Source organism: Rhodococcus sp. 05-2256-B1, from assembly GCF_002258465.1.
Classification (GTDB): Bacteria; Actinomycetota; Actinomycetes; order Mycobacteriales; family Mycobacteriaceae; genus Rhodococcoides; species Rhodococcoides fascians.
This window is the reverse complement of the sequence record NZ_NOZA01000025.1, coordinates 1-182,994: the sequence shown is the minus strand read 5'-3', so window position 1 is coordinate 182,994 and position 182,994 is coordinate 1. Positions and strand designations below refer to the sequence as shown.

At 64.1% G+C, this 182,994-nt stretch carries 189 protein-coding genes and 6 pseudogenes; 85 read left to right on the top strand and 110 right to left on the bottom strand.

Annotated features, from left to right (window positions below; translation table 11 throughout):
* The 3 genes from CH285_RS13400 to CH285_RS28805 form a co-directional block, all read left to right on the top strand.
* Window positions 1-1,629: Mu transposase C-terminal domain-containing protein (locus CH285_RS13400; RefSeq protein WP_256984158.1), on the top strand; the 1,629-nt coding region annotated here is incomplete at its 5' end.
* A gap of 4 nt (window positions 1,630-1,633) precedes the next feature.
* Entirely contained in the window at window positions 1,634-2,590 is a 957-nt protein-coding gene (locus CH285_RS13395; protein ID WP_255032407.1) for a TniB family NTP-binding protein, read from the top strand.
* Window positions 2,587-3,873, top strand: a complete 1,287-nt coding sequence (locus tag CH285_RS28805) for a TniQ family protein (protein WP_428849463.1) — start codon at window positions 2,587-2,589, stop codon at window positions 3,871-3,873. The genes CH285_RS13395 and CH285_RS28805 overlap by 4 nt, the downstream gene beginning before the upstream one ends.
* Here the strand turns inward: CH285_RS28805 and CH285_RS13385 are convergent.
* The 8 genes and pseudogenes from CH285_RS13385 to CH285_RS13345 all read right to left on the bottom strand — a co-directional run.
* Window positions 3,795-4,292 (bottom strand): annotated as a pseudogene (locus CH285_RS13385) (cadmium resistance transporter); the annotation flags it as partial. The gene CH285_RS28805 and the pseudogene CH285_RS13385 overlap by 79 nt on opposite strands.
* Window positions 4,293-4,416: 124 nt before the next feature.
* A complete protein-coding gene (lspA, locus tag CH285_RS13380; RefSeq protein WP_068049655.1) occupies window positions 4,417-4,935 on the bottom strand; it encodes a signal peptidase II in 519 nt (172 codons plus the stop codon).
* The gene (locus CH285_RS13375; protein ID WP_094642706.1) at window positions 4,932-6,887 is read right to left on the bottom strand and encodes a heavy metal translocating P-type ATPase; all 1,956 of its coding nucleotides are present in this window, start codon (window positions 6,885-6,887) and stop codon (window positions 4,932-4,934) included. The genes lspA (CH285_RS13380) and CH285_RS13375 overlap by 4 nt, the downstream gene beginning before the upstream one ends.
* On the bottom strand, window positions 6,884-7,264 hold the full coding sequence (locus CH285_RS13370) for an ArsR/SmtB family transcription factor (protein ID WP_008720464.1): 381 nt from the start codon (window positions 7,262-7,264) through the stop codon (window positions 6,884-6,886). Before CH285_RS13370 ends, CH285_RS13375 begins: the two co-directional genes overlap by 4 nt.
* A 297-nt stretch (window positions 7,265-7,561) precedes the next feature.
* Window positions 7,562-7,921, bottom strand: a complete 360-nt coding sequence (locus CH285_RS13365; RefSeq protein ID WP_008720465.1) for a MerR family transcriptional regulator — start codon at window positions 7,919-7,921, stop codon at window positions 7,562-7,564.
* A 170-nt stretch (window positions 7,922-8,091) separates the two neighbouring features.
* Window positions 8,092-8,388, bottom strand: coding sequence for a hypothetical protein (locus CH285_RS13360; RefSeq protein WP_008720468.1), 297 nt, complete (start codon window positions 8,386-8,388; stop codon window positions 8,092-8,094).
* A 978-nt stretch (window positions 8,389-9,366) separates the two neighbouring features.
* Window positions 9,367-10,092, bottom strand: coding sequence for a YoaK family protein (locus CH285_RS13350; RefSeq protein ID WP_008720488.1), 726 nt, complete (start codon window positions 10,090-10,092; stop codon window positions 9,367-9,369).
* An 852-nt stretch (window positions 10,093-10,944) separates the two neighbouring features.
* The gene (locus CH285_RS13345) at window positions 10,945-11,256 is read right to left on the bottom strand and encodes a DUF4229 domain-containing protein (RefSeq protein WP_008720486.1); all 312 of its coding nucleotides are present in this window, start codon (window positions 11,254-11,256) and stop codon (window positions 10,945-10,947) included.
* An 80-nt stretch (window positions 11,257-11,336) separates the two neighbouring features.
* On the opposite strand from CH285_RS13345, the gene CH285_RS13340 reads away from it, so the two are divergent.
* The 3 genes from CH285_RS13340 (at window position 11,337) to CH285_RS13330 (ending at window position 14,244) form a co-directional block, all read left to right on the top strand.
* Complete coding sequence (locus tag CH285_RS13340) at window positions 11,337-12,128, top strand: DUF3105 domain-containing protein (protein WP_032373348.1); 792 nt, start codon at window positions 11,337-11,339, stop codon at window positions 12,126-12,128.
* Complete coding sequence (locus CH285_RS13335; RefSeq protein ID WP_008720482.1) at window positions 12,125-12,883, top strand: DUF305 domain-containing protein; 759 nt, start codon at window positions 12,125-12,127, stop codon at window positions 12,881-12,883. Before CH285_RS13340 ends, CH285_RS13335 begins: the two co-directional genes overlap by 4 nt.
* A gap of 239 nt (window positions 12,884-13,122) precedes the next feature.
* A complete protein-coding gene (locus tag CH285_RS13330) occupies window positions 13,123-14,244 on the top strand; it encodes a M23 family metallopeptidase (RefSeq protein ID WP_230558228.1) in 1,122 nt (373 codons plus the stop codon).
* Window positions 14,245-14,328: 84 nt separating this feature from the next.
* Here CH285_RS13330 and CH285_RS13325 read toward each other — a convergent pair whose 3' ends face one another.
* The 7 genes from CH285_RS13325 to CH285_RS13295 all read right to left on the bottom strand — a co-directional run bounded on the left by CH285_RS13325 (window position 14,329) and on the right by CH285_RS13295 (window position 22,526).
* The gene (locus CH285_RS13325; protein WP_008720478.1) at window positions 14,329-15,285 is read right to left on the bottom strand and encodes a cytochrome c oxidase assembly protein; all 957 of its coding nucleotides are present in this window, start codon (window positions 15,283-15,285) and stop codon (window positions 14,329-14,331) included.
* 10 nt (window positions 15,286-15,295) lie between these two features.
* Window positions 15,296-15,889, bottom strand: a complete 594-nt coding sequence (locus CH285_RS13320; protein ID WP_008720475.1) for a copper resistance CopC family protein — start codon at window positions 15,887-15,889, stop codon at window positions 15,296-15,298.
* A 91-nt stretch (window positions 15,890-15,980) separates the two neighbouring features.
* Entirely contained in the window at window positions 15,981-17,753 is a 1,773-nt protein-coding gene (gene ctaD, locus CH285_RS13315) for an aa3-type cytochrome oxidase subunit I (protein ID WP_094642705.1), read from the bottom strand.
* 85 nt (window positions 17,754-17,838) lie between these two features.
* Window positions 17,839-18,795, bottom strand: coding sequence for a M56 family metallopeptidase (locus CH285_RS13310; protein ID WP_008720986.1), 957 nt, complete (start codon window positions 18,793-18,795; stop codon window positions 17,839-17,841).
* Window positions 18,792-19,145: a BlaI/MecI/CopY family transcriptional regulator gene (locus CH285_RS13305; RefSeq protein WP_027494220.1), complete on the bottom strand. Its 354-nt coding sequence runs from the start codon at window positions 19,143-19,145 to the stop codon at window positions 18,792-18,794. The genes CH285_RS13310 and CH285_RS13305 overlap by 4 nt, the downstream gene beginning before the upstream one ends.
* 25 nt (window positions 19,146-19,170) lie before the next feature.
* Window positions 19,171-19,965 (bottom strand): M23 family metallopeptidase, encoded by a 795-nt coding sequence (locus tag CH285_RS13300; RefSeq protein ID WP_080733228.1) that lies wholly within the window; start codon window positions 19,963-19,965, stop codon window positions 19,171-19,173.
* Window positions 19,966-20,501: 536 nt separating this feature from the next.
* Window positions 20,502-22,526 (bottom strand): cytochrome c oxidase assembly protein, encoded by a 2,025-nt coding sequence (locus tag CH285_RS13295; RefSeq protein WP_032373357.1) that lies wholly within the window; start codon window positions 22,524-22,526, stop codon window positions 20,502-20,504.
* Between the two features lie 197 nt (window positions 22,527-22,723).
* Here CH285_RS13295 and CH285_RS13290 point away from each other — a divergent pair, with 197 nt between their 5' ends.
* Complete coding sequence (locus tag CH285_RS13290; protein ID WP_008720942.1) at window positions 22,724-23,647, top strand: cation diffusion facilitator family transporter; 924 nt, start codon at window positions 22,724-22,726, stop codon at window positions 23,645-23,647.
* Window positions 23,648-23,826: 179 nt separating this feature from the next.
* On the opposite strand, the gene CH285_RS13285 is transcribed toward CH285_RS13290, so the two are convergent.
* Window positions 23,827-24,240, bottom strand: a complete 414-nt coding sequence (locus CH285_RS13285; RefSeq protein ID WP_008720941.1) for a Rieske (2Fe-2S) protein — start codon at window positions 24,238-24,240, stop codon at window positions 23,827-23,829.
* A 185-nt stretch (window positions 24,241-24,425) separates the two neighbouring features.
* Window positions 24,426-24,953 carry a signal peptidase II gene (lspA, locus tag CH285_RS13280; RefSeq protein WP_052061206.1) on the bottom strand — a complete coding sequence of 176 codons (528 nt, stop codon included), beginning with the start codon at window positions 24,951-24,953 and terminating at the stop codon, window positions 24,426-24,428.
* Window positions 24,954-25,244: 291 nt separating this feature from the next.
* Here lspA (CH285_RS13280) and lnt (CH285_RS13275) point away from each other — a divergent pair, with 291 nt between their 5' ends.
* The 3 genes from lnt (CH285_RS13275) to ccsB (CH285_RS13265) are packed head-to-tail and all read left to right on the top strand — an operon-like array spanning window position 25,245 to window position 29,344.
* The gene (gene lnt / locus CH285_RS13275; RefSeq protein WP_228139423.1) at window positions 25,245-26,720 is read left to right on the top strand and encodes an apolipoprotein N-acyltransferase; all 1,476 of its coding nucleotides are present in this window, start codon (window positions 25,245-25,247) and stop codon (window positions 26,718-26,720) included.
* Between the two features lie 34 nt (window positions 26,721-26,754).
* The gene (gene resB / locus CH285_RS13270) at window positions 26,755-28,377 is read left to right on the top strand and encodes a cytochrome c biogenesis protein ResB (RefSeq protein ID WP_045841170.1); all 1,623 of its coding nucleotides are present in this window, start codon (window positions 26,755-26,757) and stop codon (window positions 28,375-28,377) included.
* A gap of 4 nt (window positions 28,378-28,381) precedes the next feature.
* On the top strand, window positions 28,382-29,344 hold the full coding sequence (ccsB, locus tag CH285_RS13265; protein ID WP_032373342.1) for a c-type cytochrome biogenesis protein CcsB: 963 nt from the start codon (window positions 28,382-28,384) through the stop codon (window positions 29,342-29,344).
* A gap of 6 nt (window positions 29,345-29,350) precedes the next feature.
* Here ccsB (CH285_RS13265) and CH285_RS13260 read toward each other — a convergent pair.
* From CH285_RS13260 to CH285_RS13250, 3 genes and pseudogenes are all read right to left on the bottom strand, one after another.
* Window positions 29,351-29,650 (bottom strand): annotated as a pseudogene (locus tag CH285_RS13260) (DUF3703 domain-containing protein).
* Window positions 29,651-29,698: 48 nt separating this feature from the next.
* Complete coding sequence (locus CH285_RS13255; protein WP_032373341.1) at window positions 29,699-31,906, bottom strand: heavy metal translocating P-type ATPase; 2,208 nt, start codon at window positions 31,904-31,906, stop codon at window positions 29,699-29,701.
* Window positions 31,899-32,297 carry an ArsR/SmtB family transcription factor gene (locus CH285_RS13250; protein WP_032373340.1) on the bottom strand — a complete coding sequence of 133 codons (399 nt, stop codon included), beginning with the start codon at window positions 32,295-32,297 and terminating at the stop codon, window positions 31,899-31,901. The genes CH285_RS13255 and CH285_RS13250 overlap by 8 nt, the downstream gene beginning before the upstream one ends.
* 136 nt (window positions 32,298-32,433) lie before the next feature.
* On the opposite strand from CH285_RS13250, the gene CH285_RS13245 reads away from it, so the two are divergent.
* From CH285_RS13245 to CH285_RS13220, 6 genes are all read left to right on the top strand, one after another.
* On the top strand, window positions 32,434-33,093 hold the full coding sequence (locus CH285_RS13245; RefSeq protein WP_008720127.1) for a DsbA family protein: 660 nt from the start codon (window positions 32,434-32,436) through the stop codon (window positions 33,091-33,093).
* The gene (locus CH285_RS13240) at window positions 33,068-33,703 is read left to right on the top strand and encodes a vitamin K epoxide reductase family protein (protein WP_008720128.1); all 636 of its coding nucleotides are present in this window, start codon (window positions 33,068-33,070) and stop codon (window positions 33,701-33,703) included. Before CH285_RS13245 ends, CH285_RS13240 begins: the two co-directional genes overlap by 26 nt.
* 55 nt (window positions 33,704-33,758) lie before the next feature.
* Window positions 33,759-34,388 (top strand): TlpA family protein disulfide reductase, encoded by a 630-nt coding sequence (locus CH285_RS13235; protein WP_008720130.1) that lies wholly within the window; start codon window positions 33,759-33,761, stop codon window positions 34,386-34,388.
* Complete coding sequence (locus tag CH285_RS13230; protein ID WP_080733221.1) at window positions 34,385-35,017, top strand: TlpA disulfide reductase family protein; 633 nt, start codon at window positions 34,385-34,387, stop codon at window positions 35,015-35,017. The genes CH285_RS13235 and CH285_RS13230 overlap by 4 nt, the downstream gene beginning before the upstream one ends.
* The gene (locus CH285_RS13225; RefSeq protein WP_032373339.1) at window positions 35,014-35,901 is read left to right on the top strand and encodes a cytochrome c biogenesis CcdA family protein; all 888 of its coding nucleotides are present in this window, start codon (window positions 35,014-35,016) and stop codon (window positions 35,899-35,901) included. The genes CH285_RS13230 and CH285_RS13225 overlap by 4 nt, the downstream gene beginning before the upstream one ends.
* 99 nt (window positions 35,902-36,000) lie before the next feature.
* Window positions 36,001-37,242: an Nramp family divalent metal transporter gene (locus tag CH285_RS13220; protein WP_094642717.1), complete on the top strand. Its 1,242-nt coding sequence runs from the start codon at window positions 36,001-36,003 to the stop codon at window positions 37,240-37,242.
* Between the two features lie 105 nt (window positions 37,243-37,347).
* Here the strand turns inward: CH285_RS13220 and CH285_RS13215 are convergent, their stop codons facing one another.
* Window positions 37,348-37,794: a bleomycin resistance protein gene (locus CH285_RS13215; protein ID WP_197077431.1), complete on the bottom strand. Its 447-nt coding sequence runs from the start codon at window positions 37,792-37,794 to the stop codon at window positions 37,348-37,350.
* 215 nt (window positions 37,795-38,009) lie between these two features.
* Here CH285_RS13215 and CH285_RS13210 point away from each other — a divergent pair, with 215 nt between their 5' ends.
* Complete coding sequence (locus CH285_RS13210; protein WP_094642704.1) at window positions 38,010-38,570, top strand: recombinase family protein; 561 nt, start codon at window positions 38,010-38,012, stop codon at window positions 38,568-38,570.
* 136 nt (window positions 38,571-38,706) lie between these two features.
* Here the strand turns inward: CH285_RS13210 and CH285_RS13205 are convergent, their stop codons facing one another.
* Window positions 38,707-39,171 carry a DUF5956 family protein gene (locus CH285_RS13205; RefSeq protein ID WP_032373337.1) on the bottom strand — a complete coding sequence of 155 codons (465 nt, stop codon included), beginning with the start codon at window positions 39,169-39,171 and terminating at the stop codon, window positions 38,707-38,709.
* A 75-nt stretch (window positions 39,172-39,246) separates the two neighbouring features.
* Entirely contained in the window at window positions 39,247-39,597 is a 351-nt protein-coding gene (locus CH285_RS13200) for a hypothetical protein (protein WP_094642703.1), read from the bottom strand.
* 294 nt (window positions 39,598-39,891) lie between these two features.
* Here CH285_RS13200 and resB (CH285_RS13195) point away from each other — a divergent pair, with 294 nt between their 5' ends.
* Window positions 39,892-41,544, top strand: coding sequence for a cytochrome c biogenesis protein ResB (gene resB / locus CH285_RS13195; RefSeq protein WP_176458598.1), 1,653 nt, complete (start codon window positions 39,892-39,894; stop codon window positions 41,542-41,544).
* 4 nt (window positions 41,545-41,548) lie between these two features.
* A complete protein-coding gene (ccsB, locus tag CH285_RS13190; protein ID WP_094642701.1) occupies window positions 41,549-42,520 on the top strand; it encodes a c-type cytochrome biogenesis protein CcsB in 972 nt (323 codons plus the stop codon).
* A gap of 9 nt (window positions 42,521-42,529) precedes the next feature.
* Here ccsB (CH285_RS13190) and CH285_RS13185 read toward each other — a convergent pair whose 3' ends face one another.
* On the bottom strand, window positions 42,530-42,661 hold the full coding sequence (locus CH285_RS13185) for a DUF3703 domain-containing protein (RefSeq protein WP_080733457.1): 132 nt from the start codon (window positions 42,659-42,661) through the stop codon (window positions 42,530-42,532).
* Between the two features lie 11 nt (window positions 42,662-42,672).
* Between CH285_RS13185 and CH285_RS27940 the strand changes: the two genes are divergently transcribed.
* Genes CH285_RS27940 through CH285_RS13175 form a run of 3 tightly spaced genes read left to right on the top strand, consistent with a single transcriptional unit; the run spans window position 42,673 to window position 44,266 of the window.
* The gene (locus CH285_RS27940) at window positions 42,673-42,819 is read left to right on the top strand and encodes a hypothetical protein (protein WP_155288776.1); all 147 of its coding nucleotides are present in this window, start codon (window positions 42,673-42,675) and stop codon (window positions 42,817-42,819) included.
* Entirely contained in the window at window positions 42,816-43,448 is a 633-nt protein-coding gene (locus tag CH285_RS13180; RefSeq protein WP_080736598.1) for a TlpA disulfide reductase family protein, read from the top strand. The genes CH285_RS27940 and CH285_RS13180 overlap by 4 nt, the downstream gene beginning before the upstream one ends.
* On the top strand, window positions 43,445-44,266 hold the full coding sequence (locus CH285_RS13175) for a cytochrome c biogenesis CcdA family protein (RefSeq protein ID WP_032375700.1): 822 nt from the start codon (window positions 43,445-43,447) through the stop codon (window positions 44,264-44,266). The genes CH285_RS13180 and CH285_RS13175 overlap by 4 nt, the downstream gene beginning before the upstream one ends.
* A gap of 316 nt (window positions 44,267-44,582) precedes the next feature.
* Here CH285_RS13175 and CH285_RS13170 read toward each other — a convergent pair whose 3' ends face one another.
* The 3 genes from CH285_RS13170 to CH285_RS13160 all read right to left on the bottom strand — a co-directional run bounded on the left by CH285_RS13170 (window position 44,583) and on the right by CH285_RS13160 (window position 46,801).
* Complete coding sequence (locus CH285_RS13170) at window positions 44,583-45,125, bottom strand: DUF305 domain-containing protein (RefSeq protein WP_306436729.1); 543 nt, start codon at window positions 45,123-45,125, stop codon at window positions 44,583-44,585.
* Between the two features lie 205 nt (window positions 45,126-45,330).
* A complete protein-coding gene (locus CH285_RS28705; protein WP_353806439.1) occupies window positions 45,331-45,753 on the bottom strand; it encodes a DUF6153 family protein in 423 nt (140 codons plus the stop codon).
* 100 nt (window positions 45,754-45,853) lie between these two features.
* Window positions 45,854-46,801: an NlpC/P60 family protein gene (locus CH285_RS13160; RefSeq protein WP_032375702.1), complete on the bottom strand. Its 948-nt coding sequence runs from the start codon at window positions 46,799-46,801 to the stop codon at window positions 45,854-45,856.
* A 401-nt stretch (window positions 46,802-47,202) separates the two neighbouring features.
* On the opposite strand from CH285_RS13160, the gene CH285_RS13155 reads away from it, so the two are divergent.
* Window positions 47,203-47,706 (top strand): hypothetical protein, encoded by a 504-nt coding sequence (locus CH285_RS13155; RefSeq protein WP_176457804.1) that lies wholly within the window; start codon window positions 47,203-47,205, stop codon window positions 47,704-47,706.
* A 16-nt stretch (window positions 47,707-47,722) separates the two neighbouring features.
* Here CH285_RS13155 and CH285_RS13150 read toward each other — a convergent pair whose 3' ends face one another.
* The 6 genes from CH285_RS13150 to CH285_RS13130 form a co-directional block, all read right to left on the bottom strand.
* On the bottom strand, window positions 47,723-48,451 hold the full coding sequence (locus tag CH285_RS13150) for a TVP38/TMEM64 family protein (protein ID WP_045841173.1): 729 nt from the start codon (window positions 48,449-48,451) through the stop codon (window positions 47,723-47,725).
* 86 nt (window positions 48,452-48,537) lie between these two features.
* The gene (locus CH285_RS13145) at window positions 48,538-48,876 is read right to left on the bottom strand and encodes a metal-sensitive transcriptional regulator (RefSeq protein ID WP_032375786.1); all 339 of its coding nucleotides are present in this window, start codon (window positions 48,874-48,876) and stop codon (window positions 48,538-48,540) included.
* Window positions 48,877-48,899: 23 nt separating this feature from the next.
* Window positions 48,900-49,067: a hypothetical protein gene (locus CH285_RS27935; protein WP_155288777.1), complete on the bottom strand. Its 168-nt coding sequence runs from the start codon at window positions 49,065-49,067 to the stop codon at window positions 48,900-48,902.
* 108 nt (window positions 49,068-49,175) lie between these two features.
* The gene (locus tag CH285_RS13140; RefSeq protein ID WP_032375703.1) at window positions 49,176-51,440 is read right to left on the bottom strand and encodes a heavy metal translocating P-type ATPase; all 2,265 of its coding nucleotides are present in this window, start codon (window positions 51,438-51,440) and stop codon (window positions 49,176-49,178) included.
* Between the two features lie 29 nt (window positions 51,441-51,469).
* Window positions 51,470-51,733, bottom strand: a complete 264-nt coding sequence (locus CH285_RS13135) for a hypothetical protein (protein ID WP_032375704.1) — start codon at window positions 51,731-51,733, stop codon at window positions 51,470-51,472.
* 32 nt (window positions 51,734-51,765) lie between these two features.
* On the bottom strand, window positions 51,766-51,969 hold the full coding sequence (locus tag CH285_RS13130; RefSeq protein ID WP_032375705.1) for a heavy-metal-associated domain-containing protein: 204 nt from the start codon (window positions 51,967-51,969) through the stop codon (window positions 51,766-51,768).
* A 418-nt stretch (window positions 51,970-52,387) separates the two neighbouring features.
* Between CH285_RS13130 and CH285_RS13125 the strand changes: the two genes are divergently transcribed.
* On the top strand, window positions 52,388-52,612 hold the full coding sequence (locus CH285_RS13125; RefSeq protein ID WP_094642700.1) for a DUF4396 domain-containing protein: 225 nt from the start codon (window positions 52,388-52,390) through the stop codon (window positions 52,610-52,612).
* Window positions 52,613-52,757: 145 nt separating this feature from the next.
* On the opposite strand, the gene CH285_RS13120 is transcribed toward CH285_RS13125, so the two are convergent.
* The 4 genes from CH285_RS13120 to CH285_RS13105 all read right to left on the bottom strand — a co-directional run bounded on the left by CH285_RS13120 (window position 52,758) and on the right by CH285_RS13105 (window position 55,945).
* A complete protein-coding gene (locus CH285_RS13120; protein ID WP_094642699.1) occupies window positions 52,758-54,047 on the bottom strand; it encodes an MFS transporter in 1,290 nt (429 codons plus the stop codon).
* A complete protein-coding gene (locus tag CH285_RS13115; RefSeq protein ID WP_094642698.1) occupies window positions 54,044-55,174 on the bottom strand; it encodes a PLP-dependent cysteine synthase family protein in 1,131 nt (376 codons plus the stop codon). Before CH285_RS13115 ends, CH285_RS13120 begins: the two co-directional genes overlap by 4 nt.
* Before the next feature lie 104 nt (window positions 55,175-55,278).
* Window positions 55,279-55,698, bottom strand: coding sequence for a hypothetical protein (locus CH285_RS13110; protein WP_255032414.1), 420 nt, complete (start codon window positions 55,696-55,698; stop codon window positions 55,279-55,281).
* A 46-nt stretch (window positions 55,699-55,744) separates the two neighbouring features.
* Complete coding sequence (locus CH285_RS13105; protein WP_141215005.1) at window positions 55,745-55,945, bottom strand: hypothetical protein; 201 nt, start codon at window positions 55,943-55,945, stop codon at window positions 55,745-55,747.
* A 242-nt stretch (window positions 55,946-56,187) separates the two neighbouring features.
* Here CH285_RS13105 and lnt (CH285_RS13100) point away from each other — a divergent pair, with 242 nt between their 5' ends.
* Window positions 56,188-57,783 carry an apolipoprotein N-acyltransferase gene (gene lnt, locus CH285_RS13100; RefSeq protein ID WP_373454000.1) on the top strand — a complete coding sequence of 532 codons (1,596 nt, stop codon included), beginning with the start codon at window positions 56,188-56,190 and terminating at the stop codon, window positions 57,781-57,783.
* Window positions 57,784-57,946: 163 nt separating this feature from the next.
* Window positions 57,947-58,732: a M23 family metallopeptidase gene (locus CH285_RS13095; protein WP_243597146.1), complete on the top strand. Its 786-nt coding sequence runs from the start codon at window positions 57,947-57,949 to the stop codon at window positions 58,730-58,732.
* Between the two features lie 201 nt (window positions 58,733-58,933).
* On the opposite strand, the gene CH285_RS13090 is transcribed toward CH285_RS13095, so the two are convergent.
* Window positions 58,934-60,121 (bottom strand): peptidoglycan DD-metalloendopeptidase family protein, encoded by a 1,188-nt coding sequence (locus tag CH285_RS13090; protein ID WP_255032415.1) that lies wholly within the window; start codon window positions 60,119-60,121, stop codon window positions 58,934-58,936.
* A 458-nt stretch (window positions 60,122-60,579) separates the two neighbouring features.
* Between CH285_RS13090 and CH285_RS13085 the strand changes: the two genes are divergently transcribed.
* The 4 genes from CH285_RS13085 (at window position 60,580) to CH285_RS13070 (ending at window position 64,228) form a co-directional block, all read left to right on the top strand.
* Window positions 60,580-61,206, top strand: coding sequence for a TlpA family protein disulfide reductase (locus tag CH285_RS13085; protein WP_094642714.1), 627 nt, complete (start codon window positions 60,580-60,582; stop codon window positions 61,204-61,206).
* Between the two features lie 85 nt (window positions 61,207-61,291).
* Window positions 61,292-62,791, top strand: a complete 1,500-nt coding sequence (locus CH285_RS13080; protein WP_094642695.1) for a multicopper oxidase family protein — start codon at window positions 61,292-61,294, stop codon at window positions 62,789-62,791.
* 121 nt (window positions 62,792-62,912) lie between these two features.
* Window positions 62,913-63,269, top strand: a complete 357-nt coding sequence (locus CH285_RS13075; protein WP_094610783.1) for a BlaI/MecI/CopY family transcriptional regulator — start codon at window positions 62,913-62,915, stop codon at window positions 63,267-63,269.
* On the top strand, window positions 63,266-64,228 hold the full coding sequence (locus CH285_RS13070; RefSeq protein WP_094610784.1) for a M56 family metallopeptidase: 963 nt from the start codon (window positions 63,266-63,268) through the stop codon (window positions 64,226-64,228). Before CH285_RS13075 ends, CH285_RS13070 begins: the two co-directional genes overlap by 4 nt.
* A 668-nt stretch (window positions 64,229-64,896) precedes the next feature.
* Here the strand turns inward: CH285_RS13070 and CH285_RS13060 are convergent.
* Together CH285_RS13060 and CH285_RS13055 are read right to left on the bottom strand one after the other, a co-directional pair.
* A complete protein-coding gene (locus tag CH285_RS13060; RefSeq protein WP_230593572.1) occupies window positions 64,897-65,394 on the bottom strand; it encodes a rhodanese-like domain-containing protein in 498 nt (165 codons plus the stop codon).
* Window positions 65,391-66,686, bottom strand: a complete 1,296-nt coding sequence (locus tag CH285_RS13055) for a prolipoprotein diacylglyceryl transferase family protein (RefSeq protein WP_255032416.1) — start codon at window positions 66,684-66,686, stop codon at window positions 65,391-65,393. The genes CH285_RS13060 and CH285_RS13055 overlap by 4 nt, the downstream gene beginning before the upstream one ends.
* A gap of 296 nt (window positions 66,687-66,982) precedes the next feature.
* On the opposite strand from CH285_RS13055, the gene CH285_RS13050 reads away from it, so the two are divergent.
* Both CH285_RS13050 and CH285_RS13040 read left to right on the top strand, forming a co-directional pair.
* Complete coding sequence (locus CH285_RS13050) at window positions 66,983-67,234, top strand: hypothetical protein (protein ID WP_032401334.1); 252 nt, start codon at window positions 66,983-66,985, stop codon at window positions 67,232-67,234.
* 956 nt (window positions 67,235-68,190) lie between these two features.
* The gene (locus CH285_RS13040; RefSeq protein ID WP_176458600.1) at window positions 68,191-70,425 is read left to right on the top strand and encodes a heavy metal translocating P-type ATPase; all 2,235 of its coding nucleotides are present in this window, start codon (window positions 68,191-68,193) and stop codon (window positions 70,423-70,425) included.
* A gap of 106 nt (window positions 70,426-70,531) precedes the next feature.
* On the opposite strand, the gene CH285_RS13035 is transcribed toward CH285_RS13040, so the two are convergent.
* Complete coding sequence (locus tag CH285_RS13035) at window positions 70,532-71,158, bottom strand: DUF305 domain-containing protein (RefSeq protein WP_094642694.1); 627 nt, start codon at window positions 71,156-71,158, stop codon at window positions 70,532-70,534.
* A gap of 84 nt (window positions 71,159-71,242) precedes the next feature.
* A complete protein-coding gene (locus CH285_RS13030; RefSeq protein WP_094610786.1) occupies window positions 71,243-71,662 on the bottom strand; it encodes a hypothetical protein in 420 nt (139 codons plus the stop codon).
* 260 nt (window positions 71,663-71,922) lie between these two features.
* Between CH285_RS13030 and CH285_RS13025 the strand changes: the two genes are divergently transcribed.
* The 11 genes from CH285_RS13025 to CH285_RS12985 all read left to right on the top strand — a co-directional run bounded on the left by CH285_RS13025 (window position 71,923) and on the right by CH285_RS12985 (window position 80,276).
* A complete protein-coding gene (locus tag CH285_RS13025) occupies window positions 71,923-72,540 on the top strand; it encodes a recombinase family protein (protein ID WP_094642693.1) in 618 nt (205 codons plus the stop codon).
* 286 nt (window positions 72,541-72,826) lie between these two features.
* Complete coding sequence (locus CH285_RS13020; RefSeq protein WP_094642692.1) at window positions 72,827-73,096, top strand: hypothetical protein; 270 nt, start codon at window positions 72,827-72,829, stop codon at window positions 73,094-73,096.
* A gap of 90 nt (window positions 73,097-73,186) precedes the next feature.
* Window positions 73,187-74,140: a DUF2637 domain-containing protein gene (locus CH285_RS13015; protein WP_094642691.1), complete on the top strand. Its 954-nt coding sequence runs from the start codon at window positions 73,187-73,189 to the stop codon at window positions 74,138-74,140.
* A gap of 289 nt (window positions 74,141-74,429) precedes the next feature.
* On the top strand, window positions 74,430-75,656 hold the full coding sequence (locus CH285_RS13010) for a phthiocerol/phthiodiolone dimycocerosyl transferase family protein (RefSeq protein ID WP_094642690.1): 1,227 nt from the start codon (window positions 74,430-74,432) through the stop codon (window positions 75,654-75,656).
* Window positions 75,657-75,881: 225 nt separating this feature from the next.
* Entirely contained in the window at window positions 75,882-76,502 is a 621-nt protein-coding gene (locus CH285_RS13005) for a recombinase family protein (RefSeq protein ID WP_094642689.1), read from the top strand.
* 292 nt (window positions 76,503-76,794) lie between these two features.
* Window positions 76,795-76,923: a hypothetical protein gene (locus CH285_RS28405; RefSeq protein WP_255032417.1), complete on the top strand. Its 129-nt coding sequence runs from the start codon at window positions 76,795-76,797 to the stop codon at window positions 76,921-76,923.
* Between the two features lie 11 nt (window positions 76,924-76,934).
* Window positions 76,935-77,060 carry a hypothetical protein gene (locus CH285_RS28400; RefSeq protein WP_255032418.1) on the top strand — a complete coding sequence of 42 codons (126 nt, stop codon included), beginning with the start codon at window positions 76,935-76,937 and terminating at the stop codon, window positions 77,058-77,060.
* Between the two features lie 88 nt (window positions 77,061-77,148).
* Window positions 77,149-78,099 (top strand): DUF2637 domain-containing protein, encoded by a 951-nt coding sequence (locus CH285_RS13000; protein ID WP_176458601.1) that lies wholly within the window; start codon window positions 77,149-77,151, stop codon window positions 78,097-78,099.
* The gene (locus CH285_RS12995; RefSeq protein ID WP_094642687.1) at window positions 78,096-78,764 is read left to right on the top strand and encodes a TetR/AcrR family transcriptional regulator; all 669 of its coding nucleotides are present in this window, start codon (window positions 78,096-78,098) and stop codon (window positions 78,762-78,764) included. The genes CH285_RS13000 and CH285_RS12995 overlap by 4 nt, the downstream gene beginning before the upstream one ends.
* Before the next feature lie 97 nt (window positions 78,765-78,861).
* A complete protein-coding gene (locus CH285_RS12990) occupies window positions 78,862-79,356 on the top strand; it encodes an LNS2 domain-containing protein (RefSeq protein ID WP_141215006.1) in 495 nt (164 codons plus the stop codon).
* A 107-nt stretch (window positions 79,357-79,463) separates the two neighbouring features.
* On the top strand, window positions 79,464-80,276 hold the full coding sequence (locus CH285_RS12985; RefSeq protein WP_094642685.1) for a hypothetical protein: 813 nt from the start codon (window positions 79,464-79,466) through the stop codon (window positions 80,274-80,276).
* A gap of 14 nt (window positions 80,277-80,290) precedes the next feature.
* Here CH285_RS12985 and CH285_RS12980 read toward each other — a convergent pair whose 3' ends face one another.
* A complete protein-coding gene (locus tag CH285_RS12980; RefSeq protein WP_094642684.1) occupies window positions 80,291-80,662 on the bottom strand; it encodes a histone-like nucleoid-structuring protein Lsr2 in 372 nt (123 codons plus the stop codon).
* Between the two features lie 197 nt (window positions 80,663-80,859).
* Here CH285_RS12980 and CH285_RS12975 point away from each other — a divergent pair, with 197 nt between their 5' ends.
* The 5 genes from CH285_RS12975 (at window position 80,860) to CH285_RS12960 (ending at window position 82,758) form a co-directional block, all read left to right on the top strand.
* A complete protein-coding gene (locus CH285_RS12975; protein WP_094642683.1) occupies window positions 80,860-81,060 on the top strand; it encodes a type II toxin-antitoxin system HicA family toxin in 201 nt (66 codons plus the stop codon).
* Window positions 81,057-81,443 (top strand): HicB family toxin-antitoxin system, encoded by a 387-nt coding sequence (locus CH285_RS12970; protein WP_094642682.1) that lies wholly within the window; start codon window positions 81,057-81,059, stop codon window positions 81,441-81,443. The genes CH285_RS12975 and CH285_RS12970 overlap by 4 nt, the downstream gene beginning before the upstream one ends.
* Window positions 81,444-81,485: 42 nt before the next feature.
* Window positions 81,486-81,638: a hypothetical protein gene (locus CH285_RS27930; RefSeq protein WP_176458602.1), complete on the top strand. Its 153-nt coding sequence runs from the start codon at window positions 81,486-81,488 to the stop codon at window positions 81,636-81,638.
* A 2-nt stretch (window positions 81,639-81,640) separates the two neighbouring features.
* Window positions 81,641-81,841 carry a hypothetical protein gene (locus CH285_RS12965; protein WP_094642681.1) on the top strand — a complete coding sequence of 67 codons (201 nt, stop codon included), beginning with the start codon at window positions 81,641-81,643 and terminating at the stop codon, window positions 81,839-81,841.
* A gap of 65 nt (window positions 81,842-81,906) precedes the next feature.
* The gene (locus tag CH285_RS12960) at window positions 81,907-82,758 is read left to right on the top strand and encodes a hypothetical protein (RefSeq protein ID WP_094642680.1); all 852 of its coding nucleotides are present in this window, start codon (window positions 81,907-81,909) and stop codon (window positions 82,756-82,758) included.
* Between the two features lie 358 nt (window positions 82,759-83,116).
* Here CH285_RS12960 and CH285_RS12955 read toward each other — a convergent pair whose 3' ends face one another.
* From CH285_RS12955 to CH285_RS28390, 7 genes and pseudogenes are all read right to left on the bottom strand, one after another.
* Window positions 83,117-83,773, bottom strand: a complete 657-nt coding sequence (locus tag CH285_RS12955; RefSeq protein ID WP_143545005.1) for a hypothetical protein — start codon at window positions 83,771-83,773, stop codon at window positions 83,117-83,119.
* 1 nt (window position 83,774) lies between these two features.
* Entirely contained in the window at window positions 83,775-84,992 is a 1,218-nt protein-coding gene (locus tag CH285_RS12950; protein ID WP_176458603.1) for a matrixin family metalloprotease, read from the bottom strand.
* A 614-nt stretch (window positions 84,993-85,606) separates the two neighbouring features.
* Window positions 85,607-86,041 carry a hypothetical protein gene (locus tag CH285_RS12945; RefSeq protein WP_042940335.1) on the bottom strand — a complete coding sequence of 145 codons (435 nt, stop codon included), beginning with the start codon at window positions 86,039-86,041 and terminating at the stop codon, window positions 85,607-85,609.
* Window positions 86,038-87,285 carry a hypothetical protein gene (locus CH285_RS27515; protein ID WP_141215007.1) on the bottom strand — a complete coding sequence of 416 codons (1,248 nt, stop codon included), beginning with the start codon at window positions 87,283-87,285 and terminating at the stop codon, window positions 86,038-86,040. The genes CH285_RS12945 and CH285_RS27515 overlap by 4 nt, the downstream gene beginning before the upstream one ends.
* Window positions 87,286-88,127: 842 nt before the next feature.
* Complete coding sequence (locus tag CH285_RS12935) at window positions 88,128-89,909, bottom strand: hypothetical protein (RefSeq protein ID WP_141215008.1); 1,782 nt, start codon at window positions 89,907-89,909, stop codon at window positions 88,128-88,130.
* A 35-nt stretch (window positions 89,910-89,944) separates the two neighbouring features.
* Window positions 89,945-90,748: a site-specific integrase gene (locus tag CH285_RS28395; RefSeq protein ID WP_232433769.1), complete on the bottom strand. Its 804-nt coding sequence runs from the start codon at window positions 90,746-90,748 to the stop codon at window positions 89,945-89,947.
* A 270-nt stretch (window positions 90,749-91,018) separates the two neighbouring features.
* Window positions 91,019-91,429 (bottom strand): annotated as a pseudogene (locus CH285_RS28390) (site-specific integrase); the annotation flags it as partial.
* A 346-nt stretch (window positions 91,430-91,775) separates the two neighbouring features.
* Between CH285_RS28390 and CH285_RS12920 the strand changes: the two are divergent.
* From CH285_RS12920 to CH285_RS12910, 3 genes are all read left to right on the top strand, one after another.
* Entirely contained in the window at window positions 91,776-92,162 is a 387-nt protein-coding gene (locus CH285_RS12920; protein WP_094642677.1) for a hypothetical protein, read from the top strand.
* Window positions 92,163-92,311: 149 nt separating this feature from the next.
* Complete coding sequence (locus tag CH285_RS12915; RefSeq protein ID WP_094642676.1) at window positions 92,312-92,596, top strand: hypothetical protein; 285 nt, start codon at window positions 92,312-92,314, stop codon at window positions 92,594-92,596.
* A 93-nt stretch (window positions 92,597-92,689) separates the two neighbouring features.
* Window positions 92,690-94,330 carry a ParB/RepB/Spo0J family partition protein gene (locus CH285_RS12910; RefSeq protein WP_094642675.1) on the top strand — a complete coding sequence of 547 codons (1,641 nt, stop codon included), beginning with the start codon at window positions 92,690-92,692 and terminating at the stop codon, window positions 94,328-94,330.
* A gap of 103 nt (window positions 94,331-94,433) precedes the next feature.
* On the opposite strand, the gene CH285_RS12905 is transcribed toward CH285_RS12910, so the two are convergent.
* A complete protein-coding gene (locus CH285_RS12905) occupies window positions 94,434-94,652 on the bottom strand; it encodes a helix-turn-helix transcriptional regulator (protein ID WP_094642674.1) in 219 nt (72 codons plus the stop codon).
* Window positions 94,653-94,909: 257 nt separating this feature from the next.
* Here CH285_RS12905 and CH285_RS28385 point away from each other — a divergent pair, with 257 nt between their 5' ends.
* From CH285_RS28385 to CH285_RS12860, 9 genes are all read left to right on the top strand, one after another.
* Window positions 94,910-95,140, top strand: a complete 231-nt coding sequence (locus tag CH285_RS28385) for a hypothetical protein (RefSeq protein ID WP_255032419.1) — start codon at window positions 94,910-94,912, stop codon at window positions 95,138-95,140.
* Window positions 95,141-95,265: 125 nt separating this feature from the next.
* Window positions 95,266-95,481, top strand: a complete 216-nt coding sequence (locus CH285_RS27510) for a hypothetical protein (RefSeq protein WP_141215009.1) — start codon at window positions 95,266-95,268, stop codon at window positions 95,479-95,481.
* Window positions 95,481-96,137 (top strand): DUF6349 family protein, encoded by a 657-nt coding sequence (locus CH285_RS12890; RefSeq protein WP_094642671.1) that lies wholly within the window; start codon window positions 95,481-95,483, stop codon window positions 96,135-96,137. Before CH285_RS27510 ends, CH285_RS12890 begins: the two co-directional genes overlap by 1 nt.
* A 37-nt stretch (window positions 96,138-96,174) precedes the next feature.
* The gene (locus CH285_RS12885; protein WP_094642670.1) at window positions 96,175-97,110 is read left to right on the top strand and encodes a hypothetical protein; all 936 of its coding nucleotides are present in this window, start codon (window positions 96,175-96,177) and stop codon (window positions 97,108-97,110) included.
* 133 nt (window positions 97,111-97,243) lie between these two features.
* A complete protein-coding gene (locus CH285_RS12880; RefSeq protein WP_094642669.1) occupies window positions 97,244-97,576 on the top strand; it encodes a hypothetical protein in 333 nt (110 codons plus the stop codon).
* Window positions 97,573-97,953, top strand: coding sequence for a hypothetical protein (locus CH285_RS12875; protein WP_094642668.1), 381 nt, complete (start codon window positions 97,573-97,575; stop codon window positions 97,951-97,953). The genes CH285_RS12880 and CH285_RS12875 overlap by 4 nt, the downstream gene beginning before the upstream one ends.
* A gap of 327 nt (window positions 97,954-98,280) precedes the next feature.
* On the top strand, window positions 98,281-98,514 hold the full coding sequence (locus CH285_RS12870) for a glutaredoxin family protein (protein WP_094642667.1): 234 nt from the start codon (window positions 98,281-98,283) through the stop codon (window positions 98,512-98,514).
* A gap of 53 nt (window positions 98,515-98,567) precedes the next feature.
* Window positions 98,568-99,155 (top strand): DnaB-like helicase N-terminal domain-containing protein, encoded by a 588-nt coding sequence (locus CH285_RS12865; protein ID WP_094642666.1) that lies wholly within the window; start codon window positions 98,568-98,570, stop codon window positions 99,153-99,155.
* A complete protein-coding gene (locus CH285_RS12860; RefSeq protein WP_094642665.1) occupies window positions 99,152-99,424 on the top strand; it encodes a hypothetical protein in 273 nt (90 codons plus the stop codon). Before CH285_RS12865 ends, CH285_RS12860 begins: the two co-directional genes overlap by 4 nt.
* Before the next feature lie 96 nt (window positions 99,425-99,520).
* Here CH285_RS12860 and CH285_RS12855 read toward each other — a convergent pair whose 3' ends face one another.
* From CH285_RS12855 to CH285_RS12845, 3 genes are all read right to left on the bottom strand, one after another.
* Window positions 99,521-99,871 (bottom strand): hypothetical protein, encoded by a 351-nt coding sequence (locus CH285_RS12855; RefSeq protein WP_094642664.1) that lies wholly within the window; start codon window positions 99,869-99,871, stop codon window positions 99,521-99,523.
* Window positions 99,868-100,815, bottom strand: coding sequence for a hypothetical protein (locus tag CH285_RS12850; RefSeq protein WP_094642663.1), 948 nt, complete (start codon window positions 100,813-100,815; stop codon window positions 99,868-99,870). The genes CH285_RS12855 and CH285_RS12850 overlap by 4 nt, the downstream gene beginning before the upstream one ends.
* A 123-nt stretch (window positions 100,816-100,938) precedes the next feature.
* The gene (locus CH285_RS12845; protein WP_094642662.1) at window positions 100,939-101,373 is read right to left on the bottom strand and encodes a hypothetical protein; all 435 of its coding nucleotides are present in this window, start codon (window positions 101,371-101,373) and stop codon (window positions 100,939-100,941) included.
* A gap of 294 nt (window positions 101,374-101,667) precedes the next feature.
* On the opposite strand from CH285_RS12845, the gene CH285_RS12840 reads away from it, so the two are divergent.
* The 5 genes from CH285_RS12840 (at window position 101,668) to CH285_RS12820 (ending at window position 104,318) form a co-directional block, all read left to right on the top strand.
* Window positions 101,668-101,850 (top strand): hypothetical protein, encoded by a 183-nt coding sequence (locus CH285_RS12840; protein WP_032386842.1) that lies wholly within the window; start codon window positions 101,668-101,670, stop codon window positions 101,848-101,850.
* A 224-nt stretch (window positions 101,851-102,074) separates the two neighbouring features.
* Window positions 102,075-102,641, top strand: coding sequence for a hypothetical protein (locus CH285_RS12835; RefSeq protein WP_094642661.1), 567 nt, complete (start codon window positions 102,075-102,077; stop codon window positions 102,639-102,641).
* Window positions 102,642-102,818: 177 nt separating this feature from the next.
* A complete protein-coding gene (locus CH285_RS12830; protein ID WP_094642660.1) occupies window positions 102,819-103,124 on the top strand; it encodes a hypothetical protein in 306 nt (101 codons plus the stop codon).
* 187 nt (window positions 103,125-103,311) lie between these two features.
* Complete coding sequence (locus tag CH285_RS12825; RefSeq protein WP_094642659.1) at window positions 103,312-103,674, top strand: hypothetical protein; 363 nt, start codon at window positions 103,312-103,314, stop codon at window positions 103,672-103,674.
* A 14-nt stretch (window positions 103,675-103,688) separates the two neighbouring features.
* On the top strand, window positions 103,689-104,318 hold the full coding sequence (locus CH285_RS12820) for a DUF6308 family protein (protein WP_094642658.1): 630 nt from the start codon (window positions 103,689-103,691) through the stop codon (window positions 104,316-104,318).
* A gap of 206 nt (window positions 104,319-104,524) precedes the next feature.
* Here the strand turns inward: CH285_RS12820 and CH285_RS12815 are convergent, their stop codons facing one another.
* From CH285_RS12815 to CH285_RS12805, 3 genes are all read right to left on the bottom strand, one after another.
* A complete protein-coding gene (locus CH285_RS12815; RefSeq protein WP_094642657.1) occupies window positions 104,525-104,860 on the bottom strand; it encodes a hypothetical protein in 336 nt (111 codons plus the stop codon).
* A gap of 112 nt (window positions 104,861-104,972) precedes the next feature.
* Complete coding sequence (locus CH285_RS12810) at window positions 104,973-105,530, bottom strand: hypothetical protein (protein WP_094642656.1); 558 nt, start codon at window positions 105,528-105,530, stop codon at window positions 104,973-104,975.
* A 3-nt stretch (window positions 105,531-105,533) separates the two neighbouring features.
* On the bottom strand, window positions 105,534-106,010 hold the full coding sequence (locus tag CH285_RS12805; protein ID WP_094716610.1) for a hypothetical protein: 477 nt from the start codon (window positions 106,008-106,010) through the stop codon (window positions 105,534-105,536).
* A 202-nt stretch (window positions 106,011-106,212) separates the two neighbouring features.
* Here CH285_RS12805 and mobF point away from each other — a divergent pair, with 202 nt between their 5' ends.
* Window positions 106,213-112,407: a MobF family relaxase gene (mobF, locus tag CH285_RS12800; RefSeq protein ID WP_176458604.1), complete on the top strand. Its 6,195-nt coding sequence runs from the start codon at window positions 106,213-106,215 to the stop codon at window positions 112,405-112,407.
* A gap of 45 nt (window positions 112,408-112,452) precedes the next feature.
* Here mobF and CH285_RS12795 read toward each other — a convergent pair whose 3' ends face one another.
* The gene (locus CH285_RS12795; RefSeq protein WP_094642653.1) at window positions 112,453-114,009 is read right to left on the bottom strand and encodes a hypothetical protein; all 1,557 of its coding nucleotides are present in this window, start codon (window positions 114,007-114,009) and stop codon (window positions 112,453-112,455) included.
* Window positions 114,010-114,071: 62 nt separating this feature from the next.
* Complete coding sequence (locus tag CH285_RS12790; protein WP_141215010.1) at window positions 114,072-115,031, bottom strand: hypothetical protein; 960 nt, start codon at window positions 115,029-115,031, stop codon at window positions 114,072-114,074.
* A 416-nt stretch (window positions 115,032-115,447) separates the two neighbouring features.
* Between CH285_RS12790 and CH285_RS12785 the strand changes: the two genes are divergently transcribed.
* On the top strand, window positions 115,448-115,837 hold the full coding sequence (locus CH285_RS12785; RefSeq protein ID WP_094642651.1) for a hypothetical protein: 390 nt from the start codon (window positions 115,448-115,450) through the stop codon (window positions 115,835-115,837).
* Window positions 115,838-115,912: 75 nt separating this feature from the next.
* Here CH285_RS12785 and CH285_RS12780 read toward each other — a convergent pair whose 3' ends face one another.
* The 8 genes from CH285_RS12780 to CH285_RS12745 form a co-directional block, all read right to left on the bottom strand.
* Complete coding sequence (locus CH285_RS12780) at window positions 115,913-121,960, bottom strand: helicase-related protein (protein ID WP_256984159.1); 6,048 nt, start codon at window positions 121,958-121,960, stop codon at window positions 115,913-115,915.
* Between the two features lie 125 nt (window positions 121,961-122,085).
* The gene (locus CH285_RS12775; RefSeq protein ID WP_094642650.1) at window positions 122,086-122,700 is read right to left on the bottom strand and encodes a hypothetical protein; all 615 of its coding nucleotides are present in this window, start codon (window positions 122,698-122,700) and stop codon (window positions 122,086-122,088) included.
* 250 nt (window positions 122,701-122,950) lie between these two features.
* Window positions 122,951-123,418, bottom strand: coding sequence for a DUF4913 domain-containing protein (locus CH285_RS12770; protein ID WP_094642649.1), 468 nt, complete (start codon window positions 123,416-123,418; stop codon window positions 122,951-122,953).
* Window positions 123,415-125,319: a type IV secretory system conjugative DNA transfer family protein gene (locus tag CH285_RS12765; RefSeq protein WP_094642648.1), complete on the bottom strand. Its 1,905-nt coding sequence runs from the start codon at window positions 125,317-125,319 to the stop codon at window positions 123,415-123,417. The genes CH285_RS12770 and CH285_RS12765 overlap by 4 nt, the downstream gene beginning before the upstream one ends.
* The gene (locus tag CH285_RS12760; RefSeq protein ID WP_094642647.1) at window positions 125,313-125,975 is read right to left on the bottom strand and encodes a TraI DNA relaxase; all 663 of its coding nucleotides are present in this window, start codon (window positions 125,973-125,975) and stop codon (window positions 125,313-125,315) included. The genes CH285_RS12765 and CH285_RS12760 overlap by 7 nt, the downstream gene beginning before the upstream one ends.
* Before the next feature lie 349 nt (window positions 125,976-126,324).
* Entirely contained in the window at window positions 126,325-127,698 is a 1,374-nt protein-coding gene (locus tag CH285_RS12755) for a 5-methylcytosine restriction system specificity protein McrC (protein ID WP_094642646.1), read from the bottom strand.
* Window positions 127,695-129,551, bottom strand: a complete 1,857-nt coding sequence (locus tag CH285_RS12750; protein ID WP_094642645.1) for an McrB family protein — start codon at window positions 129,549-129,551, stop codon at window positions 127,695-127,697. Before CH285_RS12750 ends, CH285_RS12755 begins: the two co-directional genes overlap by 4 nt.
* 112 nt (window positions 129,552-129,663) lie before the next feature.
* Window positions 129,664-130,500, bottom strand: a complete 837-nt coding sequence (locus CH285_RS12745) for an MT-A70 family methyltransferase (RefSeq protein WP_032386858.1) — start codon at window positions 130,498-130,500, stop codon at window positions 129,664-129,666.
* Between the two features lie 224 nt (window positions 130,501-130,724).
* Between CH285_RS12745 and CH285_RS12740 the strand changes: the two genes are divergently transcribed.
* Complete coding sequence (locus CH285_RS12740; RefSeq protein ID WP_094660334.1) at window positions 130,725-131,093, top strand: hypothetical protein; 369 nt, start codon at window positions 130,725-130,727, stop codon at window positions 131,091-131,093.
* 38 nt (window positions 131,094-131,131) lie between these two features.
* Here CH285_RS12740 and CH285_RS12735 read toward each other — a convergent pair whose 3' ends face one another.
* The 19 genes from CH285_RS12735 to CH285_RS12650 form a co-directional block, all read right to left on the bottom strand.
* A complete protein-coding gene (locus CH285_RS12735) occupies window positions 131,132-133,519 on the bottom strand; it encodes a DNA topoisomerase III (protein ID WP_094642643.1) in 2,388 nt (795 codons plus the stop codon).
* Between the two features lie 70 nt (window positions 133,520-133,589).
* Window positions 133,590-134,162 (bottom strand): hypothetical protein, encoded by a 573-nt coding sequence (locus tag CH285_RS12730; protein WP_255032421.1) that lies wholly within the window; start codon window positions 134,160-134,162, stop codon window positions 133,590-133,592.
* Window positions 134,159-134,305, bottom strand: a complete 147-nt coding sequence (locus CH285_RS27925; RefSeq protein ID WP_176458605.1) for a hypothetical protein — start codon at window positions 134,303-134,305, stop codon at window positions 134,159-134,161. The genes CH285_RS12730 and CH285_RS27925 overlap by 4 nt, the downstream gene beginning before the upstream one ends.
* A gap of 73 nt (window positions 134,306-134,378) precedes the next feature.
* Complete coding sequence (locus tag CH285_RS12725) at window positions 134,379-134,777, bottom strand: hypothetical protein (protein WP_094642642.1); 399 nt, start codon at window positions 134,775-134,777, stop codon at window positions 134,379-134,381.
* A 36-nt stretch (window positions 134,778-134,813) separates the two neighbouring features.
* The gene (locus CH285_RS12720) at window positions 134,814-136,433 is read right to left on the bottom strand and encodes a M23 family metallopeptidase (protein ID WP_094642641.1); all 1,620 of its coding nucleotides are present in this window, start codon (window positions 136,431-136,433) and stop codon (window positions 134,814-134,816) included.
* Entirely contained in the window at window positions 136,430-136,768 is a 339-nt protein-coding gene (locus CH285_RS12715; RefSeq protein ID WP_032386863.1) for a hypothetical protein, read from the bottom strand. Before CH285_RS12715 ends, CH285_RS12720 begins: the two co-directional genes overlap by 4 nt.
* Complete coding sequence (locus tag CH285_RS12710) at window positions 136,768-138,639, bottom strand: ATP/GTP-binding protein (RefSeq protein ID WP_094642640.1); 1,872 nt, start codon at window positions 138,637-138,639, stop codon at window positions 136,768-136,770. The genes CH285_RS12715 and CH285_RS12710 overlap by 1 nt, the downstream gene beginning before the upstream one ends.
* 52 nt (window positions 138,640-138,691) lie before the next feature.
* Window positions 138,692-140,197 carry an SCO6880 family protein gene (locus CH285_RS12705; RefSeq protein ID WP_094642639.1) on the bottom strand — a complete coding sequence of 502 codons (1,506 nt, stop codon included), beginning with the start codon at window positions 140,195-140,197 and terminating at the stop codon, window positions 138,692-138,694.
* Complete coding sequence (locus CH285_RS12700) at window positions 140,194-140,529, bottom strand: hypothetical protein (RefSeq protein ID WP_094642638.1); 336 nt, start codon at window positions 140,527-140,529, stop codon at window positions 140,194-140,196. Before CH285_RS12700 ends, CH285_RS12705 begins: the two co-directional genes overlap by 4 nt.
* Window positions 140,526-142,100: a hypothetical protein gene (locus CH285_RS12695; RefSeq protein ID WP_094642637.1), complete on the bottom strand. Its 1,575-nt coding sequence runs from the start codon at window positions 142,098-142,100 to the stop codon at window positions 140,526-140,528. Before CH285_RS12695 ends, CH285_RS12700 begins: the two co-directional genes overlap by 4 nt.
* Window positions 142,097-142,930: a hypothetical protein gene (locus tag CH285_RS12690; protein WP_094642636.1), complete on the bottom strand. Its 834-nt coding sequence runs from the start codon at window positions 142,928-142,930 to the stop codon at window positions 142,097-142,099. The genes CH285_RS12695 and CH285_RS12690 overlap by 4 nt, the downstream gene beginning before the upstream one ends.
* Window positions 142,927-143,565, bottom strand: a complete 639-nt coding sequence (locus CH285_RS12685; protein ID WP_094642635.1) for a hypothetical protein — start codon at window positions 143,563-143,565, stop codon at window positions 142,927-142,929. The genes CH285_RS12690 and CH285_RS12685 overlap by 4 nt, the downstream gene beginning before the upstream one ends.
* 54 nt (window positions 143,566-143,619) lie before the next feature.
* Complete coding sequence (locus tag CH285_RS12680; RefSeq protein WP_094642634.1) at window positions 143,620-143,889, bottom strand: hypothetical protein; 270 nt, start codon at window positions 143,887-143,889, stop codon at window positions 143,620-143,622.
* A complete protein-coding gene (locus CH285_RS12675) occupies window positions 143,886-144,092 on the bottom strand; it encodes a hypothetical protein (RefSeq protein ID WP_094642633.1) in 207 nt (68 codons plus the stop codon). The genes CH285_RS12680 and CH285_RS12675 overlap by 4 nt, the downstream gene beginning before the upstream one ends.
* Entirely contained in the window at window positions 144,089-144,388 is a 300-nt protein-coding gene (locus tag CH285_RS12670) for a hypothetical protein (protein WP_051364808.1), read from the bottom strand. Before CH285_RS12670 ends, CH285_RS12675 begins: the two co-directional genes overlap by 4 nt.
* Window positions 144,389-144,424: 36 nt before the next feature.
* Window positions 144,425-145,063, bottom strand: a complete 639-nt coding sequence (locus tag CH285_RS12665) for a DUF6668 family protein (protein WP_094642709.1) — start codon at window positions 145,061-145,063, stop codon at window positions 144,425-144,427.
* Between the two features lie 32 nt (window positions 145,064-145,095).
* Window positions 145,096-146,763 (bottom strand): cutinase family protein, encoded by a 1,668-nt coding sequence (locus tag CH285_RS12660; protein ID WP_255032424.1) that lies wholly within the window; start codon window positions 146,761-146,763, stop codon window positions 145,096-145,098.
* Window positions 146,764-146,814: 51 nt separating this feature from the next.
* Complete coding sequence (locus tag CH285_RS12655) at window positions 146,815-147,663, bottom strand: hypothetical protein (protein ID WP_094642631.1); 849 nt, start codon at window positions 147,661-147,663, stop codon at window positions 146,815-146,817.
* A 92-nt stretch (window positions 147,664-147,755) separates the two neighbouring features.
* Window positions 147,756-148,895: a hypothetical protein gene (locus tag CH285_RS12650; RefSeq protein WP_255032425.1), complete on the bottom strand. Its 1,140-nt coding sequence runs from the start codon at window positions 148,893-148,895 to the stop codon at window positions 147,756-147,758.
* A gap of 1,144 nt (window positions 148,896-150,039) precedes the next feature.
* Between CH285_RS12650 and CH285_RS12645 the strand changes: the two genes are divergently transcribed.
* Entirely contained in the window at window positions 150,040-150,537 is a 498-nt protein-coding gene (locus CH285_RS12645) for a helix-turn-helix transcriptional regulator (RefSeq protein ID WP_080731984.1), read from the top strand.
* A gap of 173 nt (window positions 150,538-150,710) precedes the next feature.
* Here CH285_RS12645 and CH285_RS12640 read toward each other — a convergent pair whose 3' ends face one another.
* Complete coding sequence (locus CH285_RS12640; RefSeq protein WP_052057167.1) at window positions 150,711-151,745, bottom strand: GAF domain-containing protein; 1,035 nt, start codon at window positions 151,743-151,745, stop codon at window positions 150,711-150,713.
* 41 nt (window positions 151,746-151,786) lie between these two features.
* Window positions 151,787-153,172 carry a cytochrome P450 gene (locus CH285_RS12635; protein WP_032370878.1) on the bottom strand — a complete coding sequence of 462 codons (1,386 nt, stop codon included), beginning with the start codon at window positions 153,170-153,172 and terminating at the stop codon, window positions 151,787-151,789.
* Window positions 153,173-153,383: 211 nt separating this feature from the next.
* Between CH285_RS12635 and CH285_RS12630 the strand changes: the two genes are divergently transcribed.
* Both CH285_RS12630 and CH285_RS12625 read left to right on the top strand, forming a co-directional pair.
* Window positions 153,384-153,596 carry a hypothetical protein gene (locus CH285_RS12630; protein WP_032370879.1) on the top strand — a complete coding sequence of 71 codons (213 nt, stop codon included), beginning with the start codon at window positions 153,384-153,386 and terminating at the stop codon, window positions 153,594-153,596.
* Window positions 153,597-153,807: 211 nt separating this feature from the next.
* Window positions 153,808-155,637: a hypothetical protein gene (locus tag CH285_RS12625; RefSeq protein WP_141214934.1), complete on the top strand. Its 1,830-nt coding sequence runs from the start codon at window positions 153,808-153,810 to the stop codon at window positions 155,635-155,637.
* Window positions 155,638-155,843: 206 nt separating this feature from the next.
* On the opposite strand, the gene CH285_RS28380 is transcribed toward CH285_RS12625, so the two are convergent.
* From CH285_RS28380 to CH285_RS12605, 3 genes are all read right to left on the bottom strand, one after another.
* On the bottom strand, window positions 155,844-155,972 hold the full coding sequence (locus tag CH285_RS28380) for a hypothetical protein (RefSeq protein ID WP_255032426.1): 129 nt from the start codon (window positions 155,970-155,972) through the stop codon (window positions 155,844-155,846).
* Window positions 155,973-156,373: 401 nt separating this feature from the next.
* A complete protein-coding gene (locus tag CH285_RS12610; protein WP_094642628.1) occupies window positions 156,374-157,351 on the bottom strand; it encodes a hypothetical protein in 978 nt (325 codons plus the stop codon).
* Window positions 157,352-157,526: 175 nt separating this feature from the next.
* The gene (locus tag CH285_RS12605; protein WP_176458466.1) at window positions 157,527-158,639 is read right to left on the bottom strand and encodes a YdcF family protein; all 1,113 of its coding nucleotides are present in this window, start codon (window positions 158,637-158,639) and stop codon (window positions 157,527-157,529) included.
* A 593-nt stretch (window positions 158,640-159,232) separates the two neighbouring features.
* Here CH285_RS12605 and CH285_RS12600 point away from each other — a divergent pair.
* The 3 genes from CH285_RS12600 to CH285_RS12590 are packed head-to-tail and all read left to right on the top strand — an operon-like array spanning window position 159,233 to window position 161,026.
* On the top strand, window positions 159,233-159,568 hold the full coding sequence (locus CH285_RS12600) for a helix-turn-helix domain-containing protein (RefSeq protein WP_037162344.1): 336 nt from the start codon (window positions 159,233-159,235) through the stop codon (window positions 159,566-159,568).
* Between the two features lie 13 nt (window positions 159,569-159,581).
* Window positions 159,582-160,415 (top strand): ImmA/IrrE family metallo-endopeptidase, encoded by an 834-nt coding sequence (locus tag CH285_RS12595; protein ID WP_094642626.1) that lies wholly within the window; start codon window positions 159,582-159,584, stop codon window positions 160,413-160,415.
* A gap of 14 nt (window positions 160,416-160,429) precedes the next feature.
* Window positions 160,430-161,026 (top strand): PIN domain-containing protein, encoded by a 597-nt coding sequence (locus CH285_RS12590; RefSeq protein ID WP_255032427.1) that lies wholly within the window; start codon window positions 160,430-160,432, stop codon window positions 161,024-161,026.
* A 255-nt stretch (window positions 161,027-161,281) separates the two neighbouring features.
* Here the strand turns inward: CH285_RS12590 and CH285_RS12585 are convergent, their stop codons facing one another.
* From CH285_RS12585 to CH285_RS12575, 3 genes are read right to left on the bottom strand one after another with little or no spacing between them, the layout of a single operon-like run.
* Window positions 161,282-161,734 carry a DUF6527 family protein gene (locus CH285_RS12585; protein WP_094642624.1) on the bottom strand — a complete coding sequence of 151 codons (453 nt, stop codon included), beginning with the start codon at window positions 161,732-161,734 and terminating at the stop codon, window positions 161,282-161,284.
* Window positions 161,731-162,924, bottom strand: a complete 1,194-nt coding sequence (locus CH285_RS12580) for a ThiF family adenylyltransferase (RefSeq protein ID WP_176458465.1) — start codon at window positions 162,922-162,924, stop codon at window positions 161,731-161,733. Before CH285_RS12580 ends, CH285_RS12585 begins: the two co-directional genes overlap by 4 nt.
* On the bottom strand, window positions 162,899-163,537 hold the full coding sequence (locus CH285_RS12575) for a multiubiquitin domain-containing protein (protein WP_094642622.1): 639 nt from the start codon (window positions 163,535-163,537) through the stop codon (window positions 162,899-162,901). The genes CH285_RS12580 and CH285_RS12575 overlap by 26 nt, the downstream gene beginning before the upstream one ends.
* Window positions 163,538-163,642: 105 nt before the next feature.
* Between CH285_RS12575 and CH285_RS12570 the strand changes: the two genes are divergently transcribed.
* Window positions 163,643-164,020, top strand: a complete 378-nt coding sequence (locus CH285_RS12570) for a hypothetical protein (protein ID WP_094642621.1) — start codon at window positions 163,643-163,645, stop codon at window positions 164,018-164,020.
* Between the two features lie 2 nt (window positions 164,021-164,022).
* Window positions 164,023-164,580, top strand: a complete 558-nt coding sequence (locus CH285_RS12565) for an ImmA/IrrE family metallo-endopeptidase (RefSeq protein WP_094642620.1) — start codon at window positions 164,023-164,025, stop codon at window positions 164,578-164,580.
* A 21-nt stretch (window positions 164,581-164,601) separates the two neighbouring features.
* Here the strand turns inward: CH285_RS12565 and CH285_RS12560 are convergent, their stop codons facing one another.
* Window positions 164,602-165,765 carry a tyrosine-type recombinase/integrase gene (locus CH285_RS12560; RefSeq protein WP_094642619.1) on the bottom strand — a complete coding sequence of 388 codons (1,164 nt, stop codon included), beginning with the start codon at window positions 165,763-165,765 and terminating at the stop codon, window positions 164,602-164,604.
* A gap of 2,242 nt (window positions 165,766-168,007) precedes the next feature.
* On the opposite strand from CH285_RS12560, the gene CH285_RS12550 reads away from it, so the two are divergent.
* The 3 genes and pseudogenes from CH285_RS12550 to CH285_RS27505 all read left to right on the top strand — a co-directional run.
* The gene (locus tag CH285_RS12550; protein ID WP_068050824.1) at window positions 168,008-168,934 is read left to right on the top strand and encodes a ParA family protein; all 927 of its coding nucleotides are present in this window, start codon (window positions 168,008-168,010) and stop codon (window positions 168,932-168,934) included.
* A 963-nt stretch (window positions 168,935-169,897) separates the two neighbouring features.
* Window positions 169,898-170,173, top strand: a complete 276-nt coding sequence (locus tag CH285_RS12540; RefSeq protein WP_094642617.1) for a DUF2637 domain-containing protein — start codon at window positions 169,898-169,900, stop codon at window positions 170,171-170,173.
* A 153-nt stretch (window positions 170,174-170,326) separates the two neighbouring features.
* Window positions 170,327-170,422, top strand: a pseudogene (locus CH285_RS27505) (transposase); the annotation flags it as partial.
* Here the strand turns inward: CH285_RS27505 and CH285_RS12535 are convergent.
* The 9 genes and pseudogenes from CH285_RS12535 to CH285_RS12500 form a co-directional block, all read right to left on the bottom strand.
* A pseudogene (locus CH285_RS12535) lies at window positions 170,423-170,695 on the bottom strand (ATP-binding protein); the annotation flags it as partial.
* A gap of 45 nt (window positions 170,696-170,740) precedes the next feature.
* Complete coding sequence (locus CH285_RS12530; RefSeq protein ID WP_068051225.1) at window positions 170,741-171,184, bottom strand: DUF6262 family protein; 444 nt, start codon at window positions 171,182-171,184, stop codon at window positions 170,741-170,743.
* The gene (locus tag CH285_RS12525) at window positions 171,181-171,699 is read right to left on the bottom strand and encodes a hypothetical protein (RefSeq protein ID WP_068051223.1); all 519 of its coding nucleotides are present in this window, start codon (window positions 171,697-171,699) and stop codon (window positions 171,181-171,183) included. Before CH285_RS12525 ends, CH285_RS12530 begins: the two co-directional genes overlap by 4 nt.
* 24 nt (window positions 171,700-171,723) lie before the next feature.
* Window positions 171,724-171,870, bottom strand: a pseudogene (locus CH285_RS28700) (hypothetical protein); the annotation flags it as partial.
* Window positions 171,836-172,989 (bottom strand): IS3 family transposase gene (locus CH285_RS12520; protein ID WP_094642707.1). Its coding sequence is split into 2 segments (ribosomal slippage): window positions 171,836-172,707 and window positions 172,707-172,989, totalling 1,155 coding nucleotides; the frame shifts between segments, so codons are not numbered across the junction. The pseudogene CH285_RS28700 and the gene CH285_RS12520, both read right to left, overlap by 35 nt.
* A 32-nt stretch (window positions 172,990-173,021) precedes the next feature.
* Window positions 173,022-173,300 carry a DDE-type integrase/transposase/recombinase gene (locus CH285_RS28695; protein WP_176458464.1) on the bottom strand — a complete coding sequence of 93 codons (279 nt, stop codon included), beginning with the start codon at window positions 173,298-173,300 and terminating at the stop codon, window positions 173,022-173,024.
* Complete coding sequence (locus CH285_RS12510; RefSeq protein WP_094642616.1) at window positions 173,300-173,794, bottom strand: transposase; 495 nt, start codon at window positions 173,792-173,794, stop codon at window positions 173,300-173,302. The genes CH285_RS28695 and CH285_RS12510 overlap by 1 nt, the downstream gene beginning before the upstream one ends.
* Before the next feature lie 105 nt (window positions 173,795-173,899).
* On the bottom strand, window positions 173,900-174,169 hold the full coding sequence (locus CH285_RS12505; protein ID WP_068051219.1) for a hypothetical protein: 270 nt from the start codon (window positions 174,167-174,169) through the stop codon (window positions 173,900-173,902).
* Between the two features lie 388 nt (window positions 174,170-174,557).
* Complete coding sequence (locus CH285_RS12500; protein WP_068051217.1) at window positions 174,558-174,854, bottom strand: hypothetical protein; 297 nt, start codon at window positions 174,852-174,854, stop codon at window positions 174,558-174,560.
* A gap of 365 nt (window positions 174,855-175,219) precedes the next feature.
* Here CH285_RS12500 and CH285_RS12495 point away from each other — a divergent pair, with 365 nt between their 5' ends.
* The 4 genes from CH285_RS12495 to CH285_RS12480 all read left to right on the top strand — a co-directional run bounded on the left by CH285_RS12495 (window position 175,220) and on the right by CH285_RS12480 (window position 178,153).
* Entirely contained in the window at window positions 175,220-176,842 is a 1,623-nt protein-coding gene (locus CH285_RS12495) for a YhjD/YihY/BrkB family envelope integrity protein (protein ID WP_052063204.1), read from the top strand.
* 50 nt (window positions 176,843-176,892) lie between these two features.
* Window positions 176,893-177,150 carry a DUF3618 domain-containing protein gene (locus tag CH285_RS12490; protein ID WP_032375695.1) on the top strand — a complete coding sequence of 86 codons (258 nt, stop codon included), beginning with the start codon at window positions 176,893-176,895 and terminating at the stop codon, window positions 177,148-177,150.
* Entirely contained in the window at window positions 177,147-177,419 is a 273-nt protein-coding gene (locus CH285_RS12485) for a DUF4235 domain-containing protein (protein ID WP_032375676.1), read from the top strand. The genes CH285_RS12490 and CH285_RS12485 overlap by 4 nt, the downstream gene beginning before the upstream one ends.
* Window positions 177,420-177,805: 386 nt before the next feature.
* Window positions 177,806-178,153 (top strand): hypothetical protein, encoded by a 348-nt coding sequence (locus tag CH285_RS12480; protein WP_094642614.1) that lies wholly within the window; start codon window positions 177,806-177,808, stop codon window positions 178,151-178,153.
* 21 nt (window positions 178,154-178,174) lie between these two features.
* Here CH285_RS12480 and CH285_RS27920 read toward each other — a convergent pair whose 3' ends face one another.
* From CH285_RS27920 to CH285_RS12465, 4 genes are all read right to left on the bottom strand, one after another.
* Window positions 178,175-178,351, bottom strand: a complete 177-nt coding sequence (locus tag CH285_RS27920; RefSeq protein WP_176458463.1) for a hypothetical protein — start codon at window positions 178,349-178,351, stop codon at window positions 178,175-178,177.
* A 3-nt stretch (window positions 178,352-178,354) separates the two neighbouring features.
* Window positions 178,355-178,645 carry a hypothetical protein gene (locus tag CH285_RS12475; RefSeq protein WP_068051213.1) on the bottom strand — a complete coding sequence of 97 codons (291 nt, stop codon included), beginning with the start codon at window positions 178,643-178,645 and terminating at the stop codon, window positions 178,355-178,357.
* Between the two features lie 154 nt (window positions 178,646-178,799).
* Complete coding sequence (locus CH285_RS12470) at window positions 178,800-179,348, bottom strand: recombinase family protein (protein ID WP_032375677.1); 549 nt, start codon at window positions 179,346-179,348, stop codon at window positions 178,800-178,802.
* 130 nt (window positions 179,349-179,478) lie between these two features.
* Window positions 179,479-179,898, bottom strand: coding sequence for a DUF1761 domain-containing protein (locus tag CH285_RS12465; protein ID WP_068051211.1), 420 nt, complete (start codon window positions 179,896-179,898; stop codon window positions 179,479-179,481).
* 92 nt (window positions 179,899-179,990) lie between these two features.
* On the opposite strand from CH285_RS12465, the gene CH285_RS12460 reads away from it, so the two are divergent.
* Window positions 179,991-180,647, top strand: coding sequence for a winged helix-turn-helix transcriptional regulator (locus CH285_RS12460; RefSeq protein WP_068051209.1), 657 nt, complete (start codon window positions 179,991-179,993; stop codon window positions 180,645-180,647).
* 226 nt (window positions 180,648-180,873) lie between these two features.
* On the top strand, window positions 180,874-181,320 hold the full coding sequence (locus CH285_RS12455; RefSeq protein WP_068051207.1) for a hypothetical protein: 447 nt from the start codon (window positions 180,874-180,876) through the stop codon (window positions 181,318-181,320).
* Window positions 181,321-181,359: 39 nt separating this feature from the next.
* Here the strand turns inward: CH285_RS12455 and CH285_RS12450 are convergent, their stop codons facing one another.
* Together CH285_RS12450 and CH285_RS12445 are read right to left on the bottom strand one after the other, a co-directional pair.
* Window positions 181,360-181,902 carry a hypothetical protein gene (locus CH285_RS12450; RefSeq protein ID WP_068051205.1) on the bottom strand — a complete coding sequence of 181 codons (543 nt, stop codon included), beginning with the start codon at window positions 181,900-181,902 and terminating at the stop codon, window positions 181,360-181,362.
* 61 nt (window positions 181,903-181,963) lie between these two features.
* Window positions 181,964-182,536, bottom strand: a complete 573-nt coding sequence (locus CH285_RS12445) for a recombinase family protein (RefSeq protein ID WP_068051203.1) — start codon at window positions 182,534-182,536, stop codon at window positions 181,964-181,966.
* Window positions 182,537-182,994 lie beyond the last annotated feature (458 nt).

Below are 182,994 nucleotides of genomic sequence, written 5' to 3'. Positions count from 1 at the left end.
GAGCAGTGGGAGCAGGCACGGACGCGGTTTGCAGTGCTCAGCGAACTAGCGGATCTATCCTCGATTGGTACCGCAGTGGTCGAGGATGCAGCGCAGCAGTTGGGGGTCTCGCCGCGGCGTGTGTACGTGCTGCTGTCCAGGCTCCGGAATGGGGGAGGGGCGGTCACCGATCTGTTGGTCTCCGCACCTTCAGGCGGGCGCGGACGCTCCCGCGTGCCGACCGAGGTGGAAGTGGTAATCGCCGAGCACATCAACCGTGACTTTCTGGCTCGCCAGAAGCTCAGTGTGGCTGCGCTGCATCGTCGTATCGCGCTCGCCTGCCGCCGCGCCGGACTCCCGATCCCAGCCCGCAACACAGTCAACGCGCGGATCGCAGCAATGCACCCGGGCCGCGTCGCACGCTCACGTGGCGGACCGGACGCGGCCCGATCGCGGCAATCCGCTGGCGACGTCCCGCCGCCGGTGACGGCCGTTCTGCAACAAGTCCAGATCGATCACACCGTGGTCGATCTGATGATCGTCGACGAATACGACCGGGCACCGATCGGACGTCCGTATCTCACGATTGCCATCGATGTCTTCAGCCGCTGTGTGCCAGGGTTCGTCGTCACACTCGATCCGCCGTCCGCAGTGTCCGTCGGGTTGTGTCTGGGCAGGGTGTGCTCGGACAAGAGCGTATGGATCGACGCTTTGGGCCTTGGCGCGGATGTGCGGTGGCCGATGGTCGGAAAGCCGCGCGCCTTGTATGTCGACAACGCCGCCGAGTTCAAAAGTGAAGCGCTCCAGCGTGGTTGCGAGCAGCACGGCATCGACCTCGGCTACCGACCACCCGGCCGGCCGCATTACGGCGGGATCGTCGAACGCATCATTGGCACCGTCATGACCCAGGTCCACGAACTCCCCGGCACCACGTTCTCGAACCCAACGCAGCGGGGCAGATACGACTCAGAGGGCACGGCAGCCCTGACGCTACGAGAATTGGAACGCTGGCTGATCCTCGCGGTCGCGGCGTACCACGCGGACGTGCACACCGGCCTGAGCCGGAGCCCCGCTGCGCAGTGGATCAGCAGCACCGACGCCGATACTGCTCGATCGACGTCGACAGTGGTGGGCGAGACCGCATTCCTGGTGGACTTCCTTCCCGTCATCCGGCGTCGCCTGACCCGGACAGGGTTCGTCATCGACCACATCCAGTACTTCTCGAACGCTCTGAAACCGTGGATCGCTAGGCGAGAGAAGTTGGGTCAGTTCGTGATCCGGCGTGATCCACGAGATCTGAGCAGGGTGTGGGTCCTGGACCCCGACAGCGGCGGCGGGTATGTCGAGGTGCCGTACCGGACGATGTCACATCCGGCGGTGACATCGTGGGAACACCGGGCAGCGGTGGTGCGTCTTCGAGAGCACGGCCGAGCAACTATCGACGAACACGCTCTGTTCGCGATGATCGAGAAGATGCGTCAGGTAGCCACGTCGGCAGAGCGGGACACCAAACGAGCCCGACGTAATCGCACTCGCCGTGCCCACCTGAGCAGCGTCACCACACCACCGAACGCGATGGGCCCGCCCGAGAGTCGCCCCGGTACCGACCAAGTACCGGTTCCGATCTTCGACGACATCGAAGAATGGTGAATCGATGAACGACGACCCCCGAATCACTCCTGCAGGCGACGGTAGCGGCGAAGACATCGACCCCGGTAGTGCGGATCTGATCCACCTGCGAAGTTCGGTCAGATCGATAGCGGGTCTTCCTGCTGCACAACGCATCAGGCACATTCGTACGGAACGGTGGATCGGGTATCCGCGTGCACGGTCGGTGATCGTGCACCTCGAGACGTTGCTGGTGTGGCCGGATCGGCAACGAATGCCGAACCTGCTTCTGATCGGGCCGACGAACAACGGCAAGTCGATGATCATCGAGAAGTTCCGGCGTGCGCACCCCGCTGTCAGCTTGCCCGACCGTGAGCAGATACCGGTGTTGTGTATGCAGATGCCCCCGGACCCGGCACCCGGACGGTTCTACCTGGCGATGCTCGCTGCCCTCGGAACGCCGATGCGCCCGCGAAGCCGCGTTCACGAACTAGAACAGCAAGCGGTGACGCTGTTGCGAGCAACCGGGGTTCGGATGCTGATCATCGACGAGCTCCATAATGTTCTCGCCGGTCGCGACAACGTGCGCCGAGAATTTCTGAACCTGTTGCGGTTTCTGGGCAACGAGCTGCGGATCCCTCTCGTCGGAGTCGGTACCCGAGAGGCGTACCTCGCGATCCGCAGTGATGCACAGTTGGAAAACCGTTTTCACCCCATGACGCTGCCGATCTGGACCAACGACACCGACACCCGCTCCCTGCTGGCGAGCTTCACCGCCAGCTTCCCGTTGCGTGCGCCCTCGTACCTGACATCGGCGGAGATGACCGATTACCTCCTCACCCGGTGTGAGGGCACCATCGGCGAACTGGCCACGCTGTTGACCGCGGCCGCAGTGACCGCAATAGAAGCCGGAGAGGAAGCGATCACCTCACAGGTGTTGACCCAAACCGCCTACTTCGGGCCCACCGAACGCCGCCGCCACTTCGAACGGCACCTGGCATGACACCAGCCGATGCCCCTGCAGCGCACACAGCGCTCGACCACAGTGCGCATCCGCCGTGGCCGCTGCGCCCGCAACCACTACCTGGCGAGACTCTGATGTCGTGGCTGGCCCGGACCAGCGCACTGTATTCGTTGATCAATACAGCGGACCTTCTCGACGGGCTCGGTGTCGACACCTCGAGCGTGGACCTGGACCGGCACACACCCGAGCCGGTGCTATCGGCGCTTGCCCAGAGGAGCACCTGTACGGCGGAACGGCTGCGGGAAATGACGTTGGCGGGCTGCACGCCCTGGCTGCTCGACAGCACCGACCCCACCGAGTGCGACTTCGACACCTACGTCCACCAGTTCTCTGTCCTACTACCGGCGGGTCTGGCGATGGCCGATCGACGTCGACGCGCACCGCCCGCCGGCACATGGCTTCCCTGGGTAAGCACGCTGACTACACGGGCATGCCCTCTGTGCATCGACACCCTCGACACACACGCCGACATCGCGGTCATGATGGCTCAGCAATACCCGATGCTGACCAGCTGCACCAAGCATCTCTGCCGGCTCGAATTCTGCAGCGTCGTACCCGGCAGACTTGTCTTCTGGGACAGGACACCAGCAGGCTCGGACGAGCACGCACCACCGATACCGGTCGCGGCGGCCGTCGCAGAAATCGACAGACGCAGCGTCACCGCGTTGACGTGCGGGTCGGTCGAGCTCGGCGCGGGCCGTGTTCATGCAGCAGTGTGGTTCAGGCTGCTGCGCACCGTCGTCGACGAAGTATCAACACCTCTGGTCCGCACCGGATGGTGGGCAAAGCCACTCAGCGCGATCTGGAAATCCACCGGCCGTTCTCGCCCGCTCCGAACATCGTGGGTTCCGTTCGAGGACCTGCGCTGGGAAGAACAAGCAGCAGTACTGACCGCCGCCGCGACCGCGATCATCGCGGTCGAGAACGATGAGATTTTCGCGGGTGGTGCTGATGCGGCTCTACTGCGCCCACGCTCGTACGAGCCGGTTGATCCGGGGACCGCTCCGACGCGGTCTCGCAGTCCGGTACCCGCCCGCAGCGCCTGGGACGGTGTGATTGCGGCGATCGATGCCGCTGCCGCTGGAGTTGCCGGGCGAACAGACGTCGGTCATGACGCGGCGACGATGAGCCGGCCGAGGACACCGGATTCGAGCAGGATGATCGCACCCAGGACGATGAACACCACGGGTACGAGCCAGTGCTCGACCCGTTCGAGAGTGTCGACGACCTTTCTGCGAGTGCCCAACAGTCTGCCTGCGTAGCACCAGATTCCCACGCAGATCAGGAACACGGCGATGGTGACCGCGGTCTGTGGCGCACCGAGCGTGCGGAAGACCGGGGTGTAGACGGCGATGTTGTCGGCTCCGTTGGCGATGGTGATGGCGGCGACACCGACCATCCCTGTTGCCACCACCGGGGCCTCGTCCTCGTCGCCGCTGCGCAGGCCGCGGATCAGGCCCCAGACACCCAACGACAGGGGCAGCAACCCCAGTAACCCGACCCAGTCCTCCGGGACGATCACCAATCCCAGGGCAGCGACGACACTGATCGCGACGAGGGTGATCAGGCCGGCGTACTGGCCGGCAACGATCTGCCATGCCCGCGGCCGCCCCTGGCTGGCGGAGGCGACGAACAGCACGGTCAGCACGACGATGTCGTCGATGTTGGTGCCGGCGAACATCGCGACCGCCGCGGCGATGGTGGTGATCACTCCCGCACCGAGCGGCCACGGCGGGGCGGCTGAACGTCGTGTCCGGAGGGCTGGACCGCGGTAGAGGTGGATCGGCTGCGAGGCCGCGAGGCGGTCATCCGGATTTTTCCTGCGCGTGCGCGGTACGAGTAAGGGCCGCTTCCTCCCAGAGTATGGAGCCGATGACCAGTACGACACCACAGGTGAGGTAGGTGTCGGCGAGATTGAAGGTGGGCCACCAGCCGGTGTGGAAGTAGTCCGTGACGCGACCGTCGACGGTGCGGTCGATCACGTTGGCGGCGGCGCCGGCGACGATCGCCGACAGTCCCACAGTCCCCAACGGTGAGCCGGTGGGGACAGTGCGCCACGCGTACACACCGATGCCGACGGTGATGATGGCGGTGACCGCGATGATGACCCACGGCGGCAGTTGGTTCCCGACGCTGAAGGCGACACCACTGTTGTAGGCCAACTTCAGTTGCAGCACGCCTAGCTCGACGATGCGGCCGTCGGAGAGTGCGCGGCGGGCGACGGGGTCGCCCGCGAGTGCGACGCCGATGAGTACGACGGCGACGATCGTCAGGGTCCGCCGGGACCGTGGCGCCGAGATGCCCGGGGCTGCGTCGGCGCTCATATGCGGGCCTCGGCTGCCGTCGGGGCCGATGCGGGTGCCGGTCCGGTGGTCAGGGGGTGGGCGCGGCCTGCCCGGACTCCGTTGGCGATGACCACGATCTCGGCGAGTTCGTGCACCAGAACCACTGCTGCCAGGCCCAGAATCCCGAACAGGGCGAGCGGCATCAGAACGGTGATGATCGCCAGAGACAGCCCGACGTTCTGCAGCATGATGCGCCGAGATCGGCGTGCGTGGGCCAAGGCGTGTGGCAGATGCCGGAGGTCCTCGCCCATCAGGGCGACGTCGGCGGTTTCGATGGCCACGTCGGTTCCCATGGCTCCCATGGCGATACCGAGGTCGGCGGTGGCCAGTGCGGGGGCGTCGTTGACACCGTCGCCGACCATCGCGGTCGACCGTCGGACCTTCAGGTCGCTGATGATGGCTGCCTTGTCCTCCGGTCGCAGGTCCGCATGGACCTCCTCGATGCCGACATCGGCGGCCAACGCTCGGGCGGTGCGTTCGTTGTCCCCGGTCAGCATCGCGACGTGGTATCCGTCACGGCGGAGACCGGCGACGACCTCCGCGGCTTCGGGTCGCAGTTCGTCGCGGACCGCGATCGCGCCGAGTGTTCGGCCGTCCTGCTCGATGAGCACGGCGGTGGCTCCGGCGCGCTGCATCCGTTCCACCTCCGCCGCCAGCGGGCCGGGCTCGATCCAGCCCGGCCGTCCGAGCCGGACGTCGGAACCGCGCAGGCGGCCGGTGAGGCCGGCACCGGTGACGGACTCGACGTCCTCGGCGGGGGTGTGGTCGTCGACGGCGGCGAGGATCGCCGCGGCCAGGGGGTGCTCGCTGCGCACCTCGAGCGCCGCGGCCACCGCGAGGACCTGTTCGCGGGTCGCGCCGTTCACGGTGGCGACGTCGATGACGACCGGCTTGTTGCGGGTCAGGGTGCCGGTCTTGTCCAGTGCGATTCCGCGGATGCGGCCGAGGGCTTCCAGTGCTGCGCCGCCCTTGACCAGGACACCGAGTTTGCTGGCAGCGCCGATCGCAGCGACGACGGTGACCGGGACGGCGATGGCCAAGGCGCACGGTGAGGCAGCGACGAGGACGACCAGTGCGCGTTCGATCCATATCCGTGGGTCGCCGAGGAGGCTGCCTACAGCGGCGATGAGGGCCGCGGCGACCATGATCGCGGGCACCAAGGGTTTGGCGATCGTATCGGCCAGTCGCTGCGCCTCGCCCTTGCGGGACTGCTCGGCCTCGACGATCCGGACGATCTTGGCCAGCGAGTTGTCCTCGGCGCGCGCGGACACCTCGACCTCGAAAACCCCGGTTCCGTTGATGGACCCGGCGTACACCTCATCGCCGGGCCCTGCCTCGACGGGCACCGATTCGCCGGTGATCGCCGAGGTATCGAGCGCGGTGTTGCCACTGCGGATCGTGCCGTCGGTGGCGATGCGCTCGCCGGGCTTGACGATCATGATCTCGCCGACCGTCAACTCGGTCGGCGACACCACCTGTTCTCGACCATCTCGTCGGACGGTGGCGGTGTCGGGAACCAACGACAGCAGCGCCCGCAGACCTCGCCGGGTGCGGGCGACCGCGTACTCCTCGAGGCCTTCGCTGATGGCGAACAGGAACGCGAGCATCGCAGCCTCGCCGACCTCACCGAGGATCACGGCGCCGACCGCCGCGATGGTCATGAGGGTGCCGACGCCGATCTTGCCGCGGGCGAGCCGCTTCAGGGTCGACGGTACGAAGGTGTAGCCGGCGACGATCAACGCGACCGATTCGAGTACCAGAGTGAGACCATCGGGACCGCCGGTCCAGCCAATGGTCAGTCCGGCCGCCAGCAGAGCGCCAGCGACAGCCGCGGCTCGGATCTCGGTGATCTGCCACAACCTGTCGGGTTCCTGCTCGTCGTCGCCGCCCGGGCGGGGCTCGTCGTGGTCGCAGCCGCATGCGTCGCTCATCCGGTCACCGCCGACCCGGCGGGCGCGGTGCCGTAAACCGGGCAGAGTGCCACCGCGTTCCCCGTGACGGCGAGGAGGGTCTCGGCCGAAGCGAGCAGGTCCAACAGTTCCGGCCGGACGAGGGAGTAGAACACCTGCCGGCCCTGGGGGCGACCGACGACCAATCCGCAGTCCCGCAGGCACGCCATGTGCGCCGATACCGTCGACTGTGCCAGCCCCAGCTCGCTCACCAGGTCCGCTACACGCACCTCCCTGCTGGCGAGACGGCGAACGATAGCCAACCGTGTCGCATCGGAAAGGCTGTGGAACAACGACACTGCCGCATCGAAAGTCGACGTGGAACCGCCGGGCAGGCGGCCATCCTTATTGATCGTCATGCAACGATGATAGCATCTAAGCCCGGTATGATCGCTATGCGTGAATGCTCGGCCCCGGTCTCGTCGGCACGAGTCCGATCCTCGTCGTGCCGTACTGAGACAGGACGACGGCACGACGAAGAACACCTCCGTGGTGTGGGACCCGGTCACCGGACCTGCGGACGCACGCGACAAACCGCAGTTGCTCCGTACGGCGCGGTCGAGATCGCCGACTTCCCGATCGCGGTGGCACCTGCTACGAAGGCGCTTTCGATTCCCTACTCGCCGAATCCGTCCGAGACGGCGAGGAGGCCGAGGTCAACCAGCTGCATTGCGGGTCGAACGGCGCGCCGACGCGTCGGGAGTGTCGTCGAGACGATCGAACGCACCGGTCATTGCGGCATGCAGCTCGGTGAGCTGCGCGATCGACTCCTCCTCCCGGGTGATGTGCTCGCGCAGTGTTGGCCGCAGCCCGGTCTTCACAGCGGCGCAGGAGTCGTTCTCCCATGCGCGCAGCATCGTCTTGATCTGTGGCAGCGTCAGTTTCGAGCTTTTCGCGGCGGTGATGAACGCCAACCGTTGCTGTGCTCGTTTGTCGTAGACGCGGTACCCGTTCGGGGCTCGGTCCGCCGGCAGCAGCCCCTCGCTTTCGTGGAAGCGCAGCGTCGTCGCCGGCACCCCGTCGCCGAGGAGAGTTACGAGATCAGATCAGCAGGGCTTCGGCAAGCCTGGTCTTCGTCCGTACGCAATCGTCAAAGACTGCGCTCGCCCTGTCGATTCGTTCTGTACGACGCCGTATGTCACCGACGATACCAATGAGTACCCCCTGGGGTATCCCGATTCGGGTGTCAGCCGAGGATGGCTTCCCGGAGCTGAGCCATGCTCGGCGCACCCGCCGGCCCGTCACCTGTCATGTACACACGGCAGGCCAGACCGACTGCGGCGGATGTGTCGCCCATGACGTCGACGCCGTCGACGAGAACGGTCGGAGAGCCACGAAAACGCACCTGTTCGGCCATGTCCACCGTGTCCACGCGTTGATAGACGAGCACGGCGTCCGAGTGTTCCGCGGCGAGGAGCTGCAACCGTTCAGCAGTGACCGTCCAGTTCGGGCAACCGTCGAAATACTGCAGGGTGATCTCCATCCACCCACGGTATATCCGTGCTGAAGTTGGCAGCGCACAGGTCGTAGAATTCGATTACGCGGAAGGAGACGGAGTGCCGAACTTCTCCCGTCACTCTCGACGGAAAGGGCTTGCTCATGAATCTGTCCAGTGAGAGTGACGGCACCTCGGCCTGTTCCTGCTGTGGTCGCGATTTCCCGACCGTGAAGTTGCACTCCCTGGCAGGGGGAGCTGCCTATATCTGCCGACGTTGCGGACTGTGGGTTGCGATCCGTCGACGCTAGAGAGAACAGCGTGGGTGTACCGCTCTTCAGTAGGCTGCCTGCACCGATACGTCGTCTCGGCCATGGCGTACCGCCGTACGCAACCGGCGCGCGTCGCCCGTGCGGCTCGATCCGGCCCGTACCAAAGCCCGGGTCGGCGGCGTCCACCGCCGCGACCTTTCGCGGCCATGTCGCGCAGATTCTGCGATTGGTTCCCGTCGACCACGTGAAGAGGCTGTTGCTGCGCCTCGTCCAGCGTCACTCGTACACAGATCGGGTTGTCGGACATGTGCAATGCGTTCACCGACTCGTCGATCGACCCACCGAGCGCGATGGCCAACGCGTAGCGATGCGGGCGAACCACCCGCGGTTGTCCACAGCGGGAGACCCAGAATCTGCCGTATCCGTCGTCGGCAATGGCTCCGATCCGGATCGCACACGGGGACCGATGCGGCCGTGCACGACGTAGCTGCGAAACCGAGCTCGCTCGTCGGCGTCGCCGACTATTGACGGTTTCGGCACCGACCTCCCAACCCACCTAGCAACTACCGGCATCGCTGACGCCTTGGCGAAGAGATCAGGGCCAAGCGAGAGATGGTGTGTATCGAACATCCTCTCCACACGCTCAAACCGATTGATTCACGTTGCGACAGTGTTTCTGTTGGTCGAGTCCGCCGGTGGAGCAGAACGATCTCGGGAGCGCGGACCCGTAGGTTTTCGCTGGCCGGGAATAGACCTATCCCCATAGGGATCGTCGCTCGGTGTGAGTGAAGGTGAAGATGCTTGCAAGCAGGCTGATGGCTGCGGTAACCAGGAGTACTTGAGGTCCGGTGATCGCGGCACCGATCAGAGCCCCGGCTGCGCCTCCGGCTGCGAAGGACCCGAGAAGCATTGCATAGCAAAGCCAGTCGAGGTAAGTACCGCCGCCCAGTAGGTGTCTTTCGATCCCTTGGCCCAGTTTGACGACGGTGCCGGTGACGTAGCTCAGGGGGATGTAGGTTTCTTCTCGTTTCGTGAATGCTGTGTTGAGCGCGCCGAGAGCGAACGCAACCAACAGAATGGGATAGAAATTTACGTCGTCGGACGCCCAGCCGGATATCCCGATATCGATGAGCCCTGCCGCGGCGAGGGCGATGGTCGTGACAACTGTTGCTCCGTGTGGGTGATTGGACCAGTATCGGCGGCGGCAGATCGACGCGATCACCACTCCCGCCAGAAAGGCACCCATCAAAGCCAGCGCCGCCCACGGCGATGCGCCGGGTGCAACGGGCTTACCTTCCGGACTGCCGAAATGCCCGATGACGGCGCGTTCGGTGTTGCCGGTCATGAACGTCACGAAATACCCCGCCGAATGCAGAAATGCGACAGCACCCACCATTCCGGCCAGCGCGGACAGTATCCACGACAGTCGCGCCTCCGCGCCGACGGCTGTTTCGCGGCTGAGTGCCACAGAAGATGTCATGCAACCAAGTCTCCCGGCCGTGTACGGAGCCGCAAGTCGATGAGGTGCAGCTCACTCGGCGGTTCTTCGGTGTTCGTATTCCCTTCGGAAGCAATCGAACTCCCACCTGCACCTCGTCTGCCGACCTCGGTGACAAGCCCACCCAGCGGTGTAATTTGCGTGCTCAAGTAGCACGAACTCGCGGCCCATCCGCGCGTGGTCAGTTCCATCCCTGTGGATCGGTGGGCGGCACAGTGTCCGGATATCAGCCGATGAGTCGGAAGGCTTCCGTCCCGCCGAGATGTGGGAACGCTGGCGTACTGTCCTGCGGTTCTATCGCTACCCCTCGACGCTACTACTCACCGAGCACGTACCGGGGGAGACTTTTCCCGGTATGTGCAGGTGGCCGGTGCGTCCAGGCCCCGTCGCCGTTCCGATCGACCGGTGGGGTCGTGCCGTTTCCCGCCGACCCGATGCCCCAGGTAGCGGTCGGGGCGGTCATCGCTGCTCACCGCTCCGGGCGACTGCCCCGGCGCGATCCACGCCCGCCCCTGTCGTGGCGACGCGGTCGTGGCGAGCGGGAAACTGACGTCACCGGCACACCACCGCACCCGGTGTCAGCTGCACCAGGCTCGGACTACTAGCTAATCGGTGTCGATGCCCGCCGCCGTGCCCACGCCGCTCTGGCCGATGTGCCTGACCTCGTCGATGATCTCGAGTATCGGATCGAGACTCTGATGCACCGCACCCTGGAACTACTAGACATCGAGCCGGACGCCGAAGCGTCCGTCGAATGGGTCGGCGAACAGTGACCGACACGGACGATCCGCCAACGCCAACGCCAACGCCAACGCCGAAGTCCGTGCGCCGACGTCACGGTTTGTCGGTGCCGGGTCGTCCCGCCGCGGGGCCTCGCTTCTTGATCGAGCGCGTGCGATCGACTGCTTCGATGTCCGCATTGATGGTTCGGCGGAGCTTCCTCAGGGTCAGTGCCGACAGCGGCAGGCTTGCTGCAAGTGCGCCAAGCAGTACCAACACGAAGGAAATGTCAAGGCTCGTCAGTGCGTCGACGGCCAAAAGCACTCCTGCGGCGACACACACGAAGAGCAGGCGTGCACCGTTGTAGGCCAGCACATGAAGGGCAAGCTGCCCGCGAGCAGTTGAGGGTGCGCGGAACACCGGCATCGGCCGTCCTGTCGTGCGTAGGGGCTTCCTGGGACCTTGATTCAAATACTATGGTGCATAGTATTTGATGGAGGAGCAATATGAACAGCAGCAGAAACCCCGCCCGAGGCCGACGGAGCTCGACTCGGCGATCACGCCCAGCCGGAGTGCCCGGGGGCGTGCGCGCTCCCTGGGCGGTGATAGGCGCGGGTGTCGTCATCGTCGTGCTCGTCGGTGCGATCGGATACAACCTGGCCCCCCGCGTCCTCGAACGCAATCAGGCCGAGCGGTTCGCGCCGACCGCCGACGACCCGGACCCCTCCCGCGGCATCGACGGCGTCGTCGAGGTCGAGTATCCGGCCGCGCGGCACGTCGAACCAGCTCAGAGAGTTGCCTACGATCAGAGTCCGCCGTTCGGCGGCCCTCACGACCAGACCTGGGCGACGTGTACCGGAGTGGTGTACCCCGTCCCGCTACGCAGCGAGAACGCGGTTCATTCGCTCGAACACGGGGCGGTGTGGGTGACGTACGACCCGAACCGGGTCTCCTCCGACGAGGTCGGTTCACTCGCCGGGCGGGTCGAGGGCGAGCCCTACACGATGATGTCGCCCTACCCGGGCCTGACGGCACCGATCACGCTGCAGTCGTGGGGCCATCGACTCGAGCTCGACAATGCCTCCGACCGGCGCATCACTCAGTTCGTCGCTGCTCTGCGACAGAACCCCTCGACCCACCCCGAGAGCGGAGCCAGTTGCTCGACCATTCCCGGCGCGTTCGATCCCGACAACCCGCCGCCGTTCGACGCCAGCGAGCCAGGACCGGACGCGGTGCCCCTCGAGGAAGACCCGGCCCTCGACAGTGCGCCAGCGCCGATGGGGGAGGGGAGTCGATGACCGTGCACGGCCAGGCCGACGATGCCCAGATCGACGATGCACAGAACGACAGTGCACAGAATGACGCCGCGGAAACGGGACCCAGATCCAGGCCCAGGGCACTGCTCATCGGCTTGGCGGTGACAGCTCTCGTCCTGTCCGGCGTCCTCATCGGCGTACTGCTCACACCGGACAGCGCACGAGTGGCCGTACCGGCATCGAATTCGGTGGATGTGGGTTTCGCGCAGGACATGTCGGTCCATCACAACCAGGCGATCGAGATGTCGGCGATGGCGTTGGGACGCTCGACGGATCCGGTCATCCGGACCCTCGCCTTCGACGTGTTGACCTCGCAGCAGAGCCAAGTCGGCACGATGCAAGGCTGGTTGACACTGTGGGACAGGCCATATCTGCCCGACGGCCCGACGATGACGTGGATGACCGGGGCCAGCTCGACAGGGGGTCACCCGATGGACATGAGCGCGTCCGCGAACGACAGCGGACAGGACGCGACGTCGATGCCCGGCATGGCCAGTACCGCCGAGCTGACGGCACTTCGCCGGATGAACGCCGAAGAATTCGACGGCCGGTATCTACAACTGCTCCGCCGCCACCATCGTGGGGGAATCCCGATGGCAGAGCAGGGAGCAGCGAACGCGACAGTTCCCGCTGTCGCCGCGCTCGCGGGCTCGATCGCCTCCGCGCAAACCGCCGAGGTCGGTCAGATCGATGTCCTGCTGAGCGCACACGGGGTCTCACCGTTGCCGGAGAGCTGACGCCGATATCTAAATACTATGTTGCATAGTAATAACGATTGGGATGACCCCCATGACCGGCATCGGCACGCATGAAAAGGCGTCGAATCGTCGAGTTACTGTGCAAAGCACTCACTTTCGACGCCGAATCGATAGGCGAAACAGCGACGAATGCAGTCGAGAGTGTGACAGAAGGGGCTTGTGGTGTCGATGGGATCACGCAACACTGACCCACGGCCGACACGGCATCCACTGCGATCGTGACCGGCATTCAACGAGAAGGGTGGGGTGACCACGTGAACAACGCGGGAAAGACGACGCCGAGCGGCGGGCGACGTCGCGCATGCCGAGGTGCGCGGACATACGTGATCGTCGGTGCCGCACTCGGTGCGGTGTTCCTGCACGCCCCGGTAGCCGAAGCGAATCCGGGTCAACCGGCCGTGGAGTCCGGGGACGAGGTCGAAGGTCAGCAGACCGCCGACGCCGTCAGCCGGTTGATCCGCCTGGCCGATCGGGCCGCGACAATCGGTACCGATCCGATCGCGGTGGCAGACCTCGCAGCCTTCGCATCCTCGACGTGGGCCGCCGCCCAGGCCGGCGGCGTCATCGCGGACACCGCCGGCCCGGTGTCCGCGTCGGCAGGATGCATCGTCGACGCCATCGCCCGTGGAGTCTCGAATGCCCCGGCGCAGTCCCTGTCCTGCCTGGCCCCGTTGGCGACTCTCGACCCACTCCTGGCCCTTCGTATCGCCGCATCGCTCCAGGTCGACGCCCTCGACCCCGCAGTCCCGCATGACGGCGACCGAGGTGGGGAACAGGATCCGGTGACGGGCAACACCGGCCGCGATTCGCCCGTGCCCGGCACCACCGACACCCCTCCCGCATCCGAGACGACCGCGCCCGAAGATTCTGTTCCTGATGCAGCACAGCAGCGCGGTTCCACGTCCGGTGGCTCGGCCACCTCCCGAGGTACTGCGTCTGCTGTCGCACCCAGCAGCGGACTGGTCACCTCGAATTTCGGCACCCGAAGCGGGACACAACACGGCGGTGTCGACATCGCCGACTCACTGGGCTCACCGATCGTCGCCGCGGCCGATGGAACGGTCATCAGCGCCGGGCCCGCACAGGGCTTCGGGCTGTGGGTTCGGATCAGACACGACGATGGATCGATCACCACCTACGGGCACAACAACGGAAATTCGGTCACGGTGGGTCAGCGCGTCCGTAAGGGCGATCGGATTGCAGAGGTCGGGAACCGCGGTAACTCGACGGGTCCGCATCTGCATTTCGAGGCGACTTCTCCCGCGGGACAGAAGGTCGATCCGCAAGCCTGGCTCGGTGAGCGTGGAGCCAGAATCGGGGTGGGCACACGTGCGCGATGAATGCGCCCGATCAGGCCCTTGCCAGTAAGCGCGATCAGGCGATGAGCTCGCGGCAGTCCCCGAGCGCGGGACGGCCGCGACAGCTCAGGTCCGTTGACTGGTCTCGCTACCGATCTTTTTCAGAAAGTCGTTGTAGGCGTTGAGTTCGCTGTACCCGTCTTCTTCGGCGTGCCGGTCCGCGGCAGCCGATTCCTCCTTTTCGTCCCGGTTCCACCGAATGCAGAAGATGAGCACCACCAGCAGGGCCACCGGCTCACCGTAGGACCACGCAAGCGCCCCGGCGAGCTTCTGATCGGATACCGGATCGACACCCCACTGCGGGGGAGGGGAGGCGAACGTGGCGAGCATGGGGGTGCTCGACATCATCAGGATGACACCGAAGAACACATGCAACGGCATCTCGACGAACAGGTCGAACAACCGGCCCAGATTGCTCTGCCGAACGGGGAGGGGGCCGACGGCGAGCACAGGGATGATGAACAGCAGCCCGCTGGCGAAGAAGAAGATCTCCATCGATACGTGCCCGATGACTGTGATGGCGAGAACATCGAAGATCGACGACAGATACAGCCCGTAATAGCTGAAGAGGAACAACGGGATCGTCAGACCTGGATGTAGTGCGATGCGCCCGGCGCGGCTACGCAACCCCGTCAGCGCCGCGATCAGTACCCACCGCCCGGCTCCGTGATGAGCGGTGGCACGCAACAGAAGTCGTCCGGGCGAACCCACCACCAACAACGGTGGGATGGTCATCGACAACGTCAGATGCTGGAACATGAAGACGCTGAACAGGCTGTATCCGTAGCGTTCGACCTGCAGTCCGGTCACCAGGACCAGCGCCGCGCAGCCGAGCAGAAAACTCGCACTCCGCCACCGTGACCATGCGATACCCCGGCCGCGGATCCGGTAGAGCCCCCAGCAGTACAGTCCGGCCATGACGATGCCGGCGATCGGCAGGATCGGGAGCGGCGGAAGATCGAAGCTCAGCAACGCTGCCAGGGTCGGCGGGCCTTCCGGGGGAGTTACGGCGGCGATGTTCATCGGGCCCCTGTCATTGCTTGTCCTTGCCTCGGATCACCAACGTCAGGGCGATGGCAGCGAGACCGAGGACAGTCAGGCCCACGATGGAGAGCAGCATCATGGTGTTCTGTTTCGGTGGCCGGTCCTCGCTGGCGGACGGGTTGTTCGGATCGTAGGCCTGCGTCGGCGTGGTCGAGGGAGCCGGCGAGGTCGCACCGCCCTGCGATTGCTGTGCAGCAGCGTCCGGGCGGGTGGCGGTCTCCGCGACGTCGACCGAAAAGCCGTACGACCCGGTGATCGGGTGCCCGTCCGCGGAGGTGACGCGGTAGCCGACGGTGTACTGCCCGTTGGGTAGGCCGTCCTCGAGCAGGACCGATACGTCGGGGCCCTCGACCGTGGCCGTACCCTGCGTCCACTGAGTATCGCCAGGACCTACCACGCTGATGGTCGCGAACGATTCGTTGATGTCCTGATTGAACTTGAGGCCGACGCCGATCGGTGCGAACTCGAGCGTCACATCGGCCGGGGGGTCGGAGCTGACGAGTTCACTGTGCGCCGATGCCGGGGCCGCGGAGAACAGTGCTGTGCCGCACATGAGCACGGCGACCAGCATCCATCGTTTCACGTTCGGTTCTCCTCTGGTCGTACTGATTCTCCTTACTACTATGCGCACTAGTAGTAAGGGGGTGTGAGCCTACGGGGGTCGGTCGACCGTGTTACTTGTCGACGTCCGGCCGTTTCGATACGTCCGGTCCGGCAATCGCTTCGGTGATCACTTCCGAGGGCGCGATCGAATCCGAGTGCGGGCCACCGACGTGCTGCTCGGCGCGGATGCGTTCGACCATGTGCGGATAGTGCAGCTCGAACGCCGGCCGCTCGGAGCGGATCCGGGGCATCTCGGTGAAGTTGTGCCGCGGGGGTGGGCAACTGGTCGCCCACTCGAGGGAGTTACCGAAGCCCCAGGGGTCGTCGACGGTGACCACTTCGCCGTAGCGGTAGCTCTTGAACACGTTCCAGATGAACGGCAGCGTCGAGGCCCCGAGGACGAACGATCCCACGGTCGAGATCTGGTTGAGGGTGGTGAATCCGTCGGACGGGAGGTAGTCGGCGTAGCGGCGCGGCATTCCTTGGGCGCCGAGCCAGTGCTGGACGAGGAAGGTGGCGTGGAAGCCGAGGAACGTCAGCCAGAAGTGCCACTTGCCCAGTCGTTCGTCGAGCATGCGGCCGGTCATCTTGGGGAACCAGAAGTAGATGCCGGCGTAGGTCGCGAACACGACCGTTCCGAACACGACGTAGTGGAAGTGCGCGACGACGAAGTAGGTGTCGGTGACGTTGAAGTCGATGGGCGGGCTCGCCAGGAGCACTCCGGACAGTCCACCGAAGACGAACGTGATCAGGAATCCGATGGAGAAGAGCATGGGGGATTCGAGGGTGACCTGGCCGCGCCACATGGTGCCGATCCAGTTGAAGATCTTCACCCCGGTCGGCACGGCGATGAGGAAGGTCATGAACGAGAAGAACGGCAGCAGCACGGCACCGGTGGCGTACATGTGGTGCGCCCACACCGCGATGGACAGGGCGGCGATGCCGACGGTGGCGTAGATCAACCCCTTGTACCCGAAGATGGGTTTGCGGGAGAAGACCGGGAAGATCTCCGAGACGATTCCGAAGAACGGTAGCGCGATGATGTAGACCTCGGGGTGTCCGAAGAACCAGAACAGGTGCTGCCAGAGCAACGCTCCGCCGTTGGCGGGATCGAAGATGTGGGTGCCGAGTTTACGGTCGGCGAGCAGGCCCATCAGTGCTGCGGTCAGCAGTGGGAACGCCAGCAGGATCAAGATCGAGGTCACCAGGATGTTCCAGGTGAAGATCGGTAGCCGGAACATCGTCATTCCCGGTGCGCGCAGGCACACCACGGTGGTGACCATGTTGACCCCGCCCAGGATGGTGCCCAGGCCGGCGACGAGCAGGCCCACGATCCACAGGTCGGATCCGATACCGGGGGAGTAGACGGCGCTGCTCAACGGGGTGTACGCGGTCCAGCCGAAGTCTGCGGCACCGCCGGGGCTGATGAAACCTGCGGTGGTGACCAGTGCGCCGAACAGGTACAGCCAGTAGGAGAAGGCATTGAGCCGGGGGAAGGCGACATCGGGTGCGCCGATCTGCAGCGGCAGGATGTAGTTGCCGAAGCCGAAGACGATCGGGGTGGCGTAGAGCAGCAGCATGATCGTGCCGTGCATGGTGAAGAGCTGGTTGTACTGCTCGTTGGAGAGGAACTGCATTCCCGGGACCGCGAGCTCGGAGCGCATGATCAACGCCATCAGGCCACCGACGAGAAAGAACCCGAACGAGGTCACCAAGTACATCAGTCCGATGACCTTCGGATCGGTGGTGGTGACCATCGTGTGCAGGAACGACCCCTTGCGGGCCCCGCGGGGTGGATAGGGGCGAACCGCCGGCGCAGCCGGAGGAGATGTCAGCGCCGTCATGGAACCACCTTCGTGTCGCACGCGAATTACAGGACGCGTCCGCCAGCGTAACCCAAATACTATGCAGCATAGTATTTGGGGTTGTTCAGATCAGCAGGACCGCGCACGCTGCGGCGGAGACCGCGCTGAGCGAGACGACGGCCAACACGGCCGGCACGACGAGGGGCAGCACGGCGGCGGCAGCATAAGCGCCCGCTCGGGTTCGGCTCGGTGTTTGCGCGCTCGTGTCGAGGTGATGCAACCGCTCGGTGGTCGAGTCCCCGATCAGGCCCAGTGCCCACAGTGGCCGCGCAGAATGCGCCTGCGAGACCGTCGACAATGCCGAACGTACAGTGTCGGCGCTGGTGACTGCGGCCGCGGACCGGTCGGCTGCGACCTCGACCAGGACCCGTACCGCCGCGGGTGCCGCGGCGAAGAGGGGAACGCGAGGAAGCGCTTTGGCCAGGATCTCGCAGATGTTGACGATGCGGTGATGGCGCCCGCGCAGGTGGGCACGTTCGTGTGCGATCACTGCTCGCTGTTGTTCGGGATCGAGATGGGCGAGCAGGCCTTCGGTGGCCACGACGTAGCCGGGGCGACCGTCGATGCTGTAGGCCAGCGGGAGTGGGTGGTCGAGCCACATGATCGGTTCGGGTCCGGGGTCCGTGCGCGCCACGACGGCGATGACATCGCGGTGATAGTCGCGGACTTTGGACCGCGCTCGAAGCTGACGGCGAGTCGAGCGCAGGACGCGCGCCGATGCCGACGCCGCGAGGACGACCGATGCCCCGGCGACCGCTTCCCCGATCCACGGCTGGGCCGCGTGTTGCAGCGAGCCCAGGCAGCGGACGGCGAGTTCGACCATGCCCTCGGCCGGCGCATGGCCGGGCCAGAGCAACACCGCCACCGCGGATCCCACGAGAAACAGCACCCCGGCGATGCTGCCGATCCAAGCGGTCAAGGCGAGAGAGGGGCCGACGGTGCGGGTGAGTGAGGTCAGCAGCGGCGGCATGGCAACGGCCACCAGGGTCGCGGCGAGGAGTAATGCCAGTGCGACGATCACCGGTTCGCGTCCGGCAGGTTCCCCCGCAGGGCGTCCAGTTCGTCGTCGGTGACGGTTTTCGCGAAATGCATCAGCACGGCGGCCGAGTCGGTGCTGGTGTCGAGGATTTCGCGCAGCGCTTGCGAGGTGGCCTCGGCCCGAGATTGCACGGGCGAGTAGAGATAGGCGCGTGACTGCTTGGTCCGCTCGACCCACCCCTTCTCGTGGAGATGGGTCACGACGGTCAGGATCGTGGTGTAGGCGGGGTTTCTGTCGGCCATGCGTTCACGCAGGTCGTGGACCGACTGCGGTCGATCACATTGCCAGAGCACGTTCATCACCTCCGCTTCGAGATCACCGAGCCTTTTCATCGCCAGTTCTTCTTTCCTCGTCGTGTCAGGTGATATCGACTCCGCGTGCCGACAGCCACGCCGTCGGGTCGGACTTGGCACCGTCGGGTTGCCACACTTCGTAATGCAGGTGGGGTCCGGTGGATTGGCCTCGGTTGCCTACCGTAGCAATGAGCTCGCCGGCTTTCACGCGTTGACCGGCGGTGACGAGCGCCTGGTCTATGTGGCCGTACACCCCGATCGTGCCGTCGTCCTGACGAATACGCACCCACAGGCCGAACCCTTGCGCCGGCCCTGCTTCGATGACCTCACCGTCGGTCACCGATACGATCGGCGTCCCGATCGTATTGGCGATGTCGAGTCCGTAATGCGTTGTCCCCCAACGCGGCCCAGAACTGGAGGTCAATGTGCCCGACACCGGCACCACCGAGAGCGGGCGCCGCGCCTCGGCATCGCGTGCGGCGCGCTCCGCCGCCCGAACTCCCCCCTCGGCGAGTTGCTCGGTCATGCGCTGCGCGAGCCGGCCGACATCGAGATCGGGCATTTGCAACACCTGCGGGGGTGAGGCGACGACCGGGCTCGGCGGCAGGACGCCGGCGGGAGGGCTATCGATACTCGCAGCGCTGAGCGCCACACTGTCCTGCGACCCGGTGTTCGGAGACGTCGCTGCCGCGGACAGAAAGGCACCGACCGCGACCGACGCAGCGATGGCGCGGCCACCCGGCTTCGGCACCCGGCGGCGATGAAGTCCGCGGCGAGCACGTCGCGACACGGCCTGCACTACATCGCGGCCACCGTCGCCGTGTGTCGTCTCGTCCGGACCGGCCACGTGCACCCACATCGACGCGGCAGTGTCCGCGGCCGCGGTGTCCCAGGCGGCGCTGACCGCGTGAGCGGGTACATCCGGTGCGGGCGTCTGCGCCGAAGGCGTGTGCTCGTCCTGCGACCGATTGTCGGAGTACACGGTCTCGGCGGGCGACTCGGTCACGAAACGCGAGGGTGCGAACCCGGCGTGTCGATGACGGGGGTGATCGATGAGCGCCGTCGGCCTGTTGCCGACGGGCATCGAGACCGCGACGCCGGGTGCCGGCGCTGCGTAGTCGTCGTCGATCGGATCGGGTGTGCGGTGTCGGGCCAAGATCACAATCCTTGGTGGCTACGAGGCCGTGGCCTCGCTCGAGATAACGAAATGGTGACGGTCAGGCCACAGGTTACTACTATCGAGCATAGTTTTTCCATCCCACTCGACCCGGATTCGTCCGTACCGCTGGTCACGGTCCTCGGAGGACATCCCGCCGGGCTACGACATCCCGCCGGGCTACGACATCCCGCCGGGCTACGACATCCGCACCGGAACAGGGCTGGGCGTTTCGGGTATCAGGGGTGATCGCGCCGAGAGGACAGGCCACCGAGCATGGTGTTGTACGCCTCGAGTTCGGTATCACCTTGATCGTCGACTCGGCGGTCTCGTTGCCGTGCCGCGCTCTCGTCGGCCGCCGACCACCGGACCGCGGCGAGAACCGCGGCAGCGAGCAACGGCAACTCCCCGATGCCCCACGCCAGAGTGCCGCCGCGCCGCTGGTCGGCCAGCAGGTCTGCGTTCCAGTCCAGACGCAGTCCGCTGTAGAAGCTCGCTCCGAGCGCGGTCTCGAGATCGATCGTCACGACGAGGAAGAATGCGAACCCGGCCAATGCGGTGATACTCGCGAGCAACTTCGTCAGTCCCGCGATCGGTCTCGGTACCGGGTCTTCGCCGACCGTGCCCCAGAACATCACCATCCCGACGGTCAGGAACCAGCCCTTCATCACCATGTGTGCCACATGCGAGTCGGCGACGGTGTCGAACAGTCCGCCGGGGTAGAGCAGGTAGAAGCTGCTCAGGAACACCGTGGTGCTGACCCACGGGTGTATCGCGATCCGGGCTGCTCGGCTCTGCCATGCAGCCCGGAGCCATTCGCGCGAGCCCGGTGCTTCGGCGGCCGACGCGGTCGGCAGGACCGAGGCGAACAAGGTTGCCGGTCGGCCGAGGACCAACAGCAACGGCACGGCGACGGCGACCGCGGTCAGTCCCGCCATGTGCACGCTGAACATCGCCGGGCTGTAGAACCCGACCCCGGACGAGGTCGCCACGAGCAGCACCGCAGTACCCGCCAACCAGCTCGCTGTCCACCGCCGCCGCCATGACAGGCCTGCCCGCCGACGGCGCCGCACGGCCACCAGATACAGGACGGCCGCGATCACCGCCGCGGAGCCGAACACCAGGTCGAAACGCCACTCGAACGCCAACCGCGCAGCGGTGGGCGGGCCGTCCAACACGTAGCCCAAGGCCTCTTCGTGCGCCTGGGGCAGCGAGGTGTCCTGCGGCGGGGGCGGGGGAGTGCGGCCCAGTGCGACCGCCAGGCCCACGGTGGTGACGAGAACGAGGGTCTCGATCATCGACAACGTGATCAGGGATCTGCGCCTCGCGGGGTCGTGAGCCAGAGCGCGGACCGTTCGTCGTCGCTGTATCCACCCGAGGGTCCCCACGATCGCCAGAGCTGCGATCTTCGCCAGTATCAGAGCGCCGTACGTCGAATCCCACAGCGACGTCACGGGCACTCGCACGGCAGCGTTGACCACTCCGGAGACCGCCATGATCACGAACGCGACCAGAGCGAGCGTCGAGTAGCGGCGGGTCGCGACGGCAAGGTGCCCACCTCCGCGCAGCGCATGAGCGAGAAGTGCGAGGAGTCCGCCCACCCACAGCGCGGCAGCGAGGATGTGCAGGATCAACGAGTTCGTCGCGATGTCGTGATTGCCGCCGGTCGAGGAGTGGCCGGTGACCGCGCGCGGGATCAACGCGAGCATCGACAGGGCGAACAAGGCGGGGGTCCATCGATGCCGCAACACCGCCGCGCATGCTGCGGCGGTGATCGCCGCGACCGCAGAGGTGATGGCCCATGCAGTGGAGGCCTCGACATCGCCGATCGCACCGAGGAACTGCACCGGTTGCGCTGCAACGGATCCGACAGGTTGACCCGAGGCGTCCGAGAGTGTCAGCGGCACCAACGCCGCCGCGCACACCGCCCACACTGCGGAGGCCTTCGCCGCGGTGCGGACGGCTACGTACCCGTCGATGTCGAGCACACCCGACCTCTGAGGCGGAACGAGAAATGCCGCGAGGAGCAGCGACCCCGCCGCCACGACGGCAGCCACCTCGCCGATCGCGGTCAGTGCCGGGATCCCGTACGTGGTGATCGGGCCCGGATCGGGCAGACCCAACAGCACGAGCGCTTGCGACGTCGACATCGCTGCGAGCAGTGCAGCGACCACCGCGGCAATCGCTGCGCACAGCACCATCACCTGCGATCCGGAGCGTCGATCCACTGCGCCGCGGGTCGAATGGGCCGCTTCGGTGGCCATGGTGTGCGCCTCTTCCCGGTGGATCGTGTTTCCGGCATGGGCGCGAGGCAGTCCGACCTGCGCCGACAATGAACTACTACGAATGATAGTTGTACGAGTCCGGGCAGCCACCGCCGGATGATCCTTCAACACTTGCATGTATGCGCATATCGCAATATGTTGTCGTTCTGCGGATCTGACACGACGAAGGAGCAACGATGGGGCACGGACATGGCCACGGGATAGAGCCGGGTTCACCGGCCAGCGCGTCCGGTAAGCACCTCGGGCGACTGTGGATCGCTGTCGGTCTGGGGGCGGTCACCCTGGTGACGCAGGTCGTCGTCGGCCTGTCCACCTCGTCGCTGGCGTTGCTCTCCGATTCCGCACACGTGTTCACCGACGTGTTCGGGGTGCTGATGGCGATCGTGGCGATCACACTCGCACAGCGACGATCGACCAAGGCTGCCCGCACGTTCGGGCTCTACCGAGCCGAGGTGTTCGCCGCATTGTTCAATGCACTTCTGCTGTTCGGTGTGGCCGGTTGGATTCTCTACGAAGCCGCGCAACGCATCACGAATCCGCCCGAGGTCCCCGGCGTCCCGGTGATGGCGGTGGCCACCCTCGGGCTCGTGATGAACCTCATCGCGTTCGTCCTGCTGCGCAGCGGCGCCAAGGACAGCCTCAATGTTCGGGGTGCGTATCTCGAGGTGATGGCGGACATGCTCGGCTCGATCGGCGTACTGGTCAGCGGACTGGTCACCGTCCTGTTCGGGTGGCGGTACGCCGACCCGGTCATCGCGGTCGCCATCGGCGTGTTCGTCCTGCCACGCGCGTTCAACCTGGGCCGTCACGCCGTACGAATTCTGCTGCAACATGCTCCGGCGGGCATCGATGTCGCCGCCGTGGAAAGGGCCCTGACCGATGTCGACGATGTCGAAGAGGTGCACGATCTGCACATATGGACACTGACGTCGGGGATGGAGGTCGCGTCGGCGCATCTGACGGTCGCCCCGGAGGCCGAGACACCGCGGGTGCTCGCTGCAGCGCAGCAGGTTCTCCGCAACGAGTTCGGTCTCGAACACGCCACTGTGCAGGTCGAACCCCGGGAAGGCGAAGGCCGGTGCCGAGAGGTCAATTGGTAGGCAGGTCTCGACCCGGTGCGCGATCGGCACGCTGTGCTGTCGTCGACACGGCAGCGATGTACCGAACCGGCACCCGTCGGGTGGGGGCACAGAGTGGGTCCTCGAGTGCCGCACATCGGCCCGGTCGAGACCGTTCACCCCGAACCCGTCCACCTCGCATGTTCGCGCCCGGTGATGGATCAGTCGACGGTGAGGGTATCGACGGTTCTGGTCACGGCACGGTTCGGCAGTGGCTCGGTGGCGGGGCTGCGCATGACCGCCCCGTCGGTGATCGAGAACGCACTGTTGTGGCAGGGGCACTCGATCGTGCCGTTGCGAACTCGGTTCACTGTGCACCCTCGGTGAGAACAGATAGCCGAGAAGGCCCGGAAGATACCGGGTTCCGGTTGGGTGACGACGACCTGCCGGTCGGCGAGCACGATTCCACCGCCGACAGGAACATCGTTCACCGACAAGGTGACGGGACCGTCGGAAGCGGTGTCCTCACCGGACGGGGCTTCGCCGACGCTGCATCCGGCGGCAGTCAGGCACGCTGTAGCGCAGCTCGTAGCGAGAAAAATACGGCGCGGTAGCGCCGGGATGTCCTCGCTCATACAGCAGGCTCCCCTCGGTACGCCTCGGTGAGCGAGAGGCGACGATCGCGTGTCGGTGGTTGTAGTCGACTATGTTTCGAGCAGTTCCGGTGTCGATCACCCTCACTGTTCGAGCGGATCAGCATGATTGTCCTGTCGCGAATGTATGTGCACTGCAGGGCATTCGATTCGAACGCCGAGATATCTCATGCACGTTCACGATCCGGCGCTGTCGGGCACTGCGGGCAGAGGGGCAACCCTTGTGCCCTCTCGCGTGCCAGTGCCGCCCCGATCATCAGCACCACCCCGCAGGTGATGTAGATGTCGGCGAGGTTGAATGTCGGCCACCAACCGGTGTGAAAGTAGTCCGTGACCGCACCGTCGACAAGCCGGTCCAGAACGTTGGACAGCGCGCCGGCGAGGATCAACGCCAGCGCCACCGTGGTCCACTGCTCCCCGTGCCGAGCGCTGTGCCATCCGTAGGCCGCGACCCCGGCGGTGATCGTCGCCGTGACCGACACGATCACCCATAGGGGCAGCGAATTGCCCAGACTGAAGGCCATTCCGCGGTTGAAGGCGAGCCGCAATTCGAGGATCGGTAGTGGGATCGGAGAGCCGACCAATGCTTCTTGCGCCCAGTAGTCGACGGTCAGCGCGGTAGCGACCAATGTCAGCACGAGAGTCACTGCGTAAGCACGCAGCCGCGTGGGAGACGTGGTGGGCGAGCGGTTCACGGATCCTCGTTCTCGGGTGTGTATCTCGGACAGGTGCTGGGTGTCGACGGAAGGGGATCGGTCACCGCCGCAGAGTTGCCATCACATAAAATACTATGCACCATAGTAGTTGATGAACGGCAGAGGCTCCTCCGGTACCGGCTGCACGCGCGTGCCGTCATGAGATCGGCTCCCGGCATCGAGCCCGGGCCTCGACCTCTCGTCTACGACCCGAGCCGGGCGCGGTGGGTGACCGGCAGCAACGGAGTCCGCGCGTGGATCCGGCTCCTCGCCGCCGCCTCATCCGGGCTGATGTTGTATGCCACATTCCCGCCCATCGATCTGTGGTTTCTCGCTCCGGTAGCACTTGCAATGCTGCTGTTGGCTGTGCGCGGGCGAGGGGCGCGTGCGGGGGCCGGCTACGGCTTCGTCGCCGGCTCGGCGTTCTTCGTGCCTCTGCTGCCGTGGGTGGGGGAGTACGTCGGATCGGTGCCGTGGCTGGCGCTGTCCGTCGTTCAAGCACTCTTCGTGGCACTGTTCGGTGCGGTAGCGGATCGGATGTCCCGACTGCCGTGGGCGCCGGTCTGGGTGGCGAGCGCCTGGGTGGCGATGGAAGCGGCACGATCTCGGGTCCCGTTCGGCGGCTTCCCTTGGGGCCGCATCGCATTCGGTCAATCCGACGGGCCGCTGCTGCCTCTGGCTGCGGTGATCGGCGCGCCGGGGTTGTCGTTCGTCGTGGTGCTGATCGGGTCCGCTCTGGCCGGCGTCGTTGCCTCCGGTCGCATCACCCGCAGAACTGCAGCAGCGTCGTGCATCGGTGTGGCCACTGCTGTAGGGGCGCTCACGATGGTGGCTCCACTGTTCGCTCCGCCGCAGCAGGACACGGTCACCGTCGCCTTGGTGCAAGGCAACGTCCCGCGTCTCGGTCTCGACTTCAACGCCCAACGACGCGCGGTTCTCGACAACCATGTTCAGCGCACCATCGAGCTCGCCGCCGACATCGACTCCGGCCGCGTACGCGCACCCGACCTGGTCATCTGGCCGGAGAACTCCTCCGACATCGATCCCCTGCGCAACCCCGACGCCGCCGCACGTATCGACGCCGCGGCCCGCGCCGTCGGAGTCCCCGTACTCGTCGGCACGGTTCTCCGCCGAGACGACGGCACCACGAGCAACACCTCGATCGTGTGGGATCCCGTCACCGGGCCCGGGCAGAGGCACGACAAGCGGCAACTGGTGCCGTTCGGGGAGTACCTGCCGATGCGCACGATCGTCACCGCACTCTCTCCCTATGCCGCCCAGGCAGGAAACTTCACCCCGGGCCAGGGCAACGGCGTCCTCGACCTCGCCGGAGTGCACGTCGCGGTGGCCACCTGCTACGAGGTCGCCTTCGACTCGTTGCTCACCGACTCCGTGCGCGCCGGTGCCCAGCTGATCGCAGTGCCCACCAACAACGCCACTTTCGGTCGGACGAACATGACCTATCAACAACTCGCCATGTCGCGGGTACGAGCGGTCGAACACGGGCGCAGCGTCGTCGTGTCGGCCACCAGCGGCGTCAGCGCCGTCATCGATGCACGCGGGGAGGTCGTCGAGCGCACGGAGCTGTTCACCCCCGCAGCTGTCGTCACCGAGGTGTCACTGAGCACCACCCTCACCCCGGCGACGATCACCGGCAGCGTTCCGGAATGGATTGCCGCCACCGGCGCTGGTGCAGCACTGGCGTTCTCGCTGCTGCGCCGACCACGCTCCATCACACCGAACCCCGCAAACTACTATGTCGCGTAGTATTTAGATGGTGGTCGGTGAAGGGCGTGCGGAGATGACGATCGACGAACACCCCCGTGCGCACTCGCCGGGACTGGTGCGCAGAACAGTGGCGATGCTGCGCAACCGGTGGCGACAACTGACGTCGATGCGGACAGCGTTGGTGCTGCTGTTCCTCCTCGCCGCCGCAGCTGTCCCCGGCGCTTTGCTGCCGCAGCGCAATCTCAATACCCAGGCCGTCGATTCTTTCATTGCCGCGCGTCCGGTTCTCGGGCCGGTGATGGACACGCTGGAATTGTTCGACGTGTTCGCGAGTTCCTGGTTCACCGCGATCTACGTCCTGTTGTTCGTGTCGCTGATCGGCTGTCTGACTCCCCGGTTGATCGAGCACGGCAAAGCTCTTCGCGCACAACCTGTTCGAGTACCGCGAAACCTCACTCGACTACCGTTGCATCATTCGGGCACCCTCGCCGGTGACCCCGAGAAGGTGATCGCCGACATCGCGCGGCACTTGAAAGGGTGGCGTACCGCCGTTCGACCCGAGCCCGATGGGGCACTGACTCTCTCGGCGGAGAAGGGCTACACCCGCGAGGCCGGGAACCTGCTGTTTCACTTCTCGCTGATCGGTCTGCTCGCGGCCATCGCGATCGGCAAACTGTTCGGCTACGAAGGCTCGGTCATCGTCATCGCCGACAACGGGCCCGGTTTCTGCAACACCTCGCCCGCGATCTACGACTCCTTTCGCGCCGGCAACAGCACCGACGGCACCGGACTCGAGCCGTTCTGTATCCGGGTCAGAGATTTCACCGCCGACTACCTCGAGAACGGTCAGGCCGAGATGTTCACCTCGAACATCTCCTACCAGAGCGCCGACGACATCGCCGCCGACACCTGGCGCGACTATCAACTCAAAGTCAACGAACCCCTCCGGCTCGGCGACGAACGCATCTACCTCACCGGACACGGCTACGCCCCCGAGTTCACCGTCACCTTCCCCGACGGCCAGACCCGCACCGAAGCGCTGCAGTTCCGCCCCGACGACGCCACCACGTTCCTCAGCAGCGGCGCGCTGCGATTCGACCCACCCGGGGGGACCTACGCCACCGCCGAGGAGCGCCGCCGAGGGCAGATCGCCATCGAAGGACTCTTCGCGCCCACCGCGCAATTCAACGGCAACCTGCTCTCCTCCCGCTTCCCGGAACTGGTCGATCCCGCGGTGGCAGTGGACATCTACAAAGGCGACACCGGTCTCGACACCGGCATCCCGCAGTCGATCTTCTCCCTGGACCAGGAGATGATCAACCAGGGCCGGCTGGTCAAGCAGGACCGGGTCAACCTGCGGCCCGGAGAATCGACGACCCTCTCCGACGGCACCGTCGTCCGGTTCGACGGTGCCAAGGAATTCGCGAACCTCCAGGTCGGATACGACCCCGCGCAGCGGTGGGTGCTCGTGTTCGCGGTCACGATGATGACCGGACTACTGGTGTCCCTGGTCATCACACGTCGCCGTGTCTGGTTCCGGGTCCACCCCGGCGAGCGCGGTCTCTCGCCAGTGGACATGGGTGGCCTGGCTCGCACCGATCACGCCGGCTGGGGACCGGAATTCCAGACCCTTCGGTTGAAGATCTGGCCGCACACGCAGAGCCCGTCCGAGAACCACGACAGAGAAACGGTGTAGCACCATGCCGATCGACGACACCCTCGCCCGGTGGAGCGACATCAGCTTCGAGACCGCCTTCGTGGTCTATCTCCTCGCCGCGATCGCATTCCTCGCACAGCTCGCAACGACCCGTAGCGCGGAACTGCACAATACGGAGCGACTTCGTGCTCGGATCATTGCTGCCACGTCGACGACGCCCGGACGCATTCCCGACGCACCCCGGCGAGTTCCATCCGAACGTTTCGGGCGTAGCGGACTCGGGCTGGTGATGGTGGCACTGACCCTGCATATCGGGTCGATCATCCTTCGCGGGATCGCCACCGGCAGGCCGCCGTGGGGCAACATGTACGAATTCGTCTCGGTCACCTGCGCAGCAGGTGTAGTCGCTGCACTGGTGGTGCTGCGCTCGACGCAGCTACGCACCCTGTGGTTGTTCGTTCTGGTGCCGACGTTGATCCTGCTGTTCGTCGCCGGCACCGTGCTGTACGCCGACGCAGCACCGGTGGTACCGGCACTGCAGTCGTACTGGCTGCCGGTGCACGTCTCCATCGTCTCGCTCGGCAGCGGGGTGTTCCTGATCTCCGGGGTTGCGAGCATACTGTTCCTGATCCGCATGAAGCATCCCGAGGACTCGGGCAGCCGCGTGAGCCGGATCGCAGCCCGCCTGCCCTCCGCGCAGACACTGGACATCGTGGCCTACAAGACCACGATCTTCGCCTTCCCGCTCTTCGGCGTCGGCGTCATCCTCGGCGCTATCTGGGCCGAAGCCGCGTGGGGCCGGTTCTGGGGCTGGGATCCGAAAGAAACGGTCTCCTTCATCACCTGGATCGTCTACGCCTCCTACCTGCACGCCCGCGCCACCAGCGGGTGGCGCAACACCCGCGCAGCATGGATCAACATCGCCGGATTCGTGGCGATGCTGTTCAATCTGTTCATCATCAACATGGTCGTCTCCGGCCTGCACTCCTACGCAGGCCTGAACTGATGACCGCTATCTGCCTCTCAGCGCGTCCGTACGGTCCTGCGGAATGGGCATCGGCGACATCGGTCCCGCCTCGACCCGGCCGGTGTTACCGGCCGGGTATCGCCCCGACCACGATCCTGGAGCAGCGATCACGATCCGGATCACCTGACCCCAGGATTCGCGCCGATCATGTTCTACCGCCGCAGCTTTCACCATCGCGGCGTGGTTGAGAGCATGCAATCACGGATAGTGCTGCGAGAGGATGTGTGTTCGTTCGAGGTGGTGCCAGCGCACCTCTGTTGTCGATGCCGCTGCTGCTGGGGTCATGTCGATCCCGTAGAGCCTGCATGCAGTCCGATCACCGCCCGCAGGTCTCTACCTTCCCTGACCGAGTTCGCTTCGCGCGGGAGTCGATGTGCAGCAGGTACATCCATCCGAGCACCCGGAGCTGCTGCCGTCGTCTGCTCCGATCGCCGAGGGTGACGGTGCGGTGGTGGCGGCCAGTAGGTTCCCAGATGCGAGAGGCGCAGCGTTCCTCGGCGTCGGGGCCGGAGCGCAGCAGGCATCCTCGAAGGCCGCTGCGGGTGCGATCGTGACATTGAGGGCACCGGATGCCGTAGGCGGTGGGACGAACCCGTCCAACGGTGTGGTGCGGGCGGCACGAATCGCATTGGCGATCACCAGGACTTCGGCGAGTTCGTGGACGAGCACCACAGTCGCCAAACCGAGGACGCCGGTGGCAGCCAGTGGGACGAGCACGCCGATGATCGCGATCGACAGGGCGATGTTCTGGACCATGATGCCGCGGGCATGCCGAGCGTGGGCCAGCACCTGCGGTAGATGCCGGAGGTCTTCCCCCATGAGGGCAACATCGGCGGTCTCGATGGCAACGTCGGTTCCCATTGCGCCCATGGCGATACCGACATCTGCGGTCGCCAAGGCGGGAGCGTCGTTGATGCCGTCGCCGACCATGGCAATCTTGCGTCCGGCCGCGATGTCGGCGAGCAGGGCCGCTTTGTCCTCGGGCAGTAGTTCGGCGTGGACGGCGGTGATACCCGCCTGGGTCGCCAGGGCCTGCGCAGTGAGTGCGTTGTCGCCGGTGAGCATCGCAGTGTCGATACCGAGCGCGGTGAGTTGGCGGACAGCCTCGGCGGCCTCGGGCCGCAGTTCGTCGCGGACGGCGATCGCAGCGATCAGGACTCCGGCGCGTTCGACGAGAACGACTGTGGCACCGCTGCTTTGGAGACGAGCGACGTCGGCGCGGAACTCCTCGGAGCTGGGGTGGGTGTCGAACCAGCTCGGTTTCCCGAGCCTGATCGCGGCTCCGTCGAGGGTGCCGGTCAGGCCGTGTCCGGCGATGGCAGTGACATCATCGGCTGCCGCGACGGTCGATACGGAAGCGAGGATGGCGCGGGCGAGTGGATGCTCGCTGCGCGCTTCGAGCGCAGCAGCAACGGCCAGCGCGGCGTCGCGGCCGATTCCCGCAGCGGTGACGACGTCGACGACCTCCGGTCGTCCTGCGGTGAGGGTGCCGGTCTTGTCCACGGCGACGACGCGGATGCGGCCCAGCTCTTCTACTGCTGCACCGCCTTTGATCAATGCCCCGTTGCGGCTCGCAGCCCCGATCGCCGCCACCACCGACAGCGGCACCGAGATGGCCAACGCGCACGGTGATGCCGCGACCAGGACCACCAGTGCGCGTTCGAGCCACAACATGGGGTCACCGAGCACCGCACCGACGCCGGCGACGAGGGCGGCGAGAATCATGATCGAAGGCACGAGGGGACGTGCGATCCGGTCCGCGAGCCGCTGGCCGGCCCCTTTGCGGTCCTGGGCCTGTTCGACGATGCGGACGATGCGCGCAAGCGAACTCTCCGATGCCGGCGCGGTGACGGTGATCTCGATGGCTCCGCCGCCGTTGATGGCACCGGCATGCACCTCGTCGCCGACACCGGCTTCGATGGGCACGGACTCGCCGGTGATCGCGGACACGTCCAGATTCGTCGAACCGCGTGCGATGGTGCCGTCCGTGGCAGCTCGCTCGCCCGGTCGCAGCACCATGGTGTCCCCGATCACGACATCGTCGGGGGGCAGGGCCTGCTCGGTTCCACCGCGCAGGACCGACACTGTCGGCGGCACCAAGGACAGAAGTGCGCGTAGTCCGCGGCGGGTCTTGGTGACCGCGTACTCCTCGAGTCCCTCGGCGACGGAAAACAGGATGCCGAGCATCGCGGCCTCGGGGATCTGGCCCAATGCGATGGCACCGAGGAGCGCGATCGTCATCAGCGTGCCGACACCGATGCGGCCGTGTCGCAGATTTCTCACCGTCGCGGGAACGAAGGTGACGGCCGCGATCGCGGCAGCGATCAGACCGCCGACGGTCGCGACCGCATCGGCACCCGTTCGACCGAGCAACCACGATGCGGCGAGGATGATCGCGGCTACCGATGCGAGTTGCAGCTCGCGGACCTGCCACAACCTCTGGGGTACGTCGGTCGGAGCCGGACCTGCCGTGCCCGTACCGTCGGCGGCCGGTTCGGTGGTCGGCGCAGCGGGGGTCGGTCCGCAGCACGCGTCAGCCATGATCGACCCCGGTGAGATCAGCGGTGGCCGAGGCGGTGGCCAGTGGCTCGGTCAGTATCGAGAGCAGTCGGGCGCCGCGATCGGTGAGCGAATACATGACCAACTTTCCCTCTCTGTTCGATGTGACGGCGTCCGCGGCTTTGAGTTTGCGGAGATGGTGGGAGACCAGCTTCTGGCTCTGTCCCACGATCCACGCAACATCGCAGCCGCACATCTGCCCGCCGGCGTTCAACGCGAGCGCGATGGTCAGTCGGGTGGGGTCACCGAAAGCTCGGGCAGCGTCGGCGACCGGTTCGATATCGCCGAGAGCAGGCAAGGCTGCGCGCACCCTCTCGGCGTGAGGGAGGTCCATACACAACAGATCGCACGAGTCCAAAGGTTCCAAGGCCATGGGCACAATCTAACAATCATGCGATCGTCAGGGAAGACCTTTCGGTCGACGTTCGTACGATTGTTAGTCTCACAACGGGTCGAAACGCCCATATCGGGCCCGTTGATCAGTCCGAACGAGTCGAGAAGGTAGTTGTATGAGCCGAGCGTTGAAGATTTCCCTGTCCCTGGTGGTCGTGTTCGCCGCCGCGTTGGCTGTATTTCTGGTGGTGGACCGATCGGGCACGCCGGATGCTGCCGCCGCCGAGCAGGCCGCCGCCGACCCTGCCTCGATCGCGGTGCGCGAGAACAGTCATCGGTTGAACTCGGTGCCCGACGGCCGGGTCACGTTCGTGGAGTTCCTCGACTTCGAGTGCGAGGCCTGCCGGTCTGTCTACCCAGCGATCGAACAATTGCGTGAGGAGTACGGCGACCGGGTGAGCTTCGTGGCCCGCTACTTTCCCATCGCCTCGCACTTCAATGCCGAACGCGCCGCACGCGCTGTCGAAGCCGCAGCACAGCAGGGCGGCTTCGAGGACATGTATCAGCGCATGTACGAGACGCAGGCGCAGTGGGGCGAACAGCAGGTTCCGCAGGACGAGTTGTTTCGGAGCTTCGCCGTCGAGCAAGGACTCGACATGAGCGCCTTCGATGCCGCTTACACCGACCCTGCGACGCTCGAACGCATCGAGGCCGACGTCGCCGACGGGATCGCGCTCGGCGTCCAGGGCACCCCGACGTTCTTCCTCAACGGCACCAAGATCGAACCCACCACCTACGGAGACCTCACCGATGCCCTCGACGCTGCACTCGGCTGACCGCGCAGCCGCTCTCACCCGACGCAGCGGACCGTTCGCCCGAAGCCTGCCCTGGCTGCTGCTGGTAGGAGGCGTGATCGGACTGGCCGCCGCGTTCGTACTCACGGTAGAGAAGTTCGCCCTTGCGCTCGATCCCGCCTACGCCCCGACCTGCAGTATCAATCCGGTACTCAACTGCGGATCGGTGATGGACACCCCGCAGGCGTCTGCGTTCGGATTTCCCAATTCCCTTCTCGGGATCGCGGGCTTCGCCGTCGTGGCGGCAGTGGGTGCCGCCCTGCTCGCCGGAGCCGTGTTCGCGCAGTGGTTCTGGAGTGCACTGCAGGTCGGTGTCACTGCTGCTGCGGTCTTCGTGCACTGGCTGATCGTGCAGAGCCTCTACGACATCGGCGCGCTGTGCCCGTACTGCATGGCGGTGTGGGCGGTCACCGTACCGATCTTCTGGTACGTCACGCTGCGCAACCTCGACCGCGGGGCTCCGAGTGCGGGCCGGCGGCAGTGGGCGGGAGTGTTGATGCGCAATCACTCGATTGCGCTGACCGTGTGGTTTCTCGTCCTCATCGCCCTGATCGCGCAGCGTTTCTGGTCGTACTGGTCCACGCTCCTATGATCCGCGACGTACCGTTCGCCCCTCTGCCGATCTCTCGAGAAAGAAGGTCACGGCGATGACGCGCGGCTGGTCGATCGTCATGCTCGTCGTTGTCGTTGCATCGATCGTCGCACTGTGGCCCCGCTCCGGTGGCGTCGAGGGCGGCCCATCCGACGTCATCGCCAACAATGTCGCGCCGGTCGGACCCGAACCCACACTGTCCCGCCCGCCGGATGACGCGGCACGAGCAACAGCGCTACCGCTGTGTCCGCAGCCGGTGCCACACGAAGGTGGGCCGCTGGCGGGAGTGATGGCGCGCTGCATCGGCAGTGCCGACGATGTCGATCTCGTCGACGTTCTCGGCAGCGAGGTGACGCTGATCAACCTGTGGGCATCCTGGTGCGGCCCGTGCCGCACCGAGATGCCCGTAGTCGATGCCTACGCCGCAGAACCCGACGCGATCCCAGTCATCGGAATCAACGTCGAGGACCGACCCGCGGACGCGGCCGCGCTGCTCACGCAACTGGGCATCCGCTATCCGAACTACATCGACGGCGGCAGCGTCCAGGACGCGCTCTCGGCACCGCCGGTCCTTCCCCTGAGTTTTCTCGTCCGCCCGGACGGAACGATCGAGCGCATCACCGACCCGACAGTGTTCGAGACGACAGACCAGATCCGCACTGCAATAAAGGACTTCACCTCATGACACGTTTCCTACCCGTGTGGGTCGGTACTCGACGACAAGGCGGCACGCCCACCGCGGCAATCGGATCGATTCTTGCCGTCGTACTACTGATCTCCGGATGCTCCGCTGGTGCCGACGCTGCACCGTCCGGCGGGAGCTTCGACTTCGTCGCGCCCGGTGGCCGAACCGACATCGTCTACGACCCTCCCGAAACACGCGGAACCATAGGCGAGCTCGCCGGCCCCGATCTGATGGAGGAGGGCAAGACGACCGCTCTGGCGGACTACGACGGAAAGGTCGTCGTGATCAATCTCTGGGGTCAATGGTGTGGCCCCTGCCGCGGCGAAGCCGACGACCTCGAAGAGGTCTACGAGGCCACCCGTGAGCGCGGTGTGCAGTTCCTCGGTATCAATGTCCGAGATCCGCAGAAGGACAAAGCGCAGGACTTCGTGGTCGACAACAACGTCACTTACCCTTCGATCTACGACCCCTCGATGCGGACGCTGATCGCCCTCGGCGGGAACTATCCGACCAGCGTCATTCCCTCGACGCTGGTACTCGATCGCCAGCACCGGGTGGCCGCGGTCTTCATGCGAGCCCTGCTCACCGAAGACCTGCTTCCCGTCGTCGAACGGATAGCCGCGGAATGACGACTCTTCTCGCCCAAGACATCGGGTCGACGTTCCAGAACGCGGCATCGAGTGGGCCCCTACTGCTGGCGATCGCGGCATGCATGCTCGCCGGGTTGGTCTCGTTCGCCTCACCGTGCGTGGTGCCGCTGGTGCCGGGATACCTGTCCTACCTGGCAGGCATCGCCGGCGCCGACGCCCAATCAGCCCGCGACGCCCAATCAGCCCGCGGCACCCAATCGGCCTGCGAGGCTCAGTCAGCCGATGCCCGGACACCCAGCACCGCGACCGCCGGTACGTCGTCGACGGGTCTCGTGAATCGCTGGCGTGTGGCCGGTGCAGCGTCGTTGTTCGTCGCCGGGTTCACCATCGTCTTCGTCCTCGCCACAGCCTCGGTCTTCGGAGTCATCGGCACCTTGCGCATCAACGAGCAAGTACTCCAACGCGTGGGCGGGGTCATCACGATCATCATGGGTGCGGCGTTCATCGGGTTGATACCCGCACTGCAACGCGACACCCGATTCGCACCCCGGCAGATCTCGTCCCTTGCAGGAGCGCCGCTGCTCGGTGGGGTGTTCGCGCTCGGCTGGACGCCGTGCCTGGGTCCGACCCTTGCCGGCGTGCTGTCCGTGGCGGCAGGCACCGAAGGTGCAACCGCAGCCCGCGGGGTCACTCTCATCGTCGCGTACTGCCTGGGACTCGGCCTACCGTTCGTCGTTCTTGCGTTCGGTTCGAGTTCGGCGATGCGCGGTGTGGGGTGGCTTCGGAGGAACTCTCAGAGGATCAAGGTGGCGGGCGGTGTCATCATGATCGCCGTCGGCATCGCACTGCTGACCGGGGTGTGGGGGTTGTTCATCGCCTGGATCCGCAACGAATTCGTCAGTGCAGTGATCCTGCCCATCTGATCGTGATGTCGCCGAACCGCCACGCCGCATTGCATTGTTCGGGAGGCCGAACTATATTTTCAGGGTTCTGACATATTGTTGGTGCCGGAGGGTGTGGTCATGTCTGTGCTGCAGCGCCGATCGTCTCGGCCGCCCTCGAGGTTTCGGTCTGGCCTCGTTCTGCTCGGTCCTGCTTTCGTCGCCGCGATCGCCTACGTCGACCCCGGCAATGTCGCCTCCAACGTCAGCGCCGGCGCGCAGTTCGGGTACCTGCTGGTCTGGGTGATCGTCGCCGCGAACGTGATGGCCGGCCTCGTGCAGTTCCTCTCCGCCAAACTCGGCATCGTCACCGGAATGACACTGCCCGAAGTGGTCCGCGAGAAGTCGAGCAAGAGTGTGCGACTGGCATATTGGGGGCAAGCAGAAGTGGTCGCCATGGCGACCGACCTCGCAGAGATCGTCGGCGGTGCGATCGCTCTTTACTTGCTCTTCGACCTGCCGCTCCTGATCGGCGGCCTCATCACCGGAGCCGTATCGATGATCTTGTTGCTGGTCCAGGATCGCCGGGGCCAGCGCCCGTTCGAGTTCGTGATTCTCGGTCTACTCGGTGTCATCGCCGTCGGATTTCTTGCCAGCGTCGTCGTGGAACCGCCATCGTTCACCGCCGCTGCCGCCGGGTTGATTCCGCGGTTCGACGGCGCGGAAAGCGTATTGATAGCCGCCGCTATGCTCGGTGCGACGATCATGCCGCACGCGGTCTATCTGCACTCCGGCCTTGCACGTGACCGGCACGGACACCCCGAGGCAGGGCCTGTCCGGCAGCGGTTGTTGCGGATCACCCGGATCGATGTCGGGTTGGCGATGCTGCTGGCCGGTGCAGTGAACATGTCGATGCTGCTGTTGGCGGCCTCGACGCTGGGAGGCCGAGAGGGCGTCGATTCCATCGAAGGAGCTCACACAGCAGTAGGAGACACTCAGGGGCCGGTGGTAGCGCTGCTGTTCGCGGTGGGCCTGCTGGCCTCGGGCCTGGCATCGACATCGGTCGGGGCATACGCCGGCGCGATGATCATGGACGGCCTACTACGTCAGCGCATTCCGATTCTGGTGCGACGACTGGTGACACTTGTTCCCGCACTGGCAATTCTGGCCGCGGGGGTCGACCCCAGTCGGGCACTGGTCGTCTCACAAGTCGTCCTGTCCTTCGGTATTCCGTTCGCGCTCATTCCCTTGGTGCGGTTCACCTCGGACCGCATCCTGATGGGCGGCGATGTCAATCACCGGATCACGGCATACGCGGCATGGCTCATCGCGGGAATCGTCGTCGCACTCAATGTCGCGTTGATCTATCTGACCGTCGCCTGACTGCGCGCGGGTGGACAAGTCCAGCATGCGCTTATTTCAGGACGATGACCACGCGTAGCGCGTCGACGGACGTCCGGGTCATCGAGTTTCTGCTCGAGGGTGCGGTCAGGGTGCGCCGTTGCCTGCCGTGGTGGGCTCGTGTTGGCTTTTTTCATCGGTATGGAAAGTGATCAGATTGCCGTCGGTGTCGACAGCTGCGAACTCCGTCGTTCCCCAGTCCGTCGAGACGGGACGACCCGCGTCTGCGGGATGGAGCACTCCCGCGCGGGACATCTCGGCGTAAAGGTCGTTGATCTCGTCCACGGCGATGCGGCAGCTGGCTGTGCCGGCAAGGAACGTCTCGGCTCCGCTGCATACCGGCCATGCCGCAGGGTCTGAACGGGTATTCCAGCTGTCGTCGTCGGCGGCCCACAAGTGGATCTCGACGTCGTCGCGGGTAAGTCTCGCGAAAGTCGGGTCGGTGTACCGGGTCGTGAAGCCGAACGCGCGGACGTATATCTCTACAGCGGTGTCGATGTCTCGTACCGGCAGCGCAGGTACCACTTTCGACATGCCCATAGGCAACACTAACGCCGACGAGCCGGAGTAGGAGCCGAACCCACATCAATTGCTGGCGCTCAGTGCATTCGACTTCTGACACAGTGAACGCGACTCCTGAAACTGACAGGATCGATATCGAGACTCAATCGTGATGTGTCTCAGAAACCTGTCTCAAGCTCTGACGCGCCGCCTGTGCCTTGTCGGCCGTTTCTGAGACAGTCATCCTCGTGAGCGCCGTTTTGGGATACATGAGGGTCTCGACCACCGATCAGTCGCTGGATCTACAGAGAGACGCACTGACAGCCGCCGGCTGCTTCCGCATCTGGGAAGAGGTCGCATCCGGAGCAGACAAAGACCGACCTCAGTTGCAGCTGCTCCTCGAGAGCGTGCGCGCCGGCGACGTCGTCGCAGTATGGCGACTCGATCGACTCGGCCGCTCACTGAGCCACCTCATCGAAACCGTCAACCTCATCGAAACCAAAGGTGCAACACTGCGCAGCATCACCGAAGGCATCGACACCTCGACAGTCGGAGGACGCCTGACCTACAACATCTTCGGCTCCCTCGCCGAATTCGAACGAGACCTCGTCAAAGAACGCACCATGGCCGGCCTCGCAGCCGCACGAGCCCGCGGCCGCATCGGTGGCCAACCAGCCAAGATCGACGCCGACAAAGCTCGTCACATCCGCAGAATGCTCGACGACGGCACACCCAAAACCGAAATCGCATCAGTACTCGGAATCGGCCGCGCCACCCTCTACCGGCACCTCAGTTCGCCTGCGGGTTAAGCGATTAGCTCCCATCACGGTGTACGTCCGGCCCCGGGTTCCTTTGGCGAGACACTTCCACCGGGTACACCAAAACGGCGACAGGAGGGGTCGCACGTCCTCTGTCTCTGCCAAGGAAAATTGGCGGCTCGCAAGGTCAGGACCGGAACAAATTTCCGTACAGCTGTGCAATGGATTCGAAGACTTCTACGGGATCCACATAATTGTTCTTGTCTCGTAACGCGTCTTCGAGGGCATCTTCGTTCACGATGTTGTCGGGGACCAGCACGTGCCACTTGTAACCCCGCGGTTGTGGACGAACTCCTGCCGAGGCCAAGTATGCATTGATGTCCTCGTTCTGTGCACGCAAATCTTCTTCAGTGAAGGCCTCGAACCAAACTTCCTGCGGGTCACCGGTTGCCTGGTGACCGCGTGACACTTTCACGGGCGGATGCAGCGCCGCTGGATACGACGTCCGAAAGCATCGGCCCGGACCCGCAGCCCAGGCAGTCAACGCCCCATGACCGTTGGCGACGAGCGGTACGTATCGACCCGTGGGCAGACCTTCAGGTATTTCACCCTCGTCATCCGCGACCGGGTAATCGCCCCAGTATTGAGCCATACCGTCTCCTTTAGGCTGAAACGAACTCTGGCCTCGGCCGCCGAAGCGCCGAGGCCAGAGGCGACGATCAAGATGCTAACCGATCTGGAACGACCCGATGGGGTCCCCGGTCTGTGACAGCAGGGGAATCGTCCGGGGAGCTGGCGTCGCGGCAGCGTCGACTACCGAACCAACCAAATCGTCCGACCTGACGTACCCCAGCTCACCATCGGTACCGATGGCGCTGACCAGGTCAGGGAGTTCAGCATCTGCCTGCGCGGCCTCGCCGGTTCCGTAGCTCTCACCGTCCGGATTTGTTCCTTGTGCGCGCGCAGCGTCGCCGTCTGCGCGAGGTGCAGCCAGCGCAGCGGGGGCAGGGTACTGGAGGGGGTCGGACGGGAAGGTGACGTACTCCGACATGTTTCCACCGGACGGCCACACCGCCACGAATCCATGACTGTTGTAGAAGCCGGGTCCGCAGTCTCGAGTGGACGTAGCGGTCTGAGAACTCGTGTTGAACAGGTTACTCCGCGGGATGAAACGCGTTTGGACGGCATGAGTAGAAGAACCGATCCGCGCCTACCGTGGGGCCGAAAGCGGCCTAAACCGAACCGCAGCCCGGCAGCGTTCCGGATGGACCAAGTACCACGTTTGTGGTTGCAGCACTTACCCTCTCGCCCAGGCGACTACCGCACACAACTGCACACGGCCCATCAACTACTATGTTGCATAGTAATTGAGATGCAATCGTCGAAAGGGTGTGGCGGTGTGACAGCTGATCAAACCCCGGCGCTCACATCGCAGGGACGGTTACGCAGAGCAATCGCTGCGGTGCGCAACAGGTGGCGGCAACTGACCTCGATGCGAACGGCACTGGTGCTGCTGTTTTTGCTCGCTATCGCAGCAATCCCAGGCGCCCTGCTGCCACAGCGCAATCTCAACACCCAGGCGGTTGATTCCTACATCGCAGCGCGCCCGGCTCTCGGGGCCGTCATGGACACGCTGGAATTGTTCGACGTATTCGGAAGCTTCTGGTTCACCGCCATCTACGTCCTACTGTTTGTGTCGTTGATCGGCTGCCTGACTCCCCGAATGATCGAACACGGTAAAGCCCTTCGCGCACAGCCAGTTCGCGTACCCCGAAACCTTTCGCGACTACCGCTTCATCATTCGGGCGCTCTCGCCGGTAGCCCGAAAACCGTCATCGACGACATCGCGCCCCACTTGAGAGGGTGGCGTACTGCCGTTAGGCCCGAGCCCGATGGGGCGCTCACCCTCTCCGCCGAGAAGGGCTATACCCGCGAAGCGGGAAACCTACTTTTTCATTTCTCGCTGATCGGTCTGCTCGCGGCCATCGCCATCGGCAAGCTCTTCGGTTACGAAGGATCGGTCATCGTCATCGCCGACAACGGGCCCGGTTTCTGCAACACCTCGCCCGCCATCTACGACTCCTTCCGGGCCGGCAACAGCACCGACGGAACCGGGCTGGAGCCGTTCTGCATCAGAGTCAAGGACTTCAACGCCGACTACCTTGAGAACGGCCAGGCAGAGATGTTCACCTCGAACATCTCCTACCAGTCCGCCGACGACATCGCCGCAGACACCTGGCGCGACTATCAACTCAAAGTCAACGAACCCCTCCGGCTCGGAGATGAACGCATCTACCTCACCGGCCACGGATACGCCCCGGAATTCACCGTGACCTTCCCCGACGGTCAGAGTCGAACCGAGGCCCTGCAGTTCCGGCCCGACGACGCCACCACGTTCCTGAGTAGCGGGGCGTTGCGTTTCGATCCACCCGGCGGGACCTATGCCACCGCCGATGAGCGACGCCGCGGCCAGATCGCCATCGAAGGCCTCTTCGCTCCCACTGCGCAATTCAACGGAACCCTGCTCTCCTCCCGCTTCCCGGACTTGGTCGATCCTGCTGTGGCAGTGGATATCTACAAAGGTGATACCGGCCTCGACACCGGCATCCCCCAGTCGATCTTCTCCCTGGACCAGGAGATGATCAACCAGGGCCGACTTGTCAAGCAGGATCGGGTGAACCTGCGTCCCGGTGAATCGAAGACCCTCACCGACGGCACCAACATTCGATTCAACGGCGCCAAGGAGTTCGCCAACCTGCAGGTCGGATACGACCCCGCACAGTTGTGGGTGCTCGTGTTCGCGATCACGATGATGACCGGACTGTTGGTCTCGCTGGTGATCAAGCGACGTCGAGTCTGGTTCCGTGTACTCCCGGCCGAAACAGGCCGATCGAGCGTGGAGATGGGCGGGCTCGCCCGTACCGATCACGCCGGATGGGGACCCGAATTCGAGACCCTCCGCACCGAAATCTGGACGCCGCGTACAAAGACCCACTCCGAGACCCTCGATACAGAAACGGTGTAGCGCCATGCCGATCGACGACACCCTCGCCCGCTGGAGCGACATCAGTTTCGAGACCGCCTTCGTGGTCTACCTTCTCGCAGCGATCCTGTTCATCGCACAACTCGCAACGACGCGAACAGCGACTCTGAGCCGGGCCGCGAGTCTGCATCCGCAACTGATCGCAGCGACATCATCGACACCGGGATACGTGCCGGTCCCCGAGCGAAGAGCCCCGTCCGAACGGCTGGGCCGCACGGGGCTCGCCCTGGTGATGCTCGCACTCACTTTGCATGTCGGGTCGATCGTCCTGCGCGGGATCGCCACGGGCCGCCCGCCGTGGGGCAACATGTACGAATTCGTCTCCGTCACCTGCGCGGCCGGCATACTTGCCGGACTGATCGTGCTGCGCTCGGAGCAACTGCGCACACTATGGTTGTTCGTCCTCGTGCCGACCTTGATCCTGCTCTTCATTGCCGGAACTGTGCTCTATGCCAACGCGGCGCCCGTCGTACCAGCCTTGCAGTCGTATTGGCTCCCCGTGCACGTCTCCGTCGTCTCGCTCGGCAGCGGGGTGTTCCTGATCTCCGGTGCAGCCAGCACATTGTTCCTGATCCGGATCCGATATCCCAACAACAACGCCGTCCCCGACAGCAGAGTGGGCCGGATCGTCGCTCGTCTCCCGTCGGCGCACTCGCTCGACGTGCTGGCGTACAAGACCACCATCTTCGCGTTTCCCCTGTTCGGAATCGGTGTCATCCTCGGCGCGATCTGGGCCGAGGCCGCGTGGGGTCGGTTCTGGGGCTGGGACCCGAAAGAGACGGTCTCATTCATCGCGTGGATCATCTACGCCGCGTACCTGCACGCCCGGGCCACCAGCGGGTGGCGTGACACCCGGGCCGCGTGGATCAACATCGCCGGATTCGTGGCCATGCTGTTCAACCTGTTCATCATCAACATGGTGGTCTCCGGACTGCATTCGTACGCGGGTTTGAACTGATGTCGCCTGCTAGCCGCCGCCCTGTGCTTCGGCGAGGTCATGCGGCACCGGTCGCGTCAATCCCGCGTCGACCCGGCCGGTGTTGCCGACCGGGTATCGACCGGACCAGGATCCAGGAGCCACGACCACGATCCGAATCAACTGACTGCCTCGTGTCCGTAGTGCATTCCGGAGAGGGAAGTCACAGTGCCCCGAGCTTCGTCACCGGCCAAGACTGGGGCATCGACCGCGTCACCGATCCCACGATGTTCGAGACATCGGCGCAGATCCGTACTGCAGCAAAGGCGTCGACTTCATGAGACTCGGCCGCCCTACGGGGGCTCGCACACGCGAACAGAGCAGTCTGCCCGCCACGGCAACGGCATCCATCCTTGCCGTTGTACTCCTGGTCTCCGGATGTTCCGCAGGCGCCGACGCCGTGCCCTCCGGAGGTAGCTTCGATTTCGTTGCACCCGGTGGTCAAACCGACATCGTCTACGATCCCCCCGAAACGCGCGGAACCATCGGTGAACTCGCCGGACCCGATCTGATGGAGGAAGGTAAGAACACCGCTCTGTCGGACTATGACGGCGAGGTGGTCGTGATCAATCTCTGGGGTCAGTGGTGCGGCCCCTGCCGCGGCGAAGCCGACGACCTCGAAGAGGTCTACGAAGCAACCCGCGAGCGCGGTGTGCAGTTCCTCGGTATCAATGTTCGAGATCCGCAGAAGGACAAAGCGCAGGACTTCGTTGTCGACAACAATGTCTCCTACGCCTCGATCTACGACCCCTCGATGCGGACGCTGATCGCCCTCGGCGGGAACTACCCGACCAGCGTGATTCCCTCGACGCTGGTACTCGATCGAGAGCACCGGGTGGCGGCAGTGTTCATGCGTGCCCTCCTCGCCGAAGACCTGCTCCCTGTCGTCGAACGGATAGCAGACGAATGACTGTTCTTCTTGCCCAAGGCGGCGTTGGCTCGACGTTCCAAAATCTGGCATCGAGCGGACCTCTGGTACTGGCGATCGCCGCATGTATGCTCGCCGGGCTGGTCTCGTTCGCGTCACCGTGCGTGGTGCCCCTGGTGCCGGGCTACCTGTCGTACCTGGCGGGCATCGCAGGTGCCGACGTGCCGTCGCTCGCCGCCGCCTCGACTGGTGAAGCACCGCCGAAGCTGGCAAGCCGCTGGCGCGTGGCAGGTGCAGCGGGGTTGTTCGTCGCCGGCTTCACCATCGTCTTCGTCCTCGCCACCGCCTCGATTTTCGGGGTCATCGGCACCCTGCGCATCAACGAACAGGTGCTTCAGCAGGTCGGCGGTGCCATCACGATCATCATGGGCTTGACGTTCATCGGGTTCATTCCCGCATTCCAACGCGACACTCGATTCGCGCCGCAAACCATCTCGTCTCTTGCTGGAGCGCCGCTGCTCGGTGGCGTGTTCGCGCTCGGCTGGACGCCGTGCCTTGGCCCCACGCTCGCCGGGGTGTTGTCCGTTGCCGCTGGCACTGAAGGCGCAACCGCAGCGCGCGGCGTCACTCTCATCGTCGCCTACTGTCTGGGACTCGGTCTACCGTTCGTGGTCCTCGCGTTCGGCTCGAGTTCGGCGATGCGCGGTGTCGGCTGGCTACGGCGGAACTCGCAGAGAATCAAAGTGGCAGGCGGAGTGATCATGATCGCCGTCGGTGTCGCCCTGCTGACGGGGGTGTGGGGTCTGTTCATTGCCTGGATACGCAATGAATTCGTCAGTTCGGTTGTATTACCCATCTGAGAAGGAAACCGAGCAGCCGCACGTGCAAGACCACGCCTCCCCAACTGCCAGTGCCGGTGGTATCGAACCCACTCTCTGTCGACGGCGCGCCCCCGCCGGGCCGCGATGACCCGATCCGAGAGCCGCCCCCTGTCCCTACCGCGGATCTGCGTGTCCCAAGGACCCCGCAGGCGGGTGCATCAGCAGGGGAGGGCATGTTTCCGGGGCCGTGTTGATCGGTGTGGCAGCTAAAAGGGCCAGGTCCTTCGAAACCGAAGGGCGGGGCTCGGTATTAGCCGAGCCCCGCCCTACGGTTGATAGTTCCCAGAATTGAGAGTTACTGGGCGAGCAAACTTTCCATTGTGGAGATTTCGCTCTGCTGCGCATCGATGATTGTGGAGGCAAGCTCCTTGGCATCAGCATTGGAGCCGTCGGCCAACTCGATCTGAGCCATCTCGATTGCCCCCTTGTGGTGCTCGATCATCATGGTGAGCCACATGGAGTCGAACTCCGCTCCGTTAGCGGCCGACAACATGTCCATGTCTTCCTGGCTCATCATGCCGGTCATGCCACCGCTCCCCATGTCCATACCGCCCATGTCCATTCCGCCCATGTCGGCGGACGCTGCGGGCTGTCCCCATGCGGTGAGCAGGGCATTCATCTGCTCCATCTCCGGTGCTTGAGCTGCTTCGATGGCCTGGGCCAGCTCGATGACCTGAGCATTCTCGGTTCGGCCGTCGACAAGTGAAGCCATCTCCACCGCTTGTGCATGGTGGGGGTACATCCCTTCGACGAACGTGACATCGGCATCGTTGAATTCGGCCGATGCTTCGGCGGAATTCTCGGAGGACGACGAGGCCGGTGTATCGCTGCTCGACATGCCGGGCATGTTCATTTCGCCGTCGTTACTGCTGCAGCCAGCGAGAACTGCGGCGGCGACAGCGGAAGCCGCCGTTATCGCGATCGTGAAACGGGTAGATCGATTCGAACGCATAACAAACTCCTGAAATTATGGTGGGGTGGTTCGGATCGACAGGCACACTGACCCGTCGACATCTGTGTCTCACACAACGGTGAGTCACCTGTCAGATCCGAAGCACAGACAATTCGGAGAGAGTGAAAATGGTCCAGGGCGGCGGGTGCCCGGTTCGACGACGAACTGCCGACAGCCGCGCAGCGTGGACGAGAGAACCGGCGAAGCCCACAACGATTGCCCGTAAGACGGCCAACGCCGCGACAGCACCGATGATAGCCAGACACAGATGCATGACCGAGCTGTGATCGCCACAGCCGTTCCCGCAGTGTGCTGCGGAACCACTCTCCGATGCTGTCGCAGATGATGCTCCCGAATGCTCGTCGACGGCAGGTGGAGCGCTCACCGTCGAGGTCATCGAGTGTTCGCCGATACTCGTCGCCGTTGCGAACGACATCGGCGCAGAATGCATGAGAAGGACTCCGAACAGCACTATCGAAGCGCAAACAGCACCTAGGAGCCACTTCTGGTTCATAGGTTCCGTGGCTGAAGTCCTCACCGGTTCGATCTTACCGGTCTGCCACACGGGCATCCGGTCTCCTCGCAGTCGCGGCGTCCGGACCGTGGACATCGAATCAGGTGGCGATGGGCCGGTTGATTGCGGTCACTTCATCCCAGGGAACGGGCGCGACTTTGACGACGTCGCCGCCGGTGGGGGCGTTGACGTATTTCCCGTCGCCGATGTAGATCCCGATGTGTCCGATCGGTGAGTAGAGAGAGATGAAGTCACCCGGTTGCACTGATTCGCGGGAGACAGGTGTGCCCGCTCGTGCTTGGTCTGCGGCCACGCGTGGAACGGTCAGTCCCAGTTGTTTGTAGGCGAAGTAGATCAGTCCGGAGCAATCGAAGGACCCCGGCCCGGTAGCTCCCCAGGAATAGGGTTTGCCGAGTTGGTCGAGGGCGATGCGCATCGCCTCCGCTGATGTTCCACTCGCAGCCGAGACGGCGGCGGGTAGCTCGGAAGGATTCGTGGTGCCGGGGCTGACGATGGCAGCTCGATCCGCATCGGTGAGGGCGGCGAATTGGTCGGTGATTTTGGCGATCTGATCGGCCAGGTCGGTCTGGCGTTGCTCGAGGTCGCGTTGTGTACGTGCGGCGTCCGCCTCGGCTACCGCAGCGGACGCCTGTGCTTGCCGGGCTTGTTCGAGCTGGTCTCGCGCTTCGTCGTCGATCTGTGTCGAGTCGGCGAGTGCAGCGGCTCGATCGGCGAGGATCCGGTCCAACAACACCATCTGATCGAGTAGTTGCTGTGGGCTGTCCGCGACCAGAACGGCCCCGAGAGGGGATTGCGGTACACCTTTGTACGCGGCGTCGACAGCTGTGGCCAGTGCTCGACGGTTGGCAGATGCGGCCACTTCGGCTTCCCGAGCCGCCGCCGAGGTCTCGTGGGCGAATTGAACTGCGGTACTCAGTTCGCCGCGGCGACGATCGAGGGTGTCCTGCGCGGCGTACATGCTCTCGGTGAGAGTGAAGGCGGTCGCATTGAGTTCAGCGAGTTGTCGTACGGCTTCGGATGCGTTCACCGGGGGTGCAGCAGGGTCCGCCGAAGCTGGAGCATTTACCGAAAATGCCGCGGCAACAACGATGATCGAGGCGATCAGGGTAGCGCGGACACGCCGCGTCGGGCCTGAAAAAGAATGCACAGAAGAAATCCTCTGGGGTCGGTGTGGGTTCCCTGCGTCACCAGCGAAGGAAACGGAGCGCGGCGAGAGCCGCATGGGACTGTGTCCGGCCTCGCCGGTCACCATTGTCGGGTATCGGCAGTCGTAGACGGTTCCTCACGGTCGGCTGAGGCTCGCGTCGACGCTCGACGCCTGTGCCGTATGGGCGGCGAGTCGGCGTCGATTGACGCCGACTCACCGCACCTGCAAACTACTATCATTCATAGTAGATGGTGGGGTGGTATCCGCTGACCGGGAGAGGGATGACGACTGTGACGATGCGTGACTGGCCGGCGCGGCGTTGGGTGGCCGCGTTACTGGGCGCGACGGTGGCCGCGCTGGTCGTGGCGATCCCCACCGGGATCATCCACACTGCGTTCTACGTTCGAATGACCCCGGTGTTGTGGTGGAACTATCCGGTGTGGATTGCCACCGCAGTTCTCAGTGGCCTCATTCTTGCGACATACGTGAGCACTGGGCTGGCGTCGTCGGTTTCTTCCCGTGTAGGGGTCAGTGCGAATGCGTTGTCGTTGTTGGCAGTCGGATGTCCGATATGCAACAAACTGGTAGTGGTGGCGGTCGGGGTGAGCGGTGCTCTGGATCTATGGGCACCCGTGCAGCCCGTAATCGGAGTGATGTCGGTGGGGGTGATGGTGTGGGCTCTTCGACTGCGAATCCGCGGGGAACGCGCGTGCCCTACTTCTCGCGTAGGTCAGGAGTTCGGCAACTCCGCTGGCTTTGGCGGTGCAGGCGCAGCAAAATTGTAGGATTTCTCGCCACGTCCTATCCGCGGTCCGGCAGCAACAGACGACGAAGGCGACCGCTTCTCGATGCGCCATCTGCGGTGTTGGGCTGTGCCTGCGACACCGGCAGGCGGGCGTCGGCCAGCAATCCTGCCACCCCGGCGGCCACGCAGGCCGACGTCACCACTATCAATGCCGGATTCGTTCGCCCGGTCAAAGCGTCCCCGAACAGCACCGCGGCGATCGTACCGGGCAGAATCCCCACGACAGTGGCCGTCGTGTAGGGCAGCAGGCGCACCGCGGAGAGTCCGGAGCAGTAGTTGACCAGGGCGAACGGTGCCGGGGCAATGAGCCGCAAGGACCCGACGGCCAGCCACCCCCGCCGAGCCAACCGGGCATCGATGGACTTGACCGCAGGATTCGTCAGCCGCTCCTGCACCGCGGTGCGCCCGAGCGCGCGCACCAGCAGCAACGCCAGCACAGCGCTGACAGTTGTGGCGGCGATCGTGACGGCGACCCCGGTGGCGGGACCGAACAACAGTCCGGCGCTGAGGGTGAACACCGTGCGCGGTACCGGGGCAATCGTCAACACCGCCTGGGTCAGAAAGAACACCACCACGAACGACGGGCCCATCGACTCCGCCCACTCGCGCACCACAATGATCGACGGGCGGGGTACGAGGGCGGCAGCCACTGCCAGTATTGCCAGCGCTGCCACGGTGGCGAGGACTCGGCGATCGCGCAGAATCGCCGATACGGTTTCGGTCATGACGGTCTCTGCCTGCGCCGCCTCGCCGAGGTTTCCGACAAGCACGCGGGAGTGGACGGCGAGGAATGGCTTCGCACTGCCGGTGCTCAGGAGCGGACGAGCCGTGAGATCGCGTCGGTGGCCTCTTTGATCTTCGCGTCGGCTTGGGGACCGCCGGCGATGGCGGCGTCGACCACGCAGTGGCTGATGTGAGCTTCGAGCAGGCCCATGGCCACCGCCTGCAAGGCTTTGGTCATCGCCGAGACCTGGGTGAGGATGTCGATGCAGTACTTGTCTTCCTCGACCATGCGCTGCAGTCCTCGGGCCTGGCCTTCGATGCGCTTGAGGCGTTTGAGGTAGGCGTCCTTTTCGGTGATGTAGCCGTGCGCGGCGTGATCATGGCCGTCGGTCTCGGCGGGTGCCTGCGCGGCCGCGGGAGTGGCCATGGTGTCCTCCTGGAATCCGAGTGTCATGCCGAGCATCCTCGATTATGCCCGCCCGGGGTATGGCGCGAGAGGGTCGGTCCGTCGAGTCGTCGCTGGGCCGCCGCCGCAGCGCACATCACCGCGCAGCGGGCCACCGCTCGGGTCGCCGGGTGCCGGGTGATCTGCACCAAGGTCGTTGTCACGAAGGACATGGCCCTCTCCTTTCGTAGGCTGCATCGGGGTTGTAGCGGTGGGGTGGGGTGGCGCGCCTGCATGCCACGCCCACCCCAGCCTTTTGGGTGCTTGTTCTACCCGCGCGGTTATCCGGTGAGGGACTTGAACCGGCGCAACCGCAAGCTGTTGCTGACCACGAACACCGACGAGAACGCCATCGCTGCACCGGCCAGCATCGGATTGAGCAGCCCGGCCGCAGCCAAGGGGAGGGCGGCCACGTTGTAGGCGAACGCCCAGAACAAGTTGCCCTTGATGGTGCCCAACGTTCGGCGGGACAGGCGGATAGCATCCGCTGCTGCGCGCAGATCACCGCGCACCAACGTCAGATCGCTGGCTTCGATCGCAACGTCGGTACCGGTGCCCATCGCCAGACCGAGGTCGGCCTGCGCCAACGCGGCGGCGTCGTTCACGCCGTCGCCGACCATCGCCACTACCTTGCCCTGCTCCTGCAGCCTTTTGACGACGTCCACCTTGTCTGCGGGCAGCACCTCCGCGATCACTTCGTGGATGCCGACCTGGTCGGCGATGGCACGCGCGGCGGCTGCGTTGTCGCCGGTGAGCATGATCGGCGTCAGACCCAGGCCCCGCAGCTGCTCGATCGCCTCGGCGGAGGTGGGTTTGACCGCGTCGGCGACGACCAGTACTCCGCGAGCCCGACCGTCCCAACCGACTGCGACGGCGGTCTTGCCCTCGGATTCGGCTGCACGCATCGCACTTTCGAGTTCGTCCGGCAGCTGCTGCGCCCGGTCGGCGAGGAGGCGGGCCCGTCCGACGATCATTGCGTGGTCGTCGACTATGCCCTGCACCCCGAGGCCTTCGATATTTATAAACTGCTCCACCGGTGGCAGGGCTCCGACCTTCTCGCGGGCACCTTTGGCGATGGCCTGGGCGATGGGGTGCTCGGACGAATCTTCGAGTGCACCGGCCAGGCGCAGCACCTGCGCGGTGTCCTCGCCGTCGGCGGTGATCACGTCGAGCAGAGTCATCTTGCCGGTGGTGACGGTGCCGGTCTTGTCGAGTACCACGGTGTCGACACGGCGGGTCGATTCGAGCACTTCGGGACCCTTGATCAGGATGCCGAGCTGAGCGCCGCGGCCGGTGCCGACCATCAGCGCGGTCGGGGTGGCCAGGCCGAGGGCACACGGGCAGGCGATAATCAGGACGGCGACGGCTGCGGTGAACGCGGCCGCGATCCCACCGCCGGTGCCGATCCAGAAGCCGAGTGTCGCCGCGGCAAGGGCGATCACGATCGGGACGAAGACTCCGGAGATCTTGTCGGCCAGACGCTGAGCTTGGGCTTTACCGGTCTGAGCGTCTTCGACGAGTTTCGCCATCTGTGCGAGCTGGGTGTCCGAGCCGATGCGGGTCGCCCGGACCACGATTCGGCCACCGACGTTGACCGTCGCGCCGACGACCAGATCATCGGGTCCTACCTCGACGGGCACGGATTCGCCGGTCAACATCGAATTGTCGACCGCGGAAGAGCCGTCGGCGACCACGCCGTCGGTGGCGATCTTCTCCCCGGGGCGGACGACGAACTCGTCACCGACGATGAGTTGATCGGTGGGGATGCGCTGTTCGACACCCTCGCGCAGGACGGAGACTTCCTTGGCACCGAGCTCGAGCAGGGCACGCAGGGCGGCACCGGCGCGTCGCTTGGAGCGTGCTTCGAAGTAGCGGCCGGCGAGGATGAAGGTGGTGACTCCGGCTGCGGCCTCGAGGTAGATGTTGCCGGCCCCGTCGGAGCGGGAGATGGTCAGCTCGAACGGGTGTGTCATGCCGGCCGTTCCGGCGGTGCCCCAGAACAGGGCATACAACGACCACCCCAGTGCTGCGATGGTGCCCATCGAGATCAGGGTGTCCATCGTTGAGGTGGCGTGCCGCAGATTGGTGAAGGCGGCCTTGTGGAACGGCCATGCCCCCCACACCACCACGGGTGCGGCGAGGGTCAGGGAAAGCCACTGCCAGTTGGTGAACTGCAGTACCGGAACCATGGCCATCGCGATCACCGGCACGCTGAGCACCAGCGATATGAGCAGGCGTTGGCGCAGCGAGGCGGTGGGGTCGATCTCGGCTGGCCCGGCCGCGTCGGGGTCGGTGGAGGAGGCGGCGGGCGCGGGGACCGTGGCGGTGTAGCCGGCCTGCTCGACGGTGCCCACGAGATCCTCGGTCGAGACATCACCGACGTAGTCGACGCGTGCTTTTTCGGTGGCGTAGTTCACCGTCGCGGTGACACCGTCGAGCTTGTTGAGCTTTTTCTCGATCCGGTTCGCGCAGGAGGCGCAGGTCATACCACTGATGTCGAGTTCGACCCGGCCGTCGGCGGTGGGGTGGTGCGTGACGGGATTCATCGTCGCTCCTCTCGGGGTGTGGTGGTGTGTCAGTGTCCGTGCCCGGCGGGCATCGGCTCCGAGGCGGCGGGCACCGCGGCGTATCTGCTGTCGGTGACCATCAATCCTCCAGGTCTCTGATTGGCGACGGGCCCGCCCGCAGTGGACACCGCGGCGGCGTCGTGAGTCGAGGTGTCGTGTGTGTCGGGTGGTGCGGCACCTTCGGGGCCGAAGGCGTCCCCGGCTCCGAAGGCGAGCCCGAAGACCGCGGCTAGGGCGATGGTGAATCCGACGAACTTCGATGATGCGTTCATCGTGCGAATCTCCTGTCCGGGTCTGGTGTCGATCAGGAGGCGAGCTGGTAGCCGGCCTCGTCGACTGCGTGGGCGATGGCCGTCTGCTCGATCGGGGTGTCCGAGTCGATATCGACTCGGCCGCTCGCGAGGTCGACATTCACGGCGGTCACACCGGGGATGCCGCTGATCTCCTCTCGGACCGAGGAGACGCAGTGCCCGCAGGTCATTCCGGTGACGGTGACGGTGGTGTTCATCGATGCCCTTCTTTCTTCGATTCGGAATGTGATCGAGGTCGTCGCGACCCACTTACAGATTTACCATACCCCCCTACGGTATGCAACGAGATGTGCCGCACCGGTGCTACGGCATGACCCTGGGCACTGACCGGAACACCGCCCTCGGATGCGGGAGCGGCACCCAGAATCGAACGTCGCACCAGAGCCTGCATCGGCGGGCGTCCTCGACTCCGGCTACTACGAACGCGGATTACGCGCGCGCAGAGATGCCCACAATCTTCTCGATGATGTCGCTTCCGTCCTTGCCGACGTCGAATCTCGTGCGGACAGAGTGTTCTTTGGGTGATGATCATCGTCATCGCCATACTGGCCACGATCATGCTCTTCGTATACGAGCGTTCGGCCATCACACCGGTAGTCGGTACGCAGGCAATCCATTCGGCGTTCTGTCGTGGCTGCGCTCGGCGTCGCTGCACTGACCGTACTGGCGTTCGACCTCGGGATGGGTGGCTGGATGCTGCTGCTGTACTACACCGAGACCATGCCACCGGTCACCGACGCTGCGTTCTGGATGCTCATGCAAATCGGTATCGTCCTCGGGGTGGTCACGGGTTACCCCGTCGTCCGTCGCCTCCAACGTCACCGCAACACCCCCGCCTGAGGCGTGGGTGGCCCGCATTCGTGTGAATGCGGGCCACCGGTCGGTGGATAGTCGTGAACGGTGCCGCGTCACACCCTCTGTTCGGCAACCATCGTCGAGGTCTCGGGTGTGGGCAATGCAGGCCACTTCTCGGCGTGCACTGCCGCTAGCCGGTGGCCGGTACCTCGCCGCTTTCGGTCACCGTGGTCTCGGTGGGGGGTGGGGTGAGCCGGTCGGATCGATCGAGCGCATAGAGAGCGGCCACAGATGCCGCCCCGACCAGGGTCAGTATTACCCAGATCAGTGCACCCAGATGCGCGTCGCTGAGAAGCCCGAAGACGGCACCGGTGCCCAGGTTGCCGAGCAGGATGCCGACCCCGACGATGGTGTTGTAGAAGCCGTAATGGGTAGCCACGAGCTTCCCGCCCGACAGGGTCACCACCGTGTCCATCTCGAACGGAAACACCGCGGCGGTGCCGACCGCCAACAGTGCAGCGGTGAACACCAGGGCACCGGCGGCGGCCCACCCGCCCAGCGCGGCCGGGCTCGGCAGCACGATCAGCGGGAGGAACGCCAGCGCCATGATTGCCATACCGACCACCACGCTTCGCCCCGAACCCCACCTGCGGGACAACCAGGACGTGATCCGGAACTGCCCGGCGATCGCGACCACGCCGGAGACCACGAACAACGAGGTCACCAGAGCGGTGTCGGACCTGCCGTCACCGACTACTACCGCCGCCTGCAGCGGCAGCGCAAGATAGATCTGGAACGAAAGCACGTAGGATCCGATCATCGCCAGCGCGAACAGCACGAAGGGTCGGTTGGCCATCACCACCCGCCAGTCCTCGAGTACCGATGTCATGGCCCCGGCAGTTTCGGCCCGGTGCGCGGGGAGCGTCCAAATCTGCACGATCGTCAGCACAGCGAAGACCGCGGCCGCTGCCAGTGAGGTGACTCGGAAGTCGAGGGTGGTCAGCGCGAGACCGATCAACGGGCCCAGCAGAATCCCGGCCTGATAGAACACGTTGAACACCGCGAACGCCTCGACCCGCCGTGGCCCTGCGTCGGCGGCCAGATACGCCCGCACGGCCGGGTTGAACAGCGCACCGGCGAACCCGGTTGCGGCCGAGGCGAGCAGGATCGCCGGCAGCGATTCCACGGCCGCGAGCAGTACGAAACCGGCGACCCGCAGCAGGCAGCCGGCGACGATCAGGGGTTTGTATCCGAGGCGGTCGGCGAGGGTGCCGCCGAGCAGGAACATCCCTTGCTGGGAGAAGTTCCGCATCCCCAGCACCAGCCCGACCGCCCACGCCGCCAGGCCCAGGGGACCGGCGAGATACCCGGCCAGGTACGGCATCAGCATGTAGAAACCGACGTTGATGGAGAACTGGTTGACCATCAACACCTGGCTGGGCCGGTCGAAGCTACGGAACTTGGTCAGAAAAGTTTTCATCGAACGCTTTCGGTGGGATCGACGACGGTGGGATCGACGACGGTGGCGCACCGCGTCCACGACGTCACAGTCTCATCGGTGGGGTGGGCGATGGTCGTCGGCTCGGTCGGCGGGTCAACGTCGAGCAGGCCGTGCTCGGTGCAGTAGTCGTCGTTGTAGATGGTGTCGAAGTAGCGCTGCGGTCCGTCGGGGAAGACGGCCGCGACCCGGGTCTCCGGCGGGCTGGTGCGAGCGATCCAGCCGGCCGCGAGGGCGACGGCCCCGACGCTCCAGCCGCCGCTGGCGTGGTGCGTCGCCGCCAGGGTGCGGCACGACCACACCGCTTCGTGCGGGGCCACCCAGTGCACCTCGTCGAAGGCGGGATAGTCGATGTTGTCGGGATAGATGCTCGAACCCAACCCGCGCATGAGCCGAGTGCTGGCGGGTTGCCCGAAGATCGTCGATCCGATGGTGTCGACACCGACCAGTTTCAGGTCGGGGCAGAACTGCCGGAGCACCCGGGCCACCCCGGCGGAGTGCCCTCCGGTACCCACCGAGCAAACCAAGGTGTCGACGCGGCCGAGCTGGGCGATGAGTTCGTGAGCGAGCGACTCGTAGGCCTCGACATTGTCCGGGTTGGTGTACTGATCCGGGCACCACGACCCTGGATGTGTATCGAGGAGCTCACGGACCTTCTCACGCCGGGCCTGCTGCCAGCCGCCGTCGGGGTGCGGTGTGGTGACCAGTTCGACGCGGGCACCGTACGCGGCGAGCATCCGGTGCACGATCGGTTCCAGTCCCGGGTCGGTGACGAGGGTGACGGGGTGGTGATGGGTGATCCCGGCCAGGGCCAAACCCAGGCCGAGGGTGCCGCTGGTGGATTCGATGATCATCGAACCGGGAGCGAGGTCGCCGCGGGCCTTTGCTTTCTCGACCATGTGCAGCGCGGGGCGGTCTTTCATCCCGCCGGGATTGCTGCCTTCGAGTTTCGCCCAGAAACCGCGGCCGGAGTCCGCGAACGGTTCACCGATCCACAGAACAGGAGTGTTGCCGACCATCGTGCTCGGTTCCGGGCAGTTCTTGGCGGTCGCCAACATGTGGCCGGCGGAGGACGGTGGCACGAGTGTGGAGCGAACAGCACTGTTCATGAGTAATCCCTGTATGTGACCTGCGAGGGCGCAGTAAGTGAGTGATGGGCAGCACGAACTGGGCCATGAGAAGAGGAGTCCTCGGATGGCCCGCGGGCTGCTGATCAGCACCTGTTGATACAGAGTTCGTTCAAGACGGTTCGGCCGTGCCGGATCGGAATGGGTAGATCCGGTGGGGCTCGCGGGTTGCGCGGGGCAGACATCGCCACCAACACCACATCGAAGGCCATCGCGGCGACCGCGGCGATGGTCGATGGGCGGGGCGGGTTGTCGGATCGGGGCATTGCGATGACGGTGTTCGTATCGTGCGCCATGTGGGGCGATCCGACGTCGATGTGCGCGTGGTTCGGGGAGAGTTCCGCGGCGGCCTGAGACGAGGACGAAACGATGTGTACGCCGTCGCTGTGATGGTCCTGTTCCCAGGCGATGCCGCATTGAGCGATGGTGTGAGCCAACAAATACAGGACAGCGGCGACTGCGATAACCGTCCGCAGGCGCGGCGGGCCCAGCGCAGAGATTCTCACAACGCCTCGACGGTAGCAGCCGGAAACTGGGTTGGCCCAAACCCATTCAGGGTGCCCCTGATGTGCCGCCGCCGAATCGGGCGGTCACACCGCCCGCCCGCAGGCACCACATGTTTCTGGTCACGTCGAACACGGCCAGGACGATCGGGGCGGTGATCATGATGGCCGCCAGAGCAGATGCACCCGCATATGTCGGCGTGCTGCGGCGCGGTAGAAGCCAGTCTCCATCCCGGGGTCCAGCACGCATCTTGTGCGAGCCGAGGGTGGTCCGTGCACCGGTCGATGCCCGGCCACGAAGGGCACCGCGAAGGACAAAGGGCACAGCGAAGGTGCGCGGTCGATATCCCGGGGTATGCATCGACGTCGCAGAGGCGCGGTGTCGGCGGGGGAGCCGGTCCGGGCTCACCGCTGTTACTACTATCGTGCATAGTAGCAACCGAGGGTGGTCAGGTGGCGCTATGCCGTACATGAGAAAAGAGCCATGCAGGCATGCTCGATATCGAGTCCAGCGCAACAACAATGAACCGTCACCGACGAACCCGACGTCGTGCGTTCACCGCGATAGCAGGCAGGTCATCGTCCGCGGTATCTGCTGGTGTGTTGTTGTACGCGGGCTTTCCACCTCGGTCGCTGTGGTTCCTCGCGCCGCTGGGTATCGGGGTTCTTGTTCTCGTCATCCGCGGCCGTTCCATCCGGGCGGCATTCTTCTACGGGTATCTGTCGGGGCTTGCGTTCTTTCTGCCCCTTCTGCCCTGGGTGGGCGTCTACGTCGGCGCCCCGCCGTGGCTGGCGCTCGCGGCGATCCAAGCGATAGCAGTGGCACTGTTCTGCGCTGCAGCGGCCGCAGTGTCCGGGTTGCGCTTCGAAGCGCTGTGGATCGCCGCGATCTGGACCGCCACCGAAGGTCTGCGCGCACGGATTCCGTTCGGGGGATTTCCGTGGGGGAGATTAGCTTTCGCCCAAGCAGACGGCCCTCTGCTCTCGCTTGCCGCGTTCGCCGGTGCGCCCGGTGTATCTTTCGCAGTCGCAGTGATCGGCGCGGCACTGGCAAGTGTGGTCCGCCAGGTACGCTCGCCGACGTCGCGATTCGCAGTCGGATCGGTGGCCACTGTAGTGATCGTGCCAGCTCTGGCTTTCGCGCTCACTCCCGCTGGCGACGCAGGCGCAGCGCGTGCGACGGTCGCCGTTGTGCAAGGCAACGTTCCGCGGTTGGGTCTGGACTTCAACTCGCAACGTCGAGCAGTTCTCGACAATCACATCGAGCGAACAAGGCAACTCGGGGACGACATCACCGTCGGCAGTGTGCCCGCTCCCGACCTGGTGATCTGGCCGGAGAATGCATCCGATATCGATCCGCTGCGCAATGCCGACGCCACTGCCGGGATCGACGCTGCAGCGCGGTCGGTCGGGGTGCCGATTCTGGTCGGTGCGGTCCTTGGCAACGACGACGGCACCTCGACGAATACCTCGATCGTGTGGGATCCGGTACTCGGACCGGGGGAGCGACACGACAAACGCAAACTTGTTCCTTTCGGAGAGTATCTCCCGATGCGATCTGTGATGACGGCGTTGTCCTCGTACGCCTCGCAGGCCGGTAACTTCGTTCCCGGGTCGGGCGACGGTGTCGTCGATATCGCCGGAATTCCGACGGCCGTCGCCACGTGTTACGAGGTCGCGTTCGATGACCTGGTCACCGAGTCCGTGCGTGCGGGGGCGCAGCTGATCACGGTCCCCACCAACAATGCGACGTTCGGGCGCACCGACATGACCTACCAGCAGTTGGCGATGTCGCGGCTGCGGGCGGTCGAGCACAACAGGACTGTTCTCGTTGCGGCGACCAGTGGGGTCAGTGCCGTCATCGACCCACAGGGGAAGGTCGCAGATCGTTCGGGCTTGTTCACTGCGCAGACGTTGGTCGCTGATGTTGCCCTGGAAACGAGATCGACGTGGGCGACAAAGCTGGGACCGCTTCCGGAGTACGCCGCGGTCGTTCTTGCTGTCGTGGGGTGTGCTCTCGCATGGAGAAGGCAGCGTTCGCCGGCCGATGGTCTCCGACCGTCGACGTCCGGTGCTACCGCGCTGTGAGGCACGAAACCACTGCGGGGGACATCGAACTACTAACCATGATAGTAATTACCCCACTCGTCGTGTATCTTTTCGTTATCGCGTCGTGATCCGTTCGATACATCAGTGAGGTGCGCACGTCGATGATTACGCCTCGCTCCATTCGATTACCGAGGACTCTGCTGTGGCACAACACCGTATGACCCGCATGACCGACCGACGTCGACAGTTGATGGACTGTGACGTGCAGGGAGTGGCGGTGACGCCGAGAGGGCGGCATCGCGCTCGGGCGCGCGCCACCGAGCGCCGCGGCAGTGTCGCTGTCGGTATTGCGGTGGCAGCGGGCGCTCTGGTCACGGCGGGTGCCCAATATGCGAGTCCCGCACAGGCGCAGGCAGTCCCCGTGCACGAAGCGACACCGATGCAGGACCCGGTGGCCGAATACTTGCCTCAGATCCTCGCCATACCGGAGATCTCCAATATCAACGATGCGATCGAGCAGTTGGCGAAGGGGCAACGAAGGGCAGAGGAGAGCGCTGCGCGTGATGCAGCGGCGCTGCGACCACTCGTCGTTCGTCCGGTCGCCGGGACCCTGACCTCGGATTTCGGTCCACGATGGGGGACTACGCACACCGGGCTCGACATCGCCAACGCTATCGGAACTCCCGTCTACGCGGCAGCCGACGCTACCGTGCTCGACTCCGGTCCTGCAGACGGATTCGGCCTCTGGGTACGTCTTCAACATGACGATGGAACGACAACGGTCTACGGGCACATCGATCAAACCTTGGTGACAGTGGGGCAACGAGTACAAGCCGGTGAGCAGATCGCCACCGTCGGCAATCGTGGCCAATCGACCGGGCCTCACCTGCATTTCGAGGTCGTCGACGCGGCGGGGAGCAAGGTCGATCCTCAGGAGTGGCTCGCCTCTCGGGGTGTCGCGCTGTCCGACGCGGCTGTTCGGTCGTAGGCCCCCGTTTCACCTCTCGGGCTCGCAGTAGGTACGGCGAACTTACCGGAATGCGGGCGATCGTACTGCGCTCCCGCCGAACATGTCGAGGCACTTAGCGTTCAGGTCCGATGGTGAAAACGAGACCACTGAGACGCATCCGAAGCCGGTGCAACAGTGCGGAATTCGTTCCCATCGGCGGGCCGTGCGGTCGAGGCTCGGCTACGAGTCACGATCCGAACCGGTGATGGTGGCTCCGCGTTCCGCGAGCCAGGGTCTGGGGTCGACCTTGTTGCCGGCGGGTGTGTCGACCTCGAAGTGCAGATGTGGACCGGTGGAGATACCCCGGTTTCCTACCGTCGCAATTTCTTCGCCAGCAGTGACGCGTTGACCTACGGTCACGAGGTTGTCGTTGTTGTGCCCGTAGGTCGTTACGGTGCCGTCATCGTGGCGTATACGCACCCAGAGTCCGAAGCCCTGGGCCGGTCCCGCGCTGATCACCTCGCCGTCCGCAACGGCGACGATCGGTGTACCGGTGGAGTTGGCGATGTCGATTCCTTGATGGGCGCGACCGTCGCCGAAGGTCGAGGTCAACGTTCCTGTTGTCGGCGCACGATACTTTCCGTTGCTCGACCCTGTTGTGCCGGTAGGGGATTGCGGGGCGGCCGACGGATGATCGCCCGCCTCGGGTGTCGTGGTTTCGGGTGTCGTTGTTTCAGATGACGTGCCGGGTGCCGACGTTTCAGGCACAGTGGCGTCGGGTTCGAGCGCGGGCAGTTCGGGCGTCGACGGGTCGGCGGCCGACTCGGGGTCCTGAGTGTCCTGAGTGTCCTGAGTGTCCTGGGTGCCTTGGGCGGTCGGTTGTTCGGTCGAGGGCTCGGCGTTCGACCTGCCGGGTGGGACCGCCGCATGTCCGCGCGACGAGGTGTGCGGGGTGGCCGGATCGTGGGGAGTCTCGGCGGCCGCGAGTGTGGATGCAAGTGTGGCGACGTCCATCGACGACACCAGTCGGGGGAGAACTGTGGGGTCGATGTCGTCGATCGGCGCGAGACAGGGGATCAGTCGCGAAAGGGCTCCCGTTGGTCCGTCAGCTGTATCGGTGGCTCCGATCGTGCCCACGAGGCAGGAGACGATGCGGCTCTGTGGGCCGGCCAGGTCGTCGAGAGCGCCGTTGGCGCGAATCTCGCGTAGTGCGCCGACGACGAGATCGAGGACCTCCTGTTGGACGTGCGGGTCCGATTGGGCCTGCGCGGGGAAGGCAGGCGGCGGCGCAGCCGGATCGGCGTCCGGGGCTGCAGACGCCGTGGGTGCCAGCGCGAGGATGCCTCCCACGAACGCGGTACCGACGAGGATGCGAGTACCCCACCGAGTTCGGTGCGCCATGTACGAGGACGAGGGTAGAGGTCTCATGTCGGTGGTCCTCCTGGACGGCAACTGCATACCTGGCAGTAATTCAGGTCGCCTTCGAGTCAAGGCGACACGCCGCATCACTATTACACTCTTTCCGCACAAGCACCATCAGTCACAGTGAATTACATCGGTAACATTCGCACCCTGCGACCCATTTCGATCGTCGGGTTGTTTCTCGGGAGCCGGGGTTCATGTACGTAATATCTTCTGCGCCAGAAGGACTCGGCGTCGATGGACGGCCTTCATTGTGCGCCTCGATGGGGACGGTCGTCTTCGGCGAACGGCCGGAGAGCTGTGTGCTGGCACTGTGAGGCCCGAGGGTGAAGGGGACCGCGAAAGCGTTGAAGGCGTGCAGGATCCACGTTGCTACTATCGAAGATAGTAGATCGTGTAGTATGACGCTGACAGACCGGAAGGCATCGTCGAGGTGAACGAGACAGAGGTGCAGGGTGCAGCGGGTGACGACACGCTGGTCCCTACTTGCGATCATCGTCATCGTGACAGTTGTTGTAGCGCTGGCATTGTGGTCTCGAGATCCCTCGACCCAGTCGGTGGGGCCCGCAGGATCGGCACCTCACGTCGAGGACGAGGATCTCCCGTCGGCAGTGATCGCTACCCGTGCTGCCCTCGAGCCGTGCCCGACCTCGTCGCCGGTTCCGTCCCCCGTAACTGGCGAGCTCGTCGGTACGTCCGCACGATGCTTGGGAACGTCGGACTTATCCGATCTGGGGACCTCCCTGGCTGGGCAACCCACATTGCTCAATGTCTGGGCGTCGTGGTGCGGTCCGTGTAGACAGGAGATTCCGGTTCTGGCCCAGTACGCCGCAGAACCGGATGCGGTTCGGGTCGTCGGTCTCAACGTCCAAGACGATGCCGATGCGGCATTGAGCCTGCTCACCGAGCTGGGAGTGCACTATCCCTCGTTCGATCAGGCCGACGCGGCGTTGCAGACACTTGACGCGCCCCCTGTCCTGCCCCTGAGTTTCTTGGTCCAGAGCGATGGAACGATCGAGCGCATCACCTCGACGCCGGTGTTCTACAACCCGAGTCAGGTGCGGGAGGCGGTAATAGCGCTTGTGCGCTGATCTCAGCACGAGCACCAGCACCAGCAACGCGGCGAGGATCGAACGCCCGCCGGCGGACGGACTTCTACAGAATTGGGAGATGTGTATGACCGGGCAGCGGGCAGGTGCGTTCTCGCTCACGCGCCGCAACTTTCTCGCGCTGAGCGCGGCCGGAACGAGTGCCGTCGTGTTGGGGGCATGCGGCAATGGCTCGTCCGCAACAGCAGTCGTCGGACCGGACTCCGATGTGGTGGGACAGGCCGAGAACGCGCGCCGCTCGGCTACCGGCAGACAAGTCGATATTTCCTTGAGTGCTCAGCCCAGCACGATCGACCTCGGCGGAGTGCAGGTACAGACCTGGACTTTCGGCGACAGACTCCCCGGTGCCGAGATTCGCCTGAGCCGAGGTGATGTGTTGCGCGCACAGCTCGACAACCGCCTCGAGCAGGAGACGACGATCCATTGGCACGGAATCGCCTTGCGCAACGACATGGACGGAGTGCCGGGCCTGACTCAGCCGGCTGTGGCTTCCGGTGACTCGTTCGGCTACGACTTCACCGTGCCCGACGCGGGCACGTACTTCTTTCACCCTCACGTCGGTACCCAACTCGACAGAGGACTGTATGCACCGTTGATCGTCGAGGACCCCGCCGACGGCTCGGACTACGACCTCGAAGCCGTCCTGGTCCTCGACGACTGGCTCGACGGGGTAGCCGGCGACCCCGATCGAGAACTCGAACGGCTGCGCAGCGAGGGCATGTCGATGGGCGGCATGTCGATGAGCGCGCCCACCGCCCAGTCGCCTCTCGGTGGCGACACCGGCGACGTGAGCTACCCGTACTACCTGATCAACGGCAAGATCGGGGCCGATCCCATCGTGCTCGGCGGACGGCCGGGCCAGCGGCTGCGCCTGCGCATCATCAACGCAGCTGCCGACACGGCCTTCCGTTTCGCAGTGGGGGGTCATCCTCTCACTGTTACTCACAGCGACGGATTTCCGGTTCAGCCCGAGCAGGCGCAATGCTTGTTGATAGGGATGGGAGAGCGTTACGACGCAATCATCACCTTGCAGGACGGGGCGTTTCCGATTGTCGCCGCCGCGGAAGGTAAGGACGGGAGCGGGTTCGCTGTGTTGCGTACCGGGCCAGGCGCCGCGCCGCAGTCCTCAGTCCGGCCTGCCGAACTCTCTGCAGCCCCGGTGATGGCTGATCGACTGAGGTCGCTCGATACGGTCCGCTTGTCCGCACGCGAGCCGGATCGCACGTACGACATCGCTCTCGGGATGGAGATGGGCGGGTACACCTGGACGCTCAACGGTGAGACGTACGAGCAGCACACCCCCCTCGACGTTCGCGAAGGCGAAAGAGTACGACTTCGCTTCGTCAACGCCACCACGATGTTTCATCCCATGCATCTGCACGGACACACCTTCGAGGTTGTCAACGGTGCCGGATCAGGCCCCCGGAAGGACACCTCGCTGGTCTTGCCGAACCAAACTGTCGAAGTCGACTTCGACACCGACAATCCCGGCCAGTGGCTTCTGCACTGCCACAACCTCTATCACGGGGAAGCGGGAATGATGACATCGGTGTCCTACCTGGCGTGAGCCTACGGCCGCATTCGTATTCGAGGCATGCAAACCTCTCGGACCAGGGTGCTCGCTACCGAAGGATCACGTAGCTGGCTCGTTCGACGGGATAGAGTGAACACGCGCCTAGGAGGCACTCATGCAGGGTTTGGGAGAGCTCGAAGCTCTGGTGATGGACGTGGTGTGGAATACCAGCGCCGCAGTCCGGGTTCGTGATGTCATCGATCAACTCGAGGACGGTCGAGAACCGGCGTACACCACGATTCAGACGGTGCTCGACAATTTGCACCGTAAAGGCTGGGTACACCGACAACGCAACGGACGGGCATATTGGTACGAAGCCACCCGAAGCAGGGAAGAAGCCGCCTCCGACGCCTTGCGAATACTTCTCGAATCGACCGGCGACCCGACGAGCGTGCTGCTGCACTTCGCCCGCGGCGCTTCCGATGACGAATCGAAGGTGCTCACCCGCGGTCTGAAAGAGCGTAAGAGGTGACTGCCGTACTCCTGTGGGCCCTCGGTGGGCTGTTGGTTGCGGCTGCCGCGCCATTGCTGATGAGGTCGATGATCGACAGAGGTATCGATGCGCACGTCACGCTCTTGACGTGGTCGGCGCTCGTTGTGGGCACCTTGGTCAGCATTGCGGTACCGGTCGTGCTCAGTGCGATCCCCAGTCATGGGGGCGTGACGACCCTGGTCGACATCGCACACCAATGCTGGCTCGCCCTTCAGGGCGACATACCTGCCCGCGTCGAGGCCATCGTCGGGGTTGTCGGGATTGCGATGTTGGGCTGCGGCGCAGTCCGCTGGATCATTCACCTGAGGCGCGCAGTGTGTGAGCGACGGCGAGTGTACGAGCGGCACATCGATCTGCTGCGCATCATCGCTGGAGGCGTCGGGTTTTCCGGTTCGAATCAACCCGCGTCGACCTTGTGGCTTCCGTTGGACAGTCCTCTCGCGTACAGCGTCGCGGGACGACCGGCGATGGTCGTGGCCAGCGAGGGGCTGCGTACGCAGTTGACGCCTGCTGAAGTCGAGGCGGTCCTCGCACACGAACGTGCACACATCGATGGCCGGCATCATCTGCTCGTAGGCATTGCCGAGTCGGTGGCCTATGCGTTTCCGTGGCTACCGATCATGCGAGCGTCACCTTCGCTCGTGCGCGCTCTGGTCGAACTCGACGCGGACGCCCGCGCAGCCCGCTCGCACGGACGAGACCCCGTGCGGCGCGCTCTGACTTCGCTGCGCCCGCACCCTGTTCCTCTGCCCGCCCTCGGTATGGTTTCCGATGCCACCGTTGTGCGGCTCGATCGTCTCGCCGTGGACCGAGTGATCCCGCATGCTCCCCTCCGGTGGGCGCGGGCGTTCGTAGCGTGCACCGCCGTTGCCCTGCCTGCGTTACCAGTAGTGGCCCTGCTGGGGGCCATGACGTTGGCATCCTGCGCGGTGGGATGAAATGCCCCGCGCGGCACTACAGATCACGGGAGCGAGTCCGCAATACTCGCCCCTCGGCTTTCGGGTGCGGGAAGCGATCATCATGAGACCGACGAGCGCGAGGACCATCGCCATCGGATAGCCGACCGCGAGATCCTGCCATCCGGCGCTCGGAAGAAACCGAAGCTGCCCGAGATGAATTACGACGTGGGTCGCACCGATCACGACACCCGCCATCAGGACCACCCAACCCCGACCTTGACGGCGGCGCTCACGCTTGTACGCCTCGGTGTAGAGCGCCCGCGTCCTCCGGCGGCCGCCGTCTCGTTTTTGGCCTGTCATCGCGCGCCTGCACGTCCACACGCTATTGCTCGTGAGCGAGTTGGCCGACGGAGCCGAAGCACCGCCGAGAAGGCATTCCGCAAGCGGCGGCATCCCTGCGCTGGTAGCGCTGAGCGGGACAGCATGCGCGAGAGGTTCTGATTCGGCGGTACGGGGAGGGGGCCCGTTCGACTCCGTTGCGCCCGGTGGCAAACCGATATCGACTACTTCCCGGCAGCAGCGGGAACCATCGGCGAATTGTCCGGTCCCGACCTGGTGAACCCCGAACAAGACGATCTCGGCATCCGATTTCATCGGACACGTTCTGGTGATCAACCTCCGGGGTCGGCACTGCGGAAGGTGATTGATCATTCTTCGATGGTTCGTCCGGTGTGTCGCCACGCGAGCATGCCGCCTTGTAGTTCGACGACATCGGTATAGCCGAGAGCGGCCAGGTCTTTCGCCGCGGTGGCGCTCATTGTCCCGGTACGGCAGTAGATCGCCAGCGGTGTGGTCCGGTCGGGCGGCAACGTCGCGGCCTGTTGTCGGATCTGGTCGAAGGGAAGACTCGAATCGGTTCCAGGGAGCTGGCCCTCGTTGGGGGTATGGACGTTGATCGTGACTCGGCCGGGATCGGCAATCGCGGCGGCGAAGTCAGCGGGATCGAGCAGTTCTGCCCGCGTAGCGACGGGCATCGACGCACTGGGCTCAGTGGCCTCGCCGCCGGTACATCCAGCGAGTGCAAGGACGAGGACAGTCAGTATCGATGCCGGACTACGGAGCGTCGATCGGGACACCGAATGCGGTGCCATCGCATCGAGGTGATCACCGAAAGGCACACGCATAAAAATACGTTCGGTGATCACGAGAGCACCTGCGACGCTGCGAGGACGCCGATGAGGACCGCGCAGCAGATGAGCGAGACAGTGAGTCGGCCTCGACGAGTGTGCGCGTCCACTCGAAACAGAAACAGGCCTTGCCGGATCAATGTGTATGCGGCAATACTCCCCAGGAAGACCAGCCCTCCGACGGGAAGGTCGACCTGAAGTACCGCGGCGAGCGCAACTCCCGCGATCAACAGGGCTGCAGCGGCCTCGTAGAGCTGAACCGGAATCCTCCTCGTCGCCAGGGTGCGATCGGACGAAAACAGGCCCCACCGAGATCGAGTCGGACGCCCCGAACAGCAGCCCGCCAAGAAGCATCCCGGACGACCGATCGCCATGCCGAGAAACAATCCCGGGGTGGTTGCATCCAGGACTGCGCCGACGTCCATACCCCCGAGTGCTCCGCCGATGACCAAGGTGCCGAGCGAAACGAGGAGGAAGCCTTGTATGCACGCTCCTGCGCGGATGAAAGTAGATATCGGTCGACGGTGCAAGATCAAGTACCAAACCTTGGCACCGATATATCCCAGAATGCAACTCAGAGCTGAAATTGCAACAGCAGCAGCAACATTGGCATCCATGCGTGAGAGCAGGAATCCCTGAACAATCAATGCAACCACCGCTCCCGCGGCTACCAACGCCGGCCAACTCCACACCCGCACAGCGGGACCGTATGTCAGTAGCGCAGTGCGCGCGGTGAGCACAGAGTTCTGCTGCCGTTCGCTACTGTCTGCGCCCCCGTCGATGCGTCGCGCACTCACCTCCCACTCCCCGCTGGCAATGCCCTGAATACGGGTGGTCGCGGCGAACCGGCCTCCAGCGGCAGGACGTGATTTCACGACCAGAGTCCGATCGAAACCGACCTTCTCGGTCGATGCATGGCCCTCGACTTCCACCCGCGATCCAGTGAAGCGAATCGCCACGTCGTGGCTGGGCTCGGCATCGGCCCCGCCGACACCCCAGTACGTCACCGCAAGCCCCAGCGGCTCGACCTGGGAAATCTCATCGGTACAACTGGTGGCTGGTGAGCGCTTGGGTGCGTAACTCTGCGGTGCGGGCGCAACAGCTTCAGGCGTGCGGGCACGTGGGCGCTCCGGCGGCGCTGCAGTATCGATCGTCGGATCTGCGGCCTGGGCCGACGCTCGCGGTGGGGTAGTGGAGGCCGGCGCGAAAGCCCGGGCGACAGTGGGATGGAGTGCACCGCTGCCGGGCGAGTGGCCCCTGCTTCGAAGATAATCGGCGGCGGCGACGCTGACCGCAGAATGTGGGGCCACCGCTGAGAGGGGATGCCTTGGCTGGGGCTCAGTACGTATGGCACCGGGGTGGGGAGCCGGTGGGCCGCCCCCGGATCGTGTCGCCGTGGTTCGTCGTTTGTGCGCTTTCGATCGCGACTTGCTGGATTTCTTTCCCACAGGTTGCCTCCATCATCGCCTGTCCGGGCGACGGCGTCTCGACAGCAGTCAACTACTATGCTCGATAGTAGCTGAACTACTAAGCGTTATAGTAGGAGCTGCGGGATGACCACACTCCGCAGGTCAGCAGGTGGCTGGTGCGAGAGTGAGGAGCAGCAATGATGAATATGGGCACCATGAGTGGCGGATGGACGATGATGGCAGGAATGGCCGCGTTCTGGCTGGTCGTGATCGCTCTGTTGATCTGGGGTGCGGTTCGGCTGATGTCCGCTCGCCCGCAATCGGGGGAGGACGCGCAGGAAATCCTCGATCGTAGATTCGCGGCCGGGGAGATAGATCGAGATTTCTATCGCGCAGCGGTCGCAGAATTGGCGACCGCTGCGCTGCGCAAGCGTGCCGACACTCGGTAAAGAGCAACTGCGGTGTGACGGGCAGGCATTTTCACCGCATGTGACCGAGTTTGCGGACTGGATATGTCGGTGCGCGCCGGCTGGCCGGTAGGGCAGGGCTCGCCCGGGGCCGGTGAGCGGCAACTGTCGGCGCGTTCGAAGGCGCACCGAAACGATCAGATCGAAAGTGGAACCGAACGTGAGTGATACACCCATCTACGACTTACTCAACGCTACATCGGCGTCGCCGCAGCCCCATGGTGAACGAGACAGTATCGCTCCACCGTCCGATCTGCGGCGTCAGCGATCGACCGAACGAGCAGTTCCGCGATCTTCGAGAGTCGACACGCGGGCTCGCCATGCGCGCCGTGACACGGCGTAATTCGCCCTGCCCTGCCTCCAGTCGGTGAGAAGACTCGTAACGGAAATCGCAGCGAACGCCGATGATCCACGCGCGTGTGCAGGTACGCCCGTCGCTGTAAGGCTCAGCTGTGCCGCGGATGCATGCGCCCCTTGACCGAATCGGTATCGACATCCATGCCCGTCCGTGAGCATGACAGCGACCGCGGGTGCACCTGGTGGCCAGCCGACTGGCGCTCACGCGTTGACAACACCCTGACGGTTCTTCCCAATGAGATCAGGAAGGGGTATGGTTCGACTTGATCGACATATACCCCTATGGGGTATATGTTGTCCGAGATGTCGAAAGCTACGCATGATCATCACGCACTGTCAGTTACGCCGGTATCGATGTACGGCCACTGTGAGTCGTCGGTCCGCAACGACGTCAACGCCGTGATCGGAATGGACACTGTCGCGTTATCGGCGGCGGCAGGGACATTCACGGTCACCAGTACAGCCACGCTCGTCCAGGCGCAGATCATTGTCGCCCTCGACGCCGAATACACAGCCGAACCAGAACCCACGAGTTCATGGGATGAATGGATATCGAACTCGATGGATGAGAGGACAGCACGATGAACGATCACACACACTCCGACGTCGACTCCGCGCGGACGGATCCGCCGAACAGACTGCAGCACAGCGGGCATGAAGAAGGACCCGAAATGCACACGGACGTGGCAGAGAAGGCGACTCCGCAGTCGGACCACGACACCGGCGGGCACAACGCAGAGCACGGCGGGCACAACGCAGAGCACGGCGGGCACACCGGTCACGGTGGTCATGCCGGTCACGGGGATCACGTCGGTATGTTTCGTCGCCTGTTCTGGGTCATGCTGGTCCTCGCCGTTCCGGTGATCGTTGCCTCGAACATGTTCGCGATGCTCCTCGGATACTCACTGCCCGACTCATCGTGGATCGCCTGGGTCTCCCCGGTGCTGGGCACCGTGATGTACGCCTGGGGCGGATCTCCCTTCCTCACCGGAGCAGTTGGCGAAATCCGTTCCCGTGCACCGGGAATGATGCTGCTCATCGCCCTCGCGATCACCGTCGCATTCATTGCGTCGATGGGAGCGAGCCTCGGCCTGCTCGATCATCAGCTCGACTTCTGGTGGGAACTGGCGCTGCTGATCGTGATCATGCTGCTCGGGCACTGGATCGAAATGCGATCCCTCGCGCAGACCACCTCCGCTCTGGACTCGTTGGCGGCGCTGCTCCCGGACACCGCCGAACGCGTCGACGGCGACGATGTGGTGCCGGTGTCCCCGGCCGAGCTGCAGCTCGGTGATGTCGTCGTCGTCCGCCCCGGCGGCCGAGTACCGGCGGACGGCACCATCGTCTCCGGATCGGCGAGCATGGACGAATCGATGATCACCGGCGAATCACGCACCGTCCGCCGCAGCGACGGCGACCACGTCGTCGCCGGCACGGTAGCCACCGACTCCGGTCTGCGCGTCCAGGTCACCGCAGTAGGGGAGGACACCGCCCTCGCCGGCATCGGCCGCTTGGTCGCCGACGCCCAGAACTCGACCTCGCGCGCTCAGCGCATCGCCGACACGGCCGCCGGTTGGCTGTTCTGGTTCGCTCTCGGTGCCGCGATCATCACCGCCGCTGTGTGGACTCTGGTCGGGATGCCCGACGACGCCGTCATCCGCACCATTACCGTGCTGGTCATCGCCTGCCCGCACGCACTCGGACTGGCGATTCCGCTGGTGGTCTCCATCGCCACCGAACGCGCAGCCCGCGGCGGTGTCCTGGTCAAGGACCGGCTCGCACTCGAAACAATGCGCACGGTGGACACCGTGCTCTTCGACAAGACCGGGACCCTCACCAAGGGTGAACCCACCGTCACCGCAATCGAGGTGACAGACGGGCGCACCGCCGACGAGGTCCTCGCTTTGGCCGCTGCCGCAGAAGCCGACTCTGAACATCCCCTGGCTCGCGCCATCGTTGCGGCCGCACGCGCGCGGAACCTGACCGTCCCGGCTGCAGCCGGTTTTCAGTCGTCTCCCGCTGTCGGGGTCGCTGCGGACGTCGACGGCACCCGCGTGCAGGTCGGCGGGCCCGCGCTGCTCGAGCAGGAAAACGGATCCGAACTCGCTGTCGCCGACCGGTGGCGCGGCGACGGGGCGATCATCCTGCACGTCCTGGCCGACGGTGCTGTGATCGGTGCCCTTGCGCTCGCCGACGAGATCCGGCCCGAATCCCGCACGGCAGTCGATGCGCTCCACGCTCGGGGTATCGCGGTGGTGATGATCACCGGTGATGCCGATGCCGTCGCGCAGTCCGTCGCCACCGAGCTCGGTGTGGACCGCTACTTCGCGGGGGTGAAACCGGAAGACAAGTCCCACAACGTTGCTGAACTTCAACAGGAAGGGCGCACGGTGGCGATGGTCGGTGACGGAGTCAACGACGCACCGGCTCTGGCGCAGGCCGATGTCGGTATCGCTATCGGCGCGGGTACCGACGTTGCTATCGCGTCGGCCGGAGTGATCCTCGCCAGCGACGACCCGAGGTCGGTGTTGTCGGTGATCGAACTCTCGCGCGCCTCGTACCGGAAGATGAAGCAAAACCTCTGGTGGGCAGCGGGATACAACCTCATCTCAGTTCCGCTTGCGGCAGGAGTGCTCGCGCCGGTCGGGTTCGTGCTGCCCATGTCGATCGGCGCGATCCTGATGTCGCTGTCGACGATCATCGTCGCCGCGAACGCGCAGCTGCTTCGGCGACTCGACCTCACGCCCGACACCATCACCGGAGCGGTGAACGAGGGGAGTTCCAATGCTCCGTCGCAGCGCACACCGTCACTGTGAGAGCTGATCTCGTACCGGGAACGCAGCCCTGACAATTGTGGAACGTTGATGGCCGCACCTTCTCCGCCGGAGAGGATGCGGCCATCGTTGTCTATAGCGGGCCGGGTCAGCCGAGCAGCCGCTGCATGGTGTCGATTTCCTGCTGCTGGGTGGCGACGATGGTGCGGGCCATCTCCAGGGCGTCAGGGTTGGAACCGTCTGCGATTTCGGTGTTCGCCATCTCGATGGCACCGGTGTGGTGGGCGATCATCATCGTCAACCACTGGCGGTCGAATTCGGGTCCCGACGCTGCCATCAACGCGTCCATGTCCTGAGCGGTCATCATGCCGCTGTCGGAGCTGTGGTCCATCCCGCCCATCTGACTCATGTCAGCCGAGGGCGCGGGCTTACCCCACTCGGTGAGCCAGGTGGTCATCTGGTCCATCTCGGGCTGCTGTGCGCCGGCGATCGCCGATGCCAGCGACAGCACGTCCGGGTTGTCGGTGCGGCCTTCGGCCATGTCGGCCATCTCGACTGCTTGGGCGTGGTGCGGGTACATCATCTGCGCGAACATCACGTCGGCATCGTTGAACTGCGCCGTCGAGCTCGCCGGCGCGGACGATGCCGAGGTAGAGGACATCGATCCCATCGAATGGCCATCCATCGACGAATCGGCCCCGTTGTCGCTACAGCCGACGACGAGGAACGCGCTCGCAGCAGCAGCAGCGATCGAGGCAATGACTTTGGTACGCATGAGGAAACTCCTTGCAAGAGTGAGTAGTACAGAGAATGGCCGTGTATCGATCCGCCGACAGACATGCGTCTGTCGGGCTCCCCGTCACACTCGCAAGGTCACCGATCTGTCCAACTCCCATAACGTCCACGGCGGCGCACGTTCGAGCGTGCAGTCAGTGCATCCGACGATCCGGTTCACCGACGTCGGCACCAGGTCGACGGCAGTGCTCAGCGCCGGGACCGTCAGCGCGGGCCACGACGCCGGCGTGCCCACACACGGATGCATCATCTGGTGTGCAGACGGGCAGTCGTGTTCCCCGGCCATCACCGGAATCGACACCGAGTCGTCCATGCGGGACGGTGCTGCGATCGAGGCATGGCCGCCGCTCATCGACCGAGACATCGAGGACATCGACATCGAGGAGACGGAATGCATCAGCAGCACACCGAACACCACCGTTGCAATCAGCAAGCCAGTCACCGAGGCGGTGCCCCGGTGACTGTGCCCGATCTCTGAATGCATGCCTTCGACCGTAGCAGGCATACCCCCTAAGGGTAGCGCCCGAACCGGGTGATCGCTTTACCTCCGCTACTGTCAGACGGAGGCATGATCTTGGGCAGATGCGACTGCATCCAGCAATCTGTGCACACGACTTCTGAACTAATGCAGCTCACTTCTGAAACTGACATCGGTCGACGCTCCGACTAGCCTGTCGGTGTCCTGGTAGATAGTGTTGCAAGTAATCCCAGTTTGATCGCAGATTTCGAGACGGAGGGCTCCAGGTGGACGAAAACCTGATCGGGTACGCCCGATGCTCCACACGAGGACAGGATCTGCGAGCGCAGCGCACAGCCCTTCGCAAGATGGGCGTCGACACCGGCAACATCTACACCGACCGCGGATATACCGGACGCAACCGTGAACGGCCCGGCCTCGCCGAAGCCCTCGCGGCAGTGGGGGAGGGGGACACCTTGGTGGTCACCAAACTCGACAGACTCGGACGATCGGTCACCGACCTGAACGCTATCGTCACCGAACTCGACGCCAAAGGGGCACGGTTGATCTACGGCGGCCAGGTCTACAGCCCCGGCGATCCGTCGAGCAAGATGTTCTTCACCGTCCTCGGCGCTATGGCCGAATTCGAGGCAGACCTGACCCGCGCTCGCACTCGCGAGGGCGTTGCAATCGCTAAAGAGCAGGGCCGGATGACCGGCCGCAAGCCCAAACTCACTGCACTGCAACATGAACGCCTTCTCAAGGACTACGAATCCGGGGAGTTCGGTGCTGTGAAACTCATGGAGCTCTACGGACTGAGCCGATCAGCCGTCTACGCAGCCCTCATCCGTGCCCGCGAGCTACGCGACGGAGCACCCACACCCCGCGCCACCACCAGGAGCTGAAAAACGATGACCACCGCCATCAATCGCCACGCCACCGAGATGCTCGATGGAGCCCAGTTCGGCCCCGCCGTCGAGGCGACATCATGACCGCCGAACGGGTGGTCATTCGGTGCGCCTGGTGCGACCAGTGGCATTCCGATCCTCCAGCGAATCTGGCACCGTCCCATCCGGTCTATCACGACGAATGCCGCCCAGCCGGCTGGCATGGCTGGACCGCCGCCGATGCTAAGGCTGCCGGTCCCGCTCGGCCTCGCCGGTAGTCCGCGTCATGACAAACAGGAGCTGAATGACGATGACCACCGCAGCCGACCGCCGTGCACCCGACATGCTCGCCAAAGCCCAGCTTGCTCGCACCTGCAATGAACTTGGCGAACCGTGGCCTGCATGGTCGACTGGCGAGCAGCTCGCAGTGGCCGTTCTGCTTCAAGACACGGATACAATCGTTGGCCTCGGTTATACCGAACACGATGCATTGCAACGACTTCGGCGCACCTACGGCTTTCATCAGCTCGCCACCGCAACACAGTGGTTCGCGGACCTCCGCGCCCGCCTCTGACCACACCCCACGTACCCATCCGACCGGAAGGCCCCGGCAGTGCTCCACACACCACCGGGGCCGGTCGATCACAGAACGGACCTGCGATCAATGAACAACGCTAATACCCCCGACCACGACCCCACCAGCGAGGACACCCTCGACATCCACCCCCGCGTCCTGACCGGTGCCCTGATCACCGGCCTGGCCATCGCCATCATCGTCGGCGCGGCATCGTTCAAACTCTCGTTCTCCACCCTGCTCGACCTCGCCGTCATGGCCGGTATCCACCGCGGCGACGCCTGGGTCATTCCCGTCGCTCTGGACGGACCGATCCTCGCGTGCGCTGTTATCCGGATCGCCCTCTCTCAGCACACCGACCCCGCTACCGTCCGGGGCCGGCGACTCGTCGTTGCCGTGCTGGCGATCATGGCGCTGCTCTCCATCGCAGGCAACGCCTACCACGCAGTCCTGACCGCGACGATCCTCAACGCCGCCGTCGCAGCAGCAATAGCAGCATTAGCGCCAGCGATGGTCCTGACGATGAGCGAGATCGTCGCCGTCGTCCTGCGCGCACCCCGTCGCCGCCGTGCCACGGCTATCACTTCGAGCGAGATTCCACGTTCACTCGATACGACCACCGACACAGCTCGCGGTGACGACCATATCGACCGAGTGGATACCGAACAGGACAGCGCGACAACAGGATCGACGCTCGCCGGAATCGACGAAGACCTCGACAACGGCCTACTCAAGCCAGCCGTATGGACCAGCGTCGACCTCTACCTCACACACCCCGACTGGTCCTTCAGTGACATCGCACGCCACCTCGAGCTGCACACCTCGACCGTCTCGCGGCACATCAAGACCTGGACACAGGTACAGCAGAACATCGCCAGCGAACGCAGCACCGCCGCCCCCGCCACCTTCGACCAGGCACACACCATCATCGACGCTGACCACGACCACAGCGGCGAGGACGTGACCGAAGCACGTTCGGAGTACGACGACGCCGACTACGACTCGATCAGCACCGATCGTGGCTACGCGGGTGCGGTGCGGTGACCGAGGAACGAGCAATCAGGACACGCGCCGACATCCTGGACGGAGCGGCAACAGAATTCGCGCACTACGGATAAGCCGGATCGTCGATCAACCGCATCCTGGACAACACGGCAAGTACGAAAGGCGCGATGTACTTCCACTTTTCGTCCAAGCGGGAGATGGCCGCAGCGGTACTCGACACCGCAGAAGCTGATAGCTGGATCGCCGATTGCAACGACGCAAAAATTAGTGAGAACTGTTGATAAATATAAAAAGAACGGTCATACGTACACTCGCGCCGAGTGAGGAGATGTTCACCCTTGCCGCAGGGGTGCACACCGGCTACGGCGTGCGTGCGGAAGGGCATCTGAGTCTGGACGCCCTGATCGATGCGTTCAGTGCTCTGACCGACACGCACTGGTTCCTGAAGGGGGCTATTCAAGACGCCGAGGAATCTACTGGCCGGGTATTCGCTCTCGCAGAGGACGATGTCGCTGTTGTCAGCGTCGTCGGCGGGAGCCCGACTTCGGGGCCACTGGACGGGTTCACCACCAGTCAGGACTCGGCATTGTGCGCGCTTCATATCGTTCGTCTGCAATCACGGCACCACCTGATCACCCTGATCACCCATCACAGTATCGCTGATGCACGCCACTCGTTGATGCTGCTGAGCGAACTGTGGACCTTGTACACCGCGCTGGCGCAATCTCACATCCTGGCGGGCGAACGCCCGCGTCACAGCTTCCCCTCGGCGATCGAAGTCGCCTTGCGCGAGCGCGGCATTTCCGGTTCACCCCGTCAGGCGAGGAATCCGGCATCACAGCACACGGCTGTAACGCGAGAGCCCGACGCGGATGCGACGGCAAACGCACCGGAACCGGTAAATGCCCCGACCAACGGGTCCGAGACAGTGCGCTGCCAGCTCACCTCGCATGAAACACAGCAGCTCACCGCGCTGGGCCGCGACCAGGGCGTGACTCTGAACCAGCTGGTCTCTGCGGCAATTCTCCAGGCCGCAGCCGCCGTACGAGGCGTTAACATCTGCGAAGTGGTGTACGCCTACGTTGTCGACATCCGTTCACGCGTGTCGCCGACAATCGAGTACACCGAGGTCACCACAGCGCTGGGCTACACGATTTTTCAGGCGTCCCCGCCCGATCAGTCACTGCTCGAATTGGCACGCGCCATCGGAACAGCCCTGCAGGACGACCTGGCTGCCGGTGCCATCCAACGATGGCCCCTCGGCGACACCGAAGAAATGTTCGCGACCTTGGAGTCGACGCGAACACTTGTCATGACCACCAATTGGGGAACGATCCCCGAGCTGACAGTCCCACCGGACCTGGACTTTACCGAGTTCCTCCCCAGCACCTACGTCGGTGCCGGAACGTACGCCCCCGCCTGGTCCGACGCGTTCATCACCACCTTCGGAGGGAAACTCGCCGTCGACTTCTGGGGCGGCCCGCCACAAGACGGAAACAACATGGCCACGGCACTGCGCTCTGTCCTACGGAGCCATCTCTCGGCCACGCATTGAGGTGAAAGACCGCAGGAACAGGGTCCGCCAACCGCGCAGAATACGGCCTCTGAACAGGACGCCCCAGCACTAGGGGGTACAAGTAGTGCAGTGCACTTCTGACATTGTGCAGTCGTCTTCTGAAACTGACATTGGTCGACGCTCCGACCAGCCTGTCGGTGTCCTGGTAGATAGTGTTGCAAGTAATCCCAGTTTGATCGCAGATTCCGAGACGGAGGGCTCCAGGTGGACGAAAACCTGATCGGGTACGCCCGATGCTCCACACGAGGACAGGATCTACGAGCGCAGCGCACAGCCCTTCGCCGGATGGGCGTCGACACCGGCAACATCTACACCGACCGCGGATACACCGGACGTAACCGGGAACGACCCGGCCTCACCGAAGCCCTCGCGGCAGTGGGGAAGGGGGACACCCTGGTGGTCACGAAACTCGACAGACTCGGCCGATCGGTCACCGACCTGAACGCCATCGTCACCGAGCTCGACGCAAAAGGTGCACGGTTGATCTACGGCGGCCAGGTCTACAGCCCCGGCGATCCGTCGAGCAAGATGTTCTTCACCGTCCTCGGCGCGATGGCCGAGTTCGAGGCCGACCTGACGCGCGCCCGCACCCGCGAGGGCGTCGCGATCGCCAAAGAGCAGGGCCGGATGACCGGCCGCAAACCCAAACTCACTGCACTGCAACATGAACGCATCCTCAAGGACTACGAATCCGGCGAGTTCGGTGCCGTGAAACTCATGGAACTGTACGGACTGAGCCGATCAGCCGTATACGCCGCCCTCATCCGTGCCCGCGAGCAGCGTGACGGAGTACCCACACCCCGCCCCACAACCACCAGGAGCTGAAAAGCGATGACCACCAACGCCAGTCGCCACGCCATTGGTGTGCTCGATGGAGCTGAGTTCGGCCCCGTCGTCGAGTCGACGTCATGACCGCCGAACGGGTGGTCATTCGGTGCGCCTGGTGCGACCAGTGGCACTCCGATACTCCGGCGAGTCTGGTGCCGTCCCACCCGGTCTATCACGACGAGTGCCGCCCAGTGGGAGTGAACGGCTGGACCGCCGCAGCCGCCGATGCTGCTGGTCCTGCTCGGCCCCGCCGGTAGCCCGCGCCATGACAACCAGGAGCTGAACGACGATGACCACCACCAAAGCCGATCGCTACGCCACCGACTGGCTCGCCAAAGCCCACTTCGCCCGCAGATGCAACGATCTGGCCGAACCGTGGCCTGCATGGTCGACCGGTGAACTACTCGCGGTCGCCTGACCTTGCAGGACATGCGCAAGCTCGCTGACCTCGATTACACCGAAGTCGATGCCCTGGAACGTCTTCGGTACGACATCGACTTACCTGATCTCAATACCGCGGCGCAGTGGTTCGAGGATCTACGCGCCCGGTTGTGAGCAACCAAGAACCCCATCCGGCCACAAAGGCCCCGGCAGTGCGGACACACCGCCGGGGCCGGTCGATCACAGAACGGACCTGCGATCAATGAACAACGCTAGTACTCCCACCCTCGACCCCACCAGCGAGGACACCCTCGACATCCACCCCCGCGTGCTGACCGGTGCACTGATCACCGGCCTGGCCATCGCCATCGTCGTCGGCGCAGCATCCTTCAAGCTCTCCTTTTCCACCTTGCTCGACCTCGCCGTCATGGCCGGCATCCACCCGGCCGATGCCTGGGTCATCCCCGTCGCTCTCGACGGCCCGATCCTCGCCGCAGCTGTCATCCGGATCGCCCTCTCTCAACACACCGACGCCGCCACCAAAAGAGGCCGGCGACTCGTCGTGGCAGTGCTGACCGTCTCGGCGATCCTGTCCATCGCAGGCAACGCCTACCACGCCGTCCTGACCGCCACCGTCCTCAACGCCGCCGTCGCAGCAGCAATAGCAGCATTAGCGCCAGCGATGGTCCTCACGATGAGCGAAATCGTCGCTGTTGTGCTCCGCGCACCTCGCCGACGCCGTGCCGCAACCACGACCCCGATCGAGACCCCCCAATCGTTCGACACGACCACCGACACAGCTCGCATCGACGACCCGCTCGACCGCGCGGAGAGCGAAACGTCCAGCGCAACAGCAGGATCGGCACTCGCCGGGATAGACGAGGACCTCGACAACGGCCTGCTCAAGCCTGCCGTGTGGACCAGCGTCGACCTCTACCTCGCAAACCCCGACTGGTCATTCAGTGACATCGCACGCCACCTCGAGCTCCACACCTCGACGGTCTCGCGGCATATCAAGACCTGGACTCAGGTACAGCAGAACATCGCCAGCGAACGCAGCACCGCAGCTCCCACCGCCGTCGACCAGGCGCATCACGCCGAAACCGATCACGGCCACAGTGCCGACGACGCGGCCGAAGCGAGTTCCGGCTACGACGACGCCGATTACGACTCGACGAGCACCGATCGCGACTACGCGGACGCGACGCGATGACCCAGGAGCGGGCCGTCCGAACACGCGCGAACATAGTGCAAGGAGCGGCAACAGAATTCGCGCAGTACGGGTACGCCGGATCGTCGATCACCCGAATTCTCGACAACACGTCGAGCACCAAAGGTGCGATGTACTTCCACTTCTCCTCCAAGCAAGAGATAGCGGCCGCGGTCCTCGATACCGCCACCGCCGCTTACACGGCAATAGCGACACGTTGGAGTACTGCTGACGGTGTCCCTCCGCTCGATGCGATCGTTGGCATGGTCGACGACGCTGCGCAGGCCTTCGACCACGACGTCTCCTTGCGCGCCGAAGCCAGGTTGAGCGTGGAACCGGACTTCCATGCTCATCGCTCGTCCGCAGCGTGGGAGGCGGCGGTACTCGACCTCGCACGCCGAGCTGCCGAATCAGGCTCGCTGAGAGCAGGTTTCACCGCAGAGAAGTTCGCGCGCGTTCTGGCGGCATCACTGGCCGGGTATCGCCTGCTGGCCCACATCGTCCCGACAGGGTTGAGGGCGTCGATTTCCATCGGCTATCGCGAGTGTCTCGATACCGTCCTCGCCGCAGCGCGCAACACCGATTCGATGGGGTCTGCGTCGTCGGAAATGAACACAGCGTCACCTCTGCGGCGCGCCACCGAAAATGCCGATATCGCTCGGGTATGAACGAGGAGTGGACACCGTCACCGAGCCGACCCGGCCAGCACCGACCCGGCGCCGGCCCAGGCCTCGGGTGCACCGCCCGAACGAGGACCGGGTTGTCATGATCGACATCGACGGCGTGCTGGCGGACCTGTCCGCGCACGCAGGCGTGTTGGCCGACGAGGAGATCGACCCAGCTCAGCGGTGGCGCGAATTCTTCGCCCACGTGCCCGAAGCCGCAGTGCTCGCCGGCGGGCACGATCTGGCGTGGGCGGTGCACGGTCTCGGCTACACGATCGTCTATTCGACGACGCGGCCCGCATATGCCCTGCCCGCGACACGAGCGTGGCTCACCGACCAGGACTTCCCCGACAGGAGAGCAGTCTTGGGCCGCCCTGCCTCCGAGTACAACCAACACACACGGCAGGCCTGGCAGATCAAACTCGGGCACGCCAGGGCAGTGATCAACCGGCACCCGGCGTGGCTGCGTGGCTTCGTCGACGACGACCCGGACGCCGTTCGACGCCTGACCAGCAGTGGTGTCCGGGCACACGACGCGGGCACTCTCACCCAGCTCGGAGTCGCGTCATTACGCGACCGACTGGACAATTCGTAGCCCCTATCACCGCACATTTCGGGGCGAGCACCGAGCGAGCGCCGCCACCCCGCATCACGGGATGTGGGGTCGACCCGCATCACCACTATCGAAGAACGGGAAGAGACATGGACGCCGAACAGGCGCGGTACGAGGTCACCGAGATCAAGGTGATCCGGGGTACCGAATCGAAAACGATCGCAAGCAAGCAGCAAGAAGGCTGGGAGCTCGTCGACCGACAGGATGGCATCCTGCGAACCACCATGACCTTCCGTCGACCAAAGCCGAATCCCTGGCGATTGTGGGCCGCGCTGGGAGGGGTCGGTGTCATCCTGGCGGGCATCATCACCGTCGGCGCGCTCACAGAGGACGACGACGCGTCCACGACCGACGCCGCAACGTCCTCGAGCGCCGAACAATCCTCTCCGCAGCCTGCTCCGGCACAGGAAGCGGAACCTTCCCCGTCGGCCGACCCGATGATCTGCGATACAACAGGAATCGAACTGTTTCCCGAACCATGCAAGTTCGGGCAGACCGCGATCTACAGCAGAAAAGTGCGATCAGGCCAGGTCCAACTGGAGATCACCGTCGGCGCACCGGTCGAGTTCACACCGAGTGTCGACGCGAGGATCCCGTACGACCCGCCGATCCAGCCTGTGAGCGTCTACTTCCCAATCACCGTCAAGAACACATCGCCCGACTCGACCATGCCGGACATGGTCTCTACCCAGGTGACCAACGTTGAACAGGGTGCGTACGACGGCATCCAGGAAATACGAGACGGCGACGTCGGCTTGCGCTCGGTCACCTCAGCTCTGAGCTTGCCCGTGGGTGAGTCGTTGAGCGTCAAGGAAGGCTGGAACATGACAACACTCGATGGTGTGCAGTACAGCCTGTCGATCGACGGTCAGGCCGGATACACCGTCGAGTTCGCGCGGTGATCCTGAAGTAATGATCAGTGTGCAGCGTTGAATGCTTCTTCGATCGCAGCGGGAATGCGGCCCCTGTCGCTGATCTCGTAACCATTGTCTGCGGCCCACTGCCGGACAGCTCTGGTCTGGGCCGGATCACGTGTAGCCCCGCTGTTCGAGGGTGCAACAGATGGAGCCGTAGAGGTGGGGGAGTGCCGGCGCTTACGCCCACCGACGCGGGTCGCGTGCTCGATGTAGTAGCCGATCTTGCGGTGAAACTCGCTGGCGTTCTTCGCCTTCAGGTCTACGAGGTAGTCGACACCGTTGACAGAGAATTCGATCGTCTCGCCTGATTCGTCGTCGATGACCGACCCATCGATATCGTCGACCAATTGGGTGAATACTTTTTTCGCCACGGTTCGATGCGGCCTCTCTCGAGTAGAAACACATTGCTGTCGACAACCACCCTAACCAGACCGAACCCGCAGGCAGATGAACCAGATGAGGAAATGCGTAATAGGCACTTCCTCCGTGTCGACCGCCACACCGCCACTCGACCATATTCCGTCTAGTCGACTTGACTAGAAAGTGTCCACTCGACTAGACTAAAATCATGGTAACCGAGCAGCCCACGCGGAAAGTGGTCAAGGCCCTCAAAGCGGCCGGGTTCACCTCGGTTCGCACGGTCGGCTCGCACAGTACGTGGGTCTCGGCCGATGGCGTAGTCAAAGTGACTGTGCCCGACGGGCACCGGACGATCTCGCCCGGCGTCTACCGCAAGATCCTCGCAGCCATGAAGGAGGCGCAGCAGTGAACAAGACCTACACGGTGTCGGTCACCCGAGACGGCAAGTGGTGGATGATCGCCGTCCCCGAACTCGACGCCCTCACTCAGGCCCGTCGCATCGACGATGTCCCCACCGCGGCGAAAGAACTGATCGCCCTCGAAACCGGAGTCGCCCTCGCCGATGTCGAGATCGAGCAGCACATCGAGCTCGAACCCGGGGGAGAGGATCTCGCGGTCCGCATCGCCGAGATCGCAACACAGCGAGCACGTCTGGCCGAGGACGAAGCCCGCGTCAAAGCCAGCACCGAGGCCTTCGCGAAGAAACTCGCCACCGCTCACGTACCCGTCCGAGATATCGGATCGCTTCTCGGCGTGACCTTTCAGCGAGCCAGCCAACTCGTCAACAGCTGACCACCCGGACCGTGCGGTCGCGACGGACGAGATACTGATCCCATGACCAGCGACCGCAGTTTCGATCCGACTCCCGATCACGGACAGGCCGGATGGGTGACGCTGCCGAGCGGACAGCGCGCCTACCGCTACGACGGCTCTGACGACCTGATCTACGACGCGGGAACCGCACCCGACGCCGCTGCGTCGAACTAGGCATGGACCCAGACGAACGCGCCGCCATCATCGACGAGGGCTACGACCCCGACGACCCGGCCGTGCGCGCCGACCTCGATCACGTCAGGCGTCTGCTCGCCGAACATCGCCACCTGACGGCCGACCCCGAACTCTCCCTCGACCACCTCGTGAACGCCGCCAGGATTCCTGAAGCAGGGCCAGCTGCGGGCGTACGCAGGTAGTTCGACATCGAACGTATGTTCGCATAGATTAACGGGACTGATCCGTTCGGCGAAAGGTCGCACTCATGGCCGGTACCGCCGACACGATCCCCGACCTGACCAGCCTGGACAAGGCTGCACAGCTCGCCGCTCTTCGCCGCAGCATGGCCGCGATCCCCGGACGCCGCGACCACGCACCCACCGACTCCGACGACTCGCCCGCATTCGCCCCCTCGCAGCCGAACGCGCAGGCCGCCGCGACCGACGGCGATGAACGGGCCCTGAGCGGCCCCGTGCGCTCACGAACCCTCAAAACCCTGCCGGTACCCATGCCGCTGTCGGAACTGCTCCCGCGCGGCGCACTGGCCCGTGGAACGGCCCTGTCGATCACCGGTGCCGGATCCATTCTCGTCGGACTCGTCGCCACCGCCACCGCGGCCGGCCACCACGTCGCACTGATCGGTCAACCCAAGTTCGGGCTCCTCGCCGTCCACGAACACGGCGGGGACTTGTCGAAGATCGCCCTGATCGACCCCGGTCAAGCAGACCCTCTCGACGCCGCCAATATCTGCATCGATGGGATCGATCTGGTCATCAGTACCGTCCACGGTCGCGACGTACCGCCGACCCGCGCACGTGCCCTGCTGGCCCGAAACCGCACTCACGCAGGGATATTCGCAATAACGGACGGTCGAATGCCTGGTCTCGATCTGACGATTTCCTCTCGGCCGGTCGGCTACGGCGGCATCGAGCAAGGCAGGGGCCGCATCCGCTCGATCACACTCGAGACCACCGTCCACGGACGCGGAATCACCCAGCGCACAGGCCGCTACACCCTCACCGCACCCATGCTCGGCGAACACGGCTTGCGCTGGACCCCCGCGGTCACCGACGCAGTCGCCGAACATGGGCCGCACCGATTGGCGGTCGCACAATGACCCCCGACCTGTACGAGAACTGGCCCGTGAGCTTCGATCCCCCCACGCGCCGCATCGTCGATCCACCTCGGAGAGTCCTGGTCAACATATTGTAGACGGGGTTTGCCTCTGACCACTGTGCATCCGATTAGTATCCCGCTGTTTCGGGCCATCACCAACGAGGGTTCGACACCTGCCCGAATCACGCTCGGACCATGAGCTGCCGCTGTAGCGGAGCCACCGCGGATGAGGATTTGGCCCGTCGACAGCCAAGACAGGCTAAAACGTCAGTGCAGTTCGGGAATAAGTCATACACCCCCGAACTGCACTGGTGGGACGTGAAGATCAGCTTCCGGTCCAGTCGACTGAAGTCACACACCTACCTTGGTGGCACTGGCGGTTCGGAGCTGACGGGCTCCGATTCGCGGTTCGGATCGAACGGAATCTCGTTGTCGATGGCATCTCGCATTGTTGCGACCGGCGCTGGCTCATCGGTTGATCGCCGCGCAGTTCCATCGCTGACGGCAGCAACTTCCTCTGCTGACAACGTCACTTTGCCCGCGCGTGGAGCGACCGTGTACCAGTTTTCGGACGGCAAGAAGCCAGCCGACATAAGGTATGTTGCTCCCGGCTCGATCAGTGGGTCATCGTCCAGTAAGTACAACGTACCGTCGGTGCCATACCCGCCTTGCTGATTGACGAGTATTTGGCCCGCGACGTCACCCTTTAGGGTCTGAAGCACCTCAACAGAAAACTGCGTCTCGGGAAACGGCCCAACTGCCTTCGTACCGACTTGCTCAATCACTGTTCCGACGAAGACCGCGTCGGCCCAACCGGCAAGCTGCTGAGGGTCTGTCACATCGAAAGCCGAGTCCATTTCCACTGCTTGTGTGCGCGTAGTCACGCTGGCAGTCGTGCCAGCATCTCCAGGTTGCGTGCCTGCCGAAGTGCTGCAGCCAACTAATACAATGCAGGCGAATAAGCTCGCAACGCCCACCGTGCCGTACTTTGATCCTAAACTTCTGACCTTCATCATGTCATCCCCAGAGTTGACGGTAGGCGGCTTGATCCATGAACTGCGGCGCAAAAACCGATGAGTTTGAAATCGGATCCATCAGCTGACTTTTGCAGTTATGCGCCAAACCGAGCGCATGACCCATCTCGTGTGTCATAACGTTCCGTTGATTACTGGCGTTACCGAGCTTCGCTGTATTCATTTGAATAGTGTCCACCCCAAAGTCGGTGTTGCTGTATAGCCCGGCCCATGTGACGTCCGGACGGTTGGCGTCGGAAATTTCCACATTAGTGAGCGTCGGGTTCACAGGGTCATAGGGGGTAACCTGGACGCTCCCAAGTGCATTCCAAGCAGTGGATGCCTGCGAAATTGCGGTCGTGTATTGGGAAGATGACTGATAGGTGAGTTTGGAGAAGAGGACTGAGCTGTAGCCCAATGTCGGCGGCCTGCGTCCTGACGTCAGATACTGGCCGTTCTGGAAGTTCTGTCCGGAAGCGCCATATGACTCGTAACCATCATTGGACGTTGTTCCATCTTGACACAGGTACTCATCACTGCTCGGGAAGCCCAAGGGTCCAAGCTCGTAGTTCTGCGCAGCCCACTGATCGCGAATGTTACCCCAGGTGGCATAGGCAGATGTGGCTCCGAACTTGTATGTAATCGCGCCGCCCTGGAAGTTGTTGTACCGCCCGCCAGAAGCAGGGCTCTCACGTGTGACCGGGTACCCGAGTCGTCCACGTTCGTCGCTTCGCTTCTCGTACTGATACGGGCCGTTGACATACGTTCTGTACTGACGCGATGGCAAATTAAGCCACTTGTTCATGATCAAGCCGCCGATTTGACGACCTTTGTTTGGGTCGACATTCGGCGACCAGTAAATGCGATTAGTAAACCCGAATTCCTGCCACCGCCCCTCGTTGCTGTTTCCTGCGTAAAGCTCGCCACTGGTGGGTTCTCCGATACTCGAGGTGCCGCCTTGGCCGTATTGGTTAGCACCGGAAAGGAAATCGATAAATTCGCGTTCGATGGAGCCGAATACCCACTGGTTGTTGCGAAATTGATCGGCGTTCGCAACGCCAGGTGTAGAAACTAGCAATGCAAGGGATGTAATTAACGCACCGATAAGTGACATTCTTCGAGCGACAATTTGATTTCGCGTCCGATGCTGCCTGAAGCGGACATTGATCAATGGGCTTGGATCGCCAATATGCGACTTGAGAGGTAGCCTGCTCGGTTTCATGGAGCTCCCACAGTGAAGGGCATCAAGGACGAACCGAACAGTACGGTCAGTTTGCCCACCGTTGGAGAGACACGCGAACACGAGTTTGGTCACAATTCGGTCACCGTGACCGCCGCCAACTCGACGGCGGCTAGACTTCGAACGCATGAGCAATACAGGTTCTCGGTGGCTACGGCCAGCTGTCCTGCTGGTTCTAATCGGCGTCTTGCTCGTTGGTGTTGCATTTGGGGCGACCAGCCAGATTGGGCTCGGTCGCTCGGCCTCAGAAATTTGCGAGAATGCTTATCCGGGGGCTGTCGACGTCGAGTCCAGTCGTCCCCTCCTACCGCTAGTCGTCGTGCGTTGCGCTGCACAGGATTTTGACACGCGTGTGGAGACTAATGAATTTGATCCGCTGTCAACGCTTGTCCTCGCGGCTGGGATCGCAAGCATTGTCGTTGGTGTATCTGCCATCCGACGTCAAAAGCTGAACGAGTCATCTCAAAAAGGACAGCGGTGAACATACTCGGAGTGGTCTGGTCTGATTCGCTGTGTGAGAACTCGAATTAATTCTGGTCGGAGGATACTTCCTCCCCGACGCCCAGTATCTTGCAGCTTTATCGGTGGATCGAGGCTTAGCGGTCCTGCCGGCCACACGCGCCCACGACAGCGTCCGCGGAGCTCGAGCGTGACTGCAGGGAGGTCACCCCTGACGTTGTTTCCAGTTCTTTCCGTAGGGCGTGGTTGTCGAGTGTTAGCCGCTGGATGACGGCCAGTGCGAGGGTGAGGTCTTGAGTCAGCGCCGCGTTGTCTCGTTGCACGCGTTTGTTGGAGGCAAGGAGTTCGGTCCGGTCGTCATGCCGTGTGGCGACGGGAGCTGCGACGGAAGCGGCTCTGAGTTCGGCAGCGATAGCGGGGTAGTGCCGCCAGAAGGTTGCGTTGGACAGACCCAGTCGACGGGCAAGGCCGATGACAGTGGCGCGGCCGCCGGCCGATGCTGCGTCTTCGATGTGCTCTGTCATCACTCGACGGACGTCCTGCTCGCTCGGGAGGTCGATGCGTTTACTCATCGGATTGAGTTCGGATCGTGTCGGTCGACGAACTGATTTATCTGCTCACTCCGTTGCCGTAGTCGATGCTGCAGCAACGGAGGCAGCGACGGTGTTCGTTCGAGCTCGCGCTCGATATCGGAGCTCTCCGAACGCAACTCGTCGAGGTTGCCTGAGGTGAGCGCGACGTTGCGGCATTCGAGAGGTCGACAACCACCGAGCGTCGGCGCGTTCTGGCCCGAAAGGTTTTGTGCGCGTGTGCACAGTGCCTTGTCCGGATCGTAGACGCAGGTGGCGTATCGGCCTGGATAGATTGCTGGGTCGAATCGGCGTATTAAGCGGTCGTGCCGACGCCGGTCGGTGACGACCTGTCCTTGGTATCGGATATTCGACTCGAGCTCGCTCAGACGTCGGCGGGCTTCGTCGGCGGCGGGTCCAACGAGATCGGTGTGTTCGTGGGCATCGATCATTGCCATCAGACCCTCCCCTCGGGCAAGGGCCTCCTCTGACTCGACTTCGGCGCGGAAACCGCTATCCGATGTGCCGGCGTAGCCCTCGAACATCTGGACAGCTTGGTGGCGATATTGAATTGCCCCGGCAATGGATCCGCCGGGTTGGCGTGCGATGAACCAGGCGAGTGTTCGTCTGAACTGGCGGGTTGTCAGCCGCCACGTTTGGGCATTCACAGCCGGAATGTCCTCTGCGAGATCATGTGCGCGACAATAGCCATCGATCCAGGACACCAGATTGTTGATGTGGTCGTTCGTGGTCTTGGTCAAATTGACGTGGGCGGCGGTTTTGCCGATCCGCACAGCGGTGCCATGAGTTGAGGGTGCGAACAGCCGGGTTTCGTTACGGGGTTGGAGGAGTTCGAGGACCGCCACGGCGCGGGCGGCCGGAGCGCCGACAACCCAGGTCGCTTGCACTCCGGTGGGGTCGCGTTCACCTTTGAACGCCAGGCTGGTGATCATCCACCGGTAGGGCCTGCCGTGAGGGTCACGTTTGACGCTGATGCAGCCCCGCTGCAGATGCTTGATCTCGCTGTCACGCATGCCGGACAGGAACGCGATGATCACGTAGCAGGCTGCGCTCAGCGCCGACAGCAGGTGCAAGATCCCGGCCTGCCGATCACGCCGATTGAACAGGATGCGGTCAATCCAGGGGGACCCGTTGATCCGTCCGTTGATCACCACGTCACACGAGACATCGTTGTCGACCCCGACCAGTCGAGCTGTGTCCTCGATGAGGTCATGGTAAGTCCGCAAGGTCGAGCGATCGCATCCAAGCAGGCGGGACAGGTGGCGAAAGCTCGGTTGGCCGTTGTGTCCCGGTAGTGGGCGTTCTGCGTCACGGTATTCAGCTAACAGATGGACCAGATCCTTCTCTACCCAACGCCTTGCCTCGGGCGGAACTACCCCTTCTTGCAATCGAACTCGTCGCCACTCGCGGTCTGCCGCGAGAATGTCCGATGCAAACTCATCGACGAACCGCAGACTCCAGGTGAGTAGGGGTCCGAGCACCGCCTCCGGAATTCTGGCGGTCGCGTTGTCTGGCCCGCTCCTGTCGCCGGACTCGCTCCAACCATCGATGTGGTACGGGTCGAAAGTCAGCTGATCGGTAACCATGAGTCCGCGGTAGCGATAGAGCGACCGAACCGAACTGCGATAGCGATCACGAACCGTGAGAGTGGGTTGCGTCGCGAGCAAATGCAGTTGGTACGCAATCAAATCGGAAGGTTGCAACTCCGATAGCAGCGGCTGGCGCAGGTTGGGTCGCGAAGCGAGCCAGGAGAAGAAGTGGCGGAGCGTGGGCAACATCGAGGCAATCGTCGCTACCTTCGGTAAGCCGCGTCCTCTGGCGGGTGCAGGCCCGCCCAGCAGCCCGATGAAAAGTTCTTTGGCCACGGTGCGATAGACAGACGGCACGGATGTGAAGTCGAGGATCAGAGCAACATGATGTTGCTGAAAGAAAGCTGGACTGAGATCCCAGACGTCCTCTACGAATCGAGAAGCTCGGCTGAGTTCTGTCTCCGGGCGCACCGGCCGCCCGTTCAGTACGCATCGTTCGTCGAACGGGTGCGACGTCGACGGTTGAGGGTGGGCGTTGGTCATGTTTGCTCCCATGGTGATTCGACGAGATCGAGAAGTGCATCGGTGGGTTTGATCTCCGTTGCCGCCAGGATCTCGGACCGATTGAACTTCGAGAGAACGTCATGGCGGATGGCCGCCCACGTCGGTCCGTATCGGACCCACCAATCGGCCTCCGACAGCTGATCGCGGCGGGCCGCCAGCGCATCGAGCAATCCGAGCAGTCCAGGAAGGTGATCAGGCGTGATCACGCAGTTTCCGCAGTGAAAGCAGTCGAGAAACGATGCGCGACAGCTTCTCCCGGTGGCGGGATGATGGTCGTGATCCCGGCACGCTGACCAGGCGGTATCGGCTGCGTCTGTGTGCGTCGGCGGGGTATCCCCGTGAGGATTGGTGGCGGAGCGTTCCGGCTGCACGTTCAGTGTGCCTCCTGCAACGTGCAGCGCCCGTCTGTGTGCTGCCAGAGCGCTCGATTCGGCGTCGCTGACGGCAGCCGCAACAACGGTGTGTGCCCATTCCTGTGTTGTCGGGTCTCCGCGTAGATAGTTCCGGAACAGAACCGGGATGGTGTTGCTCCGGGCAGCGGACGGGAGGTGACCGCCGATCTGTTTGGTACGGCGCACGTCTGCCGTGGTCTTGATCCGGTTGCCGGTGACCGCAAGCGGAGCCGGGGGCGTTCCGTCGACGACGTCAGCGTGGAGGCAATGCCGGGTGCGCCATCCGGCAAGGTTGATTGCTGTCGCGGTCAGTTCGCGAGCGAATGGGTCGAAATGTTCTTCGATACCGCGAAGGCCGGTGTTGTGGCCGCTACGCCAGATCGACCAAACGGATGCGCTGCCAGAAGTGTTCCTGCTGCGAGTGGTCAGTTCGTGTAGCAGTAGGTAAAGACCGCCGGGATAGTGCAGTTCGCGACCCGGTGGCCCGATCTCCCACGTCGCGGTCTCGAACCATCGGTGATTGCCGCGGCGGCGTTTGATGACACGAACTTCGACGGCGCGTGTCTCCAGGATTCGGTGTTCCCAGGGGAGCTCTTTGATGGTTTCGATATTGCGGCCGGTCAGCGCCACCATCAACACGAGCATTGGCGCGAGGTCCCGGATCGTCATATAGAGCCGGCTCGCAAGCTCCAGTCTGACGACGTGCGCGCTGAAGCTCCGGCTCGGGGGTACGACTCCTGATTCCGCAATCGCGACGAGCTCTTTGTCGCCCTCCAAGCCTTCCTGTTCACCCGTTTGTCCTATTGCAGCTTCCGAGAGTCGAATTCGATCGCGCAATGCGGTGATGTCTGACCGAGCGGCTGAGAGAATACGATCGAACTCTCCGTCCGAGTAGCCAGGTTGGCCAATCCGGGTCTGCCCGATTTGGCGGCAGGTGTAGTCGATCACTGATGAATTCACCGTATCGACCAGCGGTGGCAACGTCAGGAACTGTCCGAAAAGTGCGATGCCTCGCCAGGCGTAGACGTCCTTCTGCGTGATTCTGCGCTGGTTGTAGACAGATTGGAGGTGGGCGGTCTCCAGCAACGGTGGTCCGGTCGGTGGATCCGGCAGTTCCGAGAGGGATCGCAGCATGGATCGCACCCTCGTAACCAGTCCCTTCGCTGAGCTGAGCGTCCTGCTGCGTCCCGTCGCCCCGAGGGCAAGGGCCAGAGCCTCTGCAACTGCCGTGTGCCAACCGGGCAGCGCCATCTTCGCGACGTCCACCAGCAGAGTCCGGCCGTCTTCACCATCGAATCGGACCGTGAGGCCGGAGGCGATGGCGTGTTCGCCTTCGGTCGGTGTGTACGGGCCAGATGGGAGCATCGCGCGGCGCCCGGTGCCGGTACTGCCGCGACCGTTCACTGTGTTTTGTTCTCAGTGGCGACGTCGAAGACGTCGAGTGGAGTGTCGCGGGGATCTTCCCATGTGTTGGGCACCAACATCATTCGCGTTTCCATTTCCAATTCCGACAGCGCGTGTAAGTAGATCTGTGTTGTCACCACGGAGCGGTGTCCGAGGCGACGTCGCACCCAGTCCAGAGGGTCACCGAAGATCTGTGTCCATTGCCCTCGCTGTTCGGCAGTCATTTCGGTCATCGCGCTGATATGTCCGCGCTGTAGCTGTTCCAGAGTCACCACCGCGAACGTGTGCCGCAGGAGGTGAGCATGTGCAGTCAGAGGAACTCCTGCTCGACGACACCGTGTGTTGGCGACTGCGAACATGTCTTTCCAGGTCGAGACCGCGATGGGGGTGCCGAACTCCGACAGCCAGAACGCGGCCGGCGTCAAGCCATCGGGCCCGTCGATGAGCAAGCGGCGTCGTTCGTCGGCATCGAGGTTGGAAACTTTCACGGTCGATCGCAGACCGGACCGAGTCTGTACGACGACCGGCGAATGCGGATCAGGGATCACGAGCGGGCGGCGAACCTGTTCGTACCGTCCGCAGGCGCGTGCGCGGGCGATGACCTCCGCGCGATCGAGTGTCGCGTACCCGATCAGGTCGGCGATCACGGATTCAGGAACGTAGACTCGGCGGGCCGAACGACCTTTGGCGATGGCCGTCGGCAGCCAAAAACGTTGATAGCCCCCGAGACCGCGAGCTGTTGGCACATCGAATACCGTCAGCGCCGCTTGCTCGGACAACCGCATGCCGGTGCGCACCATCAAGTCGCAGAATGATGCATTGCGCGCCGCCCAGCGACCGCGAAACCCGGTGTCGTGGACACCGTCGGCGCGATATCCGCGAATCCCGACATCGCGCCATAAACGGTAGGACTGGGGTGGGAGCCACTCGATACGATCCGTCGCGGCATCGTGCGAGTAGGTTGCCGGTGTTGTGGTCGAAGAGTCATGACGGACGAGGCCCGCGCCGAACGGCATTGGTCGTCGAACTCTCTGCGGCACAGGGTTGTTCAATATATGGCCCGCGCGGACCTGCCATCGATAGAACTTGTCGACTGCGGCAACCTCTCGGTCCCATGTCGCACCTTGTATGTGCGGCCCTTGAGAGTCGATCCTGCGCCAGCGCCAGTACGCCAGATGGTCAGCCTCGTTGACGTCGCACCAACGAGCTCTGTCTCGTGAGACAGCAACGAAGTTCAAAAACGCGGCTAGATCGCGGGCGTAGCCCACCTGGGTGTGGCGCGCCTTCGCCTGCATATCGACTGATCTGAAGAAGGCATTCAACTCGATGTCATACTCAAATGATGGGTCAATGAGGAACGGCGTGCCGGCCACCAACTCTGGCCGCGCGAACCCAGGCCACTCCAAATTTGTGTCCGGCACCGCTGGCCGCGGCACCAACTCGTGTGGAGTGATACAAACACGCCAACCAGGTCTCGGCATGGTGGGCAACAGTACGTGGACATCTGTCCATCCGTGCACAAAACATAGCTCTCACCGTGGCAGGCTCGTCCGGAGGATCCTTCCGCGACGGGACACCTCTCAAGGTCCGCTCGGAGGGGCTCGCGATGGATACAAAATCGCCCGGTCTGCTCCATGCGTGGGCGAAAACTGCTCGGGGACAGTGGATTTGCTGTCTGAGCTTCGACATACCGATCGGGAACGGCAAGGGATTCCTTCGCCTCCATCAACAGTGGTGCCCCGCCGAAGCCGCAACCCCCGTCAGCTGAAACATGCTCAATCGTCAAGATATGTTGACGGACAGAATGCGTCAAGATATCTTGACGTTATGGAATCGGAGAAGGTCCTCACCCCGACCGAGCTGACCGAACTCTACGTCCAATACAGGGACGCTCTCGTCGACGTCGACCTAGCCGAGATGGTGCGCGAGCAGGGGCGCAAGGACGCCGGGACGTGGACCGCGAACGCGCAACGCCGCATGGACGACGCGGTCTCCGATGTCGACGCACTCGAGATCAACGCATTCCTCGCCTCGACGATGATCGCCGACCGCTACGCCATCATCGGACGCCTCCGGACCCAGGAGCGGCCTGTCCCGTGGTCGAAGATCGGCGAGATCCTCGGCATGAGCAAGCAAGCCGCCCAGCAGTGGTACGACACCTACAATCTGCGTCCCCGGATCGAGAACCCCACCCGCCGCACCGACCCGGCGTGAGTCGCAGGCTCGATCAGCCTGCGCTGTAGGTGATCCGAGTATTCGCGGTGCCGCCTCTCGGCACCTGCAACGATTCGCCCCCCTGTGCATTGGCATCGGAATCCGTTGCAGCACTTGACTTTACAGTCTGAGACTGTAAGGTTAGAGGCATGGGAGAAACGCAGCGAGACCTCACGGCAGTCACCTCCGAATACGGCGACGAACGCTCCGAACGTGGCCTGGGGGTGTCCATCCGACGGGGCGGCATCGAGGTCGAGTACATCGACGCGCCCGGCATCGAGGAGCGCGCACCGATGGCCTGGACACCGGACACGGCGCAGATGCTGCTCGCCCGTCGCGGATACGAGGTCACCGGTCGCTGGGTCGACATCAGCGACCCCTGTGCAGAAGACCCGATCTGGGAACTACCCATCGCGACGACCGCCGACCGCTGACCCTCGCTCGACCCTCCACCTGTGAACAGGCACCGGGCAGCTGATATCTGCCCGGTGCCTCACCTGCACACACTAACCAGGGAGACCGCCATCATGACTACCACCACGGCTGCACAATCGGCACCGACCTCGACCGGCTACATCCTCGTCGACGCCGACCCGCACGCCCTCGACATCACCGCCAACGTCCGCGACGGCGTAGACATCACCGCCGACCCCGAGTTCGTCGCCTCCATCGCCGCCCACGGTGTCCTCCAGGCGGTCTCGGCGGTCCGCCGCGCCGACGGAACCCTGGTCGTCCACGACGGACAGCGCAGAACTCTCGGGGCCCGCGAAGCCGGTCTCACCTCGATACCGGTGATGGTGCGCGAGCAGTCCGACGACGAGAAGGCCGCAGGGATCGAACGCATCACCGAGCAGGTCGTATCCAACGACCAGCGCGAAGACCTCACCACCGGGCAACGCGCCGCCGCCGTCACGGGCCTGCTCGACCTGGGCCTGAACGTGCAGAAGGTCGCGACAGCACTGCACGTCCCCAAGTCGTACGTCGAAAAGGCCGGTCGAGCAGGACGATCCGAGCGCGCTCGCCGCCAGCTCGACGACCGTCAGCTCACCCTCGAAGGGGCTGCGTTGCTTGCTGATCTCGAAGCCGCCGCACAGGCGGAGCCGTGGATCACCGAGGCAATCGAGCAGATCTTCGACAACAGATTCGGTTTCGAGTACCGCCTGGCCACCCTCCAGCGCCGCATCGACGAACGCGCCGAGACCACTGCCGCCGCAGCCGATTACATCGCACTCGGCTTCACGTTGCTCCACGACGAACCGTCCACCAGCGAGGGGGAGTGGTACTCCCTCGCGGACCTGCGCACCGCCGACGGCGGTGCAGTCCCGGCCGACGCCCCGGAGCAAGCGCCGCACTTGTGGCACGTCTACGTCCACGAGACCGGCACCGTCTGGGTCGACAAGACGACCCGCGAGGAAGTCGCCGAGGACGACATCGACTTCGACACCGAGGACGACGACGACGCCGAGGCGTACGAGGAGCTGCGGCACGCGAACACGGTCGAGAAAGTGACCGCCTGGGGGTGCGAGTTCTTCCTGCGTCACGACCATGTGTCTGCGGCCGGCCTCGAACTCGCACCCGAGAAGATCGCCGCCGCCGCAGAGGGCGTCGGCACCGAGGACGGATTGACCCCGGCGCAGCGCACAGCCGCGCGCGCCGAAGCCGAACGCATCGAGACCGAACGCGCAGAACGGCGAAAGGTCAAGGCCCTCAACCGCGCCGGAGCGACCGCGACCGAAGCCCGGCGCGCGTTCCTCACTGGGCTGCTCGCGGGCAAGGCCGCGCCGAAGAACGCCACCAAATGGATGGTGATCACCTTGGCGACCCATGGTGATGTGTTCACCGAATCAAAGTGCTCGGAGCGGTACGCCGAGATCATGGGCTCACCGCTGCACGAGGTCGACCGCAAGGCCACCGGTGCCACGCCCGCTCGCGCCGAGGTGCTGCTGCTCGCCCGCGTGCTCACCGCGTTCGAGGCCCGACTCACCGGCCCCCAGGACGCCAAGGACTACTGGCGCTTCTCCGTCAAGCACTACCGGGGCATGGTCGGCATCGACAGGTACCTGACCTTCCTCGCCGACAGCGGCCACGCCCTGACACCGGTGGAACAGGCCGCGATCGGCAACACCACCGTCGACGCCGCCTACGCAGCCGTCGACGACGACGCCTGATCGAACCGCAACAAGAGGAAGGGCCCCGACCATCACCCGATGGCCGGGGCCCTTCCTGTTCGTCAAGAGATGTTGACGATCGAGGGGTCGGTGGGTTCGCTCGTCACGGTCGGAGGTCGGTTCGTGCACCGCTGCCAGGCCGGTCGGTGATCCACTGCTCGATGTCGCCCCGCGCATACAGCGGGGTGCGGGAGAGGTGGCGGGCCGGTTTGGGGGCCTGTCCGCGTGCGACGTACGAGGACCATGTCTTGGCCGATATGGCCTTGCCGGTCTTGTCTTCGATCAATGCCAGCACGTCGGCGGTGGTGAGTTCGTCGGACATCGGATACTTCCTGGGTCGTGGTTGGCGATGCCCTGACCTTACAGGCTCCGACTGTAAGGATTTGGACTGCACGTCTTGCACCTTACAGTGTGAGACTGTAAGGTTAGGGCATGGCCACGACACGCACCGAATCACACCAATGCGACTGGCAGTCAACGCTGTTCGATGACTGCGCTTTGCCGGGTTGTGGCGCTCCAGTCGTTACGCCGGGCGACGTGTGCCAGTCCTGTCGCGTGGCTTTCGGGGACATGCTGACCGTGCGAACCAATGGACCTGACCTCGACCCAGAGCAGGTCCGCGCCGACCTCGCTGCCCGTGATGCGAGCACCCGCGAGCAGTACCGCGCACAGGCCGCCACCGTGGCTGCGGCGCAGCAGGTGTCGACCCGTAAGCGCAACCAGATCTGCTGGCTCTGTGAAGAGCGACGGACCTGCACCTCGACCGCCGGGCGCTGGGAATGCGCCGACTGTCAGACCTTGCCGTCCTGAGCGCCTGCACACGGCCCGCGACCGTCATCGCTGAAGTCTTTCTCCGCCCGACCTTGGGAGTACTCATGACCGCCACCCTGACCACGCCCACCACGCCCGCACGCCGCCGCCTCAAAGGAGTTGGAATGAAACTGATTTCGCTCGACACACAGTTCGACGGAACGATCATCGACATTCTCGGCTATCGCACCGCACCTGCAGGCCGCGTCGAGGTCACCGCCCTCCTCGACGCACCCGGTGCCTGGTACAGCCGCACCCACCCCGTCGTCGTCGACGCCAGCGACGTACGACTTTCCCTCGCCGTGCAGTCCATCACCCGCCCCGAGCTGGGTGTGCGGTGATGGCCGAGACCGCAGGCCAGATCGACATCTTCGAGGTGCTCGCCGCCGCCGAAGCCGATGTACAGGAACTGCACGTCCAGCGGCACGGCATCCCGATCCTGTTCGCCAGCCCCACCCGAGGGGTGCAGGCCCGCGTAGCCGAATTCGAAGCCTGGGCGACCACCTGGGGACGACACGGCTCAACCGCCGCCTCCCACGCGTTCCGTCCGGGAATCTGCGACCCGTCCACACCCACCGATACCTGCCAACCCACCTGTGTTGCAGCGGACCTCGACTGCTGCTGCCCGGACACGAGCAGGGACACCCCCTGCCAGTGCGTCGGCGGCGACGTCTACCGCGGCGCGTGCACCGGCTGCCGGTGGGAAGGGGAGAACCGCGCCGACGAGTCCGAGGCAGTCTGCGACGCCCTCGATCACGCCCACCCCGGCTGGCTCGACGACCTCCCGATCGTGACCCCCGAGCGCACACCGTCGCAGAAGGATCAGGTGTGGACAGCGAAGGTCGTCAACATCGTCGGGGAACGCCCCACCGGATGGCCCGTCATCACCCGACGTGGCGTCACCATCGGCCTGCGCTCGGTCCCGCACCGCTCACCGTGGGGCGGCTACGACGTCGCCGCCGCCACCGCCGAAGCCCACCTCGCCCGCCGCCCCTGATCTTGCTGCCCCACCGAGCCGGAAAGGCCCACTACCGATGAACAACCCGATACCCCAACCGACGACACCCACCATCGCCGATCTCGAAGTGTTCCTGTCGTACGTCCTGTGGGGATGCACAGCCGTCGGGATCGCGGGCATGATCTTCGGCGGAGCCACGCTCTACCGGTCTCGCATGTCAGGTGGAGACGCCCGGACCGCCCCACAGATATGCGGGGGAGGGTTTTTCGTCGCCATCGCCGCCACCGCAGTCCGAGCGCTCCTCCTGCCGGTGTCTACCGGCGAGGCGACGGACCTACCTGCCGCCGACCCGGCACCGCCGTCCATGGTCGATACCGCACCCGACGTTCCGATGGACTGGACACCGGTCATCTGGTTCGGCGGCATCACCGCGGTCCTGGTCTCGGTCACACTGGCTGCATACCTGATCACCCGGACCCGCAGTCACCTCGTCGACCGCCGCAACGCGAAGAAGGCACTCGAGGCCGACTACGCCGCCGCGCACGCGGTCTACAGCGAGGTCGCGGACGCCTACGCCGCCTACCTGGCCGACCCGTACTCGATCTTCGTCAGGCCCCTGCTCGACGACCTCACCGAGCCCCGAACGGCAGCGTTCATCGACGCCTTCGCCGCAATGAACGACGTTCGCCCCGAACACGGCCCCGACACCCCCGAACGCGTGCAGGCCTTCGCCACAGCCGCGCAGAAGGCGCGCACGGCCTGGCGCAGCGCCGACGGCTACGCCCGCACCATGGGTCTGCGCGTGACCAGCGTCGACGATCAACGCACCGTGCGACGGATCCGCAGCGCACTCGGCATCGCCCTCGACACCTCGGCCACCGGACAGGAACGCGAGACAGCGCTGCGCACCGTCGCGGAACTCGCGGCCGGCATCGTCACCATCCCCGACCGCATCTACGACAGCGCCAAGGTCGCCATAGAAACCACCACACGCAAACAGATCACCAGCTGACCAACCAGACCCCGTGTGGTGCCGACACCCAGCAGTGTGTCGGCACCACCTGGCAACATCACCCACCAACGACACAACGACAGACACAGCTGTCGATCACGACTGGACACCACAGATCGGAACGAACAACGCCATGGATCTCGTCAACCGCACAGCACTGATCGTGTTCGTGGTCCTCGTCACCGGGGCCTACGCCGTCGGCACCGCCTACATACGCAAGCCGTCCCGAGTGAAACTGCACAGCAACGCACTCGCCCTCATCGGCCTCGCCGTAGTCGCCGCCAGCGTCTTCGCCATCACCTACCCAGACGTCGCCTGGGGTTGGAAAGCCGCCCTCACCGCAGGCTCCATCCTGTTCGGCTACCTGATCGCACGTGAGTTCAACAGCACCCGCGCCGATTACGAAGACGACCAGAAACGCAGCTTCACTCGAGCCGCCCTCGACGACGACAGGAACAACCGATGAACCCCCTCAGCACCTTCCGCAACCACGCCAAGATCCGCCAAGAATTCCTGTTCGACGACAGCATAGAAAACGCGGAACGCTACTTCGAGTCCGCGGACGCAGTGGACCGGCTTCGGTACGCGCTCAACCGATTTGCCGCTGTCTTGGTGGGCATCCTCGGAGTGTCCGCTGCCGCATACAACGTCAAGATGAGCTTCGACGGCAACGACATCAGCCTCATCGAAACCGTATTTCCCGCTCTTGCAGTGGCACTGGTGTTCGCTCTTGTCCGTCTCGGCAACGAGCTGGGATCGAAAGGTACGAGAGAGGTCGTCATCACCACGAACAGGGCAAAGTTCATCGGCGACCAACGCCGCAACAGCGCGTCCGACCACTGACCACCGACCGCGACCCCCCCGACTGACGCCGCCGTAGAGCAACAGCTCCGGCGGCGTTTCGCATGTCTCGATCACGGCGATGCGCCAGTAGTCGGCGACGGCACCATGGTCTGAACGTGGAATGAACTATTGCCTGTCGCTTTTTCGTATTCCTTTCCGTACTGCCGATAAGGAAACGCAACCGTCGTAATTCCGATCTGCTTAACAACCGGTAATCCATTGTGCACCAACATGTTCGAGATAAATTGTGTCGCTCCATCTATGGCTAATCGGGGCATTGTGGGATAAAATGGAACCTATCGGAAAAATTCTCTCGAGGAGTGAGCTATGTCGATCACTGTGTACACGAAACCCGAATGCAACAACTGCGATCAAACAAAACGACGCCTGAACAAGCACGGGATCGACTACACGACCGTCGATGTCACCGAAGACGCAGCGGCCCGCGAGTTCGTCACCAACGGACTCGGCTACCGGCAGATTCCCGTCGTGGTCGTCGACGAGAACACCCACTGGTCCGGCTTCCGGATCGACGCCCTCGACAAGCTCGCCGCCGCCTGACCGACCACTCCGTTGCCCCTGTTCGAGATCGACCTGCGAGAACGAGCCCGACGATGACGCCACTGAGCGCAGTTCCACCGCCCGACGAGCCCGAGCGTGTCGTTCGCAGCCTCGCCGCTGTCGCCGACGACACTGCCGTCGACAACGAGACAGCTCACGAGCCGTCCACCGACCCCGAGGCACTGCTGCTCTGCGCCCTGATGTGGAGCGCCCACACCGGGGGAGTATCCGCCGAAGATTTGCGCATCACCGCGATCGTGACCGCCGACGACTTCGACGACGTCGCCTACCGGCGAATGTTCGTCGTGATCGCCGGTCTCGCCCTGGCCGGCGAACCCTACGACCCAGCGAGCGTCACCGCAGCCTTCATGCGATCCGGATCCGGCGGAGCCAAAGACGCGCCCCTGCGTCGCCGCTTGAACGAGGTCATCACCGCCGGGGCAGACGGCTTCACCGCCGTCCACTACGCCGACATCGTTCTCTCCCAGTCCTACCGACGCAGTTACCGGACCGTGGCAACGGCCATCGTCCACGCCGCCGAAGAGCTACCGGAGGAGTACCTGTTCGAACATCTCGTGGAGCACGGACGCGCTCAACGAGCACTGTGGCAGCGGCTCAACACGTTTCGGTCAGGGCAGTGACCCTCGACAGTCCCCGCACCGGACCCCGTAACGAACGAGACACCCGCAGTGTCGACTCCCACGGGCACGAGGTGGAGTCCCCGATCGGGGCGTACCTGTGGTGGTGCGGACACGTCGGAGCCGACGCCCACGACCTCGATGCGCTGCAGGAGTGGGACTACCTCCACGCCGACGAGACCACCGACGCCGAACGCCGCACCCTGACCGCATGGGCACGCTCGGCTGGCATCTTCGGCGCACCCGGCACCGCGCCGCACCCGCAGCGCTGACCACGCGCCCACCCGGCCCGAACGACAAAGGCACCCACACCGGCTGTGTGGGTGCCTTTCTCGCCCGTACGGCCGAGCTGAGCCGGACGAGCGGTGTCAGTGGCGATCGCCGATCCGGACCTCGTCGCCGAAGTCGATGTCGTAGTCGGCCAGATACGGCGCATCAGGATCGCCGCTGGATGTGTATCGCGGGTAGAGGCCCTTCTGCTGTTCGGTCTGAAGAACGACCACGCGTACCCGGCCGGGCGTGATGTGGACTTCGCGGAGTACGCCGGTCATCGGTTCGTTCCACAGCACCGCCTCGAACGCCAGGACCGCGCCGAGGTCGCCGCCGTCGAGCCGGAACGCAGGCTTACCGTCGCCGACCGCGTCGGAGCGCTGCGAGGGCCGAGGTAGTCGGTGCCGCCCTTCCCTCCTCTGCGGTGGGATCTGGTGGTCGGTGGTCACCCGAGACCGTGATCGGCCGACCGCGATATCGCCGCTGTGTGCGTCGGGGCAGGGGCGGTGTGCAGCGTGGACGAGGTGGCCTGTGCCGCTCTGGACGAGCGTCCAGTCGGGGGAGTGACCAACCCGCGCGGACGTGTCGAGGAGCGTTCGACGTCCGCTGCGTTCGCCAGCGAAGGCGTCGATACCGACGCGGACACAGCTGCGGTGTTGTCCGGGCGTGCGGCCGGCGTCGATCGAGCTCGCAGCTCGTCGAGGTCGGCGGCGAGGGCGGTGATGTGTTCGGCGTCGGCGACCGGGTCGAGGACGGAGAGGTTCGCCCGCAGGTTCCGCACCTGCACGGACCGTTCGGCGGCTATGCGGTCGGTGTCGGAGACGTCCGCGTCGTGGGTCACGCGCAGCACCGTCTCGTTGCGCATCGGCTCGATGGAGCCGCCGAGATCTGCCGCGAGCTGCTCGGCGATGCGGTGCGCATCCTGCGGTGTGTACGCGCCGACGTCGGTGCGCGAGTTGGGGATCGGGCCGGGCCGGGTGGAGTACACCTCCACGTCGAGAACCGCGACGGCGTCGGGGCCGTCGACCGCCGAGTCGGGTAACGGGGGTGACGTTTCGACGACAGCGGCCACGGCGGCGGTCACTGCGCGTGGTGCGGGGATGACGGTGCGTCGCGCGCCGGAGGCGTAGGCGGGGAGCGCGGTCAGTTCGGCGGCGAGTTCGCCGGGGGTGCCGATGAACTCGACATCACGGCGTGAGGTGCCCTCGCCGACTGCGTCGATGACGACGGAGACGGTGTCGAACTCGTAGGTGTCTGCCAGTGCTGCTGCTTGGGTGAGTGCGAACTGTCCGGCGGAGCGGGAGGTGTAGAACGCGCCGCGGTAGTGCACGAAACCGGGGTCACCGTTGCGGTCGAGGGAGGCTACTTCGACGTTGAATTCGGGCTGGCTCATGGCAAGTGGTCCTTCGAGGTGTAGGTGTGCGCCCGGACGCGGAGAAGATGTGTCGAGCGTGCAGGGGCGCACTGGGGATCCGCGACCGGTGCCGGTGTGCGGGTGGTGCGAGGGCAGCAGTGTTCAGTGCGCGGGCGCAGTCGAGGACTGCGGTTCGCTCGACCCGTCGGGTGCAGGCGACGAGGCGTCGTCATCGTGGTGTCGGTCCGGTGCCGCGGCGGTGTTCTCGGCACCGACTCGGCGACGCGCAGTGGCGCGACCGGTGCCGCGTTTCGCTGACGCCTTGGATACCTTCTTGCCCACCGGTGTCGGAGCGGTCAGACCACTTCCGGTGAGTTCGGCAACCGTCCACCCGGCGTCGATCGCTTCTTTGTACGCGGCGGCGTGTTCGGCGTTCGCGTGTTCAGCGGCGCGCGTCGCCTCGGCGACCTTCTCGCGCGCATCAGCGGATGCCTGGGCGGCGTCGAAAAGGGACTCGATGTATTTGGTGCGGTTTTCTATCGCGGCGCGTGCGCGCGCGATGGCGGTGTCTTTGTCGACAGCGGGAGAGACAGACATGGTGAGGGCCTTCCAGTTTCGGTGCGCGGAAATCCCCACCGGACAGGTACCGATCGCTCACAGAGCCACACAACCCACAGTGCGGTGAACGCAGTGCGGGGTGAATTGGTACGGGTGGGGCGCGCTCGAACGTGACCCTCATCGACGCTCGAACTTGATCGAAAGTCTAAACGATCCACACCGAATCCGCCCAGACCGGAACTGCACACCCGACCACCGTCGGACACACCGAAAAGATCGGAGCTACCGCGACACCGAGCGTGGCTGGCGTTTCGTGGCTCCCGCACAGTCACCGTGCGAGCGGTACCCCACACCGCGCTGCAGGAGCGCCGAACCCCGGCGGCGTCGGGCGTCTCGCCGGTGGTGGCCGGTGCAGTCCTCGGGCAGGCCCTGGCGGGCCACACGCGACCCTGCGGGCCGCCGCCGAATCGAACTCCGCTGCGCTTCGTCCGCATCGAAGAAATCAATTTCTTGTGACGTTGTGGCTTCTCCGAGTGTTCATCACCCGTGCCGGCGCATCAACCGATGGCGGCTGCGCCGGCCCAAGGGCTCCGAAAACTTTTCAGAACGCCTTCGGCTGAAAACTTTCCGGCCCACCGGCTGACCCGCCGCCCCGTGCGCTGAGCCCTCTCCTCAAGCCACCACGGCAAAAGAAATTGGCAGGGCGAAGGTCCGGCCACCGTTTTCCAGGAGAGGTCACCATGTCGAGCAACACCACCCGACCCAGCCGCCGAGCCAGCGCAGCGCAGAACGCGCGGACCACCGCCATCGTCACCCACACCACCGCGATCGTCACCGGCCCACAGACCGCCACTATCACCGTCACTGCGGCCGCGACCGACGAAGCGCAGATGATCGTCGCGTTCGGGCACGTGATGATGACCTTCCGCAGCGCCGAAGCCGTCTGCGACCTCATCGCCGGATTCGCCTCCGCCCGAAGCTCACTCGTCGGCGTGGACGGTCACGCCCCCCACCCGGCGCAACCCGGCACACAGTTCGGTGCCGCCGCGATATCTGTCGTCTGGCTTGGCGGCCCCGAACACTCCGTCGTCGCGCACAGCCGCTACGTCCCCGAACAACGCCGCACCGTCCACTGGGCAGACCTGCACATGGGCCCGATCACTTGGCGCATCACCGACCGCGTCGGCTACGACACCCTCATGGAGGAGCTGCGCCGCGTTCACCGCACCGCGGTCGGGGTATTCGTCGACGGCGGCCGCTTCCGCCGAGACCCCACCAAAATTCTCGACGCATTCGACAACGCCTGACCGATACCACACGTTCGGCCCCGCACCGCGGGGCCGAACGTCGTTATCCACAGCTTCGCCGGCCATCCACACCCGACCGACAATGGCGGTCGCCTCGCCCGACTCGCTGCGCTCGCCGTGCGAGGCTCCAGTCCTACACGGCCCGCCCACGACAGCGCGAGGAAAGGAACACCGACGATGATCACCTGGACCGTCACTACCCGCCCCGAGAACAACCCCGAGATCATCACCTCATCCGGAGCCGAGCCGGACCTCGCCACCGCCAAGAGAGCAGCCGCCGACGCCGTCCGCTACGCACTGCTCGACGCCCGCGAACACGTCTCACCCGACAACGGCTGCGCCCCGTCGTATTTGGTCACCCTCGACGGAAACTTTGCGCTCATCGTCGGTCTCGGACGCTGCCGGACCGCGAACTTCAACGGCGTCCTCGACAGCCTCGAACGATTCGACGGAACCGGCGAGATGAACCTGCTCTACCTCTGAACCTTCCCGACGACGGCGAACGCCCAGGATGGATCACCCGATCGCACCGAGTCGTAGCTCGACCCCGTCGTAGCTCGACCCCGTCGTAGCTCGACCCCCAGGCGCGCCCGCCGCTGACAGGCCACATCGGATCCGTCGGCCTCACAACGCCACTTTCGTGTCGGAGCCTGGTGGAAGCCTGGGGACCATGCCGAACGACCACGCCGCCACACCGCAGCCTCTCGTGCGAGTGCGGGAGGTGCGCGCCGGCGATGTCCCCAACGGGACGCACGTCGTCGTGCACTGCACCCTCGCGGAAGTCACGGTGAAGACGAATCAGCAGACAGGCCAGTGGGCGATGGGGCGACTCGTCGACTCGGACGATTCGATCGACTTCTGGATGTTCCCGCGCGCGTTCGCACGCACCGGACGATCGTGCGTCGAGACGGCCGGCCTGATCGCTGCGACCGCATGTGTGTCCGGTCCGCCGGAGCGCACCGCGCTGATCGTCAACAGCATGGAGCGCATCGAACCCCACCCGGAACCCGGTGTCGACACCACTGCCCTCTGACACGATCGACCGCTATGAGCATCACTCTTCCACCGCCCCTGATCGCCGACTCCGACGACAACGCAGTCGCTCTGCTGCGGCAGTACTACGGCAGCACCTACCTCGATGCCGGCTGCTACACCGGCGCGTACTTCGACAGCTGGGCACCGCAGAACCGCGCCGCCGACAGCAACCGCTTCACCGCCGACGATCTCGTCGCCATCACCTTCCTGTCCGTCAACGTCACCGCGAGCGCTGCGCGCGAACTGCTCGTCACTCGAGCTGCACGGTTCGCCGAGTTGCTCGACGCTATCGGCCCGGACCGCGACCTCGTCGACGAAGCAGACGGGCTCACACCCGACGCGCCGATCCTGCTGCTGGAGGACGAACTCCGAAGCGTGGGCGACATCGGCCGCACCATCGCCACGAAGTTGATGGCCCGCAAACGCCCCCGCCTGGTCCCGATCTACGACACGGTCGTCGGGCGCGTGCTGAATACGGTGATGGTGCACCGTGATCCCATCCGGGAAGCGCTGCGCGCGGACGGAGGTGCGCTGCACACTCGACTTCTGAGAATCAGAGCGGACGCAGCATTACCCGACGACATCAGTGCGCTCCGCGTCCTCGACGTCATCAGTTGGATGCACGGCAAATCGAACAACTAGATCAGTTGGGGACGTGAATTCGCCACGGAGCCGTCCACTCGATGCTGTGCACGCGTGCACGGTGACGTCGTGTCGGTGGGATGCGCTTGCCCCTTGCGCAGTCGGCTCGCGACGCGTTGCACACCGCCAGCACAGCCGCCGTTGCAGCGATTGCACAGCGCCCCGGCGCGGTGACTGCGACATCGTGTGCAGATGGGCGGTGTCGGTCAGTAGTAGTCGTTGCCGTAGGGGTCGCGGTAGTGCCCGCGGCGCGGTCGCCGGCCTGCGAGACCGCTGGCACCACCGAGCAGAAACAGTGGTGCCATGAGCAGCAATACTGCACCGATAGCCAGCGCGAGGGCGATGAAGGTGAGCGAGACAACCGCGATGACGGCGATCACTGCGACTCCACTGACGATGATGAGCAGGTTGGCAACGACTCCCTTCCATCCGTGATCGTTCTTCGCGTAGTGCGCCACGAGGCTTATTGCTATCACCGCGGCAGCGATCGCCAGCAGAATGAGTACGACGCGGTGGTCGGGGTCGAGTGAGGAGAAGGTCACCGGGTGGGTCCTTTCGCGTGAGGACGCGGCACCCGACTCGGTGTGCGGCCCTGGGCCTGTTGGAGGTGTGTCTACTACACGGCACCGACACAGTCGGTGCCGTGAGTCGATCTCAGAACAAGGTCGGTGGTGCTTGCGCGTCGACGCTGTGGCCGGCGAGTGCTGCCAGCATTCGGTGTTCGTCGTAGCCGCCGGTGAGTGCGTCGCGGATCGCGACGGCGCGCCCGTACCGTCCGCGTGGATCCCCGCCTGCCGGTGTCGGTCCGATGTGACGTCCGGCCGCGACGGCGTGCGCGAGGTTCGCCGACTGGGTACCGCGTTTGAGGTGACCGTCGGCCACCCGCACGCACAATGTCTCGTCGCAGTCGTGCTCACCGACGATCCCGTCACCGAGGTCGCCGTATTCGAGTAGCAGAGCGAACCGGTGCGCGGACAACGTGCGTGGTGCGTCGCCGTCGGTGAAGGTAAATCTGCCATAGCCGTCGGGGTGGCTCACCGAGCCCCGCCACCAAAAATGGTCTGGACATTTGACGACCTTCGTCCAGAACCTGGCCACGGTCTTCGCAGTCAACGGCTGCTGCAACGGTCGCCACACCCGACGAACCGGCTGCGGCTCAGCGGCGTCGGTGTCGTCGCCGAACAACGCCAGTTGCATCACCGCGGCGGTCATCGGCTAGCCCTGACTCGTCGCGGGCTCGGCGGCCGGGACGCTGTCGACGGTCGCGGTTTTGCTCGTTGTTGCATCGCCTGTCGACGTCGAGTCACCTGGCTCGTTCAGGGCCGATCCATCGCGCGATTCTGCGTTTGCATCCGAGTCGGAGTCCGAGTCGGAGTCCGAGGTGTCGTCGCCGGTGTCCGCGCTCGCCGACGGCGCTGCGGTGTCGGCGAGCAGTGCCAGAAGTTTGCGAGCTTCGCCGGTCGTGATCCCCGCGAGTGTCGCAGCGGCGCTGAGTGTTCCTTCCCGGCCCCGGATGTCGTCGAGTGCGCGGGCCATCGCCAGCCGGGCCGCGTCGATCTGGTCAGCGGCCGCGAAGTAGTCCGTCAACGAGCCCATGTTCTTCTCGTCGCGCGCTTTGCGGTCGGCGACGACTTTTTGCTGCGCTGCCCGTGCCCGAGCACGCGCAGTCATCCGAGCCTGAGTCGACGCCATGCCGCCCACCCTAACCCCGAACACCCTCGAATTCACAGATCCTGACACAACCTCCTCCCACATCACCGACCCACCACCCCAGAAACCCCATCCCAAGACCACCGAGCCCAATCACCACCGATCTACAACCAAAAGCCAAGACCAACCCACAGACCTCATGCATTCAGGCCACTTTGACGATTTCGCTGGTAGGGTCCGGTCCATGATGGGTCTGCACAAGCTCACCGCTGGGGACGGGTATACGTACCTGACCAGGCAGGTCGCAGCGGCAGATTCCACCGAACGAGGGGCCGCCTCACTGGCCGAGTACTACTCCGAAAAAGGGGAGTCACCGGGCCGCTGGACCGGGTCCGGCCTCGCCGAGCTGAACACGATCGGCGCGGGCGAGCACGTCTCCGAGGCGCACATGAAGGCCCTGTTCGGTGACGGCCTGCACCCCGAGGCCGACACGATGTACGCGGAAAAGTTCGCGGCCGAGCTCGCTGCCGGTGCGTCGACGAAGAACGCCGAGCGCGCAGCGTCGGCGGCGATCAAGCTCGGACGTGCGTTCAAGATCGACAACGGAGCGTCGGACTATCGAATCGCGTGCGCGAAGGCGTTCGTCGAGCACAACCTCGCGGCCGGCGAGAAATGGAACGCACCGATCGAGGCCGAATCGCGCGCGACGATCCGCACCCGCGTCGCACGCGAGATGTTCGAGCGCGAGTACGGACGCGCCCCGGCCGACGAGCGCGAACTGTCCGGGTGGGTCGCCAAATCGGGGCGGCAGAACACCAAAGCCGTCGCCGGATTCGACCTCACGTTCACGCCCGTCAAGTCGGTCTCGGCACTGTGGGCAGTTGCGCCGCGAGAGATCTCCCAGGAAATCGAAGCAGCACACGACGCCGCGATCGCAGCCGCCCTCGACTACCTCGAAGAGCACGCCTGCTTCACCCGTCTCGGCAACGGCGGTGTCGCGCAAGTCGACGCGAACGGATTGATCGCCGCAGCGTTCACCCACCGCGATTCGCGCGCCGGAGATCCGAACCTGCACACCCACGTCGCGATCTCGAACAAGGTCTCCACAACCCTGCCGGACGGGACAACGAAGTGGCTCGCGCTCGACGGTGCCGCGTTGTACCGCAACAACGTTCCCGCCTCCGAGGTCTACAACACCGCCCTCGAAGCGCAACTGCGTGAACGCATCGGAGTCGACTTCGCCGAACGCCCGAGCGAGGACAGGTCGAAGCGTCCCGTCCGCGAAATCGTCGGCCTGGACACACGGCTGGCCGAACGCTGGTCCTCCCGCAACGCCGCCATCGTCGTGCGCACCGCCGAACTCGCACGCGAGTTCCAGGCCGAGCATCACCGCGAACCGACCGCCATCGAAGCGATCCGGCTCGCGCAGCGCGCGACCCTGGAAACCCGGCAGGCCAAACACGAACCGCGCTCGCACGCCGAGCAACGCGGAGGGTGGCGCGCCGAGGCGATCGACGTCCTCGGATCACCGAAAGCACTGTCGAAAATGGTCGCCGAGGTGACCGGCAAGAAACGCACCCGGGCGAGCGTGGACATCGACGACCCGCGCTGGATCGACTACACCGCCGCCGAAGTCGTCGAGGTCGTCTCCCGCGCACGCTCGCGCTACCAACGGCACAACATTCGCGCCGAAGCGATCCGTCAGGTCCGCACCGCCAACCCGCCGGCCGATCGCATCACCGACCTCGTCGAGGCGATCACCGACCGCGCCTGCGGCACCGACCTCGCCGTCACTCTCGGCGACGAACTCAGTGACGACGTCGCCGCAGACATCGCCCCGAATGTGATGCGTCGACGCGACGGCCGCGACGTGCACACCCGCCACGAAGCAACCTTGTTCACCACCAATGCAGTGCTCGATGCAGAGACGCGCATCGTCGCCCTTGCACAGCGCAACGACGGTGTTGCAGTGGCCGACGAGCATGTGGAGATGGCGCTGCTCGAGTCCGCAGCGAACGGCCGCGAACTCAACGTCGGACAACGCTCACTCGTGCGCGCGATGGCCACCTCCGGTGCGAAACTTCAGCTCGCACTCGCACCCGCCGGAACCGGCAAGACCACCGCCATGACCGCACTGACACGGTCGTGGCAGAACGCAGGCGGACACGTCATCGGGTTCGCACCGACCGCTGCCGCCGCCGCAGTCCTGCGTCAAGATATCTTGACGACTACCGATACGTTGGCGAAGTTCGTCGACATCACCAAGCGGTTGCGTAACGGCGATCCGGTGTCCGTTCCCGAGTGGTACACCAACATCGGACCGGACACTCTCGTCATCGTCGACGAAGCCGGAATGACCGGCACCCTCGACCTCGACGACGCAGTCACCGCCCTCGCCGAACGCGGTGCAACGGTGCGGTTGATCGGAGACGATCAACAGCTCGCGTCCGTCGCATCCGGGGGCGTGCTGCGCGACATCCACGACCGCGTCGGCGCACTCACCCTCTCGCAGGTGGTGCGCTTCCGCGACAAAGCAACCGGCGCGGCCGAAGGCGCGGCATCGCTCGCACTGCGTGACGGCGACGACGCCGCGATCGGCTTCTACATCGACCACTCCCGGCTGCACGTCGGCTCGATCGCCACCGTCACCGACGACGCCTACAGCGCGTGGAGCGCCGACCGCGCCGCCGGCAAGGACGCACTGCTGCTCGCCCCCACCCGTGAACTCGTCGCCGAACTCAACACCCGCGCCCGCGCCGACCGCCTCGCCGCCACCGACACGAAGGTCGGGCGTGAAGCCGTCCTCGCCGACGGCCTCCGCGCCAGCGTCGGGGACATCGTCCGCACCCGCTCCAACGACCGCCGCAACCCGCTCTCGCAAACCGACTGGGTCCGCAACGGTGACCGCTGGACCGTCGAGAACGTCGGCCGCGACGGATCACTCGTAGTACGCCACCTCGAACTCGGACGCACCGTCACCCTGTTACCGGACTACGTCCAGTCCGCCACCGAACTCGGCTACGCCGGAACCGTGCACTCCGCGCAGGGTTCGACCGCCGACACCTGCCACGTCGTGGCCACCGGCGACGAAACCCGTCAGCTCGCCTACGTCGCACTCACACGCGGGCGACTGAACAACCACATGTATCTCGCGACCGCATCGGACGGCGACCTGCACACCGCGATGACCGAACGCGGAATGCTGCCCCCGACCGCCGTCGACGACTTCCGGGCGATCCTGCGCCGCGACGGTGCACAGGTCTCCGCGCACTCGACTCTCGCTGCCGCCGCCGACCCACACACGCATCTGGCACCGGCTGCGAACGCTTACGACTACTCCGTCGCCACCGCCTGCGAAGTCCTCGCCGGACCCACCGTGATGGCCGCGATCGACACCGCCGCCGACACTGCGATCGCCGGCCTCACCGACGACGCCGCATGGCCGGTCCTGCGTGGACACCTCGCGATCCTCGCCGCGCACGGACGCGACCCGGTCGACGCACTGAACACCGCAATCAGCGAACGCGAACTCGGCAGCGCCTTCGACCGGGCCGCAGTCCTGGATTGGCGGCTCGACTCCACCGGACGCCATTCCACCGCGCGTGGAGCATCGGCGCAGGGACCGCTGCCGTGGCTGCCCGCCATCCCCGACGCACTGCGCAAGGAACCGGAGTGGGCGAGCTACCTCGACGCCCGCGCCGACGCCATCACTGGTCATCGAGGCCGCATCGCCGCCGACGTCGCCACGTGGACACCGACGACTGCACCGGTGTGGGCGCGTCCGTTGCTCACCGACGAGCCCGACCGGGGGCTGCTCACCGATCTCGCGGTGTTCCGCGCCGCGCACGACGTCGACCCGGCCGACCGTCGTCCGACCGGACCCGAGCAGCTCGCCGCCGCATCGGTGAAAGCGCAACGCAGCCTCGACCGCCGCGCCGAGACCGTCATCGGCACCACCAACGACGCCGTGAAGCGGTGGCGTCCGTTCGTCGACGAACTCGACACCCACATCGCCCGCGATCCGTACTTCCCGATCCTCGCCGACCGACTCTCCGCAGCCGCCCGCGCCGGAATCGAAGTCCACACCCTCGTCCGCGACTCCCTCGCCACGTCGCCGCTACCGGACGAGCTGCCCGCTGCCGCTCTGTGGTGGCGACTGTCCGGTGAACTCTCCGCCGCCGCGGTCGACGCCGACACCGACGGCTCGGTCCTCGCACCATCGTGGGCACCGGTACTGACCGAACTGCTCGGCTACACAGCTGCCGTCCGGGTGATGTCGGATGCGGCGTGGCCCTCACTCGTGGCGACCGTCGACGACGCCGACCCGACCCTGTGGACCCCGGGACAGTTGCTCGGCACCGCGTACGAGTTCCTGCACGGCGGCATCGACCCGGTCGATCACGGTGTCACCCTGCCCGCTCACGAACTCGCCACCGCGCTGACGTGGCGGGCCGAGATGCTGGTGCGCGAGAACCACCTCGCCCGCACCTACACCCCGCCGCCCATCGAGCCACTGTCGGTCGAGGACGAAGAAGCCCTCTCCCCGCTCGACGAGACGATCGGCGACACCACCGCCGACGTGTTGCCGGCCGAGTTCGCCGATCCGGACAACCTCCCGGCACCGGTCAACGCGCCCACAGCAGCAGTCGACGCAGCCGCGCCGACGATCCCGCTGGTCAGTGACGCTGACTACCTCGCCTCCCTCGACGCACTCGACGCCCCGGTCGACTACGACCAAGCACCACCACCGGAGTACGTCAGCGGGTACGACGAGTACACCGGTTCCGACGTCGTTGAGTCCGGTGCAGACGATGCCGAAGCCGACGTGTGGGATGCATTGCGCTCGCAGATCGAGACGATCGAGCTGCCGTACCCGACGGTCACCACCGACGAACGAGTACGACTGCTCACCGCTGATCTCGACGACGCAAAGGTCAAGTACCGGGAGCTACGTGCGCGGATTTCCGACGGCACCAGCTCGGCACAGTTCCATGCCCGCACGATGCTCGCCGAGCTGCAGGAGCGAGCCGACCGGCAACGACCCGCCCGGATCGAGATGCTCGACACCCGCCAGGAGTGGACCGACCGCGAGTTCGAGGCCGAAGCGCTCTGGCATCACATCGACACCGTCATCCGGCCCGCCGTTGCCGCCGACGTTGCGGCTGCCGGGGACGATGACGATGCCCGCGCCCTCGCGCAGCGTGGTCTCGATTGGGAGATCTGGCGCGCCGGTTTAGTCGACGACACCGCGACGGCCGCCCGTGCGCGGGCACACGCCGCTGCCGCGGAGTACGAGCGGGTCACCGCGGCCGACGGGGGAGAAGCCACCGCCGTCGACGTCACCACCGCACGCCTCGCGGCTGAGAGCATCGACCTCGCTGCTCTCGCTGATCTCAAGGCCGATGTGGACCGCACCGAAGCGATGCTGTGGCGGGCAGAACAGGCAGCGAAGCGTGTAGCGATGACCGATACCTCGGCCCCGTCGACGCGGGTGCAACCTGCCGCCGAGGTCGTCGACGCACCACAAATCGATACCGTGGTCGAGCAGCTCGAGCGCGAAGCGCCTGCCCCGACAGAACTGGCGGTGGAGGACACCAGCGAGACCACCAACGATCCGCAACCGGTGCTCTCGCCGGCGGACGCCGCCTTGCTCGCGAAGATGCAGCAAGACCCGATCCGACTTGTCCCGGACGCGGAGTTGATCGCGTTCGTCGACCGTGCTGGACGATCGCGCACCGCACCGACCGTCGTCGCGGACACGGAGAAGCTGTATGCCAGGCTCGACGAGCAAGCTGCAGCGATTGCCGCAGCCCGAGAGCTCGCGGCGGAACTGCGCCGGATCGGGGCAGAACACGAGGCGGCGCGCACCGAACACGCTGCACTCACCGGACGTTTGTCGACCGCCAAACGGCGCGACCGCAAGACCCTCGAACCTGCCGTCGCTGACGCCCGACTACGGGAAGAGCGCCTCGCCCGACAGGCCCGCGACACCCAACGCGCAGCTCAGGACGCCATCGGACGTGTTCAGACAGAGAACAGTGAATGGTCCGCCATCGTGCAGCGCGCGACCGATCCGGACCGTCGTGCCGCCGACCTTGCCGCCGCGGCTGTGTTCGACACCGCCATCACCGAACGAGGCCGGCGTCTGCGGGCAGTGACGTTGGCCGGAGAACGCCATGCTGCCGAACAGCGCGTGCGTGCCGTCATCGGTACCGCACGCGCGGTTGCGGCCTCTCCGATCGAAGGGCTCACCGACACCGACAACCGTGTCACCGGCATCGAACCAGGCGATTCGGACGCGCAAAAGCGAATCGCGCGCCTGGTCGCCGACGCGCCTAGCCCCGGGCGGTCACACACCCGCACGCAGTCAATGCGTCCGGAACGCCAGTCCGACCCTGTCGTCACCGAACGCCAGCACGATAACGACTACGGACTCTGATCTTCCGAATACCGGAACATCGGTGTGGCCAGTTCTGCGTTGGGGTCACTCATCAGTTTCTGTCTGTACAGCGGCCAATTCGGCGGCGACCGCGGCGGCTGCAACCTCGGCCATGAGCTTGATGAACGCAGCGCCGTCCGGGCTCAACCTGTATGGAGGGGACACGTAGATGACGTCATCGTCTCCCAGCCGCACTTCGGCAGACGAGTCGTAAAGGCACTCGATACCACCGGCAATCACCAATTCATCGTTGGGTCCGACAGCGAAGCTAGCGGACCAGACTGCACCGTTGCCTGCAGCGGAGTCGGGGTGCGGGTGCTCGAAGTGAATACTCGCGACCAGCTGCCCGGCCGCAGTGACCAAGGTCTTGCGAGCGGGTACGCTCCCGCCCCCGACTGCAGGGTCGTCTTGGACGCGGGTGTCCGTCAACTCGCTCAGATATTCGGCCAGCCATTCCTGTGCATCCGCGTCATCACCGAAATCCAAGTCCAAGTCAGCGGCGACTGCTCGATCGACCTGGCGAACGTCCACTACGTCCGTACCCCGAAATTCCGCGACGCATCCGATCTGGAGCAGAGTGTCCACTTCGTCGTTGCCTGGGAAGATCGAGCCGTCGCGATTGTCGACTGTGTACCCCTCGACCTCAATGACGGTGTCCAATGTCAGATCGAACGAGGCGTAGCGGATGTCTCCAGTTTCGGACTCGTCGATACCTACGCCTGAGATGCCCACGACATGCGAGTTGGGATGGACTTGAACGGCGGTCACCTGATCGAACTGTGCACCAGGATCAGAGGGCAATCCTGATAGATCAATGTCGGCAACCAACCTGGTCGCCCACGATTCCGCCGGCACGCCGTGTCCGTCCTCGCCGTCGTGTAGATCCTGCTCTGCTTCCCGAAAATATCTAACGATGGCGCTGTGGACCTCAGCGTTCTCTCGCCTCTGTTCGGCTTCTTGATTCCGTTCGGCATGAAAGGACGCGAGACCGTCCATCAACGCCTTTTCGTTCCCGAACACCTTGACATCTTGACCACCAGGGATGGTGCCAAGGGTCTTGTAGATGTCGGGTTTGTTGCTGCTCAGAAATGCGAGTTCACCGACCCTGTGCCGTCCGATGTGCTCTGTCGAGTCGCGCACCAGTGCCGAGTCGGCGGCTCCGGTCTTGACTCCGTCTTTTCGTGCCCCGGGACCCGTCAGAAGAATCTGATCTTTGAGGGCCTGTATGGCAGACCCGCCGTGCACCGGGACGACCTCGACGTTCGGCATTCGCCTTAAGGTTTCCTCGATCGCGCTGGCAATTTCAGGTCTGGTCAGCGTCTTCGTCGGGGCAACTGGCATCTCGGGGATGTTCAGACGGTCGAGTCTGCGGAGCGCTGGTAGCACTTCCGCTTGTGTTGCCGCAGCGTGGTCGGCCCATTCCCAGGTGACTACTTGAGGAACCCACAACTGCACGCCCTGGGCAGCGAGGCGCGCCGCGAGCCCCTGCACCCACAAGGCGTCGAACTCTCCTTTGTGCCCGGACATGTTGGTGTCCAGGACGACGAACCGCGCGTGTACGGGATCGGCCTCAGCAGGTTCTTCGGGCGCGCCTTCGGTCATGCCTCATTGAACCAGAACCGCACGGCGACCTGCGGTTTCTGCGTTTGCGGCACAGGACCTGGCTACACGGGCTCGAACTCAATGGGTCGTGCAATCTTGTTGAAAGTCAGGTGAGGTGATGGATTGACGACCAAACCACGTGTTTCCGCGTGGAAGCTCTCGATGTCCGCAATGTTCTTGACAATCGTCGCCCACCGCAAGTAGGCGATGTCATCGATTCGTCGTAGGTAGTTCAGGACGCCGACGCCGAGTTGGCTGGTGGTGACGACGGTCTGTCCAGCTAACGGACGAAGAACCAACCACGTGACGTACTGCGCGACCTGAGGGGCGTGCGGCCGCCCCTTCATTGCCTTGCGGACACTGTCGAGGAACTTCTTGGGCCCGAAATCGACAGTCTCACGCTGGGATTCGGCTCCTGAGGGTTGCTTGACTACAAGGCGTGGAGTCCATGCGGTGGCACGCGGAGTCCAGCTCTCCCGATCCACGGTCGGGCGTTCGACTTGATCGTGACCGGAGATCAAATCTGGGTACTCGTCACCGAGCCATGCCAGGACGTCCTCCGCGCGAGCCCACCCCGGCCGACCGCGCTTCCCACGTGCCCGATAGTCCATCGCGTAGAGCACGTGCAGCATGTGGTGACCATTTTCCTTGAGGTAGTGCTCGACTGCATCGCGAATCACTACGACGTCCATGACGAGAACTGTTTCGGTGGTCCCGTCCTTCGTCGTGCGTTCGATCTTCTCGAGTACGCCCTGCGTGCGCATTCGCGCACGTAGCGCGTCGATGGTTCCGGCGACGATCTCCTCGGCACGCTCCTCGCTGACCCGGAGGAACGTTCTCTCGACGACATCGTTGCGCAGCAGTTCTCGGTCGAAATAGCCGCCGATGGATCCGTCACCGTTACGCAGTCGAGCATCCTCGAGCTCCCACCCGATCGAGGACTCGATCGTTCTGTAGCGATGCCCGTTTGTGCACAGGCGGTCTCGCTTCAAGCCCTCCGGTATCGCCACGGTTCGCGTCACCCTCGTATCCGACGCACACAATGCACACAACATCCGTCGTACCTCCGTCGCTGTCCGTTCGAGCCCCATCTGCCACAGGGGTCACGCCATGACGGCGCAGGCCATGGCTATATGCGCTAACTAGCGTAACTGTGTGGTCAGACGCGCACAAGAGTTGCGTATCTGTACAACATGGAACTGATCAGAACTAGTGTATCGGGCGCTATTGCCACGTTATTACGTTGTGAGGCAGTCTTATTCGCGTGGCACCGGGACGTACCGCACTGCACGCGAGATTGCAGAAAGACCCCTTCGGGAACCTCTGCATCGCTTATTTGTGCAGTCGTGGTTCGCCCGCCCACGGACGACCGTGACCATCGGTGCGTCTAGATAGGCATCGCGACCACATAACGATGCCCCTGCCGGAAGGAAGACCGATGACGGTCATCACCGACAAACCCCGTTCGTTGCTACTCAAGATTCGCGTTGCTTTCGTCGTGGGACTGGCGTCTTTGTTCGTAGTTGCCGGAGCCGGGGCGGCATCCGCTGGCCCCCCGACGTATCCGATCGTCGATGTCCAGACAGGGGCTGCTGCCCGCACGGCACCATCCACTGCATCGGGCACCCTTCGTGGATATGTGACCTGGCACGGCAATACTCAGCCGTCGTGGGTCAAGTGCTGGCAGGACGGCGATTGGGCCACCGGCAATTACCGCACCAACCGATGGTTCCTTGTCTACGTCAACGAGACGCGAGATATTGCTCCGCAGTGGCTGTACGTGCACGCGTCGTACGTCTACAACCAGAAAATCGTGGGAAGGTGCTGACGCTCACGACCATCTGAACACCATTGACAGAACAAGCTGCCCCGGAACGAGACCTCGTTCCGGGGCAGCTTGTTTCTACATGTCGAGGTCGTATCCGTTGTCAGGTTCGTGACCCGGCTCCGGCCCCTCGTTCTCGGTACCCTTCCATGGCTTGGCGGGCCCCGGACCGTCTTCTACCGCGCGGAGAAAGTGTCCGGGCCGAGTCGATGTGTCGCCCGGTTGCCGATGTTCGCTTCCTCCTGCGCTCTGCGCGCTCGCATGTTGAGCAGCCACGGATTTGGCGTGCATCATGGCCCGCACTTCGTCCGCGCTTCCCATTCCGAGTTCTTCGACAAGGGCTTTGGTGGGATTGAGCATCAGCGACCACTTCGGCTCGCGGCCCTTCGCTGCGGCGCGTTCGGCACGGGCCGCGTCGCGCGCGAGGGCTTCTGGGCTGGTCTCGGCGTCCTTGATTTCGCGCCGCAGCCGCGTCACTTCGTTCGAGAGGTCCTTGAGCTGTACTGCTTTCGGGAAGTCCGAGAGCTCGATCAGTTCGAGGTCGTCGAGGCGTTGTTCGTCTCGATCGAGTGAGCGTTCGGCCTTGGCCAGGTCGGTGTCGACGGTGTATGCCATGTTCTCCACCCGCGTGAGCAGGCCGAGTGAATGTTGGCTGCGATCGCCGTCCCCGATCCTCGGATACAGATCGTGGGCTTCGATGACCTTCGTTGACGACCCGAGACCGGAGAACGACAGATACAGCGCACTGTCCTGGGCCGGGCGAGAGGCCTCGATCGGGAATCCGCTCATCTCCGCGATCACCATCGTCTTGGTCAACCCTTCGCCCTTGAGGGACTGGTAGGTGCCCTGCAACGCCGTGGCCATCGCATTTGCGGCGTCACTGCGCTTGTCGTAGAACACCCCGCGGATGGTCATACCGGGCCACTGGTCGACCTCGCGCCGGCCTTTGAGGATCGGTGCTGCTTCTTTCAATCCGGCGACCCGCTGGCGCGCGCGGGGCACTTCACGTCGCAGCCGGTCGCGGTCGCGTTCGATGGAGCGTTGCTCGGCGAAATGCGAATCCGCTTCGGACTGGAGCTCCTGAAGCTGGGAGTCGAGTTCGATCTGCTGAATGTAGCGATCGTCACCGGTGGCCAGGGCCTTGGTCATCGCCGAGTTCTCGGCGAGCGAGTCGCTGTCGAGGTCGACCACCCGCCGCATCGACCTGTCCGCTTTCTTGAGCTGTTCGATGAAGTGCGCCTTGCGGTGCACGGTCTGCCACATGACGGTGTCGAAGGTCTTCTCGGCGACGTAGTTGAACACCTTGACGTGCGCGTTCTGGTTGCCCTGCCGGATGATTCGGCCCTCGCGTTGTTCGAGGTCGGCCGGTCGCCACGGCACGTCGACGTGGTGCAGTGCGATTGCGCGGTCCTGGATGTTGGTGCCGGTGCCCATCTTCTCGGTGGACCCGAACACCACCGATACCTTTCCGGTGCGGCACATCTCGAACAGGCGGGCCTTCTCCGACGGCTTCGGGTAGTCGTGGACGTAGGCGATCCGAGCGGGCTCCATCCCGCCGGCGAGCAACTCTGCGCGGATCCCGTCGTAGATCGACCACGACCCGTCGGCTTTCGGGGTGGATCGGTCGCAGAACACGATCTGCAACGCACCCGGTGTCGGGTGGGGTTCACCGGAGGCATCGAGGTAGTTGTTCTCGCTCGATTCGTTGTGCACGTTCAGGATTCGTTGCGCGACGATGTGCGCGCGCGAATGCTCCGGCGGTGCTGGATCCAGATGCGCGACCCTGGGGTCGAGGGTGGCGTTGCGGCCGTCGTTGGCGACCTTGAGCGCATTGTCGATGTCGGGGCGTTTGGCGTCGGCATTATCGGCGCGATACCCGAGGTCGGCGATGAAGTCCTGCACCTCGAGCGCCGGGGTGAACGTGACGTCGGTGTTGCGGCCACCGTCCTTGACCGGGAGATTCGCCGGCACCTGATCGCGGGTGACGGCGTCGGTGTACACGCTGGTCATGCCGATGAGATCGCCGACGTTGGTGAATTCCCCGACCCGAGTCACTGCCCGCAGTCTCGATCCGGACGAGTTCAGCTCGACTCGTTCGACGGTGTCGGTGAACGTCGCCCCCCAGTCGTTGATCGAGGCTACCCCGGCGTCCTCGAGGAGATCGGGACGCAGGTAGTGCTGCATCACCCACAGTTCGGCGAGGGAGTTCGCGACCGGGGTGCCGGTGGCGAACGTGGCGACTCGCTCGATGTATTCCTCGGGCGGGATGCCTTTGGTGATCGCTTCCTCGCGGCGCATCGACCGCAGATAGTTGAGCTTGAGGTCCATGTCGGTCGCGCGGTGCGAGCCGGAATTGGCGAGCTCGGCGACCCCGGAGGCGCGCGCCAGGTTCTTGAACTCGTGCGCTTCGTCGACGAACAGGTAGTCCGCCCCCGATGCCTCGAACGTGAGCCCGCGGTCCTTCCCGGCCTGTTCGAGGGCGGTTTCGAGTCTTTCTTCGAGCTTGGCTTTCATCGCTTCGAGCCGCTTCTTGGTCAGACCTTCGTCGACGTTGCCGAGTTCGGCGTCCAGCTCGGCGACCTGTCCACGGATGTATTCCGCTTTCGTACCGGGGTCGACCCCGATGGAGGAGAACACCGACCGCGGGACGATGACCATGTCCCAGTCCTGCGAGGCGGACTGGGCGACGAGCAATCGGCGCCCTTCGGCGTCGGTGGCCGCCGATCCGGAGAGGATTCTCGCGCCGGGATACCACTGGCCTGCTTCGCGGACGACCTGGTCGATGATGTGGTTGGGCACCACCACCCACGGCTTGTTCGCCAGCCCGAGGCGCTTGAGCTCCATCGCGCCCATCAAGATGGTGCCGGTCTTGCCGGCCCCGACGACGTGATCGAGGAGCACCGTCGGCTCGGAGACGATCCGGGCCGCGGCGTCGCGTTGATACGGGTACGGCGAGTACTTGTCCCCGAGACCGGGAAAGGACATGTGCGCACCCGAATGCACCGGTGCGACCAGGGAATTGAACTTGTCGTTGTAGATGTCGAGGAGCTGCTCGCGCCGGACCTCGTCGGCGTGCAACGCCCACTGCCCGAACTCCTGGGACAGTCGCCGGGCCTTCGACTGGGCGGCGCGGGTCGCAGCATCGTGGATTGCTCCCGCGCCCGCTCGATCACGAAACTCCTTCGAGCTGGTGATCTCGACGGTGTCGCTGTTGAGCAGGTCCTGGAGAAGCTCTTTCCATGTGTAGTCCCCAGCGCGCATCCCGGCGTTGGCGACACCGCGGTCTTCGGCGGGCCGGTGCTCGAAGTTGAACTTCGTCGACCATGCGTGACGTTTGGGCATCAGCGCCCACTTGAGGTCCTGCTCACTGCTGCCCGGGTAGTGCCCGACAGCGACCTCCCAGCGCCCCGACGCCCGTTCGATGGTGACCGGCACATCGGCCGGTACCTCGAAGGTTTCCCGGACGAACTGGGTGTAGGTCTCGATCGGCACCCACGGCGCACCGAGGGAGACATCGACGTCGGTCTTCCGCGGCGGGATCGCCGCGCTGAGGGCGTCGACGTTGGCCTGGTAGCGGGGATCGAGCGCGGCGACCTCTTCGGCGTCGGCGAGCTTGGTGCGGACATTGCCCGACAGATACGTCGACGACGACACCCATCGGGTCGGGTCCGTCAACGTGCGGAAAGCGCGTCCTTCCATCTGGGTCTCGGCCTGCTCGACGGTGGTCCCGAGTAGCTCCGCGATTCGCCCGACGTCGAGGCGGGCTTGTTCGTCGAGACTGATGGCCATCGCCTCGTCGACGGTCTCGGCGTAGTCCCGCAGCTCACGCGAATGCAGGACGTCGGTGTGGAAGATCGCCGCCTTGCGGGCGGTCATCGTCTCCTCGTCGAAGTGTTCGAGCGCGAAGACCGGCGCGAACGTCGGATCGGTCCGTAGGGCTTTGCCGAGGTGGCTCTGCAGCTTGGTGGGCTGTCGGGGATTGATCCACGCATCGTCGGAGAGCCGGTCGTAGACGTCTTCGGGGATCTCCCCGGCATACGGGTCTCCAGCGACGCCTTCGTCCTTACGCCAGGTGTCGATCAGCTTCGCCAGAGCGGCGTCGTGCTGCGATTCGGTGAGGTCCTTGGGCACGGTCATCGCGAACCGGTTGATCGGCCCGTAGCGGCCGACGTAGGCGTCGTACTGCTCACCCAGGATCTCCCGCAGAGCTTGCCGCTGCCCGGGACTGGTCGCGGCGTCCTTCTGCGACTCGATCAACGCGCGGGTGGTGTCGCGCAGGGCCAGCAACTGTCCCCATTCGGCGACCTGTTTGGCTCCGCGGGTGCTCACCGGCTCCCAGTCGCGGGAGTTCCAACGTTCGATGGTCTCTGCCTGCGCGTCGTGCCGCAGGGTTCCCACCGCGAGGTCCGTCTCCTCGAGGGTGTTCCCGGCGGCGAGCAGACCGCGTTCGAAGTCCTCTCGGGTCGGGCCGAGGGTGTCGCGCCACGATGCGGTATGTCCGAGATCGGCAGCTTTCGCGGCGTCGACGATGGTTCCGAGCCGATCCTCGACCAGGGACGGGAGGTCGACGTCGCTGTCGGGGGCGTCGACCGACAAAGTCTCGTTGCCGTACATCCCGTGCCCGACCCGCAGCTCACCGAGCACCCATTCCGGGTGATCGGTATAGACGGCGTTGATCGGAACGCCCTTGTCCTCGCCGGCATCATCGAGCGCGGTGGCGTTCTCGAGCTGCAAGAACCGCTCGGTCAACGGTGCAGGCTTCGCCCCGTCGGCGCGGCGACGCAACACGAGGATGTCGGTGACGACCTCGGTCCCGGCGACCCGCCGGAATGCGTTGGACGGCAACCTCACTGCGCCGACGAGGTCGCCGAGGGCGGCGATGTCGCGGCGGGCCCGCTGGTTCTGGGCGTCGAGGGTGTAGCGGGAGGTCAGGACGGTGACGTACCCGCCGGGTGCGGTCATCGCCAACGATTTGACGATGAAGTGATTGTGGATCGAGTGCTTGGCCTGGTTGTGGACCGGGTCGTAGAGCCGGTAGTCACCGAACGGGACGTTGCCGATCGCCGCGGTGAACGAGGACGCCGGTGCGGTGGTCTTCTCGAATCCTTCGCCGCGGATCTGCGCGGACGGATTCAACGCGGCGGCGATCGCGGCGGTGGTGGCGTCGAGCTCAACCCCGACCATCTGTGCCGAGGTGGGGGCGTGAGCGATGAATGTTCCCGACCCGCAACCCGGTTCGAGAACACGGCCGCCGGTGAAACCGGCCCGGATCGTGGCCTTCCACATCGCCGCGGCGATGGCCGGGTCGGTGTAGTGAGCGTTGAGGATGGTCCGCTGCGCCTGCGCCCACGCGGTGTCGTCGAGTAGGGCGCGGACCTGCTCGCGTTCGGCGGTCCAGTCGTCGCGGCGCGGGTCGAACACCTGCGGGGTCGCGCCCCAACTCGACCAGCGCGCCAGGACCGCTTGCTCGTCGGCGGTGGCGTAGCGATCCTGCGCGGTCACATCCGCCAGCACCCGCAGCGCCTCGATGTTCGCCGCCACACGGGCTTTCGCTCCGGACGGCACCAGTATCTCGGTGCCCGGCCGGAAATCGACGGGCTCGACATTCCACAATCGCTCGGCGACCGTCTGCGTGTCGACCACCATCCCTTCGGTGGTGTCCGGTACTGCGGTGTTCGGCGTGACGGTCGCAGCTTCGGTCGGTGTAGACGCCGGTGGCTGGGGAGTCGGTTCGACTGTGGGGGAGTCGGTCTCGCCGGTGGGCGCGGGAGGGTTCTGCGTGGTTAGGAGTTGGTCGACGCGGCGGCCGTCGACGGCGATCAGGTGCCGACTCTGGTTGCCGAAGCTCACCGCCGCAGCGTGATCGTCGGGCCCGAGAGTCTTCTGATTCTCCTCGGGAATGAGCGACACATCGCCTGCACGGCGCAGCTCCATCAGTGCATCGGTGACCTGCTCGGCGGTCAGCGTCCCGTCGAGGTCGGCGCGGATCCGCGCCAGCCGCACATACGCCTCGTCCGCACGCGCCAGCCGGCCGTAAGCATCGCGCACGAGTTCCGTCGGTGTCGGTGCCGCGATCTGCACGGCAACGTCCGGTTCGTTGTCGGCAGCGGTCTCGGCGGCGAGGATCTCAGGATCGACCGGGTCGGGGAGCGGTGTCCCGCCGATATCGGCGGCGTTCGGGTCGATCGGTGCGGCCCCGTCCGCGTCGAACGCGAACAGGTCCAGTTGGGCGTCGGATTCGCTGCGGCGGTTTACTTTCCGCTTGCCGCGTGCTCGGCCACCCTCTCGTCGAGCAGGCTCGTGAACGACGGAAACAGCGGGTGGCTCTGCGACGTCGGGTAGGGCAGGTCGTCCTCGATCCTCGCCTGCAGCAGATGCATCGCGTAGTACCGGAACTGCACCGGCTTGTCTTTCCACAGTGCGTCCGTCAGCCACAACGTCGACTGGATCGGATCCGCGCAGTTCAGCGGGTTGCGCCACCGTTCCGGATCGCTCCGGTGCACCTGGATCCGTGCCCGATCCCGTTCTGCTTCCGCTTCCGGGCTCTCCTGATCCGGTGGGTAGGCCTCCATCTCCACCGGGAGCTGGTTGTAGATCTCCTCGTTGATCACGAAGTCCGTCGCCTGCGCCCACGCCTGGTTGATCAAGCCCACCTGCTCCATGAACGGGGCCGGCTCCCCGTTCTCCCGCAGATACCTCTCCAGGACCTGGCTCTGCATGTGGACTTTCATGTTGTCGATCCGCTCCGCGATCCGCTCGCTCTCCCGCTCGAGGAACTCCTGCTGATCGTCCGGGTTCAACTCCGGCGGCAGCCCCTGGTGCTCGAGATACAGCTTCATTATTTCTTGCGTTATCGGGTCGATCATGGGTGTCACTGTCCTCTGTCTCGGCGAACAAATCGAGCTGGAAATCGTCGGAATCTCTGGCCATGGTGGGTGCGCTCCTAGAGTCGGGCGAGACGGGCGTATGCGACCCGCACCTGCTGTGGTGGGAGGCGGTCGCTACCGTCGTCGTCGGTCGGAGACGCACTCTCCGGCCACATCGGCCCTGGTGGGTCTAGCCACCCACCAGGGCCTTTCGGCTACTTCGGTCAGGGGTTGTGTCAGGTTTTCGCGGTCAGACGCCCAAGTCGTCGAACCATCCGGGCGGTGCAGCGACGAACTCGTTGCGCAGCGCCGGGGTGTTCTGATGGGAATCGCGGCTGCACCGGTACATCGGGCCGTGTTCGGCGTCGAGCATCGTGCGCAACTGTGGGTCGGCGTGATGGACCCACCACCCCGACATCGCCGCCCCGTCGTCATCGGCGGCCGTCGCGGACTCCCATGCGGTCCACAACGAGTGCAGCCGCACCACGACTTCGGGGTGCTCCCACCAACTCGGGCAGAACACCTGGTTCTTGCCGGGCGAGGACGACAGTTTGCGGGACACGATCGCCGAGAACCACGCATCGAACCAAGCGTCGAACGTGGGAAATCGTCGGGGTTTTTCCTTGTCGGTCGAGGGGATCTCGTCGTGTCCGGTCTCGTCGAATGTCGTCTTGTCGAATTCGGTCTCGTCGAAACTGGTCTCGTCGTATTCGGTCATCGGTACGGCTCCTCGTCGCTGATGGCCGTGACTGTCTCTGCGGTCGGGGCTGCGGTTCGCTCGATCTGGATCCGGTCCTTTTCGGGGATGCCGTAGCGGGCGAACGAGGAGTTGATGCCGTTGGCGTTCGGTCCGTCGGACCAGTACACCTTCACCACCAACACCGGCCGGTTGCCGGAGATCAAGACCAGTGCACGGGTTTTCGGGATCGCTCCGAGGTCGTCGACGGTCAGGATCGGCTCTTTCGACCAGGACTGTGACTTCGAGGACGAGCCGCTGTCGAACATGCCGCCACTGCGGGAGTTGGACCAGCGTTCGACGTCGTGGTCACCGACGAGCGCGGACAGCTCGGACAGGGTGGTCTTGTCCTTGAGTCCGCCGCCGTACCAGAGGAAGTTCGCGGCATCGAGGAGCTGCTTGACTCCGTCTTGGCCCCACACCTTCTGGGCCTGGGAGAGGTTCTGCACGATTGTCATCACGCAGATCCCTTGCGAGCCGAGGTGGGAGTACCACGCCGGGAGTTCGGGGAGGCGGCAGACGTTCGCGGCCTCGTCGAGGATGCACAGCATCGGTACCTGTAGCCGGCCGCGCGGGCTGCGGCGTGCGACGCGCTGGGCGGCGTCGATGATCGACCCGATCAGCGCGGTGGTCAGCGCCGAGGAGGAATCAGGGCCTTCCTTCGACAGCGCGTAGAGGGTGTCACGGCTGGTGACGAACTTCTCGACGACGAACTCTGTCATCGCGTGCGGATATCTCACTCCGGCACCGATCGTGGTGTCGGGAGTGTCCTCGACCCCGAGGTCGGCTCGGTTCGGTGGCAGGATCGACATCGCGTACGACTTCTCTTCCAGCAGGCCGATGAACCGGCGAGCCATGTCGTACAGACCATCTCGCTGGCGCGGGTTGAGATCGCTCGTCGATTTCAGGCGCATCGCGACGATGGCGTGCCCGTGCTCCAGCAGCAGCTTCTGGGGGAGCTCGTTCGCCTCGTCGGACAGCCAACCGTAGACGTGCAGCAGATCTCCGCCGCCGCACGCGGACGCGAACATCATCTGCGCGAGCAGTTCCTGCGCGCCGCCGTCGAAGTAGGCATCGACTTTGGCCGAATCATCGCGCGAGGCGGCAGCGAAGTACGAGGCGAGCTTGCGGGCGGCGACGATGGTGTCGATTCCGCGCAGCGGATTCCACCAGAACCCGTCGCCCGTGGTGAGCGGCCCTTCGGCGATCCCCTGCAGGTCGTATCGCCACACCGTGCCGACCTCCTCGCGGACACCGCGAGTGAAATCGTGGCCGTCGCGCTTGTTGGAGGTGAACAGCGCCGCGCCGGGCGCGGTGCACAGTGCGTCGATCGCCAACGCAGCAGTCTTGCCCATACGAGGACCGGCGAGGGCGAACAGCATGTCCTCCCACGACATGAACACCTTCTGATTGCCCTGGACGGTTCGGCCGACGACGACTCCGATGTCGGAGTCGTCGAGGGTGTCCAACTCGGCAAGATCGGATCGCAGCGACTTCGCGCGTTCGCGTGCCTGCTTGCCGGTCACCCCGGTCAGCTTCGATGTCGGTCCCATCAGGCGGGCCTTGGCGTCGACATCGTTCTTCTTGCCGCTGCCCGTTGCGCGGGCCGCGGTGACGACGCCGGTGAGACCGGAGACGATGATCACCGCGATCACGAAGATCCATGTCGACACGCTCGGCCACGTCAGCGTCCCGCCGGCGACCGAGAACAGTGCCCCGAACGGGTTGACGGGGATATCTTCACCGGTGTCGACGAATACGTGCCCGAGCCATAGTGAGCCGTAGCCGAGCGCGATCAACACGATCACCACCGAGACGGCGATCAGCGGGAACATCGACGACGATGTCCCGGCCCCTTTGGAGGTCGGCTTCTTGGTCACCATGCGTCCACACCAGCCCCGGTGGCCGTGTCGACACCGCGGTCGATCTCGATGACGTTCGCGACTCGGTCGGTGATGTCGATGACCGAGTCCGAGGGGCGGTTCTGCCGTGGTGTCTCGAGCATCAGATCGGCCAGACGGATCGGTTCGACGTCCGCAGCGGTGGAGGACACATCGAGGGTGCGTTCGGCGATGTCGTCGAAGTCGAGGCCATCGAGCTCGGCGGGCAACTCGAGGACGTCGAGCGACAGACCCGGGCGCAGTACCGCGTCGTCGATGCCGTTGTCGATCAACCGTTCCCGCCATGCATCCTCGTGCACAGCCGTGCGGTCGAACGTGGCGTCCGCCCACTCCTGCTGCACCGGGTCGGTGAAGGTCTGCGCTGCGATCAGCTCGTGTGCGACACCGGTCGCGGCGAGAAATGCCGTAGCCCGCGCCAGCGAGAGGTCGGAATCGAGCAGACCGAACGCGCGACTGTCACTGCGCGGTTCGTAGGAGTGCGAGCGTGCGCGAATTTCTTCGCGCCGGGTGTGTGCCCGGTCGGGGAGACTGCGGCGGCGTGCGGCAGCCAGGGCGGCGCGGCGACCGCGTTCGTAGGCGGCGGCAGCGATCTGTGAGCGGCGCTGCAACTCGGCGGTCGAGACGGTGCGAGTGGTCATCGACGGTCGCCACCGTCGACATGGGGCGGGACTGGAAAATGGCTCGGCGAGAGCGGATGAGGAATCGACATGGAGGGCCTTCACTGGGAGCGTCGGCCAGCCGACAGCATGAGGACACCGGCAACCGAAAGTGGTGCGGTGCAGCGCTGTTGCTGGATGGACGCTCGACCGTGACCCTCATCGACGGTCGAACAGGTCAACCTTAACCCATTGCTGCCACTGTGCAAGAGGTCTTGTGCGACGGTGTGCTGTCACACTTGAAGGTAAACGTGGGCGTACCGGGCGAATCCATCAGATTGGCGGCCGTGTCGGCGATGTACATGGACTGCGCTCTTGGTCCCGATGTCGGTCAGGTATGCAGTGCGTCGAGGTTCGCTTCGTGGGGTACGGCGACCAGTTCGCGCAGCACGTCGTGGAACGCGCCGATGTTGTCGCCTGCTCTGGGGCCGATATCGATGAAAACGAGGTAGATGGCCTCGCCGAACCCGTGTATCTGGAGGGGGCGTGGAAGGCTGTGTCCAGGTTCGAGGCAGACCGGATAGAGCAGCCCTGAGAGCGCGCCCTTCCACCGGTCGTGTTTGCGGTAAGCAACCGCCTGATAGACGTCAGCGCGACTGACCTTGATTTTCAACTTGTTCGGCAGTTCGAGCGACTCGCCATCTTCGGACGACTGAGAACTTCCTTGGGACAGGGCTTGTTTGTATTTGGTGTCGAGCAGGACGTGAGCTCCGTTGGTCATAGATTTGATGACCAAGTCGGGATCGACAGGGCTGGAACGTAATTTGACGCCGTTGTTGTCGTAGATGGTGGCTCGCGGAGGTGCTGTTGTGTCGAGGGCTATATCCGGAAACGATGAGATCAGGCCGCGTACAGACTCTTGAAAAAGAGTGGGCATATGCCACATGAACGATTGGGTTTCCGTGTCTCCATGATGGTCGGTCAAGAATTTGTGCGCGAGTAGCTCCTGCGTCGCGCGGAGGATCGGACCGTAGTGGCGTTGAGGCCCGCGCGTCGACACATTTCGGATGTCTGCGGGTGTGAGATTGATGTCGGAAACCTGCGCGAATTTGGGAAGTGTGGCCGCGACTTGCTTCATGACGGCCCTGCTGGCAGCTGGGACGGGAAGTATATGGCTGAGGGCTGCGATGTACCTCAGACCGGCCTTGAGTATTCGATTGTTCGCGGTGTCTTGCGTTCGTTCGATTGTTCTGCAGGGAACGGTGTTGGGCTCCCCGACGGCCAGGTGACCTTTGACGTACTGACCTACCAAGACTTTGCCCTTGATCTTGCCGGTGAACGTCTGGTCTCGGCGTCTGTAGTCTCGCCGAAGCCATCTCGACGCGAATTGACTTATCGATCGGGCGTGCCACATCAGTAGGCACGCTGTCGGGTCGTCCCGCACGGCGTCCACTAGGGGAGAATCGAAATCGAAAATCCGCAGTGGTTCATGGCGTTGGCCGAAGGCGTAGTCAGCTAGAAAGAAGACATCTGCGCCACGCAGTTTGGCGGTGACGTTCAGGGTCACGTCATGGTTTTGGCTGATGGAACGGATGACGCCGGTGCTGTCACCCGCAGTCAACGTCCACGCGTCGTCTCCTGGCGCGCGTTGTACCTTGCAGTCGGCTGCCTTCCAGAAGGCGGTCGAGATTGAGCCGGCCAGTTCCGAGCCGATCGTCGTGGATTGCCGCTCCTGGACGATGATGGGGAGGCTTGCGGTAATCACGGGTCGGTGGGCTCGACGGTTGCGATATCTTGACTGTCGGTGCCACTGGCCGCACTCGCTTCCGCCGCAGTTGCGGCCGCTGGCTCGTCCTCGAGGGATGACGTAGTGGCCGATGGAATATCGGTCAGGTGCTGGGCCAGTTTCGAGACCTGATCTGGCTGGGATACGGCGGCAGAGATGCCCAAGCGTTGCCGAAGGTCGACCAGGGCGGTTGGGTCGAGTTCGCCTTCCATTTCGTACTCTTTGAGCAGGGGCAACACCTCGTAGACATAGCGTGAAGCGAGCACGTGTATCGCCGTGTCGGTCCCGTCCCGTGAGGCGAGGAAGTAGGACGGGCCGACCTTGAGTCCTGTCGGGGCGTCGGCCAATGCTGTTCGGGTGAGGTTCGCCAAGTACAGGGCTGCGGATCGGGTGGCTTCCCCGTCGTATGGGTAAGAGTGGAGCGCTGCGTCGGTGGCGGCGATGTCGAGAAAGACGAAGCGGCGTCGGAGTGCGTAGTCGATCACGGCGATGCTGCGATCGGCAGTGTTCATCGTCCCGATGATGGATACGTTCTGAGGCACCGTGATCGACGCATCTCCATCAATGGAGTAGGGGGTCGATACTGCTTCGTCTCGATACTCCAGTGCGTAGAGCAGCTCGCCGAAGATGTTGGGGATGTCACCGCGGTTGATCTCGTCGAGAACCAGAACCAGCTCGGCGGGGTGGTTGATGCGTTGGAGTTCGACGCCCACTGCCGCGATCAGGCTGAAGATTCGGTGTTTCGGAGTGAAGGTCACTCCGTTTGCATGGGGCTCGGCGACCAATGCTCGTACGAAGTCCGTGTAGTCGTAGCCGGGGTGAAACTGGACGATGTCCCAGACTGCGGTAAGCCCGCGTCGCGTGATCTCGGTCGTGATAGCAGCGATGGTGCGCTCGTTCTCGGGTAGAGCGTCAATGATCGCCTGCAGCCGGCTCTCTTCGGGCCGGCCGGCGGTGGCCCAGGCGATGTACTGCCGGGCGACGTATGTCTTTCCGGCCCCCGGTGGTCCTTGGAGGACGACCTGGCGCTTCCGTCGTAGCTGCGTCGCCAGCTCCTTCAAACCAGCCGGGATATCTTCGCGGGTGGTTCGAGGCCGCTGGGGCTCGTCGACCTGTGTCACCGCGTTGATGAATTCGGATCGAGAGAGGCCGAGCCACCGATTGGCCCCGATCGCGAGGGCCAAATCGATTTCTCCACCGGGCACGGCCTCGACTCGTTGGGGCAGAAGTCGTTGCTGCACAAGGGTTACGAGTGACTTTGCAGCGCCGCGCGTCGGTAACATCTGTTCGATGCCGACAATCGAACCGCCGCGCTTCTCGGGGACGATGATCAGGCATCGCTCGAGAAGGCTCAGTATATTGGTGACCGACTTGTCGTCTTTGGGGAAGTCGATGGTCCCGGTGGCTTCTGCGTGGAGCGTAAGGCGTCTCTGCAACTCTGTCCGGTCGACCGCAGTGGCATCGAATCGACCGCTCGAATCGGTGAGTATGGAACGGGTGATCTCGTCCAGGCGGGTATCGGCGAGGTTCAGGGCGGCCCAGAACAGTACGTACTGACAGTCGGCAGATTCCCGCGCAGCTCGAAGCAATTCGTTGTCGACGGCGAGCTGGTCACCCGGAGTGGCGCGTGGTGTCGTCAGCGGTGGGTCGTAGTCCAGCAAATCGTTCCACAACGGGCCAGGGACGGAGCCCTCGGGGACGGAGTCCAACAATGCTTGTACCTGCAGTGCGGTGGACGTTCCGGGTTCGACCTGCGCCAACCGCTGCATCGTTGCTTCAGGGGCGGTGAACTTCGTGAACGAGATCTTGCCGACCGTCGGTACTGGACTCACCGCCGTCAGTGTGCCAGGTGAGCCGTCGGATCACGTAACGCTCGTCTCACGCGGGGACGTGGATGCTGGCCATCGGACACGCACCGTCTACGGGACAGTATGGCTCCTGGCGTCACAACTCGATGTGTTTACCCTGCTCGCGCAGAGGACCCGTCATCTTGAGGAGAGTCCGCACTCGTTGTATCGAATAGTCGGTTTGAGCTGTGAGGTCGCGAATGCTCGCGCCGGCTTCGTACTCCTTGCGGAGCTTCTTGGCTGCGAGCTCGCGTTCCTCGCCCACGAGCCGCTGGTGCTTGCGCACCGGCGTCACAATCTCGCCCCCGGAGTACCCCTTGTGGACCTGCCCTCGTGGAGTGGCGCTCTCTTCCGACTCGTCACCCCAAGCCGTCCATCCTGGTTGAGGGTGGCGGGCGAACATCTCCAAGTACGGCCCCGGTGAGCATGATTCGATGAAGTCGTACTGCTCGTCGGGCTTGCGGGAGTGCTCTCGCTTTCTGGTTTCGATCATGTTGACCTGGCTACGAGCCGGGGCCAAAGTCCGCATGGAGCCTTTGACCCCGAACAGGATCAACTCGGTGACATTGCGAAAGTAGAATCCGACGCCACGGCCGTCGGGGCCGCCGTCTTTGCGGCGCTTGGCCCAGACGACATTGCTCACGTACCGAAAACCCCATGCTTCGAGTACCTGCATACCCTCAGGGAGAAGGGCGTTCGGTACCCACAGGTACAGATGCGCATCCTTGGCGGCGACGTCCGCCACCGGCAGGGCCTTGATGCCGGCCAGGTCCATGGTCGAGTAACGGTCTAAGCGGCGATGCTCCGGAGCAACCTTGCCGGTGCGATTCGTGAATCGCCAAGGGGGGTCGGCCAAGATCGTCTTGAATCCACCGTCTGCCTCGGGCAGCGGCGGCGGAGCGAGCTCAGGACGAAGTGGTTCGGCGGCGGTCATGCAATGGACCCTAACAATTAGATCTGACAAGAGATCTAATTGGGTTCGGCGTGGCGCGCCATCATGCCGAACTAGCTGCATCTGAGGTGCGTCCTCAACACTCCGAGGTGTGTCCTGGACAACTCGGAGCGGCGTCACGGCGCGAGGACGTCTGTTGCGTTCAGTGAGGCCAACTTGTACAGAGACTCCCTGTTTCGTCGGTATCCAGCTCTACAGTGTGGCGTGTGAGCGGGAACGCGGACGTCGACGTGGCCACGGTGCCCGCATGTGTGCTCGATGACCTCGCCGAGGTTCTGATTGACAGGTTCGATCAGCTACTCGATCGGGTGACCGAGAGGGCTGTGGGTGCGCCAACACCGGGATCGGCTGCGTGGGAGTCGGAGTGGAGCGTCCGAGACACGGAGATCGGACGTGCCCGCATGGCCGAACGCCTCCGTGTGCGAGAGGAGTTGGCGCGCCGCGCGTTCGCCGGACTCGACATAGCCGGGAGCGTTGGACCGGCTACGCAGACTCGGCACTCCTCCCCGGTCCGACCCCGTCGGACGAAGGCCGCACGTGGCCGCGTCGACGAGGCGCAGCTGGCTTTCTTCTGAACCTGCCGCTCGATCCGCTGCCGCCTTGCTGCACTGGTTCACCTGCGTACGGTGGGTTTCTTCCTGGCTACGGGTACTTTTCGGTCCTCGAATTTCAGTTTGAACCCGAAGGTCTTGCTGCCCTGGTAGGTACCTGCGGCCAGTGCGCCCCGGGCCCGGTACGACTTACCTGTCTTGCTTGTGGCGTCGAATTCGATGGTCTCCCCGGCCAGTAGCTTCTCGAGTTCCTGCTCGGTGAAGTCCTTGCCCGACCAGTGGTCGTTGGCACCCCATCCGCGGCCTTTGAACGTGACCGACTTGCCTTTCCACACTCCGCTGACCAGGTCTGTGCGAGGTGGACGTTCCTCGAACTGCGGGTTGAAGCTCACGTGTGGGTACTGCTTGCCGTCTTTCTCCCTCACGCCTGGTTCGAGCTTTCCCGTGCAGGTGAACGTCTTTCCCGACTTCGCGCTCGTCGCGACGATCTCGATGACCTGTCCGGTGAGCAGTGCCGCTACTTCGGTGTCGGTGAACCGGTGGCCACCGAAGACCCGCTTGGCGCGGGTCACGACCGTGCCAGCGTGGGTGAAGTGCAGCTCCGGTGGCAGCTCGATCATCTCTACCGCTTCTCGGGTCACCCTGGCCTTGCCCATCCGTGCCGTGAGCTCGCCGGACAGCGTGCTCGCATTCGCCTTCATCGTCTCGAGGTCGCGGCGCACCAGATCCGCCACGAGGGACAGATAGTCGGCTGCCTCACCGGTTCCGGCCTCGATCCGCGCCATCTGCTCGAAGACCTGCTCGGTGATCGTCAGATCCCCGATGTGTGTACCCGGCAAGATCCGATGGTTGAGTTCACCGATCGCGCTGAGGGTGATCTTGCCGCGTGTCTCGACCATCAAGGCCTTGCCGGCCGAGTTGTTCGTGACCTCGGCATAGGTGCTCGTCCGGGTCGCACCGGTACCTACGCTCCGCTTCTCGAGCTGTTTCATCAGCCATCCCATCGTCGGATGCGGCGGCCGCGGCGGGAAGCCTTCGTGGACGAAGGGGTCCGCGACGGTACCGAGCGCGGTGACTCCTTCCGGCTGGTCGCCGGTCTGCTGGTCCTCCTCGTCGACGACGAACACACCTTTCCATCCGAGTACTGCGGGCACATTCAGCGTGCCGACGAAGCTCGGGTATTTCTCGACGTGCCCGCGGTGCTGGTCGTACTCGTAATCGGGGGCGAGCATCGTCAGGTAGTTCTTGGCGAGGAGCTCGTAGATCTCTTTGCCCAGCTCGCCGTAGGCCTTCTCCACTGCCGCGAGGCTCGGCGGCACGTTGGGCCCTGGACGGTTGGCACCGTGCGCGCCACCGGCCTTGACGTGGCTCGTACGGGGGCCGCGATGGCTGAGCGCCGCCGGATCCACGCCCACCACACCGGCGATCGCGTCGACCGATGGAAGCAGCTCGTTGAACTGCTCGATCGAGATGAACTTGTCCTCGGTGCGCGGGTAGGACACCACCTGCGCCTCGTACATCTTCTGATAGGTGTCGAGAACGTTCTTCGCCCCAAAACCTTTCTTAGACAAAAGAGACGACAGTCCGGCCAGGTCCATCAGTTTCGGCGGTCCCGTTTTCTTGCGTGTGGTCCCGTCGTGGACGACCGGTGACGACTGAAGGCCGCCGGGAACATCGTTCTCGTTCTCGAATCGATCGACGTCGGGGTCGGTGTACGTCACGCCGTTCTCGTCCCGAAACCGGTTCTCGTAGAACGCCTTTTTGACGTATCCGTGGTGCGCGTCGAGCCCGTCACCGACGATCACGACCATCGCGGACTTGAGCCGCCCGTTACGCAGTACCGTGCTCGCCCCGGTTGTCTTGGTCGCAACTCTGGTGAACTGCATCGAGAGCATGTCCCACTTCGACCGGAAGTCGGCTTTGCGGTAGTCGCCCTCGGCAGCGATCGCCGTGACCGGCCGACGGGCTGTGAATGCCTTACGCAGCGATGCCGGTGTCTCGTCCAGGAACTCCATGCGTTCGAGCTTCTTGTTCTCGAGGCCCAGGTACTCCACGATCTCCCAGCCCAGCAGTGAGCCTTCACCGGTCGGATCGAGATCGGCTGCATTGCAGATGCTCTCGCAGCCCGAGAGGGTCGTCTTCAGCTCGAGGAGCAGGCTTTTGGCGTCCGGATCGGTGACCAGCTTGCCGCCGGACACCCGGCGCCGGATTTCTCGCTCCCAGCGGAAGTCGTCGGCGTTCCACGGGAGATGTTCGAGCTCCCAGCTCTTGTACTTGTCGGTGAGAGGCGCGGGCACCATTGCGGAAGGGTCTTTCAACTCCAGCAGGTGGCCGCGAGCGTGGACGATGACGTACTCCGTGCCTGCGAACGTGCCACTCATACCGCCCAGTGCGGCGGCGAAGTTGCGAGCTGCGGAGGGCTTTTCGGTGAGGATTCCGACTTTTCCCATGACATCGACCCTTCTTCTCTGCGGTGCGTGCGGCGTGTGGCCAGCGAGGGTGTTGCCGGTGGCCGGTCGGCTAGCGGCCTGCGCTGACGAGGCGGTAGTTCGCGACTTTCCAGCCGTCGTCGGTGCGTTCGAGGTCGACGGCTCCGGTGTAACTGGTGAACGGGGTGATCTCACCGCTGCGGTGTTGGACGACGCGGTCGATGACGACAGCTACGGTGGCCTGGTTGTCACCGTCCATCTCGGCGGCTGTGCCGTCGGCGTAGACGCTGGTGTCCGGTCGAGCGACGGCGGTGACGACGTCTCCGCTGCGTGCCCATGCCGACCACTCCGGGATCGGCTGCGGCGCTGGATCGGGTGGCGTGGCGGCGGCGGTGGCCATCGATCCGGTCACGTTGTCGCGTTGGGCGTGCAGGGCATCCCACGGTGAATCCTGCACTGCCGGTTGCCAGGTGAACACACCGGACATCACCGACGTCGCGACGCCGACCGGGTCTGTGGCCGACGGGTCGATGGCGATCCCGGCGTCCGTGCCCGGTGGTGGCGGTGTGTCCGAACCACGGAACACGAACACGACCAGAGCGGCAATGGAGACCACTCCGACGAGACCGAGACACGCGAACACGATGCCTGCTCTTCGGCTCATCTCGTGGTCTCCTGCGAGTCGAGGTCGTTCGCTGATTCAGCGTCGGTGTCGCAGATCTGGCCCAGCGCAGCGGCTTTGGCGATGACTTCGAGCCAATCGACGATCGGTGCGTCTGCCTGGCGGTTGTGCAGGATCTGTGCCATGTCTGTGCTCCTTGGTCTGTGATGGTGCCAGTGTCCTGGTGGCCACCGACAACAAATGTGGTTGTGTGCCGCGCTAGCCGACGGTGGGGACTCCTGCTGCGGCGACAACGCTGACCGTCCATATCGCCCACATGACGAGCGCGGTCGCCGCCACGTGGATGGCTTTGCGGAGCGCAGTGACAGTCCAGTTCTGCGCTCGCGCAGAGGCGTCGGCGACAGCGATGAGGCTGCCTATGGTCATCGCCGCGGTGACGGCAATGACGGCCCACCAACCGTGCGCGAGAACGTCGCTGGTCGCTGCGGCGCGGCCGCTGTCCTCGATCGTGGTGATCATCGACTCCAGGATCAGTCGGGCGACGGGAACAGCCCATACCGTCCATACGATGACCGAGGTCAGAACAAGGGCTGTCAGTGCTCGATGTCGGTCGTGGGACGTCAGGTGGTGGCTGGTGCGTGTCGGTGCGGTGCTCATGAGTGGGCCTTTCCGTCGAGCATTGGTCGGTGGCGGCTATCGGGCCAGGTCGTAGTCGGATGCGGTGGCGGTGATGGTGGTGACGTAGTTCTGGGTCTCCGAGTAGGGCGGGACGCCGCCGAACTGTTGGACCGCTCCGGGGCCGGCGTTGTATCCGGCGAGCATCAGCTCCACGGGATCGCCGGTGATAGAGCCGGATTCGATCCCCGGCCGCAGGGTGTCGGCGACCGAGCAGTTGTAGCGTCCCTGCGCCATGACGGCGTCGCCGATGTCGTTGGGATCGCCCTCCCCCGCAGCTCCGGTGACCACGCCCTGATCGTCGACGGGGAAACCGAACGACGCCCACGTTCCGGGGAGGAACTGCGCATACCCTTCGGCACCGGCCGGGCTGGTCAGACCGGGTGTGAAGCCGGATTCCTGTTTGAGCTGAGCGGCGAGGATCGCGGGTGAGAGCTCGCGGCACTGCGCGGACGACAGAGCGAGCCACGGCTCGAACTCGGGAGGGATCTGGCCGGCGGCGAGATCTCCGAGATCACCGAGGCCGGCACCGGGTGCGGTGGTGCAGTTCCCGGTCGCCTTCGGTGCGGATCCGCCGCCGCCGGGGACGGGCCCGTAGGTCTGGCCGGGTGCCGGTGTGCCGTGGCCGACGGTGGTGACGTGGACGTGGTCGAAGTGGTTCTGGGTCGGAGATCCCCTGTCCTCCATGGTGTTCGGTTCACCTTGGGAGGGGATGTATTCCTGTCGCCAGATCATGTATTCGATCTGGAGGTAGTCGCGGTTCGCCCATAGGTAGTCCTTGACCTGGTCGCCGAGCGCTTTGCCTTCCTCGGAGGACCAGTTGTCGATCATGATGTCCGCGGCCCGGCCGGAGGGGTGGTCGTCGAATCCCCCACCGTCGGCGCGCCACCCACCGATCGTGGTGATCTGCGGGAACTTCGCGTGGATGGCGCGGGCGACGCGGACGGTGTCGACCTGGAAGTGCTCTTCGGATCCGACGTCGGCGGGCAGCGCCGCCATTTCCGCTGTACTGCCGCCGGTCGGGGCGGGCGTCGACGGGGATGGCAGTGGGCTCTGGCCGGTCTGTCCGCTGCCGGGTTCGGCGGCGGCTTCGTAGAACGGCTGCGGGTCGATCGCGTTGTCGGGCGACCATGGGCCGGTGTGGTACTCGAAGTGCAGGTGCGCGCCGGTGGTGTCGCCGTTGTTGCCTTCGTCGGCGATGTGCTGACCGGCGGTGACACGTTCGCCTGGCGTGACCAGGACACCGCCCGGGAACATGTGCCCGTACACCGTGGAGACGGTCTGCCCGTCGATGTTGTGCTCGAGGACGATCCACATCCCGAACCCGTCGGCGGGTCCGGCTTGGGTGACGATGCCGTCGGCGTAGGCGTAGATCGGTGTACCGACGGGTCCGGCGAGGTCGATGCCCTTGTGCATCGTCCCCCACCGCGACCCGAACGGGCTCGTCAACTGCGCCTCGGAGGTTTTCATCGGTTTGGCGAACGACCCGGCCGGAACCCCGCCCGCGGCGGAGGAAATGCCTTTCCCGGGAATGCAGTTGGTGGGTATTTCTTCTCGGACCCCGGTGGTGACGAACAGGACCACGAACAGGGCCAGCGCGAGCACGACGGTCAGAGCGATCGCGCCGCCTTTTTTCACAACGCGGCCGCCGACATCGACTCCGCGCCGATCGATCGCGGGGCGTGGGCGGCCAAACGCTCGCTGAGGGAACGGTTCTCCGAACGCAGTCGCGTGATCTCCTCCTCGGCGGCACGAAGTCGTGCAGCCACCTCGTCCGCTGCGGGACGACGCGGCGAACCGTATTTGTCCTTGATCCACCGGGCCACGGTGTTCTCATGCGCCCCGATCGAGACAGCCAAGGCAGCAACGCATTCCGCGCGGGAGGCATAGTTGTGTCGAGATTTCTCGTATTCTTCGAGCGCCCACGCGCGGGTCTGCGCCGGGTATTCAGCGCGCGGGTATTCCGCGGTCATCACTGCGCTCCGACCAGTGCCGTGTCGTGCGCGTAGTGGGCGTCGTCGGTATCAGCGGCGTGGTGCTGGCCGCCGGCGAAGTACTCGGCGAAGCGGGCGTTGGTGTCGTGCACCCCGGTGTCGTATTCGACGTCGGTGAGCACCGTCTGGATGGGGATGCCGGGGGTGTTGTCCTTGGCGACCTTGATCAAGAACTTCCCGCGCCCGATCGGGTTGCGGACGGTGCGCCGTTCGGACCCGCGCAGCGCTGCCCCGCGCGACCAGGAGGTGACCATCCCGGCTTCGGCGTCGGTGAACTTCAGCTCCCCGGACAGGCGCTCGACCTCACCGATCGGCAGTCCCCCGCACACGACCATGCCGGCGCGGTCGATGAAGCCCTTCGCGGTCTTGATGTCGGCTTCGGTGGGCAGGGTTTCGAGGTCGCGGCCGGTGTGGGTGATCATCAGCAGCCCGGTCGCGTCGGTGCGGTTGAGGCGGGTGATCTCGTTGACGCGGGCGACCATGCCCGGTCCTGCGCCGATGACCTGCCACAGCTCGTCGAGGGCCATCAGGAACAGGCGTTGGCGGTCCAGGCCCGCGTCGGCGAGCAGGTGCGCCGCTTCCACGGTGCCGTAGGCGTCGGCCCAGCAGGAGAGCATGACGGCCGCTTTGAGGGTGGTGTCGCCGCGGTCGAGGGAAGAGACGTCGATGCAGATCATCGGTGCGTCGAGGTCGATCGGTTCGGTGGTGTGGTCGGCGAAGATGTCCCCGAGCGGGCCGGAGGTCAGTGCGCCGAGGGCTTGCATCAGCTCGGTGATTGCCTCGCGGTAGCCGTCGCGGTCGGTCTTGTAGGCAGCTTGAAGCATGTCCGCCGATCCGGCGTCGATGCGGGCGTAGAGGTCTTTGAGCAGCGGAGGGTGGGTGTAGGAGAATCCGCCGTCGGCGTACAGCTCGCGCAGCGCGATCCCGATCAGGGAGTTCTCGAAGGCCTTCACCGAGTGGGTGTCGTAGCGGATCAGCTCGACGAGGGCGCAGACGGCGTTGATCTGTCGGGTGGAGATGGTGATGGTGGCGACGTCGATCAGCTCGTCGAGCTCGGCGATCCGATCGGGGTCGGTTTCGGCTTTCCGGGCGGTGATCGCGCGGACGACGGCCTGCCCGAGGGCCCCGGCGGCAAGGGGGTTGAGGTGTCCGCCGCCGTGCCCGAGGGTGATGACCTGCCCGCCGAGCAGGTGGGTGAGCTTGACGTATTCGCCTTTGATGTCGCCGGCGACGATCGGTGTCTGTCCCCATCCGCAGGCCCCGAGGAGAATCTTGCGGATCAGTGTCGACTTGCCCAGGCCCGGCAGGGACAGGACGAACATCGACGGGTTGCCGATGAGCTTGTCGCGGAAGTACGCGAACGGATCGCACGAGACGGCGTTGCCGGTGATGGCGTGCTGACCGACGATGGTCCCGGCCGAGGGTGCGGCCGCGCCGATCGCCCACGGGTTCAGTCCGCACATCTGCACCGAGGTCGCTTCGTACTCGATCGGGGCCGGGACGGTCGACATCCGGCCACCACCGGCACCTTTGAGGCCGCGTGCGCTCGACGACAGTGCTGCGCGCCACCAGGGGTCTCCCGCTGCCTCGTGGACGGCTTGTTCGGCCCGTGGGTGGTCGTTGCGCCACCGGGTCAGCCCGAGGCCACGCCGGGACAGAGCGGAGGGCTCTTCGGCGTCGCCGGTGGCGATGAGGGCGGCGAGCTCGGCGTAGTCGGTGTCGCCGATGATCCACCGCACGAACGCCGACGGCTGCGGCGTTGACGTCTCGTACAGGTCGGGCTCGTCGGACCTCGTCTCGTCGTATCGCGGGTCGTAGTTCCTGCGCGGGCGGTCGTCGGTCGTCGTCATCGTGAGTGTCTCTTTTCTCGGGCAGGGTGGGCCGGATGCGGTCGGCGGCGCTCTAGCTGCGGCGCACGAGGATCGAAGTGGAAATCTGATCGGGCAGGAGGACACCGACGCCGAGGCCGGCGGCGAACGCGGCGTCCTGGAAGGCGAACGCGCGGCGCAGTCGCAGGCGGGATCGGGCGGCGAGGGATTCGGTGACGGCGGCCGCGTTCGCAATTTCTTCGACCGATCCGACGGTGATGGTCAGCAGTGCCGAATAGCGTTCGTATCCGGCGCCGGAGACCATTTCGCGGCGGGCCTGCTCGGCGATCTCGTGGCGCTTCTCCGACCCGGCGGAGGTGATCTTGTTGCCGCGAGAGTTGATCGCGTGCAGGGCGTCTCGGTGTTGCTTGTCGACCTTCTTCGCGGCGTCCCCGGCGGTGTAGGGGCGGTAGACGAGCGTCAATCGCTTACGGGGGATGTCGTCGTGCGGCTGCAGCAGCGGTTTGAGGACGGTGTCGGTGAACACCGATTCCGGCGGTGCGGCCATTTCCCATACGACCGAGACACCGCCGTCGTGGCGGTAGTGACCCCACTCGGTCTTCGCTCGTCCCGGTCCGGCGTCGTCCCAGTCCACGCCGTGCTCTTCGCCGGAGATTTCGAGTTCCTCGAAGTCGTTCTCGGTCGAGGGGTTGTAGGAGCGGTGCACGGCCGCGGTGATTTCGGCGGCGGTCATCGGTTGTGCGTCGATCCCGGCCCCGGAGAGCGACTCGTACAGATCCGGCAGGCGGCGGGCCAGTTCGGTGGCCATCTCTTCGGGGTCCTTCTGGCGTTCGCGGGTGGTGGCGCGGAAGGTGATCGACAGCCGTGCCAGGGTGCGGTGGCGACCCGAGGGCATCCGGACGGCGGACTGCTCGACGAACGACGCAGCCAGCGGCGGTGCGGTGGGGACGAGTTCGTGTTCGGCGCGACGTGCCAGCCGCAGGCCCGTTGCGGGAATGTTCTCCACCACCACCACGGCTCCGACGATGTCGCCGGGCAGGCCGAGGTCGGCGAGGTAGACGCCCCAGTCGGCGGTGTAGAGGTCCTTGTCGCGCTGGACGATGGCTTCGTCACCGCCGGGCAGGGCGTCGAAGACGACGGTGTAGCGGTGATCGTCGGGGTTGTGGATCATCCCGAACTCGTTGCCGTGACGGTCGATTCCCATGTAGACCTTGGTGCGGGCGAGCAGGCCGGGGAGCTTGTAGCGGCCACCGGGGATCCTCGAGTGCGGTCCGGCGTGGTACTCCGTGGACTTGTCGATGTGCTTACGCCGCATCCATTGCATTCTCAGTTGTCCTGTCTCGTAGAGGGTTCGGCCGTTCGGGGCGATGACCAGAGGGGTGAGGATGAGCGCGCCGACACCCATCAGAGCCAGTCCGACGACGACGTGGACGAAGATCAGGACTGCGAACGAGACCGCGAAAAACCCTGCACCGTAGGCAATGACCTTCGTCGGCAGCCCGAACGCGAACGTCGACTGGGGCCGATTGCCCGCGGAATAGATCGGCGGCTCGTACGGGGCTTCGAGCTGCGCAGTCATCGCAGATCACCGCGTGCGAACAGAGCCGATCCAACGGCGACGGCTGCGGTGACGATGTAGGCGACGACGACGGCGGTACGTGCGGGGATCTTCTCCCACCACGCCCACTGCTCTGGCGGTCTCCAGGCGTCGGGAGCGGGAGACTGTGGCCGGGGGGTGGGGGTTTTTACTCCGACGGCGGGTCCAATCTTGGCGGCGTGCTGCGTCCAGTCCGGTGCGCGGCGAACCCTCAGGCGCACCGACTCGAACTCGTCGCAGCGTAGCGCTCGCTTCCAAGCGACGTAGCTGAGTAGGGTCAGCTTGGGTGAATGTGTTGGATTGTGTTGTGTCATCGTTGAATCCGTCCGTGGTAGTTGCCGATCGCCCCGTCGGCAGCTGCGCCAAGGGTGCCTGCAGTGTTTCCAACCGCTCGGGCGCCGGATCCCGCGATTTTGAGTGCACCTGCTGCGCCTGCGAGTCCCGCTGACGCGGCCGTGAGACCAGCCGTAGCCATTCCCTTGGCCATTCCGCGCGTCGCGCCGCTAGGTCCGGGTGAACCGGATGATCCGGACGAACCGGTGTAGCGCCCTTGCAGACCCGGAGCTGGCCGCGCCCCGGTCCCGGCGGAACCTGTCGATCCCGCTCGCCCTCCGCTTCCTCCGGACGATCCCGATGCCTTGCTCGAGGCTGAACCGAGCGTGCGTGCGCCGGACATAGCCGCACCTGATGTCACTGCGCCACCGGCCTGTCCGAGGGTGCCGACTTCCCTGCCTCCCGCCGAGATGGACTCCGCTGCCGGAGCGACGACCCGGATGAGTGCTGGGAGCGAGAATCCGATGACGGCGAGGAGGACCGAGCCGATGATGACCGTCGCGATCTGATCCGAACTCGACGACGACGCTGCCCAGAATGCGAACAGGTACAGCAACGTCGCGACCGGTTTGAACAGCAACGCGCCGAGGGTGAACGCGATCATCGACTTGTACGAGCTACGGCCGGTGCCGGTGGCCGACGCGGCAGCAGCGAGCGGGATGATCGCGACGACGACACACAGCACCGCTTCACGGATCAGTAGGGCGATCAGTTGAGCGACCGAGCCGAGGAATGCGAACCCGGCGCAGGCGAGCGCGAACACCGGGCCTAGTCCTATCTTGTCGTCGAAGGCGGTGATGGCGGTGATTTTTTCGTTCAGATCGCCGCCGACGAACTTCTCCAGTGCATACGCCGAGGCGATGTCTCCGCCTTGGTGAAACATCAACACCAGGATCGGCAGTAGTGAGACGGTGACGACGGTGCGCACCAACATGGTTGCGGTCTCGGTGGCACCTTCCATCACCGCTTGTTTGCGAGCGATCGCGAGTTTGATCATCGCGATCACGATGGAGGCGAACAAGGCGACGACGGTGAACCCGGAGATGATGTTGCGTAGGCCCGACATGGCGTTCTCGGCCGCCAATCCGGGAATACCGGAGGACATCCAGAACGTCATCACCGACCGGAAGGCCTGGGTGTTGCCTTCCATCACCGATTTGGCGAAATCGCCGACCGGATCGCCCCAGAACGCCGACGCAGCGGAGGAGACCCCGGTGGAGATCGCATCGCCTGGGTTGATGACGGTCGCTGCCTCTAGGCACCCAATTTCGTTGAGTTCGTCACCGAAGCCCAGTGCCGAGGCAGCGTCGGTGGCAAGCCCAACTAGACCGGGTACGTCGACGTTCTCGGCTGGGTTCATGTCCAGGCACTGTCGGCGCGTCTGCTGAAACGCGTTACCCGGATCGGCTGCGGTATCGAGAGATTCGGTCAGTGAAGGAAGTGGTGCGGGTGCCGGTTCTTGGGCGGTGGCGGGACCCGCCAGGAGAACGGTCGCGGCCAGGGCAGCTGTTAGTACGAGCAACGACGTCAGGGTTCGGCGCACTGTGGTCACAGGGTCCACCGGGTGAAGCCGTCGAGCGAGTTGTACGGGCCGAATCCTGCACGCTGATTTTCGCGTGCTTTCCACGTTCCACCGTCCCAAACCATGTTCAAACGAATCCCGCTGTAAGTCGGTGACGGCATCAGCTGTCCGTTGTCGTCGACGTCGCGGATCATCGCGAGCTCGACCACGGTGAACGTGTCGGAGCACGAGAGGATTCGGAATGCCGTCGGAGCCCGCAGCGCTACCGGGGCGGTGTTCACCGGCTTGAGTGCTTCGGCGTTCTTCTGTTCATCGGTGAACCGGCCGGGATCGATCACAGTCAGCTTCTCGGTGGCCTCGACCGTGACCGGTCCACCGGCTTGTAGACGCGGGTAGAGGTTTGCAGCGGCCAGCGCTGCACCTTGTGGGGTGCGGGTGAAGCCGGCGAGCACGAGTCCGTCGATGTAGGAAGGCCCGTCGGTTTCGGAGTAGAGGGTGGAGAGGCCGAAGTTGCGCTGGATCATCACCGACTCCGGGGACGTCACCGGTCGGCCGTCATTGGTGCATTCGACACGCGGGCCGCTCGGCTCACGCTGCGGGAGCGGTTGGCCAGCTGGATTATTCGGGACCATCACCGTGCGCCCGGACAGATCGGCGTCGGGAACACCGAATCCTTCCGCGCCGGTGTCGAGCTCGGAGTCACTAGGGGTAGGTGCTGCTGCCGTCGGCGGTGGGCCAGCGGTGGTCGTCGGGGTGTCGTCGTCGTTCATGTTCGGGATGATGAACACGATCGCGCCGACGATGGCGATGACGACGATGGCAGCAACGGTAATCAGGACGGTACGTAGCCGACGGTTCATGGGGTGCGCTCCAAAGTGGTGTAGCCGTCGAGGGAGTTCAGTTCGACGGCGTCGATGTTCTCTTGCGCGGTCGGTAGGACGATGCGCCAGTCGTCAGCGATCCATTGCAGTGCAACGGGATAGGAATAGATCTGGTCGGCAGTTCCGATGGTTTGTGCCACCGACACCCCCGCCGAGAGCGGATCATTGGAGTAGTCGGTGACCTCGAAACCGACGAACTTCGGTGCAGCGTCGGCCGGGACGGATCCGGAGACGGTGACGGCGGCGCGTGCGGCCGCGAACTCGTCACGTCCGGGTCCGGGTGCGGTGACGGTGTTGACGACTTCCGGCCACGCGCGGTCGTCGGCGACGGCGAGTGCGGTCTGCCCGTTGATCGCGGCCAGGACAGCACCTTGTGGGGTCTGTGCATATCCGCTGCGGTTCACCGATGTTCCGGCGAAGGGCCCGTCGACCCGCGAGGTGGGCACCGATACCCCTGCGACCTCGCGCCAGGTCAGCTCGGCCGGGGCGGAGCGCAGATCCGGTGCCGGATCCGGGGTGGCGGTTGGCGTGTCGTCGTTGCCGGATCCGCACGCAGCGAGTGCGAGGACGGTCGCCGCTGTCGCGGCGATCCGGAGTGTGCGGGAGACGGTCATCAGGAGAATGCCTTTCGGGTCGATGCAGTTCGGGCGCAGGGAATGTCGGGGTTCTCAGGCGAGTACGGCTTGGGCGATTCCGGATGCGGATCCGATGATGGCGGCACAGATCAGGATCCGTGCCAGGGTGGCGTCCTCGACCATCTGTGTTCCGGTGGATTTGCGTTGGTTGACGAACACCGCCCCGCACACGAACAGTGCTGCGATGCAGGTGACGATGGCGAACCAGAGCAGCCACGACAGGCCCGTCATGATCGGCTGCCACACCTCGTCGGGCCACTCGACCGGTGAGGTCGGTGGTTGCGCGAGCATGTCGGTGTTCATGTCATCGCCGCCGTGGCCACCGTATTCGCCACTCCAGCAACGAATCCGAGCAGTATCGACGCATACAGCAGTCCGGTGGCCCGCTGGTTGGCCTGACACCAGCGGCCCCTGAATTGGTCGTACGCAAGCTCACCGCCGCCGACCATGACTCCGACAATCGAAGCAATGATCAGACCCCACAGAGTCCAGTTCACGATGGTCATAGGACGAGCATGTTGACCAGGCCTGCGGCACCACCGATGACGATGGACCCGAACAGTCCGCCGACGAGTTTGCCGGTCGCGTTGCCGCCTTGCCCGCCGCCGGAGATCTTCTCGTACGCGAGCATCGCGCCGCAGATCATGATTCCGGCGACGGCAGCGATGATGCATCCCCACATCAGCCAGGACAGCAGGGTCAAGATCTTGTCCCCGGTGGGGCCGTCCGGTGCTTGGGGGCTGACGTCGCCGATGTTCTGCGCGAGGAATGTGGTCGTCGATGCGGTGAGGCTGGCAATCATGGTGTTCTCCTTGGGTGTTGGTTGAGAGGGTGCGGTTCAGTGGCCTGACGCATTGCGGGCGGCGGTGAAGATTTCCCGACCGATCGCGGCGAGTTCGTGGTGTGGGCTGGTCGTAGAGGGGGCGGGGGCGCGCATCCGCCCTGGTGGGGGCGGGTCTGGTTCGGTGGGGGTCCAGATCGCGAGTTCGTTCTGTCTGTGGGTGCGCAGATCCTCGACGTACGGGATCCGCCACACCGCTGGTGCTGCGGAGGCCACGACGTCCGCCCATCGGCGCAGGGTCTTGGGGAGTGGGCCGGGGGCGTCGGGAACAAGGACCAGTCCGAGGAGAGTGCAGTCGCCGACGAGGCCGGCCTGAGCTTGCAGGAGAAGATCGTGGGCAGCGTCGAGGCCGGCCCGGTCCGTACGGCACACGACCACGACGTTGCGGTGCCGGTCGGCTGCGGGCCAGCCCCGGCGAGCATCGCCCGCCGGGGCCCAGATCTGCGCGAGTGTGCCTGCGCCGGAGCGCCCGTGAGCGGCGAGGAGCCACATCACGGGCGGGCGACCGTGGACTGCAACCGGGTCGTCGTAAATCGGTGCTCGGCGTTCGGGCGGCGGTATCCGCAGCCCGGCCGGGGTGACCGACACGTCGTCGTCTCGGTAATAGTCATGGTGCTCAGCTGGTTGTGCGGCCATCTCGGGCGCACCTCCTTCTCCGGCGTTCTCGGTCACCGAGTGGTGGTTGGTGAGACGGTGGTCGGCACAGCGGCAGAAACAGAGGGGGTCGTCGTGGCGGTTCCGGTGGCTCCGACGGTGGCGTGGGCGGCGAGGATGCTGCCGGCACTGCGGACGGTGTCGGTGGTGGCGAACAGGGCCGCACCCTGTTTGATCACTGCCCCGACCTTGTCGGCGAGGCTCTGATCGCCGGTCAGGTCAGCGGCGAGTGCGACGATCCACCGCACGGTCAGCTCGACGGGGGTTTCACCTTTGGATCCGACCGGAACACTGTCGTAGGAGCCGTGTTTGGTGGCGGTGTTCCAGTACGAGGTGTCGGTGACGAGCTGCGCGAGACCGGCGTTCTCGTCGATGGTGTTCGACACTTCCTCGAACGCGACGTCGACGGCCGAGTCGATCGTGGCTGGGGGCACGAGCTTGACCGCCGAGGACAGCACTTTGGTGGCGAGTATGCCGAGGGCTGCGGGTGGGTTGGTCAGACCGACGGTGGCAAGCTGGCCGATGGTCTCGGGGGTGATGACGTCCTTGGCGACGGTGATCGCCGCGCCGATGGCCATGCCGGCGATCTTGGTGACCGCACCGACCGCTTCGTCGATCATCTCGTCTGTCGTGGTGGCGGAGGGGTCGGAGTACTTCGCCATCTTCGACAGCACCGTTTCCGACGACGAGTTGACCTCGAACCGGCCTGCCTTGGAGTCGAAGTCGATGTTGTCGTTGATCACCGACGCGCCGGTCATCAGGGCGGTGCGTCCGACGGCGGTGGAGACGTCGGTGAGGATCCGGACGGGGTCGCGGGTGTCCATCGAGGACTGTCCGGCAATGGATGCCACCAGCTTGGCTGCGGGGGCGTCGATGGGGGTGTCGCACGCGAGATCGCCTGCGGTGCAGTACGAGGCGACCCGGTCGGAGACTGCTCCGAATCCGGCGATTTTCGGTGTCGGTGCGATACCGCCGCCTGCGGGGGCGGCTGCGGCGACGGCTGGGGCGAGTTGGACGGTGTCCACTGCTGCACCGCTCGTTCCCGGTGCCGGGGCGGGGGTGGAGCCGCCGCCGGCGATGACGTCTTCACCTTCGGCGCGGGTGGGGTCGGAGAACAGTGCTGCGCCGGCGAAGTGGTCGGCGTCGACGGGTCCGGTTCCTGCCCCGATGTCGCGGGTGACTTGGGCGGCGACCTCGCCGCCCTGGGAGTAGCCGGAGAGGAAGACTTTGGTGCCGGGGCAGCGTGCGGCGATGTCGGAGATCATCTTGGTGGTGTTCTCGACGCCGATGTCGACTGACTGGGCGTAGGGAACGGCGGAGCGATCGCCGGGTTTGCCGCCGAAACTCGCCGGGTACGGGACGTAGCTGCGTTCGAGAGCGGGTCCGTCGCCGGAGTTCGCATCACGCATCGCCGGGACGGTCAGGCGGGAGAAGAAGCCCGAATCGGTGTCGGGTGAGGAGTTCTCGTCGATCTCGGTGGTGCCGGGGACGACGACGAGATGCAGTACCGGGCAGTTGCCGTCGGTGCTGGATTGGCTGGTGGTCGTCGATCCTGACGGGGTGGGAGTGGCGGAGGGCTGCGCGGCCGCGACGCCGCTGGCGGAGACCGCGACCGTCATCGCTGCGGTGGCGGCGAGCAGGCGCGGAGTGAGGCGGCGAACCTGGTCGATGGATGTGTGCACGGTTTCTCTCTTCTTCGGTGGGGTCCAGCGGATGTGCCTGGTCATAAGGGGTCAGCGCGGGACGATGGCGGAGATGAGCGTTGTGCCGTCCTGCTGCTCGGTGGTGGTGATCCGTTGGCGGCTCATGCGGCCGTCGATGCCGGGTCCGCGTTCGACGACGGTGACGTCGTAGATCCCGGCGTCGATCGGGTCGGCCAGGACACAGAACTCGATGTCGGGTTCGAGCTGGTCGATCCCCTGCTGGAGTCTCTGCGCGGACGCCATCACCGCGTCCGGTGCACCTGCTGCGCGGGCTGCGGCACCGTCGCGGTCGAAGTAAAAGGCCTTCTCGAACCGCCAGATCGCCACCGCGCCAGGGTCGTCACTGTCTTCGGTGACCGGGTCACCGTCGGCTTGGCCCTTGCACCAGGTGACATCGGCGGCGGCGGCACCGGCGGCAGCGGGGGCCGCCGATGTGGGAAGGGTTGTGGGGGTGACGATGTCGGCGGGAAGCAGAGCGGCAGGGGCCTGCGGTTCGTCACCGACACCGGTGAGGACCAGAGCTGCTCCCAAGCCTCCTCCGACCAGGACCGTGAGGGCAATCGTGACGGCGACAGCGGCGCGGTGGCGTCGCCACCACGACCGTGGGGGCGGCGTTTGCGCGGTGTAGGGGCCTCCAGTGCGAAGTAGAGAGGTCCGTTCGTCGAAGGAGCTGTATCCATCCGCTGGCCGGGCGGTGCCCATGTCCTCCGCAGAGTCGCCTGCGAACCAGTCGTCGTCGGGATCGTCGTCGGTGTTGTGCTGGTCGGTCAGGACGGTCAGTCTGCGCTCGGACGCTGCAGCGGCAGTCTCTGTGTCGGCGACGACAGGGTCGGCGAACCAATCATCGGAGCTGTCGTCGGGGGTCTCTCGAGGTGCCACAACAGGGCCTTTCCGAGTGTCGAAATGCAGGAACGGGATCGAACCTTCGGATACAGCCCGCCCACCGGTAGTGGTCGGGCTGCACCCGGAGATCAGATCGCGAGGTTCAGGCCTGCAAGTGCGGCGTTCGCCTGGTCGAGAACCGGTGCGACGGCGGTGTTCACCGCGGCTACCGTGTCAGCAACGGCGGGCTGCTCGAGCACCGTCGAGGAGAACTGCTGAACCTGCTCGTAGGCGGGTTCGGTCCATACCGGTGCAGCACTGATTGCCTGCCAGACGGTGGTGTCGACCGTGTTCTGGGTACCGGAGGCCTCGACAAGCAGCGGCGCAGCAGAGGCCGCTGGGACGCTCTCGGGTGCCGGTAGCGGGGCGGGCTCTTCGATGATTTGCTGCTCGCCGCCGAGCACGGTGGCACCGAGGATGCCGCCGATGGCAGCGCCGGTGCCGGTCAGGCCCAGTACGATCGGTGCCGACAGGGCAGCACCGACGCCTGCTCCTGCGAGTGCAGCCGCGCCGGGAATGAAGACCCAGCCGACAGGTCCGCCCCAGACGATCGCGCCGGTGCCTGTGGTGGCGGCGACGCCGAGTGCGCCGCCGATGGCGGCTGCGGTGCCGGTGATCACGGCGGCCGGGACGGCGGATGCGGCGAGGCCGACAGCGCCACCGGTCAACACACCCGTGGCGGTGCCGGCGGCGATGCGGTCGGCGCGGGGTGCGTCGGCGAAGCCGTTGTCCACGAGCCAGTTTCCGCCGTCGGCCTGTACAGCGGCTCCGGTGTTGTTGAACTGTTCGACCAAGTTCCGGTCCAGCACGTTCGGGTCGTACGGTACGAGTTCGCCACCGACGAGGACGTAGCCGTCGGGTGCGTCGATCGGAGCGATGATCTTGCGCTGCACAGTCGGGACAGGCGGTGGAGGCGGCGGGGTCGCTTGCAGGGCGGGCGGTGCCTCGGTCGGCGCAGCCTGCGGCGCGGGAGTGGTCTCGTAGTAGGTGTTCTGGTACGAGGACTGCTGATTACCGGACCGGTAGTCGTCGTAGCTACGCCACTGGGACTGCTGGACCTGAGGTGAGGCCTGGTAGCCGGGCAGGAACTGGCGTTCCTGGGTCGGGGCCGGCGGCGGCGCGACGGGAGTGGTGTCGGTGGTTCCGGACTGGGCGGTGTCGGGTGCGGTGACGAAGTCCTGCGGTGCTGCGTGTGCGGTCGCGGTGCCCCACGCGAGGGCGACGGCCACGGGAACGGCAGTGAGAACGAGAGCCCGGTCCCTGCGGCGGCGGTGACGCCCACTAATTCCTTGCTGAGGAGACATTGTGTGGCTGTGCCTTTCGTAAGCCGCTGTGATGCAGCGGTATTGGGTGATGTGTGACAGGAGTGGTTGATGGTGGAACCACCACCGTCCGCGCTGGGGAACGACCGAAAACGAGGGTCAGCCTTCGGGCGAACCCTCAGCGCGGACGACGGGTGATGCCTTGGGAGTGGATGCCAGCGGGCGTCCGTTGCACGCTGGCATCCACGAGCACTCAGCCCAGTAGGCCGAGCCAGAACCAGAGCTGCGAGAAGATCCAAGGCATCGGGCGTATTCCTTTCTGTTAGTAAGGAGTTGTGGAATGTGTTCGATGTCCCGGCGGGGTAGCGCAGTTCGGCACACGATGAGGTCGAAGCGTCACCATGCGACCCTCGCGCCGGTCCACCAATTGAGGGGCTACACGGGAGCCTCAGTGCAGTGAGTTCGCCGCGTAGACCCTCGCGACTGATCGCCTCTTCAGGCGTCAGTCGAGATTGGGGGTACTAGGCCACGTGGCTGAAGAGCGGAGACCGTGGGAGTGGTTCCAGGAACGTCGCATTGGCGTCAGTCCATTCACCAATCACCGCGCCCGTCTCTTCGCAGATCAGCCTGTGGTGGCTGTGGTGGGGCACGGCTGGGAGCGAACACACGGCCAGGCCCGCAACACGGTCGTTGACCGAGGGGCAGAGGGCGATGCCGGGATTGCAGGTGGAGCCCGGATGTAACGTTCGCGGTTGCGCGACAGATGTCATAGGTGTCTCCGATCCGATTGCGGTTCTGCTAGATCCGCATAGGCTGGGAGAGCCCCTGCGGATACAAGTTGGGCCCGATATTGGGGCTTTGTTCTGTAGGTGGAGGGGACTCCGGATGCGTTTCGGGACGACCAATCACGGCGCATCTGGAGTCTGCTAATTCGAGTTACTCTGAGCCAGTCGGCTTCTCGCTTTCTTTGGCGCATCAGTGATGCGTAGACGCTGTGGTTGATGCGGTGTGCGTCTGTAAGCCGAATCTTGCTCTGCCGACGCCCCGGGGGTGAACCTCAGTTGCATCGTCTAAACAACTGTATCTATACACTAGCATCAAAACATGCTTTATGTGCTACCGAATTGGGACAAGTGGCATCGTGTCCTCTCGTGAGGTTCCATCGGTGAGGCGTCGGTTGCGTGGTTTCGCACCTGACAAGCTGCGGGCACGACGAATTGAACTCAAGCTGAGTGGTGCCGAGGTTGCGCGCGTTCTCGGAGTGGCTTTGACGACGTACTCACAATGGGAGCGAGGCCAGTCCCATCCCCGTATAGACACTCTTGCTCGATGCGCTAAGGAATTCGGGTGCGAGATCAGCGATTTCGTCTCAGTGCCGGAGGACGAGGAATACCTCGGTGATCTGCGAATATCCAGGGGGCTGACCCAGGGGATGCTCGCGAGCGAAATCGGCGTCAGTAGCCAGTACATCGGGGCGCTCGAGCGCGGGCAGAGCAAACTGAGCGCGCCGGCCGCCCGCCAGATAGCGGAAGCGTTGGGGTACCCGGCGCAACGGGTCAGCGAGGCATACGAGCGTGTGCGGAAGCGGCCACGGGGCGAACCGGCCTGAGTAGGGACCTGACTCTGGATCGACATTCTGGCTCCAAGACGCGTGCTTGTTAGCCACGTGAAATATGTTCCACGTGGTGCTCAAAGGCTGCGTCTGAGGGCCATGCGGCCGACAGGAAATCTTCAACTCTTCGGGAGAGCGGAAGGTGCCGAGGGCGAAGCTATCACGATCAGTTAGGGAGTGGGAACCTCGAGCACCTGCTCGGAAGGTTGTAGCGCGGGGAGCACCGCAAGGACCAGCCGGTCACCAAGCTGTCCAGGGTAGGGCCTTAGTTCGAGTCGGGTTTGCTGCCACTTCCAGCCGGTCGCGTCGCCGCCGTCGATTGCACGGACGCGTACATCAGCTGACACAGGTGACGTATCGTGAGTCCACTTTTCCAGAGCGTCTGACAGTGTCGCTCGGTCGTCGTCGTGCAACACGCCACAGCCGCTTGTGAGGTCACGCCATTTCACCCAGGTTGGAGCTTCCGGTAACCACATTGTCAAAATCCCGGTTCGGCCGTCGAATACAGCGATGCGTGTTCCACCGCTCTCGAGGCCGCTCGGCATTCCCAGCTCAGCCAATGTCGGTTTGTCGGGTTCCGTTGTGTCTGTCACGTCGTGCCATAGCAGCCTGAGGCCGACGTTGGGAGGGTCAGTTCTCCCCCTCCCCCAGCAATGCCAACGCATGATTCGGCCATCTGCGTGGAGAACGGACATCGGGCCCTCCCACTTCTGACCGTGTGTAGGAACCAACGCCTGGGCGAACAACTCCTCGGACCCATCGAATTTGACAGCCTTGGCGTTGTACTCAGCCGGGGTTCGTTCTGGTACGTGATCAGCAGCAGAGACGCCGGACATCGCGGAAGCCTCGACTGTCTGCTCGATGACGGTGCGTTCGAGTAGCCAGGCTATTCCGGAAACGATGCGCACAGGATCGGGTTCGACCTCCGGGTCCCCCACCCAGACCTGTATGCCGTGGGTTTCCCCTGACGGCCCCAGAACTGGTACTGCGCGTATGCGAGCTTCACGCCGACGGCCTTTGAAGAGCACATCTTGCTGGGCGCGAGAACTGCGCGTGAGTTCCAGAAAACCAGGTAGATCGAACTCAGGCCCAGGTGACAAGCGATCGATTTTGGTCCAATCTCGGACCTTCCCCCCAGTACTGATGACTGTCATCTGTCCCGGCACCAGAGTTTCCACCAGGTGCCAGCTGTTCACGGTGTCCACAGGTTCCCCCTCCTGATCGACTTAGACCGACGACGGTACAGTCACAGCCGCCGCGAAACAGAAAGTCTGACGCCGTGTGGCCTCATTGTCACTGCTTCGCGCACATCGAGCTGGTAACCGGGGTCTGCCCGAATCTCGTACCGACGAGCGATGGACGCCAACGCAAGCACCGCCTCGTGTAAGGCGAATTGGCGGCCGATACACGCTCGCAGACCAGTGCCCCAAGGCTTGTAGATGCGGCGGTTGGTGTCGCTGGCCTGGCCTGTGGCGAACCGGTCGGGGTTGAACTTGTCTGCCTCTGGCCCCCACTCCGGTGAGCGATGCAGCTGTGGAAGGAGAACAAACACCCAACCCTCCGGTACCTCGTACCCGCCCAGCGAAGTTGCTCCGCGCTCACGAGCCTTGCGGAAGTAGCCGGGTGCAGCGGGCCACAAGCGGAGAGTTTCGTCGACTACATGTCGTGTCCGTCGCAGCTTGGGTACATTCTCGAACTCGATGTCGGTGCCATCAGGAGCGACGGCGTCAACTTCGGCCCGTATCCGCTGCATCTCATCGGGCCGCGTGCTCAGGAAATGCAACGCAAAGGCGATGGTCGATGCTGTTGTCTCGTTCCCCGCGATCAAAAAAGTGATGATCTGATTGCGGATGTTCTCCAGGGCCAGTCTGTCGCCCGTATCGGGGTCTGGCGTGCTGAGCATATGTTCGAGCAGATCCGGAGATGTTTTGCTGGAGTCAGGCTGGGCCATTCGCTGTTCGATCAGGGAGTCGACAGTGTGGCGTATGAACTGGAGGTCCTCATCGTGCTGCCTCGTCGCCCTTCGTCCTAAGACAGAGCGGATGATCGGCACATCGTTCGATGACTTGTTCACATAGTGAAGGACGCGAGCGATGGCGTCCGCAAAGGGTACGGCCTGGCGAAACGAGCCAAAATCATGCGACAGGGCGCAACGCCCGATCACGTCGAAGGTCAGCTTTGAGCACTCGTCGTAGGCGTCTACCGGACCAGATCCGCTATCCCACGAGGTCAGAAGTTCGTTGACTGATTCCTGCATGGCTTCGTGGTAACCGCGCATGGCCCCTTTGCTGAACGCCGGCCCTAAAACAGCATGCGCGCTATGCCAGTTCGGCTCCGAGTTGAACGCGGTGAACAGACCGTCTTCGCCGATGGCGCGTAGCTTGCGATGTGGCAGGGCGAGAAATTTTGCCCAGTACTTCTCGTCGTTCACTTCCGCGACAAGCTCCGGTTCCGAGACGACCACGAGTCGGTGGCCGAAAATCTTGCGTTCGTAGATCCCCCCTAGCTCGGTGGCCATTGCCATCTCTTTCTGAACCGGCTTGGCAGTATCGAGGCCAACGATGTCTCCGGCAAACGGCAACCGGTAGCGCGGATGAGGCAGAGTCTTCGAGATGGTTTGGGCGATCTCCATGCCAGATAGTGTCCACCACGTCCACAGACTTTGGTCGACGGCCATTATGTGACGCAGCTGCGAGAGTGGACCGGCAGCGCGTGAAGACCGTTTGAATGACAGAGGTGTAATTCCTGGTGACTTCCTCGGCGTGTCTCAACGCTTCGAAAATGATTCTGGTTCAGGATAGACACCGGTTGGGACCGCGGAAGTAGACGAAGGAGGCCGTGCCATGCCGATGCCCAGTAAGGGTGACCGGACGTCACTGACTGTCCGACTGCCGTCGGAGCTGATTGACACGCTCAAGGCGCAGCGAAGCTCGGCTGGTGCGACATCTCTGAGTCAGTACGTCGCTGATCTGATCGCGATTGCCAGCGACCGCGAAGATCTTGCGCGCGAACTGAATCGCGCGCATGAACAGGGGGTACTGCCCTTGACTGCGTAGCCGTCTCGACCTGAATCGACATTCGGGTCTTAGTCCAACTAAATCTACGCAGCACCTTGAGATGACAAAAACCCCCGGCGTGCGGGCCGAGGGCTTCTGAAGTCAGAGAAGCGAGTGACTAGCTCGCGACTCGTTCTGTGTTGCTTTCCCCGAAGGGACTGTCTTGGCGGACATGTCTCAGGGTACATCGTGCCCTGAAGTAGGTACAAGATTGAATGCTCGTGTCGTCCACCCGGATGCGACTGCGGACCGGCTGTGGCGTCGATTCGCACCGGCCATTGCTGCTCGCCGATCGATGCGTCTCTACGACCCGACGACACGTAAATACGTGTCCGCGGGGCCGCTGACGGTCAAAAGGCCGGCACTGCCTTCCGCTGTTCCGCTGTTCTCACGCGAGCGCGCCTGCATCGTTGCCCTGGACTTCGACACCAAACACCACGGTCACGCCGCCGTTGCGGCCGACGTGACGCGTCTGCTGGCCTGGTTGACCGAATGCGGTGGCCGCGCCGTCGTCGACCAATCGACCAGCGGCGGCCGACACGTGCTGATACCGCTGGCACCGGGAAGAACAGTCACCGCCGGCGAAGTACGGCCACTGCTACGTCTTCTTGCAGCGAGACTTCCCACGTTGGACATCACACCGATGACCAACCACAAAACCGGGTGCATCACCGTGCCGGGCTCGCAGTGCAAAGAAGGTGGCTACCGCACCCTCGTCGACCTCGACCCGGCTACAGCGGCAGACATCCTGACCGTCGGGTCCGATGCCGGCACACTCCAGCGCCTCGAAGCCCTGCTCGGAGGAACGGGCCGCACGGTCACCAGCCCGATCGACACCCACATCCGCGCCGAGACTTCCACTGAACGCGTCCTCGGCAGCAGCGATGACGCCCGGTTGCACCCACGTTTCTGCCGTTCCGCCCCGCCGCCTCGCTGCGTCCTCGACTTCGCCAGCACCGGCCGCATCGACACCCGCCGCTGGCCCTCACGCTCGGAAGCACGCCAATCGGTCATCACCCACGCAGTCCTCGCCGGTGCCAGCGCCAACGACATCCTGACCCGCGTTACTGAGCCTGCATGGGCGGGTGTGCGTGCCGCATACGCCCGCTACGCCGAACCCGAACGCGCCATCCGCCGCGACACTGCCCGCGCACTCGATTGGGCTGCATCGACACTCCCTGACCCAGTCCGGGATATCGGGCACAAGCAAAAGCACACAGGGGGTACCTATGATCCGGTACTTCGTTTATGGCTTACCCACGCTCAAACCTGGGTCGCTTCCGAGTTTCATCATCGTCGGGATCGCTGGACCACCCATGCAGTCGTTCAGGCACTGGCGTGGGCTGCCGCAGTGTCAGGGCAGATAGTGGAAGGCGTCCCCACTGTCGGTGTCGGTGGGCGGTCACTGTCCATCGCCGCCGGCATGCTCCCCGAATCGACGGTGTGGTCCGTTCTGGAGCGGCTGCGGGACATGGAAGGCTCACCGCTGTTGTTGATCGAACGCGGAGTCGGCCAGAACCCTGATCGGTACGCACTGGTGCCCACACATGCGGGACGTGCGGCGGTAATCGACACTGTGGCAGGGCCAGCCGAAGTGGAGTCGGTACACCCGGCGTGGAGTGTCATCGGCTGGCGTCACCGCATCCTCTACGACGCAGTCCTCGCCGCAGCAGAGCCTATGACCCCGGATGAGTTGTTCACCGCCATCGGGATGGGCCGGACCAGCGGATACGAGGCTTTATTGGATCTGCGCGTCGCTGGTCTGCTCACGGTCGAGAACACCTACATCGGTGTCGGGCCCGTGGAACTAGACGACATCGGCCATCGCTACGGCCTCACGTCTGCCGTTCGTGCCCGCATCGTGCGCCACCGCGCAGAACGCATCGTTTGGCGAGAATGGCTTGCAGCCCGCGAGGAGGCACGCACCCCGCCGGAGCCCGATCGGTCGGTGTTCGCGGTCGCCGACGATCACCCGGCCGATTCACCCGACCACGACTACATCCTGGCCGTGATGAACACCGGGCCACCGGACCCGTTCTGACGCACCGTGTATCGGCCACGAGTTCAGGGTGATACCGAGCGCTGGCCTTGTTCGCGTTACTCGCTCTGGCCCTCCTCCAGTGCGGCTGGATGCTGCAACGCCGGACCGAACTGGACTCTTGGTGCAGTGGCGCTGCGTGGATGCTGGGCGGCGTGAGCGATCGACGTACTCGATGTCGGCCCAGTCGACGTCCTTGGGTGTCGGGGTCAGATGACCGGTGCGTTGGGTTGGCGGCGGATGAAGTCCGCTATTTCGGGGACGGTGAACGCAACCACGCCGCGGGCCGGCGACCAGATGAGTCCTTTGCGTATGCAGGAGTCACGGTGCGGTGCCATCGATTCGGGGAGTATGCCGGCGGCGATGGAGATGCCTTCAGACTATCGGATTGTATGTATTCGTATCAGAATTAGTCTTATACATTCAGATACATTCCGATAGATCGGTGACTCGGTGCAGATCCGCCCGGTGCTACGTCGACGAGCAGCACCAGGCACAGGAGCAAATACCGTGACACTCTTGCGGTGTCGATGTCGGCCGATGCTTGAACGGTGGCTACGCACCGTCGAGAGATGTTGACGTGCGCGGCGGGTGTCGAGCCCACGCCTGAGGCGTAGACGCCATCTGTCGCGGTTTTCTGGGTCCAGGTGCCGCGGCGACGTTGCGGTATCCGATCTTTGTGCTCGACGAGTTGGACGACGACCAAGGTGCCGGGGTGCCAGATCGTGAGTGCGCCGCATCAAGTGCTGTCGCCGCTGGTGGATGGGTCGAGGAGCTGCAGGGTGCGTTGTAGGAGGCGCTCGATGCGGTCTTCGACGTCGTCGACTATGTCCGGTAAATCGGCCAGCGCCGTGTGAGCGCGTCGACGTGCCTCGACACCCGAGCGGTAGTACCCGGAGTCGAGGTCTGCAGATACCGGCTCCGGCGTGGCGATCGGGTAACACGGATCGGTACCACCGTCGATGGGTCTGACGATGGGGCGGCGTGGGGTGTGCAGTGGAGAAGCGCCGGTGCGGTGCCTGCCGATCACTACTCCGACTTCAGCGGCGGTCATCGCCGTGGCTGGCAGGGGTAGGTGGCCCCACCGGTCGATCGGCACGGCGACCGGACCGCTGCGATGCGGCAATGCGGGCATGTCGGGAAAAGTGTTGCGTTGCAGATGTTCCGATAGCAACGTCGTCGAGGGGTAGTGCTCGGAGAATTGCAGGACGGTGTGCCACCGGTGCCATATCGTGGCCGGCTCGACATTGCTGACGTCGTTGGGGGCGATGCGGATTCGGTGGCGGCCGCCGATCCACACAGTGTCGCCGTTGGTGGTGATGTCGGTGCGGTCGAGTTTTGCAATGGCTTTGTGGGACAAGCCTGCTCCGGCGAGCATGAGGAGGACGGCGTCGCGGCGACCGAACAGTGCGGCCGTCGATCCGGACGTCGGTAGTCCGGCCGCGATGATCTGGTACTGCGCGGCACGCCGGATCGTTCGATCGCTACGTGCCGAGTCCAGTGCGATCCGAATCGACGTCACTCGTCCGGGAGCGGGCTGGCCGGCATCGAGGTGAACACGATTGATCGCAGAAACCCGGCGCAGCTGCGCCTCATCGCCGGCAGGATTTTCGGCGAGGAACTCAGCCAGGGTGATCGGCGACGCAGGTAGAGGCTCGACGTCGGCCGCAGCGCACCAATCGGCGAACAGTGACCACTGGTAGCTGTAACCGCTCACGTACTGTCCTGTCTCGGTGTCACCCCATGACGGTAGCGGGCTGATGCCGACGGGATCGGCCGTCGCTGCGGGTCGCTCGCCACGAACCTGGGGTCGTAGACCGCTCCTACCGCGGTCCAGGTCATGGGGGTGAAAATCCGGGGGGCTGACCGGCATGCGCGGGGTACGTGCGGCCTCAGCGTTGCAGTAATGGGGCGCTGCGGTAGCTCCACAAACCACTGACGCTGAACGCATCTCGGTAGATTGATCGCAGTTCGGTGGCCCCGGGCACCGCGAGTTCGGCCGGCGGCGTGTCGGAGGCGAGCGTGACGAAGGGGAAGTCGGTCGGCAGCGCATCGTCTGCGGCCAGGTCGAAGATGGTCTCTGCGCGCCGTACATGGCTTGCTGAGCTGATGATGACCGTGTGGGTCGAGCGGGAACCGGCCACCAATTGGACACCGTACAGAGCGTTCTCGACAGTCGACTTCGCAAAGTTCTCATCGCGCACCCGCGCGGCATCGACACCTTCGTCGACGAGCCACTGTTTCATCGACTCCCCCTCTGTGCGACCGGACTTCTCGACGCCGCCAGTGACGACGATCGGCACGTCGGGCCACCGTTCGGCGGCCTCTTTGGTGCGCTCGAGACGCTCGACAAGGATCGGGTCCATCGATCCGTCATCCTCGAGGGCGTAGCCGAGAGTGACGATCGACAGACCGTTCGGATCAAGGTTCGGCAGGTTTTCGTCGATCGGGGTACCAACGGCTTTGTCGATGGCGGCGAACATGGTGTCCAATTGCGCACCGCGTTGGGGATCCTGCCGACGCACGCGATCGAGATAGTCGGCGGCTCGAGCTGGTTGTCCCGTGAACCGTGTCCACCCGGCGAGGTAGCTCAGTGCGTCGACGTCGTGCGGCGAGTTCGCTAACACTTGGTCGTACAGACCGAGCGCGGCGTCTACGTCGCCGCGTGCGATCTGAGCGGAGGCGGCACTGAAGAGCAGGTCGCTCCGGTACGGTGCGAGGTCGTGGGCAGCCAGTAGTCGGTCGACGACTACCTGGAGGTTGTCGACGGTCTTGTCGGTGTTTCCCGCCGAGGAGGTGCGCGCGGGCGAATCGAAGGCTTCTTTGGCCTCGTCGAGCAGCGCCGATATCTGTTCGTAGACGGAATCGGTGCCGGCGTCGGCCGTGGTGGTCGTCGCGGCAGTATTCGGTGTAGGGGCTTCGGGCGATGCGCATGCGCCGACATATCCGACCAGAACACATGTCACTGCTATCGAGACGAACTGTTTGGGCGACCCTGTGAGCACGAGGCACTCCTTGCTTTGCAAGAACGCAGTTCAGATAACTGGTCCTGACCGGACAGTACCCGTGCGACTACCGCTTGGAGGTGCGATTCGGGAACCGGGACCTCATTTCGATGATCTCTGGGCCAGCATTCACCTCGTGCCTGTCGGACCACACCGCCTATTTGGGCACAGTGGATGCCGCAACCGGGGCACACCTGTGGTGCTGGGTCGCATTCTGACCGCTCACTCGCTTATCTTCTAACCCACAAGCGTCGGTGGTTACTGAAAAGCCCGCTGCAATAACGGTATTGAGGTTGAGGCGCGGCCACTGGGACGTCAACACGAAACTCGGAGCCTGGTGGGTCCCCGTGCGCCATCGGCAGTTACCGCACCGTCAAGATGTCTTGACGAACGCCTGGGCAGCTCAGTATGTGCAGCGGTGGCGGCGCGGCCCTTTCGTCGAGGCCCAGGATGCTGGGTTGAGCGAAACAAACGCGGATTGTGATCGCCAAGATGTCGGGCCCTGCGGCCGGCGGCCAACCGGGGTGGCCTCCGACGGCGATACCGGATACACTTGAATCAAGTTAGAAATACTGATTCAAAGGAGGGCTGGGATGTCATCGACTCAATTGGGTGCAGCGATCGAGAGTGCCCGTGAGGCCGCACATCTTTCCCAGCGAGCGCTCGAAGACAGCACTGGAATTTCGCAGTCGACTCTTAGTCGCATCTTGTCTGGTAAGCGACCAGCGAAGATGACCGAGATAATTCGGATCGCGGACGCCACCGGGTGCACCGTCGCCCAGCTGACCGGAACAGCTGCCACAAGTCGCGTGTTGTGTGCCGCGCGAGCAACGAATGGGGCGGCCATGGACAAAATGCGCCAGAGACTGCTGCACTTCGTCGAATTGGATGCGTACCTCGAAGACCAAGCCGTTCCTGCGCCCCGATGAGGTTGCGTAGAGCATGAATTCGGAGCAACAGGGCAAGGAGGCAGCCGAAGCGTTCCGACGCGAGCACCGCCTGGATTGGCAGCCCCTAGGCGATCTCGCTGCGCTCATCGAGAGAACCACTGGGCACGACGTCGCAATTCTCGACGTGGGGCCCGACGAACACGGCCTGACGATGCGGGACCCTCTGCGCGATGTCTCGTTTATCGGGGTTGCGCGGACCCGCAACCCGATGCGCCAGCGCAGTACGCTCGCTCACGAACTCGCACACGTCATCTTCGGTGACTGGTCCGATGGTGAAGAGCTTGGCGTTCGATCCTCCCAAGAAGTCAGGGCAGATGCGTTTGCCCGGCACCTTCTCGTGCCTGGTGACGGTCTGACCGCATTCCTTGGGTCACGTGGCGACGCCGTGACCGAGGCCGACCTTTCCGCAGTAGTGCAATGGTTCCTCGCTTCCCCGGCGATTTCTGCGATTGCCCTTTGCGACAGCGGGTACATCGACACTGCGACGAAGGCGCAGTGGATGACACTGACGACTCCTCGGCTTGCAACCCGCTTCGGCTGGAGCGACCAATATCAGTCCCTCCAGAACGACTCGGACCGCACGCGACCCCCGCAACGCCTGCTCGCACGCGCTGTCTCCGGATATAGCGAGGGTGTCGTGACTGCACAGACCGTAGCCACGTTGAGGGGGCTCAATGCCGAGGCCGTGGTCGAAGAGCTCACCCAAGCTGGGATAGCCCCGAAAGAGCACGAACCGCAGTGGATTACTGCAGCGGAACTGCCTTCGGTCGCCGTGGACCTCAGCGACCTGGACGACGACGAGACGCCCGAGGGCTCACACGAATGAGTCGGCGTCCCATCATGGATGCAGGACCCGGACTGAATTTTTTCTCGGTCAATAAGGAACGTCTGCTTTTCAGCACCCTGGGTGCGCTGAGTGTGCCAGAGGCAGTCAAAGAGGAGATCCTTCGTAAGTCCAGTCAAGACAGTCGATTTGAAGGTGCGGGGCGTGTCTGGGCGAAGCTACCGGAGCGGCTCATGGAGGTGCTGTCCGACGACGTTACGGGCGAACTGTCGGCGGCAGTTCAACGCATTAGTGGTGCTCCCATGGCTCAGCGTATGCGTTCTGGAAAAGATTTGGGTGAGACAATGGTTATCGCCCACGCCACCGTGGCGGCCGAGAGCGGGGAGAACGTCATCGTTCTCATCGACGACGGTGGAGGATGCAGGGCCGCGGCCAAAGAAGCTCGACGGCTGCAGCGGCTCCGCGAACAGGGAAACGAAGTGGGCAGTATCAGCCTCATCAACACGGTGTCCGTGCTTGAGGGTGCTGCAGGTGGCGAACACCTACCCCACAAGGACGCCATGCGAGACCTGTACGGCCGACTCCGAGATTTGGATGACGGACTTCCGCCGCTTGAAACCACCAACCTTTTGGGCCTTGAATGTTGGTCGTAGACGCAGCTTGTCTGTCTGAAGGATCAGCAACTGGGCTGAACCTCGCAGGGCGGGGTTAGTGCAGCAGATAGCCGGTGAATCGGGCCATCTGCGTAACGGAGATTCACCACGCTTTCCCGTCGCAATTTCACAAAGGGGCACCGTGTTTCAGCGGACGACCCGCTCAGTCATGGTCAGAAGCGGAGGGTTTCGGTGGCGGACAATGGCTACCGCACCAACCAAGCGCTGATCATTCATCGAAGTGAGGTAAATCGGCTACCGTCTCAGGACCCACCCCAACAAGCGAGACCACGGGTGCCGGACGTCTCTTTCGCCGCTTTCGTCCGCGCCATAATCGATCAATGGTTCGTCGTTGGAAGAGCCGGCATCCTCATAGCCGCTGAAGAGTGCGCGGTCGTTCGCGCGGTTGGCGGAGATTTCTTGTGGGGTGAATTGGCGACGCTCAGAAACTTGGTTTCGGCGGATGACATAGTGAGATTGACACGGCAGAGACCAGTTTCCGATCGAGGGATCCAGCGAGACGGTTTCGCCATCGTAGGTGAGTTTCCACTGCGCGGGGGACAGTGGAGCAATGACTTCTTCCCCGCAACCGCAACAGCAGTGGTGGCCAGTCGTGCGGTAGAGGATCGAGACGTACAGCACTGCGGGGCGCATCGGTACGGGGAAGGTGTCGACGAACTCGGGGGCGAGAGTGTTTGTCAGCATCATGGTGTGCAGTCCGGGCTCGCGTACTCGTTCGCGATGTTATTGGTGAAGACGGAATACGTCGTCAGCCCGGCGGGTGCCACGGCGGCGTAGTAGTTCACATGTTGTTTGAAGCGGATGACTGCCATTGCCGCATTGAGGGCGTTGAGGTCCGCGGTTTGTATATTGCGCCCGTAGTCATCGATGTTCGGTGCCGCAGTGGGAATCAGGTTGTGCGCGTGGACGTGACCACGGTTGCCAGGGGTGCTGGTAGTGACTCGAAGCAGGCCGGTCAGTCGGCCGTCGACCTCATCGATCCCCATTCCGACGTCTATGAAGGGGACGTCCTGGCACTCAAGCCAATCAATGATCGGCTTCTTGCTGGCGGCATCGTCGGACGCGAGAAACACAAAGGTGGAATCGGCCAGAACAGTGTCGATGTTCGACGCGTCGAGATACGACGGCACGGCCGCGACCTCTCGGTGCATCTTGGAGTAGATGTCTGCGAAGTACTCAGCTTTGTTCGGCCGATCGCGGAGTTGTTGAAGCGTGGGTGCTCCCGGAGCGCGGAAGGCGTTGTGGTTGTCGAAGCTGTCGCCGTCAACCAGTAGGAGATGGTCGACTTCGATTTTGGCGATTTGATCGGCAATGTAGCCCCCGGTACCGCCGAGGCCGACGACTGCGACGCGATGCCCGTGGAAGCGTGCATTGATAGCGGCAAGACCTGCCCGGGACGTCGCGGTGTCTCGATAGTGGAATCTGCTGTCCTCGGGAGTCGCTTGCCAAGCGGCACCAGGCGTTGCTGTTGCTGAGACGTCGATTGCCTGCGCGTGCTGCGAGATGATGCGCACGTAGCTGGTGATCTTCGAATACTCGTCGGGGTAGCCGTCCGGGCCGGGTTTGCTCGAGAGCATGAAGTTGGCACTCATTGTGGCCGTTACCGGGTGGGCTTCCAGGTTGGCGATGGACAGAGGTTGGCCGTGTTCGTCACACGGGGTGCTGGCCCCGAGCCAGATACGATGGTCGGTGCCAGAGACGATCGCATCTCCGGAAACGGTCACCGGGTACGTCAGAAAGCCATACTCGATGGTTCGGGTGGTGGTCACGTAAGGGATGTGGCGAACAATCAGGTGGCCCTGCTCGACGACGATGTCGTAACCGTCGTCGAGCAGTCGGGCCATGTCGCTGTTAGGAGCGAGTGGTGCGGTGGACATCGAAAACCATGCCTTCCGTGACCTCGACATCGTGACCTGCAGTTAGGGTCGCCCCGCCGCCCCGCCTAGGGGTGTAGTGCACGGTGACGTCTTCTTGATCAGTCACCGGTTGGCCTGGATATGCAATCTCGACGACCTGGGTGTAGTTGATTCGCTTCTCGCGCCACAGATGTGGCCTGGTGTTCACGATGATGGTGAGTTCACGGTTGCGAACGACGGTCACAAACTTATCTCCGTCGGTGATCTTCACTAGCTGCTCGTCGGCGAACGTTTCACGCTGACCGTTCGGTGAAACTCGAGTCAAATCGTGCTCGGCAGGTTCGAGACCGGCTAAACGAATTAGGTCGCCGGCGGTTTGATCGTCGTCGAAACTAGAAAAAGGTTTTGAAGCGATGGTGAATCGCACCTTTTGCCGAGTGCGAAACCTCATGTCCGAATGCAAGTTCACGATCTGGTCGTCCTCGATGCGAGTCTCGACTCCATGCGCGTCGATAACGAAGAGGTCGTACCGTCCGGCGTCGCGTCCGGCCAGCCGCAGTAGCGACGCGGACTCCTGATCGTCATCGGTTGTCGAGTACGAGTTGTCGTCGATTTCGATGTTCAACGTGGTCATATGCGATCTCCCGTTCTGTTATAGCAACACTGTTTCACAAGTAGAACGTGTTTTGCAACTACAACACTTGCGCATTTTCGAGTACGGTATGAACCGTGGTTGATCATGACTAAGACAGCGATCGACGTGCGCGGGTTAGCTGCGGCGATGGAAATGCGCGTCAAAGCCGAGGGCATCTCCTGGCGAGCTGCAGCCGGTCAGATCGGTGTCAGTCCCTCGCTGCTTACACGGTTGCGCAATGGTCAGAGGCCGGACCTTGAGGCCTTCGCTGCGATGACTCAATGGCTAAATGAACCAGCCGACCGATTCTTTCTCGGGGTTGAATCTACCGACGATTCTGCGCAGGAGCCGCTCACGCACTCCATGAATGCTCTCCTCCGTGCGCGACGCGACCTGAACGACACGGATCGTGAATTTCTATCTGAGATCCTGCTTGCGGGTCTCAAGCACTTGAGACAGCGGCCCGCCGACGAGAGCGGGTAGCGATGCGAACTAAGGCAGCTCTCGGGCGGCTTGCCAGAGAAGTCCGAGCCGAGACCGGGTGCGGTCCTCAGGATCCATTTGATCCATGGGCATGGTCACGTGAAAACGGCATCCCATTTGTATCGCTCGACGAGCTCAGCGTCAGCCCAGAAGCTAGGAATCACTTCTCTGTTGAACGCCCTGAGGCGTGGTCGGCGTTGCTCACGCGCTACGACATGCAGCACATGGTGTTGTTCAACTCTGTGCACTCGCCCGAACGTATCCGTTCCAACTTGGCTCACGAAGTAGCGCATTTCGCCGCCGAGCACGAGCTGACCAACGCATGGATGGACGACGAAGGACATTGCAGTGCGGCGAACGGCGATCATGAAAAAGAAGCTGCAGAACTGGCAGGTGCCCTGCTAGTACCTGCGGACGTCGCAAGAGATCACTCTATTCGCGGCGGAACCGCGGAAACGCTGGCAGCAACCTTCGAGGTCAGTCTGCAGATGGCCCGTTGGCGGATGCATGCGTCAGGTGGCCCCATGATCGCCAAACGCGCTCGAGCGAAAAGTCTCTGACTCGTATTCCGAATTGCGCTGCTACAAACCGATGTCCGTGACGGCGTTGCCCTGCAGCGGAGCGTGTTCGCGGCGGTACACCTCGACGGAGTCGAGGCTGGCGTGGCCGGTCTGGCGGGCGATCGCGGATCCGTCCGCGCCATTGCGGGTTCCCTGGGTGACGAACCCTGCGCGGAGTGAGTGGCCACCGAGCTTGGACACGGCAGTGGGGTTGTAGCCGGCGTGTTCGGCGCGGCGGCGGATCGTCTGGTGAATTGCGGCCCCCGACACCGCGGTGGCACCGAGGTTGCCGTTCTTCGCGACGGCCCGGAGCAGCGGTGCGCGGGCGGCGGTGCGAGGTACTCCCCCGCGGCATATGTGTTCGGTGAACGGTTCTCGTTTCCGCAGTAGGCGGATGATTGAGGGGCGGCCACCGACGTCGAATGCGGCGACGACCTGTGCCCACCGGACGTAGGCGCAGGGTGGGCACGTCTCGTGAGATTCGGTGTACGGCAGCGCCTTCACGGCTCCCCTGCCCTCCTGATCGGTCTTCGACTTCCGCAGTCGGATGTGGAGGCCGTCGTGCCGATGCACGGTGACGTCTCCGCACAGCATCTCCGACAGCTCGCTGCGGCGGTACGCGCCGGCGAATCCGAGCAACAAGATGCCCGAATCCCGACGTTCGAGGACCTCGTCGGCCCAGCCACGGCACCGCTCCCGCGCGGTCGAGACGAGAACCTTGATGTCGTCCACTAGCAATGGATCTCTTGGGGTGCGGGGCCGGTCCCCCGCCGCGGCGTACTCCCGCCGGATCCCGGACAGGGTCGCGGCGACGAGTTCGTGTGCGGAGGGTGATAGGTGGCCTGTGGTGCGGTGTTGGTGGTTGATTGCCGCGATCCAGGTGCCGAAGGTGGCGACTGCGTAGGCCCGCTCCCCTGTTTCGGTTCGGGTGTCGGCGGCGTCGACGAGGTAGGCGGCGACGGTGATCGGGTGTGCAGGAAGCGTCACGTGACCATTCGTTTCGCACCAGGTGGTGAAGCGTCTCCATGCGGCCGCGTACGTCTTACGGGTTCCCTCGGAGCGGGAGGATTGCACAGCGCTGGCGATCCGTTTCGCAACGGCCGGCGGGATCTCCGGCTCGACAGCCACCGACCCAATGCTCTCTGGGACGCCCACCGCAGGTGTTCGGGCTGGCCGGAAGTCCATAGGAGCAGCTTAACGCAGGTCGCCGACATGGCTGCAGTGCAAAACTGTGTTGAACTGGTGTTTTGCGCAAGATGGTGCGGAAAATGCAATTTACGTAGCCCACATCTACAAAATTGGGGCCGACCGTGCACAGGGTCCAACTCGGGCAAATTGCATGTTCATTAGACGCCGAGATTGGCAGCGGTAGGCAACCTCGTTATGGGGTGCTCGATACTGCTGGAGCGTGCTTACGAGTCACCAGGGCTTTCACCGCGCAACAGTCTGACCTGCGGAGTTCTCGAACTGTGTCTGGCTGATGGATCAGTTGGCATATCTCGTAGGTAGTGACCGACACTCACTTCGGCTGCGGCTGTTCGCGTCGTCCAATCCGAGGCTGATGTACGGCTTCGCCCCGCACCTATCCCCAGGGTCGCGAGCGTCCGGTAAGCGGTCTGGCGGTCCTCGCCGAGTACGCGTTGCTTGTCGTGATGGCGGCCCCTGGTCGAGCCGGCAGATGCACCTCGCTCGACAGCAGCGTTCTTCGCCGAGCACCGTTCGCCAAATTTGCGCGCAGGGAGGCGAACGTTTCGATCCTTCGCGCCGGGTCACCGTTAACGGGGCGGGTTCGGTGGAATTCGACCTTTGGGTGTAATGGCGGGCGGACTCGCGCCCAATCCTCGTCTGAGGAGATGCCGATTTATGGCGTCGGTACCGTGACACTGCCGATGTTCCGGGCGGCAGTATGCAGGTATGCGGGTGCATTTGGTCGCAATGCCCGAGTCTGAACAAGATTTGTCACTGTGACGAAGGCTCTTGTTCGCCTCGGTAGCGGGGTGACGCAACAGGACCCGCCATCTGTGCGGCGTCCCGTCTTTCGAGCACTTTTGGTCGGCAAGCGCATACGCCCACACGTAAGCCCATACAGACGGCCATATGAACGGCTGTAAGCCCAACCGGTCGAAGGGCTCAGACGTAGATGCAAATTTTCCACGCCCGTCTTTGCTGCACCAGCCGCCTAACCAATCCGGCCCCACACGAGAGACCCATATGCATGCCCGTACGTGAGGCTGCACTCACTGACCGGCGTTAGGCTGTCGCCGGACGTACCCCAATCTTGGGCGGCCGATTGAGCCGAACGAGTCGCGGGCGCCTCGGATTGATCCATAAGTGCGCTAGTCGACCGCCTGTAGGCGGTTACGGCGGAGTTGTTCCTCGCGTGGTGACTAGCCGCACCTAACGATGCGCAACAGTCGTGTGCCGAGATCGCTTCGAACCGCGCGCACGCCCGGAATATGTGCGGCTTGCCAACGTGCGGCGCATCCCGTCACTGATGCGGGTGCGCCCGATCCAATACTGGCGGTCTGCCCGAAATGGCGCACGTTTACCAGAGCCTCGCTTCCCCATTCGGGGATGCCGTCAGACGCCCGTTCCATTCAACGCACAGCTTTCTGCGCGGTCCGCGGCCGCGCCATCGACTGATCTACACTCCTCAGCACCTCGGAGGCGGCTGCCTCCTGCCAAGTTTGGCAATCTGAAATGGAACTTCTCTTCGAGCGAATCTGGGTGGCGACCGACGGCCGAATGACTCGCAAGCGTTTCGAGTGGACTACACTTACTTGGGGTGTGACCTGCCGATTTATCTACATCGTCGGTAAGTCCGTATGTAAGCCCATACATATGGCCATACATACGGGCCCAAGGGTGGCTTATGCGGTGGCCGTAAGAGCGATCGTTAAAGTGCTCAGGACAAAGGGGGCTACAACGGTCGCATGGGTGTACATGTAGAAGCACCGTGTCGGGTGCGTACAACGGTTCAGGCAACTGGCCTTACAACCGGCCGTCCACGCGGCGGTGCGTACGTCCGTGCAGTCGGTCTGCCACCCGTACGCAAGCCACGCCTCTTATGTAACCGCTCTACTTGCTGTCTGTAGAACTACATCAGCGCCCACACGAAGCACCGCACGACAAGCCTTTTATCGTGCGGTGGCAACCGCTTGTGCGAGAGCGGTCTGTGCGTCTAGCTGCATGACAACTGCAACGGTTGTAAAGGCAGCTTTAGAGCCAGCCGTGCATGAGCGCCTGCACTCGGCTTCATGTCGGGTCGTTTCGAAAGCCGCCACCAAAGCCAGCAGTAGACCCTGCTGCACATCCTGATACCTGGCCAGACCTAAGCGCTGACGCAGGGCCGCGCCCAGAGCTCTGCAGAAAGTTGTGCGGCCGCGCGTGTCGCAGACCGCAGGAGCGTCGCTAGTCCAGTACCTTCATGCGGGTGACGACAACCGCAGCTTCACGGACAGTGCTGGTCGCTAACCAGAAGGGTGGCGTCGGCAAAAGCTCGATCGTGTCAGCCGTGGCGGGCATGGTCGCCGCAGCGGGGCGGCGCGTGCTTGTCGTCGACGCCGACCAGCAAGCCAACGTCTCCTCGTCTGACCTCGGGGTTGAAGGCGACGGCGGCCGTGGCTTGAGTATGGCGTTGCAGTTCTCGCAAGCATTGACTCCTGTCCGGAATGTTCGCCCAAACCTCGATGTCGTCCCGGGTGGCCCGGCGCTCGCCGTTGTTGCGTCTGTAGCAGCAACCGCGTCGCAGACTGGAATCGATCTGCGCGGCAACCTATCGAAGACGCTGAACGACTTGGATGAAACCGAGAACTACGACTTGGTTCTAATCGACTCCGGCCCCGGCGATGCCCCCCTTCTTGAGGCCCTACTCGGGACGGCTCGATACCTTGTCGTACCCACCAAGGATGACGACGCCAGCTTGTCTGGTGTCGAACTACTCGCGATGCGATACCTACGGGCGCGGCGAGCTGGATCCAAGATTCAACTGCTGGGTGTTGTCCTTTTTGACACAAATCCCCGCGCGACGGCACGCAATCGCGAAGTCTTCGACCAAGTCAACGAACTTCTCGAAGGCAGCGGCGCTGACCCGTTCGAATCATTTATACGATCGGATCGTGCTGCAGCAGTGGATCTTCGAACACGCCATCTCACTCCATTAGAACTGGTCGAAGCAGCTGAGTCTGACCAGAAAAGCCGTCTGCAGAGACTGCGTCAGAAGGGCAAGTCCAGCGACCGCCTGTGGTCCCGCGATCCATCCGGGCTGGCATCGGACTACCAAGGCTTGACTCGCGAAATACTCAGCCGTGTCGCGAACGCAGAACGCAAGCAGGTTGCCGGCGGTGTCGCGTGACCACACGAAAGCGCCGGGCCGCATTTGATCCGAATGCACTCAACGATCTAGACGAACTGCTCCCACCGCTCAATCTCGTCCGCGACGCTGCAGCCGCGGGCAGCGCTACAGCGGTTAACACCGAACGCGACAACGCTGACCAAAATGGTGTTGCGACGGCCGTCCAGGAGGTCATCGATTCGAACGGCGACCGAGCAGGGCGCGCTCACGCACTCGCAGTAGTAGCGGACGACCAGCCAGAAACGTACGACGACTCCGACCGAGGCTCGGTAGCAGATGAGCCTGCAGAATTCGAAGAACACACTCCGGCAGTCACTACGCAAACCGGGACCGACGACAAGCAGAACTCGCCACGCCGGGCGGACGCGCGACGAAAGAACGTAAGAAAAGACTCGGCGACAACCAGCACAAACCGTGTCGCACCACCCGAGGTAGCTTTGCCCTATGAGGTCTACGGCGCCTTGCGGTCACTTACGCTGGAGGAGCGGACTGCGAATGCAGTAACGGCACGTACATACGGTCAAGTCGTACTCGACGCGGTTGAAGAGCACGCGGACGATCTGAAGACACATTGGGCGGGTGCAGTCGCGAGCGCAAGTACAGGTTTGTTCAAAAGGGCGGACGGAAGGCCCACACGTAGGCGACACAATGCACCCCTGTCTCGTGTTCCGCTCGCTGGAGTCATTAACTCTGACGCGGCGCTTCTCGATCAGCTAGCTAGTGACTGGGGCGCGGGCAGTCGAAGCGCCCTAGTCGAACAAGCTCTGCGTCTGTACCTACGGGTCACCTGACTCCTGGCGTTGAACAGGTGCGCTCCGCTTTCGTCAAGCCGTGGAGCTTCCGCGTTGATGAAGACGTATAGCCCAGGCCGATCTCCCGCTCACGTACGCCATTCCGCCTCCCACGCGCAGTCCGACGTAGCTGCAGCAGACACAGTCCACCTCTAAAGGAGTCTCAACGGACATGCGCACCGATCAGAGCCGTACAGTCGGTTCGCCACCTGTGCTTGCAGTTCATCCGCAGGTGCTGTTCGCCGCGTTGATGACCGGTATCGCCTTAACCGTTGGCATCGCAGCATCATCGTTTTGGCTGTCTTTCGCCGCGCTCCGAGAGCTGGCGATTATGGCCGGGACCGATCCAGGACGAGCGTGGGTCTTGCCCGTCGTTCTTGACGGGGCGATTGTCGCCACGACGGTCATAGCGCTGGCTGTCGCTTGCCAGGGTGATGGGACCACCTGATTGCCAGAGGGTAGGGACCACCGTGGCGCGTTATTGAGGATGCTCGTTGTTGGTGGTGTCGTCAACTGTTCCGGGTCGGGTGCGTTTGAGGTTCACCCCGGATGGTGGACACCGAGATAGCGGGACCGATGGTTCCGCTGGAAGGATGTCCGCATGTCCCGCAAACGCAGGTCGTTCACGACCGAATACAAGGTCGAGGCCGCCCGTAGGGTGATCGATTCCGGCCGCACCATCGCCGAGGTCGCCCGCAGAGGTGACGATGGTGGTTTTCTTTCGGTGGCGTTCGACGATGAGTTCGTAGAAGTCGCTGGTTTCGGTGGCATCGAGTGGGCGCAGGGCGAAGTCGTCGATGATCAGGATCTCGATGGCGGTCAACCGCCGGATCTCGGCGTCGACGGTGTTGTCGAGTCGCGCTGCTCGCAGTCGCGTGAACAATTTGTCCGACCGTGCGAACAGGACACTGTGGCGTCGGCGGATTGCCATGTGCCCCAACGCTGTTGCCAGATGTGTTTTGCCGACTCCGGTCGTTATCTATGGGTTGGGTCAGAACGGTGGTTCGTGTGCGGGTCAGGTTGTCGTTTCGATTGATTCAGCAGTGTTTTGGGTGTTGCCGCGGCGGGCCATTTCGCGTCGTAGGTCGAGGTTTTCGCCGTGGGCTTGTTCGAGCGCGTCGCGCAGAGCTTGGGTTTGCTGTCGGTGACGTCTCTTGAGTTCAGTTATCTGTTGTGTCAGCGTGATGACCAGCGGGTTCTCGTCGGTGGCGATGGGGCGTGCGGTTGTCGTTGAGAGGTGCTTCCCGCGTAGGTAGTCGATGCGTCGGCGAAGCTCGGAGTGCTTGTAAAGGAAGGCGTGCGAGACGCCGGCCTCTCGTTGCACGGACTGAAATGTGATGGGTTCACCGCGTTTGACCAGGGATCTGATTGCCTGATCGGCAGCGTGTGCGGCGCGCTGAGATTTGGCCTTCGCGGCGGCAGTGAGGACGGCGATGCGGCGTTCTCGGGTGTCGGTCATGGTGTGCCTCTGCGGTCTTTGATCGGCTCGAGAGTTAGTGCGATCGGCCCGGCAGTGGAGCGGTTGCACGGCGGGGTGATGTCGTCGAGTGGATTCTCGGGTGTGCGTTCGAGGGTATCTATGAGGTCTGTCAGAGCGGTGTGTTCGGCGCGGCGGAGGTTGAGCCAGACGTTGTCCGAGGGCATAGGTTGGCCGTGTTTCTGTTCGAATTCTGTTGTGGCTCTGTCGATGATCTCTGTGGTCTCGTGAAGCTGACGTTTGAGGACGCTGCTGTGAGTGATGTCTGTGACGAAGACCGAGCATGTCAGGCATGCGTTGCCTTTTCCGCATGTCTGCAGTGGAGGAAGCATGCACCAGCCGTTCGGGAGGATTCGGTCGGCACTGCGGAACAGATGCAGGCTGTCGTGGTCGTCGCTGGACAATGCGATGCGCGTGCCGTCGGCGCGGAGTTTCGTGGTCGCGAGAAATGCTTGTTCGGCGTGTTCGTCGCGGGCCGCGATGTAGTGCATGGTCATTGTCGGGGTGGCATGGCCGGCATAGCGTTGGAGCACGTGAACCGGTAAACCGAGTTCGGCCAGGCGGGTAAGTCGGGTGTGACGAAACCGGTGAGGGGACTGCCCCGACTTCAGTTGACTAGTGGGGTTGAGCGATTCAGGCCGCGTGTGCGGTCCGGTTGATTGTCTCAAACTCGATAGGGGTGAGCTTGCCGAGGCGCCGTTGACGGCGTTTGCGGTGATAGGTCTTTTCGATCCAGGTCACGATCGCCAGCCGTAGTTGCTCGCGGGTCGACCACCGCTGGCGGTCGAGGACGTTCTTCTGCACGAGTGCGAAGAACGACTCCATCGCGGCGTTGTCACCGCACGCCCCGACCCGCCCCATAGAGCCTCGTAACCCGTTGCGCGACAGGACATGTACGAACTTCCTGGATCGGAATTGGCTACCGCGATCCGAATGCACGATAGTCCCCACCGAGCCTCTTTGCGCCACAGCATTATCCAATGCTGACACCGCTAACGAGGCCTTCATCCTGGAGTCGATCGAGTAGCCGACGATCCTGTTCGACCAGACGTCCTTGATCGCGCAGAGATACAGTTTGCCCTCGTCGGTGCGGTGTTCGGTGATGTCGGTCAGCCACAGCTCGTCCGCGGCCCGTGCGGTGAACTGACGGTCGACGAGGTCGTCGTGAACCGGCGGGCCGGCCTTCCTGTTCAGGCCTCGCTTCTTCGAGAACACCGACCAGATGCGTTCTTGTGAGCACAACCGCGCGACCCTGTTCTCGCTGGCGGTGATTCCGCGGTCGGGTAGTTCGACTGCGATGAAGCGGTAGCCGAATGCGGGGTCGTCGTCGTGGATCTCACGAGCAATGTTGATCAGATGCGCATCATCCCAATCTCGTTGCGTGACTGGCTTTTTCTTCCATTTGTAGAACGCTTGGGTTGAGAAACCGAGAACCCGGCAGGTCACTGTGACGGGTACTCCGTCGCCAGCAAGGTCGAGGACCAGCGGGTAGATCATTTTGGGAGTATGTCTCGACTCAGATAGGCGGCGGCTCGCCGCAGAACGTCGTTTTCCTGCTCGAGCAGCCGGTTGCGCTTCTTTAGCTCCCGCAGCTCAGCGGACTCGTCACCAGGGTTCTGCCGGCCGTCACGGACGACGCCGTCTTCACGATCGGCAATCTTGAGCCAGCGGTGCAGGCAACCTTCGGAGATTCCGAAGTCCTTCGCGATCTGACGCAACGGGGCCTCGCCCTTGCGTGCGACGGCGATGACGTCGCGGCGGAACTCCTCGGGAAATGCTTTCGGCATGGTGAACATCCTTCCACCGTGAGGAGCGATCCTCACAGATCAGATGTCAACCAAAGCTGGGGCAGTCCCAACGTCGCTGTCTGCGAGCTGTCGATCGACCAACCGACGACTCGCCTCGAAAACGTATCCAGGACAGCGGCGCAGTAAATTTTACCTTCACGGGTGGGATGTTCCGTGATGTCCGTGACCCACAGCTTGTTAGGCTCGTCGCGGGTGAACGTACGGTCCACGAGATCGCTCGCGGTGGGAGTCTGATGCTTGGAACGGGCACGTTTGTTTCCCGGAAGTCCTTTCACACCAGCAGTTCTCATCAGTAGTTCGATGCAGCCGTGTCCCACGGCAATGTCGTGACTAAGGGTGAGTTCTTCCGTGAACTCGGCGGGCACCGTAGGTGCCATGCGAGGCGGTGTGAACCTAGGTGATCGGCTGCGTCAACCAGGCATGTCGCAGTGAGCGTTCCGAGGGCGGGCGATTGCGCCACTCGTAGAAGCCGGACTCGGGCACCTCCAGAATCCGACACGAAGTCTGTACCGGTAGTCCTTCCTTGGCCATCACTTCGATCGCTTCGAACCGCCTTTGCGGCCGCCACCGACTTCAGCAGTTCCGTGGAGCGTTCGGCGATGGCAAGCTCGGTCTCCAACTCGGCGATACGACGACGGGCGGCAGCGAGTTCGGCGCTCTCGATCGAGCTCAGCCCCGGCTTCTGTCCGGTATCGATGAGCTCCTGGTTACGCCAGTTGTAGATGGATTGTTCGGTGACATCGAGACCTGCGGCGACCTCGGCGACCGTGCGTCCTGACTTCAACCGAGTGGACGATACGAGTACGACCCGACCTCATCCGCATCTGGGCCGCCACTGCTGCAAACACCGATCCCGCTGTTGGCGGGTAGAGAGAGCAGGCGGCGGTGCTCACCTGACCGGGCGCCGCAGTGATGTGGTGGACGGTGTGGGCATGGTGTCGGTGGTGTAGCGACGGGCATAGTCGAGTAGGCGAGTGCGGGTGTCTTCGTCGAGGGCAGGGGTGTCGGGCAGGTTGAGGGCATACCAGAGTCTGCGTCGGTATTCGCCCGGGGTAATACCGAAGGTGGGATAGATGTCTTCGTCACCGACGTCGTTGTCGTAGTGGTGCCAACGCAGTGCGAAGTCGATCAATGCCGGGTCGACAGTGTTGTCGTTCAAAGGAATCCACCCCTGGTGGTGTCGGGAACGGGGGTCAGTGCTCGGTGTGCAGGGCGGATGCAGGATGGGTTCACACGATGTGCCGTGTGACTTCGAGTCCATTGTGTCGGAATTACGGGGGTTTCCGCGTGCCGAGGTTCAGCCCATCGCGGCGGTTGGCGCATGCAGACTCACCCACCAGCCTGCCCGGGCCGGTTGTCCGCTCATCCTGTTCGGCTGATGACTGCTACGAGTGCCAGGAATACGGCGGTCCCGGTGGCGCCGAGAATCGCGGCGCCGAGGAACCCGCGTTCGGGGTCGAGTGCCCACGCCGCGCAGGTGATCAGCACGAGCGCTACGCCGCTCCAAAACAGATAGGTGCGGCGGGGGACAGATCGAGGGTGTTCCGTCACGGCGTGCCGGCGGTGCTGTCAGCTGCGGGACTGTTGGCTGCGGTGTTGGTGGGTGGGGAAGCAGGTAGTGCGGTGACGTCCTGGTCGTCGGCGAAGACGAGGGCCCCGGCGTCCAGGGCGATCGCCCAGCGGTGTGGGGGCGCCCAGGTGCGACCGAGGGTGTCTGCGGGCAGGAGGTAGTCCCCGAAGTCCTCGACGAGTGTCCCTGCAGAGGTGGTCCCGTCGGGGCGGTGCACTTCGACGATGTCACCAACCGAGAGGGCTCCGGTGGTGGTTTGTTTGGGATCGGTCATAGTTGAGCATTGAAGCAGGCCGGTCAGCCGCTGATTCGCGGTGGTCTCGACGCCTCGCCTGCGGACAACGCCGATAACGTCGTGGGTATGGGGCCGTGTACAACAACGGAAGAGTGATGGTGATCTGTCACCGCCACCGGGCGAAAACCGTCCCCGTTCTATTTCCGATGAAACCCTGTTCGGTTGACGGGTTGTTCACTCATCGAGAGACAGACCGCGCCGGTGGTAGCGGTGCTCTGCGTACCAAGCTCGGTCCATTTTGCGGCGCAAGACCAGACTGTTACTGCGTTTTCTGTGCCGCCGATTCATCTGCTGCTGACTCTCGGGCAATGTTTTCGTCGGTGTGCTGCGGGTACTAGCGTCAGGTGAGTGAGAACGATGATGTCCCGTCCGCACCGGTGGATGCCGACCCGGATGATCCGCGCAAGGCCGACTCGCCGACGGAGCTGACGAAAACGTCGTGGCTGTTCGTGCTTCGCAAGACTGCGCGTGAGTTCTCGCGTGATCAGTGCACCGATCTCGCGGCAGCGTTGACGTACTACGCAGTGTTGTCGCTGTTTCCCGCTGTGTTGGCGATCGTGTCGCTGCTCGGTGTGTTCGGGCAAGGACAAGCCACCGTCGATGGTGTGTTGCAGATCGTGTCCGATCTGGGACCCTCCTCGGCGGTGGAGACGCTGCGGGAGCCGATCACGCAGTTGGTGTCCGCTCCGGCCGCAGGGTTCGCTCTGGTTACTGGTGTTGCGGGTGCGTTGTGGTCGGCGTCGGGGTATGTGGGGGCGTTCGGGCGGGCGATGAACCGAATGTACGAGGTCGAGGAAGGGCGTCCGGTCTGGAAATTGCGGCCGGTGCTGTTGCTGGTGACGGTGGCGGCGCTGGTGCTGATTGCTCTCGCGGCGGTGATGCTCGCGGTCAGCGGACCGGTAGCAGCCGCGGTGGGGGATGCGGTCGGTCTCGGCGATACCGCGTTGACGGTGTGGAACATCGCACGGTGGCCGGTCGTGCTGGTCATCGTCGTTCTCGCGGTCGCGTTGTTGTATTACGCGACTCCGAATATTCAGCAGCCGAAGTTTCGGTGGATCAGCAGCGGAGCAGTGGTGGCGATCGTGGTGTGGGTCGCCGCGACGATCCTGTTCGGGTTCTACGTCGCCAATTTCGGCAGCTACAACAAGACCTACGGATCGTTGGCCGGGGCGATCGTGTTCCTGCTGTGGTTGTGGATCACCAACCTTGCGTTGCTGTTCGGTGCCGAACTCGATTCCGAACTCGAACGTGGCCGACAACTGCAGGCAGGGATGGTCGCCGAGGAACGTTTGCAGCTCCCACCCCGAGATACTCGGGTGTCGGAGAAGAACGAGGAGAAAGATGCCGCCGCCGTCGACGACGGACGACGGCTTCGGCTTCGCCACCAACATGCCACGGCACATTCCAGCGGTGCTGGGCAGCGCGATGACAGACACAATCGCACGACACACGGCGACGAAAAGCCGTTGCCTGTACCTGTTTCCGGCTCCAGCACTGGCGGAGACATCACTTCGAATCAACATATGCAGGGAGAAACAATGAACGCTCATTCCGGGCCACCGTCGGAGGAAGCCCGCACTTCGGCTGCGGATCTGTCGACAGTGCAGCTCGTCGAACGCTTGACCGATCAGGTGTCGACGCTGGTGCGCAGCGAGATCCGCTCAGGCCTCGAGGAAGTGAAAAGCAAAGGCACCCGGCTCGGCATCGGTATCGGTATCACCGGTGCGGGCGCACTGCTGCTGTTCTTCGGTCTCGCCACTCTGATAGCAACTGCAGTGCTGGGGTTGGCGACAGTGCTGTCGGCGTGGCTGGCAGCGCTGATCGTCGCCGCCGCAGTCCTGGTGGTGGGAGGGGTTTTGGCTGCGGTGGGGACCTCACGCGCGAAGAATGCGGTACCTCCGGTACCGGCAGAGACCGTCGCCAGTGTCAACGACGACATCACCGCCATCAAGAAGGGAATCCGATGACCGAGAACAAGCACGTTGCACGCGGTAACGAGACAGGCGAGGAGGCGCACGTGACAGACCCGCCAGTAGCGCCGGTGCCGGATATCGAACAGCAGCGCGCCGAACTCGCCGAGACGGTGGCGGCGCTCGCCGACAAAGTCGATGTGCCTGCGCGGGTGCGCAGTGAAGCAACCGTTCAGGCGGAGAAGGCCAAGACGTTGGCTCAGGACAATCCGCAGGTCGCCGCGGCCGCTGTCGGGACCCTGGTCGCGGCGGTAGTGCTGGTGGTGTTCTCGCGTCGTCGCCGTGCGCGGCGGTTGCTGCGATGAGTGCGGTGTCGAAAGCGGTGTACAAACCGCTGTCGCTGGCTACCAGCGTGCTCGGCGGGGTACTTGCCGGGGTGGTGTTCAAGCAGGTGTGGAAACGTATCGGCGACAACGACACCTCGACTCCCGACCCGAAAGACCTGAGCCGCACCGTCCAGGAGGTGCTGATCGCGGCCGCCATTCATGGCGCGGTGTTCGGGGTCGTCAAAGCCGCCGTCGACCGTGCCGGAGCGAAAGGCTACCGCGCTCTCGCCCACGAAGACCCCAGCTGATCACGAGAGCCTTACACAGGCGTCCGCACTCGATCGGCGGTCTGGTGCGGCTTCCCGTTCGACGATGCCGAAACGTCGATAGAAAACGACTACGAGTTGTCGGAACGGCGATGCACTCAGGGATGGGGCCAGGTCGGCCCGCTCGGCTCCGGTGTGATTCGGTAGCCACGGGAGAGGTTGACCGGCAAACGTGAATCGCTGCTGTCAGTTTCAGAAGTAGGCTGCACGATTTGCTGGGGTTTTACCCGTGATTGCAGTCGTCTTCTGACATTCTGAGTGCAGAAGTGAACTGCACAATCGGCACCACAGGTCGGGGTGTTCAAGGCTGTGGTGGGGGTGGGCGGCCGATGTGCGGACGGGTCGATACGTCGACCAGAATCATCGGTATGACGGAAGAGCGGTCGGCAGAGACTTTTGTGGGGTTCGCGGTGCGCTGGGAACCCTATGGAGGTGCCGATGACGAAGACATCTTCGTGGCGTTCGGGATTTCGGGTGCGGAGTATCGGCGCCGGTTGTGGTGGGCCTTGAATCTGCCCAGTGGCCCAGACCTGGACGACGATGTCCGTGATCGACTCCGTGAGTACGCCATGCGTACCACGCGCCTACGCCGTCGTCGGGGCGGTAGCGAAGTTCGCGATGCACTCAGTGGCGTGTGGAAATGGGGTGATTCCTACGGTGATCGCGACGTGAATCGACTTCCCACCAGCGAGGGCGATCAACGCGAGGATCAGTAGTGTCGATGACGTTTGTCAGTGTCAGAAGTTGGCTGCACTTCGTGCTGACGCCGGGTGTTGGCCTGGGGAACCTTTGGTGCGGTTTCGCAGCGCCCGCGTGATGTCGATGATCGTCATGGCCAGCAGGACTGGTTTGGCAATGCTCAGTACGGCCGCGGACCCGATGACCGAGGCAACCAGAATTGAGTAGATGTCCACCGGTCAGGTCTTGTCGCTGATGTCGTTCGGTGTTGTCGGTGCTGTCGTCGACGGTTCGGATTTGTGGTGCTCGATGATGTCGGCGTCGTCGGCGAAGATCAGCGTTCCGTCTTCCGACGCGATGGCCCATCGATGGGGCATGGCCCAGTCTCGGCCGGCGGCGGGGACGGTCAGCAAGTAGTCGGCGAAGTCCTCGACTACGGTCCCGGTAGCGGTGCCGCCCTCTAGGCGTCGCACTTGGAGTGTGTCACCAATGGTGGGTGGTGTCGTTGTGATCTCTACCGGTTCGGTCATGACGGAATTGAAGCAGACGAATTCTCGTGGCTGATCATGCGTCCATCGATTTTCAAAGTCGTCGATGTGCCCGAGACCCCCACGGTGGCAGCTTCGGAAGTTGACTCGCATCGGCCCGGCGGGCCATGTGCGAGAAACGGCGATTGGCGGTGGGCTATTTCAAGTGCCGGTACAGCGTCGATCGCGACACTCCGAGCACTTCTCGGATGTCGGTGAGTGACATTCCGCCGGTGCGCATTCGCTTCGCTTGTTTGATTTGCGTCCCGGACATCGCCGGTGGTCGGCCACCGAGTCGCCCTTGGGCGCGTGCCACTGCCAGTCCGAGGTTGGTGCGTTCGCGGATGAGGTTGCGTTCGAATTCCGCCAATGCTCCGAAGATGGAGTAGATCAGCTTTCCGCCGGAGGTGGTGGTGTCGATCGCTTCGGTCAGCGAGCGGAATCCGACGCCATCGACGTCGAGCTGCTCGACCGTTTCGAGGAGATGGGGGAGTGATCGCCCGAGACGGTCGAGTCGCCACACGACCAACGTGTCGCCGCGCCGCAGATGCGAGAACAGATCCGACAGCTGCGGCCGAGACGTCGTCGCACCCGACGCTGTCTCCGTCCACACTCTCGAACACCCGGCAGCGCTCAAGGCCTCGCTCTGCGCGTCGGCGCTCTGATCGGTCGTCGACACCCTCGCGTAGCCCAGAAGTTCTCCCACAGGGTCGAGTGTGTCACAACTCGTCGTAGGGACACATTTCGGCGTGTCGGTTTTGAACATGAGTTCTGACACACACGCTCATCGTCCTTGCCGTGTCAAATCCAGGGCGTGTCTAAAACGATCGTTTCTGTCACACCCTCCCATTGAGCAGCCCGAGCACAAGTGCCATCACAAGGAAAAGCACGAGCTGATACCCGGTGTTGATGATCGTGAGCTTGGCCGGCTTCATCTCGAAGGCGTTGTGCTGAACGAGCGTCGATGCCGAAAACGCAACCCACATCACGAGCCCTACGAGCAGCGCCGCCCACACCGAAGTGCTGCCAGTCGCCTCGGCTGCGAGCCCGATTGCAACCGCTAACCCGAGCGCCATGATGATGACGGTGATGAAGAGCTGCAGCATGCTTCGCGCCCGCACTGGCTTGATCCGCTCCGGGGTCACCCCGGTCAGCTTCTCCCATGCGCTGGCAATCGGTCCTGTCTGATACCAAAGAAAAGCAACGATCATCCCCGCCACTACAGCGAGAATGACACCGAGCCAATTGATACCCATTGTGTGCGATCACTCCCCCTGCATACGCGAGCGCCGTCCCGATCGCGACAGATACTGGCAGCTAATACGTTTGGTTGATATTATCTATCGTAATGGACAAAGTAAAGCGTAACGGAGCTCGTTCTTACGGACAGTTCTGCGGTCTGGCTCGCGCGCTTGACCTCGTAGGAGAGCGTTGGAATCTTCTTATCGTCCGCGAGCTGCTTCCCGGCCCGTTGCGCTACAACGAGCTGAAAGCATCACTGGCTGGAATAGCGTCGAACCTTCTTGCTGAGAGACTTCGCACGCTCGAAGAAAACGGCATTGTCCAACGACAGCTGGGGGATCCCGGGGTGCTTTACGCCCTGACCCCATGGGGTGCCGAGCTCCGTGATCCGATGGAAGCCCTTGGGCGGTGGGGAACGCCGTTGGTCGCCTCAGGCCGCGGCGACGATGTGTTTCATCCACGCTGGCTGGTTCTGGCTCTACCCGCCCTCTTGAGAGACGTCACTGCGACGCCCGCGGTCGAAGTCGATCTGCTTATCGAAGGATTCGCGATCGCCCTGCGCATGGACGAGCACGGCCCGCAAGCGTTCAGTCGCCGTGACCAAACGGCAGCAACCGTCATCGAAGCGGCCCCGGAGATTATTGTCGGCCTCGCCGCCGGCGCACTGACGGTCGAACAAGCGCGCCCCTCCCTGCAAGTCCGCGGTGACGCGCAGGTTCTTGATTCCGTTTTCCCTGCGGGACGTACTCAGCCGCCGTTCTGAAACTGAGCCGCGGAACCAGACCGTCTGAACCGTTGCCGCCACCCACGCCTCACGAACGCTGCAAACGATCGTTTGTGTCACCCCATCCTGTCCGTTGTTGGCAACAAGGTGGCCGGCCGTAGCTGCAGCCGAGGCGCAGAAGCAAGGCGACGGAAGAAACTGAACTTGTCCATGCCGACGCGCCGCGGTTAGTTGCGTGGTGGTCCCACCAAATTTAGGCTTCGGTATGGCGAAAATAGGAATCGAAGATCTGCCGTTGGGTGTCAGTCGCGTGTTGGGGCGGCGTGCACGTGCGGCTGGTGTTTCTCTGACAGACCAGGTCAGGCTGGAGCTGGTCACGCTCGCTAACCAGCGTGTGCCGATTGATTCGGTGGTTCGCGCTCTGGAAAATGTTGTGAAGCAGGGCGTTAGGCCTGATGTTGACGACGACGCAATTACGTTGGTGCAGGTCTACGGACTCCCCGCAGATGCCTTGACTGTTTGGGATCGACGGGCATCCGCTGCCGGTTTGTCGCTCAGCGAATACGTGCTGCACGAGCTAGTGGTGATGGCCCGCCGTACCACGGTCGATGACGTCATCTTGGAGTTTCAGGAAGCCCAGGCGGCGGACCCATCGATGGCGATCGACATGGATGCCGTAGTCGATTCCGTCCGATATGCGCGCGCCCAATAGCCGCGCAGTGCCGTGACTCCTCTGCTGAGTACGAATGTCTCACCAAGCTAGCGGTTCGCCGCCAGCGCGAACCTGCCCGAAGAACCGCTTGGCTATGTCTGAGCCATCGTGGTTATAGCTGTTGATGAACACGGCCAGCTCGTCGGCGAGGGCTTGAAGTGCGGGGGAGACCAACGAAACTCCGCCTTCTTGCGTCCAACCCCACTCCTCAGGCACCGACTCCAACGTAACGACGATTTGGCTGTCGAAAGGTGTATCGACGTCGAACCGAATATTTGCGGGTGCGTCGCCGATTGGATCTCCTAACACGAGGTCGCCCGTCGGAGCGTCGGTCGAAAAGACAGATCGAGCGAGGGCGATATCCTCGCGAATCATCTCAGCGATCTGAGCGAGACCAGCGTGACGGCCAACGCGTCCGTGCCGTGAGCCGTAGTGGCGGCCATCGATCAACAACGGTGACCGTGGTTTTGTCAGGATGCGATCCAGCATGCGCTGCGCGGCGGCGCGCTCCTCTGTGCCAGTCCTCGAGTGATCGATCAGATTGCGAAGGCGCGAGATTCTGAGCGCTGGGTTGCTGACCACCTCTTGAGCCTAACTCGGCAACAGCCTGATCGGACCGACCGTCGGTCAACCACTCTGCCCACTATGGTGCCGGGCTTAGGTGACGATAGATAGTCGGCCGTGTGACACCGAATTCGGCTGCAATCTGAGCCACGGTGTACGCGCGCTTTCCGTCTGTGCCGACTTCGTCGTACATCGCGCGCGCCATCTGTACCTGTCTCGCACCGAGTTTCGGTTTCCTGCCGCCGGTTCGTCCCCGAGCGCGCGCGGCGGCGAGACCGTCGGCCGTCCGCTCCGACATCAGAGCATGCTCGAATTCGGCAATTGCTCCGAGGATGGAGAAAAACATGCGCCCGACCGGCGTCGAGGTGTCGACGCCCTGGTCGAGGACAACTAGATCGACCTTCCGGTCGCGCAGAAGCTCGGCCAGCTCAATCAGGTTCGACAGTGAACGACCGAGCCTGTCTAGTTTCGTGACCACTATTTGATCGCCGGCCCGAGCCATCAGCAGTGCCTTCTCGAGACCGGGTCGTCGTGCGAGAACCCCGGAGGCGTGATCGGTGAACACTTCGTCGCAGCCGGCCGCTTTCAGTGCGTCCTCCTGTGCGAGCGGGTGCTGATCGCGAGTGGAAACACGTGCGAGACCGATCTTCATTCCGCAAGTGTACGTAAACGATGGTTTGCGTTACATCAAATCGCGCTGAACGCCGAGCTGCGTTCGTTGTGTAAAAGAACTCGTGTCCGCAGCAATGTAACGCACAACCCCGATTGTCTTACGTCGCTCGCCGGAACCGATCGTTTTCGGCACCCGTCACAGCAGCGGATTGCCCAATGTCAGTTTCAGGAGTGCGCGTCATGCTTTCCTGGGGTTTCACCTCCGATTGCAGTCGTCTTCTGACATTCTGAGTGCAGAAGTGCACTGCACAATCGGTCACCCAGGCTGGGCGTTCGGAGGCTGCGATGGACGCGGACAAGTTCGACGTCGCCGAGACCGGTGTGCTGACCGCGTCGGCCGAGCAGTGGGAGCAGGCACGGACGCGGTTTGCAGTGCTCAGCGAACTAGCGGATCTATCCTCGATTGGTACCGCAGTGGTCGAGGATGCAGCGCAGCAG

Bases quoted from the DNA above. Each gene is read 5' to 3' on its own strand.
- CH285_RS13295 (WP_032373357.1), bottom strand. From the start codon at position 22,526: ATGGCCACCGAAGCGGCCCATTCGACCCGCGGCGCAGTGGATCGACGC.
- CH285_RS13000 (WP_176458601.1), top strand. From the start codon at position 77,149: ATGAACAACGCTAGTACTCCCACCCTCGACCCCACCAGCGAGGACACC.
- CH285_RS12950 (WP_176458603.1), bottom strand. From the start codon at position 84,992: ATGAAACCGAGCAGGCTACCTCTCAAGTCGCATATTGGCGATCCAAGC.
- CH285_RS12710 (WP_094642640.1), bottom strand. From the start codon at position 138,639: ATGACGACGACCGACGACCGCCCGCGCAGGAACTACGACCCGCGATAC.
- CH285_RS13240 (WP_008720128.1), top strand. From the start codon at position 33,068: ATGCCCTCGACGCTGCACTCGGCTGACCGCGCAGCCGCTCTCACCCGA.
- CH285_RS12480 (WP_094642614.1), top strand. From the start codon at position 177,806: ATGACGGAAGAGCGGTCGGCAGAGACTTTTGTGGGGTTCGCGGTGCGC.
- CH285_RS12700 (WP_094642638.1), bottom strand. From the start codon at position 140,529: ATGACACAACACAATCCAACACATTCACCCAAGCTGACCCTACTCAGC.
- CH285_RS12580 (WP_176458465.1), bottom strand. From the start codon at position 162,924: ATGTCCACCGCACCACTCGCTCCTAACAGCGACATGGCCCGACTGCTC.
- CH285_RS13370 (WP_008720464.1), bottom strand. From the start codon at position 7,264: ATGACGATCAATAAGGATGGCCGCCTGCCCGGCGGTTCCACGTCGACT.
- CH285_RS28380 (WP_255032426.1), bottom strand. From the start codon at position 155,972: ATGGCACCGCACCGTGACTCCTGCATACGCAAAGGACTCATCTGGTCG.
- CH285_RS13140 (WP_032375703.1), bottom strand. From the start codon at position 51,440: ATGAATCCCGTCACGCACCACCCCACCGCCGACGGCCGGGTCGAACTC.
- CH285_RS13255 (WP_032373341.1), bottom strand. From the start codon at position 31,906: ATGGCTGACGCGTGCTGCGGACCGACCCCCGCTGCGCCGACCACCGAA.
- CH285_RS13090 (WP_255032415.1), bottom strand. From the start codon at position 60,121: ATGAGACCTCTACCCTCGTCCTCGTACATGGCGCACCGAACTCGGTGG.
- CH285_RS13220 (WP_094642717.1), top strand. From the start codon at position 36,001: ATGTCTGTGCTGCAGCGCCGATCGTCTCGGCCGCCCTCGAGGTTTCGG.
- CH285_RS12475 (WP_068051213.1), bottom strand. From the start codon at position 178,645: ATGACCGAACCGGTAGAGATCACAACGACACCACCCACCATTGGTGAC.
- CH285_RS12595 (WP_094642626.1), top strand. From the start codon at position 159,582: ATGAATTCGGAGCAACAGGGCAAGGAGGCAGCCGAAGCGTTCCGACGC.
- CH285_RS12465 (WP_068051211.1), bottom strand. From the start codon at position 179,898: ATGGGTATCAATTGGCTCGGTGTCATTCTCGCTGTAGTGGCGGGGATG.
- CH285_RS12775 (WP_094642650.1), bottom strand. From the start codon at position 122,700: ATGATCGACCCGATAACGCAAGAAATAATGAAGCTGTATCTCGAGCAC.
- CH285_RS13020 (WP_094642692.1), top strand. From the start codon at position 72,827: ATGACGATGACCACCGCAGCCGACCGCCGTGCACCCGACATGCTCGCC.
- CH285_RS13050 (WP_032401334.1), top strand. From the start codon at position 66,983: ATGATGAATATGGGCACCATGAGTGGCGGATGGACGATGATGGCAGGA.
- CH285_RS12560 (WP_094642619.1), bottom strand. From the start codon at position 165,765: ATGGACTTCCGGCCAGCCCGAACACCTGCGGTGGGCGTCCCAGAGAGC.
- CH285_RS12600 (WP_037162344.1), top strand. From the start codon at position 159,233: ATGTCATCGACTCAATTGGGTGCAGCGATCGAGAGTGCCCGTGAGGCC.
- resB (WP_176458598.1), top strand. From the start codon at position 39,892: ATGCAATCGTCGAAAGGGTGTGGCGGTGTGACAGCTGATCAAACCCCG.
- mobF (WP_176458604.1), top strand. From the start codon at position 106,213: ATGATGGGTCTGCACAAGCTCACCGCTGGGGACGGGTATACGTACCTG.
- CH285_RS12635 (WP_032370878.1), bottom strand. From the start codon at position 153,172: ATGGAGATCGCCCAAACCATCTCGAAGACTCTGCCTCATCCGCGCTAC.
- CH285_RS12805 (WP_094716610.1), bottom strand. From the start codon at position 106,010: ATGGCGTCGACTCAGGCTCGGATGACTGCGCGTGCTCGGGCACGGGCA.
- CH285_RS12745 (WP_032386858.1), bottom strand. From the start codon at position 130,500: ATGACCGCCGCCGAACCACTTCGTCCTGAGCTCGCTCCGCCGCCGCTG.
- CH285_RS12910 (WP_094642675.1), top strand. From the start codon at position 92,690: ATGACTACCACCACGGCTGCACAATCGGCACCGACCTCGACCGGCTAC.
- CH285_RS12890 (WP_094642671.1), top strand. From the start codon at position 95,481: ATGGCCGAGACCGCAGGCCAGATCGACATCTTCGAGGTGCTCGCCGCC.
- CH285_RS12825 (WP_094642659.1), top strand. From the start codon at position 103,312: ATGCCGAACGACCACGCCGCCACACCGCAGCCTCTCGTGCGAGTGCGG.
- CH285_RS13170 (WP_306436729.1), bottom strand. From the start codon at position 45,125: ATGTCGAGCAGCGATACACCGGCCTCGTCGTCCTCCGAGAATTCCGCC.
- CH285_RS13180 (WP_080736598.1), top strand. From the start codon at position 42,816: ATGAGACTCGGCCGCCCTACGGGGGCTCGCACACGCGAACAGAGCAGT.
- CH285_RS13035 (WP_094642694.1), bottom strand. From the start codon at position 71,158: ATGCGTACCAAAGTCATTGCCTCGATCGCTGCTGCTGCTGCGAGCGCG.
- CH285_RS13300 (WP_080733228.1), bottom strand. From the start codon at position 19,965: ATGTGGGTGCACGTGGCCGGTCCGGACGAGACGACACACGGCGACGGT.
- CH285_RS13340 (WP_032373348.1), top strand. From the start codon at position 11,337: ATGAACAGCAGCAGAAACCCCGCCCGAGGCCGACGGAGCTCGACTCGG.
- CH285_RS12590 (WP_255032427.1), top strand. From the start codon at position 160,430: ATGGATGCAGGACCCGGACTGAATTTTTTCTCGGTCAATAAGGAACGT.
- CH285_RS12675 (WP_094642633.1), bottom strand. From the start codon at position 144,092: ATGACCATCGTGAACTGGACTCTGTGGGGTCTGATCATTGCTTCGATT.
- CH285_RS12665 (WP_094642709.1), bottom strand. From the start codon at position 145,063: ATGGCCGCACAACCAGCTGAGCACCATGACTATTACCGAGACGACGAC.
- CH285_RS13145 (WP_032375786.1), bottom strand. From the start codon at position 48,876: ATGGCCACTCCCGCGGCCGCGCAGGCACCCGCCGAGACCGACGGCCAT.
- CH285_RS12485 (WP_032375676.1), top strand. From the start codon at position 177,147: ATGAGTGCGGTGTCGAAAGCGGTGTACAAACCGCTGTCGCTGGCTACC.
- CH285_RS12945 (WP_042940335.1), bottom strand. From the start codon at position 86,041: ATGAGTAAACGCATCGACCTCCCGAGCGAGCAGGACGTCCGTCGAGTG.
- ccsB (WP_094642701.1), top strand. From the start codon at position 41,549: ATGCCGATCGACGACACCCTCGCCCGCTGGAGCGACATCAGTTTCGAG.
- CH285_RS13250 (WP_032373340.1), bottom strand. From the start codon at position 32,297: ATGGCCTTGGAACCTTTGGACTCGTGCGATCTGTTGTGTATGGACCTC.
- CH285_RS12955 (WP_143545005.1), bottom strand. From the start codon at position 83,773: ATGATGAAGGTCAGAAGTTTAGGATCAAAGTACGGCACGGTGGGCGTT.
- CH285_RS12500 (WP_068051217.1), bottom strand. From the start codon at position 174,854: ATGACCGATCCCAAACAAACCACCACCGGAGCCCTCTCGGTTGGTGAC.
- CH285_RS12460 (WP_068051209.1), top strand. From the start codon at position 179,991: ATGGACAAAGTAAAGCGTAACGGAGCTCGTTCTTACGGACAGTTCTGC.
- CH285_RS12680 (WP_094642634.1), bottom strand. From the start codon at position 143,889: ATGAACACCGACATGCTCGCGCAACCACCGACCTCACCGGTCGAGTGG.
- CH285_RS12880 (WP_094642669.1), top strand. From the start codon at position 97,244: ATGGATCTCGTCAACCGCACAGCACTGATCGTGTTCGTGGTCCTCGTC.
- CH285_RS13305 (WP_027494220.1), bottom strand. From the start codon at position 19,145: ATGAAAAGGCTCGGTGATCTCGAAGCGGAGGTGATGAACGTGCTCTGG.
- CH285_RS12725 (WP_094642642.1), bottom strand. From the start codon at position 134,777: ATGAGCACCGCACCGACACGCACCAGCCACCACCTGACGTCCCACGAC.
- CH285_RS12870 (WP_094642667.1), top strand. From the start codon at position 98,281: ATGTCGATCACTGTGTACACGAAACCCGAATGCAACAACTGCGATCAA.
- CH285_RS12960 (WP_094642680.1), top strand. From the start codon at position 81,907: ATGGCCGGTACCGCCGACACGATCCCCGACCTGACCAGCCTGGACAAG.
- CH285_RS13230 (WP_080733221.1), top strand. From the start codon at position 34,385: ATGACACGTTTCCTACCCGTGTGGGTCGGTACTCGACGACAAGGCGGC.
- ctaD (WP_094642705.1), bottom strand. From the start codon at position 17,753: ATGACGGCGCTGACATCTCCTCCGGCTGCGCCGGCGGTTCGCCCCTAT.
- CH285_RS12630 (WP_032370879.1), top strand. From the start codon at position 153,384: ATGCCGATGCCCAGTAAGGGTGACCGGACGTCACTGACTGTCCGACTG.
- CH285_RS13080 (WP_094642695.1), top strand. From the start codon at position 61,292: ATGACCGGGCAGCGGGCAGGTGCGTTCTCGCTCACGCGCCGCAACTTT.
- CH285_RS13290 (WP_008720942.1), top strand. From the start codon at position 22,724: ATGGGGCACGGACATGGCCACGGGATAGAGCCGGGTTCACCGGCCAGC.
- lnt (WP_373454000.1), top strand. From the start codon at position 56,188: ATGCTCGATATCGAGTCCAGCGCAACAACAATGAACCGTCACCGACGA.
- CH285_RS13130 (WP_032375705.1), bottom strand. From the start codon at position 51,969: ATGAACACCACCGTCACCGTCACCGGAATGACCTGCGGGCACTGCGTC.
- CH285_RS28395 (WP_232433769.1), bottom strand. From the start codon at position 90,748: ATGGTGCGCACCGGCATGCGGTTGTCCGAGCAAGCGGCGCTGACGGTA.
- CH285_RS12905 (WP_094642674.1), bottom strand. From the start codon at position 94,652: ATGTCCGACGAACTCACCACCGCCGACGTGCTGGCATTGATCGAAGAC.
- CH285_RS27930 (WP_176458602.1), top strand. From the start codon at position 81,486: ATGACCAGCGACCGCAGTTTCGATCCGACTCCCGATCACGGACAGGCC.
- CH285_RS12770 (WP_094642649.1), bottom strand. From the start codon at position 123,418: ATGACCGAATACGACGAGACCAGTTTCGACGAGACCGAATTCGACAAG.
- CH285_RS28805 (WP_428849463.1), top strand. From the start codon at position 2,587: ATGACACCAGCCGATGCCCCTGCAGCGCACACAGCGCTCGACCACAGT.
- CH285_RS28705 (WP_353806439.1), bottom strand. From the start codon at position 45,753: ATGAACCAGAAGTGGCTCCTAGGTGCTGTTTGCGCTTCGATAGTGCTG.
- CH285_RS28400 (WP_255032418.1), top strand. From the start codon at position 76,935: ATGCGCAAGCTCGCTGACCTCGATTACACCGAAGTCGATGCCCTGGAA.
- CH285_RS13245 (WP_008720127.1), top strand. From the start codon at position 32,434: ATGAGCCGAGCGTTGAAGATTTCCCTGTCCCTGGTGGTCGTGTTCGCC.
- CH285_RS13135 (WP_032375704.1), bottom strand. From the start codon at position 51,733: ATGAACGCATCATCGAAGTTCGTCGGATTCACCATCGCCCTAGCCGCG.
- CH285_RS12690 (WP_094642636.1), bottom strand. From the start codon at position 142,930: ATGAACCGTCGGCTACGTACCGTCCTGATTACCGTTGCTGCCATCGTC.
- CH285_RS12830 (WP_094642660.1), top strand. From the start codon at position 102,819: ATGATCACCTGGACCGTCACTACCCGCCCCGAGAACAACCCCGAGATC.
- CH285_RS13205 (WP_032373337.1), bottom strand. From the start codon at position 39,171: ATGGCTCAATACTGGGGCGATTACCCGGTCGCGGATGACGAGGGTGAA.
- lnt (WP_228139423.1), top strand. From the start codon at position 25,245: ATGTTGTATGCCACATTCCCGCCCATCGATCTGTGGTTTCTCGCTCCG.
- lspA (WP_068049655.1), bottom strand. From the start codon at position 4,935: ATGAGCGCCGACGCAGCCCCGGGCATCTCGGCGCCACGGTCCCGGCGG.
- CH285_RS13235 (WP_008720130.1), top strand. From the start codon at position 33,759: ATGACGCGCGGCTGGTCGATCGTCATGCTCGTCGTTGTCGTTGCATCG.
- CH285_RS12990 (WP_141215006.1), top strand. From the start codon at position 78,862: ATGATCGACATCGACGGCGTGCTGGCGGACCTGTCCGCGCACGCAGGC.
- CH285_RS13175 (WP_032375700.1), top strand. From the start codon at position 43,445: ATGACTGTTCTTCTTGCCCAAGGCGGCGTTGGCTCGACGTTCCAAAAT.
- CH285_RS13120 (WP_094642699.1), bottom strand. From the start codon at position 54,047: ATGAAAACTTTTCTGACCAAGTTCCGTAGCTTCGACCGGCCCAGCCAG.
- CH285_RS13015 (WP_094642691.1), top strand. From the start codon at position 73,187: ATGAACAACGCTAATACCCCCGACCACGACCCCACCAGCGAGGACACC.
- CH285_RS13030 (WP_094610786.1), bottom strand. From the start codon at position 71,662: ATGCATTCAGAGATCGGGCACAGTCACCGGGGCACCGCCTCGGTGACT.
- CH285_RS13075 (WP_094610783.1), top strand. From the start codon at position 62,913: ATGCAGGGTTTGGGAGAGCTCGAAGCTCTGGTGATGGACGTGGTGTGG.
- CH285_RS12445 (WP_068051203.1), bottom strand. From the start codon at position 182,536: ATGAAGATCGGTCTCGCACGTGTTTCCACTCGCGATCAGCACCCGCTC.
- CH285_RS12570 (WP_094642621.1), top strand. From the start codon at position 163,643: ATGACTAAGACAGCGATCGACGTGCGCGGGTTAGCTGCGGCGATGGAA.
- CH285_RS12835 (WP_094642661.1), top strand. From the start codon at position 102,075: ATGTCGAGCAACACCACCCGACCCAGCCGCCGAGCCAGCGCAGCGCAG.
- CH285_RS12565 (WP_094642620.1), top strand. From the start codon at position 164,023: ATGCGAACTAAGGCAGCTCTCGGGCGGCTTGCCAGAGAAGTCCGAGCC.
- CH285_RS12735 (WP_094642643.1), bottom strand. From the start codon at position 133,519: ATGGGAAAAGTCGGAATCCTCACCGAAAAGCCCTCCGCAGCTCGCAAC.
- CH285_RS12455 (WP_068051207.1), top strand. From the start codon at position 180,874: ATGGCGAAAATAGGAATCGAAGATCTGCCGTTGGGTGTCAGTCGCGTG.
- CH285_RS12935 (WP_141215008.1), bottom strand. From the start codon at position 89,909: ATGCTCCCATCTGGCCCGTACACACCGACCGAAGGCGAACACGCCATC.
- CH285_RS13010 (WP_094642690.1), top strand. From the start codon at position 74,430: ATGTTCACCCTTGCCGCAGGGGTGCACACCGGCTACGGCGTGCGTGCG.
- CH285_RS12645 (WP_080731984.1), top strand. From the start codon at position 150,040: ATGTGCTACCGAATTGGGACAAGTGGCATCGTGTCCTCTCGTGAGGTT.
- CH285_RS13040 (WP_176458600.1), top strand. From the start codon at position 68,191: ATGAACGATCACACACACTCCGACGTCGACTCCGCGCGGACGGATCCG.
- CH285_RS12585 (WP_094642624.1), bottom strand. From the start codon at position 161,734: ATGATGCTGACAAACACTCTCGCCCCCGAGTTCGTCGACACCTTCCCC.
- CH285_RS13395 (WP_255032407.1), top strand. From the start codon at position 1,634: ATGAACGACGACCCCCGAATCACTCCTGCAGGCGACGGTAGCGGCGAA.
- CH285_RS13345 (WP_008720486.1), bottom strand. From the start codon at position 11,256: ATGCCGGTGTTCCGCGCACCCTCAACTGCTCGCGGGCAGCTTGCCCTT.
- CH285_RS13105 (WP_141215005.1), bottom strand. From the start codon at position 55,945: ATGCGTGCTGGACCCCGGGATGGAGACTGGCTTCTACCGCGCCGCAGC.
- CH285_RS12850 (WP_094642663.1), bottom strand. From the start codon at position 100,815: ATGAGCCAGCCCGAATTCAACGTCGAAGTAGCCTCCCTCGACCGCAAC.
- CH285_RS12765 (WP_094642648.1), bottom strand. From the start codon at position 125,319: ATGGTGACCAAGAAGCCGACCTCCAAAGGGGCCGGGACATCGTCGTCG.
- CH285_RS12540 (WP_094642617.1), top strand. From the start codon at position 169,898: ATGCGCACCGATCAGAGCCGTACAGTCGGTTCGCCACCTGTGCTTGCA.
- CH285_RS28695 (WP_176458464.1), bottom strand. From the start codon at position 173,300: ATGAGAACTGCTGGTGTGAAAGGACTTCCGGGAAACAAACGTGCCCGT.
- CH285_RS28405 (WP_255032417.1), top strand. From the start codon at position 76,795: ATGACCACCACCAAAGCCGATCGCTACGCCACCGACTGGCTCGCCAAA.
- CH285_RS12820 (WP_094642658.1), top strand. From the start codon at position 103,689: ATGAGCATCACTCTTCCACCGCCCCTGATCGCCGACTCCGACGACAAC.
- CH285_RS12785 (WP_094642651.1), top strand. From the start codon at position 115,448: ATGACGGTCATCACCGACAAACCCCGTTCGTTGCTACTCAAGATTCGC.
- CH285_RS27925 (WP_176458605.1), bottom strand. From the start codon at position 134,305: ATGGCACAGATCCTGCACAACCGCCAGGCAGACGCACCGATCGTCGAT.
- CH285_RS12760 (WP_094642647.1), bottom strand. From the start codon at position 125,975: ATGACCACTCGCACCGTCTCGACCGCCGAGTTGCAGCGCCGCTCACAG.
- CH285_RS13335 (WP_008720482.1), top strand. From the start codon at position 12,125: ATGACCGTGCACGGCCAGGCCGACGATGCCCAGATCGACGATGCACAG.
- CH285_RS12845 (WP_094642662.1), bottom strand. From the start codon at position 101,373: ATGTCTGTCTCTCCCGCTGTCGACAAAGACACCGCCATCGCGCGCGCA.
- CH285_RS12875 (WP_094642668.1), top strand. From the start codon at position 97,573: ATGAACCCCCTCAGCACCTTCCGCAACCACGCCAAGATCCGCCAAGAA.
- CH285_RS12715 (WP_032386863.1), bottom strand. From the start codon at position 136,768: ATGACCGCGGAATACCCGCGCGCTGAATACCCGGCGCAGACCCGCGCG.
- CH285_RS13360 (WP_008720468.1), bottom strand. From the start codon at position 8,388: ATGGAGATCACCCTGCAGTATTTCGACGGTTGCCCGAACTGGACGGTC.
- CH285_RS13325 (WP_008720478.1), bottom strand. From the start codon at position 15,285: ATGAACATCGCCGCCGTAACTCCCCCGGAAGGCCCGCCGACCCTGGCA.
- CH285_RS13350 (WP_008720488.1), bottom strand. From the start codon at position 10,092: ATGACATCTTCTGTGGCACTCAGCCGCGAAACAGCCGTCGGCGCGGAG.
- CH285_RS13115 (WP_094642698.1), bottom strand. From the start codon at position 55,174: ATGAACAGTGCTGTTCGCTCCACACTCGTGCCACCGTCCTCCGCCGGC.
- CH285_RS13375 (WP_094642706.1), bottom strand. From the start codon at position 6,887: ATGAGCGACGCATGCGGCTGCGACCACGACGAGCCCCGCCCGGGCGGC.
- CH285_RS12705 (WP_094642639.1), bottom strand. From the start codon at position 140,197: ATGACTGCGCAGCTCGAAGCCCCGTACGAGCCGCCGATCTATTCCGCG.
- resB (WP_045841170.1), top strand. From the start codon at position 26,755: ATGACGATCGACGAACACCCCCGTGCGCACTCGCCGGGACTGGTGCGC.
- CH285_RS13225 (WP_032373339.1), top strand. From the start codon at position 35,014: ATGACGACTCTTCTCGCCCAAGACATCGGGTCGACGTTCCAGAACGCG.
- CH285_RS13285 (WP_008720941.1), bottom strand. From the start codon at position 24,240: ATGAGCGAGGACATCCCGGCGCTACCGCGCCGTATTTTTCTCGCTACG.
- CH285_RS13155 (WP_176457804.1), top strand. From the start codon at position 47,203: ATGACGACTGTGACGATGCGTGACTGGCCGGCGCGGCGTTGGGTGGCC.
- CH285_RS12810 (WP_094642656.1), bottom strand. From the start codon at position 105,530: ATGACCGCCGCGGTGATGCAACTGGCGTTGTTCGGCGACGACACCGAC.
- CH285_RS12730 (WP_255032421.1), bottom strand. From the start codon at position 134,162: ATGAGCCGAAGAGCAGGCATCGTGTTCGCGTGTCTCGGTCTCGTCGGA.
- CH285_RS12965 (WP_094642681.1), top strand. From the start codon at position 81,641: ATGGACCCAGACGAACGCGCCGCCATCATCGACGAGGGCTACGACCCC.
- CH285_RS27935 (WP_155288777.1), bottom strand. From the start codon at position 49,067: ATGTCCTTCGTGACAACGACCTTGGTGCAGATCACCCGGCACCCGGCG.
- CH285_RS12975 (WP_094642683.1), top strand. From the start codon at position 80,860: ATGGTAACCGAGCAGCCCACGCGGAAAGTGGTCAAGGCCCTCAAAGCG.
- CH285_RS13215 (WP_197077431.1), bottom strand. From the start codon at position 37,794: ATGTCGAAAGTGGTACCTGCGCTGCCGGTACGAGACATCGACACCGCT.
- CH285_RS12865 (WP_094642666.1), top strand. From the start codon at position 98,568: ATGACGCCACTGAGCGCAGTTCCACCGCCCGACGAGCCCGAGCGTGTC.
- CH285_RS12915 (WP_094642676.1), top strand. From the start codon at position 92,312: ATGGGAGAAACGCAGCGAGACCTCACGGCAGTCACCTCCGAATACGGC.
- CH285_RS12995 (WP_094642687.1), top strand. From the start codon at position 78,096: ATGACCCAGGAGCGGGCCGTCCGAACACGCGCGAACATAGTGCAAGGA.
- CH285_RS12530 (WP_068051225.1), bottom strand. From the start codon at position 171,184: ATGACCGACACCCGAGAACGCCGCATCGCCGTCCTCACTGCCGCCGCG.
- CH285_RS12575 (WP_094642622.1), bottom strand. From the start codon at position 163,537: ATGACCACGTTGAACATCGAAATCGACGACAACTCGTACTCGACAACC.
- CH285_RS12795 (WP_094642653.1), bottom strand. From the start codon at position 114,009: ATGACCGAAGGCGCGCCCGAAGAACCTGCTGAGGCCGATCCCGTACAC.
- CH285_RS13150 (WP_045841173.1), bottom strand. From the start codon at position 48,451: ATGACCGAAACCGTATCGGCGATTCTGCGCGATCGCCGAGTCCTCGCC.
- ccsB (WP_032373342.1), top strand. From the start codon at position 28,382: ATGCCGATCGACGACACCCTCGCCCGGTGGAGCGACATCAGCTTCGAG.
- CH285_RS12920 (WP_094642677.1), top strand. From the start codon at position 91,776: ATGGAATCGGAGAAGGTCCTCACCCCGACCGAGCTGACCGAACTCTAC.
- CH285_RS12685 (WP_094642635.1), bottom strand. From the start codon at position 143,565: ATGACCGTCTCCCGCACACTCCGGATCGCCGCGACAGCGGCGACCGTC.
- CH285_RS27510 (WP_141215009.1), top strand. From the start codon at position 95,266: ATGAAACTGATTTCGCTCGACACACAGTTCGACGGAACGATCATCGAC.
- CH285_RS12670 (WP_051364808.1), bottom strand. From the start codon at position 144,388: ATGATTGCCAGCCTCACCGCATCGACGACCACATTCCTCGCGCAGAAC.
- CH285_RS12550 (WP_068050824.1), top strand. From the start codon at position 168,008: ATGCGGGTGACGACAACCGCAGCTTCACGGACAGTGCTGGTCGCTAAC.
- CH285_RS12525 (WP_068051223.1), bottom strand. From the start codon at position 171,699: ATGACCATGCACTACATCGCGGCCCGCGACGAACACGCCGAACAAGCA.
- CH285_RS12985 (WP_094642685.1), top strand. From the start codon at position 79,464: ATGGACGCCGAACAGGCGCGGTACGAGGTCACCGAGATCAAGGTGATC.
- CH285_RS12885 (WP_094642670.1), top strand. From the start codon at position 96,175: ATGAACAACCCGATACCCCAACCGACGACACCCACCATCGCCGATCTC.